Below are 216,339 nucleotides of genomic sequence, written 5' to 3' on the forward strand. Positions count from 1 at the left end.
ATACGTACCTCCATTGGACGTTTCGGCTCAAAAGCCTTCTCCCCCTCGACCCGTCGGACCGGCGGTAACTCCCGAAACGAAGTAGTAGAACCGCTAACACGTCCGGCCGGGACGGGGCGCGAACCCCGCCTCGGTCCGTCCGTTGTCGGTCGCTCCCGCCGTCTCCCTCGCCGACAGCCGTGTTCGTTCGTGAGTGAAACTGATCGAATCTCCTCGGAACTCGCTCACCGTCCGGGGTGGCGAATCTCCACATTCTCCATCATCTTTAGGAGAGATTTTCGGAGAACGTCCACGAGAACCGATAATTCGGACGTTCGAGGGCGAAATCGTTACACAGGGATTCAAGTATCCGCGCCACCACTACTCGAACATGAGTGAAAAGTCGTATCTCGACGCGGGTACCGACGTGGACGACTCCGAAGTCGTACGGGTCGGACTGAACGGCTTCGGCCGCATCGGTCGCAACGTCTTCCGCGCGGTGATAGACCATCCGAACGTCGAGCTCGTCGGCATCAACGACGTGATGGACTTCGAGGACATGGAGTACCTCGCGAAGTACGACACCGTGCAGGGCACCCTCGACGAGGTGTCCCTCGACGGCGAGAAACTCACCGTCGGCGACTCCTCCGTGAACGTGTACAACGTCCAGAGTCCCGCCGAACTCCCGTGGGACGAACTCGACGTGGACGTCGCCCTCGAGTGTACGGGCATCTTCCGGACGAAGGAGGACGCCTCCGCGCACCTCGAAGCGGGCGCCGAGAAGGTCATCATCTCCGCGCCGCCGAAGGGCGAGGAACCGGTCAAGCAGATAGTCTACGGCGTCAACCACGACGAGTACGACGGCGAGGACGTCGTCTCGAACGCCTCCTGTACGACGAACTCCATCTCGCCCGTCGCGAAGGTTCTCGACGACGAGTTCGGCATCGAGAACGGCCTCCTGACGACGGTCCACGCCTACACCGGGAGCCAGAACCTCATCGACGGCCCGAAGGCGAAGCAGCGTCGCGGGCGCGCCGCCGCCGAGAACATCGTCCCCACCTCGACGGGCGCCGCGCAGGCCACCACCGAGATTCTGCCCCAACTCGACGGGAAACTCGACGGCATGGCGATGCGCGTTCCCGTCCCGAACGGCTCTATCACGGACTTCACCGTCTCTCTGGAGGAGTCGCCGTCCGTCGAGGAGGTCAACCAGGCCTTCCGCGACGCCGCGGACGACGGCCCCCTCGAGGGCGTCCTCGCGTACACGGACGACGAAGTCGTCTCCTCGGACATCGTCGGTCTGCCGTTCTCCTCGACGGTCGACCTCAACTCGACGGACTCGGTCAACGACGGCGGCATGTACAAGGTGCTGACGTGGTACGACAACGAGTACGGCTTCTCGAACCGCCTGCTCGACGTCGCCGACTACGTCATCCACGGCTGAGTCGCCGCCCGCACCGGAACGCGGCGTACTCTCGTCTGCGCCTCCGTTCGCTCGTCGGTCGCACGACGGCGTGCGACCGGGCGACGCGCAGCGTGCAGACGGGAGTATGAAGTAACCGCTCTTCGATATCATACCTACCAGACATATGTCCACGTTCAAGACGCTCGACGACCTCGAACCCGGACAGCGCGTCCTCGTCCGCCTCGACCTGAACTCGCCGGTCGAAGACGGCGAGGTGCAGGACAACCGCCGCTTCGACCGTCACGCGACGACGGTTCGGGAGCTGATGGAGGCGGGCCACCGCGTCGTCCTCATGGCGCACCAGGGCCGCCCGGGCGATGACGACTTCGTCTCCCTTCAGCAGCACGCGGAAATCCTCTCGGAGCACGTCGGCCGCGACGTCGGCTTCGTCGACTCGACGTACGGCGAGTCCGCCGTCGAGGCCATCGAATCGCTCTCCGACGGCGAGGCCCTCCTGTTGGAGAACACGCGGATGACCGACGACGAACTCCCCGAGGAGTCGCCCGAGGAGAAGGCGGATACGGAGTTCGTCGGGACGCTCGCGCCGCTTTTCGACGCGTACGTCAACGACGCCTACTCCGCGGCCCACCGGTCGCACGCCTCCCTGGTCGGCTTCCCCCTCGAACTGCCCGCCTACGCGGGGCGCGTCATGGAGACGGAGTACGAGGCGAACACCGCCATCGCCTCCCGCGAGTTCGACGGGCAGGTGACGATGGTCGTCGGCGGAACGAAGGCGACGGACGTCATCGACGTGATGAACAACCTCGGCGGGAAGGTGGACCGGTTCTTGCTGGGCGGCATCGCGGGCGAACTGTTCCTCCGCGCCGCGGGCCACGACGTGGGCTACGACGTCGGCGGGATGGACCTCTTCGACGACCAGTGGGAGGCGAACCACGGGACCATCGAGTCGCTTCTGGAGGAACGCGGCGACCAGATAACGCTCGCTTCGGACCTCGCCTACGAGGACGAGAACGACGAACGCGCCGAGGTGGCGGTCGATGACATCGACGAGAAGGACCGCGGCTACCTCGACATCGGGTCGGAGACCGTCTCGGAGTACGACTCGGTCGTCCGCGACTCGGAGGCCGTCTTCGTGAAGGGTGCGCTCGGCCTCTTCGAGGACGAACGCTTCTCCGACGGCACCGTCGGCGTCCTCGAGGCCATCGCCGAGACGGACTGCTTCTCCGTCGTCGGCGGCGGCGACACCTCTCGCGCCATCGAGATGTACGGCCTCAGCGAGGACGACTTCGGCCACGTCTCCATCGCGGGCGGCGCGTACATCCGCGCGCTGACGGGCGAACCCCTCGTCGGCGTCGAAGTGCTCTCGCGGGACTGATTCGGAGTCATCCTACCAACTTTCTTTTCGCCGTCGGTCGAACCCAGAGACATGAAACTCGGAATCTGTTCGGACACGCACGACGATCTCGACCTCGCGGAGGGCGCGGTCGAACTGTTCGAAGACGAGGGCGTCGAAGCCGTCGTCCACTGCGGCGACATCGTCGCGCCGTTCACGGCGAGCGTCTTCAACGCCGACTTCGACTTCCACGCGGTCCGCGGCAACAACGACGGCGAGTGGAACCTCCAGAACGCCGTCTCGTCGTTCGGCACGTACCACGGCGAGGCGGCGGCCCTCTCCTTCGAGGGGACGGAGGTGGCCGTCTACCACGGGACGAACGAGACGTTGGTCGAGGGGTTGCTCGAAAGCGGCGCGTACGACTACGTGCTCCGGGGCCACACCCACGAACGACACCGAGAGGAGTGGGGCGGCACCGTCCACGTCAACCCCGGCGGCCTGCCGATTCCGGGGGCCGACGACGCCTACTACGTCGCGACGCTGGACACCGACGCGGACGAACTGACGTTCCACGAGGTGTGAGTCAGGTTCCGGGGAGGATGTCGCCGAGTGCCGCGCCGATGCTCATCGGGACGAACGCGACGACGACGTCCGCTAGCGCCAACGCCGGCGTCGCCCAATCGACGCGGCCCCACCCGGTCATCAGGACGATGAGACTGAGACGGAGACGCCGACGACGCCGACGAGACGCCGGGGGACGACCCCGAGGATGGGGTTGCTGACGCGGACGTCCTGGATGTCGGCGACGTAGAGGATGCCGATGACCATCCCGACGGCGAAACAGAGCGTCCCGACGAACGAGAGGGGATGGCCGGCGAGGTACTCGCCGACCTCTTGGGTGCCGCCCTCGACGAACATCGGGACGCCGAAGAGGACGCTTCCGAGGAGGGCCTCCGCGAGGTCCTCCCGACCGAACCCCTTGACGACGTTTCCGAAGGCGCTACGCTGACGCGAGACGTGCACCGCGGCGCGCATCACCTCGCGCACCTGCCGTCTGGCCTCCGGCGTCTCGACGGCGTCTTCGAGTTCCTCCAACTCATCGAGTAGTCGGTCCAACCGTTGCGGCACGTCGTCGGCCGTCTCGTCGGACCACGTGAACGTCGGAGATAAAGCCTGCGCGAACGCCGCGACCGGTCGAAGAAGAGGTCGGTTCCGCGTCGGTACCGAATCGCGTCAGTCGTCCGCGAGTTCGGCTTCGACGTGGTCGTCCTCGCGGCTAAACCCCGCCGGGTCACCCTCGATGCCGATGCCGACGTGTTCGTCGGTTCTCGCCATGCTCTCGGCTTTGTCCGCCGCGTCCATCATCGCGCGGACGGCGTCGACGTTCTCGGGGATGACGTCCGACTCCTGGTGGATGGCTTGGAACAGGTACATGTCGCGGCCCTCGACGGCGATGGACTCGCCCCAGACGCAGTTCTCCCACAGGTCGCCGCGCGGGCGGCCGGCGTCGAGCGCGAAGTCCTTGAGTTTCCCCGCGCCGTCGATGCCGAGGCCCTCGGGGATGACGTAGACGCGGCCCTCGTCTTCGAGGAGTTGCCGGACGTGCGCGGCGGTCACGTCGGATTCGAGCGTGACGTTGAGGCTGTGGACGTGCATCAGCGTCGCCGGCACCTTCAGCCCCAGCGTGTCGATGTCGAGGTTCGGGAAGATGGTCTGCACGTCGGGGCCGTGGTGGCTCGGAATCTCGATGGGGTTCGGCAGGATGTCGTTTATCGGACCGCGCGAGTTCTGCGCGGGGTCGCCGCCGCGGCGGACGAGCGTCGCGCGCACCTTCTCGACGCCGTACGCCTCCTCCAGCGGTGCGATGACCCGCGAGAGTCCCGTCGTGTTGCAGGAGACGACGCGGGCGTAGTCGGCACCGACGCACTCGTCGAAGTTCGCGCGTGCGTTGAAACTCACCTCGGCGACGTCGGCGTCCTCGCCGCCTTGGAAGATGGCGGGCGTGTCGTGGGACTCGTAGAGGGACTTGTTCTCCGCGCCGATGCCGGAGGGGGTGCAGTCGACGATGATGTCCGCGTCCGCGACGAGTTCGTCCACGACGCCCGCGATTTCGACGCCCGCCTCCGCGAACAGGGGGGCTCGGTCGGGGATGGCGGCGTACATGTCGTATCCACGTTCGACGGCGGTGTGGGCCTCGAAGTTCGGCTGGGTCTTCGCGACGCCGACCAGTTCCATATCGGGTTGGGAATCGACCGCATCGGCGACGCGCTTACCTATCGTGCCGTAGCCGTTGACACCGACTCGTATCATTACGGGTGAGTCGAAGGGGGAGCGCCATAGTTATTTCGGCGTTCACAGTTAAGAAATTAACTCCGTCCCGAGTAACGAGGCGAATTTCCACGCGGGCGAGTAACTTCCGCCCCCGCGCGACGAGTCGGCGGAACCGGCCGACCGGACGGCGATGGGAACGCCTAACCCCGCGGGCGGCGCACGTGGGTGTATGAGCGACAGTGACATAGCGGCCGCCGCGGAGACGGCGGTGCACCAGTGCGTGGCACTCGACGAAGCGGAGTCGTGCGTCGTCGTCACCGACGACAAGCGACTGCCAATCGGGGAGGCACTCTACGGGGCGGCGCGGTCGGTGACGGGGGACGTGACGTTGCTCCGGTACCCGCCGGGGAACCAACACGGCGAGGAACCGCCCGCGCCCGTCGCCGCCGCGATGGCCGAGGCGGACGTGTTCCTCGCGCCGACGACGAAGAGCCTCAGTCACACCCGCGCCCGCGGCGACGCCTGCGAGGTGGGCGCGCGCGGCGCGACGCTTCCGGGCATCACCGAGGACGTGTTCGTCACCGGGTTAGACGCCGACTACGAGGCCATCGCGTCGCACTCGCTGTCGGTGTTAGAGCAGGTGAACGACGCCGAGGAGGTGCGCGTCACGACGGACCGCGGCACCGACATCACCTTCGAACCCGGCGACAGGGATTGGCTCTCGGACACCGGCATGGTCCACGACGCGGGCGGCTTTTCGAACCTCCCCGCGGGCGAGGTGTTCGTCAGCCCCGGGAACGCCAACGGCACGTACGTCGTCGACGGGACGATGATGCCGCACGGACTCTTAGACGACGGCGAGGAACTCCGATTCGAGGTGGAAGAGGGCTACGTGACCGACATCTCGGACGACGACGTGCGCGAACAGGTCGAGGCGGGCGCGGAGGACGTCGGCCGCGACGCGTACAACCTCGCGGAACTCGGCATCGGGACGAACGTCGGCGTGGCTGACCTCGTGGGGTCCGTCTTGTTGGACGAGAAGGCGGCCGGTACGGTCCACATCGCCATCGGCGACGACGCGGGCATCGGCGGCGACACGGACGCGCCCCTCCATCTGGACGGTATCATTCGAGACCCCACCGTGTACGCGGACGGGGAGGAAGTGGAACTTCCTCGATAGACGGGGTTATCCGGTTCGTAACGGCCGAAACCCGCTGTCCGTCACCGCGCGCTTCCGTTCGCCCGCCCTCTCCGGTACGTCCGATACGTCCGACGGAGGAGGCGAACCGCGCCCGCGAGGAGGACCGCTTCGAGGTAGAGGAACGCGACTACCGTCGCGTCGAAGAGGAGTCCGCTTCCGAGACGCGGGAGGAAGACGTTCCGCAGGCCCGACGCGAACGCGACGGCGAGGTACGACGGGAGCCAGAACGGATAGAGCGGCGCGTAGAGGGCCTCGAGAAGGAGATTCGACTCCAAGAGGAGCCAGAACCCGAGGACGAACGCGAAGAGGAGGGCGACGGTCCGACCAGCGAACGCGTTCCGGATGGGGTTCGACTCTCGTTGCATACCCATTGTTGTTCGTGTTTTGATAAATATTCACCGGTGATAGGAGTCCGCACCGACGCCGCTCTCAGCCGATGAGACACCGCCCCGCCGCACTCACCTCGCGGCCGTCGCCGCGACGCCGGCGCTACCGAAGGCGGCGACGAGCAACGCTCGTCGGCCCACCGGACTCCGTCCGGTGACGGTGAGGAACGCGCGGCGGGAGGGCGTCGTCACGGAGTGCGTCCGCATCGTATGAGAACCCTAGCGTATCGGTCGAGTGACCGACTCCCACGGGGCGGTATCACGCGCCCGAGGGCGGAAGGGCGACTTTTTACGGCGCGGTCGGTTACGCACGGGTATGAGTACGCCACAGGACCGCGTCGCCGTCGCGTGTCCCTCCTGTTCGCCCGAGGAACCGACCGTCCACGAGGTGTTGAAACCGGGCGGACACGCCACCGTTCGCTGTACGGAGTGCAGCCACGTCCACAAGGTTCGAATCGAGGAGGAGCGAGAAGTCCAGCGAGACGTCATCGTCTCGCAGGACCGTGAGTCGTTCAAGACCACCGTCGACGCCCCCGCCGAGGAGACGATAGCCGTCGGCGAGGAGTTCATCGTCGATACGGAGGAGGCCATCATGCTCGTCCGCATCACCGGCATCGAAGTCGGCCCCGAACAGCGAACCGAGTCCGCGGAGGTCGAGGACGTGACGACCATCTGGACCCGCGCCGTCGACAACGTCTCCGTCAACGTCACCGTCAACCCGAAGGACGGTAAACACGACAAGACGCGGAGTTTCAAGGTCCACGTCCCCGGCGACTACGAGTTCGTCGTCGGCGAGACGGAGGAGTTCGGCGACGAGAAGTTCACCGTCAAGGCCCTCCACGTCCGCGAGGACGCCCCCGAGTACCGCCACGGGAAACTCGACCACGACGGCGACATGGTGTACGCGAAGGACCTGAACCGGCTGTACGGCCGCGACGAGACGTCCACCGCGTGGTCGGCCTGGTAACCCACCTTTTTCGTCGTCGGGTTTCCTCGCTCACTGCGTTCGCTGCGGGAACCCTCCTCGAAAAACCTGGAGGGAAAAAGCCGCCGACATCGCGGCCTTCGGCCGCTCGTCGCCGGTGAACCGCTCGCTTCGCTCGCGGATACTCGACACAAAAGACCCACTTCACGTTCCCAATCGGATTAGATGTAGGAGATGGATGTCAGTCCGCCGTTTAGCAGTCATCCTCATCGGAAGCCGATCTGGGCTGTTATTATCTCTCAGATTCCGATAACTACGATCGGCGGCTTGAACCTCCAGACCAGTTTCCTAGTCGGCATATTCGCCGGCGTTTTCTCCCTTTGGACGAGCCAATCCGCGTATCGTGATGGGAAGAAGCGAACGGCGATTCAGTTTGGTCTCCTCGGTATCGGAGTTCCACTTGCACTGAGCGGATACGCTCCGCTCGCAACGTTCGGGGCAGCTATGACTATACTGAGTGCAGGGGTAGCCTGGAGAATCGACCGTCGCGTTCGTGAACGGGTCGCCGGATAGTAGACCCGAGCATCGATAAATACGCGGCCTGACCCACCGGTCGTTTCGTCAGCCGGAAGCGGGAACGAAGAACGTCCGTTTGCTGGAGAGACTCCGTAAGTAGAACTGCCGGGTTGCGTCCGCCGTTGCCCGCAACCTTCGACTGTTCTCGCCGCGAATTACGACGTATGGCCGACGACAGAACCGACGAGCGACGGCAACTCGTCGAACGACTCGAACGGCGGGGCCACGTCGAGAACGAGCGAACGCTCGACGCCCTGCGCGCGGTGCCGCGCCACGAGTTCGTCCCCGAGGGGTCCCGACGCTCCGCGTACGCGGACAGACCGCTCTCCATCGGACGGGGACAGACCATCAGCGCGCCCCACATGGTCGGCGTGATGGCGGACCTCCTCGACCCGGACCCGGCGGACCGCGTCCTCGAAATCGGGACGGGGTGCGGCTACCACGCCGCGGTGACCGCCGAACTCGTCCCCGAGGGTCACGTCTACAGCGTCGAGTACGAACCCGAACTGGCCGACCGCGCCCGCGAGACGCTCGAATCGCTCGGCTACGACAACGTCTCGGTCCGCACCGGCGACGGGCATGAGGGGTGGCCCGAACGCGCCCCGTACGACGGCGCGTACCTGACCTGCGCGCCGCCCGAGATTCCGGCGGCCGTCCGCGAACAGGTCGAACCCGGCGGCGTCGTCGTCGCGCCCGTCGGGCGGGGTCGGCAGCGACTCGTCACCGTCGAGAAGAACCCCGACGGGACGGTCGAGCGGTCCGAACACGGCGGCGTCAGGTTCGTCACGATGAGCGGCGGATAGCGGAGGGACGACGGAACCGGGCCGACTTTGCCCGTCGGGGGCGTCGGGGCGGACATGCCGACCCGAGACAGTTCGTCGCACGACGTGGAGGAACTCGTCCTGCTTTGGGCCGCCCGCCGGAGCGGCGTCCTCGACGCCGTCCTCGACACCGCCGGGACGCCCGCGGAGGCGGCCGAGGCGGCGGGCGTGACGGAGGAGGCGGCCGCCGTCGTCGTCGAATCGCTCGCGGACCTCGGCTTCGTCCGCGAGGTGGGCGGCGAGTACGAGATTACGAACCGCGCGCTCGGTTTTCTGGCGAAGCGAGACGTGCGCTCCATCGGTCGCCTGCCGCACGCGTTGGATCTGCTGGACCTCTGGACCGACCTGCCGGAGACGATGACGACGGGCGAGACGCCCGAGTTACCCGCCGACTGGACGCGAAACCGCCTCGGGGCGCACGCCGCCGCGGACGACGCCGCGGTCCGCGCCCGCGTCACCGCGGCGGTGCGCGAACGACCCGACGCGGAGCGAGTGGCGGACCTCCTCGGCGCGTCGGGGGCGTACGCGACGGAGTTCGCCGCCCGCGGCTTCGAGACGACGCTGGTGGACGACGCCGATTGCGTCGCGGCGGTCGAACCGATGGTCCGCCACCGCGGCGTCGGGACCGTCACCGCGGACGTGCCGACGGAGTTGGGCCTCGACGCCGAGTCGGTCGAACTCGCGTTCGCCGCCGACGCGACGGGTAGGCTCGACCCGAAAGAGAACCGCGCGCTCTTCGCCGCGGCGTTCGACGCCCTCGAACCGGGCGGGACGCTCGTCCTCGTGGACGTCCTCCGCGACGGGTCGCCCGAATCGGTCGGCGCGCGGGTGCGCGCCCTCGGCGTCGGGCGGGGCGACGCCTACCCGGAGGCGACCTACCGCGAGTGGTTGACCGACGCCGGATTCTCCGACGTTGCTTGTAAATCCGTGCCGGGAGACCGCCGGACGGCGGTCGTCGCCCACCGGCCGGAGCGTGCGGTTGATTAGGGCGCACGACTGAGGGCGAGTATGGATACCGCCGCATTGCGCGAGGACATGGTCGACGGCATCGAGCACTCGATGGACGTCGACGAGTCCGTGAGCCTCGCGATGCGAACTGTCCCTCGACACCCGTTCGTCGAGGAGACGCCGTACGACAACCGGGCTTCCGACTACGAGGGGACGACGGTGCTCGCCCCCGCCCTCGCCGCGCGAATGCTCTCCGCCCTGAACGCCTCCGAAGACGACGACGTGCTAGTGGTCGGCGCGGGCGTCGGCTACACCGCCGCCGTCCTGGCCGAACTCGTCGGCGAGACGAGCGTCCACGCCGTCGATATCGACCGCCAACTCGTCTACGCCGCCCGCTCGAACCTCGAATCGGCGGGCTACGGCGGCGTCCTCGTGGACTGCCGCGACGGCGCGGACGGCCTCCCCGAGTACGCCCCGTTCGACCACATCCTCGTCGAAGCCGCGGCCATCAACCCCCCGCGGAAACTCGTCGCGCAGTTGGCCGACGGCGGCCGCCTCGTCATGCCGATGGGCGGCCCGGAGCAGACGCTCGTCTCCGTCACCCACGAGGGCGAAGTCGAGGAGAAACACGGCCCCGTCGCCTTCCGACCCCTCTTGGTCGAGGGCGAACAGCGAAGCGGTCCCACGCGCAACCGCACCGAACGCGAGGACGCCGAACGCGCCCGTCCCGACTCGGGGTACTTCGCGCCGAGCGGGTGGGAACAGGAGTGGATCGACTGGGACGAGAGGCTGAGCGGACGTCGGCGGCGGTAGTCGGACGTATCGGAAGGTCGACCCGAAGAGCCGCGTCCTATTCGACCGCTCCGCCGAGAGCGTCGGCGAGAAACGCCACCGTCTCGGCCCACGCGTCGGCGGCCGCGCGGGCGTTCGCCTCGGCTCCTCCTCCGTAGACGTGGCGGACGTCTCTCTCGGTGCCCGCGGTCGGCAGGTAGGGGAAACGAAGGTAGTGACCCGCGCCGGCGTGGCTCTCGTGGCGGTACTCGTGGCGATACTCGTTCGCTTCGAGTCGGTCGATGGCTCGCTCCGAGAGCGCCGTCGACGGCCACCGCCTGTCGTCCGTCGCCGACACGAGGAGAATCGGCGTCTCCGCCTCTTCGACCGGAATCGTCGCCGCCGCGAGTTCGTCCTCGCCGGCGGCCGACAGCGTCGGCTCGAAGAAGGGGAGCGACGGAGTCGGCGGCGGCCCCACGTCCGCGTCCGCCAGTTCCAAGAACGGAACCGGCTCGCCGTCGACGGACCACGCGGAGGTGCCCGCCGGAACTCGCCCGTAGCCGAGACCCTCCCAGACGACTCCGCTCGGTACCCAGCCGACGACTGCCCCGATAGCGTCGCTCCGCGTCGCCGCGAGCAAGGCCAACGCGCCGCCTCGGGAGAACCCGAAGAGACCGACGTTCGGTCCGCGGACGCGCTCTCGGCCGCGGAGCCACTCTATCGCCGTCTCGACGTACTCGACCGGCACCTCGGCCAGCGTGTCGGGAATCGGCTCCGGGTCGCCGAAGTATCGGAGCGTCAGCGTCGCGATTCCGCGGGACGCTAGTAGCCTGCCCGTCGGCACGTGGGGGCGACCCCCGGCCCCGTGGAGGTGGACGACGGCCGGCGCGGGGGCGTCGCCGGGCGGCGCGAAGAACTCGCCGACGACGGCGTCGTGGCCGACGGTTCGGTGCTCGATTCTGGGGTCGTACAGCCGGCGCGTCGTCGTCGATTCGGCCACCGTCCGTCCGTTCGCCTCCGCCGAGAGGGTAACGTCGTAGGCCGTCTCGTCCGGAACGAAGAGCACCTCCGGCGGAAGCCGGTTACCCGGCGTCGCGTCGGCCGGCCGCATCGACCAGAACAGCCCCATCGGGTCTGCCGTCGCGTACGTTCCGCGCTCGGGTGCTTGCTCCGGAACGGATAGGCTCCCGTCGCCGTCGGTTTCGAAATGGGCGCGGGCGACCCACCGAGTGCCGTCCCGCGACGCGGCGCTAGCGCGTACGGTCACTGGCGTTCGCGGGTCAAGTCCGTCGAGTTCGACGGTGATCGGCTCGTCGGTCAACGCGGCGGACGGGACGGCGAACGACGGGTCGGTCGCGGTTCCGCTACAGCCCGCTATCGGAAGGAGGCCGGCACCGCCGCACAGTCGGAGGACGTCCCGTCGTCCCACCACCTCCTCGAACGGCATACCCGAGATACTACCGCGACCCTAAAGTCACGTCGGGTGGTGACACGCGGCGCACGTCGCCGTGAGAACGGAGCGCGAACCCGCGGCTACGCCTTCATCCCGCTTCCGGTCAGCGGCACCACCACGTCGTCGTCCGCCGACAGAATACCTCGCTCGCGGTACTCACGCAGGGCCGCGGGCGCGGCGGCGGCGGTGGACTCCACGTAGAACCCGCGGGCGTTGAGGGCGTCGAGTTCGCGTTCGACGGCGTCCGCCGAGAGGGCGATCGCGTCGCCGCCCGTCTCCTCGATCGCGTCGAGAATCTGCCGTTTACGAACGGGTTCGCGTATCTGTATGCCGTCGGCCGCGTCGTTCTCGCCCGCCGCCTCGTCTCCGCCGCGCACCGCCTCGGCGACGGGGGCGTATCCGGCCGCTTGCGCGCCCAGCAAGCGCGGCATCTCGTCTATCCACCCCGCGTCGCGGAGGGCGCGGAAGCCGCGGTACGCGCCGAGAAACAGCGTCCCGTGGCCGAGCGGCGAGACGACGGCGTCCGGGGCCGACCAGCCTCGCTGGAGGGCGACTTCGTAGGCGAACGTCGCCGTCCCGGCGAAGAAGGCGGGGTTCCACGCGTGGGATGCGTACCAGCCGTCTCCGGCGCGCACGGCGTCGAGGCAGACGTCGGTCACGTCCTCGCGGGACCCCTCGACGCGGACGGGCGTCGCCCCCGCGCGTTCGACGGCGCGGAGTTTCGTCTCTTTGACCGCCGCGGGCACGTACACGTCGGCGTCGATGCCGGCGCGGGCGGCGTAGGTGGCGATGGCCGCGCCCGCGTTGCCCGAGGAGTCCTCGACGACCCTCTCGACGCCGAGTTCGTCGGCGACGGAGAGCGTCACCGTCGCCCCGCGGTCCTTGAACGACCCGGTGGGGAAGACGTACTCCAGTTTGAACGACGCGTCCCACTCGGGCGCGTCCACGAGGGGCGTCAGTCCCTCGCCGAGGGTGACGTTCGGACCGACCGGGAGAAAGTCGTCGAACGACCACAGTCCCCGGCGGGCGTCGAACGCCGCCGGGTCGGGTGCGGGGCCGTCCGGGAGGGGATCGGAAGCGAAATCCAGCGGTGCGCCGCAGTCGCACCGCCACGCCCACTCGGCGGGTTCGTTGCCGCAGGCGGAACAGCGAAGCGCGAGTTTGGGAGCCATCGTCAGACGGTGTCGATGTCCGTGCCGACGGAGCAGACGTACTCGCCGGTGGCGACCTGCGGGAGGCGGCGGCACCGCCAGAAGATGCCGGGGCCGTCGGCGGTGACGCGCGCCTTCAGGCCGCCGAAGACGTCCGTCACCTCGAACAGCACGTCGCCGACGGAGACGGAGTCGCCGAGGTCCTTCTTGAACCGGACCAGACCGCCCGAGGGCGACCCGTACTGGTCGAACCCCTTCGCGCGGGTCTGCGACCGGGTTTCGATCGATCCGTCGAGGAAGCTGTAGCCCCGGAGGACGTTGTAGACGCCGTCTACGCCCTTTCGAATGCTCCCCTCGTCCCACCCGACGGCCCCGCCGAGTTCGGGGTCGATGGTCGGGATGCCGTCGTCCGGGCCGGCGCGGGCGAGTTGCCCGTCCGGTCCCTTCTGGTCGAGGATGTAGCCGCACCCGAACGTCTTCGCTAGTCGGAGGCACTCGCCGTGGAGGCGGTGGTGGCGGCCGCACCGGACGCGAACCTCGTCTATCATCCGACTCGTCGAACCCTGATGGAGGTCCACGATGAAGTCCGCGCGGGAGGCGACGTCGAACGTCGCCGCGGCGATACGCTCGGAGGACGTTCCGTTCTCGTCGCCGGGGTACGCGCGGTTCATCTTCGTGTCGTCGATGGGGTTTCTGTGCTCGGCGACCTGGAACGCGTGGTAGTTGACGATGCCGACGACGAGTATCTCGCCGGCCACGTCGTTCGGGTCCAGCTGGGGGACGACGCGTTGAATCACGCCGACTCCGTTCAGTTCGTCGCCGTCGGACGCCGCCTGCAGGTAGAGCGTCTTGCCGTCTCGCGCGCCGTTTATCACGGCGACCGGGAGCGCGACCGGGCTTCCGTCTCGCGCCTCTCCCACTTCGAGGCGACCCGTCGCAATCTCTCCCGGGGCCGCGCTCGCACTTCCGAGCGTGGTCATTACTCGTCTCTCGGCACCCCCACCCTTTAGGGATTCGGTCTGTGACACCGCAGACGGCGACGTACGCCGCCGCGCGTGGGTCACCCGCCGTAAGGGCGAGGTCGGTCCGACCGGGACTGATTTTACGAACGGGCGGGACGAGACGCACATGGCGCGCGAGGAGACGGCCGAACCGGACGCGCTCTCGTCGTTCCGACGATTCTTCGCCCTCGACGGCGACGTGCTGGTCCTCTCGGCGGCGATGTTCGCGTTCAGCCTCGGCTTCCAGATGACCGGCCGCTACATGCCGCGATACGTGAGCGTCCTCGGGGCTGGCAGCCTCGCCATCGGACTGTACGGGAGTTTCGGCAACCTCGTCAGCGCCGTCTACCCGTACCCCGGCGGCGCGCTCTCGGACCGCATCGGGTCGCGGACGGCGCTGACGGCGTTCGGCGTCGCCTCGACGCTCGGGTTCGTCGTCTGGTTGTTCGCCGACGCCTTCGGGACCCTCACGGTACCCGCCTTCGAGGTGGGGCGGTACGCGGCGAAACCGGTCGTCCTCCCCGTCGGCATCTTCGTCGGCCTCCTCCTCGCGCAGGCGTGGAAGTCGTTCGGTCTCGGCGCGACGTTCGCGATAGTGAAACAGAGCGTCCCCCCGGACCGTCTGGCGACAGGCTTTGCGAGCACCGAGACGTTCCGCCGGACGGCCTTTCTGCTCGGTCCGTTGCTCGCCGCGGGCGTGCTGACGCTCTACCCCTTCGAGTTCGGCTTCCGCGTCGTCTTGGCAGTCGCCGCCCTGTTCGGACTCCTCGCCACGGCGGCGCAGTACGTCCTCTACGACGCCTCCAAGGACTCGTTCGGCAAGTCCTTCGAGGGCGTCGGCTCGGTGCTCGACGACCTGCGCTCGATGCCGCCGGAACTCCGGCCCCTGCTGGTCGGCGACACCCTCGTCCGCTTCGCCAACGGGATGGTGTACGTCTTCTTCGTCATCGTCGTCACCGAGTTCCTCGAAGTCGGCGTCACGCTCCCCGCCGTCGGGTCGCTCTCGCCGGACGCGTACTTCGGCGTCCTGTTGGCCGTCGAGATGGCCGTCGCCCTCCTCACGATGGTTCCCGTCGCCAAACTCGCGCGGCGCGTCGGCCTCAAACCGGTCGTCGCGCTCGGGTTCGCCGTCTACGCGGTGTTCCCGGTACTGCTCGTCAACGCGCCGGCGAACGCCGCCGTCGTCGCTCTCCTCTTCGCGTTCTCCGGCCTCCGGTTCGCCGGCCTCCCGGCGCACAAAGCGCTCATCGTCGGGCCGGCGGCGGAGAACGCCGGCGGACGCGTCGTGGGGTCGTACTACCTCGTCCGCAACGTCGTCGTCATCCCCTCCGCGGCCGTCGGCGGGTGGTTGTACGCGGCGTCGCCGGAACTGGCGTTCGGCGCGGCGACGGTCGTCGGCCTCCTCGGGACGGGCTACTTCCTCGCCTTCGGCCGGGAGTTCCCGGCGTACGCGTGAGCCGAAGGCGGCGGCGATGGCGATGGAGATTTGGCGTCCCGAGGAGAACCCCCACACGTGAGTGACGAGGTACCGGAACGTCCGCCGTCGGGCGGACTCGTCGAGGCGTTAGACGTGCCGCGGAACGCCGCAGTCGGCGTTGCCGCCGGGGTTACGCTGGCGGCCGGGGCGTACCTGTTCCGCGTGTTGGAACTGTTCGGCCCGTTCGCGGGGACGAGAGCGTACCCGATTCTCGGGCCGGAGGGCTGGTTCGGCATCCTCGCGTTCGTCCTCGCCACCTCGACGGCGCTTCTGGTGACGACGCTCCTGACCGTCGTCTCCGTCTACCGCCTCGCGAAAGACGCGTGAGTTACCGCGTCGCCCGGTCGTCGTCGAGTCGTTCGACGGCGACCGAACCGTCCCGGCGGACGGTGACCTGGAGGCCCTCGTACTCGAAGGAGACGTTCACGGACTGCGTCGCCGTCAGCGACGAGAGCGCGTCGATATCGACGAGTCCGGCGAGCGGTTCGAGCTCCATCGGACTCCGGCCGAGTTCGGCGGCGACTTCGCGGACGATTCGCACGCCGACATCGTCCGCTCCGCTCGTACCCGAAGGCGTGCTGCCAGATTCGGTCACCCGTCTCAACACCCCGCGTCGCGTCCGCGTGTTCGTGCGCGGTACGCCCGTCCCCGTCTTCGACCGCGAGTAGCGAGAGAGTCCGCCCTGTCCATTGGTACTGAGCAAGCGGAGGAGCCACAATAAGTTGGGCGTTTCTATGTCCGGTTGTTTAAGTTTCCGTCGGCCGCGGCGCGAGGAGCGCCGTCGATCACCCGTCGTACAGTTGGGGGTCGCCGGTGGCCTCGCCGAGTCGTTCCGCGCCCGCGCGGGTGCCCTTCGCGATGACAACGTCGCCGGGGCGCAGTTCGGTCTCCGGGCCGGGTTGGATCACCCACTCGTCGGCGTCGCTCGGCGCGTCGCCCCCCGCGGGGCGGCCCCGGCGAACGGCGATGACGCGCATCCCCGTCTCCGTCTTCACCCGCTTGTCGCCGAGCGTCGCGTTCGCGAGGGTGCTCCCCTCCGCGACGGTGAGACGGACGATGACCTCGTCGGACTCCTCGACGGCGACGGCGACGACGGGGTGGGCGTTGAGTCCCCGGAGGACGCCCTCGCTGATTTCGAGCGCGGCGTCGGAGATGACCTCCGTCGCGGACGCCAGGTGGACGAGTCCGCGGAGTTGAACCGGGTCCTCGACGCGGCTCGCCGCCCGGAGCACCCACGCCTCGAAGCGGGACTTCAGGGCGTCCACCTCCGCCTCTAGCTCGTCTACCTCCTCCGCGACGCCCTCGCTGTCGAACAGAATCGCGCCGTAGGCGAGGTCAACGGCGAGTTCGCTCATGTCCTTCATCAGGATGATGGAGTCCACGGCGCGTTCGAGGTCCTCGATGGGCGGGTCGGCGGCCGCTGGCGGTTCGTACGGGACGCCGGACACCGTCTCGTAGACGGCCGCGACGCCCTCCTGCGCGCCACGGAGGAGGAGCACGTCGTTCTCCCGCAGCTGCGTCTCCCGGTCGGGGTTCGTAATCCACCGGCGCTTGCCGGTCGCGGAGCGACGGCGGATGGCGATGACGCGGACGCCCGTCTCCGTCTCCATGTTGATGTCGCCGAGGGTGCGCCCGTCGTACGGCGAGTCGGCGGCGACGGTGGCCCGCACCAGCATCTCCGCGGCCTCCGGCAGGGCCGTCCGTATCGCGTCGGGGAGGCCGATGTCCTCCAGTACCACCTTGGCGATGTCGCCCGCCGCGTTGGATATCTTCTCGGCCGCGCCGATGACGCCGAGGACGGGCGCGAGCTGCTCGGCGTCCTCCGGGTTGCGCGCGGCCATCAGGAGGCTCATCCGCCCCTGCAGCTGGAGGATGTCCATCCGCTCTTCGAGTGCGAGAACCTCCCGCGCGATGTCGTCGCTCCCGTTGAGGACGGCGGAGTACGAGAGGTCGATGAGGAGCTCTGCCGTGTCCTTCATCTCCGACAGCACCTCCTTGACGCTGACCGGTTCGTACTCCACGTCCGCTGGGTCCATGTGTCGGGATGGGCGGCGGACCGTGATAAGGCTTGGTAGCGACGCGTTACTCGCACCCCGCGCGGTGGACGGACGTTGTGGCGTCGGCGTCTCCCCCTTTGTGTGCTACGAGTTAACGTTGGGCTATGCTCCAAAAGACACTAAAGGAAATAGTTTGGGGTGAACGATAACGCTTTTTTGAGAGGGACGGGAACCGTTTGGGTATGTCAGACGACCTAAAGCGGGGGCTGGAAGGCGTTCTCGTCGCCGAGTCGGAGCTCAGTCACATCGACGGTGATGCCGGTAAGCTCGTCTACCGGGGCTATACGATCGAAGACCTGGCCCGCAACGCGTCGTACGAGGAGGTCGTCTACCTCCTGTGGCACGGAGAACTCCCGTCGCGTTCGGAGCTGGAGACGTTCGAAGAGCAGATGACCGCCGAACGGACGCTCGACGAGGACGTCTTAGACCAGGTTCGGACGCTCGCCGACGCCGACGAGGTTCCGATGGCGGCGCTTCGGAGCGTCGTCTCGTCGCTGTCGGCGCACGACGACGACGCCACCTTCGAGGACGTGGCGGACGAGGAGGCCAACGTCCGGAAGGCCCGCCGCATCACCTCGAAGATTCCGACGGCGCTGGCCGCGTTCAATCGCCTCCGCAACGGTGAGGAACCGGTCGAACCGCGCGAGGACCTCGGCCACGCGGCGAACTTCCTCTACATGCTCAACGACGAGGAACCAGACGAGGTGCTCGCGGAGACGTTCGACATGGCGTTGGTCCTCCACGCCGACCACGGCCTGAACGCCTCGACGTTCTCGGCGATGGTCACCGCCTCCACGCTCTCGGACATGCACAGCGCCGTCACGAGCGCCATCGGCACGCTCGCGGGGTCGCTCCACGGCGGGGCCAACGCGAACGTGATGAAGATGCTCAAGGAGATAGACGAGAGCGACAAGAACCCGACGAAGTGGGTCACGGACGCCCTCGAGGAGGGCCGCCGCGTCCCCGGATTCGGACACCGCGTCTACAACGTGAAGGACCCGCGCGCGAAGATTCTCGGCGAGAAGTCCGAGGAACTCGGCGAGGCGGCGGGCGACATGAAGTGGTACGACTACTCGGTCGCGATCGAGGAGTACATCACGGAGGAGAAGGGCCTCGCGCCGAACGTGGACTTCTACTCCGCGTCGACGTACTACCAGATGGGCATCCCGGTCGATATCTACACGCCCATCTTCGCGATGTCCCGCGTCGCGGGGTGGACGGCGCACGTCCTCGAACAGTACGAGGACAACCGGCTCATCCGCCCCCGCGCGCGCTACGTCGGCCCGACGGACCAGACGTTCCCCGACATCGACGAGCGGTAAGGTCCGCCTTCCCCGCTCGATTCGACCTCACTCCTCTTCTCGCCGCACGGGAACGTACGACCGCCCGGCACCGCTACCGAGAATTCACTCTCTCGTCGTCAGTTTCCGCGCCGCGCCGTCCTTCCGCGGATGTCGAGGCGTTCCTCCGTCGTCTGGAAGTAGTTGACCACCGTCACCGGAAGATGCCGCCGACGGTGTTCCCGGGGAGGACGGGCAACGCGAACCCGACCAGACCGGCGAGGGGCGCGGGCCTCAGCCGTCGGCGTCGACGCTCCCGCGTTCGCGCAGGAGGCCCTCGGCCGTCCCGGCCCAGTCGGCGCGGGCGAACGCCGCGACGGCGAACAGCCCCATCCAGAGGTACGCGAGGAAGACGCCGGCGTAGACGCCGAACAGGCCGAGCCCCAACTGCTCGACGGCGAGGTAGGAGAAGCCCACGAAGAAGCCGAACATGCCAGTGACGCGAGCGAGGAAGGGGAGGCGAGTCGCGCCCGCGCCCTGTAGCGCGCCGGAGAGCGCGACGAACACCGCGAGCATCGGCGCGGAGAGGCCGTAGACGACGGCGAACTCCGCCGCGTACGTGAGCGCTTCGGGCGACCCGCCGAAACCCAAGACGGAGACGACCGAGTCCGCGAACGCCGCGAGGACGACGCCGATGACGCCGACGGAACACAGAGAGAGGGCGGCGGTGGCCCACCCCTCGTACCGCGCGACGGACTCCTCGCCGCGCCCCAACGCTTGGCCGACGAGGATGCTCCCCGCGACGTTGTACCCGCGGGAGAGCGGACTCGTCACCTGCTGGTACACCCGGCGGCCGACCTGAAAGCCGGCGTTGATAACGTCGCCCGATGCCGCGCCCGCACTTCCGAGCGAGAGCAACAGCGCGTTGAACGGGAACTCCGCGAGTTCGGTGGCGAACCCCTCCGCCGCCCGCGGAAGCGCGACGCCGACGAGCTGCGCGGCCACCGTCCGGTCCGTCGGGCGTGCGAAGGCGACGGGCGAATCCGGGCGGTAGATGGCCGCGACGAGCAGTCCCGCCGAGAGGACGTTCGCCGCCGACGTGGCGAGGCCGACGCCGAAGACGCCCCACCGCGGGAGGACGGCGACGCCGAAGCCGAGTCCGACCGACAGGGCGACGTTGACGCCGTTGGCGAGGACGTTGACGTACATCGGCGTCCGGGTGTCGCCCAGTCCCTGCAACGCACGCGCGCCGACGAGTGCGACGTGGCGCGCGGGCGCGGTGGCGAAGACGACGGCGAGGTACGTCCCGCCGAGGCGCACCGCCTCGTCGCTGGCGGGGAACAGCCCCACCGCCCACTCCGAGAAGAGGACGCCGAAGGCGACGAACGGGACGCCGGTGAGGAAGGCGATACCCAGCGCCTGCGTCACCGCCTCGTCGCGGTTCGCCTCGGCACCGCTCCCGGTGTCCTGACTGGAGAGCGCGATCGCGGCCCCGCCGAGGCCGAGGCCGATTCTCAGCGGGAACCGCGCGAACAGGTCGGCCAGACCGATGGCGACGACGGCGGCGGGCGACAGCGCGGCGGTGACGAGGATGTCCACCGTCCGCATCAGCGTCCGCGTGGTCTGTTCGGCCATCACCGGCCACGCGAGCGAGAACACGCGACGCCAGACGCCGCGGAGTCGCTCGAAGTCCATGCTGGAACGTGCGCCGTGGGATGCTTGACCTTACCGAAAGGGGAATGCCGAGCGAACTTTGTCCGTCCGCGCCGACGCCCCCGCCGTGACCGATGTGTTCGTCTACGGGACCCTGACGGACCCCGACCGAGTCGCATCGCTCCTCGACGAGTGGTCGTTCGGACCGGACGCCCGCCTCCTCGGACTCCACCGCGCCGAGGGGGAGTACCCGACGCTCCTCCCCGGCGGGTCCGTCGAGGGGCGCGTCCTCCGGACGGACGAACTACCGACGCTCGACCGGTACGAGGGCGTCGCCTCCGGCCTCTACGTCCGCATGAACGTCCCCTACGCGGACGACGCGGGTACGGGCGGCGACGGCGACTCGTCCGGCGCGCGCGGCGGCGCGGCGGACTCCGCGGCGGTGTACGTCGGCGACCCCGCCCGTCTCGGCGTGGACGAGGACGCCGAATGGCCGGATTCGGGCGATTTCGCGACCCGAGTCCGCCGATTCGTCGCCGAGGAACGCGTCGTCGTAAAACCGACAGAGAATGTATCGGACGTGTGAATGACGACCGTCAGACGGCGCGTTCATCCCGCCGCCGTCCTGCGATTTCACTTTCGGTCCGGGTACATGATGTTTATATACCACGCGAACCGAAGAACAGATGCACGTCACACGCGTGCATTCCCCCCTTTCCCCCTTCTACGCGTCCCGAGCGGCGGCCGCGTCCCGACTCGGCGGCGTTCAGCGGCCGACGCCGCCCGGCGGTGCGAACCCGCCGTCTCGACGCCCCAAAACGGTTAACCGAGACGGCGGGGAACCGCAATCATGCTCTCGCTCTCGGACATTACTGCGGCCCGCGACCGAATCGAGGACGTGGCGAAGCGGACACCGTTGGACTACTCGCACACGTTCTCGGAGATGACGGGCGCGGAGGTGCACCTGAAACTGGAGAACTTCCAGCGGACGGGGGCGTTCAAGATTCGCGGCGCGATGAACTGCATCGCCACCCTCTCGGACGACCAGAAGGCGGCGGGCGTGGTGACGGCGAGTGCCGGAAACCACGCGCAGGGCGTCGCACTCGCGGCGACGCGGGCGGGCGTGAACTCGAAGATAGTGATGCCGAAGCACGCGCCCATCTCGAAGGTGAAGGCGACGGAACGCTACGGCGGCGAAACCGTCCTCCACGGCGCGGACTACGACGAGGCGCAGGCGAAGGCCCACGAGATAGAGAGCGAGGAGGGCCGGACGTACGTCCACGCCTTCGACGACCCCGCCGTGATGGCCGGACAGGGGACCATCGGCCTCGAAATCGTCGAGGACTGCCCCGAACTCGACACCGTGGTCGTCCCCATCGGCGGCGGCGGCCTCATCGCGGGCATCGCCACCGCGGTGAAGGCGCACAACCCCGACGCGCGCGTCGTCGGCGTGCAGGCGGACGGTGCCTCCTCGGCGGCCGATTCGCTCCAGAAGGGGTCGATTCACGAACTCGACAGCGTCGAGACCATCGCCGACGGCATCGCCACCCGACGGGTCGGCGAGACGCCGTTCGACGTCATCCGAGCGCACGTGGACGAGGTGGTGACCGTCTCCGACGAGGAGATAGCCGTCACGCTGACGTACCTGCTGGAACGGTCGAAGACGCTGGTCGAGGGCGCGGGGGCCGTCGCCCTCGCGGCCCTCCTGTTCGAGGCGTTCGACTACGAGGAGGGCGAGGTGATCGTCCCGACGCTCTCGGGCGGGAACATCGACCTCAACCAACTGACGACGGTCATCATGCGCGGGTTGGTCGAGACGGGGCGGTACCTGAAGATTCGGACCGTGCTGAAGGATCGCCCCGGCGCGCTACAGGACCTCATCTCCGTCCTCGCGGACGCCCAAGCGAACATCTACGCCATCCAGCACGACCGAACCTCGCGGAACATCTCGATGAACGAGGCGGACGTGGAACTCGACTTGGAGACGAAGGGCTACGACCACGTCGAGGAACTCCTCGACGCCCTCCGCGAACGCGGGTACGAGGTGGACGTCCTCGTCTGATTCGCCGCCCTCACTCGTACGTGCCGAGGTGGCCGCCGTCCCACGTCATGTCCGCGCCGTTGAGGTGTTGGCCGTGCTTCGAGAAGCCGAAGACGTACAGGTTCGCCACTTGAATCGGACGCATCATGTCCTTCACGCGCGACCCGCCAAGCATCACGTCCTCGACGACTTCCTCCTCCGAGATTCCGCGTTCCTTCGCCGTGTCGGGTATCTGCCCTTCGACCAACGGCGTCGAGACGTAACTGGTCGAGACGGTGAAGGCGCGGAGGGTGCCCTCCCCCTCGGCGGCGATGGACTTCGTGAGGCCGCGCAGGGCGAACTTCGAGGTGATGTAGGCCGCCTTGTCCTGCGTGGCGACGTGGCCGTGGATGGAGCACATGTTTCCTATCGCGCCGACGCCGTCGTCCGTCTCTCGAATGTGCGGCATCACGAGTTTCGACAGGAGGAACGGCGCGCGGACCATCACCCCGTGCATCGCGTCGTAGACGTCCATCGGGAACTCGTCGAGGGGCGAGATGTGCTGCATCCCGGCGATGTTCGCGAGGTACCGGACGTCGCCGTGCGTCGCCGCCTCCTCCACCAACGCCCGCATCTCGTCGTCGTCCGTCAGGTCCGCTTCGACGGTGACCACCTCGCCGGGCGCGCCCATCTCGTCTTCGACGAGCGCTTTCATCGAGTCGAGTCCGTCGCCGTCCACGTCGGTGCCGACGACGGTGAGGCCGTTCATCGCCATCGCGGCGGCCGTCGCCCGGCCGATTCCCGACGCCGCGCCCGTCACGAGACAGACGCTCTCCGGGCCGAAGCGGTCGTCCTTTAACACCAGTACGTCGTCCGCGCCGAAGTCTACCGTAGCGGGGTCCGCCATGGGAGACACTCACGGGCGAGAGCGGTATCAATCTGCGCGTGTCGCCGCCTCGGAGCGTCTCGACGTTCTCATCGGGGAGACAGTGTTCCGTCCTCGGGAGTTCTCTCGGTTTTAAGTCGCCCGACGCCGACGCATCGCCCATGAAGCGCATCATCAGCACGGACGAGGCACCCGCCGCGGTGGGCGCGTACAGTCAGGCGACGACGAACGGGTCGCTGGTGTTCACGGCGGGGCAGATTCCGCTGACGCCGGACGGCGAGTTGCTGGACGACGCGGACATCGCGACGCAGACGGAACAGGCCCTCGACAACGTGATGGCGATTCTCGACGCGGAGGGCGCGACGGCGGCGGACGTGTTGAAGGTGAGCGTCTTCCTCGACGACATCGAGGACTTCGAGGAGATGAACGAGACGTACGCGGGGTACTTCGAGTCGGAACCGCCGGCCCGAAGCGCCGTCGAGGTGGCGAACCTGCCGAAGGGCGTCGGCGTCGAGATAGAGGCCATCGCGGACGTAGACGACAGTACGTCCGAGTGAGCGTGCGGCCGCGAACGAAGTCCGCGCTCCTCTGGGGCGCTATCGGCTGTTTCAGTTTCCTCGTCGTCCTGCAGACGTACCGCCTCCTCGTGGGGCCGTTGTCGTTCGGCGTCCTCGGATCCCTCGGCGTCGGCGTCGTCGTCGGCGTCGTCGTCTCGGGTGTGACGTACGCCACCGAACGGCGTATCGCCGAGAAAGGAAGGACTTAAACTACTCAACGGGATACGTTGAACCGGAAGCCGGGATGGCCGAGTGGTAAGGCGCACGCCTGGAAAGCGTGTTCCCTTTGGGATCCAGGGTTCAAATCCCTGTCCCGGCGCTTCTCTAACTTCTAACCCTCCAGCGAGGCGTCTCGTCGGGAACGGAGAGACGAATCAGTCGTCGGACTCCGGGATGAACGGCCCGTACATCGCCGTTTGATGTGCAATCGTCGCCACGCGGAGGATGTACGCGCCCAGTATCGCGAGTGGGACGAGTGTCGCGACGATTATCGTCCCCGCGACACCGACGAGGAGGGCGTGCGACAGCGTCAGACCGGCGATGTCTCGATAGGAGAAGATGCCGATGGTGGCGATAGTCACCGCGGGGATGCCGGTGTAGACGAGAAGGCGAGACAGGCGCGCCAACTGCCGTTCGACGACCACCGTTTTGAGGAACTGTCGCGCGGCGTCGACTTCGACGAACAGTTCGGTGATCTGTTGGAGTTCCTTCGCCGCCTCCGGGTCGAAGTCGGACAGTTCCGCCCGAATCCGCCGCACATCGTGAAACTGCTCCGAATTACGGTAGTTGAGCATCGTGAGGAACGTCCGAAGCATGCTCGTGCCGTTCGCCGCCAACTCGTCGTTCGTCCGTTCCGCTTCCCGAATGACCGATTCCGTCACCTCCTCAACGTCGTTCGTCAACCGGTCGTCCGCCCGCGAGTCGTCGAACCGGTCCTGAACTGTCCTGGCGGCGTCCGCGACGGCGGAGAGAAGCGTCTCGAAGAAGGTGGACGCGTGAGGCGAACTCACCGCGGTCCCCGTTCGCTCCTCGACGCGTTCTCGAAAGTCCGTGATGTCGGTCCGGCGTTCGTAGAGGTCCTGTATCGAGCCGAACTCGTGAGAGAGGACGATCTGGTTCACGCCGATCGTGATCGGAACGAGCGTCAAGAGCCCGTTGACGGTGCCGTTGAGGTACCACATCACCCGGTTCGGCGTGGTCACCGTGGCGAGGTCGAGGATTCCGACCGCGAGAAACGCCGCGCCGATTCCCGAGAGCACGACGAGCGAAACGAGGTGTCGATTCCCCGAGAGCAAGAACCATCGCGCGAATCCCGAAACGGACCGATCATCGGCCGAGTCAGCTGTCGCTTCCTCCATACGGATGTACTATACGCGAGCGCGGAATAAACCTCAAGCACGCGTATACAACCCCGGTGACGGCAGACTGAACGGCGCGTACTGACTCGCTGATTCGGGTTTTCGGGTAGTCGAACGGCGGGTGAGCGAACGTCTCGGGGACGAGGTACCGCCGAGCGTCGAGTTCGTCGTTCGACCCACGGGGCGACTCGAACCGCCGGTCGCCGAGTCGCGTCTACTCCTGCATCTCCTCTATCACCCCGACCTCCCAGTCGGTGTAGCCGCCGGACCCGACGGTGAACGTCTCCGTCATCTCGCCGACGGTGACGGCGTACTGGCCGTCCTCGATGGTCAACTCGTCCGCGTCGCCCGGCACGTCGCCGGGGAGGACCAAGAGCGTCTCCAACGGCGCGTCGATGGTGACGGTCTTACTCTCGCCCGATTTGAGGGAGACGCGTTCGTACCCCATCAGTCGCTCGTCGGGGTGGATGACCGACCCGAACGACTGGGTGTTGTAGGCTTCCACCACGTCCGTGCCCGCCCTGTCGCCGGTGTTCGTCACCTTCACGGACACCTCGATGGTGCCGAGACTGCCGTCGCCGGCGGACTTCCCCGGGCTGATCTGCAGGTTCTCGTACTCGAAGGAGGTGTAACTCAGGCCGTGGCCGAACGGGAACTGCGACTCCTCGTCGCCGCGGTTCGCCGGCGGCAGGTGGTTGTAGACGTTGATGAGGTCACCCGTCGTGTGCGGCCACGTGAAGGGGAGTCGCCCGCCGGGGTCGGTTTCGCCGAAGAGGGTGCGACCGACCGCCGTACCGCCCTCCGTCCCCGGTTGGTACGCCATCAACGCTGCGTCGAATTTCGCCATCGTCTCGGGGTGGCCGCGCGGGCGGCCGGCCACGACGACGCCGACGGTGGGCGTGCCCGTCTCGGCCACCGCGTCGACGATTCGGGGCTGTTCGCCCGGGAGTTCGAGCGTGTCGGTGTCGCCGAATCCCTCGGAGTAGGGGCCCTCGCCGACGACGACGACGGCGACGTCGGCGTTCTCGGCGGCGTCCACGACCTCGGACTCGTTGTCGAAGGGGAACTCGTCGGGCGCGTAGGGGTTGAACGTGTGGCCCGTCGGCACGGAGACGATTTCCGTGCCGTCGGACGCCGCCTCCTTCATCCCCTCAACGATGGTCACCGCGGCGGGGGCGGCGTCGGCGTCCTCCGGGAGGCCCTGCCACCCGAGCGTCCACCCGCCCATCTGGTTGCGGACGTTGTCGGCGTTCGGTCCCGTCACGAGAACCGTGTCGGCGTCCGAGATGGGGAGCGTCCCCTCGGCGTTCTTCAGGAGCGTCATCGACTCCGTCGCGGCTTTGCGGGCCGTGTCGCGGCCCGCGCCCACGTGCTCCTCCACCGAGAGGTCCGGCCCGCTATCGTCCAGCAAGCCGAGGTGCTTCTTGAACCGGAGGACTCGTTCGACCGCCTCGTCGATTCGGGACGTCTCGACTTCGCCGGACTCCACGAGGTCCACGAGCGTCGTGACGAACCGTTCGGGCTCCTCCGGTTCCATGTAGACGTCCACGCCGGCGTTGATGCCCTCGCGGACGGCGTCGCGGAACGTCGGGACGTACTCGTGGAGGGTGATCATGCGGTCGAAGTCGTCCCAGTCGGAGATGACGACGCCCTCGAAGCCCCACCACTCGCGGAGGACTTCGGTGAGGAGGAACTTCGAGGCGTGCGCGGGGACGCCGTTGACCGAACCGCTGTTGACCATGATGGACTCCGTCCGCGAACGAACGCCGGTCCGGAACGGCGGGAAGAACTTCTGTCGGAGGCTTCGCATCGGGATGTGCGCCGGACTGCGGTCGTTGCCGTTCTCCGGTTCGGAGTAGCCCACGAAGTGCTTCACCGTCGCGCCGACGGTGACGCGGCCGTCGTCGCGCATCTGCATCCCCTCCGTCGCCGCGGAGACCATCTCCGAGGCGAGGTACGGATCCTCGCTGAACCCCTCGTAGAACCGGCCCCACCGGGGGTCGCGTTGCAGGTCGGCGTCCGGGGCGAAGTTCCAGTGCGCGCCCACCGCCCTGACCGACTCGCCGGTCGCTTTCGCGGCCTTCCTCGTCAGTTCGGGGTCCCGCGTCGCGCCCAACCCGAGGTTGTGGGGGTACGCCGTCGCGCCATCCACCGTGACGTTCCCGTGGACGGCGTCGAGGCCGTAGGCGAACGGAATCCCGTGGTCCGTGTTCTCGGCGGCGAACCGCTGGAGTTCGTCGAGTCGCTTCCGGAGTTCCGCCGGGTCGTTCGTCGGCGGGTTGGCCCCGCCGGAGAGGAGCGACCCCGCGTGGTACTTCGTCAGATAGTCGCCGACCTCCGCGGGGTCGAGACTCCCGACGTTCACCTGCAGCATCTGCCCGACTTTCTGTTCGAGCGACAGCGATTCGAGGATGTTCTCGACGTCCGCCCCGTCCCCGTCCTCGTCTTCGTCCGAGTCGCCCGTGGCGGCGACGCCGCCGGCACCCCCCGCGGCCAAGAGACCGGCCCCGGCGACGCCGAGGAACTGTCGTCGCGTCTGTTCGACAAATCTCGATACGTTTACATTCTCTCTGTATTGACCGTCCATGAGTGAAAATGACAATCAGATACCATAATAGTTTATTAAGTACAGTAGAAAGTAATCCTACTCGGACGTTCTCCTGGTAGTTACTGTCTGGCACGGGGCGGGGCGGCGTCCGGGGACGAGGGCGCTTCCGCCGAATCAGAAATAGGAGACGCGGAGCGAACCGCCGGGGGGTTCAGGCCGTCAGGCGGCGCGTCGCCACGGTTTCGCCCGCGGCGTTCGACCCGATCAGTCGGACGGTGTACTCCGTCGGCGACCCGAACTTCTCGGTGAAGGTGCGACTCCCGGTCGCGCCGGTCCACCGCGCGAGGGGCGACTCGCCCGTCTCGACGCTCCCTCGGTACAGTTCGACGGCCACGGAGTCGGGGGTACCGGAGACGCCCCACTCGACTTCGACTTCGGCGTGGGGGTTGTTCGGACTGTCCGACCCGACGGCGAACGTATCGACGACCGGTGCCGTCCCGCCGGACGCCTCCGTCGTGACCGCGACGGTTTCGCTGGGGTCGGACTCGTTACCCGCGGCGTCCGTCGCCGTGACAAAGAACTCGTACGTCGTCCCGGCGTCGAGTCCCGTGACCGTGCAGGCGGTGCCGGCCAACTCGCCGAGTGCGGCGCCGTCCGCGTAGACGTCGTAGTGGTCCACGCCGACGTCGTCCGACGCCGCGTCCCACGCCAACTCGACCGTCGAGTGGGTGCGGGCCGGCGACGAGAGGTTCGTCGGTGCCGACGGCGGCGTCGTGTCGGCCGACCCGTCGTCTCCGCTCCCGTCGTCCGCGGACCCGTCGTCGGTCGTCCCGCCGACAGCCGCCTCCACGTCGAGGATGCCGTACCCGTAGCGCACGTCGTGCCCGGTTCGACCGGCGTCCTCCGCCGTGTCCCGCAGGCGCGTCCGTGCGTCCGCGTTCGAGTGCCCGGCGGCCATCAGGAGGCCCGCCGCGCCCGCGACGTGCGGGCAGGCCATCGACGTGCCGGAGAGCACCGCGTACCCGCCGTCGCTGTGCGTCGAGGGGATTTCGACGCCCGGGGCCGCCAGTTCGATCTCGTCGCCGTAGTTCGACCACTCGGGGACCGAGTCGTCGGCGGCGGTGGCGCTGACCGCGACGACCGAATCGTACGCGGCGGGGGCGGTCGCGGCGACGTCCGACCCCTCGTTTCCGGCGGCGGCGACCAACAGCACGCCGTTCTGAGCGGCGTAGTTGCACGCGTCCTCGATGGTGGAGGAGAGCGTCCCGCCGAGACTCAAACTGCCCACGTCCCACCCGCTGTCGGCGACGTACTCGATGCCGGCCGCGACGTCGGAGTACGTTCCGCTGCCGTCGTCTTCGAGCACTTTGACGGCGTGCAGCGTCGCGCCCGCGGCGACGCCGACGACGCCCTCCCCGTTCGAGACGGCGGCGGCGATACCCGCGGCGTGGGTCCCGTGCCCGTTGCCGTCGTCCCAGTCGCTCGGGTCCGTGCTGGAGTCGTCGCGCCAGTCCGTCCCGACGGTGAAAGCGACGCCCTCGCCGAGGTTGTCCGCGAGGTCGGGGTGGTCGTTGTCGATGCCGGTGTCGATGACGGCGACGTGGGACCCGGATCCAGTCGCCGCGTCGGCGACCTTCTCGGCGTCCACCCGGTCGACGCCCCACGGCACTTCGCTCGAACGCGCGTCGATGTCGTCAGACTGCGTGTGACTGCTCACCGAGGTTCCCTCGGTGGCGTCCGCGAGTCCGGAGATAGCGCGGACGACGCCGTCGGGTTCGACGTAGCGCACGTCGGGGCGTCGAGACAGTCCGCGGAGGGCCTCCTCCGGGAAGGTGCCCGCGACGGCGTGACCGATGTCGCCGAAGTCGAAGACGCGTTTCACCGACGACGCGCGTCTGCGCGCCTCCCGGGCCGCCCCCTTCGAGGCGGTGCCGACGACGTACCGCCCTCGGGACGCGCTTGCGACGCCCGACCCCGCAGCACCGATACCGATTCCCGCGCCGGCGAGCGTGAGGAGCCGGCGACGGCTGATTTGATTAGCGTTTGTCATTTGGTTGGTGTTCGAAATCCTACGTTTGCCCCTCCTTCAGCGAGGAACGGCAAACGCAAGATGTAGAAATATACGAAATAAGATAGATAATAAATCTACTGACTTAGAGAATGTATATTTATAGGATATTACACGTTCTTTAACCATTTTGGGGCCTGAAACGGCTGAAATCGGAGGGAAGAGGGAAAACGACTCGCCGCCCGACGAGGGTGGGAGTCGGTCACCCAAACATTCATCACCGCGGGTGTCGTTAGCACGGTTGACAATGCCAGACACAAAGAATGGCCGGGAGCGGAAGGGCCGCAACAAGAGGAACCAGCTCCAAGAGCGTCTCTACTCGCACGAGATAGAGGCCGTGGAGTCCGACGACGAACTCCCGCCGTTCGAGGCGACTCCCGAGACGCCGTTTCTGACGGACGACCTTCCGGAAGAGGAGTAGGCCGCCGGTCCGCAGGCCGCCGTCCCCGATACGTCCCTTTTTCGCGCCGTTCGCGCCACCGCCGACCGGCAGTCTCTTACATAAATCTGTCCCATCGTTCGCCTCGACCGAACGGTCGTCGAGCGCGACGGAGGCCCCCGAACCGGGAGGTAACCGCCGCGACGAAGTAATTCTCCGACTTACCGTGCGTGGTGGTGACAAGGGACCCGGTTATCCGAAACCCAAAACTTATATAGAATCACAAACAATCTCTCGGTGAACTATGAGTCAGCGAATGCAGCAGGGTCAGCCCATGATCATCATGGGAGAGGACGCCCAGCGCGTCAAGGACCGCGACGCGCAGGAGTACAACATCACTGCCGCCCGTGCTGTGGCGGAGGCCGTACGTTCGACGCTCGGGCCGAAGGGGATGGACAAGATGCTCGTCGACTCGATGGGTGACGTCACCATCACGAACGACGGCGTGACCATCCTCAAGGAGATGGACATCGACAACCCGACGGCCGAGATGATCGTCGAAGTCGCCGAGACCCAGGAGGACGAGGCCGGCGACGGGACGACGACGGCCGTCGCCATCGCGGGCGAACTCCTGAAGAACGCGCAGGACCTCCTCGAACAGGACATCCACCCGACGGCGGTCATCAAGGGCTTCCACCTCGCCAGCCAGCAGGCCCGCGAGGAGATCGACGACATCGCCGAGGACGTCGAACCCGACGACGAGGAGATCATCAAGAAGGTCGCCGAGACGTCGATGACCGGCAAGAGCTCCGAACTCAACAAGGAGCTTCTCGCCGACATCATCGTCGAGGCGGTCCAGCAGATCACCGTCGAAGCCGACGACGGCTCCTACGTCGTCGACCTCGAGAACGTCTCCATCGAGACGCAGACGGGCCGCTCCGCCGCCGAGTCCGAGCTGCTCAACGGCGCGGTCATCGACAAGGACCCCGTCCACGACGACATGCCCGTCACCTTCGAGGACGCCAACATCCTCCTCCTCAACGAACCCATCGAGGTCGAGGAGACGGACGTGGACACGCAGGTCAGCATCGAGAGCCCCGACCAACTCCAGCAGTTCCTCGACCAAGAGGAGAAGCAGCTGAAGGAGAAGGTCGACAAGATAGCCGAGTCCGGCGCGGACGTCGTCTTCTGTCAGAAGGGCATCGACGACCTCGCCCAGCACTACCTCGCGAAGCAGGGCATCCTCGCAGTCCGCCGGACGAAGAAGTCCGACATCGGCTTCCTCAAGAACATCGTCGGCGGCAACGTCGTCTCCGACCTCGACAGCCTCGAAGCCGCGGACCTCGGCACCGGGAACGTCCGCCGCGACGACGAGGACGAACTGTTCTACGTCGAGGGCGTCGGCGACGACTTCCACGGCGTCACGATGCTGCTGCGCGGTTCGACCGACCACGTCGTCGACGAACTCGAACGCGGCGTCGAGGACGCCCTCAACGTCGTCGCGACGACCGTCTCCGACGGCCGCGTCCTCGCGGGCGGCGGCGCCATCGAGGTCGAACTCGCCTCGCGCCTCCGCGACTACGCTGACTCCGTCTCCGGCCGCGAACAGCTCGCGGTCGAGGCGTTCGCCGACGCGGTCGAACTCGTCCCCCGCGTCCTCGCGGAGAACGCCGGTCTCGACTCCATCGACACGCTCGTGGACCTCCGCGCGGCCCACGAGGACGGCGAGAAGCGCGCCGGTCTGAACGTCTTCAGCGGCGACGTCGAGGACACCTTCGAGGCGGGCATCGTCGAACCCGCCCACGCGAAGGAGCAGGCTATCTCCTCCGCCACCGAGGCCGCAAACCTCGTCCTCAAAATCGACGACATCATCGCCGCGGGCGACCTGAGCACCGGCGGCGACGACGACGAGGGCGGCGCGCCCGGCGGCGGCATGGGCGGCATGGGCGGCATGGGCGGCGCTATGTGAAATCAGTCCTCGACTGATTTCACATAGGCAGCCGAGTTTCACTCGGCTACGCGGATGTGAAGTAGGCCGACAGCCCCACTCACACGCCGACCGACACCCCGTCCCGCCTGCACCGCGCGCCGACCGCACGACACCACCATTTTTCGCCGACTCCGCACCGCCAGCGCCGAGTGGCGCGTTCGCTCCGCTCCGCGGGCGCTTCGTTGCTCGACTTCCGAGATAACTACCGAAATACGGACTGCGTTCGAAATAAGTCCGCTACGGTGGCGTCGAATCCGATTTCGGTATGAACTAAGTGGCGGTCGCAGAAACAGAGAGCCATCATGCAGACGCTACTCCTGAACAGCGAAGACGTCCACGAGAACGCGAATATGGCGGACCTCATCCCTGCCGTCGAGGAGGCGTTCGCCGCCTTCGAACGCGGCGACGCGCAGATGCCGCCGAAGTCCTACATCGACCTCCCGCAGTACAACGGCGACTTCCGGTCGATGCCCGCGTACATGGACGCCGGCGAGTGGGATGCCGCGGGCATCAAGTGGGTCAACGTCCACACCGACAACGACGAACACGACCTGCCCACCGTCATGGGGACGATGGTGTACTCCTCGCCGGAGACGGCCTTTCCCCTCGCCATCATGGACGGCACCGAACTGACGATGAAGCGGACGGGCGCGGCGGCAGCCGTCGCCACGGACCACCTCGCCGTCGAGGACGCCACCTCCATGGGCATCGTCGGCGCGGGCGTCCAGTCGTACACGCAGTTGGAGGCCATCTCGACGGTCCGAGACATCGAGGAAGTCGTCGTCTCGGACGTAGACGAGGAACGCGTCGCGGACTTCATCGACGCCTTCGAGGACCGCTTCGACGTGCGTGCGGGGTCCATCGAGGAGGCCGCCGGGTGCGACGTTCTCTCGACGGTGACGCCCGTCGAATCGCCCATCGTCCCGCGCGACGCCGTGGGCGACCGCACCCACATCAACGCGATGGGTGCCGACGCCGAGGGGAAACACGAACTCGCAGACGAGGTACTGCTGGACGCCAAACTCGTCATCGACGACCACGCGCAGACGACCCACTCGGGCGAAATCAACGTCCCGTACAACGAGGGCGTCCTCGACGACGACGACATCTACGGCGCGATAGGCGAGATCGTCGTCGGCGAGAAGGCGGGTCGCACCGGCGACGACGGCATCACCGTCTTCGACTCGACGGGACTGGCGATTCAGGACGTCGCCGCCGCCCACGTCGTCTACGAACACGCCGACGAGAACGACAACGGCTACCCGTTCGACCTCTTGGGTCTCGCAGGCGGGGACTGAGTCGAGTTACTCCTCCGCGCTCCCGCGTCCGGCGATGGCGTCGAAAACCTTCGTAACCAGCCAGACGGCGAGCAAGAGCGGTAAGAAGGGGATGAAGAGAACGACGACGAGGAGGAACATCGTCCACCCGAGCGAGTCCATCCCCCGGTCTTCGTGGGAACCGAAACCGGGCGTGACCGTTCTGTAGGCGCGTTTCAGCAGTCCGGACTGGTCTTCGTCGCTCATACTGGTCACTACGCGCGGTTGCATGAAAAAACCGGCCGGCGGCGGTCAACCCCCTTCGAGCATCACCGACTCAGAGTGAACGCCACCGCGCGGATTCTCGCGTCTCTCCGCACTCGGGACACTCGTACGTCCGCCTGTCCGCGCAGTCGGAACCGACTCTGTCGTCCGCCCGGTGCATCTCCACCTCGCAGTCGCGGCAGTGCATGCCCACGTTCTCTCCCCTGATACTGTAAGTCTAGGGATAATTTCGTCCTATCGGCACTGTTCGGAGCGTTAACGGCCGTTCTCAGAGACGAGGAACCGGAGGTATCACGGCTGATACCGCGAGGAGAGGCATCTCGGGAGACGAGCGTCGGGCGGGGCAGAGAACGGAAACGGAGAGCGAAGACGCGGATGGGAGACGGAGACGGGGAGACGCGGCTTACTCGACTTCGAGGTTTATCGCGGGGCGGAGCGGGATCGCCTGCTTCGTCTCGCCCGCGTCCTCGCCCTCGACTTCGACGACCACCTCGGCGTCGAACTCGTCGCCGAGGAACGCCGCGGCGCGTTCGTACGTCGCCGCCTCGTCTATCCGCGCGAGGGCGGCGAGCTGTTCCTCGTCGCGCCCGCGGGCGAACTCGACGAGTTCCTGCACGAGGTCGTTGACCTCGTTCCCGCGTTCGCGCAGGTCGGGGTCCTGCATGACCTCCCCCATGACGGCCCCTTGGTCGGTGCCGACGTCGGCGACGGTTTCGAGGACGTCGCGCTTCCAGTCGGCGGCGACGGTGATGCGAATCCGGTCGGGGTCGGCCTCTGGAATCGACTCGTCGGCGTTCTGAAGCGACCGCCGGATGCCCTGAACGTCCTCGACGAGGCGTTCGACCTGCCCCTCCTCGACTTCGACGGCGAGGCTCTCGAACTCCTCGTCCGGTTCCGGCCACGGCGCGTCCTCGGCGGGCGTCCCCGTGAGGCGTTCGTGGAGCTCGTTCGTCAGGAACGGGACGAACGGCGCGAGGAGTCGCAGGCGTGTCTCCAAGACGTGCGCCAGCGTCCACCGCGCCGCCGGGCGGTCCAAGTCGGTCCGCCGGCGGTACCAGCGCAGGTTCTCCTCGAAGTTGTAGAAGGCGGCCTGACTGGCGGTGCGCGTCTCCGACTGCTCCATCGCCTCGGTGACGGCGCGGACGGTGCCTTGGAGCTTCGACAGCAACCAGCGGTCCTCGCCGGCGAGTTCGGGTCGCTCCTCGGGAATCTCGCCCTCAATAATCTCGGCGGCGCGGTTCCAGAAGCGCTCCAACTGGTCGCGGACGGACTCGACCTGTTCGGCCCGCCAGTCGTAGTCCTGCCACGGTTCCGCGGAGTTGAGCAGGAAGAAGCGGACGGTGTCGGCCCCGTAGTTCTCGATGGCCTCGCCGGGGAGGACGACGTGGCCCTTCGAGGAGGACATCTTCTGGCCCTCCAACAGACCCATGCCCATGATGACGATGCCCTCCGGCCACTCGGCGGGGTCGAACAGTTCCGCGTGGTGGAACAGGTAGAAGGTGAGGTGGTTCGAGATGAGGTCGTTCGCGGAGAACCGGTAGTCGACGGGGTACCAGTAGTCCCACTCCTCGCGCAGGTCCAACGCCGTCTCGTCGGGTTCTCGCGGCTCATCGCCGCTCGAACGTTCCGAGGTGCCCGGCACCTCGCCGTCCTCGACCGCCTCCGGACCGTAGAACAGCGTATCGAAGAAGTCGCGGTCCATCTCCTCGACCGGAACGTCCCGCAGGCGGTGGGCGACGGTGTAGTACGCCATGTAGATGGTCGAATCCGAGAGGGGTTCGATGACGAAGTCGTCGTCCCACGGCAGGCGCGTCCCGAGGCCGTAGTTACGGATGCACGGCCACTCGTTCAACCAGTCGATGGTGTGGTCGTACTCGTCGCGGGTGTTCGCCGGGATGGCCTCCATCTCGGAGACGAGTTCGTGGGCCTTCCGCTTCCACGCCTCGTCGTTGTAGCGGAGGAACCACGTGTCCTGTTCGGCGACGACGACGTCGCCGCCGCACCGGCAGACGACGTCCTCGGAGAACTCCTGCATCGTCCCGAACGCGCCCGACTCGCGGTTGGCGTCGCGGAACTTCGTGCGGACGTCCTCGACGAGTTCGCCCGCGAACTCGCCGTACTCGTCGTTGAGACGGCCCGCGTGGAACTCCTTGTTGTAGAGGTCCTTCGTCGCCTTCTCCAAGGCGGGGTCCTCGGAGGACTCCACGCCCGCCTCCTCGACGGCGGATTCGGCGGGTATCTCGCCGTAGCCCTCGACGGAGAGGATGGGGACGGGTTCGATGGCCTCGACCTCCTCGGGGTCGATGCCGTACTCGCGCATCCGTTCGTCGTCGGCTTTCGCCTCCCGCAACGCCACGTAGTCGTCGGGGGAGTGCGCCGGCACGGACATGACGACGCCCGTCGCGTTCTCGGCGTCCACGAACGAGGCGGGCAGGACGAGCACCTCCTCGCCCGTGATGGGGTTCTCGACGCGTTCGCCGACGAGTTCCTCGCCGGTCAGGAGTCGGTTCATCGTCACGTCGTGACCCTGCAGGTCGAGTTTCTCGACGGCGGCGGCGGAGACGAACCACTCCTCGCCGTCCACGTCGGCGTAGGCGTACTCCGCGTCGGGGTCGATGTAGGCGTTCGTGACGCCGCGGACCGTCTCCGGGCGGAGCGTCGCCATCGGGACGACGGTGTCGCCGTGTGTGAAGCGCACGAGCGTGTACTCTTGGAACTCCGCCTCTTCGCCCTCCAACAGGTCGTGGGTCGTGACGGGTTGCTCCTCGTTCGTGCAGTACTTCACCGGGTGCAGGCCCTTCTCCAGGAGGCCGCGGTCCCTCAGCGTCTCGTACTGCCACGTGATGAACTTCGAGTAGCGCTCGTCGTTCGTGGTGAACTCGCGCCGCCAGTCGATGGACAACCCGAGGTCCTTCATCCCCTTCTTGTAGTGCTCCTCGATGAAGTGCCGGGCGTAGCCCATCGGCGTCTCTAACTCCTGAAGCGTCTCCTCGGAGACGTCGTAGGTGTCGCGGAGGACGGAGAGCTGCTTCTCCTCGCCCTTCTTCAGACGCTCCACCGCGCCGATGATGGGCGTCCCCGTGACGTGCCACGCGATGGGGAACAGCACGTTGTCCCCCTGCTGTCGTCGGTACCGCGCGTACACGTCGGGCACCGTGTACGTTCGCGCGTGCCCGATGTGCATCCCGCCGCTCGGGTAGGGGTACGGAACCGTGATGAACGTGGGGTCGTCGTCGCCGTCGTCGGCCTCCGAAGGGTCGGCCTCGTACCGCCCCGTCTCGGACCACCGCTCCCGCCATCGCTCTTCGAGTTCCTGCGGGTCGTATTCCATGTCTGTGTCGTCAGGGGTGCGGACCTAAAATATCTCCTATACCTGACTCGCGCGGCTGTCAAGTGGCGCTTCCGCCGCTGACTCTCCGCTCGAATGACGACTACGTTCGACGGAGCGTTCCTCGGAGTCGTAGATGCAGTCGCCGACGGGTCGGTTACCGTCTCTCGGAGCCTCGAACCGTGTGAACACTTTTGCTCGGCGGGGCCGAAAGTACGCGCCTATGGCCGACGACGGAACTGGCGGCCCGGTGCTGGTCGGACTGGACGACCCGGCGCACGTCCAGCAGTTAGTTCGTACCGCCGGTGACCTCGCGCGCCTCGGTGACGGCACGGTGCGTCTCGTGACCGTCGTGGTGAAGCCGCACGACTCGCCGTTCGGCCTGTTCGACGACGAGACCATCGTCCGCGAGTACGCCGGTGACAGCGGCGAACTCGTCGAACGGGCGGACGCTCCGGCGGACGTCACCGTCGAACGCGACGTGGTCGTCGCGCGGTCACCGACGCGCGGCCTCCTGAACGCAGTCGGGGAGAGCGACCCGTCCGCGCTCCTCGTCGGGTGGAGGGAGCGTTCGCGGCGGAGCGACGCCGTCCTCGGAACGACAGTCGACGCACTCGTCGAACGGGCGGAGTGCGACCTGTACGTCGAACGCGTCGGCCGCGAGGCCGACGGCGTCGACTCCGTCCTCCTCCCCGTCGCGGGCGGACCGCACGTCGATGCAGCGGCGGTGATCGCAGCGGCCATCGCCGTTCGGAACGACGCTCGGGTGGTCGTCTTCTCGGTGGCCGACGCGGAAACCGACGCGGCGGCGGCGACGGAGTTCGCCGAGGAGGGTCACAGGGCGCTCGTCACCGTCTCCGGCGTCGAACCGGCGGTCGAGACCGTCGTCCGCGAAGCCGCGACCCCGACGGACGCCATCGGCGAGGAGGCGGCGAACCACGACGTGGTCGTGTTGGGAGCGACCCGACGCGGCGTACTCCGGCGTCGCCTCGTCGGTTCGGTGGCGAGACGAATCGTCAGACGGACCGACGAGACGGTCATCCTCGCCAGAGACGGTGCGGTGGTCGGCGGCCCGATTCACCGCATCGGAGAACTGTTTCGACGATGACTGCCGCCGTCTTCTGGATTCTCGTCCTTTTAGCCACCGTCACCGGCTTCTTGACGGCGTGGGCGCTCGGAGCCAACAGCAACTCGCCGCCGTTCGCCCCCGCTATCGGCGCGAACGCCATCTCGACGATGCGCGCCGCGTTCCTCATCGGCCTCCTCGCCGCCTTGGGCGCACTCACGCAGGGAGGCAGTATCTCGGAGACGGTCGGTTCCGGACTGATAAACGGCGTCGCGTTCAGTTCGCTGGCCGCGACGGCGGGCCTGTTGACCGCCACGGCGTTCATGGCGTTCGGCGTCTACACCGGCTATCCGGTACCGGCGGCGTTCGCGACGACCGGCGCGATGGTGGGCGTGGGACTCGCTCTCGGCGGGACGCCGGCGTTCGACACGTACCGCAGAATCGCGACGTTCTGGGTACTCGTCCCGCCCGTCTCCGGCGGTTTGGCGTACCTCACCGCCACGCTACTCCGCCGCGACGACATCCCCGAGACGGTCGGCGTCCCGGTGTTGGCGGCTCTTGTCGGCGGTATCGTCGCCAACGTCCAACTGGGAATCATCCCCGCCCCGCCCGGCGAGGAGCAGGGCTCTCTCGCGAGGTTCCTCTCGGGGTTCGTCGACACGCCCGCCGTCGCCGGCGTCGAACTCGGCGTCGTCGTCGTGTCGGTACTCGCCGCGGCCGCGAGTTTCCAGTTCATCCGTCGCCGAACGCAGGCGTCAGTCGAAGGCGGCGTCAGAACGTTTCTCGTCGCACTCGGGAGCATCGTCGCGTTTTCGAGCGGCGGGAGCCAGGTCGGACTGGCGACCGGACCGCTCGAGAACCTCTACCGAGTCGAACTCGGCCTCCCCGGAATCGTGCTCTTGGCCATCGGCGCGACGGGCATCCTCGCGGGCGCGTGGATGGGCGCACCGCGACTGCTCCAAGCAACCTCTCGCGAGTACGCGCAACTCGGGATTCGTCGGTCCATCGCCGCCCTCGTCCCCGGCTTCGTCATCGCCCAACTCGCCATTGCGCTCGGTATCCCCATCTCGTTCAACAACATCATCATCTCTGGAGTCATCGGCGGCGGCCTCGCAGGAGGGTCCGCCGGCGTCTCCCGCCGGAAAATCGGGGTGACCCTCGCGTTCTGGATAATCACGCTCGTCACGTCGGTGGCGGTCGGGTTCGGAGTCTACAGGGCGCTCGCCGCGGTTCTCGGCGGGTAATCGCCCTCTGACGGCCCGAGCGAGGCGCACTACCGAACGACGGTCACCGTCACGGGGGCCTCGCCGACGACTACCGTCGCGACGGTTCCGAGGAGGCGGCGGGCGAGTGCGTTGCGCTCGCTCCCGTGGCCGCCCATGACCACGTGGTCCACGTCGTTCGCGTCGACGTAGTCGAGGATGGTCTCGGCGGGGTCCCCCGTCTCTACGGTCACGTCGACGCTCCGTCCCGCTTCCGCCGCCCGGTGCTTCGCGTGCGTGACCACCTCGTCCGCTCTCGCTCTCGCCTCGTCCCGTCGCTCTTCGCCGGGGTCGAGGATACCGCCTTCGCTCATCGACGCGTCGAGCGGCGTCACCACGTTCAACACCGCGACGGGACAGTCGAACGTTTCGAGCGCGTGGACCAAGGCGTCGTCCGAAAGCGGGGAGCCGTCCAGCGGGACCAACACGTTCGAGGGAGCCATACGGTCAGTTTCGAAGCGGAGAGGGAAGTACTCTGCCGAGGGGAGCGAACGCTCAGCGGACGGCGGGTGACTGAAAAACGAAAGAGTGGGACGAACGTGAGCTTACTACGTTGTCGGTTGGCGTGGTGGACGTTCCTACGTCGGCGGTCCGCGGTCCTCACTCGACGTCGATGCGGTGGGAGTCCTCGTCGTCGTCCGTCGTCACCTTCGGGAGGGTGACGGTGAGGACGCCGTTGTTGTACGAGGCGGACGCCTCGTCGGCGACGACGTCGTCGGGGAGGCGGGCGTCGCGTCGCACGGACTCGTGGCGGCGTTCGCGGCGGATGTACTCCTCGGAGTCGTGTTCCGCGCTGTCCTCGTGCGTCGCCTCGATGGTGAGGACGCGTTCGGTCACCGTGAGGTCGATCTCCTCCTTCTCGTACCCCGGCAGGTCGGCGACGACGACGAACTCCTCGCCCTCGTCGGCGATATCGACGTTGACGTCGGAGGCCATCCCGGCCACATTCGAGCGTTCGAACTGTCGGCTCATGTCGTCGAACTGCTTGGACATACGCTCGAACAGCGTCTCGAAATCGTCGAAGGGGGAAGAACGTGGCATCATATGTGAGTCACCGACTACTACTAACGTCGCGTGAGAGCATAAACGTAGTTGTAACTACGTGTGCAGTTCGCACGGTACGGCGCTCGAATCGCCCGATATTCCGGCTTTCGTTCGTTTCCGACGGGAGTCACTCGACTTCGATGCTCGTCCCCTCGTCTTCGGGCCTCGCCGACGCCTTCGGAAGCGTGACGGTGAGGACGCCGTTCTCGTACGTCGCCGTCGCCTCGTCGGCCACGACCGCTTCCGGGAGCGTGACGCTCCGGGAGACGGCCTCGCGCGTCCGTTCCTGCCGGAGGAAGCGCGCGTCGGCGGCGTCGTGGACGGACGTTCGCTCCGTCGAGACGGTGAGTCGCCGGTCCGACAGGGAGACGTCCACGTCCCCCTTCTCGTACCCCGGTAGGTCGGCGACGACGACGAACTCGCCGCCGCGGTCGGCCACGTCGATATCGACTTCGCGGCGGCCGGTGACGCCGCCCGCCTCGAACTGGCCGTCCAGCCGTTCGAGCAGCTTCTCTACGTCCTCGAAGGGGTTCGACTTCGCCATGAGTGGTTCGGAGTTCGGTCCGTCACTCCTTCAAGATTTTCGCGTCGACCCGACGGGTCGCGGGCGAACGAGCCTCAGTAGAGGACGTGCTGCATGTCGTAGGAACCGAGGCGCTTGACCCACCCGCGGGAGGCTATCTCTTCGACCTCCGCGAGGGCGTCCTCAGCCCTGTCCTCGTAGAGGCCGGCCTCGAAGTCGATGTGGAACAGGTAGTCGCCGAGGCGGTTTCCGCTGGGGCGGGACTCGATGCGCGAGAGGTTGATGTCGTGGTCGGCGAACGCCTCCAGCAGTTCCAAGAGGAGTCCCGGGTAGTTGGCGTTGGGGTAGACCACGATGGTGGATTTGCCGCCCGCCTCGGAGCGTTCGCTCGCGGGCGCGATGACGAAGAAGCGCGTCGCGTTCGAAGAGCGGTCTTGGATGTCCTCCGCGAGGACGTTGAGCGTCCCGCCGGCGTTGTCCGGGTGGCCGATTCCCGCGACGTTCGGGTCGTCGCGGGCGCGTTCGACGCCGCGGGCGGTGCTGGCGACGGCTTCGAGTTTCGCGTTCGGGTACTTCGATTCGAGGTACGACCGACACTGCGCGAGGGCCTGCGAGTGGGAGGCGACCACGGAGAACTCCTCGGTCTGCGCGAGGAGGGCGTGGCGAATCGGCGTGACTATCTCCTGGGTGACCGCCACGTCCGTCTCGGCGATGGCGTCCAACGTCTCCGTGACGCTCCCCTCGATGCTGTTCTCGATGGGGACGACGCCGCGGTCGTACGCGCCCTCCTCCACCGCGTCGATGATGGCGGAGACGGACTCGCGGAACTCCACGTCGTCGGCGACGGCTCGGGCGGCGCGGTGAGAGTACGTCCCCGCCGGACCCAGCGTGACTGCCTGCATGCGGCGACGTTCAGCCCCGAGTTTGAAAAGCCCGTCGTCGCGGGCGAACGTCCGGCCCGATTACTGCTCGGCGCAGAGTTCGACGAAGTTCCGGAGAATCGTCAGCCCCGTCTCGCCGCTCTTCTCGGGGTGGAACTGCGTGCCGAACACGTTGCCCTCCTCGTTGGCGACGATGGCCGGGAACTCCACGCCGTAGTCCGTCGTGGCGACGACGGCGTTCTCGTCGTCCGGCACCGCGTAGTACGAGTGGACGAAGTAGGCGTACTCTCCGTCGACGGACCCGCTCGCGGGTTCGTCTGCTCGTTGCGTCTTCGACGCAACGCTGTCGACGCCCTCCACGAGGGGGTGATCGCGTTCGACGTTCAGTTCGTTCCAGCCCATGTGGGGCACCTTCTGACCCTGCGAGAAGCGGACGTTCCGGCCGGGGACGAAGTCGAGGCCGGTCACCTCGCCTTCGCCCTCGTAATCGGCCTCCTCGCTCGACGTGAGGAGCATCTGCATCCCGAGGCAGATGCCGAAGACGGGTTGGCCGCGTTCGGCCGCCGCCGCGAGGGGTTCGCGGAACGGCCCGGCGTTCTCCATCCCCTCGCTGAATGCGCCGACGCCCGGCAGGACGATTCCGTCGGCGTCGGCGAACTCGTCGGGGTCGTCGGTTATCGTCACGTCCGCGCCCGCGCGTTCCAGGCCGCGCTGTGCGCTCCGCAGGTTCCCCAGTCCGTAATCGACCATGACCACCGAGGCGAGCGACTGCTCGGCCGCGGCGGAGTTCGGCGCGCTCATACCGAACACTCCGCGCAGGGCGGCAAAGTGACTTTCCCTCCGGGCGACCTCGGCGGGGAGGCGCGACGGCCCGTCGGTTCTTCCCGCCCGCCGCCGTACGCGAACCGTGAGCCGTCTCGACCCGTCGTCGCCGGTCGCCCTCGCGGCGCTACTGGTCGCCAACCTCGCCCCCCTCGTCGGCGTCCTCGCGTTCGGCTGGAACGTCTTCGACGTACTCGCCGTCTACTGGCTGGAGAGCGGCGTCGTCGGGGTCCTGAACGTCCCGAAGATTCTGCTCGCCCGCGGAACGCCGGACGAGAGCGTCTCCTTTTCGGTCAACGGCGCGCCCGTCGACTTCTCGAACCGGGCCGACAGGTCGCTGTTCGGAGTCGACGTTCCCGCGGTGAACGTCTTCACGGCCGGGTTCTTCTGCGTGCACTACGGCATCTTCTGGGTCGTCCACGGCGTCTTCGTCCTCTTCGGACTGCCCGCGTTCGCCGGCGCGTTCGGGAGCATCGACGTCCTCGGCGTCCTCGTCGCCGGGGCGACGATGGTGGTGAGCCACGGCGGGTCGTTCGTCGTCAACTACCTCGGGCACGGGGAGTACCGCGGCGTCTCGCCCGACGGGCAGATGATGGCCCCGTACCGCCGGGTGTTCGTTCTCCACCTCACCGTCGTCCTCGGGGCGTTCCTCGTCGTCTCACTCGGCGGACCCGTAGTACTCGTCCTCCTCCTGGTGGTCCTGAAGACGGCGTTCGACGTCGCCGCGCACCTCCGCGAACACGGCCGCGCGCGCCGCCGACTGAAAACGGAGGGGCCGGCGCGGGGCGGCGAGACGGATTAGAAGTCGCCGAGGTTCGCCTGCCCGCCCTCGCCGTCCGTGAGATCGGCGAGTTCGGCGGCCTTCGCGATGGTACTCGTGAACGTGTCCTCCTGACTCCGGTCGTACAGCGTCGCGGCCGGGTGGACGCAGACGAGGACGCGTTGCGGCCGGTCGCCGATGCGCGCGTCCACCACGTCGCCCGCCTCCTTCGTGACGGCGACGGAGCGGTCGAGGACGTGTTCGGAGGGAACCTTCCCGAGCGTCACGAGGAGTTCGGGGTCCACGAGTTCGAGTTCTCGCTCTAACCACGCGGCGCAGTTCTCCAGTTCCTTCACCTTCGGGTCGCGGTTCTCCGGCGGGTGACACCGCACGCAGTTCGTGATGCGGACGTCCGGGCGCGCGAGTCCCACGTCGCGGAGGGCGTCGTCGAGAACGCTCCCGGAGCGTCCGACGAACGGTTCGCCCTGTTCGTCCTCGTTCGCGCCCGGTGCCTCCCCGAGGAACACCAAGTCGGCGTCGTCGGGGCCCGCGCCGTTGACGATTTGGGTCCGTCCCTCGACGAGGTCGGGACACCGCGTGCACTCGGTGACGCAGAGGCCGTCCATCTCGCCGTCGGATACGTCGTCCATGCCTCGTGTAGCGGCCCGGTCCGACTTACTCGTGATGGTCGCCCGGCGACCCGGGGTCGCCGCCTCCGCCGCACTCCCGTTCGCGCCACGAACGCGCCGCCCGCGCGGCCGTCCGAGCGACGCGGACGGGTTCCGGTCGCCCGCCCTCGGGCGTGAACGCACGGACGACGTCGGCCGCCTCCGCCGCGTCGACGCCGACGGCGCGGACGAACACCGTCTCCCCGTTCACCTCGACGGGTCGCCGCGGCGGAAGCGACCGGTAGACCGCGAGGCGTTCGTCGAGTTCGTCGCCGGAGAACTGTTCGCGCAGGGCCGACTGGAGGCCCTCGCTCTCCTCGTAGGAGACCGAGAGTGCGGGTCGGTCCGTCGCCTCCGCGAGGCGGCGAAGGTCGATGACGTTGAACCACGCGGGGGCGACGCCCGAGACGAGCACGTACCGGACGTCCTCGCGTCCGAGCGTCGAGAAAAGCGTTCCGACGGCGTTCGTCGCGTCCGTCCCGCCGACCGTACACGACCCGTAGACGACCCCGTCTACGACGCGGTTCGCACGGACGAGTGCGCCGCAGAGCGTGCTTCGGCGCGACGGCTCTCCGTCGGTGCCGCGGTACGACTCGGCGACGCCGAGCGCCCTCGTTCCCGACTTCGGCGGCGGCGTCACGGCGCCTCGCGCCGCGTACCGCGCACTCGGCTCACTGCTCTTTTATCTCTTTCAAGCGGTCGAGAAGTTCGTCGTTGGACGCGCCGATTTCGTACTCGACCTCGCCCTCGTGGTCGGCCGTGGAGGTTGCGACACTTTCGTCGTCGTCGAGGTCGGTGTCGTACTCCTGATTATCTTGCTCGGATTCGTCGTAACTGCCGAATCCCATACGTTCGCAGGTACGCGATTGAGCGTGAAAAATGATTTGCAGGTCGCCCTCGGCGGCGTCGAGGCCGGGCGAGGCGGCGAGGGCGTCCGGTCGCGCCGGGCTTTTTCACAGACGACGACGTACCCCGCCGCATGGAAGTCGTCACAGTCACCGAGGGCGCAGAGCAGTTCACCTGTAACGCGTACCTCGTCCTCGGCGAGCGAACGGTCCTCGTGGACGTCGGGACGATGTCGGGCGTCGAAGACGTCGTCGCGGAACGCACCGACGAACTCGACGCCGTGGTTCTGACGCACCAACACTCGGACCACGTCGGCGAACTCGACGCCGTCCTCGACAGGTTCGACGCCGATCTGTACGCTTACGGGGAACATCCCCGGAGGGACGGAACGCTCGAAGACGGCGACGAGGTGGTCGCGGGCGACGAGACGTTCGAGGTGGTGTACACGCCGGGTCACGCCGCGGACCACGTCTCGTTGGTGAGCGACGACACCCTGTTCAGCGGCGACGTGGTCGTCTACAACGACGGCGCGTACGACGACGGGAGCTTCGGGCGGACGGACATGGCCGGCCAGTCGCGCGAACGACTCGTCAAGAGCCTCGAAACGCTCCTCGAACGCATGCCCGAGACGGTGTCGGCGATGTACGCGGGCCACGGCGACGTCTACCGCGCGGACCCGGAGGGCGAGGAGGACTCCGTCCGCGAGGTGGTGGAGCGAGCGCTCTCGCGCGCCGAACAGCGTCAGCCGAAGTACCCCGAGTCGGAGTGACCGACCGCGGAGACGCGGCTGAGCGCCGTACTCGCCGGTCGGAGGAGAAGCGGAGTCGAGAAGCGGTCCGTCGGATTACGCCGCGCGGCGTTCCTTGGACTTCGGGCGGAGGTTCTTGTAGCCGCACTTCCGGCAACTGTCCGCGCGGGGCGGGTTGCGCGCGTTGCAGCGCATGCAGATGAGCTTCTCCAGCGTTCGCTTTTCCGCGGCGTCGAAACTAGCCATACGGCTGTGTTTTGGACCGCTCCGTATAACGCTTGCGAGAGCGGTGCGCTCCCGCCTCCCGGTCGCGGTCGGGCGAACGCGGTCGCTGAAGCGGTGAGGGAGGAGACGCGAAAACGAGCGATCGACGGTCGCGGGCGTGCGAGAGGCGTTCAGGCGCCGGCTTCTTCGAGGGCCGCTTCGATGTCCTCGCGCTGGGTGACGCCGACGAACCGGTCGACGATGCCGTCGTCGTTCTCGACGATGAGCGTCGGGAGCGAGCGCACCTGGTACTCGTTCGCGGTGTCCTGCTTCTCGTCGACGTCCACCTTCTCCAGTTCGATCCGGTCGCCCCAGTCGTCCCGTATCTCCTCGAGAATCGGGTCCTGCGTCTTACACGGGCCGCACCAGTCGGCGTAGAAATCGAGCATTCGAACGGTCATCGTGTTCCTGCGGTGGTTGCCCGGCCCCGCGCATAAGGGTTTCTCACCCCCACGTCTCGGACCCGAGCCGAAACGTTTACGCGAGGGAGGGACAGATGCCCGGACATGAGCAGCGGACAGAACAGCGGCGGCCTGATGTCTAGTGCGGGACTCGTTCGATACTTCGACGCGGAGGACCGCAACGCGATTCGCCTCGACCCCAAGACAATCGTGGCGTTCGGACTCCTCTTCGGCGTCGCCGTCCTCGTGCTGAACGCCGTCGCCATCTGAGGCGCGGGCCGAACCACCGCCGAACGGACGCTTTTTGTCTCTCGGAGTGCGACCTTCGGGTATGTTACGAGCCGGCGTCGTCGCCGTCCAAGGCGACGTATCGGAGCACGCAGACGCCATCCGCCGGGCGGCCGACGCCCACGGCGAGGACGTCGAAGTCGTCGAGATACGACAGTCCGGCCGCGTCCCCGACTGCGACGTGTTGCTGATGCCGGGCGGGGAATCGACCGCCATCTCTCGGCTGTTGGCGCGCGAGGGCATCGACGAGGAGATAGTCGAGCACGTCGAGCGCGGAAAGCCCGTGTTGGCGACCTGCGCGGGCCTCATCGTCGCCTCCCGGGACGCACAGGACGACCGGGTGGACGCCCTGTCGCTGGTGGACGTGAGCGTGAACCGCAACGCGTTCGGCCGGCAGGTGGACAGCTTCGAGGCCCCCTTGGAGGTGACGGGACTGGACGAACCGTTCCCCGCCGTGTTCATCCGCGCGCCCGCCATCGACGACGTGGGTGAAGGCGTCGAAGTCCTCGCGGAGTGGGACGGCAGACCGGTCGCGATACGCGACGGACCGGTCGTCGGCACCTCCTTCCACCCCGAACTGACGACGGACAGCCGACTCCACGACATGGTGTTCTTCGAGGGCGACGTGGAAGTCGGGGCGAGAGCCTCCGACTGACCCCGCCGTTCGAGTCGGAACCGGGCGTGTTTTGCCCGCGTCGGCCGACGCGCCGGTATGGACGACGACACGCCGACCGAGGAGGTACTGGACGAACTCTTCTCGACCATCGAGTCCCGCAAGGCGAAGCTGCCCGAAGACTCCTACACGACGACGCTCTTCACCCACGAGAAGGGCGAGAACTACGCGTTAGAGAAGTTGGGCGAGGAGGCGACGGAGACGATTCTCGCCGCGAAGGACGACGACAGGGAGGAACTGCTGTACGAGAGCGCCGATCTAGTCTACCACCTGTTAGTCGTGCTGGCGGCGCACGACGCGTCGCTCGACGACCTGCGCGAGGAGTTGAAGAGTCGGTTCTGAGGCGAATCGGCGGATAGCGACGGTCGCGTGCCGTATCCTTATGAGGACCACCGCAGTCTCCGCAGTATGACGGATACTCAGTCCGGCGCGGGCGTCGGTCGAGCGACCGCCGTCGCTCAGCTCTGCTTCGGTCTCGCCTTGGTCGGGTACGGCGCGGCGCAGTGGACGAACCTCGTCACCGCCACTCTCCCCGCGGTCGTCTCTCTCGCGGGAGGCGCAGTTCTCTTGATATTGGGCGTCACGCTGCTGTATCGGCGTTCGTGAGTGCGGCGGACGCGTTAACCCACCCGCGCCTACTGGAAGCGCACGCCCAAGTCGTGCATCCCGTCGTTGTTCTGCGCGACGTTGACGAGGAGGGGCGTGACGGACTCGACTTCTGCGGCGTTGCCGACGCCGCCGGCGTCCAACGCGCGGAGGCCGTCTATCTCTTCGGCGAGGCGCATCACCGTCTCCTTCGCGTCCGGGTCGTCGGAGACGACGAGGGTGTCGATGCCGAGTTCGGCGTCCACGTTCGCCAGACGGCCCGCCGCGAGGTTGTGGAACGCGCCGACGACGCCCACGTCGTCGGGCGCGGCGTCGGCGACGAGTCGGGTGACGCTGCCCGCACTCGGCGGGTGGTAGTGGAAACCGTCGTCGCCGCGCTTCATCCCCGCCGCGGGCGTGACCAGAACGTCGCCGTCTTCGAGTCCGTCGGCGACGGCCTCGACGGTGTCGGCGACGTGGTACGGCGGCACCGCGAGGACGACTACCTTCGCCCGTTCGGCGGCCATCTCGTTGACGAAGCCGTTGACCTTCCGGTCGCGCCCCCGACTCGACAGTTCCGTCTCGTACTCGTCGGCCTTCTCGCGCGCCTTCTCGGGGTCCCGAGAGCCGACGAGCACCTCGTGGTCCGTGTGGTAGGCCCACCGCAGGGCGAGTCCCTCGCCGATGTCGCCGGTCCCACCGAGGAGTGCGATTCGCATGCCTTCGGGTGCGGACGGAACCGGGTAAAACGTTGCGTGACCGGGAGCGTCTGCCGGTGTCTTCAGTCCGTCTCCGGGACGACTTCGGGGCCGTACGTCACGAGGAAGGCGACGATTGGCGCGACCAGGAGCGTCCCGAACAGGAGGTACGTCCGGGGGGTGGTCCCCTCGGGGAAGAGCGACCACGCGAGGAGTCCCACGGCGTCCACGGCGAGCATCACCGTCAGGAACCGCACGAGGTGCGAGAGCGTGTCCCGCTTCACAGCGCTTCACCTCTGCTCCGTCGAACCGGATTCCACTGCTGAGCCCGACTGAAGGCGGCGTATCCTCCGCCGATGGAGACGAAACTGTTCACGAACCCGCCGACGCCGACGGCGTTCAACAGCATGCGAAGGGAGACGGTCACGGCGATGAGCGTTACCAACTCGACGGTCCGGTCGCCGACCCGCGCATCGTCCAACTCGGCCCACGTGAAGAACCAGTACGAGAGCGGGACGGCGACGACGGCGGCGAGAAGCACGCCTCCGACCCAGAGCGCGCCGGTCGGGTCGGGGACCAACAAACCGGCCGCGAGCACCGCGAGGAACCCGCCGAGGAGGAGCGACCAGCAGACCCGTTCGATTCGAAGCGCGTCCATGCCGGACGTGGGCCGGGATCGGTGGTAAAGTTACTCCTCGGACGGGGAGAGCAGGTCGGGCAGGTCGTTCACGGAGTCAACGACGGCCGCCGCGCCGGCCGCCTCGTACTTCTTCCTCCCCTCCTCGCCGGTGAGGCCGCCCGTGAGGACGCCGACGCCGCGGTACGTCCGCGAGTCGTCCGCCTCGGCGGCGTTGACGGCGGTGCGCACGTCGTCCAACGTGTCGCCGACGAAGACGACGCTGTCGGCGTCCAACCGTTCCGCGAGGGTGGTGAGAGCGTGGGGGTGGGGTTTGCCCTCCTCCCAGTCGTCCATGGTGAAGCGGTGGTCGGCGGGGACGGCGAATCCCGACCGGGCGAGGGCGATGTCCGCCTCCGCGGCGGGGCGACCCGTCAGGACGCCCGTCCGGTAGCGCGAGGTGAGGTGGTCCAGCGTCTCGTGTTCGACGATGACCGGTTCGTCGTTGATGTACCCGGTCGTCTCGAACGGGGGGTCGCCCCCTTCGAGTTCCCGAAAGAGGTCGGCACCGAGGTAGAGCGCTTGGAACGTCTCGCGGAGGGCGTCGGTGTCCCACGCCTCCGAGACGGCGGCGTACTCGTCCCCGGGGAGGTGTTCCTCGACAACCGCCTCGGCGGCGGAGAGGCCGCCGCCGCGTTCGGCGATGCGGTCGGTGAAGGCGGAGAGAGACAGCGAGAACGACTCCCGGTCGTCGGCGAGAACGTAGAGGGCGGCGGCGTACGTCAGTTCCCAGTCGTTGTTGAACCCGCCGGCGTCCTTGAACAACTGAATCTCCTCCCGGTCGATAGTCCGTCCGTGGAGGCGTTCGACGCTCTCGACGACGGCCCGACGGTAGGAGTCGGCGACGTCCACGAGAACGCCGTCCACGTCGAGGACGACTGCGTCTGCGTGCATACCGGGAGGCGGTACCCCGGTGGCCTTAGCGTTGTGATTCCGCACCGGGTTCGCGGTGCCCCGCGGGGACGACGTACAGCGTCTCCCTGCCGACCGATTCCGTCTCCGCGGGGACCGACGGCGCGTCGTAGCCGAGGGTGGTGAAGAGGAAGTCCGCACCGACGGCCCGCGCCACGTCGCGCGCCGGGCGGTGGAGTTCCGGCGGGAGGTTCAGCGCGTAGACGGCGTCGGCGCGGTACGCCGGCCCCGGGTCGTCGCGTTCGCTCGCGGCCACCACGTCGTCCTCGACGAACTCGACGCCGGGCGGCGCGTCGAACTCGCGGACGTCCGTCGCCGTCACGTCCTTACCGGCGGCGGCGAGTGCGGCGGCCACGTCGGGTGCCCGCCCGATGCCGATTTCGACCAAACTGTCGTATCGGGCGAGGCGCGCGGCGAGGGCGTCTCGAAGTGCGGTTTCCACGGCGGGATGTTTATGCCCCCTCTCTCCTTAACAACTTCCATGCTTGTCGATATCGTGCCTATCGGGGAACTTCCCGCGCAAGTGAAGCGGGAGGCGTCTGCTGCGTTGCGGGGCGTCTACGACTGCGACGTGACGCTTCACAACGAGCAGGCGATTCCCGAAGGTGCGTTCGACCGCAGTCGGAAGCAGTACCGTGCAGAGCAGTTCATCGAACTGGCGAGTCGCGTGGGCAGCGGCGACAAGAACATCGGGATAACCTCGCAGGACCTCTACTACCGGCGGCGGAACTACGTCTTCGGCCTCGCCTACCTGAACGGAAACGGGTCGGTTATCTCCACGTATCGTCTCCAGACGTCGTCTGACGGCGGTATCACCACCAAACCCGCGAACGAGGTGTTCGCAGACCGGGTTCGCAAGGAAGTCGTCCACGAGATCGGGCACACCCTCGGCCTCGAACACTGCGACAACAACAAGTGCGTCATGTCGTTCTCGCCGACGGTGCGCGAGGTGGACGTCAAAGAGGAGAACCTCTGCGGTACCTGCAGTCGGTTGGTCCACTGACGGCGACCCCTCTTTTCCGCCGCGGCACATAAACGCTCACGAGACGTAGTTCCGAGCGGAAGTGACCACCGATGCAGTACCTCGTCGCGGTTGACGGTTCCGAATCGAGCATTGAAGCCCTCGAACACGCCATCGGCGTCGCGTCGCTACTCGACGCGGGGTTGACCCTCGTCTACTCCGTCGAGCCTCGAATCCTCGTCGAGGAGGGCGGAACCGCGCCGTCGTTCTCCGAGGCGAGCGAGCGACTGTACACCGAGGATATCTCCGAGGCGGAGGCGCGGGGCGAACGGGTCCTCGAAGACGCCGTCGAACGGGCGCGCGAGGCGAGCGTCGAGGCGGACTCGGAACTCCTGTACGGCGATCCGGTCGACACGATATCCGAGTACGCCGACGAGGAGGAGGTAGACGGCGTGTTCGTCGGTCACCGCGGCCTCTCGAAGCGCGCGCAGGGCTTCGTCGGGAGCGTCGCCACCGGACTCGTCGAACGCGCGAACGTCCCGGTGACCGTCGTCCGGTAGATGCTCGAACTCGACGGGAGCGACGGCGGCGGCCAACTCCTGCGGACGGCTCTCTCGCTTTCGGCCGTCACCGGCAGGCCGTTCCGCATGGAGAACGTACGGGCGGAGCGTCCGACACCGGGCCTGAAGACCCAGCACGTCGCGGCGGTTCGCGCCGTGGCGGACGCGACGCACGCGACCGTCGCGGGCGACGAACGCGGGTCCGAGACGCTCGCGTTCGCGCCCGACGGCTTCCGCGGCGGCGACGTGTTCGCCGAGGTGGAGACGGCGGGAAGCGCGGCGCTGGTCTGCGACGCGGTGCTCCCCATCGCCGCCGCACTCGACGAGACGCTCTCTCTCACCGTCACCGGCGGGACGGACGTCGAGTGGTCGCCCTCGGCGGACTACCTCCGACGGGCGAAACTCCCGCTTCTCCGCGATTTCGGACTCAACGCCGACGCCGAGGTGCGGCGGCGCGGCTTCTACCCCGCCGGCGGCGGCAGACTCGCCTTCGAGATCCGGCCCTCGAACCTCGCCCGCCTCCGTCTCCGCTCTCGGGGGACGCTACGACGCGTACTGGTGAACGCCGTCGCCACCGAGTCACTGTCGGACGCTGACGTTGCGGAACGACTCCGAGACGCCGCGGTCGAACGTCTGACCGCCGCGTCGGGGCCGAACCTCGCGGCGGGGACGGTCGAATCGACCGCCGAGTACGTCTCGGCGTCGTCGCCGGGCGCAATCGTGACGCTCGTCGCCGACTGCGAAGGGGGCCGCGCGGGGTTCGTCGGCCTGGGAAGACGAGGGGTGCCCGCCGAGAGCGTCGCCGCCGACGCGGTGGACGCCTTCGCCTCGTGGCGAGAGAGCGACGCGCCGGTGGACGCCCGCATGGGCGACCAACTGGCCGTCTGGGCGGCACTCGCGGGCGGGGAGGTGCGCGTCCCCGCCGTCACCGACCATCTGCGGACGAACGTCGAGGTGATTCGGGCGTTCGACTACGACGTGGCGGTGGAACCGGACGGCGACGGTGCCGTCCTCCTGAGTCCCGACCTGTAGGGTCCGCCGGACGCCGGTTAGACGCGCGCCTCGTTCACGGTTCGTACGTCCCTTCGAGGCGGGCCTCCTCAACGACGTGCCCCTCTATCGCGTCCCGCAGTTCGTCCTTCGACGCGCCGGGTTCCAAGTCGAGTTCCGTGTCGAGGGCGTAGACGACGAACCGGTAGGTGTGGGGGCGGTCCGGCGGGTTCGGCCCGCCGTACTCCCGTTCGCCGTAGTCGTTCTCGCCGGTCCGCGCGTCGGCGTCCTCCGGGGTCCAGTCGTCCGGCAGCGAACAGGTATCGGAATCGACCGAGATGTTCCAGACGACCCAGTGGTCCCACACCTTCCCGGCGGGTTCCTCCGCGTCCGGGTCGTCCACGAAGAGGGCGAGGGACTCGGCGTCGTCCGGGATATCCTCGACTATCAGCGGCGGGTTCGTGTTCTCTTCTTCGTAGCCGTGCCGTCGAGGGATTTCGCCACCGTCCGAGAACGCCGGACTGATGAGACGCATGAGAACATCGTTTGGAACCGGGGTACGTGTGAATTGTGGCCGAACGTCGCTCGTCGGCGGAAGAATCAGGTCCGCGGTCGGGCCGCGGCGGGCGAACGGCGCTCTCGGCGACGCGTCACTTCCGTCCGAGTATCTTGATGAGAGCCTGCGCGATCAACCCGCCGACGGTGGACTTCGTGGAGATGAGGGCGGCGCCGGCGTACATGAGCGCGCGTTTCGGCTTCTTCTGGAAGAGCGCGATACCCGCCCGCGCGACGAGCATGCCGACGTTCGCGTTTTTGAACGTGCTACCCGACAGGAACGAACTGTTGTTAGTACTCATGGGATTAGTTTCAGGCCTCCTGCGGCAATAACGCTTGAGGCCGCACCCGCAGGGACGAAAAGAGAGGGTCGGGACGGACGCGAAAAAGCCGACTACGGGGCGTAGTAGTACTCGCCTTCGCGCTTCTGTTTGCTGTCGAGTTGGGAGCCGGGCTTGTTGATGCGCGGACGCTGGGTCCGTTCGTCGCGGCGGAACGTGATGTCCAAGTCCGCGAGGAAGTCGTTCATCCCGGCGCGCATCTCCTGCGGTTCGGCGGCGTGGCCGTGTTGGGCGGGTTCGCCGTCGAACACCATCAGGCGGTCCGCCAGCAGGTCGATCATGTAGATGTCGTGGTCGATGACCATCACCGTCGCGTCGTGGTTCTCCGCGTACCGGCGGATGGCCGTGGTGGCCTGCACGCGTTGTTCGACGTCGAGGTGCGCCGAGGGTTCGTCCATCACGTACAGGTCGGCGTCCTCGGAGAGACACGCCGCGATGGCGACGCGTTGACGTTCGCCGCCCGACAGGTCGTCCAAGTTGCGCTCCATGATGCGTTCGAGTTGGAGCGGGTTCGCGACTTCGGTCTTCCAGTAGGAGGTGCCGAAGTCGTCGGTGATAGACGAGAGGAACGCGTCCACGCGCATCGGCTGGTCGATTTCGATGTACTGCGGCTTGTAGGCGATGTCGAGGTGGTAGTCGAGTTCGCCCTCGTCGGGGTCCAGAGAGCCCGCGAACATCTTCGCCAGCGTCGATTTCCCGATACCGTTCGGGCCGACGATGCCCAGCACCTCCGACTGGTAGATGGTGCCGCCCTCGACGTCGAGGGAGAACTCGCCGTCGCCGTAGGACTTCGAGAGCGCCGGGTAGTCGATGAGCGCCTTGCCCTTCGACGTCTCCCGGGGCGCGTGTTCGTGGAACGTTATCTCGTTCGGTCGGATGCGCATGTTCTCGTTCGAGAGGTACCCCTTCAGGTACTCGTTGATGCCGTTGCGCACCGACTTGGGGTCGGTGATGACGCCGTACGCGCCGGGTTCACCGTAGGCGACGTGGAGCGTGTCGGCCAGGAGGTCCAGAATCGCCAAGTCGTGTTCGACGACCAGAACCGCCCTGTCTTCGTCCTCCGCCAACTCTTGGATGAGTCGCGCGGCGGTCACTCGCTGACCGATGTCGAGGTACGGCGAGATCTCGTCGAGGAAGTAGAAGTCCCTGTCGCGGGCGAGGGTGGCCGCGAGGGCGACGCGCTGGAGTTCGCCGCCCGAGAGCGTATCGAGCGGTTGGTCCATCACCGGGGCGATGCCGAGGCGTTCGACGTAGTCGTCGAGTGCGCCGCGTTCGTCCGTCGAATCGAGCAGGTCGCGGGTGACGCCGTCGAACTGCTTCGGAATCTGGTCGACGTACTGCGGTTTGCGTGCGATGGTGACCTTCTCGCCGCGGACGCGTTCGACGTAGTTCTGTAACTCCGTCCCGCGGAAGCGGTCCAAGACCGCCTCCCACGACGCCTCCTCGCCGTAGTCGCCGAGGTTGGGTATCATCTCGCCGGCGAGGGCCCGCACGGCCGTCGTCTTCCCGATGCCGTTCGGGCCGAGGATGCCCGTCACGGACCCCGACTCTGGAATCGGGAGGCCGTAGAGGGCGAAGGCGTTCTCGCCGTAGCGGTGGACGGGGTCGTCCTGCAGTTCGGAGGGGAGGTTGATTATCTCGATGGCGTCGAACGGACACTTCTCGACGCAGATACCGCACGTCTCGCCGAGGCACACCTCCTCGGAGATGCGGATCTGGTCCGGGCCGCCGTCGTACGGTTCGTCCTCCTCGTAGTAGTCCCCCCGGGTGACGATGCACTCTTTGCCCGTCCGGTTCGGCGGGCAGAAGTTGGCGCACTCGTAGCTGCAGCGGTCGGGTTGGCACCTGTCGAGGTCGACGACCGCGATGCTGTCGTCCGCCATATTAGAGTTGGACGCCCGCGGTGAGCAGGATGGTAAACGAGATGAACCACAGCGTGAACGTCATGAACGCGACGTAGAGGTAGTCCTTCGCGCCGAAGTCCTCGACGTCCACGCCGACGAGTCGGAGAAGGGGGAACTGGGCGAGGACGGCCGCGCCGAGGAGAGCCAGCGAGAGCTGGTTCGTCGCGGCGTCCACCGTCGTCCCGACCACCGCCCCCGACGCCAACGCGGCGGCGACGCCCGCGAGGCAGGCGAGTGTGGTGACCGTGACCCCTCGGACGTGTCCCGAGAGACCGGTCTGGGTTTCCGTGGCCATGTGTATCCGTCCGGTACCCTCCGTCAAAAGGCGTTCGTTCCCCGTGCGGCGGACGAGCGTCCACCGGGCGGGGACAGAACTTCACGTTAGGAACCGGTTAGCCGTTTCCGCCGTCGCAACTCACGAAGGTTTATGCCGTTCGCCCGTTTCGATTCGTAACGATGGCTGAGGCAGAACAGGAGAGTCTCGACGACCTCCCCCCGAGTGCGAAGTTGGTTTTCAAGGTACTCGAATACAACGGCCCGCTGACCCAGAAGGGCATCGTCCAGGAGTCGATGCTCTCGGCTCGGACGGTCCGATACGCACTCGAACGTCTCGAGGGCATCGGCGTCGTAGACGAGGACGTCTACTTCGCCGACGCGCGGCAGAATCTCTATCAGTTGACCGACGCCGCCCCGAAGGCGCATCCGGCGGACGGCGACGGCGACGAAGCGGAAGCCTGCTGCGCAGAGTAACTTCGGACGCTCCCACGGCACGGGTGGGGCGCATCGACGACAGACCACCCCGGCGACCGGGCCGGGACACCGCGTCTCTTCCTCTCGACGGTCGCGTCAGCGACCCGCAGGGCCGCACGGTGGTTCCACCGCGCGAGCGTCGCGGACGGCCCGAACGGTTCGGACGGCGCGTCGGCCGGCGCGTTACGCCGGGTGGACCGTAATCCGCTGTTTGCGGTCTATCGCCTGTTCGAGTTCCTCCGCGATGGCGCTCCCGCGGGAGACTTGGATGTCGCCGCCGCGGCCGACCGTCGCGGTGAACAGGTACTCGCCGTCGGCGCGGACTTCGACCGTCTCGCCGACGTGTTCGTCCATGCGGACGACGATGTGCCGGGAGGTGACCTCCGGTTGGACAACCGTTCCGCCGTCGCCGCCCGCCCCGCCGCCGGACCCGCCCGCGGACCCGCCGCCGCGGTTGGGGTTCTCGTCGTGCGTGCGGACGTCGATGTCGATGCCGAGGCGGTCCTCGACGTCGGAGATGCGGCCGCCGCCCTTGCCGATGACGTACGAGATGTCGTCTTGGTCGACGTACACTATCGCCTTGTTCTGCCCCTTCAGTTCCACGTCCACGTGGCCGCGCGCGATGGAGCGAATCTCCCGCTCTATCTCCTGTCGCGCGAGGCGGCCGACGCCGGTCTCGGAGTCGCCCTGTCCGTCCTCGCCGGTGAGGGGGACGGTGACGACCTGCCGGTTGAACGTGTAGATTTCGTACTCGGGCTTGCCCGTCTCGAAGTCCGCGACCTGAATCACGGGGCGCGCGAGATCCTCGGCGGTGAGGCCCTCGGGCACCTTCACCTGCGTCGTCACGTCGTAGACGGTGTGGACTTCGCCGGCCTCGATGTAGACGACGGTGTCGACCACCTGCGGGATCATGCCGAGTTCGACGCGGCCGACGAGGCGTTGGAGGGCGTCGATGGCGCGCGTCGCGTGGACGACGCCGACCATGCCGACGCCCGCCAGGCGCATGTCGGAGAACACCTCGAAGTCGTTGGACTTCCGAACCTCGTCGTAGATGGTGTAGTCCGGGCGGACCAAGAGGAGGGAGTCCGCCGTCTTCTCCATCTGGCCGTCGAGCGCCGTGTACTGCGTAATCTCGGGGCCGACCTGCAGGTCGCGCGGTTTCTCCATCGTCTTGACCGCGTAGTCGTTCTCGTTGAGGAACTCGGCGACGGCCTGCGCGAACGTGGACTTCCCCGCGCCGGGCGCGCCGGAGATGAGGACGCCGCGCTGGCGTTCGCTCAGGCGCTCTTTCAGTTCCTCGGAGAACTCGTACTCTTCGAGCGACGTCTTCGCGATGGGGCGAACCGCCGTTATCTCGATTCCGTCCGCGAACGGTTGGCGGGCGACGGCGATGCGGTAGTCGCGGAACTGGACGATGCTCATCCCGGGTTCCGACAGTTCGAGGAAGCCCTCGGAACTGGTGCGGGCCGTGTCCTCGATGTCGTCGGCCCACTCCTTCATCGTCTCCTCGTCGGTCACCTCGTCGCGGATGGTCTCGTAGTGCATGTCGCCGAGAGAGCCCCGCTTGGCCTTCGGCCTCGTGCCCGTCTTGAGGTGGACGGACATCGTCTCGTCGTCGAAGAACTCCTCGATGATGAGTTCGCCGGACCCGCGGACGCGCGGTTCGACGTACTCGACGGCGATGCCCTTCGCCTTGGCGACCTCCGACTGGACCACGTCGCTCGTCAGGAGCGTCGCGCCCTGTTCCTCGGCGACCTGGCGGATGACGGCGTCGATGTCGCCCTCGTGCGCGCCGGTCGCCTCGCTCGGCTTCGTCCGCCGCCCGACGTACTCGACCGTCACCGACCCCTCGTCGTCGAGGGCGGTGAGACGCTGGAGCTCCGAGAGTCCCTCCCACCCCGTGTCGCGGCCGTCGTTGGCCTGCGATTCGAGTTCGCCGACGACAGCCTCGGGGATACAGATCGTCAGATCGGACTCCTCGGCCGACTCGATTCGCTCGGACACGCGACCGTCGATGACCGCGCTCGTGTCCGGCACTATCTTCATGCGTGGCGTTTTGAGCGGTAGACGGATAAGGATATAGATGGGAACGCGGGCCGGACGCTCCCGCGACGACCCGCCCGGCACCTCCGTCCCTCGATTCTCCGCCGGCCTCGACCTCCGCCGAGTCGGGCCGTCGTCCAGAGCCTTTTCGTCGCCCCCCGTCGGACGTTCCGACGATGACCGACGCGCGCGAGGAACTGGTCGAGTTGACGCGACGCCTCGTCTCGATTCCCAGCCACGAGGACGAGACGGCCGCCGGGGACGCGATCAAGTCGTGGCTCCGCGAGGAGACAGACGCCGCGGTGACGCGGGACGACGCGGGCAACGTGTTCGCCCGGCGCGACGGGAGCGGAGAGGGCGACGGCGACGAGGCCGGAGACAGTGACGAAGCCGGAGACGGCGACGGGGGCGCGAGGGAACTCGCCCTCGTCGGGCACCACGACGTGGTTCCGCCGGACGAGTCGCAGGTGGCGGACGGGGAGTACGTCGTGGAGACGCGCGGGGGGCGCATCTACGGCCGCGGCACCGCCGACATGAAGGGCGCGGTGGCGGCGTCGATGCTCGCCTTCCGGGACGCCGCGCCGGCGGGGCGACTCACGTTCGTCTCGTTCGTCGGCGAGGAGGTCGGCGGCGAGGGCGCGCGGGCCGCGATAGACGAGGGGTTCGCGCCGGACGCCGCCGTCGTCGGCGAGGGGTCTACAAACTACTCCGGCGACGACGTGACGGACGTGGCCGTCGCCCACAAGGGTCGGCGGGGGTCGACCGTCACCGCGCGCGGGTCGGCGGCGCACGCGAGCGAACCCGAGGCGGGCGAGAACGCCGTCTACCGCGCCTGCGACGCCGTGGACGTGATACGGGGGCTGGAGTTCCCCGCGGCCGACGTGTTCGGCGAACGCCTCCGCGGGAGCGTCGCGGTCACGGAGATAGACGGCGGGTCGGCGTGGAACGTCGTCCCCGAGGCGTGCGAGGTGACCGTGGACGAGCGGACCGTCCCCGGCGAACGCGCGCCCCTCGAACGCGTCGAGGAGATTCCCGGCGTCGAGTGGACCGTCGACCAGGACCTGCCGCCGATGGCCTGCGAGGACGAGGCGTTCGCCGACGCCGTCCTCGCCGCCGCCGACGAGGCGCAGGCGGCGACGCCGGAGCTCGTGACGAAACCCCACGCGACGGACGCCGGGTGGTTGGCCGCCGCGGGCACCGCCTGCGTCGTCTGCGGGGCGGCCGAACCGGGCGAGGCGCACACCGCCTCCGAGAGCGTCTCGATCGACGTTCTGGAGCGGTGTTACCGCATCTACCGCGGCGCGGCCGAACGCTGGCCCGCCGAGTGAGCCGTTCCGTCCACCTCGGGCGGTGAACCGGTCGCCTCGTCCGCATACGTCGGGTTGATAACGCGGGACGTACATCGAACGAGATATGGCGACAGACGCAACCGGCGACGCCGACTCCGCCCCCGACGCGTACTCGGAACTCCTCGCGAAGTACGAGCGCGTCGCGAACGTGCAGAACGCCGCCGGTATCCTCTCGTGGGACCAGCAGGTGATGATGCCCGACGAGGGCACGCCGGCGCGCTCTCAGCAGCTCTCGACGCTCTCTTCGCTCTCGCACGAACTGCTCACCGAGGACGAGGTGGGCGAGCTGCTGGACCGACTCGAATCGTCGGAGTTGACCGACGAGCAGGCGGCCGTCGTTCGCGAGATCCGGCGGAAGTACGACCGAGCGAACAGCGTCCCGACGGAGCTCGTCGAGGAGATTTCGACCACCTCCTCGGAGGCGCTTCCGGCGTGGAAGGAGGCGAAAGCCGAGGACGACTTCTCGAAGTTCGCGCCGTACTTAGAGAAGCACGTCGAACTCAAGCGGGAGTACGCCGAGCACATCGACCCCGACAAGGACCCCTACGAGGTGCTGTTCGAGGACTTCGAGCCGTGTCTCCCCCTCGAACAGGCCGAGTCCATCCTCGAAGAGCTCCGCGACACTTTGGTGCCGATGATAGAGCGGATTCGGGAGTCCGACGCCGAGCTCGCCACGGACGCGTTCTCCTCGAAGGGGACGTACGACGAGGCGGCGCAGGAGGAACTCTGCCGCGACGCCCTCTCGACGCTCGGGTACCCGTGGGAACGCGGCCGCCTCGACGTGGCCCCCCACCCGTTCTCCTCGGGAACGACGTTCGACGCCCGCGTGACGACCCGATTCGACGAGGCGGACCCCCTCGGGGCGGTCACCTCCACCATCCACGAGTTCGGCCACGCGAACTACACCCTCGGCCTGCCGGACGAGGAGCACGCGACGCCCCTCGGGGAGTCCCGCGACCTGTCGGTCCACGAGTCCCAGTCGCGCCTCTGGGAGAACCACGTCGGACGCTCGGAGGCGTTCTGGAAGCTGTTCCTGCCGACGTTCAAGGAACACTTCGAACAGGCCGAGGACGTGACCGTCGAGGAGGCGTACGAGGCGGCGAATCAGGTGTACGAGGACAACCTCATCCGCGTCGAGGCGGACGAACTCACCTACCACCTCCACATCATCGTCCGGTTCGAGATAGAGCGCGCGCTGATTTCGGGCGAACTCGACGTGGAGGACGTGCCCGAGGTGTGGAACGACAAGTACGAGGAGTACCTCGGCGTCCGGCCCGAGACGGACTCCGAGGGCTGCCTGCAGGACATCCACTGGAGCCACGGTAACTTCGGCTACTTCCCGACGTACTCGCTCGGGTCGGTGATGGCCGCGCAACTGTTCGCCGCCGCCGAGGACGACATCGGCGACGTGTACGCGCGGGTCGAGGAGGGCGACTTCGAGGCCCTCCACGAGTGGCTGACCGAGAACGTCCACCGCCACGGGTCGAAGTACGAGACGAACGAACTCGTCGTCGAAGCGACGGGGAAGGACTTCGCCGCCGACGACTTCGTGGCGTACGTCACCGAGAAGTACGGCGACCTGTACGACCTCGACTGAACCCCGAACGGCGTCGTCTTCGGAAACTGCGTCCTCCCTCTTCCGAAGAACGAGTACGGTTACCGGGTACGGTAACGGGTTTTCAAATAAGAAACCCTCTCACTAGTAGTCGGTTTATCTGATTTACCAGCACGCACATTTATCAACTACCAATATACTCATCTGAGCGAGGATGACAGACGCATCGGATTTAGTGGGGGAGAAGAAGAGGGGAGGACAAAGGAGCGGGCGCGCTCGGAGGACGGGCGCAGCGGAACCCATCGAGCCCCGAATCAACCTCGGTTGCGGCAGCGATAAGATGGACGATTGGCACAACGTCGATATAGTGCCCGAAGCGGACCCCGACGAAGTCGTGGACTTAAACGAGACCCCGTGGCCGTGGCCGAATTCGTTGTTCGACGAAGTCCTGGCGAGCAATGTGCTCGAACATCTCGACGACCAACACGCTGCACTCCACGAACTACGGAGAATCACGAAGCCGGGGGGTCGAATCGAAGTGCGAGTGCCGCATCCGAACTCGCCGGGTTTCTGGGCAGACCCGACACACGTGTCCCCGCTCTGCGAGCAGACCTTTACGCATTATCTCGCCCCGGATTGGGAGGTAGAAGAAGTGCGTGTCTCGCGAGTTCGGTTCGGTCGATTGTTCCCAGAGAGCATCGCTTTGCGCTTGGCAGACCACATCGGTCACGTTGTCGATGAGATAACCGTTGTCCTGCGGGTCTGAGCGCCGACTCGCTGCGGTGCAGTCGGATACGCTCGTGTGCTGTAGACTGACTCGTCCGCGTCGTCCCCGTCGGTCACCGTAGGTAGATACGTTCCTCGCTTCCGCTGACGGGGAGTGTCGCGCCTCTCAGAGCAATAGCCGCCGGTAACTCTCGGGAGAGATGGGATGATGCAACAAGACTAAGTAATGATAACCCATACCACAGTCCGTATGGCTTCTGCACCGAACCCCGACGACGCACTGTTCGACCAGTTCCTGGACGACCGCGGCCACGAGGTGACAGAGTCCGACTGGGAGGCGTCTTACAACAAGAAGCAGTGCCCGGAATGCGGTGCGTTACACGACCAGTCCGCCGACGACTGCACGGTCTGCGGGTGGGACCCGTTGGCCTGAGCCGGGGGGTGTCTTTAATCGAATCGCACTATCAGAGAAAGCAGGCTATTTATCACCGGTTAGGGCGTGAACGTGTACAATGACCGACTCCGACGCGACCGTCACCCGTCTCTTCGGGGGACCGGGGAGCGGGAAGACGACCGCCCTCCTCGACCGAGTCGAGGGAATCCTCGAAGACGACGACGTTAGCATCCGCGACATCCTCGTCGTCTCGTACACCCGCGCGGCCGCCGCAGAGATTCGGGAACGACTCGCCGAACGACTCGACGTCTCGCCGCGCGCCCTGAAGGGCAACGTGGCGACGATGCACGCGAAGGCGTACGAACTGCTCGACCTCTCGCGCAACGACGTGGTCGGCGAGAAGGACAAGACCGAGTTCTGCGAGGAGTACGGAATCGAGTTCGAGGACCAGTACGGCGGCGCGGGCCGCCGGACCGCCCGTTCGACGACGCTCGGGAACAAGATAATCGCCACGAGCCAGTGGCTCCAGCGCACCCGCCGCGACGTGGCCGACTGGTACGACGTGCCGTTCCAGTGGAACGTCGAGGAGGTTCGCCTCCCGCCGGACGTGGACCCCAACGCCCAGGAGGGCAACAAGTACACGCCGACGTGGCCCTCCGACGACGACAGGGTGGACGTGCCGGAGGCCATCCGCGCGTGGCGGTCGTACAAGGGTAACAACGGACTCGTCGGCTTCGCGGACATGCTCGAACGGGTGCGACAGCGTTCGCTCGTCCCCCACGTCGATTACCTCGTCATCGACGAGTTCCAGGACATCACGACGCTCCAGTACGACGTCTACGAGGAGTGGAAGCCGCACATGAAGCGCGTCCTCATCGCCGGCGACGACGACCAGGTCGTCTACGCGTGGCAGGGCGCGGACCCGAACCTCCTCTTGGACGCCGAACGCGACGAGGACGTGGTGCTACCGAACTCCTACCGCCTCCCCTCGCGCATCCTCAACGTCGTCAATCGGGAGATTCGCCACATCGACAAGCGGCAGGAGAAGGACCTCAAACCGCGCAAGGAGGGCGGAACGGTCGAGGGCATCCAGTCGCCGTCGATGCTCGACCTCGCGCGGAACGTCCGGTACACCATCGAACAGAGCGAGGACGAGGAGAGCATCATGGTGCTGTTCCGCGCGCGCTACCAGATGTTCCAGTTCATCGACGAGTTCCTGCCGTTGGGGATGCCCTTCTCCGTCCTGACGGACCAGCGGATGTGGACCGACCGCCTCACGCAGTACGTCCGCGCCATCGAGAAGACCGAACAGGGCGAACCCGTCAACGGCCTCGAAGCGCGACGCCTCGCCGACATGCTGCAGGACTCGGCGTTCGGGTCGAACGAGCGAGACGAACTGTTCGACTACATCGACGAGAAGAAAGAGGAGGCGGGCGTCGAGGACCTGACCGAGATACAGATAGAGACGGACGCGGTGAAGAACTTCGCCCCGTTCCTCCCCGATAGCGCGTCCGCGGGCGACATGGTTCGGAAGGTGACCTCCTTCCAGCGGAAGTCCGTCGAGGCGTACTTCTCCGGGGAGTACGAGGGGATGGACCCCAATCAGGTCCGCGTCGGTACCATCCACTCCGCGAAGGGCCGGGAGGCCGACCACGTGTTCGTCGCCACGGACCTCACCGAGAAGGTGGTCGAACAGATGGCCGCCTCCGTGGACGACGAGGAGGTCGAGGGCGTCGAGGAGTTCACGTCCTCGACGAGTCCCGTCCCCATCCTGACGGACAACGAACGCCGCGTCTTCTACGTCGGCATGTCCCGCGCCCGCGAGCGTCTCGTCCTCTTGGAGAACCTCGTCACCGGCGCGCCGACGCTCCCGGTGAGCGTCCTCCTGCACAACGAACTCCGCGAGGACTCCATCGAGGACCTCCTCGAAGCGGCCCAAGAGGAGACGGACGCGCCGGCGCCGGAACCGGACCCGTAGCCCGCGATGACCGACCGGCAATCGGGCAGTTCGACCGCCGGCGGGGACGGTTCGACCGACCCCGCGATTCCCGCGCCCGAGACGAACCTCGACGTTCTGGACGAGGCGCTTTCCGACGCCGACGCCGTCGCCTTCGTCCACGTCGGCGACCGGTTCGACGACGACCTGCGGTACCTGACGCGCTTCTCCGGCCCCGACCGCGAGTACGCGTTCGTCTACACGTCCGAGGGCGGCGTCCTCTGCGCGCCGTCGCTGTTCGAGGCGCAGGCGCGCCGCGAGTTCGACGGCGAGGTTCGGACGGCGAACGCCGGCGATCCGGCGGGCGTCCGCGCCCGGGCCGTCCTCGACGACCTGACCGATGGTGGGACAATTCTTGCGCCGCAGTCGATTCCGCACGACGCGGCGGTGTACCTCGAACGCGGCGGGTACGACGTGGCTTCCACGGACGCCGTCGCCGCCGCCCGCGCGGTCAAGACCGACGCCGAACTGGACTGCCTCCGGCGCGTCCAACGCGCCGCCGCGGCGGGGATGCGCCGCGCGGAGGCGGTCCTCGCGGACTCGACGCCAGAGGGCGAGGAACTCCGCTGGGAGGGCGACACCCTCACGACGGAACGCCTCCGGCGCGAGGTGAACGCCGAACTGGCGGCGCGCGGCGCGACGGACGCCGGAAACACCGTCGTCGGTGCGGGGCCGACCTGCGCGGACCTCCACTACACCGGCACGGCGGCGATTCGGCCGGGCGAGACGGTCCTCCTCGATATCTCGCCGCGCGGCCCGCACGGCTACTACGGCGACCTCTCGCGGACGTACGTCGTCGACAGCGACGGCGGGTGGGAGCGCCGGGCGTACGTCGCCGTCGAGTCCGCCTTAGACGTCGCCCTCTCGACGGTCGAACCGGGCGTCCCCGCGCGGACGGTGCACGCCGAGACGGCCGCCGAACTCGCCGCATACGGCTTCGACCCCGACGCCGCGGAGGGCGAGGCGGGGTTCACCCACGGCGCGGGGCACGGCGTCGGCCTCTCGCTTCACGAGGGGCCGTCGCTCCGCGAGGGGACCGAACTCCGACCCGGCCACGTCGTCACGCTCGAACCGGGCGTGTACGACCCCGAACGGGGCGGTGTGCGCTTAGAAGAACTCGTCGTCGTCACCGACGACGGCTGTGAGATACTCGGCGAGTACCCGCGGTCGTTCGCGCCGCGAGAGGAGTGAGCGTCGGTAGCGGGGTCCCGGCGGGAGAGGCTACGACTCCTCCTCGTCGGGCACCTTCACCGCCCGTCCGACCACCTTCTCCGCGATGGTCGCGGGGATGTCGCCGGGCGTGGTGAGGTAGTGCGGAAGCACGACCATGAGGACGGCGACCGCGAGGAGGCCGCCCCCGAACAGTTCCTGTCCCGCCAGAAGCGTGTTCAGCCCGAAGATACCGACCGGGATGGCGAACACGAGCGTCGCCGCCAACTGTATCGTTCCCCAGATTCCGAGTCCCATCGTCGGGGTGAGCGTACTCGGCGGGTGGTCAAAAACGCCGCGGTACGGCGTCGCGAGGGGGCTGAGCGGGTTATCCGTTCGGCGTGTGGACGCTCTCCTCGGGACCGCCCGGCGAGAGGTGATCGAACCGAGTCGTCGGGAGGGTCCCTCGGACCCAGACCATCCGGCCGTCCGTCTTCACGTCGAGTCCGTCGTACGCGCCGAACCGGTCCGACTCGGACCCTATGTACGCCTCGAAGTCGGGATTCTCCGCGGCGTCGGCGTCGGGGTAGGTGTTCGCGTACGTGAGGTGCGTCGTCTTGGGTCCGAATCGCCACGACTTGAGGCCGCCCGTGATGGCCTCCGTTCTGAACCCGCGCGAGGTGGACCCGTCCATCGCCTCCGGGTAACACGTCAGCGCGTGGGGTTCGTCGACGAGTCCGAGCATCGCGTCCACGTACTCGTTACCGTCCGGGTAGTGGGTCTCTCCCGTCCGCGCGTCGATGACGGCCCGCGCGTGGTCGGGGCGGTCCCCGCGGGTGAAGTAATCGACTTCGATGATCGCTTCCTCGGAGACGGCGAACACGCGTTCGGCACCGTAGACGTCGAATCCGTCGTACCGTTCGGGTTCCGACGTCGGTGTCCGCGTCGGCGTCTCCGTCTCCGTCTCCGTCGCTACGTCGGTTCCGCGAGACCGGCGTTCGCTGACGTACCGTTCTCTGAACTCCGCCGGGTCGAACGAGCCGAAGACGACCGAGGTTCCGAACCCGAGTTCGAGCGTTGCGGTCACCGCGTCTTCGTCGACGTATCGGGTGACCGACGAGGCGTTCAGTATCTCCGTTTCGAGTCGTTCGTAGGCGTTCTCGTGGAGCGTTCCCCGCCGGTCGCGGATGCTCGCCACGTCGAAGTACCGCACCCCGTATCCGTCTCGGAACGGGGACTCCGTCGGATCCGGAAGCCACCGCACGAAATCCACCGCGGAGTCCGTCTCCGACGAGTCGGAGTCTCGGGTCGTGGGGGCGCTAGACGTCTCCTCGGGGGTCGTACCGCCCGTCGGCGCCGACCCGCCGAGACATCCGGCGACGGATGCGAGCGTTCCACCGCAGAGGGAGAGGGCTGTCGTTCGGAGGAGGGTTCGTCGTGTTGGGGACACGAACGTACTTCGTCGGTAATCTGTCATAAGGTTAATTCCGTTCGAGGATGCGCGGCCGCGACGGCTCCGTTCGGATCGGCCGTTCTGAGGAGCGAACGCGAGTGGCGTGACGCCGAGACGCCCGCGACGGGACCGCTCCGGAGGCGCGACGGCGTTCGTCGTATCGGTTCGAGCGGACACCTGGCGGGAGTGCACGCGCCGGTGGCTGCCAACGCGTTCGTGACGCTTTTCAATACTGGGATAGGAGGTCGAAGCATGTTCACGGGAATCGTCGAGGGCGTCGGCGAAGTCGTCGCGGCGAGCGAAGACGAGGGCGGGCGGCGGCTTCGAATCCGCCCCAAGTTCGAGGGGGACGACCTGCACCACGGGCAGTCAATAGCCGTCAGCGGCGTCTGTCTGACGGTGGAGGCGTTCGCCGAAGATGTAGCCGAACAGGATTCGGCTGCTCGTCGGACGGAGTCGGACGGCGAGTCGTGGTTCGAGGTGTTCCTCGCCCGCGAGACGGTGGAGAAGACGTACCTCGGCGGCGTCGGGGAGGGCGAGGCGGTGAACCTCGAACGCGCCCTCCCCGCGGAGGGGCGGTTCGACGGCCACCTCGTGCAGGGGCACGTCGATACGACGACGACGGTGACCGCCGTCGAACGCGTCGGCGACGACTGGTGGTTCGAGTTCGCCCTGCCCGAGGGGATGGAGCGGTACGTCGTCGAGAAGGGTTCCGTCGCCCTCGACGGAATCAGCCTGACGGTGGCCGAACGGACCGACGAAACGCTCGCCGTCGCGGTCATCCCGACGACGTACGACCTGACGACGCTCTCTTCGAAGTCCGTCGGCGACCCGGTTCACGTCGAGGTGGACGTGATAGCGAAGTACGTCGAGAGCATGGTGTCGGGGTACGCAGAGAGGGTAGCGCCGGGCGCGTCCGCGCCCGCGCCGGACGCCGAGTAGCGTCGCCCGACGGCGGGGGCGTCACTCGAACTCGGTCGATTCGCTTCTCGGGGATTGGTCGCCGTACCCCGTCGCGTTCGCGTTGTCGTAGGCGTCGCTGTACCGCTTGACCTTCCGCAGGAGGTAGAGGCCGAAGATGCCGTCGTAGATGATGATGTACGCGAAGAACGACGTGAGGCTTCCGAGGCCGGTGATGGAGGCGATGAGCGCCGACCCGATGCTCACCGTCGTGTTGTACGTCGCGTGGACGAACGTGGCGATGAGGAGACCCTTGACGATTATCGGCCCGCGAGCGCCGCGGTTGAACTTGGCGAGGCCGAGGTAGTAGCCCGCGATGCCGGCGTAGATGACGTGCCCCGGTCCGGCGAGGGCGCGAACCGCGGTGATGCCGCCGCCCGCGCCGATGAGGCCGAGGCCCAAGTCGAGTCCCTCCGACGGGAGTTCGCGGGTGATGTACAGGGCGTTCTCAATGGTGGCGAAGCCGAGGCCGGCCATCGCGCCGTACACCGCGCCGTCCACGACGGAGTCGAATCGCTCGTCGGTGTAGGCGTACAGGCGGACGGCGAGCAACTTCACCGTCTCCTCGACCGGACCGACGACGATGTAGAAGAACAGAACCGTCCCGACGAACCCGAGGCCGCCGAAGAACGGCTTGAGGACGCCGTTGAGGACGGCGGCGAAGTTCGCCGTGAGGACGCCCAAGAGGAACGTCCCGACGAGGAGAGACAACGGCTCGTTCGTCGTCGCGTCGCTGTAGTAGACGTACGCGGCGAGTCCGAGCGCGGGTATCGCCGAGAGGAGCGTCAGAATCCCCGTCTGCGGGTCGGTTATGGCCGCGAGGCCGCCGATACCGAGTAGGAGGAGGAACGCTATCAACACGACCGCGATGCGGGCCGACCCCGCGAGGATGCGGTAGATGAACACCGCGAGGCCGTCCACCGACGTCCGCTCCTCCCACGTGGAGATGTCGTACAGGTCGGCGTCGTTACCCGACGCCCTCTCGACCGGGTCTCTCTTAGCCATCGTCCGAAGATGCGTCTGACGCCGCCTAATTTCTTCGGCCGTCGGGGTGGGACGAACGGAGTTCGTCGGCCCGCCGGACGGCGTCCGGCGACGGCGGGTCGAATCCGGCTGGACGACCGCAACCACGGTAGTTGAAAGGGTCGGAGGGCGAACGCCGACCCATGCACTTCGACCCACGGACGCAGGCGGCCCTCCGCGAGGCGGGCCTCTCGAACGAGGAGATTCGGGCGGCGTCGGACGCCGTCGCCGAGGCGGTTCGCCGCGACGCGGACGCGTTGGAGGCGTTCTTCGATGAGGGGCCGGTCCACTCCGACATGGACCGCGCACACAGCAGCGGCGATATCCACGAACACGACGTGGAGTACCTCGACCTGTACACCCACGGCGGCGACCTGCGGGGGTACCTCCGGTTCGACTCGTGGGGCGCGTACGTCGAAGACGGCCGCGTCCTCTCCGAGGGGAAGGTCGAACTCACCCTCGGCCCGACGGTCCACGACCGCGTGCGGTTCGCCCGCGACCCCGACGACCTGCGATGAGCGAGGACGCAGACGGCGGGAGTGACCCCGTTCGCGTCCGGGTTCGCGGCATCTACACCACCGCCCTGACGCGCCGCTTTCTCGACGCGGGGTACGAGGTGGTGCAGGCGTCGGAACCCATCCGCGACCGCTTCGACGCCGAGTTCGGCACCGGCCACCACGAGGTGACCGTCGAGACGACGGACGACAGGCAGGGCGTCGGCGTCCACGGCGCTTCCGCCACCGTCGAAACCGTCGCGTCGCACCTCTGCGGCGTCGGCATCGACGCGTTCGCGTGGGACGACCCCGCCCCCCGCGGCGCGGTGTTCGACGCGAGGGTGACCGACACCCGCGGGTCCGGCGCGATGTGCGCCCTCGGGGACGGCGTCGAGGGCTTTCTCCCCTTCCGAGCGACCGACCGCCACGTCGAGGAGGGCGACGCCGTGCGCGTGCAGGTTCGGGAGTCCGAACCGCCGTGGAACGACCGGCGCGCGCGACTCGACACGGGGGTGCGCGCCCGCGGCGGACTCGCGACTCTCGTCCGCGGCGACGACGGCGTGACCGTGAACACGCGCGACGAGGCGGCCGGGCGGGAACTCGCCGGGATGACCGACCTGCTGGGCGTCTCCGCGCCCGACGGGTGGGGCATCGAGTGGTCCCACGCGGCGACGGACGCCGACATGGACGCCCTCCGCGCGTCGCTGGAACGGGCGGCCGAGAGGGCCGAGACGCTCGATTCCGCGCTCGACGGCGAGGACAACGTCGAACCCGCGCGGGAACTCGCCCGCGCCGGGGCGGGCGAGTGGGTGTGGTTCGGCCGCGCGTCCCGGTTCGAACTCGACGCCGACCGCCGCGAGGTGACGACGACGATGCCCGGCCACCACCGCACGAAGGCCGCCTCGGAGACGGCGAGCGCCGGCGTCGATCTGGCGGAGGCCCTCTGCGACCCGTCGGGGGAGTTCCCCTTCGACGTGGTGACGCGGCAGTTCGGCCCCGTCGAGGGCGACACCGTCGGCATCGGCCACGGGAAACCCGATGGGCGGCACATCACCCTCGGCCGCGGCGAGGTGGTCGAGTGGGACGGAGACGGCACCGTCTCGGTGAAGCGACAGTTGACGGGCGGCGGCACGTACGACGCCCTCGACGTCCCGCGGGAGTCGGGCGACACGGCCCTCACGAAGTTCCGCGAGGGTCGGTGGTGGTACCCGACCGTCTACCGGAGCGCGGAGGGCGAGGTGAAAGGCACGTACGTCAACGTCTGCACGCCCGTCGAGTGCTTCCCCGACGAGGTTCGGTACGTCGACCTCCACGTGGACGTGATAAAGCGCGCCGACGGCACCGTCGAACGCGTGGACGACGACGAGTTGGACGAGGCTGTCGCGGAGGGCGAGGTGTCGGAGGCGTTGGCCGAGAAGGCGCGGTCCGTCGCGGCGAGTCTGGAGACGGCGCTCTCGGAGTGAGCGAGGAGTTTCTGCTAGCCCAACCGTTTTCTCCCGGAGTCCCCGAGTTCGGACATGGACCTCTCTATCGTCGACCTCTCTCCGGTCCCCGACGACGGCACCGCGACGGACGCGTACGCGAACACCGTCGAGGCCGCGAAGCAGGCCGAACGGCTCGGTTACACCCGGTTCTGGGTGGCCGAGCACCACGGGATGGCGGACACCCTCGCGGGGACGACGCCCGAGGTGTTGCTCGGCCACCTCGCCGCCGAAACCGACTCGATCCGACTCGGGTCGGGCGCGGTGCTTCTCAACAACTACAGCCCGTTCAAGGTCGCGGAGGTGTTCGGCGCGTTGGACGCCCTCGCGCCGGGGCGCGTCGACGCGGGACTGGGTCGGGCGAACGGATCGCCGGCCGTCGATAGCGCCCTCGGGACGGAACGGCACGTCGAGAACCCCGACGAGGACCACGCCGAGAAGGTCGAAGCCGTCGTCAACCACCTCTACGACGCCTACCCGGAGGGGCACGCCTACGGCGAACTGGAGATTCCGCGCTCGGGCGCGGACGAGCCGGTTCCGTGGGTGCTCGGGTCCAGTCCGTCGAGTGCGGCCATCGCGGCCGAACTCGGACTGCGCTACTGCTTCGCGGCGTTCATCCGGCCGCAGTTCGCCGCCCACTCCTTCGAGGAGTACCGCGAGCGGTTCCGGCCGTCTCGGTTAGCCGGCGGGAGAGACGACCCGCGGGGGATGGTCGCGGTGAACGCCGTCTGCGCGGACACCGACGAGGAGGCGGCGCGACTCCGAGCGGTGGCCGAAGCGTCGTTCAAGCGGATGCAACGGGGCGTCGTCGGCACCACCCCGTCCGTCGAGGAGGCCATCGACGAACTCGGCGGCGTCCCCGAACCGACGCCCGCGACGCTCGACGACGACGAGTGGCCGCGGGCCATCTCCGGGAGTCCGGAGACGCTCTCGGGCCTCTTAGAGCAACTCGCTGACCGCGTCGGCGTCGACGAGGTGATGATTCAGCACGTCGTCTCCGACCACGACGACGCCCTCCGCTCTCACGAGTTACTGGCCGAGGGCGTCGGACTCGCGCCTCGCTGACCGCCCCCTCGGAACGAGGTTCGTCCGACGGGCGACGGCGAGTCCGCCGACTCCCCGAAGCATAGATATATGTGGTGTGATTTCATGTATCACATCGTATCGCCATGAAGCCGTGTCACAGTTGTCAGACGGTCATCGACGAGTACACCTTGGACAAACAACTCGAACCCCTGCGCGACCTCACGGTCGACGACTTCAACGTCTGTGCGGACTGTGCGACCATCGTCGACGACGCGTGCGTCGAGTGCGGCGGCGCGGTGTACGTCCCCCGGAGCGAATCCGACGCGCCCGACTACTGCCCGGCGTGTCGGTCCGACCTCATCGCCCGCACCGGCCGGGACCCCGGTTGGAACTGCGACTCCGTCTCGACCTGAACGGCACATCGCCCCTCGGACGGGTTTTCTTCCGTCGTCCCGCGGTCAGTCGCCGCGCCCTCGGCCGAGAGAGAGATCCGACGGATACGGGCACCACAAAGGAGTTAACGAGAACCGAGCAAGGGGGGCGTATGAGCCTCAAATCGGCGGTCGGCGGCGCGTTCGGCTACCTCCTCCTCCTCGCCGCCCTCGGAGCGGCGGTGTGGGGGGTCTGGGTCGTCGGACTGACGCTGTCGAACGGAGCGACCGCGGGCCGTCTGATGGCGATTCTGTCCTCCTTCGGCACTGCGGCGACGTTCGGCTTCTTCGGCTACTTCGTCCGGAAAGTCGTCGCCGGGCAGATCCTCCCGATAGACGTGGACAAGTCCGTCGCGTACCGCGCCGGGCGTTGAACGGCGTTCGGAGACGAAAGTCGGGAGAGTAGCGTTGTCCGCTGACTCGTGGGGCGGAGTTCTATATCTGTACCGCGAGCGAGGGCGGAGCCTGAGTCTCGCGGCGCTTTTTGGTCCAGATTTTCACGCCGAGGGTGAGCGAAGCGAACCCGAGGCGTAAAAAGGTGGGTTTAGAAGTGATTCGGCGACTCGTTGCCGTACTGGAGTTCGCCCCCGCGCCCCCCTTCGACGGTGCTGCTGCCGTGGTCGCCGGAACTCGGCACCTTCACCTGTACGTCGGTCACCTCGTCGAAGTCCATGATGAGGTCCGACTTGATGTTGTCCGCGGTGATGTTGCTGATTCCGCACCCGGCGCAGGACCCGCCGAGTTCGATGACGACTTCGCCGCTCTCGGGGTCCGCCTTCCGGACGACGCTGTTGCCCCCGTGCATCTGAATGATGGGCATCTGTCCGGTCATCCACGTCTCGATGCGCTCCTTCAGCGACTCCCCGGATTCGCCATCGTCACTCATTGCACGGTACTTCGTGCCGCACGTACGGGTATGTTGCGGTTGTACTCGCGGCTACTCGACTCGAAGCGATGTGTGTCACGAACGACGCGTGTCTTTTCCGCTGTCATCTCCGCCCCCGCCGGTTCGACGCCGGAGAAGCCACCCCGCGAGCGACACTGCCCCCGCGGCGACGACGACGCCGAAGCCGGGCGATTGCGTCGCCGTCGTCGCCGACGACCCCTCCGTCCGGTCCGTCGCGGTGACGACGACGGGTTCGGTCGTCGCCTCGTCGCCCTCGTCGGCGACGAGCGTCGGCGGGTCGGCCTGTTGCCCCGCGTGGTCGGGGAACGTGTAGAGGCGGCCGGGAACGTCGTCGACGCCCATGCTGGAGGCGACGAAGAACCCCTCCCGTGCGCCGGGCGTCGCCAACTGCGCGCTCCAGAAGCACGTCTCCTCGGGGGCGCGCCACCACGACAGTTGCCTCGGGTTCCGCGGATCGGAGACGTCGTGACGCTTCACGCCGCCTTGGTACCAGGACGAGTACAGTCGCCCGTCCCGAATCTCGAAGTTGTGGGCGGTGGTCCAGACGCCGCCGTACGTCGGATCCGGGGTGGGCGGCGGCGCGATGGTCGAGAGGCGTTCGGGCGCGGCGGGGTCCGACACGTCCCAGAGGTCGATTCCCGAGGGCCCGCCGACGGACTCCCCCTCGGCGGTGCCAGTTCCGTCGGCGGCGTCCGTCGCGCCGGCGCGGCGCGCCCACGACTCCTTGCCGACGGCGAGGAGGTCACCGGACTCGTCGGTCGCCGAGTAGTGGTGGTTCCCCGGCGACGCTATCGGTCGGCCGCGCGTCTCCGAGGGCGAGAGCGACGAGAGCGTCGTCGGGTCCGGCGCTTCGACGCTCCCGACGGCGGCGGGGTCGGTCGGGTCCGAGACGTCCACCAGCCACGTGCCGGCGTCCCAGAGTGCGAGGTGGGCCACGTCGCCGCGGACGAACACGTCGTGGAGGGGTCTGAGCGAGGAGTCCACGTCGCCCCACGTCGGGTCCGCGTCCGAGAGCGCCCACCGGCCGAGTTCCTCGCCGGACGCCGTATCGAGGAGGACGAGGGGGTTGTCCGCGCCGTCGTTGCCCGTGAGGTAGGCGACGCCGCCGCGGAGGAAGCAGTTGTGAATCGAGTAGTCAGTCTCGAAGAAGGCGACGCGTTCCGGCGCGGCGGGGTCCGACACGTCCGCGAGGAGGACGCCCGAAACCGCGCCGGGGCGGGAGTTCGCCGGGCCGACGACGGCGAGCCTGTTCGCCTCGGCGTCGAGGTTCACGTCGTATATCTGCCGGAGGGGGCCGGCCTCGTGTTCCGACATCGGGTCGCGCACGTCCGCGAGGACCTGCGGCCGGTCCGGGACGGAGACGTCCACGGCGGCGTACCCCGTCGTCGTCGCGACGTACGCCACGTCGCCGTCGGGGGAGACGACCGCCTCCTTCGCACCCTCCAAATCGATGTGGCCGTACGGTTCGTACGGGCCGGGGTGGGCGGCGGCGGAACCGGTCGCCGCCGACCCGAGGACGCCGACGCCGAGCATCGACCCGGCGACTTTCAGGGCGTCGCGTCGTCGCATGAATCGCACTGAGGTACGCAGAGAGATAAGGAGTGTCTTCGGTTCGAGAGGCGGTCGCCCTACAGACGAGACCGGTCACCCGTACCTGCGGTGACCCCGGCGAATCCTCGCGCCCTACAGACGAGACCGGTCGCCGGTGCCACCGGTCATCGCACTCGCGACTGCCCCCTGCACGACAACCTCGTCTCCGAGCGTCGTCAGTTCTATCTCGGGGACGTTCGACATCACCATCTCGTCCATCCGGTCGCGTATCGGGTCGAGAATCTTCTCGGGGTTGTTGAGGGCCACCGCGCCGCCGACGTAGATGATGATGGGAGCGTACGCGTGGACGATGTTCGCGACGCCCATCGCGTTCCAGTGGCCGACTTGGTCGACGACGTAGGCGGCGAAGTCGTCGTGGTCGGCGTGTTCGAAGACGTCCACCGCGGAGAAGTCGGCGTCCTCTATCGGCATCGACGTCTCGACGTTGTCGTCCTTGTAGAGGTACTCGGCGTACCGAGGGATGTTGTTGCCCGAACAGTACGCCTCCCAGTGTCCGTCGTGGCCGCACCCGCACGTCAGCAGTCCCTGCGGGTCGAGAGTCATGTGCCCGACTTCGCCCGCGTTACCGTCCCACCCGGAGAGAACCTCCCCGTCGACGCAGACGCCCGCGCCGACGCCGGAGGAGATGGTGAGATACACCATGTCGTCGGGGTTCCTGTCGCTGTAGAACCGTTCGCCGATGACGCCCGCGTTCGTGTCGTTGTGGAGGTAGATGCGGTCGGTGTCGAGGAGCACCGAGATCGGCCCGGTCAGCGGAATCCGGTCGATGGTGTCCGGCAGGTTCGCCGGGTTCTCGACCGCCCCTTCCGCGAGGTCCAACGGGCCGATGGAGGCGATGCCTCCGGCCGTCGCCTCGTTCGGTTCCACGCCGGCGTCGTCGCACGCCTCGCGGACGACGCGGAGGACGGCTTCCGTCACCGCGATTCCGGTCGGACCGCGGGGCGTCCCGTCGATGGCGGAACCGATGATCGTGCCCTCGTCGTCGGCTACGACCGCGCGGACGTTGGTGGCGCCCAGGTCGACGCCCACGTAGTAGGCCATTGTTCGGATTGGTGTCTCCGCGGTACTTAACTAAGCGGGTTCTTACCAGCGTTTGGTACCCCTCGTCGGTGCGTACAAATCGGCGTCGAATCGACCGACGGGAGCGCCGTCGTCAGTTCGTGTCCGCCCGGACGAACGTCACCGGACAGGGCGACGAGAGCATGACTTCCTGGGCGACGCTTCCGAACACCGCTTTGCCCGCCGGGGACCGGCGACGGCCGCCGACGACGACCCGGTCCGCGTTCACGGTTTTGGCGAGTTCGACGATGGACTCGCCGTGTTCGCCGACCGCGCCGCGCACCTCGTACTCGACGCCGGCGTCCTCGAAGTACTTCTGCAGTTCCCGGATGGTGGCGTGTCTGGCCGCCACCGCGTCCGCCGAGAGGTTCTCCGCGTCCCGGTCGAACTCCAAGTTGTCGATGGTCTCCTCGTACTCCGCGTCCGTGAACACGTGCCCGAGGACAACTCGTGCCCCGGCGGGTCCCGCCACGTCTATCGTCTCTTCGGCCAGTCGGTCGATTCGGTCTCGGTCGCCGTGTCCGACGGCGAGGAGGATGGTTTCGAGAGCCATACTACGCCTTCCACCTGACGGGCCTTAACAATGTCGGGCATTTTTACTCGTATCAGGATAAATATTTCAATGTCTGTCGGGAAGGGCCGGTTGTCGTGAGGCGTGCTAACAGTATGTAGCTTACGCCGTCCGTGGGTTCTTTCGGCCGCCCCGGCGATGGAGAATCCATGCTCACGCCGGAGTTAGCGGACCGAACCATACTCGTCACCGGGAGTTCCCGCGGCATCGGACGCGGCATCCTCCTCGCCGCGGCGGAAGGGGGCGCGTCAGTCGCCGTCAACTACCACACGAGCGAAGACGCCGCCGAGGACGTCGCCCGCGAGGCGAGAGAACGCGGCGCGCCCGCGGCGACGACGGTGCAGGGGGACGTGACCGACCCCGAGTCGGTGGACGAGATGTTCGCCGCCGTCGAATCCGCGTTGGGGACGGTGGACGTCCTCGTCAACAACGTGGGGAGTTTCGCGCCGAGTCACTGGGAGGATATCCCGTTGGAGAAGTGGCGGGAGGTGATGGCGACGAACTTCGACGGCACGGTGCTCTGCTCGAAGCGGGCGCTTCCGGCGATGCGGGAACAGGGGTGGGGGCGAATCGTCAACGTCGGCTACGCGGGGAGCGAGAAGGCCCTCGTCTACCCGAAGAACTTCCCGTACTTCGTGGCGAAGACGGGCGTCCTGATGTTCACGCGGATGCTCGCGAACGACACGATGGACGACGGCATCACGGTCAACGCGGTGTCGCCGTACGTCGTGGAGACGTCCGACGAGTTCCCCGAGGACGCCCCCCGCGGGCGGTGGGCCACCGTCGAAGACGTCGCTCACGCGGTCATGTTCTTCCTCGACGAGGACAGCGGCTACCTGAGCGGAGAGAACGTCGAAGTCGACGGCGGATGGCTCCCCGAACGACTTTGAACGGACGAACGTCGCCCGCGAGAAATCAGTAGTCGGGCGCGTCGTCTTCGACTTCCCGCTTCATCGAGTCGCGGCGGGACTTGGCGTCGCGGCCGGTCGCTTCCAGCAGGAACTCGTTCTTGGCGTTGACGGCGTCCTGCGCGTGATCTTCGAGTCCCTTGTCGAGGATCTCCTGGGCGTTGCGTTCCTCGAAGTGGACAGCGAGTTTGTCCTTCTTACCGCTGTACTCCGCCGCACCGGCGACGATGCGCGTGAATACGGGGTTCTTCGGTTCTCCGACGACGTAGAGTTCGTGTCCGTCGTACTCTTCGGTCCCCGAAACGGGGCCGAAGTACTCTTCGATGAACCCTTTGAGGTCCGGAACGCGTTCCTCCAGCGTCTCCCCGCGACGCATCTTGTACTGCTTCATGGCCCGTGATTTGACAGGGGATGGTTTACCTGTTTCGTCACTCGGTTCGTCTGCGTCTGTGTGTCAGTCCGCTCAGCGGGCGCGGCGACGGCCGTCGCTCGGCGAGAAACGGTCGGCGCGTCGGCTCCCGGTGACGGCCCGCCGGCGTCGGCGTCGGCGGTGAGAGAAATCGGTCGGTACGACGCCTACAGGTGGCGCTCCGCGATGTACCCCCGCTTGCACTCGGGGCAGATGTCGCCGGCGCGCATCGAGGACGCGCCCGCGGTGCGCGCGTGGTCGCAGTTCGGACAGTAGAACTCCACGCGTTCGTCGGGCACGTCGGCTTCGAGGTCGAGTTCGTTCTCGGCGCGGGCGAACCCGTCGTCGCCGCCGACCGCGCCGTCGGTCTCGCCGTGAGCCTCCGCGTGGCCGTTCGTCTCGGGCGTCAGACCGCCGCCGAACGCCACCTCGGCGGGCGTCCCGTCGGACGGTTCCGCGTCGAACCCTTCGTCCTCGCCGGTGTGTTCGGGCCACGGGGCGTTCGAACCGCCCTCGTCTTCGGGCAGTTCCTCGCGCGCGGGCCACTCGCCGTGGCCGCGGGCCGCCGTGGCGTCGTCCGCGTCCGAACCGGAGTCGGATCGAGAGTCGGTCTCGGGACCGGCGTCGATGAGTTCCGCGTCGTCGGTCACCGGTTCGCCGTCGCCGTCTCTGGGCAGGTCTTCGGGGAGGTCCTCCGCGGCGGCGGACTCCTCGGCCGCCGCGGCGGGGTCGGCCTCCGTCTCCTCGGGCCACTGCGTCGGGTCGCGTTCCCCGTCGTCGTCAAGGATGACGGCGTCGTCCTCCTCGGGGTCCGTCGGCGGTTCGAAATCGTCGTCGTCGTCCGCGAACCCGGTACCGGCGTCAGCGTCGGCGTCGGCTTCGCCCGCCGATCCGTCGCCGGGCGAGGCGTTCGCGTGCGAGGCGTTCGGTTCGGCCTCGGAGATGTGCGAGGCGGGGTCGGCGGTATCGGGTTCCGGACCGCCGGGCGTCGCGCCCGGCGCGGACGCGGAGTCGGACGTCGGTGCCGCCCCTCGGGCCGGTCCCCTCGTCGCCCCGCCTTCGCCGAGTCCGACCTCCGAGGGAGACCGAATCGAGGTCACTTCCTTGTTCTCGCTGACGAGATGCTCGGTGCCGCACCGTTCACAGACCTGCAGTTCCCGAATCGTAACGACGACTTCGTCGCCGTTCTCCTGGCGTTCGCGCTCTAGCTCGGGGTCCCCGTATTCGTGCCCGAGTAGACGGCACTTTAGTCCCATTACCCGCTTTTCGGAAACTCAGCGACTAAAATGTACCCCCTCCGTCGGACGCGCGGCAGACGAACCCGTGCCGGCGGTAGTCACACACTTACCCCGACACGGGCGGTAAGGGTAAACCACCCGCGGACGTTGTACGCGCTATGAGAGCGCGGCGGGAGTTCCAGAACCGACGGGACATCGAGGTGGACGTACTCGATGCGTTAGTAGACCGTGCGGAGGACGGGATGACGGTCTTCGAGTTGCGCGCCGCGGTGGACGCCGATATCGACACCATCGAGGACGCCCTCGCGAATCTGAAAGACGACGACCTCATCTCCGTCGAGAACCAGGGCGAACGGGTCGTCATCCTCCCGGACGAGCGGGTGATTCCCGACCCCGAAGAGGAGAGAAAAGAGGAGCAGAACTTCCTCGACGCCGTCCGCGAGAAGTTGGGGCTGTGAGCGACGCGATACGGGGACGTTTTCAGAGAGGGGAACGGAGTGATACGGGATGACGGTAGTCGAGGAGTTACACGCGGCCCACGGTGCGACGTTCGAGGAGCGAGGCGGCCGGCGAGTCGTGCGCGACTACGGTCGCCCGGCCGTCACGCACCGTGCGGTCCGTAACGGAGCGGGCATCGTCGAGATGGGGTACGGCGTCGTCGTCGTCGAGGGCGACGACCGGATCGAGTTCGTGGACAACGCCGTCTCGAACCGCGTCCCCGACGACGACGGCGAGGGGGTCTACGCCCTGCTCTTGGACCCGCAGGGGCGCGTCGAGACGGATATGTACGTCTACAACGCCGGAGAGCGGTTGCTCTGCTTCACGCCGCCGGACCGCGCGGAACCGCTGGCCGACGACTGGGCCGAGAAGGTGTTCATTCAGGACGTGAGCGTCCGCGAGGCGTCCGGGGAGTTCGGCGTCTTCGGCGTCCATGGCCCGCAGGCGACCGAGAAGGTGGCGAGCGTCCTCAAGAACGCCGCCGCGCCGGAACCGGCGCTGACGTTCGACCGGGGCGTCATCGGCGGCGAGGGCGTCACCGTGATAGCCAACGACGGCCTCACCGGCGACGAGGGGTACGAGGTGGTCTGCACCGCCGACGCCGCGGAACGCGTGTTCGACACGCTGATAACGCAAGGGTCGGGCGCCGCGCCGTTCGGCTACGCGACGTGGGAGAGCCTCACCGCCGAGGCCGGAACCCCCCTCTTCGAGACGGAACTGGCCGGACGCCTGCCGAACGTCCTCGGCGTCCGCAACGCCGTGGACTTCGAGAAGGGCTGTTTCGTCGGTCAGGAGGTCGTCTCGAAGGTCGAGAACCGCGGGCAGCCGAGTTCCCGCCTCGTCGGCCTCGCCGTCGAGGAACTGCCCGCGACGGGCGACGCCGTCCTCGCGGGCGGCGACGAGGTGGGCGAGGTGACCCGGGCGGCGGAGGGGCCGTCCGTGGGGACGCCAATCGCCCTCGCGGTGGTGGAGTACGACCTCGACCCCTCGGCGACGCTCTCGGTCCGCGTCGGCGAGGAGACGGTCGGGGCGACGCGCGAGACGCTCCCGTTCTACGAGGGAAGCGCCGTCTCGGCGCGCGTGCCGACGTACCTCGAAGACGAGGCGTCCGAGACGGAGTAACTCAGCGACCGACCAGTTTCGCGAGGTGGTCCCGCGAGAAGAACGAGGTGGGTTTGTCCATGTGGACGGCGATTTCGCCCGAGAGCGCCCGCAATCCGAGTTGTTGGACCGACTCCGGCAGCGAGTACGCCCGGCGAATCCAGTGGCCGAGGGCGATTTCGCTCGACAGTTCCTCGCGCCACGCCGACTCGTAGTCGCGGAGGGTCGCGGGGTCGTCGGGCGAAATCGTCTCGACGGCGCAGTCCGCGGCGGTCATGCCGTAGAGGATGCCGCCGCCCGTGAACGGTTTCGTCTGCGCGGCGGCGTCGCCGACGAGGAACACGCGGCGCGTCGTCACCCGGTCCGGCGGGCCGATCGGAATCGCGCCCGAGCAGAAGTGGTCCGTCTCCACGTCGTAGGCGCCCGTGAGGGCGTCGAACATCTCGTTGACCTCCGCGCCCGGCGGGGCGGCCAGACCGTACTCGACGCCGGCGTCGCCCCGCGGGATGCGCCACGCGAAGAAGCGCGGCACCGTGAGGAGGACGTCCACGAAGTCGCCGTCGTCCGGTTCGTCGTCGAACGCAAGGACGCCGTGGAGCGTCTCCCCCGGTTCCGGCAGACCGACGGCGCGCCGGACGCGGGAGATGGGGCCGTCGCAGCCCGCGACCATCTTCGCTTCGACGGCGGACGTCTCGCCGCCCGAGGAGACGGTGAGTTCCACGCCGTCGTGGCGTTCCTCGACGCCGGTGACGGTGTGGCCCTCGCGGACGTCCGCGCCGGCGTCGCGCGCGCAGTCGGCGAGCGTCCGGTCGAGTTCCACCCGGTCGATGACGTTCGACACCTCCTCGCGCTTGTAGAACGGGTACGCGCGGGTGTCTGGACCGCCGACGCGGAAGTTCGCGCCGTAGACGCGGTTCTGGAGGAGGCGCTCTTTCGCCTCCTCGGGGACGTACTCCCAGATGTCCGTGCTGACGTGCCCGGAACAGGCGAGGGGAGTACCGACCGACCCTTTCTCGAAGGCGACGACGTCGTATCCCGATTCGGCGGCGCGCCGCGCGAAGCGCGCGCCGGCGGGACCGACGCCGACGACGGCGAAGTCGTACATCGTACTGTCGTATCGGACGACCGGACAAATACCTTCGCGGTCCGTTCGCGGAGTTATGCACCGCTTGACCCGTCGGTACGTCCGCGATAACTATTTTGATGTATGAAAGACACTAGCATATCATGCGCCGAGACGCCGTCCTCGCCGCCGTCCTCGCCCCCGTAGCGTTCACCAGTTACCTCCTCAGCCTCGGTGTCGGCGTCGGCGGCGTCACGGGCGAGTTCCTCCTCGCGACGGCGCTGTACGCCGCCGTGCTCGGCGGAATGGGCGTCCTCGTCGCCGAGACGCACGAGCGGGGGCTGTTGACTCCCCTGCCCGTAGCGACGGCGCTCTCGCTTCTCGTGCCATGGTTGGGGTTCGCCGCGGGCGGGGCCGTGCGCTTCGGCGTCGTCACCCCAGAATCGCTCACGCTGCTCAGTTTCCTGCCGAGCGTCGTCGTCGTGGCGGTACTCGTCCTCGCCATCTCGGTTCTCGAATACGTCGCGACCGAACACCCGCGCGCCGGAGAGAGACTGGACGGTCGGACCGGCGTCGGGTGCATCGCCGTCGGCGTCGTCTACGCGGTGGCGGTGCTGAGCGCGTCCGGCTTCCGCTTCGAGGCGACGCTCCCCTCCGCGGCGCTTCTGCTCTGGATCGCCGGAGGACTCCTCGTCCTCGGGACGGTGCCGGTGTACGTCGGCATCCGCCTGAACCGCCTGTCGCCGCCCGCCGTCGTCGCCGCCGGACTCGTTCTCGTCCTCGTCACCCCCTCGGAGGGGCAGTTCTCCTTCGGCGTGCTCTACGCCGTCGGGTGGGTCGTCCCCCTCGGCGTCGCCCTCGTCGCCGCCGCCGCGGAGAGTCGGCTCCGCCACTACGGCGCGGGCGACCCGCGTCCGCGGCTCTGAGGCGTCACTCGCCGAGTACCAGTCCGCGCGGCGTCTGTCGCTCGAACGCGTCGGCCCACCGGACGTCGAGGCGCGCCCACGAGTCCCCGCCGTCCGTCGTCCGGTAGAGCCCGCGGTTGTGAAGCGCGTAGAACGTCCCCGCCTCGTCGCCGCGGGCGAGAACCGCGCGGAGGACGCCCTCGCCCGTCGGGATACCCCGGTCGTCGAGTCGCTCCCACGGGTCGTCGCCCCGGCGTCGGTAGAGGTACGACTCCGCCCTGTCGGTGTTGTGCGCGACGCGGGCGCTTCGGGCCGACGAGAGGAGGACGAGCGACGGGTCCGCGGCATCCCCGGAACTCTCCGAGTTCTGGTGTGCTCGGGAATCGCTCTGCGATTCCCGAAAGTCGACGGCGACGCTCCAACAGTAGCGGTGGTCGAGTCCCTCCTGCGGGCGGTCCCACACCTCGCCGCGGTCGGCCGTCTCCGCGTACCCGTCGCCCGCGGCGGCCCACGCCCGCCCCGGCGCGTCGGGGTGCGTCGTCAGCGAGTGGTTGTCCCGGCGGGCCGAGGGGACGCGGTCCTCCCACGTCTCGCCCCCGTTACGCGTCCGAACGAGAGCGCCGGCTTCGATGCTGACGTACAGGTAGTCGGGGTCGGACGGGTCCGGTTCTATCCACCGAACGTGGTGAGTGTGGGGCCGCGGCGGGAACGACCACGAGGACGCCGACGGCAGGTCGGTGAGGCCGGGGCGTCGCTCCCACGTCCGCCCGTCGTCGTCGGACCGGTAGACGGCGCTCGGTTCCGTGCCCGCCCACCACTCGCCCGGTCGCCCGCCGGCGGCGACGCTCGTCACCGAGTCGGGGAGTCCCGAAGCGCGCGTCCACGTCTCCCCGCCGTCTTCGCTTCGGTACAGTCCGTCGTCGAACGTGCCGCAACAGACCGTCCCGTCGCGGGCGTCGAGGGCCTCTAAATCGTGTCCGTCAAGGTGCGTCGTCGTGTCGGAGGCGCCGTCGCCGGACGGCGTCCGGTCGGCCGACGAGCGACGCTCGTCGACCTCCGGGATGACGAGGAGGGCGTTTCGGAGGGCGGCGTAGCAGGTCGTCATGTACGTTGATAGCACGCCGAGCGGGAAAAGATGTCACCCCACACTCGCCTCCGCGCGCCGTTCGCGTTATCGTCTGCGATAATCGAAGCCATAGATTAATTCCGGCGGCGTTCGCATCAGAAGGTGATGTCCCCGAACTGGACGGCGAGATACGCCGTTGGAATGGGGTCGCTCGTCGTCGGCGGATTCTGGCTCGCGTCCCTGATGCTGTCGTTCGACGCGGACGCCGGACGGGGCGGCCTCCTCACGAAAGGAGTCGGCGTCTTCGGCCTCGGCGTCTCCCTCTGTGCGGCCACCATCCTCCTCGCGACCGAGGAGGAGTAAGTCGCCGGGCGGAGAGAGCCGACCGCTCGATTTCTCCGCCGCGCGTCGCCCGAGAGAGCGACGCTCAGTCGTCGCCGGTCACTTTCGCGGGCTTGCGGCGGTCCGACCGCGGCCCCTCGATGTCCACCGCGGGGAGCAAGTCGCGGAGGTACCGGCCCGTGTGGGACTCCTCGGTCCGCGCGACTTCCTCGGGAGTGCCCGAGGCGACGACTTCGCCGCCGTTCTCGCCGCCCTCCGGGCCCAAATCGAGGACGTTGTCCGCGTTCTTCACCAAGTCGAGTTCGTGTTCGACGACGACGACGGTGTTGCCGTTGTCGGTGAGGCGTTGCAGGACGTCGATGAGTTTTCGCTCGTCCTCCTTGTGGAGGCCCGTCGTCGGTTCGTCCAGGAGGTAGAGCGTGTCGCCCGTCTGTTTCTTCCCTAACTCCTCGGCGAGTTTGATACGCTGGGCCTCTCCGCCCGAGAGGGTGGTCGAAGGCTGGCCGAGCGTCATGTAGTCCAACCCGACGTCCTTCAGGAGTTGGAGGCGGCGGCGGAGTTGCGAGTTCGCCTCGAAGAACTCCAACGCCTCCTCGACTTCCATGTCCAACACGTCGGCGATGGTCTTGCCCTTGTACGTCACGTCGAGCGTCTCGTCGTTGTAGCGCGCGCCGCCGCACTCCTCGCAGGGGACGTACACGTCCGAGAGGAAGTTCATCTCTATCTTCACGTCGCCTTGCCCCCCGCACGCCTCGCAGCGGCCGCCCTTGACGTTGAACGAGAAGCGACCCTTGTCGTAGCCGCGTTGCTTCGCCAGTTTCGTCTCCGCGAACAGTTCGCGGACGTAGTCGAAGACGCCGGTGTACGTCGCGGGGTTCGACCGCGGGGTGCGGCCGATGGGCGACTGGTCGATGAGGCGCACCGTCTCGATGTGCTCGGTGCCCTCGATGGCGTCGTGGTCGCCGGGGTCCACGGACGTGTTGTCGTTCATCGTCCGGGCGAGTCCCTTGTAGAGGATGTCGTGCATCAGCGTGGACTTGCCCGACCCGGAGACGCCCGTGATGGCCGTGAACTGGCCGACGGGGATGGAGACGTCCAAGTCCTTCAGGTTGTGCTGGCGCGCCCCGCGGACCGTCAGCGCCGCGTCGGAGGTGCGGCGTTCCTCGGGGACGGGAATCTCCTTTCGCCCCGAGAGGTAGTCGGCGGTGACGGAGGCGTCGGCGGCGACGATGTCGTCGAAGTCGCCCTGCGCCACGACTTCGCCGCCGCGACTGCCGGGGCCGGGACCCATGTCGATAATCTCGTCGGCGCGGCGCATCGTCTCCTCGTCGTGTTCGACGACGACGAGGGTGTTCCCGAGGTCACGCAGGCCGCAGAGCGTGTTCAGGAGGCGGTCGTTGTCGCGTTGGTGCAGGCCGATGGAGGGTTCGTCGAGGACGTAGAGGACGCCCACGAGTCCGGACCCCACCTGCGTGGCGAGGCGGATGCGCTGGCTCTCGCCGCCCGAGAGCGTCGCCGCCTCCCTGTCGAGGGTGAGGTAGTCGAGGCCGACTTCCTCCATGAAGCCCAGTCGGGCGCGAATCTCCTTGCATATCTCCTCGGCGATGGTTCGCTCCCGGTCGGTCAGGTTCTCCTCTAGCCCCTCGAAGTGTTCGAGGGCGTCCCCGATGCTCATGCGGTTTATCTCCGTGATGGAGGTGCCGTCGACGAGGACGTGCCGAGACTGCTCTTTCAGGCGCGTCCCGTCGCACTCGGGGCAGGTGGTGACGGCCATGAACTCCTCGATGTGTTCGCGCGTCCTGTCGGAGTCCGTCTCGACGTGGCGGCGTTCGAGGTTCTCGACGACGCCCTCGAACGGTTGCTCCTTCCGGCGGACGCCGTTCTTCGTGGACCACTGGAACACCACGTCCTCGTCGGTGCCGAACAGGAAGGCGTCCCGCACCTCCTCGGGGAGGTCCTCGAACGGCGTGTTCACGGAGACGCCGAAGTGGTCCGCGACGTTGTCTATCTGCCGCCGGTAGTACGTCCGGTTGTACGACCACGGCTCGAAGACGTGCTTCAGCGGTTTCGAGGGGTCCTGGACGATGAGGTCCTCCGACACCTCCTTCGTCTGGCCGAGGCCCTCGCACTCCGGACAGGCCCCGTGCGGACTGTTGAACGAGAACGACCGTGTCTCGACCTCCGAGAAGTGGAAGTCGGAGTTGGGGTTGCCGAGTTCCTCGGAGAACTCGACGACGAGTCTGTCGTCGCCGTCGCCCGCGAGCGACCCGGTCGAACGGGTGTTCGAGGCGAACGGCACGTCCGCCGGCGGGTCGGGGACGATGAGCTTCAAGACGCCGTCGGCCTCCTCCAACGCCGTCTCGACGCTGTCGGTGATGCGCGACCGGGCCTCGGGCGATATCTTCACCCGGTCTACCACCACGTCGATGGTGTGGTCGTAGTTCTTGTCGAGTTCGGGCCGTTCGACCGTGAGGTCGTACGACTCGCCGTCCACCTCGACGCGGGCGTACCCGTCGGCGACGAGTTCGTCGAACAGGTCCTCGAACGCCCCCTTCTGGTCGCGGACGACCGGCGCGGCGATCTTCGCGCGCGTCCCCTCGGGGAGCGAGAGGATCTGCCGGACCATGTCTTGGGCCGACTGTTCGCCGACTTCCTCGCCCGTGATGGGGTCGTACTGCGTCCCCACCCGCGCGTAGAGGAGACGGAGGTAGTCGTGCAGTTCGGTGACCGTCCCGACGGTCGAACGGGGGTTGTTCGCCCCGTTCTTCTGGTCGATGGAGATGGCCGGTGACAGTCCCTCCACGGCCTCGACCTGCGGTTTGTCCATCTGTCCGAGGAAGTTCCGAGCGTACGCCGACAGCGACTCGATGTAGCGACGCTGACCCTCGGCGTACACCGTGTCGAACGCCAGCGACGATTTCCCCGACCCCGAGAGGCCGGTGACGACCGTAAACGACTCCCGCGGAATCCGGACGTCGAGGTCCTTCAAGTTGTGTTCTTCGGCACCTCGAACCTCGATAAAGTCCTTACTCATCTAGATATCGGGAGGGGACGGCGGCGTGAAAACCCGTCGGTTCGCGGGAGACGGAAACACACTTCGTGCTACGGTACGACACGGAGACGGCCGATTCGGGTCGCGCCGGAGGCGACGAAACGCGGTGCGGAGAGAAGGGTGAGAGGGAGGGAAGTACGGAGACCGTCGGGGGCGAAGAGGAGGTGCGAAAGAGAACCGAAGCGAGAGAGGAGAATGAGGAGAGACGCGGAGAGACGGAAGCGAGGGGGCGAACCGGCGAGAGCGTCCGCTCTCCGCGGGGCGGTGACGGAAAACGTCGCGTCGGCGACGCGGACTACAGCTTCTCTCGGGCGACGGTCACGCCGGTCGGCGTGATGATGATCTGGTCGTCGCCCTTCTGGACGATGTCGCCGTCGACCTCGTTCGCGACCTGTCGCAGGTCGTCTACGATGTGTTCCATCGTACTGTCGGAGGTCGTGTGACGGGTGATGTCCGCGATGACGATGTCGCCGTCGTACACGGCGTCCTTGATGGCGATGACGTCCTGTTGACCGCCTATCGCGGCGATGCGGACGCTCGTACCCGCTTCGCCGCGCGCGGTGTCGAACTCGTCTAAGTCCAGCTCGACGTAGTCCTCAGACGTGTGCTGTCCTCCCCCGCTGAGGATTTTGCTCATGATACCCATGCGACCTAAAAGCGCTAGCTCGGGGTTAGTTCTTACGTCAGACGCTCGTCCGACGGCGGGTCGAAGCGGGCGCGGCGTGCCGCCTCACGGAGGTTTTTGCTCGGGTAGTGCGACGACGCCGACGTGACATTCAGCATCTGCGTCCGCGAGGAGTACGACGCCGGCGGGGAGACGCACGACCGGTTCGGCGTCGCCGTGACGACGCGGCTTCCCGGCGTCGGAGTGCTCTGTCCGTTCGCCAGCGAGAACGGCGCGGTCGCCACCCAGAGTTTCACCAACGTCGAGTTGGGGCGGAAGGGCATCGAGTACATCGACGACGGCCTCGCGGTCGAAGACGCGTTGGAGGCGTTGCTGAACGCCGACGAGGGGCGACGTCAGCGACAGCTCCACGGCGTGGACGCCGAGGGGACGTTCGCGTTCTCCGGCGACGACTGCCACGGGTGGTACGGCCACGTCGAGGGCGAGAACTACACCGTCGCCGGCAACCTCCTGACGGGCGAGTCCGTCGTGGACGCCGCCGCCGCGGCGTACGAGGAAGGAGGCAGAGACGCCCCGTTGGCGGAGCGATTGGTCGACGCGTTGGAAGCGGGGCACGAGGCGGGCGGCGACAGGCGCGAGGACTTAGAGGTGCAGAGCGCCGCCCTCGTCGTGGAGACGACGGAGGCGCGCGCGCCGGAACCGTACTACGACGACCTGCGCGTGGACGCCTCGCGGACGCCCGTCGCCGACCTCAGAGAGACGTACGAGGCGGCGAAGGAGGGGTACGAGGCCGCCATCGAGAAGTACCACGGAGAGTGAGCGCGCGCGAGAGAGCGACCGAGAGAGAGTGAGAGAGCGACCGAGACGGCGAGAGCGTCCGGCGACTCAGACGGAGAACTCGTACAGTTCGTCGCCGACATGGTGTATCGAGTCGACGACCTTCCCCGAGTCGCCGACCATCTCGCTCCCGGGTTCGAGTGCGCGGCCGACCGCCAGCACCTTGCCGTGCGTCTCCTCGGCGACGAGGACGAAATCGCCCGACTCGATGGAGTCGTCCGCTTCGACGATGCCGGGGCGCATCACGTCGGCCCCGTCGCTGACGAACGAGATAGCGCCCGCGTCCACGGTGACGACGTTGCGCGACGGCGAGTACTGGTTCGCGCCGCGGACGGTCAACGCCGGGTCGCCGTCGAGGAACATCACGACCGGTTCGCCGTCCACGAGGACGATGTCGTACTCCGAGTCCGCGAGTTCGACCATCTCGTAGGCGTCGCCGTCGAGTTCGACGCCCGTGCGGTCGGCGATGGTGTCTTCGATGTCGGCTATCTCGTCGCTCCGGAGGTGGTGCCGGGACTTCACCTTCATGTTCGTTAGTGCGCCGCGGGCGCGAATAAATCGACCGTTATTCGAAGCGTACGGGTTCGGCCACATTCTCCGTAGACAGACCGTCTACGCCCCGACGAGCCGGTCGAACGGGAATAAACGCTAAGTAACGGCGGCGCTTGGTGAATCGTATGTGGCGCTCCCGGACCAACCGGGACCGGAAGATGGTCGTCTGCATCGCCTGCGGTACCTCGGTCCTCCGCTCGGAGGCGCGAGAGTACGACAAAGAGGGCAACCGTTGGGACCGGCACGGAAAGGAGTTCGAACACCTCTGTAAGGAGTGCTATCGGGGGCTCTGTCACCAACCCCGAGACGAGTTGGAGGGACTCCTCGTGGAGGTGGAACGAGACGGGGCGGACCGTGCGGAGTTCCTCAGTCGGTACTTCGGCGCGGTAGAGGAACGGTACGGGTCCGCCGAAGAGACGAACCGAGAGTCCTGACGCGACGCCCGCGGCTGCCGCCCGATTTTTGAGACCCCCGAAAAAATCCGTCGAGCGGACGCGACGGGCGAGAGACCGAAGGACGGCCCCCTCGCCCGCCGAGGTATCGACCCTGCGTGCGACACGACTAACTACCTCTCCCGTTTAGTCGTGCGCATGTCGAACGACGCGCAGGCGCAGGCCGGGACGGCGGAGGGGCAGGGGCCCGTCGAAATCAGCCCCGACGTCGCCCGGCAACTGCAAGAGAAACGCGAGGAACTCTTCGAGGAGTTCGAGATTCGGGACAAGTTCCCGCCGGAAGTCCTCACTGAGGCCCGGGAACGAACCGAGGGCGTCCACGACGAGATTCAGGACGAAATCGACGAGCGACGCGATTTACGCGACCTGACGACGTGGACGACGGACCCGGTGGACGCACAGGACTTCGACGACGCCGTCAGCATCGAAGAGAACGACGAGACGTACACGCTGTGGGTCCACATCGCCGACGTGAGCCACTACGTCCACCCCGGGTCGGAGATGTGGGACGAGGCGGTAAAGCGCGGCAACACCGTCTACCTGCCCGCGTACACCATCCACATGCTCCCGCCGACGCTGGCGGAGACGGTCTGTTCGCTCGTCCCCAACGAGGACCGCCTCGCCCACACCGTCGAGATGGAGATAGACAAGGAGAACCTCTCCTTCGAGAACATCGAGATCTACAAATCCGTCATCGAGTCGGACGAACGACTCACCTACACGCAGTGCGAGGCGCGCCTCGACGACGAGGACCTGCCGCTTCACGAGGAGTGTAACCTCGTCTTCGAACTCGCGGACCAGATGCACCAACAGCGAAAGGAGGATGGCTCTCTGGTCCTCAACCCGCGGCGCGACAGGGCGCACACCATCATCGAGGAGTGCATGCTGAAGGCCAACAAGGCCGTCACGCACGAACTGATGTGGAACCGCGGCGTCGAGGCGATGTACCGCGTCCACCCGCAACCGACCCCCGACCAGTGGGACAAGGCGCTCCGCGAGATCATGGAACTCGACGGCGTCTCCATCCCGAGCGCGTCGTTCGACGACCCGCGGAAGGCCGTCAACGCCGCTCTCGAAAACTCGCCGCCGCGCGCCCTCAACAAGATTCAGCGTGCCGTCCTGAAAGTGATGCCCCGCGCGAAGTACATGAACGACCCCTTCGGCGGGCACCACGCCCTGAACTTCGACATCTACGGGCACTTCACCTCGCCCATCCGCCGACTGTCGGACCTCATCAACCACTGGATCGTCCACGAGAACGACGTCCCCGAGGACCTCATCGAACTGTGCGACCGGGCGTCGGACCGCCAGAAGGACGCCGAAACCGCCGAGCGACTGTACAAGCAGTTCCTCGAAGAGGTGCATCTTGACCCCTACGCGGTGAACAACCGCGGCCTCCGGACCGTAGACGACGAGGGCAACGTCGTCAACGAGAAGGGTCTGCCGCCCAAGCAAGCGGACCTGCGCGAGGACTGACCGCCCTCCCGTCCGCCCGCGACGCTACTTCTTGTGGGTGAAGAGTAGCACGTCGTCGTCGTGCGTCGTGACGCAGAGGTCCAACAGCATGCTCAGTTCGAGGCTGTTGTACTCCTCCTCGCAGACCACGAGGTCGTCGAACGGTTTCTCGCAGGCCGGACAGGCGATGCTCACCGTGTTGCGGTACGTGGTGACGCCGCCGCTAGACTCGTGCGGCGTCACGGACGAGATGAGGTCGTCGTACGCTGCGTCGTCCATGTTCTGTCGGAGACGACGGGGTGCTGTGTGATAATTTTACTCCTACCCGGGAGGGGTCAACGACGACAGCGAGGGCGTTCTCCGAATCGACTTCCCCGAGACGAGGACTAATCGCGGACGCCGCCGCGTTCGGACGCGGCGCACTCCGCTTCACTCGGCGTCGAACGCGCGGCGGAGACCGAACGCCGCGAGGAGGGCGTGGGCGAGGTTCCCCCACCCGTCCATCGCCATCCCCATCACCAGGTGGACGCCGCGTTCGAAGCCGAACGCGCGCCACCCCGCCGCGAACAGGCCGGCGAAGAGGACGCCGCCGAGTCCCAAGTAGGCGCGGGCCGACGCCTCGGTGCGGCAAGCGAGCAACCCGACTGCGCCGTACGTCACGTGCAGCATCGAGTGTCTGCCGTTGACCGCGACGGCACCGAGAAACAGGCCCGGATCGGTGTTCACGAGTCCGTCGTCGTCGTTCTCGACGGTCGGACCGACCATCGTGAGGAGGCCGGCGGCGAAGTTCAGCGCCGCGAACTCCCGTGCGACGGTCTGGACGTGCGGTTCCCCCGACTCCGTGCGTCGCCTCCGTTCTCCGCGTGCGATCGGTTCGTCGGCCATCGCCCTGAAGTCGCGGCGTACCCGGGAGTCACTTTCGGCCCGGTGACCGACTGCGGTGATCGAGCGACCGGTAGCCGGACGACCCAACCTGTGTTAGCGAGGCGTCGCCTCCGCCGGTTCATTTCCCGCCGGCGGACGGCGAGAACTCGGAGAGACGCGGGGGAACAGGCCGAAGACGGGGCGACGGGAAAAACGCCGACCGGACGCCGGCCGGCGGACCGACCGACTCACGGGAGCGGTTCTGCCCCCGTCGATTCCGTTCCGGTGGCCCGTTCGACGGCGCCGCCGCAGTCGGGACACTTCCTGCGGTCCGACTGGAACGTCCGTTCGCAGACGGTGCACTCGTAGTGGTACGGGTCGGCGGTGCGCCACCGGTCGATTCTCTCCTTGAGGTCGGTGAGGAACGCCATCGGTGCCCACCGTTCGGCCCTAAGCCATGGGTATTGATACCACTTGTCGTTGCGCCGCTCAAGCCGTCGTCGCCCTAGTTCGAGAGAAAGACGCTCGCTCGCAATTTTCGTGAACGACTATGATATTTATTATCATGTGAGTTCACCGCACATTCCGTGTCCGAAGAGGAACACCACGACGTTTCAGGGGTATCGAGGCGGCAGTTCGTCCAGTTAGCGGCCGCGGTGTCGGCCGCCGGGGGTGCGCTCTCGGGGACGGCGGCCGCCGGGGAGGACGGCGAGGGCGGGACCACCGCCGACGGCGACGCTGACGCGGCCGAACTGGTGGAGGAGATGACGTTAGACGAGAAAGTGTCGCGGACGCACGGCGCGGAAGGGGGCCCGGAGGGAATCGCGGGCTACCTGCAGGGGGTCGAACGACTCGGCGTCCCCGGGATGGGGATGGCCGACGGGCCGCCGGGCGCGTCGTTGGGCGAACCGACGACGGACTTCCCGCATCCGATAGCGGCGGCGGCGACGTTCGACCCGGACCTCAACGCCGAGATGGGCGCGGCCATCGCCCGCGAGGTGAAAAGCGGGGGCGTCGAGGTGTTGCTCGCGCCCTCGATGGACACGTTCCGCATCCCCCTCCACGCTCGAAGCGGCGAGACGTACGGCGAGGACCCGGCCCTCGCGTCGGCGATGGCCGCCACGTACACGGGCGCCGTCCAGTCCGAGGGCGTCATCGCGACGCTGAAACACTTCGTCTGCTACAATCAGGCCAGCACGACCGGCGATGTGAACGACTACTTCTCCTTCTCCGAACACGACGTCAGAGTGGACGAACGCGCCCTCCGCGAGATATACTACCGGCCGTTCGAGGCGGCCGTCACGGAGGGCGACGCCGGCGCGGTGATGCCCGCGTACAACAAGGTCAACGGGGAGTTCTGCAGCGAGAACGAGCAGTTACTGCGCGACGTTCTCAAGGGAGAGTGGGAGTTCGACGGCTTCGTCGTCTCCGACTGGTACGGAACTCACAGTACCGTGGACGCGGCGAAAAGCGGCCTCGACGTGGAGATGCCGTCCGAGAACTACTTCGGCGACGCCCTGAAGCAAGCCGTCGAGAGCGGCGAACTCGACGAGAGCGTCGTGGACGAGATGGTGCGCCGAACGCTCGACTCGCAGGCCGAAATCGGCGCGCTCTCCGGCGAACGAGAGGGATCCGAACCCGTCCGCGGGACCGATGAGCACTTCGAACTCGCCCAGCGAATCGCCGAAGAGGGGTCGGTCCTCCTGCAGAACGACTCGGGCGTTCTCCCCCTCGACGAGGACGAGGTGGACGAACTCGCCGTCGTCGGTCCGACGCCCGAGGAGTTCAAACCGAGCGTCGGCGGCAGCGACCACATCGAGGCCATCCGCCGCGTCGGTCCGGTGGCGGGCATCGAGAGCGTCGACGACGACGTGACGGTCACGCCCGTCGCGACGGACCAGTACGAACTCGCCGGACCGGACGCGTTCGCGTCCGAGAGCGGCGACGCGGGGTTCACCGCCGAGTACTTCGCCTCGGACGACTGGTCCGGCGACCCGGTGCGCACGCGCGTCGAAGAGCAGATAGACCTCACCGAGTCGGACCTCGACGGCATCGCCTCCGACAACGTCACCGTCCGATGGTCCGGGACGCTCACCGCGCCGTCGAGTGGGACGTTCGCCCTCCAACTGGCGAGTCAGGGGGAGGGAGCCGTCTACCTCGACGGCGAGGAGGTCATCTGGAGCGAAGGCGGCGGGTTCTCCGGCCCGAAGACCGAGGAGGCCGCCGTCGAACTCGAAGCGGGCGAGGAGTACGAGGTTCGCGTCGACGCGGCGGGCACCGCTCCCGTCCGCTTCGAGTGGACCACCCCCGAGGCGATAGCGGACGCCGTCGAGGCGGCCGAGTCGGCTGACGAGACGGTCGTCCTCGCGCGGACGGACACGTTCTACGGCGACGACCGCCACGAGTACGAACTCCCCGGCAACCAGAACGCGCTGATCGAGAGCGTCGCCGACGCCAACGACCGAACGGTCGTCTTGCTGAACACCGAAGCGCCGGTGGCGACGCCGTGGGCCGACGACGTGCCGGCCATCCTGCAGGTGTGGTTCCCCGGACAGGAGGGCGGGACGGCGGTGGCGAACCTCCTGTTCGGCGAGGCCAATCCGTCCGGAAAGACGCCGGTGACGTTCGCCGAGAGCGTCGAGGACTACCTCCCGGGGGAGGTGGCGACGCTCCCGGACGGCGCGCGGGCCTACCCCGGAATCGACGGGACGGTGTACTACGACGAGGGCGTCTTCGTCGGCTACCGCCACTTCGACGAACACGGCGTCAAACCGCGGTTCCCGTTCGGCCACGGCGAGTCCTACACGGACTTCGAGTACGACGCCCTCCGGGTCACGCCGAAAGTGAAGAACCGGAACAAGGAGACGGTGAAGGCGAAGGTGCGGGTGAAGAACGTCGGCGACTACGAGGGCGCCGAGGTGGTGCAACTGTACGTCGGCGACAGGGACGCGAGCGTCGAGCGACCGCCGAAGGAGCTGAAGGCGTTCGAGAAGGTGCGCCTCTCGCCCGGCGAGGAGACGACGGTGGAGTTCGAGCTCGACGAGGAGGCGTTCTCCTTCTACCACCCCGAGGACGGGTGGACGGTCGAAGCGGGCGCGTTCGACGTTCTGGTCGGCAGTTCCTCGCGGGACGTTCGGGCGAAGGACACGATAGCGGTACAGGCGAAGTCGAAGGGCCGCGGGCCGTCGGGAGGCAAGACGGCGACGGCGGACGACTGAACTGTCGTCGTCCGTGAAGGTACGCGCACCGACGAAAAACGCCTTTCAACGCCTATCGCCTATCTCTTCGGGTGAGCCTCATTAGCACGGTGAAGGAGATGCTCGTCCCGGACACCGAACGCGGGGTTCAGTACGAGTGCGTCGAGTGCGGCGAGCGGTTCGAGAAGGCGCGCAAACGGTGTCCCGAGTGCGGCGAGCGGGAGATTATGGAGGTAGAGGGGTTCGACATGCGGCCGGACACGTGAGCGACTAGATGAGTGTCCGCCCGCGCGTCGGAGTGGCCCGGAGAGCGGAGCGTCAGAGGACACTTACGCTCCGTGAGCGGTGATCTGAGAAGATGAGCGATATCTTCTCGGGGGGCGTTCACGGGGACCTTTCCTACGAGTTAAACGACATGACCGAGTGGAGCGACGTCGACGCGGATATCGCGATTTCCGACCCTCCGTTCGGTCTCGAATTCGGCGGGAAGGCGGGAAACTACAACCGAGACGAATCCCGCGTCGTGGACGGGTACGTCGAGTGGAAGACGGACCGGTACGCGGAGAAGGTCGATCAGTTACTGGACGCTCTCGCGCGGAACACCACCGCTAACGGGCAAGCGATCGTCTTCTCGGGCAAGGACAACAGCCACATCCTCCATCAGACCGCGCTCGACCACGAGACGTGGCGACTGGAGGGGAAGCTGTACTGGGCGTACAACTTCGCCCCCTACTGCAAGAGGCGCCCCGCGCACAACGTCTACGAGTTATTCTGGCTCGTGAAGGGCGACGACTGGTACTACTCGAACGAGTGCTCCTTCGAGCACTGCCAGGAGGGCGAGTCGAACCTCTCGGTGCTGGACGTCAAACGAAACTATCTGAAGGAGATGCCGAAGTACCCGACCCGCCTCCCGTTGGAGGTGGTGGGCGTGTTGCTCGAACACTTCACCGAGAAGGGTGACCTCGTGTTCGACCCCTTGGCGGGGTCGGGAAGCGTCGGAATCGGAGCCAGCGCCCTCGGCCGGGACGCGATACTGGGCGACCTGAACGAGAACGCGAGGGGGGTGTTCGAATCGACGGTCGAGTCGCTGGAAGACGGCGGAAACGTGTTCCCGGACCGTTCGAACACACGTCCCTGAACGAGTTCTAGCGAAGCGTATCAGAGGGTTCGGCAGATCCGAGGGCCGGGCACTTCTCGAACAATCGGTCGGCGACGCGGTTTTTCGTTCGTCGGTAGCCGTGCGAAGTGGGTCACCTGCGAGCACAACCTCTGTTCGAGAAAGGTTATGGAATGTGAATCGAACATCAAATTCTAGCGAGTTCTACGGAGGACACCCCCGGTCCGCTTCAGAACGTCTTGAGCCTCGTTACGGGGATAGCGCTCGGACTGATCGTCGGACAGATGGTGACCACTCTGCTGGGGATAGGCGGAGTCGCAGTAACTATCGTCCCCATCGTGACGGCCGTTCTCTCCACCGTGTTAGTTCTCCTCCTCTACAACCGAGTCTTCCTTTCGTCTACGAACCAACTCAAGGCTCCGCAGGAATGAGAAACTCACATCGTTCAGTACAGAGCTCGAATTGAACACCTTCATGAAAAATTGAAGTGCTATACGCCAGTATCTAATCGGAATGGTTGATAAGGACGTTGTTCGACGCAGTTACGATAACTTAGCCGAGACGTATGCCGCAGAACGGTCTGAAGGCGGTCACGGGATGGACATACTCGACCAGTTTCTCAGACCGCTTTCGGAGTCTGCGCGTGTTCTCGATGCTGGTTGCGGACAGGGGGCACCAGTCCTCCGCCAGTTGAGTGCATCGACGACCGCAGCCGGGATGGATTTTTCCCGTACACAACTGGAGTTGGCCACGGAAAACGCTCCTCGTGCGTCGCTCATACAGGGCGATATGACAAATCTTCCTGTCCGCGACAGCCTGTTTGATGCGATCACTGCATACCACTCGTTGATTCACGTTCCACTGGAAGAACACCAAGCGGTTATCGACGAGTTCGCGCGCATCTTGCGTCCCGACGGGCGGTTGCTCCTCTCCGAAGGCCCTGATGAATGGAGTGGGTCAAATCCGAATTGGCTTGGGAGCGGTACCGAGATGCAGTGGCATATCGCCGGAGCAGAAGCCACACGAGAACACCTACGGAACGCTGGTTTCACTGTCGTAGATGAGTGGGGAACCGCCGACACGTTAACCGAAGATGGTGGGCGTTGGGTGTTCTTCTCGACTCGCCCCGATAAATAGGCACTCCTACTTAGCGGCTGTTTCTACTGTTTGAGGGATAAACTTATCTTCGAACGTTCCTGGTTGCATCCATGGAATCCCCTCACGGCGAGGACCGGACGCGAACCTCGATTCAACTCACCGGGACAAGAATCACCGCGAACTCGCATGGACTCACCGCTCTCGGTTATAAAGAGCATAGGAGAATCGCACAGCGGGAAGGAGTTGCGTTCCTTCGGTGTCGCGCGAAGCGCGAATGGACTCGCGGGGATTTGAACCCCGGGCCTCTTCCTTGCGAAGGAAGCGATCTGCCACTGATCTACGAGCCCGCACTTCGTTCGAAGGCGTGCGGTCATTTGTACCTTCTGTTTCGAATCGGCAAAGCGAACGCGTCGCACACCCGCGAACGGAGAGAGCGGTCGCTGGCGGGTCGAGAGTCGAAAGTGAGAGAGAAGGCGCGGACGCCTCAGCGTCGTGGACCGCACACGGGACGCGAGACGACCCCTAAGATGTGCGCCTCGTCCGAACGGTCGGCCTCGTAATCAGTCTTCGAGGACGATTTCGATGCTGACGTCGTTCGGCACCTGAATGCGCATCAGTTGGCGCAGGGCGCGTTCGTCAGCGTCGATGTCGATGAGACGCTTGTGGACGCGCATCTCCCAGTGTTCCCACGTGGCCGTCCCCTCTCCGTCGGGGGACTTCCGCGTCGGAACTTCGAGCGTCTTCGTCGGCAGCGGAATCGGCCCGCTGAGATTGACGCCCGTCTTGTTGGCGATTTCGCGGACGTCGTCGCAGATGTCGTCGAGGTCGTCCGGGCTGGTCCCGGCGAGACGAACGCGTGCCTGCTGCATTCTATCGCTCGTTGACCTCGAGCACCTTGCCGGCCGCGATGGTCTGACCCATGTCGCGGACGGCGAAGCTGCCGAGTTCCGGGATTTCGCCCGACGGCTCGATGCTGAGCGGCTTCTGCGGTCGGACCGTCACGACCGCAGCGTCGCCGGACTTGATGAAGTCGGGGTTCTCCTCGGCGACTTCGCCCGAGGAGGGGTCGAGCTTCTGGTTGATCTCCTCGATGGTACACGCGACCTGCGCCGTGTGGGCGTGGAAGACCGGCGTGTACCCGGCCGTGATGACCGAGGGGTGCTGCATGACGACGACCTGCGCCTTGAACGTCTCGGCGACGGACGGCGGGTCGTCGGCGGGACCGCAGACGTCACCGCGGCGGATGTCGTCCTTGCCGACGCCACGGACGTTGAACCCGACGTTGTCACCGGGGCCCGCTTGGTCGACCTCTTCGTGGTGCATCTCGACCGTCTTCACTTCCCCGCCCACGTCGGAGGGCTGGAAGGAGACGTTGTCGCCGGGGCTCATCACACCGGTCTCGATACGTCCGACGGGGACGGTACCGATGCCGGAGATGGTGTAGACGTCCTGAATCGGCAGTCGAAGCGGCGCGTCCGTCGGCGGCTCCGGCTCCGGCAGGTCGTTGAGCGCTTCCAGCAGCGTCTGACCGTCGTACCACGACGTGTTGTCGGACGCTTCCGCGATGTTGTCGCCCTCGAACGCCGAGATGGGGACGAACGTCGCGTCCTCGGAGCGGAAGCGAACCTGCTTCAGGAGGTTCTGGACTTCTTCCTTGACCTCCTTGTAGGTGTCCTCGCTGTAGTCGACGACGTCCATCTTGTTGACGGCGATGATGAGTTCGCCGATGCCCAGCGTGCGGGCGAGGAAGACGTGCTCACGGGTCTGGGGCGCGACACCGTCGTCGGCGGCGACGACGAGAACCGCGTTGTCCGCCTGCGAGGCGCCCGTGATCATGTTCTTCACGAAGTCGCGGTGACCAGGACAGTCGACGATGGTGAAGTAGTACTCGTCGGTGTCGAACTCCTGGTGGGCGATGTCGATGGTGACACCGCGCTCGCGCTCTTCGGCGAGGTTGTCCATGACGTAGGCGAACTCGAATCCGCCCTTGCCCTTGGACTCGGCCTCTTCTCGGTGCTGCTCGATTACGTGCTCGGGGACGGACCCTGTCTCGAACAGGAGTCGGCCCACGAGCGTACTCTTTCCGTGGTCAACGTGGCCGATGATGGCCAAGTTTTGGTGCGGTTTGTCACTCATTGGTGGGTCACGCGCTAAGGCGCTCTGTGGAAGGGTGTTTAACCTGAAACACCTAAAACGATTTCGATACGCTATACGGCCCGGAGCGCCGCCGTACCGCGATTTGTGCGAGGAGATGTCACACCGCATCCCGGAGTTTCCGGTCGAACGTGCAATTCCGGTGACGGGAACGCCGGGCGTCGGCGCTCAGTCGAGCCGTTCCACGTCGGCGAGAACGGCCGTCGCCGTCTCCGGGCCGCCCGCGCCGCGTCCGCTGATGTTCAACTGGCCGGCGTGGGCCGTCTCCAGTTGGACGATGTTCCGCGTCCCGGTGACCGACAGCGCGGCGTTCTTCGGCACGAGGCGCGGACCGACGCGGACGCCGCCGTCGGCCGTCGCCTCGCCGATGAGGCGAATCGTCCGCCCGTCCTCGGCCGCCAGGTCCAGCGCGCTCCCGGGTATCTCCGTGATGCCCTCGACTTCGGCGTCTTCGAGGGTGTACTCGCTGTCGTCCGAGAGCACGTTCGCGAGGATGACGCACTTCAGCGCCGCGTCGGTCCCCTCGACGTCGAAGGAGGGGTCGGCCTCCGCGACGCCGAGGTCCTGCGCCTCCGCGAGGACGTGTTCGTAGCCGAGGCCCTCGGCGGCCATCCGCGAGAGGACGAAGTTGGCCGTCCCGTTGAGGACGCCGCGCGCGGCCTCGACGTGCGAGGGACCGAGGTCCTCGACGGTCGAGAGGACGGGAATCGCGCCGCCGACCGTCGCCTCGAACCGAACGTCGCCCGTGCTCTCGCGAGCGAGCGACATCAACTCGCCGTAGCGCTCCGCGACCGGCCCCTTGTTCGCCAGCACGAGGTGCCGGTCGCGTTCGAGGGCCGCGCGCGCGTGGGAGAATCCGGGTTCCGCGTCGCCGAGCGTCGTCGGCGTCGCCTCCACCAGCACGTCGTACTCGGCGTCTACGGCGTCCTCGGGGTCGTCGCTCCCCACCACGCCCTCCGTCCGCTTCCGGGCGAGGACGGCGTCGGGGTCGAGGCCGTCCGCATCGACCGCCGCCGACGAGGAGTCGGCGAAGGCGGTGACGGTGTGACCGTACTCCGCGGCGAGTTCGACGACGGACCCGCCGACCGCACCCGCGCCGACGACGGCGAGGCGCTTTCCGCTCATGCGCTCCCCTCCGTGAGGGGTTCGACGACGTGCAGGTCCTTCTCGTCGGCTATCGTCCGAACGGCGTCTATCGCGGCCTGCGTCTCGCCCGCGCGGGTGGCGAGGCGGAGGCGGGCGCTCGAAACGTCCTCTCTACCCTCCGGCGCGTTGAGCGAGATGTCCGACAGCGACGCCGAACTGCACTCCTCGATGCGCCGGAGCGTATCCGAGAGGTCCGTATCGACGAGGTGGCCGATGAGGACGACCGAGAGTTCCTCGCCGTAGCGCTCCGCGCCCGCTTGGATGACGTTGACCCCCTCGTCCCGGAGGGCCTCGACGATGGTGTCGAAGCGGTCGGGCGGACACTCCAAGTCCACTTCGACGGGGATGCGGCCGCGGGGCGTCAGGTTCCCCCGTTCGTGGAAGATAGAGAGGAGGTTGCCGCCGTTGTCCGAGATCGGACGGAGCGCGGCGAGCAGTTCGCCCGGTTCGTCCACGAGTTCGAGGCGAATCGTGTGCGGCTGCGGCCGTTCGCCGCCGTCCGTCTCGGTGACCTCCTCGGGGTCGGCCGCCGGAGCGGACTCCTCGTCGCTCATCGTTCCACCCCCCGGACGCGTCGCTCGCCTGTTGTCGACAGGGAGCGGTCGGACTGTTGCTCCGTGTCGATGCGGCGCGGGAGGGAGGTCCCCGTCTGCATACTACCGACAACTCGTTGCTCGGCTTATAAGCCTTCGTCGATTGCAAATCTGTCCGGCGTCGGCCGAGCGTTCGCACGCGTGACGGATTCGGACGGGGGATAGCCTGAGAAAAACAACTCTGACGACCGGCCGTCAAATACTCCGCGCTGCACGGGCGACCCTCGTGCATGGGAAGTTTGGGCCTGAAGGAAGCGGTGGCGATGGCGCTGGGAGGGATGATCGGAGGCGGAATCTACTCCGCGTTCGGCATCGTCGTCGCCATCTCGGGGACCGCCGCGTGGGTCGCCTTCCTTGTCGCGGGGACGGTAGCGATGTGTGCGGGGTACAGCTACGTGAAGTTGAACGAACACGCGGAGGGCAACGGCGGCGCGCCGACGTTCATCCGGGAGTACGTAGGACAGGACACCCTCGCGGGGATGACCGGATGGACGCTCCTGTTCGGTTACATCGGGTCGATGGCGCTGTACGCCTACGCGTTCGCCGGGTTCTTCTCCGAGTTACTCGGCCGACTCCACTTCCTCGGCGTCCCGGTGGCGAACGTCGTCGCCGCCATCCTCATCGCCGTCTTCGTCGGCCTCAACCTGATGGGCGCCTCGGAGACGGGGAAGGCCGAGGACGTGCTCACGGCCTTCAAAGTCGCGGTCATCGGGGTCTTCGGCCTGTGGGGCGTCTGGTACGCCTTCAACGGCCGCACGCTTACGTTCGGGTTCGACCAGGTGCTCACCCCCAGTCCGGTCGTCGGCGCGGCGATGTCGTTCGTCGCCTTCCAAGGCTGGCAGTTGCTCCTCTACGACCAAGGGCAGTTCGACGATCCGGTCGAGAACATCAAGAAGGCCATCTACGTCTCCATCCCCACCGCGACGGCGTTGTACGTCCTGGTGGCGTTGACGACGGTGAGCCTCCTACAACTGTCGGTCATCGCCGTCGCGCCGGAGGTGTCGCTGCTCTACGCGGGCATCGAGTTCATGGGCCGCATCGGCGCGTTCGTCATCGGCCTCTCCGCGCTGTTTTCGACCGCGAGCGCCGTCAACGCGACGCTCTTCAGCAGCGCGCAGTTCTCCCGTGACCTCATCGACATGGGACTCCTCCCCGAGCGATTCGGCGGCGGCGGCGACGACGACATCCCGAAGAACATCGTCGTCGTCCTCGGCGTCCTCTCGGCCGCGTTCGCCGTCTACGGGAGTCTCTCCAGCATCACGTCGTTCGCCTCGCTGGCGTTCATCGCCGTCTTCGGCGGTATGAGTTGGCTCGCGTTCCACAAGCGCGACGACTTCGACGACCTGTACGCCGTCGTGCCCGCCGTCGGCGTCGTCGGGTCGGTGGTGTTCTTCCCCCTGCTCCTCTACAACCTCTACGTCAACAGTCCCGGCGTTTTCTACACCGTCATCGTCATCTCGATACTCGTCGTCGGGAGTGAACTGTTCTACTTCGAACGCGAACCGATCGAAGACCTACTGCCGTGGATGTCCACCAAGGGTGACAAATGATGACCGAAGAGAACCCGACGCTCGGTAGACGCGACGCACTCAGGGGTATTGCCGTCGCCGCGGGAACGGCGCTCTCGGGGTGTTCGGCCGAAGCCGTCCCCGGTAACGACTCGGGCGAGCAACTCCGGTACTCGATGGTTCTGCCGCCCATCACGCTCGACCCAATCGAGATGACCGACGCGTGGTCGGCGAAGGCGGCGAACCTCGTGTTTCAGGGGTTGTACGCGTACGACCGAGGGATGAACCGCGTCCCCGTCCTCGCCGCGGGGGAACCGACGGTGAGCGACGACGGGAAGACGTACACCGTCTCGCTGGCCGAGGGCGCAACGTTCCAAGACGGGACCGACGTGACGGCGGAGGACGTGAAGTACACGTACGAGGCGCCGATAGCCGAGGAGTCGCCGAACGCGTGGCAGGTGGAGATGCTGGAGTCGATAGAGACGCCGGATGAGCGAACCGTCCGGTTCGAACTCTCGCACCCCTACCCCGCCTTCGAGTACGCGCTGACGCGCAAGGTGGTACCGAAGAGCGTCCGCGAACAGAACGCGACGATGTTCGGGAAGCGACCCGACTCGACGGTCGGGTCCGGCCCCTACCGACCGAAGGTGTTCAAGCGCGGGAAGTACGTGTACCTGAACCGCTGGCACGACTTCTGGGGCGACGGCGGCGCGAAGATAGAACGGGTCAAACTCATCAACACGCACGCGGGCCTCGCGCGGTCGATGGCGCTGAAGACGGGTCAAAGCGACATCGCGGAGCGAATCCAGCCCAAGTTGTGGAAGGCCACGCGGAAGATGCCGAGCGTCTCCATCGTCCAACGGCCCAGTTTCAGTTCCTACTTCCTCGCGTTCAACTGCGGGACCGAACCCACCGCCGACCCGAAAGTCCGCGAGGCCATCGACTACCTCGTCTCGATGGACAAGTTCGTCGAACACATCGTCGGCGAGGGCGGCGAACGCCAGCCGAGTCCGCTCCCCAACCGCCTCGCGAAGGCGTGGAACTTCCCGCTCGACGAGTGGCGGGCCATCCCTCACGACAAGAACGCCGAGAAGGCCAAGGTGCTGTTCGAGGAGGCGGGCGTGAAGAACTGGTCGCCGAAGATAGTCGTCCCCCACAACGACAAGATGCGCGAGAAGTTGGCCAACGCCGTCGCCCACGGCCTGAAGAACGCGGGCTTCCGGCGCGCCCGCGTCGTCAAACACCACTGGAAGAAGTTCCGCGAGACGGTCACCTCCGGGAACAAAACGGAGTACGAGATGTACGTCGGGTCGTGGGCCGGCGGTCCGGACCCGGACACGTACCTCTATCCGCTCTTCCACTGGAGTCAGGAGGACGCCACCAACGGGACGTTCTACCACGAGGAGTCGGTGATGGAGAACATCCGGCGCGCCCGCCGGACGAGAAAACGCGAGAAGCGACGGACGCTGTACGAGGAGGCCATCACGACGCTCCTCGAAGACCGGGTCCACCTCCCGGCGTTCACCCTCGACAACAGTTTCGGCGTGAAGCGGCACGTCCGCGACTTCGAGGTGCATCCGATGGCGCAGTACAACCCCAGCCTCCTGGGCGGGCGCGGCGGCGACGGTCCGGTGCGCCTCCGCGACTGAGGACTGTCAAAGGCGGGGGCCGAGAGCGTCACCGCCGCGCCGCCGCCGTCGCCCCCGTCGAACGCGATATCCCCTCGGTGCGCTTCGGCGACGGTCTCGGCCGTCCAGCGAGACCGCTCCCGTGCGCGAGTCGGGGTACTCGTCGGGAGATTCTCGGGGGATACGGACGGCGAGAGCGGAGTTCGACGCGGAGCGGTCGCTCCGGGTCGGCGACGAAGAGAGAAGAACGTCGGAGACGGCTGCCGACGCTTAGATGTAGTCGATGGACTGCGGGAGTTCGAGCTTCATTCCCTTCCGCTCTCGGATCTCCATTATCTTCTCGCGCTGGAGGTTGTCCGAGAGGACGCGGAAGCCGGCGTTCTCGGTGTTCCAGGAGGCGCGGCCCTCGGTGGCAGATCGGATGTCCGAGGAGAAGCCGATCATCTCTTCGACGGGCGCGATGCCCTCGATGACCATGAGGTCACCCTCCTGGTACATGTCGTCGACGCGGCCGCGGCGACCCTGAATCTCGCCGGAGGCCGAGCCCATGTGCTCGGAGGGAACGTCGATGCGGACGTCCTGGATGGGTTCGAGGAGCTTGATGTCCGCGTCGATGAGCGAACGGTGGACGGCATCGCGGACGGCGGGGATGACCTGCGCCGGACCGCGGTGGATGGTGTCCTCGTGGAGCTTCGCGTCGTGGAGGCGGAGGAGCGACCCCTGCACGGGTTCCGCGGCGAGGGGACCGTCGTCGAGCGCCTCTTCGAGACCCTCGATGACGAGTTCCATCGTCTCGTTGAGGTGCTGGATACCCTTCGTGTCGTCGATGAGGATGTTCGTGCCGTGGATGTGTTCGACGTCCTGCGAGGTGTCCTTGTCCATGCCGGCCTCCTGCAGCGCCTCGCGGCGCTCCAGTTCGGGCATGTCCATCGAGACTTCGCCGCGCTTGATCTGGTCGACGATGTCCTCGCTGAGGGGTTCGACCGTGATGTAGAACTTGTTGTGGCGGTTCGGGGAGACGCCCTCGACTTCGCGGGACTGCGACTGCGGCATCTCGCGGTAGACGACGATGGGTTCGCCGGTGACGACCGGGATGCCCTGGTTCTTCTGGATGCGCTGGGTGATGACTTCGAGGTGGAGCTCGCCCTGTCCGCTGATGAGGTGCTCGCCGGTGTCCTCGTTAATCTCGACGCGGATGGTCGGGTCCTCCTTCGCGACCTGCTGGAGCGTCTGGATGAGCTTCGGCAGGTCGTCCATGTTCTTCGCCTCCACGGACTTCGTGATGACGGGCTCGGAGATGTGCTCGATGGACTCGAACGGCGTCATCTCGACCGAGGAGACGGTCGAACCCGCGATGGCGTCGCGGAGGCCGGTGACGGCCGCGATGTTCCCGGCAGGGACGCCGCGGTCGAGTTCCTCCCGTTCGCCGCCCATGAAGATACCGACGGACTGGACGCGGTTCTTCCCCGCCGTCCCGGAGACGTAGAGCTCTTGGCCCTTCTTGATGGTGCCGGAGAAGAGGCGACCGGTCGCGATTTCGCCCGCGTGGGGGTCCATCGAGATGTCGGTCACCATGAAGACGACTTCGCCGTCGTCGTCGACGTCGCGCATCTGGTGTGCGAGGTCCAACTCGTCGTCGCCGCGCCAGACGCGCGGGATACGACGGGGCTGGGCTTCGAGCGGGTTGGGGAAGTGCTCGGCGACCATGTCGAGAACGACGTCCGACAGCGGCGTCTTCTCGTGGAGTTCGCGGCGCTTGTCGGCGCGTTCGAGTTCGATGATGTCGCCGAACGACATGCCCGTCTCCTGCATCGACGGGAGCGAGACGCCCCACTTGTAGAGGGCGGACCCGAAGGCGACGGTACCGTCCTCGACGGAGACGGTCCAGTCGTCGACGTTGTCCATGTCTTGGGTCATCCCGCGGATGAGCTCGTTGACGTCGCCGATGACGTCGGTGAGACGCTGCTGCATCTCCTCGGGACCTTCCTGCAGTTCCGAGATGAGGCGGTCGACCTTGTTGATGAACAGCGCGGGCTTGACGCCCTCGCGGAGGGCCTGACGAACGACCGTCTCGGTCTGCGGCATCGCGCCCTCGACGGCGTCCACGACGACGAGTGCGCCGTCGACGGCGCGCATCGCGCGGGTCACGTCGCCACCGAAGTCGACGTGGCCCGGCGTGTCGATGAGGTTGATGAGGTGGTTCTTCCCCTCGTGTTCGTGCGTCATCGAGACGTTCGCCGCGTCGATGGTGATACCGCGTTCCTGTTCGTCCTCCTCGGTGTCCATCATCAGGCGGGTCGCCTCGCCTTCGTCGGCGATCATCCCTGCGCCCGCAAGGAGGTTGTCTGTCAGCGTCGTCTTTCCGTGGTCGACGTGAGCTGCGATGGCGATGTTCCGGATCTGCTCCGGTTTGTCCATCAGTTTCTCACACTCTTGTACAATCTTCTTTCGTCGGCCCATTATACAGCACCGTACCGGAAGGAGGGTCAAAAGGGTAGTGTTTTGCCGGTGGCGAAACGGCCGGATTCGACCGCCTCTCGCCCCGGTATGTCTATTTCTCACACAATCGTCGCGAGCGACGGGCGCGGCAATCGGGACGGCCGCGAGCGCGCCCCTCCGCCGCGTTCTCCGCTCGCCGCGGCGGCGTCGGCACAAGAGTCATACCCGCCGACCCCGTGATAACGGAACGCATGGATTTACGGATACGAGGGTCCGTACCGGCGGACCCCTTCTTGAGCGCCGTCGACCTCTTCGAGACGGAGTACGACCTCGACCGACCGGTACACGTCGACGTCCGCGAGGACCCCGACGAGCGCACGTGGGCCGCCCACTACGAGGACCGCCACGTCCTCAACATCTCGCGGCAGGCCGCCACGAGTGCGATGGCCCGCGAACTCGTCCTTCACGAACTCTCCCACATGGCTCGCAACGAGGAGCGACACGCCTCCCACGTTCAGTCCACGGAGGAAGCCATCTTTCTGGCGCTGTCGGGGAGTTCGGTCGAACGACGAAAAGTCGCACACTGCTATCAGATAGCGAATCACATGAAGGACATCTACGCCGACGACATCACGCTGTCTGTCGCCCCGGCGGAGAAGCTCGTCCACTTCCTCGAGTCGGAACTGGCGCGGGCGCTGGCGGCCAAACCGGGGCCGTCGCCGTGGCCCGACTCCAGGCTCGTCACCGCCGACGCCGACCCCGAGATAACCGCCGTCAACGCGGCGTTCGCCCTCGCCCTCGTCGAACGGCACGACCTGGTCGACGAGAGCCACCGGCTGTACGACCTCGCGCACGCGGCCGCCGACGACGCGCCGACGGTCGAACTGGAGACGTTCAAACGCGAGTTCAGATCGCTCGCCGCCGACCCCACGGAGAGCGACTACCGAAAGGCGCTCGTCGACGTGACTCGACAGTACGCGGTCGAGACGGCGAACCGAGCGACCGCGGCGGACTGAGAGGCGGCGAACGGCGTCGCAAGCGTCGCGAACGCCGCGTCTACCACTGTCGAGGCGCGAAGAGAGAGAGAGGGGAGACGGAGAGTCGAACTCGGAGTTTAGCGGGCCGCTTCCGCGACGCGCTCGGACTCTTCCTTCTGGTTGATAGCGTACGACTGCACGTCGTAGTCCGCGGCGGCGACGAGCTGCTGGGCGAGCGCTTCCGCGGCGCTCGTCTTCGACTTGTAGGACGCGTTCTTCGTCCCCTCGGCGATGAACATCAGCGCCTGATCGACGCGACGCTGGGGCGCGACGTCGACGGCCTGCGGGACGGAGATGCCGCCGTACTTCAGGCGGACCGTCTCCTCGCGCGGGGCGGCGTTCTCCACGGCGCGGACGAGAATCTGGATGGGGTTCTCGTCGGTGCGGTCGTGGACGATCTCGAAGGCGTCCTTCGTGATCTTCATCGTCTTCTGCTTGTCGCCCGTGTTGTCCTCGGTCTGCATGAGGCGGTTGACGAGGCGTTCGACGATGCTTATCTCGGACTTCTTGAACTGCTTCGAGGCGTGACGGCCCATCGTGTGGGCGATGGGAGTGACGTTGATGTACCGCTCCGTCGAGGGGTCGGTGTACTCGATCTCGGTCACGTCCCAGACGCCGAACAGTTGCGCGTTCGATGCCGCTTCCTCGCTGTCGGCCGGCGCGTCCGGCTCGGGTGCGTCGCTCTCAGACATGTTAGCGCACCGGCTTCTCTGCGTTACCGCGGACGAGTTCGAGCATCGCCACGCCGTTGACCTTGTCGACCTTGTAGTTCACGCCCGAGAGGTCGCCCATCGCGCGACCCTTCGCACCGCCGATACCGGCGATGGTGACCTCGTCGTGCTCGTCGATGAACGAGATAGCGCCGTCACCGGGGCAGAACGCGGTGACCTGCTTCCCGTTCTTGATGAGCTGAACGCGGACGCACTTTCGAATCGCCGAGTTCGGCTGCTTTGCTTCGATACCGACCTTCTCCAGCACGATACCGCGAGCCTGCGGTGCGCCTTCGAGGGGGTCGGACTTCTTACGGAGACCACGTTCGCGGCGCGCGTACTCGGAGTCGGACCAGCGTCGCTTCTGCCGGTCCTGCTTGAGTTTGCGCGCGGCGTATTTGCCGTTCGCCATAGTGGACGTGTCTTCCCGATGGAGATACTTAAGCCTCCCTTTTCGAACCGTGCGAGACGCCCGCAGGTTCGATTAGCACCCCCTAAGAAGGGATCTGAGGGCGTTTCGCCGATCGGAGTTACGCGCTCTCCGGACGGCGTAGGTCGAAAGCGCTTCGGAGAAGTCGTCTCGTCGGGGTCGGTGGGGGACGTTGGGGTTCGACTAGTTGTCGCCGGACCACCTCGAACGACTCTCGGTGTCGCCGTGCGTCACGTCCACGGGGTCTACCACCCGATGGTCGGCGGGCGGCGACACCGGCAGGTCCCACTCGTCGCAGGCGCGCTTGAGTCGGTCCGCCACCTCGCCCTGCACTTTGGGGACGTTCGCCTCGCGGGGGTCACCGACCCAGTACGTCACCTCGACCCACACCGAGTCCTCGGAGAACTCGTCGACGTTGGCGGTGGGACGCGGCCGTTCTCGGACGCCCTCCGCGCCGAGTGCGGCGCGTTCCAATACCGCCGCCGCTCGATCGACGTCCACGACGTACCCGAACGGGAGTCGCTCGGTGAACGCGACGCGCCGCCGGTTGTACGGGCGGACGACCGTACTCGCGGAGAGTTCGCTGTTCGGGATGGTCACTTCGTGCCCCTCGATGGTCCGCAGTTGCGTCGTCCGGTACCGGATGGCGACGACGACGCCGGTGTACTCGTCCCACTCGATGTGGTCGCCGACGTTGAAGTCCCTGTCCGCGACGAGGAAGACGCCGCTGACGAGGTTGCCTATGGCGTCCTGCCCGGCGATGCCGAGTGCGACGGACGCCCCCGCGACGACGATGGCGGACCGGGTGAGCGAAGGACCGTACCCCGCGACGGAGACGGCGGTGACGAACGCAACGATGGCGACGAACGCGACGAAGTAACGCCCCGTCGCCGCGGTCAACGTCTCGTTGTTGGGGTTGCGCCGACGGACGACGCGCACGACGGCCGGGGTGACGACGTACCGCCCGACGAGGTAGACGACGGCGAACGCGACGACGGCGAGGACGTACTGGTCCACCGCCTCCGTGGCCTCCTCGACGGGGACGTCCGGCGTCGCCTGACCGACGGTCGCTCCGAGCATACCGCTCAGTTCACGAGCGAATCACAAAAGTGCGGTCGCAGAAGAGGAGTCGCGGGACGACGCCGCGAAGGCGAGGCGGGCGGCCCCGCCTCAGGTGAGTTGGATGTCGTCGATGTCGTAGTGCCGTCGCGCCAGCGTGCGCGCCGTCTCGATGTTCTTCCCCTCCTTCCCGATGGCGACGCCGCGGTCCTCGTTCGCGACTTCGACGTAGGCGACGCGGTCGTCCTGCTGAGAGATGGTCACGTGTCGAACCGCCGCGGGCGCGAGGGCACTCGCGACGAACGCCTCGGACGTGTCGGCGTCCTCGACGAGTTCGACCGACCGACCGATCTTCTCTTCGACCTTCTTGACGTTCTGCCCGCCGGGGCCGATGGCTTGGCCCATCTCGCCGGCGGCGACCAGGATGACCACCCGGTCGTCGAACGTCAGGCAGTCTCTCGCCGTCGCGCCCGTCTCGTCCTCGAAGAGGGCGATGTACCGGCGTTCGGCGTCCGACAGCGTGACCTTCATCTTTCGTCCTCAGTCGTCCGCCGGGTTTATCGAACCCATGCGCAGGTCCACGTCGCCGGTCCCGATGGATATCGGCTTGCCGACGATGACGTTCTCGATGACGCCGTCCAAGTCGTCCTCCTCGCCGTGGATGGCCGCGTCGAGCAGGTGGTTGACCGTCACCTCGAACGCCGCGCGGGCGAGGACGGAGTCCTTCGACCCGGAGATGCCGTGGCGGCCGATGGACTCTATCTCGCCGCGGTTCGTCATGATGTCCGCGACCAGCATCAGGTGGCGGACGTTCACGTCGTCGAGACCCTGTTCGCGCAGGGTGTCCATCGTCTCGTTGATGATGGCCTCGCGGGCGGCCTCGATGCCGAGTTCGCGGTGGACCTCGTGGATGTTGTTACTCGTCGTGCGGGAGGCGTCCACGCCCTCGATGTCGAGGACGTCGCCGAAGGCCGACCCCTCGGTGTAGAGGACGAACTCCTCGCGTCCGGTCTCCTCGTTCTCCTCCTTGCGGATGACGACGCGGGAGATGTCCTCGATGCCCTTGAAGACGATTTCGCGCAGTTCCTCCACGAGTTGGAGGAGTCGGCGGTAGCTCGGCGCTTCGGGGCCGAACTCGATGACGGTTCCCTGGCGGTTCGTGCTTACGCCGAGGGCGTCCTCGATGGTCTCGGCGATCTCCTGGGCGACGGTGTCCACGTCGTCCACCGTGGGCCACCGTTCCATCAGGGTGTCCTCGTTGAGGTCGACCTGCACGAGCATGTCCGCGACGTTCGTCGAGACGTCGCCGAGGGCGAGAATCTTCGTGGCCTCCATCGACCAGACGACTTCGTGGGCCTTCTCTCGCTCCGTGGCGTACTCGCCTTCGAGCGGGACCGTCATCATCGGCGTGTCGGGCGTCTTCCGCGCGTCCACGAGTTCGATGAGGCGCGGAAGCCCCTGCGTCACGTCGATCTCGGCGACGCCCGCGTAGTGGAACGTGTTCATCGTCATCTGCGTCCCCGGTTCCCCGATGGACTGGGCGGACACCGTCCCGACGGGGTCGAGGGGGTCCACGCGCGTGTCCTGATAGCGGGCTTCGACCGCCCGGGCGATCTCGTCGGCTTGCTCGGGCGTGACGCCCTCGCGTTCGTCGACGGTGCTGTAGATGCGCTCTTTGAGTCGCCGCGGGAGGTCGTGGTCCTCGACGACCGCCTCCACGTCGTCGGTGACGAACTCGTACTCAGTCATCGGAGTTCACCCCCGTGGCCTTGTCGAGACCCGGACCGGCGTACTCTGAGAGGTTCGTCGGCGGTTCGCGGGTGCCGAGGAACCGCTCTTTCTCCTCCTCCGTGGCGAACTCCGCGTCGAGGACGCGGTCCGTGATGTTGTCCACGTCGATGCCGTCGCCGGCGTCCGAGGACACCTTCACGGGCGAGGTGCCGTCCTCGCCGAACTCGAACTGGACGATGGTGCCCGAGGTGTCGCGCACCGTGCCGTCGTACTGCGCTTCGAGCTCCGACAGCGCGTTGATGAGGCGGCGCTGGAGGTACCCGGACTTCGACGTCCGGACTGCCGTGTCCACCAGCCCCTCGCGGCCGCCCATCGCGTGGAAGAAGAACTCCCGCGGGGTCAGACCGCTCCGGTAGCTGTTCTCCACGAAGCCGTGCGCTCCGGCGGAGAGGTCCTCCTTCTGGAAGTGGCTGAGCGTCCGACCCTCGTACCCGCGGTTGATGCGTTCGCCGCGAACCGCCTGCTGGCCGACGCAGCCGGCCATCTGGGTCAGGTTCAGCATCGAACCGCGCGCCCCGGACCGGGCCATGACCACGGCCGGGTTGTCGTCGGTGAAGTGGTCTTCCGCGATTTCACCGGCGGAGTCGCGGGCCTTGCCGAGCTGCTGCATGATCTTCATCTCAAGCGTCTCGTCGACGGAGCGACCCGGCAGCGATTCGAGTTCGCCCGCCTCGTATATCTCGATGAGCTCCTGCACGCGGTCGTACGCGTTGCCGATGGCCTCGTCCACCTGCTCGTTGGCCTCCTCCGGAATCGACTCGTCGTCGATCCCGATGGAGAACCCGAAGTGCATGATGGCGCGCATCGCCAGCGAGGCGACCTCGTTCACGAACACCCGAGAGCGGGTCTTCGAGTACACCTTCGCCAGCGTGTCCACGATTTCGCCGCCGAACGCGCCGACGGCGTCCTCGTCGATGGTGCCGGCGACGAGCTGGCCGTCCTCGATTATCACGTCGTCGCCCGTCGAGGAGGTGAACTGGAGGTTCAGGTCGTCGGGCAGCAGTTCCGAGAACAGCTGCCGACCCGTCCAGTACGGCGTGCCGTCCTCGTACTCGCCCGCCGGGTCTGGGAGCGTGTCGATGCTCGTCGCGCGGAGCAGGTCCAGCGCCTGCGTCTCCGTGAACTCGGGGTTGCCGTTCGTCAGCAGGTACGTCCCGGAGATGTGATCCTGAATCGCGCCGATGATGTTCTCGCCGAAGCGCGGGCTCAGAATCTGTTCCTGCACGCGCATGAGGACGCGCGCCTCGGCGCGGGACTCCTCGGTCTGGAGCGCGTGCATGTTCATCTCGTCGCCGTCGAAGTCGGCGTTGTACGGCGGACAGACGACGGTGTTGAGCCGGAACGTCTTGTACGGCATCACGACGACTTCGTGCGCCATGATGGACATCCGGTGCAGCGACGGCTGTCGGTTGAATATGACGATGTCGCCGTCGATGAGGTGCCGGTTGACCTCCCAGCCGGCTTCGACCTTCTCTGCGAGCTCCTCGCAGTTCTTCTCGGTCACCTTCAGACGGCGGCCGTCGGGGCGCTTGACGTAGTTCGCGCCGGGGTGGCCCTCGGGCCCGTTGCGGACGTACTGCTGGGCCTGTTCGAGGTTTCGCTGGGTCACGTTCATCGTCTGGGTCATCTCGCGGGCGACCCGTTCGGGGACGCCGACTTCGTTGAGCGAGAGCGTCGGGTCCGGCGAGATGACGGTACGCGCCGAGAAGTTCACGCGCTTCCCGGAGAGCGACCCGCGGAAGCGACCCTCCTTCCCCTTCAGACGTTGGCTGAGCGTCTTCAGCGGACGGCCGGAGCGGTGACGCGCGGGCGGCGTGCCCGAGATTTCGTTGTCGATGAACGTCGTGACGTGGTACTGCAGCAGTTCCCACAGGTCCTCGATGATGAGCTGCGGGGCACCCGCCTCGCGGTTCTCCATGAACCGCTGGTTGATGCGGATGATGTCGACCAGCTTGTGCGTCAGGTCGTCCTCGGAGCGTTGGCCGTTGTCGAGCGTGATGGACGGACGCGCCGTCACCGGCGGCACCGGCAGGACGGTCAGGATCATCCACTCGGGACGGGCGCGACTCGGGTCGACGCCCAGCGTCTCGATGTCCTCGTCCGGGATGTCCTCGAACCAGTCGCGGATGTCCGAGGGCATCAGCTTGTTCATGTCCTCCTCGGTGAGGTCGACGTCGAGGGCCTTCTCCAGCTTCTTGCGGTCCTCGCCGACGGGGCGGAACTCGCCGGAGAGTATCTGGTTGATTCGGCCCACGTCCATCCCCGCCTCGTCGGCGAGTTCGCTCGGGCCGATGCCCTCGTCGTCCTCGTCGTCGGGGTCCGGTTGCATCGCGTCGGCGATGCGTTCGGAGTAGTCGCCCGCGAGGACGTCTTGGACCTCGTAGTAGGTGGTCGGCTTCTCGTGTTTGATGTCGTGCTGGGGGCTGCCGCAGTGGGGGCAGTTCTTCGCCTTCCGCGCCTGCCGGACGGCCGACTTCAGCACGTTCGTCCAGTCCTCGCCGAGTTCGTGCGTCCGGTCGAGGCCCTCGCGGAACTCCGCTTGCTCCTCCTCGGTGAGTGCGAGGTGGCCGCACTCGCGGCACGTCGCGCGGAGGAGGCGACGGATGAGCTTCGTGAAGCCGACGTGGATGACGGGGGCGGCCAGTTCGATGTGGCCGAAGTGCCCGTTACAGGACCCCGAGTGCTGGCCGCAGGTGCGGCACTGCAGGCCGGGGTCGATGACGCCGAGGCGGGGGTCCATCAGCCCCATGTCGATGGGGTACCCGTCGTCGTCGTAGGTGTCCGCGGTGATGACCTTCGTCGCGGACATGTCTCGGTACGTCTCCGGGTCCATCAGCCCGAACTGGATGGCTCCGATCTCTTTGGGTGTCTGCATTGACATTGTGTGGGTGACTGGTGGTGGGGGTGGTTAGACCGCGTCCTCTAAGTCGAGTCGCGGTCGGATGCCGAGCGCGATCATCTCGTCGAGCAGGAGCTTGAACGCGTAGCTGATCTCTATCTCGTGGATGTTGTCCTCGTCGCCGGTGACGGGGTCATAGATGCGGCGCTGGTCGCGGTCCTCGACGGCGACCATGCCGGTGTCGGCGGAGATGTACACCGTCTCCTTGTCGGAGGAGTCGAGCAGACGCTCCTGCAGGACCATCGCGGCGCCGTGCCCGATGACGGTGTCGCGTTCCATCTCCCCGAGGCGAAGGCCACCCTCGCGGGCGCGACCCTCGGTCGGTTGGCGGGTGAGAACCTGCACGGGACCGCGGGAACGGGCGTGCAGCTTGTTGCTCACCATGTGGTACAGCTTGTGGTAGAAGATGATGCCGACGAATATCTCGGCCTCGATCTTCTCGCCGGTGACGCCGGAGTACATGACCTCCTTCCCGGAGGACTTGAACCCGTGCTCCTCCAAGGCGCCGCGGAGCTTCGACTCGTCTTCGCCCTGGAAGGCGGTGCCGTCCACGCGGCGACCTTCGAGCGCGCCGACCTTGCCGCCGAGCATCTCCAGCACGTGACCGACCGTCATGCGCGACGGGAGCGCGTGCGGGTTGATGACCAGGTCGGGGACGACGCCCTGTTCGGTGAAGGGCATGTCCTCCTGCGGCGCGAGGTGGCCGACGACGCCCTTCTGGCCGTGGCGGGACGCGAACTTGTCGCCGAGCTCCGGGATCCGCTGGTCGCGGACCGACACCTTGGCGAGTTTCGAGCCGTCTTCGCCCTCCATCAGGGTGACGGTGTCCACGACGCCGGACTCGCCGGAGCGCATCGTCACGGACGTCTCGCGGCGCTTCTGCGGCGAGAGACCGCCCATGTCGTCGGGCTCTTCGAGGAACCGCGGCGGCGACGTCTTCCCGAGGAGGACGGAGTTCTCGTCCACACGGGTCTCGGGGTTGACGAGGCCGTCCTCGTCGAGGTGGGTGTACGCGTCTTCACCGCGCGCGCCGCGCACGTCCTGGCTGGGGACCTCGAATCGGTCCTCCTGTCCGCCGGGGTAGCGGCGTTCCTCGCCCTCGTAGGTCCGGAAGAAGTGCGACCGGGCCATCGCGCGGTCCACGGACCCTTTGTTCATGACGAGTGCGTCCTCGATGTTGAACCCCTCGTAGGACATCACGGCGACGGTGAAGTTCTGCGCCGCCGGTCGCTCGTCGAAGCCGATCTGCTCTGTCGTCTGCGTCTTCACCATCGACAACTGCGGGTAGTGCAGGAGGTGCTGACGCGTGTCGGGGCGGATGCGGTAGTTCGCCGCCGGAATCCCGAGCGACTGCTTCATCATCCCCGCGCCCATCGTGATGCGCGGCGACGCGTTGTGCTCGGGGTACGGAATCATCCCCGACCCGATGCTGAAGATGAGCGAGGGGTCGATTTCGAGGTGGGTGTGCTCGGAGGTGAGGTCCTCCTCGTCGACCGCCACGTAGATGTCCTCTTCCTCCTCGGCGTCGATGAACTCGATGTAGCCGCGTTCGACCAAGTCGTCGAACTCAAGTTCGCCCGCGTCGACCGCTTCGATCTCCTCGTCTCCGAGGAGGGGTTCGCCGTCCTCGACGACGATGAGGGGTCGCCGCGCGCGGCCCGCGTCGGCGTTGATGATGACCTCGCGGGTTCGCTCTTTGACGGAGACGTTGACCATCTCGCTGATGTCGCCGCGGCGACGCGCCTCCCGTATCTGCTCCGCGAGTTGGTTAGGGTCGGGGTGAGTCCCGATCAAACTCCCGTTGACGTACACCTTCGCTTCTCGTGTTGCCTGAGCCATGTTTCAGTCGTCCGCAGGCGCCGACGTGGAGTCGGGGCGTTCGATTCCGGGGATGCCCTCGACGCCCATCGACGCGAGTTCTCGTTTGAGTTCCTGTTCGTCCTCGACGTTCTGGGAGAGCTCCATCGCCTGCGCGAAGTTCTTCACCAGCCCACAGTTCGGGCCCTCCGGCGTTTCGGAGGGTCCGATGCGACCCCACTGGGTCGCGTGCAGGTCCCGCGCCTCGAAGTGCGGCTGACTCCGCGACAGCGGACTGCGGAGTCGGCGGAGGTGAGAGAGAACGCCCATGTAGTCCGTCCGGTCGACAAGCTGGGAGACGCCGGAGCGACCGCCGACCCAGTTCCCGGTCGCGATGGGGTGTTCGAGACGTTCCGTGAGCACGTCCGAACGGACGACGGTGTTGACGGTCAGTTGGCGGTTACGCATGTTCGCGCGTTCCAGCTGGTACTTCACGTCGCGTGCGAGCTTGTTGAGCGCCGTCCGGAACAGGTCCTTCATCAGGTCGCCCGAGACCTTGAGACGCTTGTTCGCGTAGTGGTCCTTGTCGTCGGAGTCGCGGCGCTGAAGCGCGAGCTCGAAGCACGCTTCCGCCATCCGGCAGAGGTAGAACGCCTTGTTGATGCGGACTTCCTCCTCCTCGACGCCCTCCTCGTGGAGGTGCGGGAGCAGGTAGCGGTCGATGACGTAGTTGGCGCGCTTCAGCTGGTAGTTCTTGCCCTGCCCGCCGGCGACGCGCTTGCCGAGGCTCTCTATGGCCTCTTCTTCGGTCTGAACCTCGGCCTCCTCTAAGTTCTCCAGCATGAACTTGACGACCTCGGGGTCGTCGGAGACGCGGTGGACGATCTCCTCGTCGGATTCGAGTCCGAGCGCGCGGACGAGGGTGACGAAGTTGACGCTGCCCGAGACGGACGGGAACGACACTTCGAGAATGCCCTCGCGGTTGCGCTCACAGAGGACGAGCGCGCGGTACCCGCGGCGCTGAGAGAACGTCTTCGCGACCTGAATCTCGTCGCCGTACTTCGTGTCGTACTCGGCGAGAATCTTGTTCGGCGCGAGGTCCTCGGAGGTCATGAGGACGCGCTCGGAGCCGTTGACGATGAAGTAGCCGCCGGGGTCTACGGGGTCCTCGCCGATTTCGACGAGTTCCTCGTCGGAGAGGCCGGTGATGTTGCACTTCGTCGATCCGACCATGATGGGCATGCGGCCCACCTTCGTCTCGGTCGTGTCGACGACGACTTCCTCCTCCTCTTCGCCGCCGCGCACGATGGACATCTCCATGAACACCGGCGCGGCGTAGGTGATGTTTCGGAGGCGCGCCTCCTGCGGGAACAGCAGTTCCTCGGACCCGTCGGCCTCGCGGACGCGGGGCGTCTCCACGCGCACGTCGCCCAGTTCGACGTACACGGGTTCTTCGCCCTCTTTGTCGCCGATGTCCGTATCGACGGTCGCCTTCTCGTCGACGACCTCCTGCATACCGCGTTCGAGGAACGCGTTGAACGAGCGGAAGTGGTGTTCTGCGAGCCGTTCCTCCGAGAAGTACTCACGTGATACGACGCGTCGGTCCTGTCGGTTCATTCGATCACCAGTCGGTATGTGACCGCCTTGTCCGTGGTACGGGAGTCACGAACGATTTTCACGACGTCGCCGACGTCCGCGTCGTCGGGCAACGCCTTGTCTGTCCGCTTGATCTTGGGTAGGTTCGTGCGGCTGACGTCGTACTCCGCCAGCACCTCCTCGACTTCGTCCTCTTCGAGGAGCGTGTGCTCTGGAACCAGTTTGTGTTGGCTTACGTCTACCATGGGTGGTTAGCGTGGGTGTGGGTTGGGGAAGAAGTTCTCACGGGATACTACAGCCTCGTTAGGGGAGCAGCCATTTAACGCTTGCCAACTGGACTCGAAAAGCACCGCTCATCGGCACGAGCGCAAAAGTGCGCTCGCACGACGGCTCGTGTTACTTGGACACATTGTATGTCGTGGATAAATGCTTTCCGGCGGACGGACTCGCGGTAGCGCACCCCACGGTACGTCAAGATGATAAGCCTTATTTATAACACCGGGCAACGAAAGGATGGAGCCAGCCCGGGTGGTGTAGTGGCCCATCATACGACCCTGTCACGGTCGTGACGCGGGTTCAAATCCCGCCTCGGGCGCTTTCTCAGCGAACTATTCCGGCGAGCACCGCGTAGCGTGTGCTCGCCACTCGTGAGCGTCGAAAGCGCTTACAGAGGGATTTGAAGCAGGGAGCGACGCGAACGAAGTGAGCGGAGCGACCCGGGTTCAAATCCCGCCTCGGACGTTCTTCTGAAAACTGACCGCCGAGCGAGGCGTCTCGTCGCCGAGCGAACGCCGGATCCAGGGTATGTAGAGGATACAGTTATCGCTCGTTCTCGCGTCCGGTAGACGTATGAGTGAAGGTCAATCTGACGATACGTCCGGAACGCTTGTCGTGGGGACGTTTCTCACTCTCGACGGCGTGATGCAGGCACCGGGTGGCCCCGACGAGGACCGCGGCGGCGGATTCGACCGCGGCGGGTGGTCGGTCAACTACTGGGACGAGAAGATGGGCGAGGTCATGACGGACCAGTTCGCCGAAGCCGACGCGCTGCTGCTCGGCCGAAAGACGTACGAGATATTCGCTGCGCACTGGCCGAACGTCGAGACAGAGGGAGACCTCGTGGCGACGAAACTGAACGACATGCCCAAGTACGTCGCCTCGGAGACCCTCGACGAGGTAGAGTGGAACAACTCGACGCTCCTCTCGGGCGACGTCGAGACGGCCGTAGCGGACCTCAAGACGGAGCGCGGAGACGTGGTCATGGTGCAGGGGAGTCACGACCTCACCCAGACCCTGCTTGCACACGACCTCGTCGACGAGTTCTGGCTGTGGGTCTTCCCGCTGGTTCTGGGGGACGGAAAACGGTTGTTCGGGGACGGTACGGTCCCTGCATCCCTCGAACTGACGAATGCCGAGACGTCGAGCACGGGGGTCCAACTGCTCCGATACGAGCGAGCGGGCGAGATTGATTACGGCTCGTTCGCACTGGACGACGCGACCGAGTGACACCGATCGGTAGTTCGGCGCACGGGCGTCCGCCTATCGGTTGTGTCACTCGCAGGGGTGTCGGACTAGATATCGACAGAGCCGTACAGAGGAATCGAACCGGAGAGAGGGAGTTCGAGTGGCACGGACCGCCACACCGAACCGAACTGAAAAGCCTTAACAACTACTGTGGAAAAGAGATAGGTGAAGCGTGCCCGGGTGGTGTAGTGGCCCATCATACGACCCTGTCACGGTCGTGACGCGGGTTCAAATCCCGCCTCGGGCGCTTTCTCTGATTTCTACTCCCTTAGCGAGGCGTTTTATCGCCGAGCGGACGCGAGTAGAATCTGTAAGCGGTTACGAAGGGATTTGAATCAAGGAGCGACGCGAACGAAGTGAGCAAGCGACTCGGGTTCAAATCCCGCCTCGGGCGTTCTTCTGAAAACTGACCGCCGAGCGAGGCGTCTCGTCGCCGAGCGAACGCCGGTCAGTTCGTGCGAACGGATACGAGGGATATGAACTAAGGAGCGAGCGAAGTGAGCGACCGGTGTTCACAATCCCGCCTCGGGCGTTCTTCCGCACGAGAACCGAAGCCGTCGAGAGACGTCCGATCGAACGCGGGTCACGCCGCGAGGTTCAGTTCCACCACGAACACCGCGCCCCGCGGGTCGTTATCCTCGACCCGGACGGCCCCGCCGTACTGATCGACCAGCGTATCGACGAGGTAGAGTCCGACGCCGCTTCCGGGGCTATCGAGACCCTTCCGGCCGCGACCGAAGACGAGTTCCTTGCTCTCGTCGGGGATGCCGGGACCGTCGTCGGCGATGCGAACCTCGACGGTGTCTCCGGTGACGCGGGCGGCGACGTCGACCCGCGGGTCGACGGTGTCGTTGTGCTGGACAGCGTTGCTGAGGAGGTTGTGGAAGACGGTACCGAGGAGCGGATTCGCTTCGACGGCGACGTCGGGGACGTCACCAACGGTGAACGCGGCGCGAGGGTAGGTGTCGCGGCACCCGTCGAGAGCGTCCTGGAGAACGGTGCGGAGGGCGGTCGGCTCGATTTTGGCCTCCTCGTCGGGGTCGAGGGCCTCGACGAAGTCCCCGAGGGTTTCGGTGAGGTCCATCGTGTGCTTCGTCGTGCGGAGGATGCGGGCGATCATCTCGCCGCCCCGTTCGTCGGCGTGGGTCCGAAGTTCGCCGGCCCAGCCGTTAGCGACGGCCATGTCGTTGCGGATGTCGTGCCGGACGATGCGGTTGACGAGGAGGAGTTCCTCGTTGCGGTCCGCGAGGGTGCGTTCGCTGGCTTCGAGGTCGTTGCTCAGTCGGACCACGTCCCTGAAGATGTAGGCCTGCCGGGCGACGAAACAGACGACGACGAGACCGGCGAGCGCGATATCTCCGCGGTCGAGGGCGTTCGCGTAGCCGAGAACGGCGATCAAGCCGGTGGCCAGAAGGAACGGGAGGAAGGGAAAGGCGAGTTCGTGGAACTCGTACTGGCGCGACCGGACCGGTTCGGTCGGGGCACCGGCGCGGGGGTGGAGGGCGCCCACGGCGATGGTGAGGTAGCCGAGCAACCAGAACAGACCGAGTACGTCGTAGACGTAGCCGTCGCCGAATTCGAGGGCGGCGAACGCGACGTCGCCGACCACCCACGCGAAGACGCCCCCGGCGACGAGGAGAAGCGGCAGACGGCGGGGGCTGCGCGCGTTCATCGAGACGACGAATCCGATGGAGGCGACGACGATGTCGGACACCGGGTATCCGAGGTTGACCCACGTCGCGAACGAATCGAGGGCGCTGGTCGCGAGGAGGGGTTCGAAGACGAAGTGCCAGCCCACGGTGAGCAGGGCGGTGGCGACGACGAGGCCGTCGAGGGTGAAGCGGACTCTCGGTCGGGTGTCGCGGGAGTCGACCGCGAACAGGACGAATCCGGCGGCGAGGAAGGCGTAGCCGCCGAAGTAGAGGACGTCCGGGGGACCGGGATAGGGGACGGTACCGGTGAGAACGCTGTAGGCGTTCCACAGCGCTTCGCCGAGCGCGTCCAACCAGACGCCGACGGCGAGGAGCAGCCACCCTCGGCGCATCGAGACGTCCCGCCGTCGAGCGAGGCGGGTGAGGGCGAGTGCGGCAGCGACGGCACCGAGGGCGACGACGGTGTCCGAGAACACCTGCGTCGTTCGGGGGCCGCCGAGCGCGTACCACACCCACACGAACGAGAACGAGAGAACGAGTAGCGACGCGACGCACGCGACGCGATAGAGCCGTCGCGAGTCGTACGAGCCCGTACGTTCGCGGACGGCGACAGAACCGCCGTCGGTCGCCGAGTGGCGCGTTCTCGGTTCGCGGTCACGCAGCGACGAGTCCATCTGTTCGAGGTTGAGGTACGAGTATATAATCGTGGGTGGTCAGGGGGACCGAGACGGTTCGGCGATGGGCCGCGACGCGTCCGCTCGCCGGACGAACGCCCGACTCATGCGGTCCGTATCTCGAAGGGGGGGTATATAAACGCCGACGGTAACGACACCCACGAGAAACACCGCCACCGCGGGAGGCGGACGGCCGCGGTCAGACTGCGCCGATGAGTGCGGTTCCGACGGCCACCCCGACGAGCGCGGTTCCGAGCGTCACGGCGGCGTACCGAACGGCGTCGTCGGGCCGTCCGTCTCGGGTGTCCTCCGCGACTGCGACGGCGAACGACGAGAACGTCGTGAACGCGCCGCAGAACCCCGTTCCGAGCGCCGTCGCGACGGCAGCCGGGGGCGAGGCGGCGACGACTGCGCCGAGGGCGACGCTCCCCGCCACGTTCACCGCGAGCGTCGCCCGGCGGCCGCCTCCGAACGCCGTATCGACGCCGTACCGCGCGAGTGCGCCCGCCGACCCGCCGAGTCCGACGAGAACCGCCGGCGGGAGGTGGCCCGCGGCGGTAACGGCACCGTTCACCGGTGACGCCCCCCGACGGCGAGTCCCGCGAACGCCGCGGCGAAGCCGAGAGCGTAGTTCGCCCCCGCGTTCGCCGCGCCCCACGTCGGACCGAGCGCGGCCGTCTGGACGGCGAACGTGCTGTACGTCGTAAACGAAGAGAGGAGGCCCGTCCCGAGGAGAACCCGCGCGCGGCGCGTCGGGGCGAACGCGAGCATCGCCCCGAGGAGGAAACTCCCCGCCACGTTCACCGCGAGAGTGCCCGCGGCCCCCGGGAGGGCGGCGCCGACGCCATACCGGAGCGTCGCGCCGGCGAAACCGCCGGACGCGACGAGGAGCGGGTCGAATCTGTCGGCCATGCGTGGCGTCTCCCGCCGAGCCTACTCCTCCGTTTCGGTCGGCGTCGGGTCCGGAGACGCGTCGCTCGCGCGGGGACTCGCGCCGCCGTGGGGAGTGTGGCGGCGGCGAACGGTCACGTCCCTGACCGCCTCCGCCGCGTCGTCCACGACCAACGCCTCCCCCGGCGCGGCGGGCAGTCGCTCTCTGAGCGTCGAACCGAGGTACGTCGGGTTCGCCGCCGCCAGCGCGTCGATGTCCGGGCCGGCGGTGAGGCGGTGGATGACGCGCAGGTCGGCCTGCGAGACGGCGACGTCGGGGAGCGCGCTCGGTCGTTGCGTCGCGGCGACGAGGGAGACGCCGGGTGCGCGCCCGCGCGTGAGGATAGTTTCGAGCGCCGGCCCCGCCACGCCGTCGAAGAACGCGTGCGCCTCGTCGAGGAAGAGCCACGGGAGGCGGTCTACGGTCCCCGAGACGCGGGCGTCGTACAGTCCGCTCGCCACGGCGTACGCCGCCGCGTTCATCGGCGCGGGGTCGAGCGACGAGACGTCGAGAACGGTGGCCTCTCCCCCGGCGAGTTCGTCGGCGTCGAGGCCGTCGGGGTCGAACACCGCCCACGCCTCGGCGCGGCTGAGTCGGTTCCCCGCGGCGCGAACCGTCGCCGCCGGGGCGTCCGCGTCGGCGATGAACTCCCGCATGGCCGCCAGCGTCTCCGTCGCCGCCGCGGCGCGCCAGACGACCGACCCGACCGGCGAGTTCCCGTTGCACCCGACGAGCGTCGGCCACGCCGAGGGCGGAACGGCGTCGGCGCGGACCCGAGGCGTCCGGACGACGCGGGCAGGGACGGGCGGGCCGTCCGTCGCGGACGCGGCGAGTCCGTCGAAGACGCCCATCGGGTCGACGACGACGGGCGCGATGCCCGACGCCCGGGCGGCCCCCTCCGCGAGGACGCCGAGCGTGTAGGACTTTCCGTACCCTCGTTTTCCGACGACGAGGGCGGCGTGCGGGCGGTCCACGTCCACCGCGACCGGCGCGCCGTCGCTTCCGTCGCGGGCGCGGTGGCGTCCGAAACGAACCGATGGGCCGCTGCCGTCTCCCCGCCGACCGAGAACCTCCGCGCCCGCGTCCGTCTCCGTGTCCGTGTGCATCGAGGTGTCTGGCCGCGACACCGCACTTGAATCCTCGGACGAGGGTTTATACCGGGAGACGGGACCACCGACCCCATGTTCGACAGATTCGGATTCCAGCGGTTCGCCGCCGACGACCGGGCCATCGAAGGACTGCCGATTCGCCTCGTCATCGCCCTCGTCGTCGGCGTGGCGACGATGAGCGTCATGCTGAACATGCTCTCGGGCGTGCAGGGACTGGCCGTCTCGGAACTCGACGTGAAACCGGACCCCGACGTGGTGACGCCGGGCGAACAGGAACTGGACCTCCTCGTGGTGGACGCCGACGGCGACCCCGTGGAGGGTGCGACCGTCGTCGTGAAAGACGGGACCGCCGACATCGACGGCGTGAAGACGGGTAAGTCCGGGGCGAACGGGACGGCGACGGTGACCGTCTCCCCGGACGTCAGGGCGAATCAGGAGAGCGGAACGCTCGTCGTGGACGTGAAACCGCCCGCCGGGAGCCAGTTCGTCGATAGGCGAGAGAACACGGCGGTTCTCGTCGTCCGGGAGTGAGGAACGAAGGGAGCGGAAAGGAGACCGCTACCGTTCGGGGTGCGTCGGCGCGTCGAACCCGCCGCGGACGAGCGGTTTCGAGATGTGGCGGCGCGCGCAGGGCGGCACCTCGTACCACCCGCGTTCGAGTTCGCGGTCCGCGCGCACCGTCTCCTTCTCCGGGGTGGAGGTTCCGCAGTCCCGGCAGCGGTACCCCTGATTTCGGCCCGCGCTCTTCATCGAACGCCCGCAGTCGGGGCACGTCGGCGTGACCTCCTCGGTGCGGACGAGAGAGCGGACGGCGAACTTCTCCAGTTTGAGCGTTCCCTCGGTCACCTCGCCGCAGACGGTCAGGTCGTCGCCGACGCGGAGGGCGCGAACCCTGTCGCGGAACCGCTTGGTCGGTTCGAAGGCGACGCACGCTATCGACTCGTCGCCGTCTTCGAGTTCGAAGAAGACGTGTCCGCCGCGGCGCGTCTCGGGGTCCGAGGCGACGGTGCCGTCCACGCGGTAGGCGGCGGCGTCGCGGAGGGAACCAATTTCGCCGTCCCGCAGGTGCACGTCCGTCCCTTGGTTCGTCAGGAAGGTGGCCGCGCGTTCGACGGGTTCCGACTCGATCCGGGCCGCGAGGTTCCGGACCGCCTCCGGGTCGTCGCCGCGGACGCCGTGCAGGATGGGGCCGGGCGCGTTCGGGACGCAGACGGCCTGTCCCTCCTCGCGGTCCACGGTGTCCCACGCCTCGGGGTAGAACGCCTCCGCGGCCTCGAAGACGGAGTCCCAGTCCACGTCGCGGGCCGTCCCGCACCGGTCGAACTCCCGGTAGGAGATGTGCTCGTACGTCCACTCGTCGAAGGCGGTCCACGCGCCGATAGCGGCGAGAGCGCCGATGCGCCCGCGTCCGCCGTCCCACCCGCGGTGTTCGTACCCCGCCTCCTCGGCGAGCGCCGTCGCCGTCTCGGTATCGACGATGTCCCTGACGCCGCGGCGGGCGAAGTCGGCCACCGCGTCCGGCACGTCCTCCGGGTCGCCCGGCGCGACGACGACGCCTGGACTCGTCCGCGGGTCGTCCGTCTCCGCGAGGGGTTCGAGCTCCGAGACTGCGACGGCGAGGGCGTCCTCGGCGGGGAACTCGACGTGGAGAGCGAGTGCGGCGTTGCCGCGGGTCTTGTGCTTCACCGCGGGGTTGAGTCGGACGAGCAACCGCCGCCGCACGCGGCCGCCGGCCGCCTCGACGGCGTCGGCGACCAACGTCGCGAGGTACGTCGTGCACATCCCTCGCTCCCGGGAGTCGGTGTCGTCCAGCCCGATGACCGTCATGGGCGACGCTACCGCGCCGAGGGTGTAACGCCTTTCGAGTTTCGAGCCCGAAGCGACCGACGGCCGTACATAAAGATACCGACGCGTCCGGCGGAATCGAACGACGCGGGCGATTACGGGCGAGAAAACAGTTATATGTGGCGAATCACTTATACATGAATATGTCCCGGTCAGCTCTGGTCGGAAACGTCACGGCGATGCTGGAGGACGCCGGATTCCTCGTCAGCGACCGCTGTGCAATCCGTCCCAAGAGCTTCGACCTCGCCGCCCGGCGCGGGGAAGACTTGGTGTTGTTGAAGATTCTAGGGAACATCGACGCGTTCGACGCCGCGACCGGCGCGGAGATGCGTCGTCTCGGCACGTACCTGTCCGCGACGCCGATGGTCGTCGGCCTGCGGACCCGCGACGAGGAGCTCAAACCGGAAGTCGTCTACTTCCGTCACGGCGTGCCCGTGATGAACCCCGACACCGCGATGGACCTGTTCGTGGAGGGCGTCCCGCCGCTCATCTACGCGGCCCCCGGCGGCCTCTACGTCAACATCGACGGCGACCTGTTGGCGGACGAACGCCAAGAGCGAGGGTGGAGCCTCGGGCGTCTGGCGAACGAACTCGGCGTCTCGCGCCGCACCGTCTCGAAGTACGAAGACGGCATGAACGCCAGCATCGAGGTGGCGATTCAGCTCGAACAGATGTTCGACAAGCCGTTCTCGAACCCGGTGGACGTGATGGACGGCGCAGAGGAGGTTCGCGAGGCGGACCCGACGCCGGAGGACCCGGCGGCGGACCCCGACGACGAACACGTCGTCCACATCCTCACGCGCGCGGGGTTCACCGTCCACCCCACGGCGCGCGCGCCGTTCAAGGCCGTCAGCGAGGACGAGGACCGGAGTACTCGGCGCAGCGACCGGATGCCGATGCTGACGGGTCACTCGCCGTTCACCCGGAGCGCCGAGAAGCGCGCCCGCATCATGTCCTCTCTGGGCGAGGTGACCCAGACCCGGTCCGTCTACTTCACCGAGGACCGGTCGAAGCGCGACTCCGTGGACGGGACGGCCCTCGTCAGCTGCGAGGAACTCGCCGCCATCGACGACCCCGACGAGATTCGCGACCTGCTTCGGGAGCGCGCCCGCGAACCCGAGGAAGCGTAGCCGACCCTTCTTTCAGCCTCTCGCCCGCCGATCGAGCGTCTGCGCCGTCGGGAGCGACCACCCGTAGGTGACCGCCGCCGCCCGCGACCCGACGGTCACCGCGGCGCACACCGCCGCGGCGGCACCCGGCGTCCCGGCGAACGTCGTCACCAGCCAGTAGCACGTCCCCCCGAGAACCGCACAGCTCGCGTAGAAGTCGTCGAACAGGATGAACGGCGACCGGTCGAGGAGCACGTCCGCGAACGCGCCGCCGCCGACGGCGTTGATGGTCGCTATCGCCACGACGCCGAACCCCGAGAGGCCGACGTTGGTGGCGACGATGGCGCCCGCGGTGGCGAACGCCGCGAGGCCGACGGCGTCCGAGAGGAGGGCGATCGGATGTTCGTCGGCCGAGTCGAACGCGACGTTGAGGCCGACGGCGAGGGCGACGCCGAGCACGCCGAACCCGATTTCGCCGAACGACCTGAGCGCCAACGGGACGCGGTCGACGAGGACGTCCCGCGTCGCGCCGCCGGCGAACGCCGTGACGAGTCCGACGACGGCGATGCCGAACACGTCGAACTCCTCGCGTATCGCCTTCGTCGCTCCGACGAGTGCGAACGCCACCAGTCCGACGGTGTTCATCGCCACGAACGGATCCACAGAAACTGCGCCGACGATGTCCTGAACCACTACGTTCGCCCACGGCGGAGGACGCCTTGAGGGCTACGCATCGAACCGCAAACGGAGAAGGGTCGCTTTCGGCTCAGTTGGCGTACGTCTCGTCGAGGTACTCGACGATGTCGTCGCTCTCGGACATCCCCTCGACGCCGTGTTCCTCGTCCACGAGGACGGGGACGCCCGTCTGTCCGCTGACTTCCTCGACTTCCGTTCGCTCGGAGTGCGAACGCGGGACCATCTTCGACTCGTACTCCAAGTCGAGTTCCGAGAGCTTGTTCTTCACTTTCGCGCAGTAAGGGCAACCCTCTAACTCGTACAGGATGAGATTCGACATCGCTAGCCGATAGGCGAGTGCGAATAAAGAGTCCGGTGGTTCTGTGCGTCCGCGGTACACACGGGCGGCGGTGCGCGGACGTTCGCCGCGCGACGCGGACGCGGAGGCGAGGCCGGGGACGGCGGAGGCGGAAGTGGAGGCGGAAGCGGCGGCGTTCGGGTCAGCGCCCGACGGCGTTCCGGACGCCGTCGGCGATGCGTCGCCGGTGGAGGACGACTTCCGCGCCCGCCCACCCGAGAAGGACGAGGGCGGCGCAGACGGCGTAGACGAACGCCCACGGACCCATCCAGATGGGGCGAAGCCACGGCGTGACGTGCGCCCACTTGGTGGCGAACTCGTTCATCGGCCCTTCGAGGGGCGTCTCCGCGAACGTCGCGCGCATCTGCCCGGCGAAGCCGACGCGGTCGCCCGACCCGGCGCGGAGTTCCGCGCTGCCGGTGATGTCGTACTCGCCGCTCGCGTTCATGTCGCGGATGGTCGGCCCGTCCGCGGACCCGTCGCCGTGTTCGACGCGTTCGGCGTCGTACGGCCCCCACGTCGCGTAGTACTCCCAGACGATCTCGCCCTGCGGCGTCACCTCGATGACGCGGTGGTTGAGCGTGTCGGTGATGAGCGTGTTGCCGTTCGGGAGTCGGTCGGCGTCCCGCGGCCAGTTGAGGACGTTCGACCCGACGGACCACGTGCGGACCCACGACCCGTTCTCGTAGGCGTACTCGACGACGCGGTTGTTTCCGCTGTCGGCGACGAGTATCGTCGGCGTCCCGTTCTCGCTCAGCATCCAGTCGGGGTTGTGCTGTTCGCGCATCACCTCGTAGTTGTCGTCGCTTCCGAGGCGGTGGGTGACGTTCTTCGTCTCCATGTCCACGACGATGGCCTGGTCGAAGTTCCGCGGCGAGAGGAGCAGTTTCCCGTCGCCGATGGGGTCCACGTCGTTGGAGTGGGTCCAGTCGCTCGTCATCCCGCCGTTCGTGTCCGAGGGGAAGTGGTCGCGGTAGTACCACTCCCACGTCACCTCGTCGGTCGTCGTGTTATAGACGAAGATGCGGTCCATCGATCCGTTCTGTTCGTCCCACTCTCGCATGTTCGAGACGACGAGTTCGTCCTCGCTGAGGCGGTCAACGTCGTGGGTGTCCTTGATGTCGAAGCGCTTCTCCCAGACGCGCGTCCGGTTCTCGGGGTTCAACTCGAAGACGACCGTCTCGCCGTCGCGCGGCGAGGAGACCAGCAGGTTCCCGTTCTCCAGGGGGTCCACGTCGAAGAACCACGCGCCGGACTCGTTGTGGGTCCACTGGGTCCGCCCCCGTTCGCCGACGGAGATGACGCGGGCGGGTTTCTTCGGGTTCGTCGACCCGTCGAACGTGTACCCTTGGACGCTGACGACCGTCGAACCGTTCGCCGGACTCGTCACCGTCCCGCGGGTGAGCGTCGTCTCGTCGTCGGGGTCGTACGTGATGGCAGACACCGCAGACGGCGTCAGGAGGGCGATCACGAGGACCAACGCGACCGCCCGCACGGCAGTTCGTCTAGAGAGAGGGACCATTACTACAGAGTGACTGTCGGTACAGTGGTGAACCTTTTTTGGTCTCGCTCGGAGGGCTCAGTCGATGCGAGCGGCCGTCAGACGGGGAGAGTCGGCGGCGTCGGGGACGGGGCAGCGCGACGAACGGAGAGAAGGAGGCGGGCCGTGCGGCGGGTCCTACACCTGCGCGGAGAGGATGCCGCTGGTCCGGACGAAGAAGTAGACGACGAACGCGCCCGCCAGCACCCAGTGACCGGCGCGGAGGTCCTCGCGATCGCCCGCGGCGAGTTTGACGACGGGGTACGAGACGATGCCGGCGGCGATGCCGTAGGCGATGGAGTAGGTGAACGGCATCACGAGGATGGTCATCCCGGCGGGGATGGTGTTGGTGATGTCGCTCCAGTCGATATCGACGGCGTTGCGCAGCATCACGATGCCGATGACGACGAGGGCGATGTGGGAGGCGTACTGCGGAATCGCCGCGGCCAGCGGAACGAGGGCCAAAGAGGCGAGAAAGAGAACGGCGACGACGAGTGCGGTCAGTCCCGTGCGGCCGCCCTCCTCGACGCCCGAGGCGGACTCGATGTACGTCGTCACCGTCGAGGTGCCGAGCATGCCGCCGACGGTGGTGCCGACGGCGTCGGCCATCAGCGGTCTGTCGATGTCGGGGAAGTTGCCGTCCTCGTCGAGGAAGCCGGCGACCTGACCGACGCCGACGAGCGTCCCCGCAGTGTCGAAGAAGTCCACGAAGAAGAACGTGAACACGATGAGCGCGAAACTGAACGCCTCGACGTTGCCGAACCCGTCGAGGAACGCGCCCGCGAGCGGTGCGATGTTGTACGTCGCCTCCGTCGAATCGACGACGAGTCCCGCGTCGGCGGGGACGACGCCGAGCCACGTCACGAGCCACCCGATGAAGGCGGTGCCGAGGATGCCGAGGACGATAGAGCCCGGGATGCCCCGAGCGTAGAGCGCGAAGGTGAGGAACAGGCCGACGACGGAGACGATGGCCACCGGGTTGGACGCCACGTCACCGAGGGTGACGAGCGTCGCGGCGTCGTCCACGACGATGCCCATCGCCTGCAGGCCGATTATCGCGAGGAACAGCCCGATGCCGGTTCCGACGGCGAACTTCACCGGCGCGGGGAACAGGCGGATGATGTACTCGCGCGCGCCGACGGCGGTGAGGAGGATGAAGACGAGTCCCTCCACGACGACGGCGGCGAGCGCAGTCTGCCACGGCACGCCGAGTGCGCCGACGACGGTGAACGCGAAGAAGGCGTTCAGCCCCAGTCCGGGCGCTTGCCCGAACGGCCGGTTCGCGTAGAACGCCATGATGAGCGTCGCCACCGCGGCGGCGATGATAGTCACGACGGCGAGCATCGACTGTACCTCGCTGGGTGCGTAGCCCGCGATGGCGATACCGTCCGCCCCCTCGATGAACGGCTGGTCGGTCAGTATCGACGGGTTGACGACGACGATGTAGGACATCGTCAGGAACGTCGTCACTCCGGCGAGAATCTCCGTCCCGACCGACGACCCGTGTTCTTGCACATCGAAGTAGTCTTCGAGCGTCTCAATGAGCCCCATAATGCACGGGTGAGCATACTCACTATTCCGATCATAAGCGTTACCATCGAAAGAGGAGAAAATAGCCACGTACGTGCATATGCCGGCAATTATATCGGGGTATTCTCCGCGTCTCTGTGCATAGAAGTGGCACGAAGGAGACACGCTCGCCGGCGCGGGGGCCGAGGGGACGGCGCGATCGTCCCACGAGAGACGCGCCCAACAGGTACTATTCGACGAAGCGTCGGGAGGACGACCGAACGCGCCGGCGGGGACTCCTCACTCCGTCTCGAACTCGGTGAGTGCGCCGACGGGCGCGGCGGTGAGTTCCTTCGCGCGGTCGGTGCCCTTCTCGCCGACGGAGATGAGAGCGAAGACGCCGGTCACCTCGGCGTCGGCCTGTTCGGCGATGTCCAAGAGGAGTTCCTGCGTCTCCCCCGACCGGATGAGGTCGTCCACGACGAGGACCTTCTCGCCCGTGGAGATGGCGCGAGAGGGGAGGTAGTAGGTGAGTTCGATGCCAGAGGTGAGTCGCTGGCGGGACTCGATGAACTCCTCTACGGCCGTCTCCTTGGACTTCTTCGCGTAGGCGACGCGGGCGTCGAAGTACGACGCCATGGCCGCGCCGAGGGTGATGCCGTCCGTCGCCGCCGTCAGCACCACGTCCGGTCGCTCGAACCCGAGGGTGTTGGCCGCGACGGGCGCGACGAGGTCGAGAAACGACTGGTCGAAGACGACGCCGGAGTTGTCCACGTACCCCTCGTCGTCGAACTCGACGCGGGCTTCGAGTTCGGTCGCGAGGGCCTCGCGTCCGACGCCCTCAACGACGTTCCGCGCGCGTTCGATTCCGGGGAGGACGTGTCCGTTGACGTACCGATTCAGGTCGCCCGCGGGCAGTCCGGTGACCTCGGCGAGTTCGTCGTACGTCCGGGTCTCTTTGAGCATCCGCAGGACGGCGACGGCTTGGAGTTGGAGAGTCGCCTTCTCCGCTCTGTTCATACCCCGATGGACGAGGTTGCGTAAGTATGAATACTTCGATGTGGATGAGAAACTAATTGCCCACAGACGTGCGGAACGGGAGTCGGCGCCGGTCCGGCGGTGCGAACGGAACGGAGGGAGTTAGGGAGAGAAACGGGCGTTACCGGTCGGCCAACAACTCGTCGGCGGTGATGAGGGAGTCGAGTTCTACGTCGGCCTCAGCGAGGCGTTCGGCCGCGCCCTCCTCTCGGTCCACGACGACGAGGACCCGGTTCACCTCCGCGCCGGCGTCTCGAAGCGCTTTGACGGCGTCGAGGGCGCTCTTGCCGGTCGTGGCGATGTCTTCGAGGACGAGAATCTCCTCGCCCGCTTCGAGGCGGCCCTCGATTCGCTTCGCCGTGCCGTACTCCTTGGCCTTCTTGCGCGCAATGACGTAGGGCGTGTCCGTCTCGACGCTGGTCACCGCGACGAGGGGAACCGCGCCGAGTGCGACGCCCGCGAGTTTCTCGCCGTCGTGTTCCTCGGCGAACGCCTCCGCGATGAGTCGGAGGCAGGTGGGGTCCGTCTCGAACAGGTACTTGTCCACGTAGTAGTCCGAGGTGCCGCCGTGGGAGAGTTCGAACTCCCCGTACCGGACCGCCTCGGCCTCGCGCAGGGCCTCGATGAGTTCGTCGTTCGCCATACTGTCGTCGGGTCACCCGAACGGGTTAAACGGGCCGATTCGCCGCGGCGGTAGGGCGGTGCAGAGCGGAGGTGGTGCGGTCAGGCGGTGCGGAGAGGACACCGATGACGAACCGCGAGGCTCGGGCTTCGCCCTCGCTCGCGGCAGTTTTTGGTCCAGATTTTTGGAGGGGGTTCGAGGCGACGGCGGAGCCGTCGCCGAGGACCCCCTCGAAAAAGGTGGGTTACCACGGCTCGTTCTTCACGCCGAGGACGTAGGCGGCGATATTCGTCGTCACGTGCAGGACGGGCGTGAGGACGAGGACGACGCTGAGGATAGGGAGCGAGAACGTCTCGACGAACCACGGGAGGTCGAACGCCGCCGCGAAGAGGAGTGCGCCGACCACGAAGTCGAGTTGGTCGAGGCCGGGGAACGCCGCGCCGCGTTGCCGCCCGCTCCGCCGTTTCAGGAAGGAGGCGGCGATGTCGCCGACCATCGCGCCGAACGCCAGACCGACCGCCGCGGGGAGCGGAAACGTCGGCAGGGAGACGCCGAGGAAGGCGGAGACGGGGTCAACGACGGCGTTGCAGACGAGAGCGAGGGCGACGCCCGCGAGCGTTCCGGCGGCCGTGCCGCGCCACGTCTTCCCGTCCCCGAGGAGGCGGCGGTCGCCCCACGTCCGTCCCCCGTCTATCGGCGCGCCGCCTCCGGCGAGGACGGCCGCGTTGTTCGGGACGTACGCGGGTAACATGGTCCAGAACGCGACGGCGACGAGGTCGAGTACCATGTTCGGGAGTCGTCGTCCGAAACTTAAGGGGCCGTGATTTCGTTCGGAACCGAACGCTCTCGGCCGGGGGACGGTCCGCCGCCGAACCGCTAGACTCGTCCGACGAAACGGCGTGCCAACGCACGGTCCGGACAGAAGTTCTCTTAAGGACGCGGGGTCACCTACCCATCAATAGATGTCCTCGTGGAGACGCGACTTCGCAAGCGGGCTGGTGATACTGGTCCCCATCCTCGTCATTCTGTGGGTTCTCAACTATCTCTACACTAGTATCGTCAAACTGCCGATAATCAAGTCGCTCGACCACCCGTTCGGGTTCTTCGTCGCCATCGTCGTGTTCATGATGCTGGTGCTGTCGGTGGGGTACCTGATGCGCACAACCGTGGGCCGACTGTTCGAGACGTACCTCGACGCGACGATGAACCGAATTCCCCTCGTCCGCATCCTCTACAACGCCTCGAAACTCGCCGTCGAGACGGCGTTGACGGGGACCGAGGACCTCCAAAAGCCCGTCCAACTGGAGACGTGGCCGGGCGTCCGGATGACGGCGTTCAAGACCGGACAGACGACGAAAGACGGGCGGGTGGTCCTGTTCATGCCGACGGCGCCGAACATCACCACCGGGTTCGTGATGGAGGTAGAACCCGAAGACATCAGGGAACTCGACGAGAACGTCGAAGAGGCGCTGACGCGCATCCTCTCGGCCGGGTTCGCGGAGGACGAGTCTCGCTCCGCTATCGACATCGACGTGCAGACGGAAGACGACTGACCGCTCGAAGCGGAGCGGAGGCGAAGACGGTCGGCGGGCCTCTCTACCGCGGCCTCAGACGTACGTGAACCACTCCTCGTGGTCGTCGGAGCGACGTTCCACGAGGTCGAAGAACGCCTGCTGGAGTTCCTCGGTCACTGGGCCGCGACTGCCGTCGCCGATGACGACGTTGTCCACCTTCCGGATGGGCGTCACCTCCGCGGCGGTGCCGGTGAAGAACAGTTCGTCCGCGGTGTTGAGTTCGCCGCGGGAGATGGTCGCGTTGTCGTTGACGGTGTAGCCGCGTTCCCGCGCGAGTTCGATGACGGTGTCGCGGGTGATGCCGTCCAAGATGCTCTCGGAGAGGCCGGGCGTGTAGATGTCGCCGTCCTTAACGAGGAAGATGTTCTCGCCCGGGCCCTCCGCGACGTTGCCCTCCTTGTTGAGGACGATTGCCTCCGTGTACCCGTTGCGGCGGGCCTCCTCGCCCGCGAGAAGCGAGTTCACGTACAGGCCGGTCGTCTTCGCATTCGTCGGGATCTGACTAGAGGCGTGCTTGCGCCACGAGGAGACCATCACGTCGACGCCCTTCTCCAACGCCTCGTCGCCGAGGTACGCCCCCCACGGCCACGCCGCGATGGCGACCTGCACGGGGTTGTCCTTGGGGCTGACGCCCAGCGAGTCGTAGCCGTAGAACGCGACGGGGCGGATGTAACAGGACGTCAGGTCCTGGCGGCGGATGAGTTCCATCGTCGCCTCCGTGAGTTCCTCCTTCTCGAAGGGGATGTCCATGTCGTAGGGCTTCCCGGAGGCATAGAACCGCTCTAAGTGTTCGTCCCACCGGAAGATGGCCGGCCCTTCGTCGGTGGCGTAACAGCGGACGCCCTCGAAGACGCCGCTGCCGTAGTGAAGTCCGTGAGAGAGGACGTGAATCTGCGCGTCGTCCCAGTCGACGAACTCACCGTCCATCCAGATAGTGTCGACATCCATCTCGTCGAATCCCATACCGCGTGGTTTGCGTGGCAGGTGATAAAATGATAGGCGACACGGCGACGCGCGCGGGGTTTTTTGCGCCGGGGCGCATCGGTCGGTCACGAATGCCACCGAAGACTGTCGCCGTCACCGGCGGGACGGGTCGCATCGGCCCCACCGTCGTGAACGCACTGAGAGACGCGGGGTACCGCGTGGTGAACTGCAGTCGAAGCGGCGGGTCCGTCGGCGACGCGAACCTCCGGGCAGACATGACCGACGCCGGGGAAGCCTACGGCGCGTTCGCCACGGCGGACGCCGACGCCGTCGTCCACCTCGGGATGCTCTCGGAACCCGGCCACGACCCCGGCTACGTCGTCTACGAGAGCAACGCGATGAGCACGTACAACGTGTTGGAGGCGGCCGAATCGCTCGGCATCGACACCGTCGTCCTCGCCTCCAGCATGAGCGCTCTCGGCGCGAGTTTCGAACCCGGCCCCGTCAACCTCTCGTACCTCCCGGTGGACGAGGACCACCCCCTGACGCCGTCGAACCCCTACGGCCTCGGCAAGCAGGTTCTCGAAGTGACCGCCGACGGGTTCGCCCGGCGATCGGACGGTCCGACGACCATCGCCTCGTTCCGGTTCCCGTGGATGCCGACGGAAGCGCAGATGCGCGAGACGTTCCTCGACGCCGACCGGCGACTGGCGGCGCTTCACCAGTTGGAGAACTTCAAGACGATCCGGAACACGCTGTTCTCGTACCTCACACAGGAGGACGCCGCCGACGCGATCCGCCGGGCGGTCGAAGCCGACTACGAGGGCCACGAACGGTTCTGGGTCGTCGCGGACGACACGACGGCGGAGATGGAGACGGCGGAACTCGTCGCCGAGGAGTACCCCGACGTGGAGACGACGAACTCCTTCGAGGGGTACGAATCGCTCGTCTCGACGGAGAAGGCTCGGCGGTTGCTCGGGTGGGAACCCGAGGTGAGTTGGCGGGACCTACGCTAGGGAGTCGACGATTCGGTCGCCGTCGAGGAACGGGACGCCGCGACGATCGGCGTACTCGCGCGCCGCGTCGGTCGAAAGCGCCGCGCCCGACTCGTCGTCGAGCATCTCGCAGACGACGACCGCGGGGCCGACGCCCGCCTCCGCGGCGAGTGCGAGGCCGAGTTCGGTGTGACCGCGCCTGTCGTCGAGGAGTCCCGGCGCGCCCCGGAGGACGTTGACGTGGCCGGGCGCGCGGAAGTCGGCGGCGAAGTCCTCTGCGTCGTACTCGCCTCCGACGGCGGCGTCGGCCGCCTCGCTCAGTTTCGTGATGGTCAGCGCTCGGTCCGAGTCCGTGATTCCCGTGAACGTCTCGCGGTGGTTCACCGGCAGGGAGAACGACGACCGGTCGTCGTACGCCAGGTCGTGGTCGCCGGCGGCCGGGTGGTCGATTTCGGACTCCAGGAAGGGGAGATCCATCGCCTCCGCGGCGTCGTCGGAGAGTGCGGCGCAGACGAGTCCGCCCGCGTCGTTGCGGAGGCGGGCCACGTCCGCCGCCGTCACCGACCGCGCGGGGTAGACGATGTCCGTCTCGCCCTCCCTGTCGTCGAAGTCGTGGACGAGAACGGGGTCGCCCGCCCGGAACGCCGAGAGGGCGCGGGCGAGAGAGTCGTCCGTCCGTTGGGTTCCGGTCACCGTCACACCTCCTCCACCCGGACGGTGACCGCGTCGCCGTCCGAGAGGTCGAGTTCGTCCCGGAGTTTCTCGGGCGCGATGATCTCCAGTTGGCTCTCGTCGTGGTGGGTGCGTTCGGGGACGATGATGTGCGCCTCCTCGTAGGCGTCCTCATCCGTTTCGACCGTCGCGGCGTAACAGGTCGCCGGGCCGAACGTCCGTTCCTCGTCCTCCCATCCGTCGATGGGGACTGCCGAGAGCGACGCCATCCCGGCGCGCGTCCGGACGCTGTCGTCGTCAAGGCGGACGTTGAGCGTCCCCGGGAACGGTTCGTAGCCGAGGCGGTCCTCGAACTGTTCCATGTACCCCGGAAGCGAGATGTAGTGTTTGCCCTCGCCCATGCCGCCGGTGACGGTGCCGCCGAGTTCGACCGTCTCGGACTCGTCCGTCTCGAAGATGCGGCGGTAGTCGGCGTACTCCCGGCGGAGGGCCGCCTCGCCCTCGTCGGTGACCGAGACCCACTGCCCGTCCGCCACCACGTCGCGTTCGACGTAGCCGGCGTCTTCGAGTCGCTGGAGGCGGCGCGAGGCGGTCTGACCGGAGGCGTCGAGGCGCGAGGCCAGACCGGAGCAGGAGACCTTCACCGGGCCGGAGCGCCCGCCTTCAAGGGCGACGAACTTCAACGCGGCCAGTTCGTCGTACCCGACGGCGGCGACTGCCGATTCTGACATGTCCACGTCTTCGAGACGACCCGAAATAAGCGTACCGAATATGAGATGCGTAACAGAATCGTGATGGGCGGCCCGCGGAGTCGGTCGCCGCGACGGACCGGTTCGTGAACGGGATTGTCGGACGACGGGGGTAAGTGCGTCGGTTCCGGCGGTGACGCCCGCCTCGTCGGCCCGAGCGACGAACGGTGCGACCGCAGAGGGCGAACGCCGTCGGCGCGTCCGAACCGCGGCCGCGACCGCTCCGACGGCGTTCGGAAAGGCCTTTAGCCGCGCCACAAGAACCTCGGAGCATGTTTAGAGAGTTCCGTTCGGAGGTCGAGGACGCGGTCTCTGCTGCGCTCTCCGCGCTCGATTTACCGACCGACGACCTCGGCGTCGAAGAGCCACCGGAGGACGTCTCGGCGACGCTCGCGTCGAGCGTCGCCTTCCGGTTGGCGGGCGAAGTCGGCGCGCCGCCGCCGAAAGTCGCCGTGGACATCGCAGAGGAGATAGACGCCACGGGCTACACGTACCTCGACTCGGCCGTGCCGCAGGGACCGTACGTGAACTTTCACGTTTCGGACGCCTACTACGCCGAGACGCTCGAAGCGGGCCGCGACGACGAGTACGGCCGCCTCCCCGAGACGGGCGAAGACGTGGTGGTCGAACACACGAGTGCGAATCCGACCGGTCCCGTCCACGTCGGGCGCGCGCGGAATCCCATCCTCGGCGACGCCATCGCGCGCATCCTCGATTTCGCCGGCAACGACGTGGAGCGTCACTACTACGTCAACGACGCCGGGCGACAGGTCGCCGTCTTCACGTGGGCCTACGAGACGTTCGACGAGGAGGATCTGCCGGAACCGGAGCGCGACCGCTCGGACTACGATCTCGTGCGGTACTACCGCAAGGGCAACGCCTTCCTCGAAGAGGGCGACGAGGAGGAGGTCGAAGCCGCCGAGGAGGAGATAGCGAGCATCATGCAGGGCCTCGAAGCCGGCGACGAGGAGACGTTCGAACGCGTCGCCGTCGTCGTGGATCAGGTGCTGTCGGGGATGACCGCCTCGCTGGAACGCCTCCCCGCGGAGTTCGACCGGTTCGTCAAGGAGACGAAGTTCATCCGCAACGGCGACGCCGAGGACCTCGTTCAGCGACTGAAGGACTCCGACTACGCCGTCTACGAGGAGGAGGCGTGGCAACTGGACCTCTCGCCGTTCGGCTTCGAGAAGAACCTCGTGTTCCTCCGGTCGGACGGGACGACGCTGTACACGACCCGCGACTTGGCGCACCACGAGTGGAAGTTCGACAACTACGACGAGGCGGTGACGGTCCTCGGCGAGGACCACAAACTGCAGGCCGAACAGCTTGAGACCGCCTTGGAGATACTCGGCAACGACACCGAAAAGCTCCGCCAGACGTTCTACTCGTGGGTGAACCTCCCCGAGGGCGGGATGTCGACCCGGAAGGGGACGGGCGTGGACTTAGACGACCTGCTCGACGAGTCGGTCCGGCGCGCCCGCGAGGAGGTCGAGACGCGCCTCGACAGTCGCATCCGCGACGACGAACTCGACGAGGAAGACATCGAGCGAATCGCCCGGCAGGTCGGCATCGGGGCCGTCCGCTACGACATCGTCTCGAAACAGCCGACGAAGGGAATCACGTTCGAGTGGGAGCGCGCCTTGGACTTCGAGGCCCAATCCGCCCCGTACGTCCAGTACGTCCACGCTCGCTGCTGCGGCATCCTCGACGAGGCCGAATCGTCCGGCATCGAGGCGACCACCGACGCCTCCCTGCTCGATTCGCCCGAGGAATGCGAGCTCATCGCGACCATCGCGCGGTTCCCCGCCGTAATCGAGGAGGCGGCCGACGACCTCGAACCGCACGTCGTGGCGACGTACGTCCGGCAGTTCGCCGAGACGTTCAACGCGTTCTACCGCGAGCGGTCGGTGCTGAACGCCGACGACGATGCGGTGGCCGCCGCCCGCCTCGGACTGGTCGAGGCGGCCCGCCACACCGTGGCGAACGCGCTCTCCGTGCTGGGCATCGAAGCGCCCGACTCGATGTAGGCGTTACAGCCCGAAGACGGGGATCAGCACTTCGGGCGCGGAGACGAGCGTCCCGCCGACGCTGGTGACGGCGAGCGCACCCGCGCCTAACGCGAGCAGGACGAAGAGGACGATCCACCAGAACGGGACGCCAGAGTTAGATTCTGCCATACCAACGCCTGCGAACAGCCGCGTAAAAGAACTTCCCGTTCGTCGCTCCGCAGACGGGGCGGGGCGACCGCCGGCGACTCAGCCGAGGAACCGACCGAACAGACCGCCCTTCTTCCGCTCGTCGTCGCGGCGCTCGTTCGTCCCCTCCGCGCTCTCGCCCAACTCGGTCGTGTAGACGCCGTCCTCGTCGTCTTCTTCCTCGTCGTCCTCGCCGTCCGCACCGTCGTCGCCGCTCGCGAACGGAATCTGCTCGTCCTCGGGGGTCGCGTCCGGTTCGGCGGCCTCGACGAGGGGACCGTCGTCCGCGCTCTCGTCCGCCGCGTCGTTCGCCGTCCGGTCCGCGAGCGGGTCCGGCGGGGAGTCGCCGTCGGATTCGGCGGTTTCCTCGACGGACTCGACGGACTCGACGGCCTCCTCGGCCTCCTCGGCGGAGACGCCTTCGTCGTCGGACGCACTCTCGCCGTCTTCGTCGAGTTGCTCCGGCGTCCCGTCGGCCTCGTGGTCGCCCGCGACGATGATGCCGTCGTCGCGTTCGGTGGCCTCGCCCTCCGACTCCCCGGCGTCTCCGTCGCGTTCGTCCGCGTCACACGCCGAATCGCCTTCGTCCGCGGTTGCGGCGGAAGCGGCGTCGGCGTCCGCAGTCGTGGCGTCCGCGGCCGGGGCGTCCGTCTCTGCATTCGTATCCGCATCCGCGTCCGCGGGGTCGGCGTCGTCGGTCGAACCGCCCTCCTCGCGCGCCTCGTCCGGCGCGGCGTCGGGTTGCGGAACCGACTCGCCGGTCAGGTCGGCGGCGAGCGCTCGGTACGCCGCGGCGGCGGGGCTTCCGGGCGCGAACGTCGTGAGCGGTTCGCCCGCGTCGCCCGCGCGCCGGACGACCGGTTCGTCCGGTATCGCCCGCAGTATCTCGGCGTCGAGTTGCTCCTCGACGGTGGCGACGTTCGGGTCCTCGGGGTCCGCCCGCGTGAGCACCGCGCCCGCCACCGGCACGTCGAGTCGCACCGCCACCTGTCGCGTCTTCTCCGTGTCCCCCAATGCATCGCGCCCCGTCGTCGAGACGAGAAGCGCCTCGTCCACGTACGTCAGGGGGACGACGGTGTCGTTACTCAGTCCTGCGCCGGTATCCAGCAGGACGTACTCGTGTCGGTCGGCCAGTTCCGAGAGCACCGCGCGGAGACCCTCGGGGTCCGCGCGGGCGAACGCGTCGAGGTCCGTCGCCCCCGGTACCACGGCCATCCCGTGCGGTCCTTCCTGCGTCGCCTCGGTCACGTCGGCCTCGCCGGCGAGAACGTCGTGGAGCGTCGGCTCCGTCGGCACGACGCCCAACGCCCCTGCGAGGTTCGCCATCCCGAGGTCGCCGTCGACCACGGCGACGTCCGCGCCCGCCGCGGCGAGCGCCGCCGCGAGATTCGTCGTCGTCGTGGTCTTCCCGACGCCTCCCTTCGCGCTGACCACTGCGTACACCCGTCCCATATCTTACTCGTTCGGACTCACCCAAGACAACCACATAAACCTATTCCGAGCGAACCGCCCGCACACCGTCGATTCTGCCGCTCGTCCGAACGTTCCGCGACAGTCGTAGGTTACTTAGCCTCTCGCCGGCCTAGAGTCGACAATGAGTACCGACGCCGAAGAGGTGAGCGAAGACCGCCGGAAGTACGAGTTCCGGAAGGTCATCGAGGAGCTCGAGGACTTCGAGGGCTCCGGAACGCAACTCGTCACTATCTATATCCCGGATGACAAGCAGATATCCGACGTCGTCGCCCACGTCACGCAGGAGCACTCGGAGGCGTCGAACATCAAGTCCAAGCAGACGCGAACGGCCGTCCAAGACGCCCTGACCTCCATCAAGGACCGCCTCCGCTACTACGACACCTTCCCGCCGGACAACGGCATCGTCATCTTCTCCGGTGCGGTGAACTCCGGCGGCGGCCAGACCGAGATGGTCACGAAGGTGCTGGAGAGTCCGCCCGAACCTATCCAGTCGTTCCGCTATCACTGCGATTCGGACTTCCTGACGGAACCGCTGGAGAACATGCTCACGGACAAGGGGCTGTTCGGCCTCGTCGTCCTCGACCGGCGAGAGGCGAACGTCGGGTGGCTGAAGGGCAAGCGCGTCGAACCGGTCAAGTCGGCGTCCTCGCTCGTCCCCGGCAAACAGCGCAAGGGTGGCCAGTCCGCCCAGCGTTTCGCCCGCCTCCGTCTGGAAGCCATCGACAACTTCTATCAGGAAGTCGCGGAGATGGCCAACGAGCTGTTCGTCGCCAAGCGGCACGACTTGGACGGAATCCTCGTCGGCGGTCCGTCGCCGACGAAAGACGAGTTCTTAGACGGCGACTACCTCCACCACGAACTGCAGGACCTCGTCGTCGGGAAGTTCGACGTCTCCTACACCGACGAGTCCGGCCTCTACGACCTCGTGGACGCCGCACAGGACGTGCTGGCCGACCAGGAGGTGATGAAGGACAAGTCCCAGATGGAGGAGTTCTTCGAGAAGCTCCACACGGGCGAGGAGGCGACCTACGGGTTCGGCCCCACCCGCAAGAACCTCGTCATGGGGTCGGTGGACCGACTCCTCCTCTCGGAGGACCTCCACTCGGACGTAGTCGTCTACCAGTGTCCCGAGGGCCACGAGGAGTACGAAGTCGTGGACCGCCGGCACGGCGACCCCGGCCACGAGTGCACCGAGTGCGGTCAGGAGGCCGAGAAGAAGGACCGCGAGGACGTCATCGAACACCTGATGTCCATCGCGGAACAGCGAGGGACCGAGACGAAGTTCATCTCGACCGACTTCGAGAAGGGCGAACAGCTACACGACGCCTTCGGCGGCGTCGCCGGCATCCTCCGCTACGCCACGGGCGTCTAAACGCCGACCGACTCTTCTCGTCTCGTCTCCGAGCGCTCAGACCAGTAGCTGTTCGACCTGCGTGCGGCGGCGGCCCACGTCGAAGTGCGGGTCCAGCGCCGCGTCGCCGTCGATGCGGTCGAGCGTCAGGAGAACGTCCACTCCCTCCCGTTCGGCGCGGTCCACCAGCGTCTCTATCGCGGCGCGGTTCAACGCCAGCGAGTCGAGCATCCCGAGGAGAAGCGCCACCGCCGCGCCGCCGTCGCCGCGGGGGAAGTACTCCGCCACGGCGTCGAACGTCGGCGCGTCGGACTCGTCGGGCGCGTCGAACTCGGGGTACGTCCGAAGGCATCGAGAACAGAGCGTCGCGGCGTCCGACGCCCCGCCGTCGCCCTCGGCGGGCGCGTCGGGCGCGTGAGTTCCGAGTCCGTCCGGAACCGCGAACGGAACTAAATCGCCGCCGCAGGCCGTACACGTACGAATCATACGTCGAGGTGAGACGCGGACGCGTGAAAACCCGACGATACCGTCCTCCGGCGGGCGACAGAAGCGAGAGAAAACTGGATGGTGCGGCCGAAGGGGTGCGACCGACTCGGACGCCGAGCGTCGGTCAGTCGTCGGCGGTGGCCGGCCGTTCCTGCGGGACCGTCTCGGCCTCCTCTGCTTCGCGCTCTTCCCTCTCTTCTTCTTCTTTCTTGCCCTTGATCTTCTTCAGGCGGAACGTCTCCTCGCGCTCCTGTTCTTCGAGCTTCTGCTCGATGTACTCTTGGTTCTCGTAGAGGTCGGGCAGGAGTTTGAACTCCAGCGCGTTGACGCGGCGCTTCGTCGTCTCGATCTCTCTGAGCATCTTCTTCATCGCCGTCTCGACTTCGGCGGCGAGGATGACGCTCTCTAACAGCTCCTCGTAGGCGTCCGCGGCCTCGTCGATGCGCGACGACGACCCGAGCAGTCCATATCCGCGCTGGTCGAGGCTCTTCTTCACGCGGGAGGACTCGATCTGCGGGACGACGACGCCCATGATGTTCTTCGATTGGGTCGTTATCTCGGGGTGTTCCTTCAGCGCCGCGGCCGCGCCGCGCACCGCGACGTCGCCCTCCATCGCGCGCGCCATGTTTATCTTCCGCTGGGCGGTCTCATAGTTGGTGTTGAGCTCCGAACGGACGTCCTGCGCTTGGTCGAGGATGTCCATGAACTCCATGATGAGACCGTCCCGCTTCTGCTCCAAGGTGTCGTGGCCTCGCTCGGAGAGTTCGATGCGGTCCTCTATCGCCATCAGGTTCTTCCGAGTCGGTTTGACGTCGTTGGCCATCCTTGGGGGACGCTTGTGGACGGAGGGGGTTAATCCTTTTTAGTCTGACTCGGCGGACAATGATTATTCGCGCACGCGTACGCGAAGAAGAGTACATTGCGACGCGCGGCGCCGTCGCTCCGCGTTCGGCGTCGTCCGAAAAGAACGTCCGAGAGAGACGCCGGTCAGTCGGCGGTGACTTCTTCCGCGCCCTCGTCGGCGGCGTCCTCGCGGTAGTGTTCCTCGATGAGCTCCTCGTCGATACGGTTGAGCTCCTTCTTCGGGAACATCGACAGGAGATCCCAGCCGATTTCGAGCGTCTCGTCGATGGAGCGGTTCGTGTCGTACCCCTGATCGACGAACTCCTCCTCGAAGCGGTCGGCGAAGTCGAGGTACGTGTTGTCACGCTCCGACAGCGCCTCGCGGCCGACGATGTTCACGAGGTCGCGGAGGTCCTCACCTTCCGCGTACGCGGCGTACATCTGGTCGGAGACGTCCGCGTGGTCCGCGCGCGTGAGGCCCTCGCCGATACCGTCGTCCATCAGACGCGAGAGGCTCGGAAGCACGTTGATCGGCGGCTGGATGCCCTGACTGTTCAGGTCCCGGTCGACGTAGATCTGCCCCTCGGTGATGTATCCGGTCAGGTCCGGAATCGGGTGCGTGTCGTCGTCGCCCGGCATCGTGAGGATGGGTATCTGCGTCACGGAGCCTTCGCGGCCCTGGATGCGACCGGCGCGCTCGTACAGCTGCGCCAGGTCGGTGTACATGTACCCGGGGTACCCACGACGGCCCGGAACCTCCTCGCGGGCCGCGCCGATTTCGCGCAGGGCCTCGCAGTAGTTGGTCATGTCCGTGAGGATGACCAGCACGTGGTAGTCCTTCTCGAACGCGAGGTACTCGGCGGTGGTGAGCGCGAGGCGCGGCGTGACCGTCCGCTCGACTGCGGGGTCGTCCGCGAGGTTCATGAAGACGACCGAGCGTTCGAGCGCGCCCGTGCGCTCGAAGTCCTCCATGAACTCGTTGGCCTCCTCCGCGGTGATACCCATCGCGCCGAAGATGACCGCGAACTCAGAGCCCTCGTCGTCGTCGCCCTCCTCTTCCTCCGGAACGGTCGCCTGACGGGCGACCTGGAGCGCGAGTTCGTTGTGCGGCAGCCCCGACCCGGAGAAGATGGGGAGCTTCTGTCCGCGGACCAGCGTGTTCATGCCGTCGATGGCGGAGACGCCGGTCTGGATGAACTCCTCGGGGTACTCCCGGGAGTAGGGGTTGATAGCCGCGCCGACGATTTCGTGGCGCTCGTCCGGGACGATGTCGGGGCCGCCGTCGATGGGCTGGCCCGACCCGTCGAGGACGCGTCCGAGGAGGTCCTCGGTGACGGGCATCTTCAGCGTCTCGCCCATGAAGCGGACGGACGCGTTCCGGTCGATACCGCTCGTGCCCTCGAACACCTGGATGGCCACGAGGCCGTCCGTCGATTCGAGGATCTGCCCGCGCAGCGTCTCGCCGTTCTGCGTCTCGATTTCGACGATCTCGTCGTATCCGATCGGCTCGTCGACCTCGGCGAACACCAGCGGACCGCTGATTTCGGTGATGGTCTGGTACTCTTTCATCTTAGTACAGCTCCCGAAGTTCCTCGGAGATGTCGTCTTTCAGTTCCGCGACGTACTCCTCGTAGTCCTCCTGCACGCCGATGCGGTTGAGGCGCGGGGCGACCTCGATGGAGATAATCTCGTCCACCGGGACGCCGGCTTCGAGCGCCTCGAACGCCTCGTCGTTGAAGTGGTGGATGGCGGTGAGCATGAGGTACGTCTTCTCCGGCGGACAGAACGTGTCCGTCGGGTGGAACGCGTTCTGTTGCAGGTACGCCTCGCGGAGGTACCGCGCGACTTCGAGCGTCAGCTGCTGGTCCTCCGGCAGGGCGTCCTTACCGACCAGCTGGACGATTTCCCGGAGTTCGGCCTCCTCGTCGAGGACGTCGACGGCCCACTGGCGTTCGTCGGGCCAGTCGGCGGCGACGTTGTCTTGGAACCACGGGTCGAGTTGGTCCTTGTACAGCGAGTACGACTCGTTCCAGTTGATGGCCGGGAAGTGCCGACGCTCCGCGAGGTCGGCGTCCAGCGCCCAGAACGTCTTGACGATGCGCAGCGTGTTCTGGGTGACGGGCTCGGAGAAGTCGCCGCCGGGCGGGGAGACGGCCCCGATGGCGGAGACGGACCCCTCCGTGCCGTTGATGTTCTCGAAGTAACCGGCGCGCTCGTAGAACTCGGAGAGGCGCGCAGCGAGGTACGCGGGGTACCCCTCTTCGCCGGGCATCTCCTCGAGGCGCGAGGATATCTCGCGCATGGCCTCGGCCCACCGGGAGGTGGAGTCGGCCATGAGTGCGACGTCGTACCCCATGTCGCGGTAGTACTCCGCGATGGTGATACCCGTGTACACGCAGGATTCCCGCGCGGCCACGGGCATGTTCGACGTGTTGGCGATGAGCGAGGTGCGGGCCATCAGCGGGTTCCCGGTGGAGGGGTCCTCCAGCTCCGGGAAGTCGTCGATGACCTCGGTCATCTCGTTACCGCGCTCGCCGCACCCGACGTAGACGATGATGTCCGCGTCGGCGTACTTCGCGAGCTGGTGCTGGGTGACGGTCTTCCCGGACCCGAACGGACCGGGGATGGCGGCCGTCCCGCCCTTCGCGATGGGGAACAGACCGTCGAGGATGCGCTGACCGGAGACGAGCGGCGTCCGTGGCGTCTTCTTCGTCGCGGACGGACGGGCCTCGCGGACCGGCCACTCCTGATGCATCGTTATCTCTTCGCCGTTGTCGAGTTCGACCACCGTCTCGTCGACGGTGAGGTCGCCCTCTTCGACGGTGACGACTTCGCCGCCCTCGTAGGTCGGCGGGACCAGGACCTTGTGGTCGATGGTGACCGTCTCCTCGACGACGCCGACGACGTCGCCGGGTTCGACGGTGTCGCCGGGGACGACTTCGGCCGAGAAGTCCCACTCTTTCTCCAGTTCAATTCCGGGCGCGTCCACGCCGCGGTCGAGGAACGCGCTGCCCATCTTCGATTCGAGCACGTCGAGGGGTCGCTGGACGCCGTCGTAGATGGAGTCCAGCAGACCGGGGCCCAGGTCGACGGTCAGCGGTTCGCCCGTGTTCTCGACGGGTTCGCCGGGACCGACGCCGGACGTCTCCTCGTACACCTGAATCGTCGTGATGTCACCCTCTATTTCGATGACCTCGCCCATCAGACCTTCGTCGCCCACGTAGACGACGTCGTTCATTCGGGCGTCGAGGTCACGGGCGGTCACGACAGGACCACTCACACTCTCGATGATGCCGTCTTCTCGGACGGTCTCTTGTGTTGCACTCATGTTAGTCTTCGTCCTCCTCCATCAGGTCGATACCGATGGCGCGTTTGATCTGATTGCGGAGGCCGCCCGCGCCCGCACCGCCGCCGAGCGTCACCAGCGTCGGTTCGATGCTGGTTTCGACCGACTGGCGGACTTGGCGCGAGAGATGCTCCATGTCGTCGTCGTGCATCACGATGATGCCGACGTCTTCGTCCGAGAGCGTCTCCTCTACGGCCTCGTCGAGCTGTTCGTTCTTCTGTTCCTCCGGGACGTTCTCGAACTTCCGGACTCCCGCGAGGCGGAAGCCGGTCGTGAAGTCCGAGCTGCCGATGACGGCTATCTCCTGACTCATAGGATGACCAACTCCGATTCGATCTCGTCCTCGGAGAGACCGGCCTCGCGTCCGCGCGCGATGGCCCGAATGTTGTCCACCTCCTGCTCTTTGCGCAGGATGTAGGCGATTATCGGACCGATGGAGAGCGGGAAGACGCTCCCCATCCCGCGGGCTTTTTCGAGAAGCGCGATGTCGAGCGCGCGTTCGAACCCGAGGAGGCTACCGGCCTCTTCGAGCTCGTCGAGCGCCGTCGAGAGATCGTCGCCGTACTCCGAGTCGCGAATCCTCGTAACCAATTCGTCAGGGTTCTGCGCGAGCGTGGTCAGTTCCGACGCCGAGAATAGGGACCCGCCACTGATATAGTACTCGGACGGGTCGATGTCGGCCCCGCTTCGAGCGAGGCGGAGCGCGTTCCGCGCGTTGCGGAAGTCGATCTCCGCTTCGAGGTAGTCGCGGTACTGCTGGGTCTCCTCGTTCACCACGAGGTCCTCGAGCAACGCCTCGTAGTACGCGCGGTCGATGGCGTTCTCGAGCGGAACGAGGACGTCCGTCTCCTCGTAGTCCGCGTACGCCTCTTCGAGGCCCGCGTCGAACATCGTACCGTGGAGCCGCTCGACCACTTCCTCGACGGTGCCCGCGTCGAGCAACCGTTCGATGAAGCTGTCGGAGAACTCGCCCGCACGGATGAGGTCGTCCGCGATTTCGTCGCGGTCGGCGTCCGAGTAGAGCCCCCGAATGACCGTCTTGGCGTTCCACGCGTCGTACCGGCGGAGGTACCGCGCGATGTGGTCGTACAGGCGGCCTTCCGCCCAGTCGAGGATGTCGTCGAACTGCTTTGCGAGATTCCGGTTCAGCGCGTACTCGATGAGGTCGACCCCCGAGTAGCGCGAACCGAGCGCGTTTATCTCGGTCTCGTACTCCGACTCCTCCATGAACCGGGCGATTTCGGCCGGTCCCATCCGAACCAGCTTGCGGTAGTCCTCCTCGCTGTACAGGGCGCTCTGCCGCGCTCTGACGCGAGCGGTCACGTACTCCGGATTGGAACCGCCGGATACACTCATTGGTCGAACAGTCGGGCGCTCACTTCCTTGAGGTTGTCCTCCCAGACGCCCTCGAGGATGGAGTCGAACGTGTTGTTCACTCTGACGCGCGAGGACTCGCTCTCGACGACGACGCCACCGAGGCAGTCGTGCTCGCCTCCGTAGCTGAAGCCGTCGTAGTCTTCGAGGACGTCTTCGAGCAACTCGGCGTCGTCGGCGCGGCCGTAGACGACGACGTCGTCGCTCTCGTCGAACTCGTCGGCCGCGGCGTCGACGAGTTCGCGGGTCAGTTCTTCGCGGCGGTCGCCGGAGAGCGAGGCGAGCTCGTCCTCGACTCGGCTGCGGACGTCTTCGAGGACGTCGCGTCGGGCTTCGAGGCGCTGCTGTTTCGCCTCCAGCTTCGCACCGGAGAGCGCCTGTTCGCGCTCCTGCTCGACCTGGCGCTCGACGTCGGCCTCCCGCGCTTCGAGGAGTTCCTCGGCGTCGGCCTCGGCCTCCTCGATGATCTCGGTAGCGCGGCGCTCACCGGCCTCTCGAATTTCCTCCGCACGCGCGCGTGCTTCGCCTCGGATATCTTCGACGACGTTATCCAAACTCATTGATGGAAAGGGTGGGGGGAGGTGCTTACGCCGAGACGATGAACACGACGACGAGTGCCAGAATGACGAGCGTCTCCGGCAGAACGGTCAGAATGAGACCGTTGACGAAGAGAGAGTCGTCTTCTGCGATGGCACCCATCGCGGCGGCACCGATGCCACGCTCCGCGTATCCCGCGCCGAACGCCGCGAGACCGACGGCGAGGGCGGCGGCGGCGGGTGCTTCGAGAGCCGGGGCGGCTGCCTGCGCTTGCTGTAGGAGTGTTAGTGCTGACATAGTTGGGTATTTTCTCTGACGGTTAGTCGTCTCCGAACGTGCGTATGTGGACAGACACACCTCATAAAGGTTCCCAAACCGTTTCGCCGTAGGCCGGCGGATACGGCCGGATTCGGCGGAATAGAGCGAAAAACGAGTTCCGGTACCGCGGCTCTCGAAGGGTGAACGACGAAGGCCGAGGGTGGGTTGTGGTTAGTCTTCGGTGGTGTAGCGACGCTCGTAACCGAACGGTTCGTACTCGCGGCCGCCGCCTTGGTAGAACTTGTTGAAGAACTCCACGTACTCGAGACGCACCGCCTGCAGGCCGGCGCTGGTCACGCCGAGGATGAGCACGAGGAGGTGGCCGAACACGAGGACGAGGAGACCGATGAGGATGGTCGCCGCGTCGCCGTGGACGAGGCCGCCGAACATGATCGTCGCCTCGCTGTGGTGCTCGAGGACGTACTTCGGACCGTGGTTGAGCATGAAGTGCCACTCATCACCGTGGTCGCCCGGGATGGCGTACACGCCGAAGAACAGGAGATTGACCGTGAAGGCCATCCCCGCCTTCGCCAGCATCACCGCGCCGATACGCGTGTACGACAGCACGTTCACGAGGACGTTGATGAACTCGACGGCCTCGATGGGCTCGCCCATCACGAGGAGGGCGAGTCCGACGAAGAACGCGACGAGTCCGGCCCATCCGACCATGGCCGGGAACCCGGCGAAGCCGAGGGGAAGGACGCCCTCGGACGTGAACGTCGTGAACATGAAGTCCGGGGCGGTCCCGCGGGTCACGTCCGAGAATATCCAGATCCACAGGCCGTTCAGCATCAGAATCCACGAGGCGCTCTCGAAGATGGCGTGCTTCAGGTCGTGAAGCTCGTAGTTGTCCACGAAGTCGAAGATGAACCCGATGTTGAGGTGGACGACGCCGACCAGCAGGCTCACGACGAGCCAACCGAGCGCCCACTCGCTGGTGGCGGGGGAGAGGCCCTTCTCTATCGGCGGGTGGCTCATGTGGAGCACGCCCTCCCAGAAGTACGTCGAGATGAGGTGCAGCCCGAATATCTCGCCGTACAGGACGCCGAAGATGGCCGTGAACAGCCCGGCCGCGAGGGTGACGCCGCCCATGCTCTTGAACGCCGGGCGCTCGTCGAACTTGGACCACAGGAAGTAGCCGATTCCCATGTAGATGAGCCCGTAGCCGAGGTCACCGATCATGAACCCGAACAGGAGCGGGAACGTCAGGAACAGGATGATCGTCGGGTCGAGCTCGAAGTAGCTCGGCTTGCTGACGGCATTCACCAGGATCTCGAACGGTTTGACCGCGCCGGGGTTGCTCTGCACCGTCGGCGGTTCGTCGTTCTGCATCACGACCGCGTTCCCGCCGTCGGCGCGCGCCTCGTCGGCGTCGCCACCGTCGGCCGCGGTCGGCGAACCCGTGCCGTCGCCGCCGGGGCCCGCGGGGATGTCCTCGCGGACGTGGTCGTCGCCGTCGGACGTGAACGACGCGCGCTCGAGTTCCTCGACCTGCACGCGGTCGCCGACGGTCTCCTTCAGCGCGGCTTTGAACTCGGTGTAGCGCTCGGAGGGGATCCACCCCTCGGCGATGAACGCGTTCTCCGTCGTCGCGAACGAAAGCGGCGCTTCCGTCTTCTGGACGTCGATCGCGAGTTTCTCCTCGGCGGCGAGGAGGAAGCCCGCGGCGTCGAGTTTCAGGTTCTCGATTTCGTCCTCGACGGAGTCGAGCTTCGAGCGAATCTGCTGCGCCTCCTGTTCGAGGTCGCGGACGTGGTTCTCGGGGCTCCCCTCGGCGTCGGGAACCTCGACGGAGACGAAGTCCGCCCCGACGAGAGCGTCCGCGAGCGCCGAGTCGTCGGCGTTCTTCGAGGGGTAGGCGAACACGGCGAGTATCCGGTCGCCCGCGAACACCTCGTGCGAGCGGATGTCGTCCGCGTCCCCGAGGGCGCGTTCTATCTGCTCCCGTTTCCCGCGTCCGACCGAGACCTGCAGGGTGTCGTACCCGGAGAGCAGGTCGAGGTCGATCCCGAGGTCCACGAACGGCGACATCTCGTCGATCCGTTCCTCGATCTCGCGGAGCTCCTGTCGGAGCTCCTGTCGTTCGTCGTCGAGGTCGTTGACCTGCTCTCGAATGTCTTCGAGGTCCGATTCGAGCGCCTCGTCGGTGACGATGCGGGTCGGCCCCGCGTCGTCGTCGGAGACGTCGAGCATGCTCTCGAGCGAGCGGATGGTGACGAGCTTCTCGGAGGCCTCCTCGGCACCTTCGACGGGGTCGCCGGGGTCGAAGCCCTCCCACGTGTCGTCGTATTCCGTGACGTGCAGCAGGTTCAGGTCGTGGACCGTCTCGATGACGGGGTCCATCACGCGCTTGGACCCGGTCACGGAGACCTTGCTCATCTGCTCAGGTCTGAGCATGCACCGCCTCCTCGAACCGTTCGATGGCGTATTCGACCGCCTCGTCAGCGTTGCCCTTCGCGTCTTCGACGAGCTCCTCGCGCGCCTCCTCGCCGCGCTTCAGAATCACCTCGCTCTCCTCCTCGATCTCTGAGCGAGCTTCGTCGAGACGTTCCTCCTCGTATTCACGCGCCTCTTCCTCGGCCTGTTGACGGATCTCCTCTGCCTCGCGTCGCGCCTCCGCGATACGCTCCTCGCGGTCGGCCTCGGCCTCTGCGACGATGTCGTCGGCCTCGTTCTCGGCAGTCTTGATCCGTTCGAGAACCTCTGGTCTCGGCATACTCGTATCACTGAGAAGTTGCAGTACCGGCGTATAAGGTGTTTGCGGAACACGCGCGTGAATACGGTGGGTTTTCGGAGGGTGAAAACGCGAGCCCCCGCAGAGGGGGACGAACGGTCGCCGTTCGAGAACGACGCTGAATCCGCACCGTTATGAGAGCCGGGGGCGAATCCGGTGGCGATGGGAGTCCTCGAAGACAAATCACGGGCCCGTCTGTTCTACAAGTACCTCTCGAAGGTGTACGACCGCGTGAACCCCTTCGTCTGGAACGAGGAGATGCGCGACGAAGCGCTCGAACTCCTCGACCTCCGGGCCGACGACCGGGTGCTGGACGTGGGCTGTGGAACCGGATTCGCCACCGAGGGACTCCTCCGCTACACCGACGACGTTCACGGACTCGACCAGAGCGCCCACCAGTTGGAGAGGGCATTCGCCAAGTTCGGGAAGAACGACGACGTGCGGTTCTACCGCGGCGACGCGGAGCGTCTCCCCTTCGCCGACGACTCCTTCGACGCCGTCTGGTCCTCGGGCTCTATCGAGTACTGGCCGAACCCCGTCGCGGCGCTTCGGGAGTTCCGCCGCGTCGTCGAACCCGGCAGTCGCGTCCTCGTCGTCGGCCCCGACTACCCGAAGACGACGCTGTTTCAGAAGCTCGCGGACACGATAATGCTGTTCTACGACGAACACGAGGCCCAGCGGATGTTCGAGGAGGCCGGCTTCGTCGAGATAGAACACCACATCCAGCAGGCCCGCCCCGGCAGTCCGCGCGCCATCACGACGGTCGCTCGCGCGCCCGAGGAGGAAGCGGGCGGCGACGGTTCGACCGAGGCCGTCGAAACCGACGCGTAACCGAGGCGCGTTCCGCGTTCGCCTTCCGCCCGCGACGCCCTCCGCGCACAGCGTCGCCTCGCGTCCCATCGTCCGTCCCCTCGCCCCTACCTGTTCTACCGTCACGCCCCGACGACCGCCGAGAGTCGCGCGAGACGTCCGCCCTCCCGGTACACGGTCACCGTCACCGTCCGCCCCGCCGCGAGCGTCGGGTCGTTCGTCCCCGCGACGGCGAACGACGCGCGTTCGCCCGCGGACCACGTTCCGTCGGAGGCGGCGTTGAACGGCCCCGTCGGACCCGAGCGAAAGCCGCGCGCGGAGAAGAACGGAACCGGCGGTTGACGGCGTAGCGGCGTCCCGTCGATTTCGACGCGGACGCTGAGGCGTCGAACAGAGAGCGGGGGACCCCGCTCGTGCGTCAGCGCCACGGTGTCGTCGGCGACGGAGAGCGAGAACGCGACCCGTGCCGTCGAGTGACCGCCGGTCGGGGGCGCAGCGAGATCATCGGACGCGAGCGCGACGGTTCCCGCGGCGACGACGGCGGTCAGAGCGACGGCGACGCCGACGAGGACGGCGACGCCGACGACCGGTGAGAGGGCGCGGTCGGACACGGAGGCGGTGGCCGCCTCACAGTATAAGAAGGTTCCTCGGGCGCTACTCTTCGGGCGTCTCGGTCGTCCGGTTGGTCTGCTCCTCGTGGATGAGCGGCGGTTCCGACGACTCGACGGAGAGCAGGACGACCGAGATGTCGTCGATGGCGGTTATCTGGTACGACTGACCGGGCGCGAGCGTCCACAGCTGCCCGTCTTCCCCGGTTCGGCCGACGCTCGTACTCCGCCCGCCCGTCGGGCCGACGGTGATTCTCGCGTCCACGGGTTTGCCCGTCTCGGAGTCGTTCAGTCGGATAAGCACCGGTCCGCCGGAGTACGTCCGGTAGGCCGTCAGTTCGAGGCCGTCCTTGACGGCGGTTCCGGCCTTCTCCGTCTCCATCGTGTCGAGCGGGCGGCGCTGGTACTCCTTGAACACGGTCTTCGACCCGCTGTCGACGAACGCCGAGAGATGTCCGCGTTCGTGTTGGATTCGGACGAGGTAGCTGTCGCCAGAGCCGACGACGTCGGAACCGTTCTGCGCGAGGCGGAGCGCGTAGATGTTCGGGTACAACTCGGCGGTGATGTTCAACGCCTCGGGCGTCGTGATGCTCTCTGCGCCGCGCTGGCGGAGGTTCCCGCGGTACGCCTCCCTGACGTACGTTCCGTTCCGAATGACGCCGAGGACGACGCTGTCGGGGCCGGACTGGACGAAGAAGCGGGAGGACTCCGCCTCCCCGCTGAGTACCGTCACGACGTGGCGGCGAACGGGACCGGTGAACGTGTCGAGCTCCCGTTCGAGGTCCGCAGAGCGTTCGGTGATAGAGAAGTCGGGAGTCGACTGCGCTAGCTCCGCGATTCGGCTGCGCCGTTCCTCCAGCGCGGACGCCCGAATGTCGATGATCGCCAGTTCGATGAGGAGCCTCCGCGCGGACATCTCACCCGCGCTGTAGGCGGACAGCACCGTTCGCTGGCGCGCGCGGAGGTTGATGACGCGCTGTTCGACGTTGCTCAGTTCCCCTAACAGCAGTTGCTGGCGGCGTTCGACCGTCGGTGCGGACTCGATGCGGTCGATTCGGCGCAGCGTCTCCATGCGCGCGGCGGTCGCGTTCGACTCGAAGGAGAGCGCCGGTCCGAGGTCCACGGTCCGGGTTTCGAGCGTGCTCCGTTCGACGGCGCTCGGAGGGATGCCGAGGACGCCGAGACGTTCCGTTCGCGCCGTCTCGTTCGCGATCAGCCCCCGTGACGGCGTGGCTCGGTTGGTCTCCTCGTCTACGACCGGTCCGCCTCGAAGCGGGTCCGCCGTCTGCGACGGAGCGGCCGTATCCGGCGGTGTAGCCGTCGTTCCCGCCGCGGCGGCGACGGACGAGAGGACGAGGAGGACGGCGAGCGTTACGGGGAGGGCTCTCATATCCGGTCGGTACAGTTTCACAGTACTAAAAACGCAGTCATTTCGCCCTCAGATAACGTAGCAGGTTCTCAGCCGGCCGTTCGCGGCGGTATCGGCGGTCGAGTCGCGTTCAACCGATGGAAAGCGTTTTGAGAGTCCCCCGTCGAAACACCAGCAAATGCGGAGTGTCGCACTTTTCACAGCCCTCCTCCTCGTGCTCTCCGGCGCCGGACCCGCCGTCGCCGCGCCGGACTCGGCGGCCGCCTCCGGGACGGACGGAGCCGCCGCCCTCCGCTCGTCGGCGGACGGTGCCGTCCGAGCACAGACGAGCTCCTCGCTCGACCAATCGCCGGAGACGGTGATGAGAGTCGCCCTGCGAGCGGACCAAAGCGCCAAGTGGCGCGTCGAAGTCAGATACCAACTCAACGACGAGAACGAGACGCGCGCGTTCGAGAAAATCGGCCGCGAGTACGAACGCGGAGAGTCCGACGTCGGCGTGGACGCCGATCTGTTCAGGAACATCGCCGCGCAGGCCAGCGACACGACGGGCCGGGAGATGGAGATTCGGAACGCGACGTACGACTACTCCGTGAACGACGGCACCGGAACGCTCTCGATGTCGTTCGTCTGGACGAACTTCCTCAAGGAGGGCGAGGGCCGGAGTCTCCGCCTCGGCGACGTCTTCCTCGTTCCGAGCGACCAGTCGGAATCGACGCCGACGTGGCTGTCGCTGATGGGCGAGAACCAGCGGATGATCATCCACCCGCCCGAGGGGTACACGACGAACACGACGAGTATCCCGGTGAAACAGCAGAGCAACGCAATCATCCTGGAGGGCCCCTCCGACTTCAACGACGACGAGCGCCTCGTCGTCACGTACCGACAGACCGCCCGAGAGCGCTTCGAGTGGCCCCTCTACCTCGGCGGCGGGGCCGTCGTCCTCGTCGCCCTCGCAGTCGGCGCGGCGGTGGTGCTCCGCAGCCGACGCGACGGCGGCGCGGACGCACCCGCCAACGCGACGGACGGGTCGCGGCCCGGCGGTGCGACCGCGGCGACGAACGGCGGGACGCCCGCGGGCGGCGCGGTACCGGCGGGCGACTCTGACGAGAACGGCGACGCCGTCGCCGGACCGATCGACCCTGGACCCGGAGACGGCGGGAACGCTGACGAGGACGAGGTGGACGTGTCGCTGCTCTCGGACGAGGAACGCGTCGAGTACCTCCTCGAACAGAACGGCGGGCGGATGAAGCAGGCGAACATCGTCAAAGAGACCGGATGGTCCGACGCCAAGGTGTCGCAACTGCTCTCTGCGATGGCCGACGACGGGCGCGTGACGAAACTCCGCCTCGGTCGGGAGAACCTCATCTCCCTGCCGGACGGGGACGGCACGGAAGACGGGACGGCCTGACGCGCCGGAGAGCGTTTTCGACCGTCGATTTTCCGACCGACGGTTTCCGCGCGGAGTCCCGTTTCGGTACCGCGGTTACCGGTCGGTTCCGCGACGGGTCCTCCGAAAGTGTTTACGTCCCCCAATGAGACGGAACGATGATGAAGGTTCTCGTGACCGTAAAGGAGGTCGCGGAGGTCCAAGACGACTTCGAGATAGCGGACCTCGGCGTCGATCCGAGGTACCTCGAGTACGACCTCAACGAGTGGGACGAGTACGCGGTCGAGGAGGCCGTGCAACTGAAGGAGGCGGCCGACGAGGACGTCGAGGTCGTCTCGGCGACCGTCGGCCCGGAGCGAAGCGAGGAGACGATTCGGATGGCGCTGGCGAAGGGCGTCGACCGCGCGGTTCGCATCTGGGACGACACGCTCGAAGAGCGGGGTCTACTGGACGTGGCCGCGAAGGCGCGACTCCTCGGGGCCGTCGTCGACGAGGAGGACCCCGACCTCGTGCTGTCGGGCGTGCAGGCGAACGACACCGGGTTCGGTGCCACGGGCGTCTACCTCGCCGAGAGCGCCGGATTCGAGTGGGGTGCCGTCGTGAACGCCCTCGACAAGGAGCGAGTCCTCGAAGAGGGCGTCGCGGGCGTCCACCGCGAGCTCGAAGGCGGCGTCGAGGAACTGACGGAGATAGAGATTCCGGCGGTGTTGACCATCCAGACGGGTATCAACGACCCGCGGTACGCCAGCCTCCGCGGCATCCGGCAGGCGCAGTCGAAGGAGATAGCCGAGAAGTCGCTCGCGGACCTCGGGTTCGACGCGACGGCGGTCGAAAGCAGTCTGCACCTCACGGATATGTACGAACCCGAGAGCGAGTCGGACGCGACGTTCTTCGAGGGCGATGCGGGGGAGCAAGCGGTGCAACTCGCTGACGCCCTCCGCGAGAAGGGGGTGGGCGCGGAATGACGTCGAACGTGCTCGTCGTCACCGACCACCGCCGCGGGTCGCTCCGCGACGTGAGTTACGAACTCCTGACGGCCGGTCGGGAACTCGCCTCGGAGACGGGCGGCGAACTCCACGCCGCCGCGATAAGCGGTCGGGTCGAGAAGTTCGCCGAGGAGCTAGATTGTGAGGGCGTGGACGTCGTCCACACCGTCGAACACGGCGAGGAGTTCAACCACGACGTGTACGTGCAGGCCGTCGCCGCCCTCTCGGCGGAACTGGACCCGCAGTTCATCGTCATGCCGCACTCGGTGAATGGCCTCGACTACGCGCCCGCCGTGGCGAGTCGCCTCGACGTCCCCCTCGTCACGGACGCGACGGACGTGGCGTTCGACGAGAGGCTCACAGTGACGCGGGAGATGTTCGGGTCGAAAGTCGAGACGACGGTGGACGTAGAGGCCGAACGCGCGGCCGTGACCGTTCGCGGCGGCGAGTGGGTGCCCACGGATGAACCCGGCGACGCGGAGATACGGCCGTTCGACTTCGAACCCGACGAGAGCGCGGTCAACTCCCACGTCACCGGCTATCAGGAGGTCGGTAACGGCGACGTGGACATCTCGGACGCGGACGTGCTCGTCTCCGTCGGGCGCGGCATCGAAGAGGAGGAGAACCTCGAACTCGTCGAACGTCTGGCCGACGCACTCGGCGCGACGCTGTCGGCGTCGCGGCCCATCGTGGACAACGGCTGGCTCCCGGCGAACCGGCAGGTCGGACAGTCCGGGAAGGTCGTCACGCCGGACGTGTACATCGCCGTCGGCATCTCCGGCGCGGTCCAACACGTCGCCGGGATGAAAGACTCGGACACCATCGTCGCCATCAACACCGACCCGAACGCCCCCATCTTCGACATCGCGGACTACGGCGTCGTCGGCGACCTGTTCGACGTGGTACCGGCGCTCATCGAGCAGTTCGAGTGAGACGTTAGGCGGTGTTTTTTCGGTCAGATTTCGTCGGGCCAACGGAACAGCATCACTCTGCTCCGGTGCGGAGTGCGTGGACGTCGTACCGTTCGAAGAGCGGTTTGGTCCCTTCGTTGCGGTGCGCCCTGATGGCGGCGACTGCGACGACGGACGCACCCGCCGACTCCACAAGGTCCGTCGCCGCCCGCATCTGTGTACCCGTCTCTATCCAATCGTCGACGACGAGAGCGCGGTCGTCCACGTCGAGTTCGTCCGGGTGGAGTTCGAGCGACTTCGCGTCCTCGGAGTAATCCGTTATGTCCCGTCGGAGCAACTCGTCGTCCGGATAGGGGAGTTTGCCTCCTTGTCGAACGGGGACGAACCCGACGCTCATCTCGGTGGCGACGGCGGAGCCCAACACGAATCCGAGGGCGTCGATACCGACGACGACGGTCGGTTCCGAGTCGACCCCCGCACAGAGGTCGGTTCTGAGCGCCGCGAAGGTATCGGCGTCACCGAACAGCGGAGAGATGTCGTACCGACCGGCGGTGTCGGTCCCCATCTGCTCGAAGTATTCCTCGTAATCCATGCTATCAGTGTCGAGCGGAGACACATGAATCAGTGGCCGAGTCGGGTGCCGAGGAACGCCGCGGAGAGCACCGTATCCCCACCGACGTCGTCAAACGGACAACCGGAGTTCGGTTGCCGGCCGGGCTAGCTTCCTTTTTCCTCCAGGTTTTGTCGGGGGTGCGTAGCACCCCCGAGAAAAAGTGGGTCGTAACCCGTCACGTACTTGTTTTTTGAATCCTACGGTCCGACAATGGAATATCTGGAGCGTCGGGTCTCCATGGTCGAGGAACGCCTCGAATCGGTCATCGAGGCGGTGGACCCGCCGGAACTGTCGGACGAACTGGGCCACGTCGCGCTCGCGGGGGGAAAGCGCGTCCGGCCCGCGGTGACGATTCTCGCGTGCGAGGCGTGCGGCGGCGACCCCGAGGACGCGGTGGACTTCGCGGTGAGCGTCGAACTCGTCCACAACGCCTCGTTGGTCATAGACGACATCATCGACCGCTCGGACATCCGGCGCGGGACGAAGAGCGCGTGGGCCGAGTACGGCTACGGTCCGGCCATCGTCGCCTCCGACGGACTCCTCGGGGAGGCGTTCGCCCTCCTGTCGGTGAACGAACGGGCGACGCAGATAGTCGCGGAGTCGATGGTCGAACTCGGCGAGGGCGAGGCGACGGAACTGGTCGCCCGGCCGACGAACGAACTCGAGTACATGGAACTCGCGCGGCGGAAGACCGGGGCGCTGTTCCGCGCGGCGGCGGAGTTGGGGGCCGTGGCCGCCCGCGCCGACCCCTTCACCGTCGAGGCGTTCGGGGAGTACGCCGAACGCGTCGGCGTCGCATTCCAGATACGCGACGACGTCCTCGACGCGACGGCGGACGCCGACGAACTCGGCAAGCCGACCGGACAGGACGCGGAGATGGACCGCCCCTCCCTGGTGCAGGTGACGAACCTCACGCCGGAGGAGGCGAACCGGCGCGCGCACGACCAGTCGGAGATGGCGCTGGAGGCCTTGGAAACGGCGGAGTTGAACGACACGGAAGCGCTCGGCTACCTGACCGACCTCGCAGAGTTCGTCGTCGTCCGCGAGCGGTGACGTTCTCGCTCACAGTCTCGTCGATACGTGAAAAGGGACATCTCCGCTCGGCCATCGCCCGAAGGCTTCGACCGCGGGTTACCGTCTCTGGCGGAGGTAGAGTCGGTCGTCCTCTTCCCTCTCGACGTGGTCTCGGTGGAGTTCGTGGGAGTCGTCGTCGTCGCCCCACCCGAGCATGTCCTTTATCTCGTCGGTCAGGCTCTCGTCGTCGTCGGAGCGGTCGATGGTCGCCCGGTCGTCGTCGACGTCACGGACCCGTCCGACGGTGCGGCCTTCGGACGTGACGACGGTCTTCTCTCGGTCATCGTCGCGGAACATTCGGTCCATGTCTACCCTCCTGTTACCACCAGACAGGGATAATCCGAGGGGCTGCGAACTCTGTCTCCGTCGGTCGATAACCGAGTGAACGATACGGATTCCGTAGTCAGCACGCCCGCGTAGAACTATCCACCGACGGCGGGTTTCGACGGAGCCTCACTCATCTCGCTCGCTCTCTCCGTCGTTCGCGGGTCGCCCCTCACCCGCGGGTCGGTTCGACGCCGGTCGGAAACCGCGACTCGGCGATGGCGAACACGAGGGTGCTGAGGACGCCGAGCAACGTGCCGGCGGTCAGTCCCACCGCGAGGTCCGTGAGCGTGAACGACTCCGCGCCGGGGACGCCGGCGGGGAGGATGAACCCGGAGACGGCGTAGAGGACGATGGCGATGGCGACGACGTAGAACGGCGCGTTGAGGTAGCGCCACTTGAACCGGTCCGCGAGGTACTCGTCGGTCACCTGCCCGAGACTGGAGGTGACGCCCGCGGCGGCGAACCACTGCACCGCGCCGTGGACGAGGGCCGCGAGGACGACGGGCGCGGAGAGTTGCGCGTCGACGCCCGCCCGGACGGTTTCTAAGAGGGCGACGCCGCGGAACCCGCCGACGACCATGAGGGCGGCGGCGGCGACGTACGTGATGAGCGTGACGCGCCCCTCGTAGAGGACGTCGCGCACCTGGTCTACGGTGTCGTCCACGACCGTCTCCAGCCCGAGACCGCGGAACAGCGTGTACAGGCCGAGGAGCGCCGAGATGAGGCCGAGGACGGCCGCGCCCGGCACGTCGAACAGGCTGGCGATGGTGACGAACGGGTAGATGAGAAGCAGGATGCCGAGGGGCACGAGGATGGTGCCGCGCGTCTCGGGGTCCGCCAGCACCTGCTTCATCGTGTAGTAGATGGATTCGAGGTCCTGCGCCTGCCGGACGACGACCCGGCGGACGCTGTCGATGGGGACGCGCGACCGGATGACCGGCAGGACGGACTCGTCCTGCGCGCCGTCGGTGATGACGATGGCGCGGACGTTCTCGCCCGTCGAGAGGCCCGCCAGCACGCGGTCTATCTCGTCGCCGATGGCGCGGTTCGCCTTCACGTCGCTCCCTTGGGTCCCCGTGACCGCGGCGACTTCCACCTCCTCGCTCACCTCGGGGTCCGCGCCGAGGGCCTCGTACTCGTGGATGCCCTGAAAGAGGACGTTCACGTCGGAGTCCTCGGGGTCGGCGGTCGCGAGCGCCACCGCGGCCTCCTCGACGACATCTCGGCCGACGACGGGGGTGTCGAGTCCCGTCTTCCGGCCGAGGTCGTCGTCGAGGTCCACGCAGAGGACCAGTAGCATCGTTCGGGGGTATGCCGTCGGACTATATTTGTTTTCGGGAGCGAGCCGCGGCGTCGAATCGGACGACTCCACCGGGACGGAGCGAGCGGCGACGCCCGAGACGTTCGGTACCGCGACCCACGCGGGCTCTCGGCGGCGTTCGCGCCGCGCTCCGTGGTCGAAGTAGCACGACTTTTGAGTCTGCGCGCGCTATCGGCGGACATCAGATGATTTCCAAGGGCTGTGAGCAGTGCGCCATGGGAGGGAAGATGGTGCTCTTCGTCTACGGGTACTGCGACCAGCGCGATTGCTTCTACTGCCCGCTCGGCGAGAACCGGAAGAACGTCACGGACGTGTACGCCAACGAACGGAAAGTCGAGTCCGACGAGGACGTCATCGCCGAGGCGAAGCGGATGGAGGCGCTCGGCACGTCCATCACGGGCGGGGAACCGCAGGAAGCGCTGGACAAGACGTGCCGCTACCTCTCGATCCTGAAAGAGGAGTTCGGCGAGGACCACCACACGCACCTCTACACCGGAATCACGGGCGGCCGAGAGAACATGCGCCGCCTCTCGGAAGCGGGGTTGGACGAGATTCGCTTCCACCCGCCCTACGAGATGTGGGGCGACCTCCACGGCACCGAGTGGGAGGACATCCTCTACGTCGCGCGCGAAGAAGGTCTCACCCCGGCGTTCGAGATTCCCGGCATCCGCGCGGAGCCGGAGTTCTTGGAGTTCTTAGACGAGGGCGCGGCGGAGTTCTGCAACGTCAACGAGTTCGAGATGAGCGACGGCAACTACCGCCGGATGCAAGAGCAGGGGTTCGAACTGCAGGAGGGCCACATGTCCGCCGTCGACGGGTCGAAAGAGGAGATTCTCGGCCAGATGGGCGACCACGAACGCGTCTACTTCTGCACCTCCGTGTTCAAAGACGCCGCCCAGCACCGGAACCGCCTCAAGCGGATGGCCGAGAACATCCGCCGGGAGTTCGACGACGTGACGGACGACGGCACCCTCGTGTACGGCAAGACGTGGGCGACGCCCGAGGAGTTCGAGGCGATGGGCGTCCCCGAGGAGTTCTACACCGTGAAGTCGAACCACATCGAAGTCGCGTGGTGGCTCTTAGAGGAGATGGTCGAGGAGGGCGACCTCCAGAAGGGCGAAATCGTCGAGCAGTACCCCACCGTGGACGGCACCGTCGTCGAACGGACGCCGTTGGCGTAACGCCGGACAAAGCGGACGAAAACAGCCTCTTTTCGGACGGAGAGGACGAAAACGAACCGTCGGGCGTGCGCCGAGAGCGCACCGCACGGGGCACCCTCGGCGCGGGTCTCACCGACGGTTCGACGAACCCACCGGGAGCGGGGAGACTACGGGCCCCCGGTGAACGTTCCGTGACCGTTCCCCCGGTCGTACCACCCTCCCTCGTGGGTGGCATAGAGGTTGTGCGCAGCCATCGACATAAGCGGTCGCTGTTTTTCAGTTCGCCACAGGTCCTCTGACCGGATAGTTCAGCCGAGAGAAGCGCGAGCGAATCGTCGAACGGCACGGCGGGACGGTTCGTATCGAGTCGGAACCCGGCGAGGTGGCGGCGTTCTCCTTCACCCTTCCCGCCGGGAGGGAGACGGCGAACCCGCACCCCTCGGCTCGTGGCGGTAGAACGCCGCCGTACCCGGAAGAGCGGCGGCTACAGCCGAAGGCCGCCGACGCGACGGACGCCGTCACCGCCGCGTCCGCCGTCGCCCCGACTCGAACCCCGCCGACGTAAGCGCGTAGTAGACGCTCGGCGCGAGCGTCACCGCCGTCGCCGCCGCGAGCCAGTCGCCGAGCGGTTCGCTTCGGGCGACGCCGACGGCGACGACGGCGACGCCGAGGAGGACGCCGACGGCGACGGCGGCGCGTTTCGTCCGCGCGTCGAACCGGACGCCGCGGGCCGTCCCGTAGACGGCCGCCGAGAGACTGACGAGGAGGGCGGACGTCGTCACGTACGCCGCGGCGTCCGCGAGGAGTCCGACGACGAGGAGGGAGAGCCCCGCGACGACGCCCGCGAACACCGTCGTCCGCGGGGAGAGGGGATTCACGTCCGCGCCGAACCGGACGGCGTAGGCCGCGGGCGGGAGAAGGACGAGGAGGCCGGCGAACAGACCGAACAGGGCGGTCGCCGGGGAGGGTCCGTCGAGGAGGGACGCGACGAACAGCGCGAGGCCGAAGCAGACGCCGACGGCGAGAATCGCCCGCGGCGGCATGACCGTCGTCGGGTCGTCGTCCCGGGAGACGGCGTAGGCGACGAACGGGTAGGAGACGAGCGCCGCCAGCAGCGAGGTGCCGACGACGTCGCCCGCCAGAACCACGCCGGAGACGAGCGTAGAGAGGCCGAGGAGGAGTCCGGTGACGAGCGCGAACTCGGGGACGCGGCGGCTCATACCGTCGCGTCGGTTCTTCGGCGGGAAAGCCTTACGACGCGAACGCGGCCGATTTCGACGGCGGAGCGTACCCGCAAGCGTTTAGACGAGCGGTGAAGTAACTTCGGGTATGTCGGAGTGTCCGCTGGCGGATGACTGTCCGAGGTATTCGGAGCGAATCAACGGCATGGGGTGCCAGTACTACGGTGACCGCGGCGGCGCCGAGTGGTGCAACAACTACGAACAGCCCATCCGCGACCTGAAAGCACAGCCCGTCAAACCCGGCGAGGAAGTCGTCGTGGACGTGGACGACATCCACGAGAGCGGTGCGGGCGTCGGGCGCACCGAGGACGGCTTCATCGTCCTCGTGGACGGCCTCCTGCCCGAGGCGCGCGCCATCGTCCGCATCGACCAGGTGAAGTCGAACCACGCTCGCTCGAAGAAGGTCATCGAGAAGATTCCCCTCGACGGGGACATAGAGGACGAGACGGTGGGCGACGACGGGGACGGAGGCGGCGACGACTCCGAATCGAGCGACGGCCCGACCCGACCGACCGCACTCGGCAGCCGAGACAACTTCTGGGGAAGCTAACTCCCCGCCCCGCATCCGCCCGACGCGGACCGCATCCAGCGACCGGACAGTCACCTTCTGCATCTTTTTTGCGCCCTCGCCGCCTACGTGGGATATGGACGATCCGGAGGGCGACAGGAACCTCGACATCGACGCGATTCTCGAAGAGGCGGGTTTCGCCCCCGACGAGAGCGTGTTGACCCGCAGGCAGGCGGAGGTGTTGGCGCTCCGCGAACGCGGCGTCCGGCAGTCCACCATCGCCGACCTGCTGGGCACCTCGCGCGCGAACGTCTCTAGCATCGAGTCCAGCGCCCGGCGGAACGTCGAGAAGGCCAGAGAGACCATCGCGTTCGCGGAAGCGCTGACCGCGCCGGTTCAGGTCGTCGTCGAGTCGGGCGAGGACCTGTACAACGTCCCCAAGTCGGTGTACGACGCCTGCGACGAGGCGGGCGTGAAGGTGAACCACACCGCGCCCGACCTGATGAAGATAGTCGCCGACGACGCCGGCGACGCGGTCAAGGGACGGGAGGTCAGAGAGCAGTTACTCGTCGGGGTGACGAGCGACGGGAGCGTCCGCGTCCGGCGCGCCGGCGTGGCGGACGAACCGTAACGAGGCTCGAAGACGCCGGTCTCAGAACTCGCCGCGCTCTTTCAGGTCGGCGACGAGTTCGCGAACCGCCTGCGCGCGGTCCTTCGGGACGACGAGGATCCGGTCGCCCCACGCGACGACGGCGAGGTCGGAGACGCCGACCAGGGAGACGTGTTTCCCGTCGGCGGCGACGACGTTGTCCTCGCCGTCGAGCGACCGCACCGCCACGTCGCCGGCGGCGACGGTGCCGTCGTCGTCCGCCGGCAGGACGCGTTCGAGGGCGTCCCACGCGCCCAAGTCGTCCCAGCGGAACTCCACCGGGACGACGACGGCGTCCGCCGTCCGTTCCATCACCGCGTAGTCGATGCTCACCGCGGGCGTTCGGTCGAACGCCTCCTCGGCGGACGCCCCCTCGTCGAGGGCGTCCACCATCGGCGAGAGTGGGGAGTCGCGGGCCGCCGCGAGCAACGCCTCCGGCGTCCACGCGAAGATGCCCGCGTTCCAGCGGTGGCCGGCCGCGACGTACTCGCGGGCCGTCTCGGCGTCCGGTTTCTCGTGGAAGGCGACGACGGGCGCGAACCCGTCGCGGAACTCGCCGGGTTCGAGGTAGCCGTACCCGGTGTCGGGGCGCGTCGGTTCGACGCCGAACGTGACTAATCTTCCCGTGCGCGCGGCGACGCGCGCGCCGCGACGTATCGCCTCCGCGAACCCCTCGCCGACGCGGTGGTCGCTGGGGAGGACGGCGACGACGCACTCGCCGACTCGTTCGCGGATGCGGTAGGTGGCGTACGCGAGGGCCGGCCCGGTGTCTTTGCCCGCCGGTTCGACTATCACCTCGACGTCGGGCGCGCGTTCGCGCACCTCGTCCGCGAACTCGCCACAGGTGGAGACGACCACCTCGTCGGCCACCTCGCGGGCGCGGGCTATCGTCCGCGCCAGCAGCGACTCCTCGCCGAACAACGAGAGAAACTGCTTCGGGCGGTCCGACCGACTCGCGGGGTAGAGGCGCGACCCGGTGCCGCCGGCGAGGACGAGAGCGACGACGGGGAGGTCCGAATCCGAGTCCGTCTCGGACGAGGTGTCCTCGACCTGCATCACCACGTCTCCACGACGCCGGTTCGGACGTCCTCGGCGCACCCGACGCAGTCGGGGTGGCCCGCCTCGAAGCAGTTCGGACGCCCCTCCTCGTCCACGGCGACGGCGCGGCGTTCCGCGTAGCGGCGGCAGACGATCTTGGCGCGGCCGTCGTCGTCCCGCGGGAGGTCGAATCCGCCGTCGACGTCGGTCCGCCCCTCGTCGTACTCTCGCTTCGCGCGGGCGTACTGTCGCCCGGCGGCGCGGAACTTCTCGCGGATGAACCGTTCGAGGCGGTCGTCCATCGGTATCGGCGGATGGGAACCCCGGGCGTATATGTCCGTTGGTGAGGCGCGCGGGCGCGCGAACGCGCTCCTCCAGATGGCGTCGTACGCGCGCTTGACGCCCCGTAGACGCCGATTACAGTTTCGGCTCGCGCGTAACCTTATTAACCATCGGGAGCCAAGCAACGTACGCCTCCCAATGGAAACCAAGGTGGAGGCGAGTGAAACCATGTCAGACCTGCGAACCCACGCAGCGGAGATTGCAGAGCAGTTTTCAGACCACTTAGACGTAGACGAGGACGACGTCGAGGAGCGACTGCAGAACCTCGTCGACGAGTACCGGGTGCCCGTCGACGAGGCGCGTCGCTCCGTCGTCAACAGTTACCTCGACGAGGCGGGCCTCGAACGCGACGAACTCGGTCGCGGCGGGGCCGAGGAGACTCTGCTCGCCGACATCGACCAGGACGAGCAGTGGGTCGACGTGACCGCGAAGGTCGTCGACCTCTGGGAGCCTCGAAGCGACTCCATCTCGCAGGTGGGGCTTCTGGGCGACGAGTCGGGGACCCTCAAGTTCGTCTCGTTCAAGACCTCGGAACTTCCGGAACTCGACGAGGGGTCGGTCTACCACCTCGGCAACGTCGTCACCGACGAGTATCAGGGGAACTTCTCCGTGAAACTCAACCGGACGACCAGCATCGAGGAACTCGACGAGGACATCGAAGTCGGCGACGACGACGTGACCGTCGAGGGCGCACTCGTGGACATCCAGTCCGGGAGCGGCCTCATCAAGCGGTGCCCCGAGGAGGGATGTACGCGCGTCCTCCAGAATGGGCGGTGCAACGAACACGGTAACGTCGAAGGCGAGTTCGACCTCCGAATCAAGGGCGTCTTAGACGACGGCGAGGAGGTCCACGACATCATCTTCAACAAGGAGATGACCGAGGAACTCACCGGAATCACCCTCGAAGAGGCCAAACAGATGGCGATGGACGCGCTGGACACAACCATCGTCGTCGACGAGATGCGAGACGACCTCGTCGGCGTGTACTACCGAGTGACCGGACCGACGTTCGGACGGTACGTGCTCGCGGACGAGACCGAACGCCTGACCGGACCGGCGGATGCCGAATCGGTCCTCATCAAAGCGAGGTCGATATAAATGAGTTCCAACGAAGTTCCCTCCCGAGAAGTCGCTCGGCGCGTGTTCGCCGAGGAGTTCAACGATTCGAGTTACACGTTCAAAGAGTCCGACGACGAACGCGCCCCCGTCTACCTGCTTCTCCCCTCCGGGGAGAAGGCGAACCGCGTGTTCCTCGTCGGGACGCTGACGGAGAAAGAGGACGTGGGCGAGGACAACGAGTACTGGCGGGGCCGCATCGTGGACCCCACCGGGACGTTCTTCGTCTACGCCGGGCAGTACCAGCCCGAGGCCGCAAGCGCGCTTCGCGACCTCGAACCGCCCGCGTACGTCTCCGTCGTCGGCAAGCCGCGGACGTACGAGACGGACGACGGGAACGTGAATGTCTCCGTCCGCCCCGAGTCCATCTCCGTGGTGGACGCGGCGACGCGCGACCGCTGGGTGGTCGAGACGGCCGAGCGAACGCTCGAACGCATCGAGACGTTCGACGAGGAAGGCAACGAGTACGCGCGGATGGCCCGCGAGGAGTACGACCTGCCGACCGACCGCTACAAGCAGGCGGCCGTCTCCGCCCTCGAAAGCCTCGAAGAGACCGGCGGCGACGAACTCGCCGACGGCGCGGGGTCCGACGCGGACGCGGCGGACGAGTCGCAGTCCGAATCGGAGTCCGAGACGGAGTCCGACCTCGAACCCGAGGCGGACGCCGAAGCGGAACCCGAACCGTAAGGCTCGCCCTCCGCGGGCGCACGTCCTTCGGACGCTTTTTCGACGTTTCGTCGCGTATCCGGCGGAGTAGCCGCTCGTCTGACAAAGCATTAAGTACGTAGGAGCGACAATCTCGGCACAGAGCCATGGGCAACAAGAACAAGACGATCTCGTTCCGCGTCAACGAGGACGCGTTCGAGACGCTCAGGGAAATCGCCGAGGAGCGGGACATCTCTCTTTCTGCCGTCTTCCGCGACTACGTGGATACGCTCGTTGCCCACGACGGTCAGGTGCAGGTCGTCCCCGAACACGAGTTAGAGGAGATGGGAAGCGGCGACGGCGAGGAGTCGTTCCCCCCGACGGTGGAGGTGCCGAAGAGTTTCATCCGCGAGCACGAACGCCTCGAACTCGAAGCCGACCACCTACGCGAACAGCTCGAAGAGCACAAGCGCTACGTGAACTACCTGCGCGAACAGCTCGAAGACGACGACGAGGAGGTCATCCAACTGGAGGACTTAGACGCCGGCGAGACGGACGAACCGTCGTTCCGCCTCGGATAACGTCAGGAACCGACGACGCGACCACCCGACGACGGGACGAGAGCGCTAGCCCGACAGCGCCTTTTTCGCTTCGTGCGCCTTCCGTTCCATCTCTTCGTTTCCCTCGACGCCCGCGAGCGTTTCGACCGCTTCGAGCCGTCGAACCGCGCTGTCGAGGAAGGAGAGCACGTCGCCGGGGTAGGCGTACAGCATGTAGTCGTCGCTCATCACGTCCACGATGGCGTCCGGGGGGAGACCCTGCGCGCGGAGTTCCAGCAGGTACTTGATGAACTGACGCTCGGGGTAGCCCGTGTACAGGTCGTCGGGGTCCTCCGGATCGAGGAAATCCTGCGCGAAGTCGAGCAGTCTGTCGCGCGTCGCCCCGTCGAGTTTCGAGAGGCCCTCCCCGGAGTAGAGCACGTCCATCGTCGCCCCCTTGAACGCCCCTTTCGGGATGTTCACGTCGAGCTGCGACGATATCTGCCGGTGGTTCTTGAGGTATATCTTGTCCGTGATGGCCACGGTTGGGGAGACGTAGGGCGTTGGCGGCAAAAAGCGTCCCGATGGGCGCGTGCGCCCGCGTAATCCTACAGCGTTTATCACCTCCCGACGCGCAGTGAAACGCATGGTCGACCGACTCGACGAAGTCGACAAGCGAATCCTCTATCACCTCGTCCGCGACGCTCGGAACACGTCCGCGCCGATGATCGCAGACGAGGTGAACGTCTCCGCCGGGACGATTCGGAACCGAATCAAACAGCTGGAGGCGGACGGGGTACTCCGGGGGTATCACGCGCACATCGATTACGGGCACGCCGAAGGCCGACTGACGAACCTCCTCGTGGGGACGGCGAGCATCGAGGAGCGGGAACGCCTCGCGAAACAGATAGCGGAGGTTCCGGGCGTCGTCAACGTCCGCCAGCTCATGTGCGGGACCGGCAACATCCACGTGACGACCGTGGGCGAGGACGCGCAGGAGCTCTCCCGAGTCACCCGGGACGTCTCGCAGATGGGGCTCGAAATCGAGGACGAACACCTCCTCCGACACGAGGAGCACCGTCCGTACCACGCGTTCGGACCGGAGGGGCGGCGCGAGGGCCAGTCCATCGCGGACTTCATGTCGCTCTCCGGGGGGGCGGAGGTGGTCGAGGTGAGCGTCGCGCCGGGCGCAGAAATCGACGGCATGACGCTCAGAGAGGCGAACGAACGCGGACTCATCGCCTCGGAGGTGCTCGTCGTCTCCGTGGAACGCGACGAGCGGATCCTCACGCCGAAGGGGAACACCGAAGTCCGCGCCGACGACCTCGTGACCCTCTTCGCGCGCGGCGGCCTGTCGGAGGAGACGGTCGGCGCGTTCAGCGGGGAGTAGCCGCTCAGCGTACGCTCGCTTTGTAGAGCGTGTATCCGACGAAGACGGCGAGGTACCCCGCGGCGAGTACCGTCGTGGTTCGGGTTCGGCCGACGAGGGCGAGCACGCAGAGGAGAAGCGGTCCCGCCAGCAGCAACCCGTCGAACACCCTGTCGTCGGCCCCCGCGTTCAGCACCGGCCCGAGGAGGGGCGCGTCGTCGATGCTCACCGGTAGACACCCCCTCGCTCGAAGAGCGCTCTGAGGAGGACGAGCACCGGGATTATCTCCAGCCGTCCGATCCACATGTTGAAGAGGAACATCACCTTCGCCGCCGTCGGCATCGACGCCCCGGTGATGCCGGAGGAGAGGCCGACGTTCCCCTGTGCGGACGCCACCTCGAACACGACGTTCTCCAGCGTGTACTCGTCGGTGGGGAGGACAGCGAGGAGGACGAAGATACCGACCACGAGGAAGACGACCCAGAGGAACGCGATGATGGCCGCCTCCTCGAACTCCCGCGTCGCTTCCTGTTCGGTGAGTCGCCGGTCGTTGAGCTCGAAGTACCGGACCGCCGCGTCGGGGTAGAACGCGTCGCCGATTCTGAACGCGGTCCCCTTCACCAACGTCAGCGCCCGGACGAGTTTGATTCCGCCGACGGTCGAACCGGCGGCCGCGCCGACGACCATGCCGAGCGACACCGTCAGCTGCGCCTCCGGCGACCACCGCGTTCCGAGCGACCCGGCCGTCTGGAACCCCGTACACGACGCGGCGGAGACGAACTGGAAGAGACCGTACCGAACCGCCTCGAACAGCGACCCGTACGTCCCGTTGAGGAACAGCGTCGCCGCCAACGCGAGGCTGCCGAGTCCGAAGAAGCCGAACACCCACCGCGTCTGCATGTCCGCGTAGAGGTTCCGCAGGTCGCCTCGGAGCAGCAGGTAGTGGATCGGAAACGCGATGCTCCCGAGAATCATCACGGGGACGAGCGCGAAGTCGATGAGCGCGCTGTCGTACGTGGCGATGCTGTCGTCCGTTATCGAGAACCCTCCCGTCGCGAGTCCGGTCATCGCGTGGTTGATAGCGTCCCAGAGGGGCATCCCCGCCAACCAGAGGACGAATATCGAGACGAACGTGAAGAGGAGGAATATCCACCAGATGGTTCGGACGGTCGAGACGATGCTCGGGTGAATCTTCTCCGACCGCGCCTCGGACTCGTACAGGGTGAGCGACCCGCTTCCGGGCCGCGCGAGGATGGCCGTCGTGAGGACGATGACGCCCACGCCGCCGACCCACTCGATGAACGACCGCCACCACTGCAGCGTCGCCGAAAGCGCGCTCTCGTCGTCGGTCATCGTCAGTCCGGTCCCGGTGAAGCCGCTCATCGACTCGAAGAACGCGTTTATCGGGTTCCGGAACGCGCCGACGGTGCTCGCCGCGCGACCGGTCACCTCGGGAGCGCCCAGGAACGCGGGGTCGAGGTGAATCGTCCACGCGACGAGGAGGAACGGCAGCGACCCGAACAGTGCGACGAAGAACCACCCGGAGGCGGCGATCATCATCCCGTGCAGCTTCCCCGGGTCGGGCGCGTCGGAGAAGTGCCGCGCGAGTGCGACTCCGAGGAGGAACGGAACCGCCCCGGCGACGAGGAGCGACGGAACGGCCCAGAACTCCCCCCAGACGAGGGGGACGACCACCGACACCAACATCATCACGGCGAGTGCCTGGAGCATCCGTCCGACGTCTCGCGCGACCGTCCGGGCGGCGGTCGTCATCGGTCGTCGGTTCGCTTCCCCCGCCGCGACGCTCCCGCGTGGTCCTCGTAGTGTCCGAACACGTCCGTCACGTCCGGCGTCGCGCCCCGACCGGAGTAGACGGTCAGGAGGTCACCTTCGCGTATCTCGGTGTCCCCCCGGGGCGTTATCGGCCCGTCCGCCCCGCTCCGTTCCACGGCGACCACGAGTACGTCGCCGGGCAGGTGTCCGTTCTTCGCCGCTTCGTCGAGTCGCTTCCCCGCGACCGGTGCGGACTCCGCGACGCGAATCTCGAACACCTCCGCCTCGTCGCCGACCCGCATGTAATCGACGATGGAGGGGCGTTTCACCGCGTAGTAGAGGTACTCCGCGATGAGGCGTTGGGGGTTCTCCATCGTGTTCACGCCGATCTGCTCGAAGAGGGGCATGTGCTCGTGGTTGTGGACGACCGAGACGACGTCGGGTATCCCCAACTCCTGTGCGAGGAGGCTTATCATCACGTTCGTCGCGTCCTCGTCGGTCGTCGAGATTATCGCGTCGGCTCTCCGGGCGCCGGCGTCCAAGAGCGTCTCTTTGACCGTCGCGTCGTCGTTGAGAACGAGACAGTCGAACGCTCCCGCGATGGCCTCGGCCTTCGCGGCGTCCTTCTCGATTACGACCACCTCGTTGCCCGACGCGGTGGCGATGTCTATGAGGGGCCTCCCGATGTTCCCCCCGCCGACGACGATGATGTACATGGGATGTCATTATCGAAGCCGCATTGAAAGCATACCGATTTACGCATCGAAAAAATAGGACCGGGACTGATTGCGCGATGAATAATACTCATAGGAGAGGTTAAGTGTGAAGGTACCATCCAGGCCAACATGGGAGACGAGTCCGGAGTGCGGGACGATTGGTCCCTACCAGATGACCTCGTGACGGAGCTCGAGGAGCTCGAGCTACACGAACTGCGAGAGGTAGTCCACTACGCACAGGACCGAATACGGGAGTTACAGGCGCCCGTCTCGGACAAGATAGAGGCGGCACCCGGCGAGGAGCTTCACTCCACCGAGGAGCGACCGGAGTACACGGAAGTGATAAAGAGCGAACCGTGCGGCGAGGGGTGTCCGGACTGCCCGCACGGCCCCTACCTGTACCACGTCTACGAGGAGGTCAAACCGGACGGAAACGCGTCGCTTCACTGGGTGTTCCTCGGCCGGGTGTTCGGCCGAGACGGCCGCCACGAGTAGACGCCGCCCGGGAGCTACCGCCGTCGCCGTCGGACCGACGTCCCGTGTTCCTCCGCGCGGAGGGGGAGACAGTTCTGTCAACCGAAATATACCGGCGCAGTATTTCGCGGTGCCCCGTCGAACGAGGGATTTTATCCATATGCGAAAGAACGGGTCCGTATGGAACCTGGTCCGGCGGACGAACACGACCCCGGTACCGTCGCGACGGACGGCGACGGGACGGGCCGTCCCGGCGTTCTCTGCCTCCTCAGCAGCGACGGGCCGGCCCGCCAGATGGAGCTTCGAGTCGCCGCGGCTATCGCCGACGGCGGCGAACTCGTCGTCTCCGGGGACGACAGCGAGGAGGTCGTACGGCGGGCGCGTTCGGAGTCGGTCCTGACGAACGTCGACGTCGATTCCGTCGAACGACCCGCGTCCGTGACGGAGGAGTGGCTTGCGTCGGTCGGGGGCGGGCGGGGCCTCCCGACGGTCGTCGACGCCCGACGGAGTCGCTCTCGATTCTCCGAGTCGGACGACATCGGGGTCGGAACCGACTGCACCGTCGTCACGGTCGAGACCGTCAAGGGAATCGACTCCGTTTCGTCGTTGCTCGTTCCGGTCGCCGCGGGCCCGCACGTGGACGCGGTCGTCGACGTATCGAGGGCGCTGGCGGCGGCGACCGACTCGTGGCTCGACATCTTCTACGTCGTCGAGGACGCCGAATCCCCCTCCGACGACGTAGAGACGCTCCTGGCGTACTGCGCGGACCGCCTCGGGACGTTCGAGAACTACGACGAGTGGGTGTTCGAGGCGTCCGACCCCGCCGAAGCGATCGTCGAGCAGTCCCAGTACTACGACCTCACCGTTCTCGGCACCGCACAGAAGGGGTTACTTCGGAAGTACGTCTCCGGTTCGACGGCGGACGAGGTTCGCAACGCCGCAGAGAACGTCGTTCTCACCGTCAGCGCGGAGGACGTGACGACGTCGCGCGTCGAACAGTGGATCGGAGAAGGGACGTAGGGCTTCTCTCGGTCGCGACGTCGCAGTTCCGTTCGGGGAGAGACGAACGAACCGGAGCGGAGGCGGCCCGCTTCCGTCTAAACCGAGTGTGCGACCGGCAAACACGCCGACGCGGAGTCGTAACGTATTTGAATCGCACCGGGCTATCCGTAGGTGCGTGTCCGGGTTAGGGTAGTGGACTATCCTTCAGCCTTGTGGAGGCTGAGACGCGGGTTCAATTCTCGCACCCGGACCTTCTTCCGACGACCACCCATCGAGCGATTGCTCGCGTCAGCGAGCATCGCGAGGGACATCCTCGGTCGTCGGAGAACGGTGTTACGAAGAGAATTGAACCGGGGAGCGACTGAAAGGAGCGACCGGGGTTCAATTCTCGCACCCGGACCTTCTCTCCGAGCGCTACTCCTTACGAGCGTTCGCTCCGTCGGGAGCGACGCGAGTAGACGACGTACGCGACGCAGAAGTCTTACGAGAGAATTGAATCAGGGAGCGACCGAGGTTCAACTCTCGCACCCGACCTCCCATTCCTTCGCTGTGTCCCGGTTTTCGAGCCTCTGCTTAGCAAGAGGACACCACTAACAGAAGCCTTCGGTCTGGAGAGACTCCAATCGTTCTTCGATTCACAGACAGGAATTGAAGACGGGGCTTGGTTGACAATCTGACCGATGCTTCGTATTCTGACTCCCGTGACAAGGAGATTCAATCAAGTACATCTCATCTGTACGTCGTCCTGCTCAGTCGTTGGGTTCTTCCAGTGAATTGCCGTCCCATTCGCCGGTGGTTCCATCGAGAAGCGCGACAGCACCGAGAAACGCTGGGACGGTCACGAGCAGGAAGAACAGGATAAACCAGAGTTCTTGTGACATACATCAAAGTTCGTTAGTTATTCTATTTGACTTTTTCGGCGTTTATGCAACGACTAGCGGTCAAGAACAGACCAGGTAGTTCACGACAACCCCCAAGAGGTAGAATCTCGTTCGTGCGGTACTTCGACTCCCTGCGAGGTCTTAGCTGCAGGAATTCACGGCGTTAGCCGCATCTTGCCCAAGCCCAGAAGCCCGACAATTGAGAAACTGCAGTGGCGGTGAGTCGGTCTAGTGGACTACCTTCAGTCTCGTGGAGGCCGAGACGCGAGTTCGACTTTCACACCCGGACCACGAGAAAAGAACCGCACCACCGACAGCGACCCGCCTCAGTCTATCTCGATCTCTATCGCGTCGGCGTCCTCGTCGCCCTTTCCGCCCGGCGGTTCCGCGAGGTCCTCTAAGGCCATCTTGAGGTTCCACGTGTTCGCCTTCCAGACGGAGTCGAAGATGCTCCCGAGGATGGGGACCGACCCGCCCACGGCGTCGATGGTGATGGTGGCGAGCATCTTCAGGAGCGTCGTGAAGGAGACGCCCAAGCGGGCGGATTCGAGGACGATGTACAGCGAGAACCCCGCGCTGACCACGTCGCCGGCGACGGGGAGTACGCCGAGGACGGGGTCGATACCGATGCGGAAGTCGGTGCCCGGAACGGGGATGGAGTCGTCGAAGATGCGGGCGACCGTCCGCATCCGGCGGATCGCGGACTCGTCCACCGTCGGCGGCAGTTCACCCTCGAAGTCGATGTCGAACTCGGAGCGGAAGTCTCGCGTCGAGGTGTCGTCCATACCAGTCCTTGTGTCCGAATGTAGATAAACGCGACGGCGACGGAGACGGCCGGATCGGCCGTAATATCCCATCTATAGCACGATAACGAGATTACATATCAGGTACGAGTCCTATTTTGAACGCGGCGGGAGCGGACTCGCGGAGACGGAGTTAACCGTCCGCGGGTCCAGCCGACACCATGGACGTTGCGGTTCTCACCGTGGGTAACGAACTCCTCGCGGGGGACATCGAGAACACGAACGCGACGTGGTTAGCCCGGGAACTGTCGAGTCGAGGCGCGGAGGTGGTCCGCATCCTCGTCGTCCCCGACGAGGAGTCCGTCATCGCGGAGACGGTTCAGGAGTGGTCGGCGGCGTTCGACGCCGTCCTCGTCACCGGCGGACTCGGCGGCACGGTGGACGACGTGACGATGGAGAGCGTCGCCGCCGGGTTGGACCGCGAACTCGCGGTAGACCCCGTGGCGGAGGCGGACGTCGAAGCGACGATAGCGAGCATCCTCGAGCGACGACCGGACATCGACTTCGAGTTGAAGCCCGAGTGGTACGCGTCGATGCCGGCGGGCGCGACGCCGATACCGAACCCCGAGGGCCTCGCGCCGGGGTGCGTCGCGGAGAACGTGTACGTCCTCCCGGGCATCCCCGAGGAGATGCGGGCCGTGTTCGGGAACGTCGCGGACGAGTTCGGCGGCGACGTGGCGACGCGGACGCTGTACACGCCGGAACCGGAGGGTGCGGCCGCGGAACCCCTCGCGACGGTGGGCGGCCGGTTCGGCGTCCGCGTCGGGTGTTATCCGCGCAGGGACGGACACCGAACGCGCATCAAACTCACCGCGAACGACGAGGAGACCCTCGACGAGGCGGCGTCGTGGCTGATTGCGAACGCCGGAATCGAGATATTCGAGGATGCGGCGGAGACGGGGTAGGTCGGGCGGAGCGACGATTCAGCGCGCTTCGACCACGTCGGTCGGGTCGCGCGACCGGATGCTCGGGAGCGACCCCCGCGATTGGATGATGTTGAACGCGGTGACGAGGTCGGACCGGGAGATGAGGCCGACGAGTTCCCCCTCCCCGTCCACGACGGGGAGGCGGCCGACGTCTCGTTCCTGCATGGTCCCGATGGCGTCCATCGCGTCCGCGTCGGGGGTGATAGTCTGGAGTTCCCTCGACATCACGTCCTCGACGCGGTAGGCGTCGCGTTCGACTTCGTTCACCGTGCGCGCGTCGTTGAGCGTCACCATCCCAACGAGGCGGCCGTTGCGCATCACCGGGTAGCCCGTGTGCCGTTCCGTGAACATCCGGTCCATCAGTTCGGCGACGCTGGCGCGTTCGTCGATGGTGTCGAGTCGTTCGCGGGGCGTCATGATGTCTCGGACGGTCACGTCCTGGAACGCCGCCTTCATCACGGTCTGTTGGGCCTCCGACGAGGCGCCGATGTAGATGAAGAAGGCGAGCGCCACCAGAAACAGGTTCGCGAACAGGCCGACGATGCCGAGGACGAACGCGAACACCTTGCCGACTTCCGCGGCGATCTGCGTGGCTCTCGCGTGCGGGCGCGTCCGGGCGAGGAGGGCGCGGAGGACGCGCCCGCCGTCCATCGGAAAGCCCGGGAGCATGTTGAACGCCGCAAGCAGGACGTTCGTCAGCGCGAGGTAGCCGAGGACGAACTGAACCGACGGAATCGTGTTCGGGACGCCGCGGAAGGCGACGTACGAGACGACGCCGAGAAGGACGCTCACGATGGGACCGGCGACGGCGATGGCGAGCTCCTGCCGCCAGTCCTCGGGCATCTCCGCGAAGCTGGCGACGCCGCCGAACAACCAGAGCGTGATGGAGTCGATCTCGTAGCCGTAGTGCATGGCGACCAGCGAGTGGCCGAACTCGTGGAGGAGGACGCAGGCGAACAGCCCCAACGCCGCCGCCGTGCCGAGAACCCACGGCGTCGTCCCGGCGGTGAGTCCGGCGGCGTCGATACCAGCCCCGAACACCCCGTTTATCGCCCCGACGAGTTGTTCCACGTCCGACCCGATGAGCCACGCGAAAAGCGGGAGGACGAGGAGGAACGTAACGTCGAGCTTGATGGGGATGCCGAACACGCTCCCGATCCGAATTCCACGCATACCCTGATGTAGTCGCGGACGCCTCTTAAGTCCAATCGCGCAACAGGTCGTGTCGGGCGTGAGTTTCGATGGTGGCAACGCTTAGGCCGCCGGTGTGCGAACGGCGACGTATGAGCGACGCAGACTCCGCGTCCGACGCCGACGGCGCGTCGGACGCCGAACCGGTCGTGAAGCGAGCTTCCGAGGTGACGTACGACGAGGTGGACGCCGCCGAGGGGATGTCGAAGGGCGTCTTGCTGGACGCCTCCGACGGCGCGCCGAACTTCGCCGTGCGCCGATTCGTCCTCGAACCGGGCGCGTCCGTCCCGAAGCATACGAACGAGGTGGAACACGAGCAGTACGTCCTCTCCGGGCGGTACACCGTCGGCATCGAGGGCGAGGAGTACGAAGTGACGGCGGGCGACTCCCTCCTCGTTCCGGCGGGCGCGGTGCACTGGTACCGAAACGACGCGGCGGAGGAGGGGTCGTTCCTCTGTGCGGTGCCGAACGGCGACGACAGCATCGAACTCGTCGAGGAGTGAGCGGGTTCGCCGCCCGGTGGGGTCGCCCGGAGGTTGGCGAACGGTAGCACGCGACGACGGATAGACGAATCGCTGAAATACCCCGTCCGCGTACCACGAATCGTGTCTCAACAGGTCGGACGCGTCGACACGCTGTTTCTCCACCAGACGGGCGAGAACTACCTCGTCGTCGTCGAACGCGACGGAGAGCGCGTGTTCCGCGCCGTGCTCGAACTGAAGGAGACGAACGCCGGTCCCCGGCCCGCGAAGTTCCGCGTCAAGCGCGGGTCCAGCGACGAACCGCGGGACCCGAGCCAGTTCGTCGAACTCGCCCGTCGAGCGTCGCGTATCCGCATCTCCCAGCAGACGGCGCCGAGCGCCCGCGAGGAGTTGAAGGAGATGCTCGACGGCTACCAGTTGGAGGCGGTGGCGGTCAGGACGTGCCGATACTGCGCGTCGAGCGGTCGCTACTCGCCCATCACCGAGGAGACGGCCATCAAGGCAGACCGCGACCACATCTGCCCGGACTGCGCGAAGCGCGAACTCGAACGCGAACTCGACTTCTCCGGGGCGGGGTCGCTCACCGGCGCGGCGCAGGACCGCCTCGAAGACCTCCTCTTGGAGACGAAGGACTTAGACCGCATCGAGAACCTGCTGAAGGGCGGATTGGACCCCGACCTGACGCGCTTCGACACGGTGAGTGCGACGACGGACGACATCGACCTCGTTCCGACGTCGAGCCTCGACCTCCACCCGAAACTCCAGGGCCTCACCGAGGACCGCTTCGACACCTTGCTCCCGGTGCAGTCGCTCTCCGTCGACAACGGCCTGTTCGAGGGCCGCGACCAACTCGTCGTGAGTGCGACGGCGACGGGGAAGACGCTCGTCGGCGAACTCGCGGGGATAGACCGGGCGCTGAAGGGCGAGGGGAAACTGCTCTTTCTCGTCCCCCTCGTCGCCCTCGCGAACCAGAAGCACGAGGACTTCGAGGACCGCTACGGCGACCTCGTGGACGTGACCATCCGCGTCGGGGCCTCGCGCATCAACGACGACGGCAACCGCTTCGACCCCGGCGCGGACGTCATCGTCGGCACCTACGAGGGCATCGACCACGCCCTCCGGACGGGCAAGGACCTCGGCGACATCGGCACCGTCGTCATCGACGAGGTGCACACGCTGAAGGAGGGCGAACGCGGCCACCGCCTCGACGGGATGATATCCCGACTCAAGTACTACTGCGAGAACCGCGCGAAACGCCGCGAGAACTACGGCGGCGCGCAGTGGGTGTACCTCTCCGCGACGGTCGGCAACCCGGAGGTGTTGGCCCAGAGCCTCGAAGCGACGCTCATCGAGTTCGAGGAGCGTCCGGTGCCGATAGAGCGACACGTCACGTTCGCCGACGGCAGGGAGAAACCCGAGATAGCAGACAAACTCGTCACGCGGGAGTTCGACACGAAGTCCTCGAAGGGCTACCGCGGCCAGACCATCATCTTCACCAACTCCCGGCGGCGGTGCCACGAGATCTCCAGAAAGCTGCAGTACTCCTCCGCGCCGTACCACGCCGGCCTCGACTACGGCCAACGCAAGCGCGTCGAACGCCAGTTCGGCAATCAGGACTTGGCGGCCGTCGTCACGACGGCGGCACTCGCCGCCGGGGTGGACTTCCCCGCCTCGCAGGTGGTGTTCGACTCGCTGGCGATGGGCATCGAGTGGCTCTCGGTGCAGGAGTTCGAGCAGATGCTCGGACGGGCGGGACGACCTGACTACCACGACAAGGGGAAGGTGTACGTCCTCGTCGAACCCGACTGCGTCTACCACAACACGATGGAGATGACCGAAGACGAGGTGGCGTTCAAGCTGCTCAAAGGCGAGATGGAGGACGTGATGACCGTCTACGACGAGTCCGCCGCCGCCGAGGAGACGCTGGCGAACATCATCGTCGCCGGGAAGCGAGCAAAGCGCCTCAACGACCGGATGCTCGGCGACGTGCCGACGAAACACGCCGTCGGCAAACTGCTCGAGTGGGACTTCATCGACGGCTTCGAACCGACGCCGTTGGGTCGGGCGGTGTCCCGGCACTTCCTCTCGCCGACGGACGCCTTCCGCATCCTCGACAACGTCCGCAACGGCGTCGAACCGTACGACATCGTCGCGGACATGGAACTGGCCGACGAGGAGCGGTAAGCGCCGACGACTGCCCGGCGGGAGGCTCCGACTTCCGATGATTTTTCAGCCGACGGTGCGTCGCTCCCCGCGTGGTATCGATATCTCCGGGCGTCCTGGTCGTCTTCGCCGTCATCGTCGCCGCTCTCGCGTTGTTCGTGACGGAACCGGTCCCCGTGGACATCACCGCCATCGGCGTGATGATGGCGCTCATGCTCGCACAGCCGTTCTCGCAGTTGCTGGTCGGCAGCGTCCTCGCGGAACCGATCGTCTTCTTCGAGGACTATCCGGCGGACGCGCTCTCGGGGTTTTCGAGCACCGCGACGCTGACCGTCCTCGCCATGTTCGTCCTGAGCGACGGCGTCCAGCGGACGGGCGTCATCCAGTTGATCAGCGCGAAGATATCCCCGTTCACCGAGGATAGCCTCCTTCGGCAGTTGGGCGCGACCATCGGCATCGTCGGGCCGATATCCGGATTCATCAACAACACCGCCGCCGTCGCCATCCTCATGCCGATGGTGACCGACCTCGCGGAACGCGGCGGCACGTCGCCGTCGAAACTGCTGCTTCCGCTCTCGTACGCCTCGATGTTCGGCGGGATGCTCACGCTCATCGGCACCTCGACGAACATCCTCGCGTCGGAACTGTCGGGTCGCCTCATCGGGCGGACGTTCTCGATGTTCGAGTTCACCGCCCTCGGCGCACTCGTCTCCGTCGTCGGCGCGGCGTACCTGCTGACGGTGGGGCAGTGGCTCACACCCGAGCGGATCGAACCCCGGGCGGACCTGACCGAGGAGTTCGAGATGGCGGAGTACCTCACCGAAGTCGTCGTCCGCGAGGACTCGCCGCTGGTCGGCCAACAGGTCCAGCGCGCGCTGGTCGAGACGGATTTCGACGTCGATCTCATCCAACTCATCCGCGAGGGCGAGGTGTTCCTCGAACCCCTCGGCCCGAAGGAGATACAGGCGGGCGACGTGTTCGCCCTCCGGACCGACCGCGACACGCTCATCGAACTGCTCGACGTCGAGGGGTTGGACCTCGTCCCCAACGTGACCGTAGACGAGGAGGAACTCGAAGCGGCCGAGTCGGGCCAGAACCTCGTCGAAATCGTCGTCGCGCCGGGGTCGTTCCTCGTCGGCGAATCGCTCGTCTCCGCGGGGTTCCGCCAGCAGTACGACGCCACCGTCCTCGCCCTCCGGCGGGGTGGCGAGATTATCCGGCGGCGGATGGACAACATCCCGCTTCGCGTCGGCGACACCCTCCTCGTGCAGGCGACGACGAACAGCATCGAACGCCTCGACGTGAATCGGAACTTCATCGTCGCCCAGGAGATAGAGCGCAGCGACTACCGCGAGGAGAAGATACCCGTCGCGGTTGGCATCGTCGCCGCCGTCGTCGCCGTCGCCGCCCTCGATATCCTCCCCATCGTCGTCTCCGCACTCGCCGGCGCACTCGCGATGATAGCGACGCGGTGTCTGCGCCCCACGGAACTGTACGACGCCGTCCAGTGGGACATCGTCTTCCTCTTGGCGGGGGTCATCCCCCTCGGCATCGCCATGGAGACGTCGGGCGCGGCGGCGCTTCTCGCCGAGTTCGTCGTCCGGACGGGCGACGTGCTTCCGATGATAGGCGTCCTCGCGGTGTTCTACCTCGTCACCGCCCTGCTGACGAACCTCATCTCGAACAACGCCAGCGTCGTCCTCATGATACCCGTCGCCGTCGAGGCGGCGCAGACGCTCGAGTCGAACGCGTTCTCCTTTATCCTCGCGGTGACGTTCGCCGCCTCGACGGCATTCATGACGCCCGTCGGCTACCAGACGAACCTCTTCGTCTACGGCCCCGGCGGCTACCGGTTCACCGACTACCTCCGCGTCGGCGGGCCGTTGCAACTCCTCTTCGCAGCCGTCACGACGGTCGGTATCGCCGCATTCTGGGGGCTGTGATAGCGTCTCTCGTCCGATTCGACCGAACGAAACGTTTTACACCGGGACGGACCGAGGACTGTACGAGGGACCGTGGGTTAGCCTGGTATACTTCGGGCCTTGGGTGCCCGTGACCCCGGTTCAAATCCGGGCGGTCCCATACCCATTAAGGCAGAACCAGCGGCTCTTGCCGGTATTTTCGGGGCTTCGAGGTGGTCCGCGTGATGCTCCTCTCTACCGAGGCGCAGCTTCGGGAGTGCGAGTACTGCGGGTCCCACGTCACCCGCAACTTCCGCCGCGTCTACGGTGACGTAGACGGTGTTGTTCATCGGTGCCGCGAGTGCGATACTCTCGTTCGTCTCCAACAAGGTTCTGCGGCCGGACGTGACGTTCCGACGCCCGACCCGCAGAATACCCCCGGTCGTCACGGCGACGAACCTGCGAGGTGGTCGGAGTGAGGGCCGAGTTCGTTCGCGCCTCGGCACTCTACGACATCGCCAACGGGACGGTCATTCGTCATCCCGCGTTCGACGCAACTGACAAAGACGTTCGTCGCGCAGTCCGGGGTGGCGGGCGTTGAACCGTCCCGGTCTGGCCGTGGTCATAGGTCACGGCCTCGACGCGCTCACCACCGCGGTCGGAATCGCAATCGGCGTCCTGAAGGTCGCCGTCGCGGTCCTCGCGGCCATCGGTCTCATCGTCGCCGCTCGGTTCGTCGACGAGCGGTGCGTCTCGATATACGGTTATCTGCTCGGCGCCGTCGGTGCGGTGGTCGCTCTCGGGAATCTGGCGGTGATAGCGGCATGAGCCACGTCGCGCCGCATTTCCACGAGGTGGACATGTTCCTATGGTTCACCGATAATGGCCTCTCGCCGTACTGGGCGCTGTCGAACCTCTGTATTCGCGAGTTCGATGGTTACCGGAAGCTCACCTACGAGATCGGAGACGAGGTGTGGGTCGCACGGATGAACTATAATGCCGAGACAGGTATCGCCCCGCGCGACTCCGACCCAATTCAGTCTGAGCGCGCCTACGAGTTCAAGATTCACGCCGAGGGACCAGGCGAACAGAAGGCCGACTTCGTCTTTTCGCCGCGGTGGGATGGCCAGAAGAAACCCGACGGCGAGGAGATGAAACGCCCGTGGTGCGGTGGCGAAGGCGTTCAGATTCACGTTCAGGGGTCGAACCTGACCTACGACGAGTACCTGTTCATCCTTCAGCACACCCTCCAGGCGTTCGCCGAGGAAGCCCGCACCGACTTCTCTCGACGATACTTCAACCGGCCGCTCGGAGACTCGAACATTGCCACCACCGAACTGTACGTCCGGCTCGTCCGTGAGTATGCGAAGAAGCTCACTCGGTCGACCGGCGTGTTCTACAAAATCATGCACCTCCTCTCAGAGGAGAAAGACGCGCAGTGGGTGTACAAGGGCGACAACACCGACATCGTCGGGAAACGGCACGCATTTGCCCTCGACCCGCTCGCGTCGAGTAAGCTCGTAGAGAACCACTCGCTCGGAAAGCGGTTGAAGTGCTACCATCCGAAGTACGTCCGTTCGAAGGAGAGTCGAGACGACCCCCTCTCGTCACCGAAGTTCGCCGTCGCGTTTCACAAGTCGCTCAACACGACCGAAGGAATCGCCGGGGAGTACCGCTCGGGCGGGTCGGCGGTGAAGTGGCGTGACCGTGACCAACTCCTGCGCGAAGTCGAAGAGACGCTCATCAACGTCCTCCGCGGGGAAGTGGTGGTGAACGACAATGGCTTGGTTCGGTTCTCCTCGGAGAAGGTCCGCCAAGAGATCACCGCTATCGTCGAACGCGTCGAGTCGTTCGTGGAGGAGGGGGTGAACGCGGTTGCCCGTCTCGCGAACGTCGAGACGCGGTCTGCCGCGGACTCGGCTATCCAGCGGTGGATGAACAAGTACGGCGCATCGTTCGAGGAGATAGACGAGGACGGCGGGAAGATTCGCTTCGACACGGTCATGTCGACACTCGCCTCGTCGAAGGTTCCGACGCTCGAAGACGTCCTTCAGGAAGGCTTCGACGCGTGGTGTAACGCCGGTCGAGACCCGGCAGTGTTCACCTGCCTCAGCTACGTGGTGAAGAACCTCGACGGAACGGCAAACGTGGGCGGGAGCGTGGGGAAGAAAATCACCTGGTAACGCAGTGACTCGTGAGTGGCAACACTCGTCTGACCCTCTTTCTGTTATATGCGAACGTCCTGACGGGCGTCGCCGTCCGCTCACTCTCTCCAATATTCTTCTAAATCCGGCGTAAACGGCTCACTGAGCAGGTCTGCGAGCATCTTGGTCGATTAACTCACGGACTTGCTCACTCCTCAAGCTGACTTAATTAGACAGTACCCTTTATCTCGACATCTCATTTGGATGAATGAATGCGATTAAGATTCACTCATTCAACCACAATTGGCTTCGAAGGGTTGAAGCGACGTTAGTGAGGTGTACGTGTCCGAATATCGCCACAATCAGTGCTCCAACCGAGTTGAAGGTCAAATCCGCGATCGTATCGGCGAGACCGTGCTGAGCCAACGGCATCGTCAGTCCGGTTTCATCGGCGACGATATCGAGGCCGAACTCGAACAGCTCCCAGATGACTCCAAACGAGAGCACAACCACGAAAATATAGACGAAAAGGAACTTCCGGGGGATGATGATCTTCTCGTCATGGATGTCGATGGCCCGGGCGGCGGTGTATCCGACCGCTGCAACCAGGGAGGCCGACATCGAGTGGGTGAGGTGGTCCCACCAGTCGATCTGACCGTACAGCCCGGCTGACCCGAGCGTATGGAGAAATACGGCGGTCGTGACCCACAGTCCTAGCCACGGATCGAGCGGGAACCGATAGTTGCGCTCGAAGATAGCCGGAAGGAACGTCATGAGCAACGCAACCCCTCCGTTGACGATCGCCTTGGGTTGGCCTGCAACCACTCCATACGCAACGATACCAGCCAACACAAGCTGCATCCCCCGGGTCAGGCGAATCTGGTTCCGAGTCGAGGGGCGCGGTAGGAGACTCATCGTCGCACCACCTGCTGAATCGCCTGCCAGAGCTGGCGATCTCGACGGCTAAAGTACACGTCGAACAGAACGCCGGCCGTCAACCCAGCAAGTGTTACCCAGAGAAATTCGACCATGAGTACTTCGTTCGTCGAGAGGTAGGTGGTCTCGAACAGGCGGTCGAGGTGCCATCGGAGGATTCCCCAGGCTGCGGCCCACGCCATCGTGGTCAACACGACTAAGACGATGGCGAACCAGTGAGTGAGCTTGAGTGCGGTGAACATGTGTAGCTCAACAGTGACGAGCAACGCCAGTGCCGCCAGAGCGAGATACGAGGCGAAAATGCCGACGGTTCCGCCAAATAATCCGCGGACGAGAATCGGTAACAACGCGAGTAGCAGTAATTCCCAGGGAAGCATTACGCGCCAGTCACGGTAGACGCCCGGTGGCAGGAGAACAATGACGCCTGCTACCGCGACGAACACTATCCACTGGAGGTCGGAATCAAGGAGGCTCTCGACGAAAACCATCAAGAGAACGCTGATCAACAACCACGCGACGATTGCGTTCATCCGACCGCTTCGGAACAACCGTTCAAGAACGTCGTGAACGCTACCGTCGAAAATCCGTTCCCGGTCCTGGTCACTCATCACTCGTTCCGACGACTTAGACGGCTACTTAGTAAGTCACTCCGATGTCCTACTACAGAAGGACTAGGTCTGCGAGTAAGATCAGGCATACCTGTGAGAGAAAGTGAGGAGGGGGCCAACGCGAAATAGTCTCGGAGCTCTCTCGTCTCGTTTTCATAATCCCCTGCGTGATTCTCCCCGTCCATACGGTAGTCGTCGACATCCACGACGACTGGGAATCATAAGTCAGGGTGCAGTCAGTACGTGCTAATGGCGCGTTCCGACGAACTGCAAACCGATAGCAAAGTGAATATCGATGACGTGTTGACAAAATTGGCGGAGCTCGAGGCGATCGTCGATAGAGAGGAAGAGTTAGAACAAGTGCGGGAAACGATGCGAACCGCGCGACACGTTCGCCCCCACGGCGTGATCGGTCGATTCCAAGGCCAATTCGGCCCCCGTGATGCCGGGGAAGCGCTGGTCGGGAGTTTCGTCTTTGGGATGCCGATGATAGTCGAGGATGGCGCACTCGAAATTGGACGGTTCATTGCGGGTCGTCCGTCGTTTCTCTGCCTGACGGCCCTCCTGGGAATGGCTCTCGTTTTCGGTGTGTTGCACGCCGGTGAATTCGAACGGGTTGGCGAAGACCGGCTTTTGGGAGTCATGCCGTTACGGCCAGTTGCCATTATCAGTATCGCTGGAGCGTCGGCTATCGGCCTGATGACGATCTGGGGTCGGGTGTCGTGGAGTGAGCCGATGGTCGCGGGGAGTCAGACGTTGCTGATCGGTATCGTCATGAGTGTTGGTGCTTCTCTCGGTGATATTCTGCCAGAGTGATATTCAATAATGATGTACTTAAATTTTGATGCAAAGATGGGAATATAGGAGAGTAAGACACGTATCAAATCTATCTTCCGAGGTTGTGACAGAGATCCTGTCGTTTCCCTATGGCAATCACAGTAAGCGGTTCTCCGCAACTCGGGCAGTTGAGTTTGACTCGGGCGACGAACTCTTCATCATCTGAACTGGCTTCGACAGACGTCTCGGAGGAGTCGTATTCTCCAGCGAGTCCGTTGCCACAGGCTGGGCAGTCTAATGGATCCTCTCCCATGCTGTTGGGCTTTGCTAGCCCGTGGCATAATTTCACCTGCTAGACACGACGAGTGAACTCACGCTCGAAGCACCACCGTTATCTCGTCTACGATGTGGCCTACATGATCGGCAAGACGCAGAGCGACACTTCTACGCGAACTCACCACCGAGCACCGCGTAGCGTGTGCGAGGCCCGCGAGTCCGCGGTACGTGGGGTTACCACGGATTTGAACTAGGGAGTGGAGCGAAGCGGAACGACCGAAGTTCAAATCCGGGCGGTCGCATTTTCTGTGCGACGAACGCACGTGAGGAGCCAGAAATGAACAGCGGCCGGTTTGAGCCAGCGAGCGAACGGAGTTCTCGTGAGCCGGAGGCGAACGAGAGCACGGAAGAACGGAGTTCTTCCGGAGTGAGCGAGTGAGGTTCAAATCCGGGCGGTTCTCCCTCTTCCCGACGTAAAAACGGGGACGAGAGGACATACCGCGGCCTCTCGGGAGTCTTCCGATTCTCCGAACATCGGCAAATTTTATCTATATACTGAAACAATGTCCGACCCACACGTACATAGAGGACCCAAAACGGCCAAAATCCATTAATAGAGCGGCACTAGAGAGATAGTCCATGATTGATACGTTTGCGCGGCTGGCGACCGCGCTCGGCGTCCGTCCCTTGGCGGCGCGGGGGTACGGACTCGCCAAGGGCGTGGAGTACCGCCTCCACGGCGAGACGTACGCCGTCGAAGTCGGCGACGCCGCCGCGGAGTTTCGCATCCCGACGAGAAACGAGTTCTCCGACCTCGATACGCTCGAAGAACGGCCGGTGCTCGAAGCGCTCTTGGGCGAACTCCGCCCGGACGACGTGTTCTACGACGTCGGCGCGAACGTGGGACTGTACTCGTGTCTGGCCGCCGACGCGGTCGAACCGCCCGTCTTCGCCTTCGAACCCCACCCGGAGAACGCCGACCGGTTGGCGCAGAACGTCGCTCACAACGGCGCGAACGTCTCGCAGTACCGGTACGCACTCGCCGCCGAGGAGGGGACGGCCGAGTTGGCACTTGCGTTGGACAAGGTGGGGTCAGCGGGACACAGTCTCGTCGGCACGCCCGGAAAATCCGGATACGGGCGGGTGGAGGTGCGAAAACGCCGCGGCGACGAACTCGTCGAGTCGGAGGGACTGCCGGAGCCGACGGTGGTGAAGATCGACGTGGAGGGGGCGGAACACAAGGTTCTCGACGGACTGGCGGAGACGCTTTCTCGCCCGTCGTGCCGCCTCGTCTACTGCGAGGTGCACCCCGAACACCTCCGGATGGCCGGGTCGTCGGTGGCCGACGTTCGGGACCGACTGGAGGCGTTCGGGTTCGCCGTCGAAGACCGGTCGATTCGGTCCGGGCAACCGTTCCTCCGGGGCGAGAAGTGACGGCCGTACGTTCATAACCCATCGCGGGACCACACCCCGCGTGCCACCCGAGTCGATTCCGTTCTCTCACCTCGCCCGCGCGGCGTACTGTCCGCGGCAGTTGTACTACGCCGAGAAGTACGACGACCACGAACCGCCCGCGGAGGTGGAGTCGGTCCGCGAACTCGCGTTCCGATACCGCGAACTCGGCGACGCGTCCGCGGACGAACTCGCCTCCCTCCCCATCGACGTCTCGCCCGCCTCGTACCGCGAGCGTCTGGATTCGCTGGCCGCCCGCGACGACTGGGCTGAACTCGCCGACCCGACGACGCGGGACGCCTTCCTCTCCGGACGGGACTGTCACGGCGTCGCGCACAAACTCCTCGAAGTCGGGGACGGCCCGCCGATACCGACAGTCGTCTCGCCGGGGACGCCGCCGGAGAACGGCGTCTGGAAGCCCCAACGCGTGCGCGCGGTGGCGGCGGCGAAGGCGTTGGCGTGGGAGCGAGAGCGAGAGATACCCCGCGCACTCGTGGAGTACCCCGCCCACGGCATCGTGCGGACGGTTCGGCTGACGACCCGGAACAAGGGCGCGTACCGCCGGACGCTGTGGACCGTCCGTTCGACGGAAGGCGTCCCCTCGCGGGTGGAGAACAGAGAGAAGTGCCGCGAGTGCGCGTACCGAACGCGGTGCGGCACGAAAACCCGGTCGCTGAAGACGATGCTGGGGTTGTGAACCGTCTCGTTACTCCCGTTCGTCCTCGTGGGCGGCCAACCACGACTCCACCTCGTCGGCCATCGCGCCGCGCCGGTGGACGACGCCGCGCCCGGGGTCTACGACCGTGCTCGGGAGTCGTTCGTCCTCGTTTTCGTCGGCGGCGAGTTCGCCGATATCGCGAGACTGCGTCTCGCGGTTCGGTGGACGCAGTTCACCGATATCCACGACGGCCCCGACGGCCGACCGGAGTTCCTCGTCCAACCGGTCGGGGTGGGTGACGCTCGGTTCCCCGCTCACGTTCGCACTCGTCGCAGTCACCGGCGTCGGCGCGGCGCGGCGGAGGAGTTCGAGGGCGACGGCGTGGTCCGGGACGCGGACGCCCACCCGGTCGCCGCCCGCCGTGAGTTCGTCCGGCAGTTCGTCGCCGCGTTCGACGACGACGGTGACCGGGCCGGGGAGGAACTCGCGCATGAATCGCTCCTCGAACGGCGTCACCGAGACGTATCTGAGCGCCGCGTCAACGTCCGGAACGGCCATCGAGAGCGGTTTCTCCCGGGGGCGGTCCTTCGCCTCGAAGGCGCGTTCGACCGCCGCGGCGTTCGTCGCGTCCGCGCCGAGGCCGTACACCGTCTCCGTCGGGTAGACGACGAGTTCCCCGTCTTCGACGGCGGCGGCGGCGGCGTCGAGCTCCTCGTCGGTAGCCGTGGTGTCGTCGGTGGGCGGCATAGTCGTCGGGGACGAGGCGACGAACGAGAAAAAGCGTGCCGAAGCGGTCAGGCGTGCTCGGAGACCGCGTCTTCGAGTTCGTCGTAGTCGGGGAAGTCCGGCCACTCCGCGGCGACCCACTTGTACTGCACCGTTCGGTCCTCGTCCACGACGAACGCCGAGGGGCGGTGTTCCGTCACGCCGGCCATGCCGTCTAACTCGTTCTCGATGCCCCAGTCGGCGGCGACGCCGGCGTTCGGATCCGAGAAGAGGCGCGCGTCCACGCCGCGTTGCTCCAAGAACGTCTTGTGCTCGTACGGCGAGGAGATGGAGACGCCGACGGTGGTCAGCTCCTCGGGGAACCCCCTGTCGCGAATCTCGTTCCAGACGTACGTCGAGGGGAACGCGCCGTCGGCGGGGTGGAACACGAGGAGGACCGGTCCCTCCGCGGTGAGTTCCGACAGCGACGCGTCCTGCCAGTACTCGTCGTTCACCAACGGGCGCGTGAAATTCGGCGCTTCCTCGCCGACGTCCGGCGCGTCCGGGTCGGGGAGTTCGACCACCTCGAAGTCGGGCATCAGGCCGCACCCCCGTCGCCGTACGTCTTCTGGAGGTACTCCACGATGTTCGCCGACTCGGACATCGTGACGCCGGTGTTCTCGTCGATTATCGCCGGGACGGTCCGCTTGCCCGAGATGCGCTTGACCGCGTTCCGGTCGGAGTGCATCGGTTCGACGAACCGGGACTCATACGGAAGGTCGAGTTCCTGCAGGACCCGAACTACCCGCTCGCAGTAGGGGCACGCCTGCAGGCGATACAGCGTTATCGCCGGGTTGTCGCCTGCCATGGTCGCGTGTACGGACGACGCGTCCCTAAGACCTTCGCTCGCGGGAACCTACGCTGCGAGCGGCGGTACCCGCCAAAATCGTACGTTCGTGGACTCAGACCGAGGGTAAGCCTTAATTCCGGGGCCGGACAATGGAACGTAGTTGCATGGGTTTGCCGCCGCTATACACACACACCGCCGCCGGGGCTATCGTTCCGGGCGGTGCGAGTACGCCCGACACCGGATCTCTCGTCGGGATTGCATCGGCTACAGCATCGGTGCTCCAACCGGTGCTGCAGTCAGTCCCCGTCAACGATACGACCGTCACCGTCGCCGGTGCGGTCGCTATCGTGTTTCTCATCGGTCTCTCTGCGTTCTTCTCCTCCTCGGAGATAGCGATGTTCTCGCTGGCGAAACACCGCATCGACTCGCTGGTGGAGGAGGAGCTACCCGGCGCGAAGACGGTGCAGAGTCTCAAGTCTAATCCGCACCGCCTGCTGGTCACCATCCTCGTCGGGAACAACATCGTCAACATCGCGATGTCCTCTATCGCGACGGCACTGGTTGGCATCTACTTCGACCCCGGCACCGCGGTGCTCCTCTCGACGTTCGGCATCACGACGCTCGTGTTGCTGTTCGGCGAGAGCGCCCCCAAGTCCTACGCGGTCGAGAACACCGAATCGTGGGCCCTCCGAATCGCCCGCCCCCTGAAGTACTCCGAGTACGTCCTCTTACCGCTGGTCGTCTTCTTCGACTACCTCACACGCGCGATAAACAAGGTGACGGGCGGTCGGTCGTCCATCGAGACGTCGTACATCACCCGCGACGAGATACAGGGCCTCATCGAGACGGGCGAACGCGAGGGCGTCATCGAGGAGGAGGAACGCGAGATGCTCGACCGCATCTTCCGCTTTAACTCCACCATCGCCAAGGAGGTGATGACGCCGCGCCTCGACATGAACGCCGTCTCGAAGGACGCGACCATAGACGAGGCCATCGAGACGTGCGTGCAGGCGGACCACGAACGGGTCCCCGTCTACGACGGCAACCTCGACAACATCATCGGCATCGTCAACATCCGCGACATGGTCCGCGAGAAGTTCTACGGCGAGGGCGACGGCGAACTCGCGGACATCGTCCAACCAACGCTGCACGTCCCCGAGTCGAAGAACGTGGACGAACTGCTGACGGAGATTCAGGACCAACGGATGCAGATGGTCATCGTCATCGACGAGTTCGGGACCACCGAGGGCCTCATCACCCTCGAAGACATGGTCGAGGAGATCGTCGGCGACATCCTCGAAGGCGACGAGGAGGAGCCCTTCGAATTCCTCGACGACCGGACGACGCTGGTCCGCGGCGAGGTGAACATCGACGAGGTCAACGAGGTGCTCGAACTCGACCTGCCGGAGGGCGAGGAGTTCGAGACGCTGGCGGGGTTCATCTTCAACCGCGCGGGCCGGTTGGTCGAGGAGGGCGAGGAGATAGCGTACGACAACATCACCATCCGCATTGAGCAGGTGGACAACACCCGCATCATGAAGGCCCGAATCACCAAAGCGGAGACGCCGCCGGAGGACGAACAGCAGGAGTTAGAGAGCGAACCGTAGCGCCGGGTCGTCGAACGTCTCTTTCAGAGGACCGAACTGACGGCGAGGAACACGCCGTAACTGAGGGCGAACGCGAGGGCGAGCGACCCGGCCCACGCGAGAACCGTCTTCAGCATCTTGTCCCGGCTGACGCCGCTTCCCCCGGCGGCGTAGCCGCTTCCGATGATGGCGCTGACGATTATCTCGTTGAAGGAGACGGGGACGCCGAGGGCGACGGCGGCCTGGGCGATGGCGAAGGAGGGAATCATCGCCGCGATGGAGCGTCGCGGGCCGAGCGAGGAGTAGTCCTGCGCGAGCGCCTTTATCATCCGCGGCGCGCCGGTCCACGACCCCGCCAGGAGGCCGAGTCCGCCGCCGGCGAGGACGACGACGAGCGGAATCGTCACCGCGTCCAGGAGGGGAACGAGCGGTCCGATGGCGAGGCCGACTTGACTCCCGCCGGCGGAGAACGCGACGAGGCCGCCGAGAAAGAGGAGGAAGTGGCGCTGACCGGCGGCCGGTTCGCGCATGTCGAGCGAGACGACGGCGGCGGTGAGCAGAGCGAAGAGCAGGGCGACGCCGACGGTTCCGAGGTCGATTCCGCCGACGGTGACGGTCGGGAGGAAACTCGCGGCGTACCCCGCGAGCGACATCCCGCCGGCGTCCGCCGGGCCGAGGAGCGCGAATCGGATGTTGGCCACGAGGAAGCCGACGATGCCCCCCAAAACGGGGACGGCGACCCGTTCGGACACCGACTCGCTCCGGAGGAGGCGCGCGGTGGCGTAGGCGGTGCCGCCGCCGACGAACGGGGTCAAAACCCACAGGCTCACGATGACTTGGTACTTCTCCCACGCGGGCGCGCCCCCGTTGGCCAGTCCGACGCCGACGACGGCCCCGGTGACGGTGAACGCCGTCGCGATGGGGTAGCCGGTGAAGACGCCGACGGCGACGAGTGCGGCCGCGGTGACGAGCGCGACTATCGAGGCGGTGGCGGTGAGGACCGACCCGAGAACGAGTTCGTTGCCGACGGCCTGCGTGACGTTCGCACCCTGCAACACCGCGCCTGCGAACCCGAGCAGGCCGACGACGAACCCGGCGCGCATGATGGAGATGGCGTTCGCGCCGACGGCGGGCGCGAAGGGCGTCGAACCGGACGACCCGGCCCCGATGGCCCACGCCATGAACAGGCTCGCGAGAGAGGCGACGACGAGCGTCAGGAGGACTCCTGTTGCCACCATGGCGGCGGGCTACTTCCCCCGATATCCCTCGTCGAAGCCATCGCGGAGTCCGGTCAGCGTTCGGCGAACGAAGAGGTACATGAAGAAGACGAAGGCGAGAAGGACCACCACCAGTCCCACAAGGACGGGATTCCCCGCGACGAACTGGAAGAACCCATCGACGAGACTCTGCAGCGGACGGGCGAACATGGCCGGGGCTTTCCGGGGGAGAGGTATAGCCGTTTCGCCGCGGCGACGACGCCGCCGCCACCGAAAGAGAGAAGAGTAATAACATATGAGGAGGATGAACGTTCCAGATGGCGGGTATTCTTCCCTCCCGACCAGACCCGCCGGACGACGACGACAAGGAGCCTCGCGTGGTGGGGATAGACAGCGAGGGCGTCGAGGACCTACTCTCGGCCATCTCCTCGGACACCGCGCGGTCGATTCTGGCCGAACTCCACGAGGAACCCGCGACGCCCTCCGAGGTGGCCGACCGGGCCGGCACGTCCATCCAGAACGCCCAGTACCACCTCGAGAGGCTGACCGACACCGACCTCATCGAGGAGTCCGGGACGGCGTACTCCGAGAAGGGGCGCGAGATGACCGTCTACGCGCCCGCCGACCGCGCCCTCGTCGTCGTGGCCGGGCAGGAGGACGACGCCTCGGGACTGCAGACGGCGCTCTCGCAACTGCTCGGCGGCCTCGGCGTCGTCGCACTCGGGAGCGTCGTCGTGGACCGACTCGCGCGACGCGGCGGCCCCGCCTTCTCCATCGGCATGACACGCGGTGGCGGCGGGTCGGCGGGCGGCGCGGGAGGTGCGGAAGGCGGCGGAGGCACGCAGACGAACCTCTCCGGGCAGAGCGTCGAGACGAACGCGACGACGGGAACGGACGCCGCGGCGGCGACCACGGCGCGGAGCGGAACCACCCCCACGCCGTCTGGCGACGTCGACGAACAGGGCTCGTCGGCCCACCAGACCATGTCTGGTGACGTTGCCGAGACGCGAAACGCCTCGTCCGCCAACCGGAACGCTTCGCGTTCTGGTGACGACGGCTTCCACATCGCGGAGGTGACGGAGTCGCCCTCGGAGACGGCGACGGAGGCGGCGCGGACGGTTCCGGAGACGGCGGAGGCGACGCGGCAACCGACGGAGGCCGCCGCCTCGACGGCGACGCAGACGCCCGCGGAGACGGCGACCGAGGCGGCCCAGACGATCACCGACGCGGCGGCGGGGTCCGGCGACCCGGCGGCGGCGTTCGGCGCGGCCGTCGCGTCGCTCTCGCCCGGCGAGTTGTTCCTCCTCGGCGGGGTGGTGACCGTCCTCGCCGTCGGCGCGTACTGGTGGATGCGGGGGTGAGCGACGCTCCGCGGTCTTTTCGGCCGTCGGACGGGGGCGGCAGCGTACCGCTCACCGTTAGCTAAAACGGACGTTTCACTTTACGGAGCCTATATCGTACCGCGGACGGTACGTTGAATCGCAGGCGCACGGCGCTTCGGCCCTCCATCGTACCCGAACCGTGTCGAGATCACGCCATTCGGTCTCGCCGGGTTCGAATCGCCAGATTCGAACCGTCGTCCCCGACGTCGGGCGGCACGCCGGTTCCCCACCGGCGACGCGGGCGCGGACCCCACCCCCCTGCCCCGCCGCGCCCGCACCGTCCGCCCGCGACGCGACACCGTCCCCCGCTGACCCCCCGTTCCATCGTCGCGTCGCCGGGACGACCCGTGCGGCCTGTACCCTGTCCCGTTTCGCGGCCCTCCCCCGGGCCGCACGTGCCTCCCCCTGGCACGTTTTCCGTTCTCCGAGCGTTCGCCTCTCACTCCCCGGTCGGGGGTATCGTGAACGTCTCGAACGCGTCGCCGTCGGTTTCGACGAGGCGGCCGCGGACGCCGCCGTCCGGCAACGCCTCCAACTCCGCGTGCGCCGCCCGGTGGCCCCGCGGTTGGGCGTGACTTCCCGGATTGAGAAGCGCCACCTCGCCCGTGGCGTCGAACGTCGGGCGGTGACTGTGTCCGAACAGAACCACGTCCGCGCCGCGTTCCCGCCCGAACAGCGATAGCGCCGTCGGGCCGCCGCGTCGCGTGTGGGTCATCGCGAACGTGAGGCCGCCGTAGGTGAACGTCCGGGCCTCCGGGAGGCGTTCGCGGATTCCGGCGTCGTCGTTGTTGCCGAAGACGCCGAAGAAGCGGTCGGACTCCGCGACGAACTCGTCGAGGACCGACTCGCGCATGAAGTCGCCGGCGTGGGCGACGACGTCGGCCTCTCGGACGGCGTCTGCGGTGCGACCGGAGAGGCGGTGCGAGTCGGTGCTGTGCGTATCGGAGACGACGACGAGCATCGAATCGGTGTACGGGGGCGAGGTAGAGGTATCTTCCGACCCGCGGGCGGGGAAAACCCTCTTACCGCAGACGGGAGAGGTGGAGGACATGGCAGAGAGTAAAGGCGTCGTGATCGCCGCGCTCATCGCCAACGGAGCCATCGCGGTGCTGAAGTTCGGCGGCTTTCTCCTCACGAGCAGCCCGTCGATGCTGTCGGAGACGTACCACTCCATCTCCGACACCGGGAATCAGGTGTTCCTCCTCCTCGGCATCCGGTACAGCGAACGGAAGGCCGACAGGGAACACCCCTTCGGCTACGGGAAGGCGCAGTTCTTCTACTCGTTTCTCGTCTCCGTCCTCCTTTTCGGCATCGCCGGCTGGGAGTCTCTGAAACACGGCTACGACGCCGTCGTCCACGGCGGGCACGCCCTCGGCGGCACCGTCTCCGCCCTCGGGGCGACGTTCCCCGCGTGGTACGTGAACATCGCCGTCCTCCTCGGGGCCATCGGATTCGAGAGCTACGCGTTCAAGAAGGCGTCCGACGAACTCCACCGGCAGATACGCGAGTACGAGTGGAACGGCATCTACGACGCGTTCAAGAAGACCAGCGACGTGACGACGCTGACCGCGTTCACCGAGGACGCCGTCGCCCTCGGCGGAGCGATAATCGCACTCGTCGGTATCGCCCTCACGGAACTGACCGGCAACCACATCTTCGACGCGATGGGCGCGGTGTTCATCGGCATCCTGCTGATGGGGTTCGCCGTCGCGTTGGCGCTGGAGAACAAGCGCCTCATCCTCGGCGAGAGCCTCCCGGCGGAGGTGGAGACCGACCTCCGGCGGATCGTCACCGACCACCCCGGCGTCGTCGAACTCGACGCGTTCAGCACCGTCTTCGTCGGCCCGCAGGACATCCTCGTCACCGCCGACGTGAGTTTCGACGACGAACTCGACACCGGCGACTTGGAGGAGGACATCTCCGAGATAGAGCGGAAGTTGAAGGCCGAAGACGGCCGCGTCAACCACGTCTTCATCGAACCCGAACTGTAGTCGCGTCAGACCGCGACGCCTTCGACCGCTTCTCGGATCCGCTCTATCGCTTCCTCGACGTCCCCGCTACTCACGTCGAGGTTCGTACAGAAGCGCGTCAGGTACTCGCCGTGCGCGCCGCCGAGGACGCCCCGTTCCTCGCAGGCGGCGACGAACTCCTCGGCGGTCACGCCCGCGTCCCCGGTGGAGACTTGGACGATGTTCGTGTCGGGCGTCGGCGCGGAGAGGCCCTCGATTCCGTCGAGTCCGGCGGCGAGGCGGCGGGCGTTCTCGTGGTCCTCCGCGAGTCGGTCCACGTTGTCGAGAGCGAGGAGGCCCGGCGCGGCGATTATCCCGGCCTGCCGCATCCCGCCGCCGAACAGTTTTCTGACGCGGCGCGCCTCGTCGACGAACGCCTCGCTCCCGGCGAGCATCGACCCGACGGGCGCGCCGAGGCCCTTCGAGAGGCAGAACATGACGGAATCGACGTCGCGGACCATCCGTTCTGGTTCGACATCGAGGGCGACGCAGGCGTTGAACAGGCGCGCGCCGTCGAGGTGGACGGGGACGCCGAGTTCGTGCGCCGCCTCCGCCGCGGCGTCGATGTCCTCGGGTGGGACGGCGACGCCGCCGCGGGCGTTGTGCGTGTTTTCGAGGGACAGCAGACCCGTCCCCGGGCGGTGGAGGCTCTCTTCGACGTAGCCCTCGCGCACCTGTTCGGGCGTCGGAACCGCTCTCTCGCCCGCGTCGAACGTGCGGACCTGCAGGCCCGACAGTTGCGCGAGGCCGCCGAGTTCCCACCGGTAGACGTGCGACTCCCTCTCGACGAGAATCTCCTGCCCGCGTTCGGTGCGGACGCGCGCGGCGATTTGGTTCCCCATCGTGCCGGAGGGGACGTAGAGGGCGTCCTCGGTGCCGACGGCGTCCGCGGCGCGCGCCTCCAGTTCGTTCACCGTCGGGTCGTCGCCGTACACGTCGTCGCCGACGGCGGCGTCGCGGGCCGCCTCCCGCATCTCGTCGCTCGGGCGCGTCACCGTGTCGCTTCGAAGGTCGATGGGCATGGCTCACCCATTCCGAACGGGCGAAGAAATAGGCGGTGGTCCGGCGGTCACCGGGGGAAGGCCGCCGGAGCGTGCGGGGTCGAAGCGCGCCCCTCGACCGAGGCGGGAGTGCGAAAGGGGTTTGAACGCGACGAGAGTGAGAGGGGACATGGACCCGCGCATACGCGAACACGCACAGACCATCGCGGACCACTCCGCCGACATCCGGTCCGGCGACGACGTGGTGATAAGCGCTCCCGCCGTCGCCGAGGAGCTCGTCGTCGCCCTCCACGAGGCGTGCGCCGAACGCGGGGCGAACCCCGTCTACCTCAACAGCAGTTCCCGCGCCACCCGCGCGTTCCTGAAGAACCGCGACGGGGAGTTCGAGACGCCGGACCACCTGCTTTCGCTCTACGAGGAGATGGACGCCTTCGTCGCCGTCCGCGGAGACGTGAACGCGACGGAGCAGTCGGACGTGGACCCGGAGACGAACGCCGCGTACCGGCGGGCGATGCAACCCGCCCTCAAGGAGCGTCTGTCGAAGCGGTGGTGTCTCACGCAGTTCCCCGCCTCGGGGAGCGCGCAGTTGGCGGGCATGAGCACCGACGCCTACCAGAACTTCGTCTGGGACGCCGTCAGCCTCGATTGGGACGCCCAGAGGGAGCACCAAGCGCAGATGGTCGATATCCTCGACGACGCCGACGAGGTGCGGATCAGATCGGGCGAGGAGACGGACGTGACGATGAGCGTCGCGGGCAACTCGACGCTCAACGACTACGGCGAGAAGAACCTGCCCGGCGGCGAGGTGTTCACCGCGCCCGTCAAGGAGTCCGTCGAGGGCGAAGTCCACTTCGACATGCCCCTCTACCGGCAGGGGCGGGAGATAGAGGACGTCCGCGTCCGGTTCGAGGACGGCCGCGTCGAATCGTACAGCGCCGGACGCAACGAGGAGGTCCTCGACGGCGTCTTCGAAACCGACGAGGGGGCGCGCTACCTCGGCGAACTCGGCATCGGGATGAACCGCGCCATCGACCGGTTCACGTACAACATGCTGTTCGACGAGAAGATGGGCGACACCGTCCACATGGCCGTCGGTTCGGCGTACGCCGAGTGCGTCGGCGAGGAGAACGAACTCAACGAGAGCGCGGAGCACGTCGATATGATCGTGGACATGTCCGAGGACTCCGTCATCGAGGTTGACGGCGAAGTCGTCCAACGCGACGGCACCTTCGTGTTCGAAGAGGACTTCTGAGGCAACGGCGGCCGTTCCGTCCGAGTTCTCGGAGAGGTGAACCGACCGCTCTAAAGTTCAGATAACGAACACACCCGCCCGAAGAACTCGGAAATCGGAGGGTACGTCGCGCCGAGAGCGCCCTTATGCTGGTAATTGAACGGTCCAAATAATTTATGGCAATGTATCAGAAAAGCGGACCCACATGCCGAAGGTGAACTGCACAGAGTGCGGACGGGACGTGGGGATGCACGAGTTAGAAGCGAAGACGGTGACCCAACGGGACGGGTTCGACACGCGCTATCGGTGTCCGTACTGTCGGACGGACATGGAGGACGTGACGGAGCGTCTGGTGTAGGATCGACCGGTCCCGCCGGTCCCGCCGGTCCCGCCGCGGTTTCTCGGGAGAAAAGCGCCGGGAGCCGAGGCGTTACGCCTGGTCCCGGTCGAGGTCGAGGTCGAACTGTTCGTTCTCCACGACGGCGTTGAGGACGACGCTCGTGTTCGACTCGCGGATGTCCGCGTCGGTCAGCAGTTCCTTTATCTGGCGGTTCATCCCGTCCGTGTCGCGGAACTTCCCGACGGCGATGACGTCGTAGTCGCCGGTGACCTCGTACACAGATATCATCTGCTTCTGTTCTTCGAGTCGGTCGGTGATGTCGGGAAGCGCGCTCCCCTCGACTTTGAGTTGGATGACCGCGGTGACGTCGTAACCGAGTGCGTCGTAGTTCACCCGCGGCGTGTACCCCTCGATGACACCCTCGTCCTCCAAGTCGCGGAGGTGATTGGAGACGGTCGTCACCGAGACGTCCAACTCCTCGGCGAGACTCCGGAGACTCGCGCGTCCGTCGCCGAGTAGTGCGTTGATGAGTTTCGCGTCGAGGTTTTCGTACGTCATTACACCCACCCACTCGTGCGGGGCATTAGAATTTTACGAATATCCAATTCTGCAGCGCGGACGGGGGATTTGCGGTAAGCGATAACGTCTTTATACGGGAAGTGCACGACTCAGAGTGTCCAGGAACATGACGGACGAAAACACGACCAATCGCGAGGTAGCACCCGACGGCGGGTTGAGTTCGGCGGCCCAAGACGTCATCGACGAGATTGAGGAGAACGACGTCGACTTCCTTCGTCTCCAGTTTACCGATATTCTCGGCACGGTGAAGAACGTCGCCGTCCCGGCCACGCAGGCCGAGAAGGCGTTCGCCGAGGGCATCTATTTCGACGGTTCGAGCATCGAGGGCTTCGTTCGCATCCAGGAGTCCGACATGCGCCTCAAGCCCGACCCCGAGACGTTCGCCATCCTCCCGTGGCGCGACGGCCGGTCCGCGCGCCTCATCTGCGACGTCATCAACACGTCCACGGGCAAACCGTTCGAGGGCGACCCGCGGTACGTCCTCAAGAAGGCGATCGCGCGCGCGGAGGAGATGGGCTTCAAGGTCAACGCCGCGCCCGAACCCGAGTTCTTCCTGTTCGAGGAGGACGAGGAGGGCCGCGCGACGACGAAGACGAACGACGCCGGCGGCTACTTCGACCTCGCGCCGAAGGACCTCGCCTCCGACGTCCGCCGCGACATCATCTACGGCCTCGAACAGATGGACTTCGAGATAGAGGCCAGCCACCACGAAGTCGCGCAGGGCCAACACGAGATCAACTTCGAGTACGACGACGCCCTGACGACGGCCGACAACGTGGGGACGTTCCGCACCGTCGTCCGTGCCATCGCCGCGCAACACGACCTGCACGCGACGTTCATGCCCAAGCCCATCGCCCGCATCAACGGGTCCGGCATGCACACCCACTTCTCGCTCTTCACCGAGGACGGCGAGAACGCGTTCCACGACGAGGACGACGAGTTCAACCTCTCCGACACCGCCCACTCGTTCCTCGCGGGCGTCCTCGAACACGCGCCGGCCATCACCGCCATCGCCAACCCGACGGTGAACTCCTACAAGCGACTCGTCCCCGGGTACGAGGCTCCCGTCTACGTCGCGTGGTCCGACCGCAACCGCTCGGCCCTCGTCCGCAAGCCGGCGGCGCGCGTCCCGGCGGCCTCCCGCGTCGAACTCCGTTCGCCCGACCCGTCCTGCAACCCCTACCTCGCGCTGGCGGTCATCATCGAGGCCGGCCTCGACGGCATCAAGAAGGGCCTCGACGCGCCCGACCCGGTCCGCGAGAACATCTACGAGTTCGACGAGAAGAAACGCGAGGAGTACGGCATCGAGACGCTTCCGGGTAACCTCGGCGAGGCGGTTTCGGCCCTCGAAGAGGACGAGGTCGTCCGGGGCGCACTCGGCGAACACGTCTCCGAGAAGTTCATCGAAGCGAAGACGCAGGAGTACGACGAGTTCCGCGTGGACGTCAGCGACTGGGAACTCGACCGCTACCTCGAGACGTTCTGACGGCCGCCGACCCCAACTCTCTCCTTTCTTTCTTCGCTCGCGCACCGAGAGCGACGCCCGCGAACGGAGTCCGCGACCCGTCAGCGACGGATCACCGACGACGCCGCGAACGGTAGTGCGAGGAGGCCCGCGCCGCCGACTGCGCCCGCGACGACGACGAGGACGGCGACGGTGGACAGTTCCGCGACGGCGACCATCGCCCCGAGGAGAACCGGGAGTCCGACGCCGCCGACGACCGCGGAGGCGGCCGAACGGTCGAGCGTCGCCGCGTCCGCGCGGCGGCCGAGGTACCGCCACGTCGCCGCCGCGCCCGCCGCTGTCCCGACACCGAGGAGCAGTTCGCTCTCCGAGGGGGCGACGACGAGGGCCGCGGCGACGAGAGCGAAGGCGACGGCGAACGCGGCGGTCACCTGCGCCCGCGACGGGTCGAGAACCGGCGCGGCGGCGGACTCCCCCCGGTCCGACAGGCGCGCCATCGCCGCGAGGAAGGCGACGCCGACGGCGACGCCGGCGGCCACGTCCGCGAGGTAGTGGACGCCGAGGACGACGCGGGACGCGGCGACGAGAGGAATCACCGCGCCCACGACGGAGAGGCGGCGGCGTCGAGTGCCGACGCCAGTGAGGAGCGCGATTCCGCCCCAGAAGACGGTCGCACCGAGGGCGTGACCGCTCGGGAAGCCGAACCCGTCTTCGGCGGCGAGGGGCGGACGGGGCAGCGCAAACACGTGTTTCAGGCCGAGCGTGAGGCCGAGCGCCCCGAGACCGAGTGCGAGTGCGAACGCCGCGCCCCGACGCGAGAGACCGGACCGCGAGCCGACGACGTACGCGAGCGTCACGGCCGCGAGACAGATCCACGCGTTTCCGAGGTGCGTCACGAGGCCGAAGGCCGAGACGACGAACTCCGGGAGCGAACGCGCCGCCGCGAGTTCGCCGATTCCGCGCGCGGCGACGGGGAGTTCGCCGACGGGGAGCAACGCGCCGAGGGCGGGTTCGGAGGGGACGGTGCGAGACATATCGGTCCGGTGGCCGGTCGAGGAACATATACGTCCCGGAGACGGGCGGACGGGAGCGAGGAAGGGCGGACGGTGCGTCGGCGGTGCGGTGTCGAAGGCGGAGGAGCGTTCGGCGGTCAGGCGCGCTTGTCGCGGACCCAATCGACGAGGCGTCCGGGGAAGCCGACGGCGTTCAAGCCGACGCCGAAGATGACGAACAGGACGTACAGGCCGAGCGTCGAGAGGTAGATGATGAGCATGGCGGCCACCGAGAGCAGGTCGTCCTGCAGGAAGGCGAACGCCGCGATGGTCGTCACCGTCCCGTACAGGAGGACGAGATACGGGCCCCAACCGCGGGCTTTGCTGCGCCGCATCCGGCTTCTGACGTAGCGTTTCAACTCCGATTCGAGTTCGGGTTTCTCGACGGTCCGAGCGTCGACGTCGTCCTCGAAGCCGTCGAGGTCCGCGCGAAGCTCCTCGATTCGCCGTTCGAGTTGCTCGATGTCGGGGGCCCCGCGCGGGTCCACGTCGGCCTGACTCTCACCCTCGGTGGCGTCTGCGCGTTCGTCGTCGTCCACACTCATCGTTCTGTCATCACGTCGAACGCTACCGTGTTGTACTTGCCGGTCGATATCAGTTCGGTCATTCGGTTTCCCCTCGGTGGTAACCTTCCCCGCGAGGACGGCGTTTATCACCGCGCCGAACAGCACGAGGATGCCCGAGAAGTAGAACCACGTCATCAGAAGGAGGATGGCACCGAGCGCTCCGGCGACGGACGACCCCGCGACGGAGGCGTAGAGGCCGAACCCGACGCCGAGGGCCGACCAGCCGACGGCGGCGAAGACGGTTCCCGGAAGCGCCTGCCGCGGCGTGAGACCGACGTCGGGGAACACGTAGTACAGCGGGAAGAACGCCACGCAGAGGAGTCCCAACAGGAGGAGCGGGCTCAACAGGTCGAGTACGGGTACGTCGAGTGCGGCGATGGCCGCCGTGGCGGCGGCGACACCGAGCGTTCCGATTCCGATGGCGACGAGTGCGATTCCGCCGTCCTGCAGTTGATCGGCGATGCCGCCCGCGTTCGACCCGTAGATGCGCGAGAAGGCGATGTCGAGGCCGCGGAACAGCTTCAACGCGCCCCACGTGGTGATGACGAGACTCACGATCGAGAGCGCCCCCTGTCCGGCCGGGTCGCCGAGGGCCTCCGTGACCACCTGCGACCCCGCGGGGAGGAGATACTCGCCCGCGAGTTCCTGCACGAGCGTCTGCAGTTCCTCGCCGCCGACGTACGTCGCGACGACGATACCCAGCGTCAGAAGCGGAATGAGAGAGACGAGCGTGTAGTAGGAGATGCTCGCGGCGAGGAACGTCACCTCGCGCTCTTGGACGGTTTCGAACACCGACCGAACGACCGGGACTTGATTTCGAATCCGAACGCTCACGGGCGTACTTGGCCCGAGAGCCACAAGAATGTGCGTCCCGCCGACAGGAACCGGGACGCCCTCGCAGTCGGGGACGGGGTTTACTCCGCCGTCGCCTCGCGCATCTCGGCTATCGAGGCGTCGGTCTTGAACGCCGTCCCCGAGTAGTGCGCGCGCGTCGCCTCGAACCCCGCCTCGCGCAGTCGGCCGACGAACTCGTCCATGGCGCTGGCGGACCGCCCCCACTGCTTGCAGAGGCGGTGTTGGTCGTAGTGCGTGGGCCGGTCGAGTTCGCCGGCGAGGGTGTCGAGCATCTCCTTCGCGCGGCGTTCGGACCCCATCTCCTCGGTCACGCGCCCGCGCACCTCGCGGGCGAAGTCGGGGTCGCAGACCGGGCCGAGCCATATCGGTCCGGCGACGAGGAGGCGACCGCTCCCGCAGACGGAACACTCCTCCGGCGGGTGCGCGACGAGGCCGAACTCGTGGTCGCGGGCGAGGCAGTCCTCGCAGTGGTAGACGTGGCCGAGGTTCTCGACGGCCTCGTCGGCTTTCGTCGCCCGCGCGTCGAGTTCGAGGTACGTCCGGGCGTAGTGGCGGGTCACGTGCGAGAGAATCGGCACCGCCGCCTTGTCGTATCGCGCCGCGGTGCGGACCATCGCCGAGAGGAGGACCCGGAGGCCCATCTCGGAGTGGTAGTCGGTGTTCTGCGGGACGCACCCGTACTTACGGATGCCGCTCTTCTGGTGTGCGCCGCAGAGCGGTGCGGTGTCCGTCGCGGTGACGCAGACCAGATCACGGGTGTTCGCGAACGCCGCGTCGGCGAACGGGACGGGCGTTCCGAACGGGTCCAAGTCCACCACGTCGAACACGGAGTCGTGCATGAGTGCGTTCGCGTCGCGGAGGACCGCCTCGCCGGGCAGGTCGTTCCGGTCGAAGTTGCGCCGCGCGAGTTCGACCGCCTCCTCCTCGACGTCGGCGCAGGTCACGTCGAACCCCGCCGCCGCCGCGCGGACGCCGCGGATTCCGCTGGCGGCCATCGCGTCGAGGTACGTCTCGGCGCGGGGTTCTCGCTCTCTGTACGCCCGGAGCACCGCGACGGTCACGTCGCGGTTGAGTTCCTGCGTCGGGTTGTAGAAGACGTCGTCGCCGGCCCCTTCTGACGCGCCGTCTCGCGCGCCGGGGACCTCGACCGCTATCTCTCCCTCGCGAACGTCCATACAGTGACGCCCGCGCCGCGCGGCGAAAAAGGGACTGATGACGGACGAGGACGCCGAACGGAGCCCGGCGCGCCGCGAGACTCCGCCCCGCGAGGCTGGCATCGGTGCCGTTTTGTCCCGCAGTGGCCAAGTCACAGTCGTGAGAACGGTGGGCGACGACCACGACTCCGAGGGGGACGACGGACCCGACCCGGAGACCGAACCGGACGGGGGCGGCGCGGCGGCCGACGCGTCCGACTCGGCGACCGAACCGGCCGAGAGCGACGGTGACGAGTTCGTCGTCCCCACGGACGCGGAACTCGAACGGGAGGCGGACTGGCGGGCGGAGTTGGCCGACGCCGGGCGACTGACCGCCTCGGCGGTCGATACGCTCGTCACCCTCCACGGCGCGCGCGGCAGTCGCGCCATCGAGGCGGTCTCCGAGAAACGGGTGAAGCGCTACCGCGATTTCACCGTCGTCGTCGGCTACGAGGAGGAGTACGTCGTCGAGGACGGCGGGTGCACCTGCAAGGACAGTTCGTACAACCTCGACACCGAGGACCCGAACCAGCGGTGTTGGCACGTCCTCGCCGCCGCCGTCGCCGAGCGAATCGGCGAGGTGGACCACCACGACATGTGGTACTCCGACGTGCGCGAGTTCCTGTAACCTCCGTTCGACGCGCCCTCTCGACCGACCCCCGAATCCGTCGGGCACTCCGGTATACTTTCGTCGCTACTCCTCGAACCCGCGAGCGAGATGCCAACCATCGACGAGAAGCGCGTCTACACCGACAACACCGGCACGGAGACGGTGTTCGTCGCCACGAGCGTCGGCCTCGTCTCGGTGTCGGTGTCGGACGACTTGGTGGGCGGGTTCGGCGTCGCCCACCGGTGTTCGGCCCGCGACGTGGCCGTCGAACGCGGGACGGCCGACTCGACTGTCGCCGTCGCGGCGGACGAGGGCGTGTTCGCGGCGACGGCGGCCGAGGCGAACCCCGAATCGCCGGAGTCGGCGACGTTCGAGGAGACGGGGTTCGGCCCCGCCTCGGCCGTCGGGTTCGACGGTTCGACGCTCCTCGCCGCCGACGAGGACGGACGCGTCGCGCGGTTCGAGGCGGACGAGGACGCGGCGGGAGACGGCGGAGATGTCGGCGACGGGGAGTGGGAAACGGTCGGAACGGCCGGGGCGGTTCGCGCCCTCGACGGCGACTTGGTGGCCGCGGCGGACGGCGTCCACCGGGTGACCGACGACGGACTCGCCCCGGCGGGACTCGACGACGCGCAGGACGTGGTGGTCGGCGCGGACGCCGCCGTCGCGCCCCTCGCGGCGACCGGAGCCGGCCTGTTCAAACTCGGAAACGGCTGGATGGAGGAACTGACGGGCGCGTTCGACGCGGTGGCGGCGTCCGCGGACGGCCGCCGACACGCCGTCTCCGAGGGCGACCTGTTCGCCCGGGGAGACGACGGCGAGTGGGCCGTCGCGCCCCTCCCCGTCGAGGAGGACGTCGCCGCCGTCGCCCACGGCGTCGCCGCGACGTACGCCGTCACTGACGCGGGCACGTTCCTCGTCAAAGCGGACCGGAGCGAGGAGGCAGAGAGACCGGAACTGTCGTGGCGACACCAGGTGCTCGGCCTGCGCGACGTCGGCGGCGTCGCGGTCCGCTGAGCGTCCAAACGGCGACCGTTCGGCCGGAGCGTCGGAACCGCTCTCGGGGCGGAGCGACCGCGACGAGACGAAAACGGGTTTAACGCGCGGCGAAGATGCTCGCACATGATCGTACCCGGCGCAGCTTCGCAAGGGTTGGCGGCGGCACTCGCGGAGGAACTGGGCGAACCGCTTTCGGCGGCGACGTACGACCGCTTCCCGGACGGCGAGACGTTGGCCGCCGTCCCGGAGTTCGAGGGGGGCGAACGGGCCGTCGTCGTCGCCACCACCGACTCGAACGACGCGTGGGTCGAACTGCTGCAACTGCAGGACGCCGTCCGCGAGGCCGGGGCGTCGGAAGTCGTCACCGTCCTCCCGTACATGGGCTACGCGCGGCAGGACGAGGCGTTCGAGGACGGCCACCCCGTCTCCGCCCGCGCGATGGCGCGGGCCGTCTCGGCCACCGCCGACCGAATCGTCCTCGTGAACCCCCACGAGGAGAAAGTCGCGGACTTCTTCGACGCGCACGTGACCGTGGTGGACGCCGCCTCCTGCCTCGCGGACCCCCTCCCGGACGACTTGGAGGACCCGCTCTTTCTGTCGCCAGACGCCGGCGCGATCGAACTCGCGAGCGCCGTCCGCGACGCCTACGGGCGCGGCGAGACGGACTACTTCGAGAAGGTGCGCCACTCCGGAACCGACGTGGAGATCACGCCCAGCGACGCCGACGCCGCGAACCGCGACGTGGTCATCGCCGACGACATCATCGCCACCGGGTCGACGATGAGTCAGGCCATCGGCCACCTGGACGAGGGCGGAGCGAACCGCGTCTTCGCCGCCTGCGTCCACGCCCTCCTCGTGCGGAACGCGCGGACGAAACTCGAACGCGCCGGCGTCGAACGCGTGTTCGGCACCGACACCGTCGAACGCGACGTCAGCGCGGTCAGCGTCGCGCCGTTCGTCGCCGCCGCCGTCGATTCGGTCGAAGTGACCGAGTGAGCGTCTCGCGCGTCGCTGGATCCCCGCTGGGAGATTGGAAACGCTCATGTGGACCGGACGGCGAGTCGTTCGATATGGGACAGTACGGTTCACTCGACTACCCCCGCATGACCAAACTCGGTGTCGCCCTCGGACTCAGCCTGTTCGCCGTCGGTGCGGCGGGCAACATGGTCGTTCCCGCCCTCCTCGGTCCGCTTCCCGGCTGGGAGCGGACGCTGTTCTTCGACGCGGAAGCCATCGGCGTCGCGCTCACACTCCTCTCGCCGTTCGTCTTCGGCATCGCCCTGCCGCTTACGGAGTGACGCGGTGACCGACGCCGACCCGTTGTTTCCCGACGCCGACTCGCGGTTCGTCGTGGAGTCGGACTGTAAGCGGTGTCCGGCGCTCGCGGCGTGCCGAAACCGCATCTCGTGGGGTAACGGCTCCCGCGAGGCGGACGTGTTCGTCGTCGGGGAGGCCCCCGGCGCGGGCGAACCAAACGCCGACCGCTGGCGCGGCGGCAACCACACCGGGTTGGCCTACACCACCCGCCACTCCGGTCGGCGCGTCCGCCGACTGCTGGCCGCCGTCGGCCACCCGGACGCGTACTACACGAACGCCGTGAAGTGCTTCCCCCGCGCCGAGGACGGCGAGACGAACCGCGAACCGACCGCAGAGGAGCGTGCGAACTGCCGCGCGCACCTCGAAACCGAACTCGAACGGGTCGAACCGGAGGTGGTCGTCGCCACCGGCAAGCACGCGACGAAGACGATGCTCGCGTTCGACGGGAAGTCGCTCGACGGGTTCGTCGATTCGGTTCTCGAACCGGTCGAACTCGACGCCTTCGACGCGACGCTCCTGCCCGTACTCCACCCCTCCTACCAGGACGTGTGGGTGTCGCGGTTGGGCTACTCGCCGGCGGAGTACGAGGCGGCGATACGCGAACGGTTGCCCTGAGAACCGACCGACCGACCGTCGGAACCGAAGCGTCCGACGGCACCCGAACGTTCTTTGAGCGTCCGAGAGACGAACCGCACATGAGCGACGACGAGACCATCTTCGAGAAGATAATCGCCCGAGAGATACCCGCCCGTATCGTCTACGAGACGGACGCGGTTCTCGCGTTCCTCGACGCGAACCCGTTGGCTCCGGGGCACACCCTCGTCGTCCCGAAGGAGGCGTACGAACGCGTCGGCGAGATGCCCGACGACGTGGCGTCGGAGGTGTTCGCCGCGGTACACGAACTGACGCCGAAGGTGGAGGACGCCGCGAACGCCGACGCGGTGACCGTCGGTATCAACGACGGCGAGGCCGCCGGGCAGGAAGTCCCGCACGTCCACGTCCACCTCGTCCCCCGGTTCGAGGGCGACGGCGGCGGGCCGATACACGCCGTCGCGGGCGACCGACCGGACCTCTCCGACGAGGAACTCGACGCCATCGCCGACGAGATATCCGACGCCGAAGCCTGAACGACCGACGCGTCGCTTTCGACGCTCGGATGCGCTCGGCCCTTCTCGTCGACGAAGTTTCGACTGATTGACGCGAGCGTCCGCCGACCGGTGGTTTAAATCGGAAGCCCGGACCACGGCAGAGTATGTCGAACGACGAACCCTCGGCGGTCGCTCTCGTCGGGACCACCGGCGGGGCGGGGACGACGCGATGCGCAGTCGAGACGGCGGCGGCCCTCGCGGCCGACGGCCGAGACGTCGCGGTTCTCGACGCCGCCTTCGCCACGCAGGGACTCTCAGACTACGTTTCCGGGTCGTTAGACCCCGACCTGACCGCGCTTCTGACCGACGAGGCGGACGCGCCGCTTTCGGAGGGTCTCGTCGAACTCGGACTCGACGCGCCGGGCATCGTCGCGTGTTGTCCCGCGAACGCCCCCTTCGAACGACTCGCGCGGGCGAAGTCCGCGGACGCCGCGCGTCGGTTCGAGGCGCGGATCGAGGAGGCCGCGGCGGCGTACGACCACGTGGTCGTGGACGTACCGCCCGTCGCGGCGAATCAGGCCGTCGCCGCCGTCAACGCCTGCGACCGGGTGTGTCTCGTCGCGCCGGGTACCACGCGGGGCGCGGACGCCGTCCAGCGGATGCGCGGCCGACTCACCGACCTCGGGGCGGAGACGGACTTCGTCGTCGCGACGCGCGGCGAACTCCGGACCGCGGACGCGTCCGTCCCCGAGAGCGACGCGACCGAACCCGCTTCCTGTCCGTCCTGCCTCGACGGCGACGACGACTCGTTCGCCGCCGGCGTCGGACGCCTCGCCGCCGCCGCGTTCGAGACGGAGTTAGACGACGCTTTCGGGGGCGGCGGACTCCTCGAAAGCGTCGGTCGGTACGTGCGAGGGTAAGCGGGGCGAGAGAGCGAACCGGCGGAGAGGAGAGAGAAGAAGCGTACCCGTCAGAACGTCTCGCCTGGGGCGCTCATCGTCTCCGCGAGGGCCTCCCGTTTCTCCACGAGCGCGTCGCCCGAGAGCGGTGCCGCCGCGTCGCGCCGCGTCGCCTCGGCGAGTTCCGTCACCGGGTCGTGCGTCTCCACGTAGGCCGCGAGTGCGAACTCCGCCTCGTCCGCGCCGGAGAGTTCCAACGCGTCCGCGCGGGAGAGTTCACCCGTCAACCAATCGCGGAGCACCCGCCGCGCCATCGGGGCCAACGGCGTCACGCCCTCCACGCCGCACCGGTGGAGCACCTTCGCCGCGGTGACGGAGGCGACGGACGCCGCCCGCCCGGCGTCGCCGACGCTGTCTCCCTCCCCGTACCGTTCGAGGACGGTCAGCGCCGCCTCCGGCGTGCAGGGGAGTTTCTCAGCGTGCGCACGGAGGCGCGCCGCCACGTCCACCTCCGTGTCGTCTACGGTCGCGACGCCGCGTTCGACCTGCTTCGTGGTCACTTCCAGACCCGCGGCGATGTCCGATAGTCCCATTGCGGCGACGTACACCCTCACTAAGTTAAACAGTTTCGTGCGAGTATCAAGAGAGATAACTGAAGCGTACCGGTCACCGGTACGTTCACCCGGCCGAACGGGGGTCGAAACGGACCGTCCGTCCCTCCTTTAAATACTCCTTCGGAACCAAGTTTCAGATGTGATGAGCAAGGCACGCTCGACGCAGACCGAATCCGCGCGGACGAACCGAACGCAGACGAACGAGACGGACGAGACGGACGAGACGCAGGCCGGCGAGGCGGCCCGAACCGAGGGCGAGAGCGAACGGGCGCGGGAGGGGGCGACCCGGACGTGTCCCGAGTGCGGCGGGCGGCTTCACGCCGAGGACGGGGAGACGGTCTGCGCCGACTGCGGCCTCGTCGTCTCGGAGTACCGCATCGACCACGGCCCCGAGTGGCGGTCGTTCGCGGACGACGACCGGAACCCCAAGCGCACCGGCGCGCCGTTGACGCGTTCGCGCCACGACAAGGGCCTCTCGACCGAAATCGGCCGTTCGACGCGCGTGAAGGGGCGGAAGCGCCGCCGCCTCGCCCGGATGCGCCGCCAGCACAACCGCGCCCGCATCTCCACGAAACGCGAGCGGAATCAGGTGTACGCGTTCACGGAGATTCACCGCCTGACGGGCGCGCTCTCGCTCCCGGACCGCATCCGCGACCACGCGTGTTCGCTGTTCACGTCGGCGCAGAAGGAGGACCTGCTCCGCGGGCGGTCGCTGGAGGGTTTCGCCGCCGCCTGCGTCTACGCCGCCTGCCGCGTCGCCGGCGTCTCCCGGACCACCGACGAGGTGACTGAGGCGGCCAAGGCGACGGCGGACGAGCAGTCGGCCGCCTACGACGCGCTGAACCGCGAACTCGGCCTGCCGGTCGGCCCCATCGACCCCGCCGAGTACATCCCGCGGTTCGCCTCGGAACTCGACCTCCGCGGCGAGGCGGAACGCCGCGCCCGCGAGTACGCCGCGGAGGCGTCCGAGCGCGGCCTGTCGGTCGGGCGAAATCCGAGCGGCGTCGCGGCGGCGTGCCTCTACACCGCCGCGCGCGATACGGAGGCCGGAGTGACGCAGAAGGAGGCGGCCGACGTGGCGGGCGTCACGCCGGTGACGCTCCGGAGCACCTACACCGACCTGCGCGACGCCGACGGCGACGAGTAACCCGACGAAGATTCGACGCGCGTACCGCCGACCGCCGATTGACGGCCGACGACCAACCGCCGACTACTGACGACCGTCGATTGACGACCGACGACCGACTGCTGCCCGTTCTTCGTCGACGCGAGAAGGAGAGCGACGCGACCGTTTCGTTCAGACCCGCCGACACCGAGCGACGGCCGAGGCCAGTTCTTCGACGGCGCGCCCGGCCCGACTCGACGGCGCGCACCGCGTGACGGGGCGGCACTCGGCGACGGCGCGTCCGACGCGGGGGTCGGCCGGGACGACCACCGCCGGCGCGCCGAGAACCTCCTCGAACGCCTCCGTCGGCGGGTCCGCCACCGCGCGGTTCACCGCGACGGCGACGAGGCCGGCGTCGAGTTCCCGCGCGAGTTCCCGCGTTCGAACGGCGTCGGCGAGTGCGTACGGGCGCGGCGACGCGACGACGACGCACGCGTCCGCGACGGCGAGGGGCACGCCCGCGTCGGCTTTCATCCCCGCCGGGCAGTCGACCACCACGTCCCCGTACGCGCGTTCGACGGCGCGGAGGGCGTCGTCGAGGCGGGTCACGTCGGCCGCGCGTGCGCCCGCGAGGGAGCGTCCGCAGGGGAGAATCGTGACGGGACCGACGCCGTCTCTGACCGCCTCGACCGGGTCGGCCCGCCCCGCGAGGACGTCGTGGAGGTCCGGGCCGCGGCCGGTCGGCAGGTCGGCCATCCCCAAGTCGGCGTCCACCACCGCGGCGTCGAGGGCCGCGCCGAGTTCGAACGCCAGCGTGGACTTGCCGACGCCGCCCTTCCCACCGGTGACGGCGAGAATCACGCCATCCTCCCGACGCCCTCGACGACCGGTCCGGCGTCGGCGTCGGCCGCCCTGTCCGCGAGTCGTTCCGCACTCGCCGCGAACGCTCGAAGCGCCTCCTCGTCGGTCGCGACGCGTTCGGGGAGCGACGAGACGCCCTCGTACCCGCCGCTTGCTTCGAGGACTTCGGCGGCATCCGCGGCGGAGGCGTCGGTCAACCGTTCGGCGCGGACGACGCGCGCTCTGACCTCGGCCAACCACGAGGCGACGGACTCGGGAACGCCCGTCGCGGCGGCGGACGACGGTCGGGGAGCGACCGCCGGTTCGGTCGCGGCGTCGAGTCCGAGTTCGGCGTCGTCGCCCGGAGGGGATTCGATATCGCCGTCGGCGGTGCATCGAGCGTCGATGGCCGCCGGGCCGGATTTCGGCCCGTCGTCGGGTTCTGCGTCGTTCTCCGGATCGTCTTCGTCCCCGCCGAGGCGGTTCGCGGCGTTCCGCGGGGTCGTATCGCCGAGTCCGGGTACGGCGTCGGCCGGCGGGCGGGCGCGGCCGAGTGATCGAACCGCGTGCGCGACTCCATTTCCCTCGTCGCCGTCCTCTGCGCGGCCGAGCGATTCGACGGCGACGGGCGCCGAATCGTCTCGTTCGTCGGTTTCGACGGGACAGGCGTAGCCGACGGCGACGGTCCCCTCGGCGGGGACGACGCCCTCGTACCCCTCGTCGTCCCACCCCGACTCCGCGACGCCCTCGCGGCGCGGCGGACAGACGGGGCCGTCGAGCACGTTTCGGACCCGAACGCGGCGCGCGACGGGCGCGTCGTTGTGAACGCGGACGGAGACGAGCGTCGCCCCCGCGACGGATTCGACGGAGCAGTCGTGGTACACGGGGTGGTTGGCCGCCCGACCCTACATAAATCACCGGACGACGACGGGTGCGCGGAGGAAGTCGCCCGCGGAGTCCGGACCGCCGAACGCGCCGGCGACGGCGGGGGAGACGACCACCGGGGCGCGAACGTCCGCGAGGCGCGCGACGGCGAGTGCCGCCGCCACCGCGGGGCCGTCGTAGTCGCCCGGTTCCGCGCCCGCGTCGGCGTCGAACGCGTCCGGGACGGCGGCGACGGCGGCGGCGAACTCCCCGTAGACGAACCCCGCCAGCGACCGCCGGACGGAGCGTTCGAGGTTCCCCACCCGGTCTTGGAGCCTCAGTCGCTCCTCCCTCGCGTCGCGCGCCTTCCGGGCCTCGGATTCGAGGAGTTCGAGGCGCTGACGGGCGGCGATTCGGTCGGTGGCGACTTCCGAGAGTCGAGTCATCGTCTCCGAGAGTTCCGCCTCCGCCTCGGCGACTGCCTCGCCGGCGCGCCCATCACCGTCGCCGATATCGTCGCGTTCGCGGTGGGCGGTGAGACGCCCGCGGAGCGTCGCCACTCGCTCTCTCAGACGCTCCGTCTCCGCGCCCGCCTCGGCGGCGCGGCGGCGGGCCGCCTCCACGTCGGCGGGCGACGGCGGCCGAACCGACGCCAGTTCTTCTCGAACGGCGGCGAGTTCGTCGGACGCGGGCGCGGCGTGACCGCGAGTTCGCGCGAGTGCCACGAGTGCCCCCCGTCGGTCGAACGACGCCTCGGGGTCGATTCGTGCGACGTACTCGTGGACCGGCCCCGGCGGCGGGCAGACGACTTCGGGTCCGTCCGCGGGGGCGGGGCGTCCGACCCGAATCGCGCGGCGAACCGCCTCCGCGGAGACGGACGCCTCTCGAAGGTCGAGTACGCTCCCCGAGAACGTCTCGCCGGAGGGGAGGCGCACGCGCGGCGCGTCGCGTCCGGTCGACGCCGGTCGCTCGGCGGTCACAGGTCGCGGGCGCGCATCGCCGCCGAGTCGGGATGGTCAGTGCCGGCGGCGAACTTGTCGTACGGCGTGCTCTTGGCCTCCCGGGCCTCGTACGCCGCGGCGGCCTCCCGAACCTCGTCGCGGACGGCGGCGTACTCGTTGAACGGTTCGGTTCGTTCCACCTGCACGTCGTGGCCGTGCTTCTCGCGGAGGCGGCAGGCGAGGAACGCGCCGAACTCCGTCTCCTTGAACAGGGCGGCGCGCCCGAACCGACGGACGACCACGTCCTCGTGCGTTCGACAGGCGTTCCGAAGCGTCTCGCGCGCGTCCCGAGCGTAAGTCACGACCAACAACACGGATATCTTGAAAGTAACGTCTGCTGAGAAAAATCCCCCGAAGCGTCGTCGGGCGTCACCGGACGTCGTCCGGTGGGTCGTCGAGGCACCCTCGACGGCGGTTACAGTCGGTTCACGTCGAACTGGAGCGTTCCCGATTTCTCGTCCAACAGGTCGTGGACGCGTTCGCGGGCGTCGGACTCGCTCTCGGCGACGACGACGAGTCCGTGCGCGCGGCCGTCGCCCGTCGCTTGGTACGGCCGCACCCCGTCCTCACCCTCGAAGTCCGTCGCGTACGTCCGGAGGACGGTGACGACTCGCTGTTCGGTCGCCGCGAGGTCCGACTCGCCGGACTCGAAGTCGCGGAGGGCCTCCTCGACGTTGCGGAGGGCGGAGATGCGGTCCATCTTACGTCGTCCGCAGGTGGTTCGTCCGCGGTTCGTACACCTCGCCCTTCCGGCGGAGGCTCTCTATCTCCTGTTCGGCCTTGCCCTCCTTCAGGTCGAGTTCCTCCTCGGCGCGCTTGAGGACCTCTTCGACCGGCGCGCCCTCCTCGTACTCCTCCTCGATGTCGCTGATGAGGGCCTTGAGGTTCTTGATACGGTCGCGTTGGTTCTTCGAGGTGCCCGTCTCCACGATGTCGGCGTCGAACTCGCCCGTCTCGGGGTCCATCCCGATGTCGCGCAGGCAGGACTCGACGATGGTGGTGACGCGGTCCGCGTCCTCCTCGGTCACCTTGTCGGAGAGGCGGACGCGCGCGGACGCCTCCGCGAGGCGGACGAGGGCTTCGAGTTTCCGGGCCGTCACCGGCACCGGGGCGTCCTCGTCGGCCCCCTTCGCGCGGAAGTTCACGTAGAAGTCGCGGATGACCTCCTTCGCCTCCTCGGTCATCGTCGGGAAGCAGGTGCGCTTCGCGTACGCGATGTACTTCCGCAGGAGTTCGGCCTCGATGTCGGGGGCGACTTCCTGCGTGACGTTGTCGACTTCCT

General features: G+C 66.9%; 233 protein-coding genes and 6 tRNA genes (2 of these 239 cut by a window edge). 107 read left to right on the plus strand and 132 right to left on the minus strand.

Features of this window, described 5'->3' with window-relative positions:
• Positions 1-2, minus strand: partial view of an Hsp20/alpha crystallin family protein gene (locus ACFQEV_RS16915; protein ID WP_379698597.1) — a 2-nt sliver only. Its footprint begins 361 nt before the window's first position; a 2-nt sliver of its 363-nt coding sequence is all that appears in the window; only part of the start codon is in view: it crosses the left edge, with 2 bases visible at positions 1-2; its stop codon lies beyond the left edge, outside the window.
• A 368-nt stretch (positions 3-370) separates the two neighbouring features.
• Here ACFQEV_RS16915 and gap point away from each other — a divergent pair, with 368 nt between their 5' ends.
• The 3 genes from gap to ACFQEV_RS16930 all read left to right on the plus strand — a co-directional run bounded on the left by gap (position 371) and on the right by ACFQEV_RS16930 (position 3,320).
• The gene (gap, locus tag ACFQEV_RS16920) at positions 371-1,423 is read left to right on the plus strand and encodes a type I glyceraldehyde-3-phosphate dehydrogenase (RefSeq protein ID WP_379698600.1); all 1,053 of its coding nucleotides are present in this window, start codon (positions 371-373) and stop codon (positions 1,421-1,423) included.
• A 145-nt stretch (positions 1,424-1,568) separates the two neighbouring features.
• Complete coding sequence (locus tag ACFQEV_RS16925; RefSeq protein ID WP_379698603.1) at positions 1,569-2,780, plus strand: phosphoglycerate kinase; 1,212 nt, start codon at positions 1,569-1,571, stop codon at positions 2,778-2,780.
• A gap of 51 nt (positions 2,781-2,831) precedes the next feature.
• A complete protein-coding gene (locus ACFQEV_RS16930) occupies positions 2,832-3,320 on the plus strand; it encodes a metallophosphoesterase (protein ID WP_379698606.1) in 489 nt (162 codons plus the stop codon).
• 120 nt (positions 3,321-3,440) lie between these two features.
• On the opposite strand, the gene ACFQEV_RS16935 is transcribed toward ACFQEV_RS16930, so the two are convergent.
• Together ACFQEV_RS16935 and ACFQEV_RS16940 are read right to left on the minus strand one after the other, a co-directional pair.
• Positions 3,441-3,866: a hypothetical protein gene (locus ACFQEV_RS16935; protein ID WP_379698609.1), complete on the minus strand. Its 426-nt coding sequence runs from the start codon at positions 3,864-3,866 to the stop codon at positions 3,441-3,443.
• Between the two features lie 105 nt (positions 3,867-3,971).
• Positions 3,972-5,048, minus strand: coding sequence for a type II glyceraldehyde-3-phosphate dehydrogenase (locus ACFQEV_RS16940; protein WP_379698612.1), 1,077 nt, complete (start codon positions 5,046-5,048; stop codon positions 3,972-3,974).
• 190 nt (positions 5,049-5,238) lie between these two features.
• On the opposite strand from ACFQEV_RS16940, the gene ACFQEV_RS16945 reads away from it, so the two are divergent.
• A complete protein-coding gene (locus tag ACFQEV_RS16945; protein WP_379698614.1) occupies positions 5,239-6,189 on the plus strand; it encodes an aminopeptidase in 951 nt (316 codons plus the stop codon).
• 41 nt (positions 6,190-6,230) lie between these two features.
• Here the strand turns inward: ACFQEV_RS16945 and ACFQEV_RS16950 are convergent, their stop codons facing one another.
• Together ACFQEV_RS16950 and ACFQEV_RS16955 are read right to left on the minus strand one after the other, a co-directional pair.
• Positions 6,231-6,575, minus strand: coding sequence for a hypothetical protein (locus ACFQEV_RS16950; protein ID WP_379698617.1), 345 nt, complete (start codon positions 6,573-6,575; stop codon positions 6,231-6,233).
• Positions 6,576-6,668: 93 nt separating this feature from the next.
• Positions 6,669-6,803, minus strand: coding sequence for a hypothetical protein (locus ACFQEV_RS16955; protein ID WP_379698620.1), 135 nt, complete (start codon positions 6,801-6,803; stop codon positions 6,669-6,671).
• 109 nt (positions 6,804-6,912) lie between these two features.
• On the opposite strand from ACFQEV_RS16955, the gene ACFQEV_RS16960 reads away from it, so the two are divergent.
• The 4 genes from ACFQEV_RS16960 to ACFQEV_RS16975 all read left to right on the plus strand — a co-directional run bounded on the left by ACFQEV_RS16960 (position 6,913) and on the right by ACFQEV_RS16975 (position 10,679).
• Complete coding sequence (locus tag ACFQEV_RS16960; RefSeq protein ID WP_379698623.1) at positions 6,913-7,563, plus strand: HVO_0476 family zinc finger protein; 651 nt, start codon at positions 6,913-6,915, stop codon at positions 7,561-7,563.
• Positions 7,564-8,261: 698 nt separating this feature from the next.
• Positions 8,262-8,900 (plus strand): protein-L-isoaspartate(D-aspartate) O-methyltransferase, encoded by a 639-nt coding sequence (locus ACFQEV_RS16965; RefSeq protein ID WP_379698625.1) that lies wholly within the window; start codon positions 8,262-8,264, stop codon positions 8,898-8,900.
• 54 nt (positions 8,901-8,954) lie between these two features.
• The gene (locus ACFQEV_RS16970) at positions 8,955-9,905 is read left to right on the plus strand and encodes an SAM-dependent methyltransferase (RefSeq protein ID WP_379698627.1); all 951 of its coding nucleotides are present in this window, start codon (positions 8,955-8,957) and stop codon (positions 9,903-9,905) included.
• 21 nt (positions 9,906-9,926) lie between these two features.
• Positions 9,927-10,679: a protein-L-isoaspartate O-methyltransferase family protein gene (locus tag ACFQEV_RS16975; protein WP_379698630.1), complete on the plus strand. Its 753-nt coding sequence runs from the start codon at positions 9,927-9,929 to the stop codon at positions 10,677-10,679.
• Between the two features lie 37 nt (positions 10,680-10,716).
• Here the strand turns inward: ACFQEV_RS16975 and ACFQEV_RS16980 are convergent, their stop codons facing one another.
• From ACFQEV_RS16980 to ACFQEV_RS16990, 3 genes are all read right to left on the minus strand, one after another.
• On the minus strand, positions 10,717-12,084 hold the full coding sequence (locus ACFQEV_RS16980) for an acyl-CoA thioesterase/bile acid-CoA:amino acid N-acyltransferase family protein (protein WP_379698633.1): 1,368 nt from the start codon (positions 12,082-12,084) through the stop codon (positions 10,717-10,719).
• Positions 12,085-12,170: 86 nt separating this feature from the next.
• Positions 12,171-13,262 (minus strand): pyridoxal-phosphate dependent enzyme, encoded by a 1,092-nt coding sequence (locus ACFQEV_RS16985; RefSeq protein WP_379698635.1) that lies wholly within the window; start codon positions 13,260-13,262, stop codon positions 12,171-12,173.
• Positions 13,263-13,264: 2 nt separating this feature from the next.
• Complete coding sequence (locus ACFQEV_RS16990; RefSeq protein WP_379698637.1) at positions 13,265-14,221, minus strand: succinylglutamate desuccinylase/aspartoacylase family protein; 957 nt, start codon at positions 14,219-14,221, stop codon at positions 13,265-13,267.
• Positions 14,222-14,369: 148 nt separating this feature from the next.
• Between ACFQEV_RS16990 and ACFQEV_RS16995 the strand changes: the two genes are divergently transcribed.
• Together ACFQEV_RS16995 and ACFQEV_RS17000 are read left to right on the plus strand one after the other, a co-directional pair.
• On the plus strand, positions 14,370-15,698 hold the full coding sequence (locus ACFQEV_RS16995) for an MFS transporter (protein WP_379698639.1): 1,329 nt from the start codon (positions 14,370-14,372) through the stop codon (positions 15,696-15,698).
• Positions 15,699-15,728: 30 nt separating this feature from the next.
• The gene (locus tag ACFQEV_RS17000; RefSeq protein ID WP_379698641.1) at positions 15,729-16,046 is read left to right on the plus strand and encodes a DUF7536 family protein; all 318 of its coding nucleotides are present in this window, start codon (positions 15,729-15,731) and stop codon (positions 16,044-16,046) included.
• Between the two features lies 1 nt (position 16,047).
• On the opposite strand, the gene ACFQEV_RS17005 is transcribed toward ACFQEV_RS17000, so the two are convergent.
• On the minus strand, positions 16,048-16,260 hold the full coding sequence (locus ACFQEV_RS17005; RefSeq protein ID WP_379698643.1) for a HalOD1 output domain-containing protein: 213 nt from the start codon (positions 16,258-16,260) through the stop codon (positions 16,048-16,050).
• A 244-nt stretch (positions 16,261-16,504) separates the two neighbouring features.
• Complete coding sequence (locus ACFQEV_RS17010; protein WP_379698645.1) at positions 16,505-17,755, minus strand: potassium channel family protein; 1,251 nt, start codon at positions 17,753-17,755, stop codon at positions 16,505-16,507.
• Positions 17,756-17,958: 203 nt separating this feature from the next.
• Between ACFQEV_RS17010 and citZ the strand changes: the two genes are divergently transcribed.
• Positions 17,959-19,098, plus strand: a complete 1,140-nt coding sequence (gene citZ / locus ACFQEV_RS17015; RefSeq protein WP_379698647.1) for a citrate synthase — start codon at positions 17,959-17,961, stop codon at positions 19,096-19,098.
• Positions 19,099-19,350: 252 nt separating this feature from the next.
• Here the strand turns inward: citZ and ACFQEV_RS17020 are convergent, their stop codons facing one another.
• Positions 19,351-20,751: an MATE family efflux transporter gene (locus ACFQEV_RS17020; RefSeq protein ID WP_379698649.1), complete on the minus strand. Its 1,401-nt coding sequence runs from the start codon at positions 20,749-20,751 to the stop codon at positions 19,351-19,353.
• A gap of 85 nt (positions 20,752-20,836) precedes the next feature.
• Here ACFQEV_RS17020 and ACFQEV_RS17025 point away from each other — a divergent pair, with 85 nt between their 5' ends.
• Positions 20,837-21,295, plus strand: a complete 459-nt coding sequence (locus tag ACFQEV_RS17025) for a gamma-glutamylcyclotransferase (RefSeq protein ID WP_379698651.1) — start codon at positions 20,837-20,839, stop codon at positions 21,293-21,295.
• A gap of 264 nt (positions 21,296-21,559) precedes the next feature.
• Positions 21,560-22,771: a threonine ammonia-lyase gene (gene ilvA, locus ACFQEV_RS17030; protein ID WP_379698654.1), complete on the plus strand. Its 1,212-nt coding sequence runs from the start codon at positions 21,560-21,562 to the stop codon at positions 22,769-22,771.
• Between the two features lie 10 nt (positions 22,772-22,781).
• On the opposite strand, the gene ACFQEV_RS17035 is transcribed toward ilvA, so the two are convergent.
• Complete coding sequence (locus ACFQEV_RS17035; RefSeq protein ID WP_379698657.1) at positions 22,782-23,636, minus strand: SDR family NAD(P)-dependent oxidoreductase; 855 nt, start codon at positions 23,634-23,636, stop codon at positions 22,782-22,784.
• A gap of 140 nt (positions 23,637-23,776) precedes the next feature.
• Here ACFQEV_RS17035 and ACFQEV_RS17040 point away from each other — a divergent pair, with 140 nt between their 5' ends.
• The 3 genes from ACFQEV_RS17040 (at position 23,777) to ACFQEV_RS17050 (ending at position 24,491) form a co-directional block, all read left to right on the plus strand.
• The gene (locus ACFQEV_RS17040; protein ID WP_379698660.1) at positions 23,777-24,172 is read left to right on the plus strand and encodes a Rid family detoxifying hydrolase; all 396 of its coding nucleotides are present in this window, start codon (positions 23,777-23,779) and stop codon (positions 24,170-24,172) included.
• Positions 24,169-24,381, plus strand: a complete 213-nt coding sequence (locus tag ACFQEV_RS17045; protein WP_379698663.1) for a hypothetical protein — start codon at positions 24,169-24,171, stop codon at positions 24,379-24,381. Before ACFQEV_RS17040 ends, ACFQEV_RS17045 begins: the two co-directional genes overlap by 4 nt.
• 29 nt (positions 24,382-24,410) lie before the next feature.
• A tRNA-Ser gene (locus tag ACFQEV_RS17050) sits at positions 24,411-24,491 on the plus strand.
• 55 nt (positions 24,492-24,546) lie between these two features.
• On the opposite strand, the gene ACFQEV_RS17055 is transcribed toward ACFQEV_RS17050, so the two are convergent.
• From ACFQEV_RS17055 to ACFQEV_RS17065, 3 genes are all read right to left on the minus strand, one after another.
• Complete coding sequence (locus tag ACFQEV_RS17055; protein WP_379698666.1) at positions 24,547-25,530, minus strand: DUF7972 family membrane protein; 984 nt, start codon at positions 25,528-25,530, stop codon at positions 24,547-24,549.
• 214 nt (positions 25,531-25,744) lie between these two features.
• Positions 25,745-28,117, minus strand: a complete 2,373-nt coding sequence (locus ACFQEV_RS17060) for a glycoside hydrolase family 3 N-terminal domain-containing protein (protein WP_379698668.1) — start codon at positions 28,115-28,117, stop codon at positions 25,745-25,747.
• A gap of 172 nt (positions 28,118-28,289) precedes the next feature.
• A complete protein-coding gene (locus tag ACFQEV_RS17065; protein WP_379698670.1) occupies positions 28,290-30,128 on the minus strand; it encodes a S8 family serine peptidase in 1,839 nt (612 codons plus the stop codon).
• A 265-nt stretch (positions 30,129-30,393) separates the two neighbouring features.
• On the opposite strand from ACFQEV_RS17065, the gene ACFQEV_RS17070 reads away from it, so the two are divergent.
• The 3 genes from ACFQEV_RS17070 (at position 30,394) to ACFQEV_RS17080 (ending at position 33,813) form a co-directional block, all read left to right on the plus strand.
• Positions 30,394-30,567, plus strand: a complete 174-nt coding sequence (locus tag ACFQEV_RS17070) for a hypothetical protein (RefSeq protein ID WP_379698672.1) — start codon at positions 30,394-30,396, stop codon at positions 30,565-30,567.
• A 292-nt stretch (positions 30,568-30,859) separates the two neighbouring features.
• Complete coding sequence (gene thsB / locus ACFQEV_RS17075) at positions 30,860-32,494, plus strand: thermosome subunit beta (RefSeq protein WP_379699925.1); 1,635 nt, start codon at positions 30,860-30,862, stop codon at positions 32,492-32,494.
• Positions 32,495-32,814: 320 nt separating this feature from the next.
• Positions 32,815-33,813 (plus strand): ornithine cyclodeaminase family protein, encoded by a 999-nt coding sequence (locus ACFQEV_RS17080; RefSeq protein ID WP_379699928.1) that lies wholly within the window; start codon positions 32,815-32,817, stop codon positions 33,811-33,813.
• Between the two features lie 6 nt (positions 33,814-33,819).
• On the opposite strand, the gene ACFQEV_RS17085 is transcribed toward ACFQEV_RS17080, so the two are convergent.
• The 3 genes from ACFQEV_RS17085 to leuS all read right to left on the minus strand — a co-directional run bounded on the left by ACFQEV_RS17085 (position 33,820) and on the right by leuS (position 37,387).
• Positions 33,820-34,038 (minus strand): DUF7535 family protein, encoded by a 219-nt coding sequence (locus ACFQEV_RS17085; protein ID WP_379698674.1) that lies wholly within the window; start codon positions 34,036-34,038, stop codon positions 33,820-33,822.
• A 70-nt stretch (positions 34,039-34,108) separates the two neighbouring features.
• Entirely contained in the window at positions 34,109-34,243 is a 135-nt protein-coding gene (locus tag ACFQEV_RS17090; RefSeq protein ID WP_379698676.1) for a hypothetical protein, read from the minus strand.
• A gap of 216 nt (positions 34,244-34,459) precedes the next feature.
• A complete protein-coding gene (leuS, locus tag ACFQEV_RS17095; RefSeq protein ID WP_379698678.1) occupies positions 34,460-37,387 on the minus strand; it encodes a leucine--tRNA ligase in 2,928 nt (975 codons plus the stop codon).
• Positions 37,388-37,607: 220 nt separating this feature from the next.
• Between leuS and ACFQEV_RS17100 the strand changes: the two genes are divergently transcribed.
• Both ACFQEV_RS17100 and ACFQEV_RS17105 read left to right on the plus strand, forming a co-directional pair.
• The gene (locus ACFQEV_RS17100) at positions 37,608-38,492 is read left to right on the plus strand and encodes a universal stress protein (protein WP_379698680.1); all 885 of its coding nucleotides are present in this window, start codon (positions 37,608-37,610) and stop codon (positions 38,490-38,492) included.
• Positions 38,489-39,694: an inorganic phosphate transporter gene (locus ACFQEV_RS17105; protein WP_379698682.1), complete on the plus strand. Its 1,206-nt coding sequence runs from the start codon at positions 38,489-38,491 to the stop codon at positions 39,692-39,694. Before ACFQEV_RS17100 ends, ACFQEV_RS17105 begins: the two co-directional genes overlap by 4 nt.
• A gap of 29 nt (positions 39,695-39,723) precedes the next feature.
• Here the strand turns inward: ACFQEV_RS17105 and ACFQEV_RS17110 are convergent, their stop codons facing one another.
• The 5 genes from ACFQEV_RS17110 to hisH all read right to left on the minus strand — a co-directional run bounded on the left by ACFQEV_RS17110 (position 39,724) and on the right by hisH (position 42,961).
• Positions 39,724-40,155, minus strand: coding sequence for a universal stress protein (locus tag ACFQEV_RS17110; protein WP_379698684.1), 432 nt, complete (start codon positions 40,153-40,155; stop codon positions 39,724-39,726).
• A gap of 157 nt (positions 40,156-40,312) precedes the next feature.
• Complete coding sequence (gene hsp14, locus ACFQEV_RS17115) at positions 40,313-40,756, minus strand: archaeal heat shock protein Hsp14 (protein WP_379698686.1); 444 nt, start codon at positions 40,754-40,756, stop codon at positions 40,313-40,315.
• Between the two features lie 127 nt (positions 40,757-40,883).
• Positions 40,884-41,300 carry an Hsp20/alpha crystallin family protein gene (locus ACFQEV_RS17120; RefSeq protein ID WP_379698688.1) on the minus strand — a complete coding sequence of 139 codons (417 nt, stop codon included), beginning with the start codon at positions 41,298-41,300 and terminating at the stop codon, positions 40,884-40,886.
• A 74-nt stretch (positions 41,301-41,374) separates the two neighbouring features.
• Positions 41,375-42,181 (minus strand): prephenate dehydratase, encoded by an 807-nt coding sequence (pheA, locus tag ACFQEV_RS17125; protein ID WP_379698690.1) that lies wholly within the window; start codon positions 42,179-42,181, stop codon positions 41,375-41,377.
• A 60-nt stretch (positions 42,182-42,241) separates the two neighbouring features.
• Positions 42,242-42,961 (minus strand): imidazole glycerol phosphate synthase subunit HisH, encoded by a 720-nt coding sequence (gene hisH, locus ACFQEV_RS17130; RefSeq protein WP_379698691.1) that lies wholly within the window; start codon positions 42,959-42,961, stop codon positions 42,242-42,244.
• A 106-nt stretch (positions 42,962-43,067) separates the two neighbouring features.
• Between hisH and ACFQEV_RS17135 the strand changes: the two genes are divergently transcribed.
• Positions 43,068-43,784, plus strand: coding sequence for a DUF6498-containing protein (locus tag ACFQEV_RS17135; RefSeq protein ID WP_379698693.1), 717 nt, complete (start codon positions 43,068-43,070; stop codon positions 43,782-43,784).
• Here ACFQEV_RS17135 and ACFQEV_RS17140 read toward each other — a convergent pair.
• The 3 genes from ACFQEV_RS17140 to ACFQEV_RS17150 are packed head-to-tail and all read right to left on the minus strand — an operon-like array spanning position 43,781 to position 45,258.
• A complete protein-coding gene (locus ACFQEV_RS17140) occupies positions 43,781-44,392 on the minus strand; it encodes a uracil-DNA glycosylase (protein ID WP_379698695.1) in 612 nt (203 codons plus the stop codon). The genes ACFQEV_RS17135 and ACFQEV_RS17140 overlap by 4 nt on opposite strands.
• Before the next feature lie 25 nt (positions 44,393-44,417).
• Positions 44,418-45,050, minus strand: coding sequence for an endonuclease dU (locus tag ACFQEV_RS17145; protein WP_379698697.1), 633 nt, complete (start codon positions 45,048-45,050; stop codon positions 44,418-44,420).
• 31 nt (positions 45,051-45,081) lie between these two features.
• Positions 45,082-45,258, minus strand: a complete 177-nt coding sequence (locus ACFQEV_RS17150; RefSeq protein WP_092537981.1) for a DUF5786 family protein — start codon at positions 45,256-45,258, stop codon at positions 45,082-45,084.
• 131 nt (positions 45,259-45,389) lie between these two features.
• Here ACFQEV_RS17150 and ACFQEV_RS17155 point away from each other — a divergent pair, with 131 nt between their 5' ends.
• The gene (locus ACFQEV_RS17155) at positions 45,390-46,025 is read left to right on the plus strand and encodes an MBL fold metallo-hydrolase (protein ID WP_379698699.1); all 636 of its coding nucleotides are present in this window, start codon (positions 45,390-45,392) and stop codon (positions 46,023-46,025) included.
• A gap of 75 nt (positions 46,026-46,100) precedes the next feature.
• On the opposite strand, the gene ACFQEV_RS17160 is transcribed toward ACFQEV_RS17155, so the two are convergent.
• Together ACFQEV_RS17160 and ACFQEV_RS17165 are read right to left on the minus strand one after the other, a co-directional pair.
• Positions 46,101-46,250, minus strand: a complete 150-nt coding sequence (locus ACFQEV_RS17160) for a 50S ribosomal protein L40e (protein WP_379698701.1) — start codon at positions 46,248-46,250, stop codon at positions 46,101-46,103.
• A gap of 149 nt (positions 46,251-46,399) precedes the next feature.
• Positions 46,400-46,669, minus strand: a complete 270-nt coding sequence (locus tag ACFQEV_RS17165) for a thioredoxin family protein (protein WP_379698703.1) — start codon at positions 46,667-46,669, stop codon at positions 46,400-46,402.
• Positions 46,670-46,774: 105 nt separating this feature from the next.
• On the opposite strand from ACFQEV_RS17165, the gene ACFQEV_RS17170 reads away from it, so the two are divergent.
• The 4 genes from ACFQEV_RS17170 to ACFQEV_RS17185 all read left to right on the plus strand — a co-directional run bounded on the left by ACFQEV_RS17170 (position 46,775) and on the right by ACFQEV_RS17185 (position 48,236).
• Positions 46,775-46,939, plus strand: coding sequence for a preprotein translocase subunit Sec61beta (locus tag ACFQEV_RS17170; RefSeq protein ID WP_379698705.1), 165 nt, complete (start codon positions 46,775-46,777; stop codon positions 46,937-46,939).
• Between the two features lie 61 nt (positions 46,940-47,000).
• A complete protein-coding gene (gene pdxT, locus ACFQEV_RS17175) occupies positions 47,001-47,612 on the plus strand; it encodes a pyridoxal 5'-phosphate synthase glutaminase subunit PdxT (RefSeq protein WP_379698707.1) in 612 nt (203 codons plus the stop codon).
• A 57-nt stretch (positions 47,613-47,669) separates the two neighbouring features.
• Positions 47,670-47,972, plus strand: a complete 303-nt coding sequence (gene hisE, locus ACFQEV_RS17180) for a phosphoribosyl-ATP diphosphatase (protein WP_379698709.1) — start codon at positions 47,670-47,672, stop codon at positions 47,970-47,972.
• Positions 47,973-48,038: 66 nt separating this feature from the next.
• Positions 48,039-48,236, plus strand: a complete 198-nt coding sequence (locus ACFQEV_RS17185) for a hypothetical protein (RefSeq protein WP_379698711.1) — start codon at positions 48,039-48,041, stop codon at positions 48,234-48,236.
• A 29-nt stretch (positions 48,237-48,265) separates the two neighbouring features.
• Here the strand turns inward: ACFQEV_RS17185 and npdG are convergent, their stop codons facing one another.
• The 5 genes from npdG to ACFQEV_RS17210 form a co-directional block, all read right to left on the minus strand.
• A complete protein-coding gene (npdG, locus tag ACFQEV_RS17190; protein WP_379698713.1) occupies positions 48,266-48,934 on the minus strand; it encodes an NADPH-dependent F420 reductase in 669 nt (222 codons plus the stop codon).
• A gap of 62 nt (positions 48,935-48,996) precedes the next feature.
• Positions 48,997-49,197 carry a hypothetical protein gene (locus tag ACFQEV_RS17195; protein WP_379698715.1) on the minus strand — a complete coding sequence of 67 codons (201 nt, stop codon included), beginning with the start codon at positions 49,195-49,197 and terminating at the stop codon, positions 48,997-48,999.
• The gene (locus ACFQEV_RS17200; RefSeq protein ID WP_379698717.1) at positions 49,194-49,571 is read right to left on the minus strand and encodes a hypothetical protein; all 378 of its coding nucleotides are present in this window, start codon (positions 49,569-49,571) and stop codon (positions 49,194-49,196) included. Before ACFQEV_RS17200 ends, ACFQEV_RS17195 begins: the two co-directional genes overlap by 4 nt.
• Positions 49,572-49,601: 30 nt before the next feature.
• Positions 49,602-50,483 (minus strand): TIGR01548 family HAD-type hydrolase, encoded by an 882-nt coding sequence (locus ACFQEV_RS17205; protein ID WP_379698719.1) that lies wholly within the window; start codon positions 50,481-50,483, stop codon positions 49,602-49,604.
• Between the two features lie 25 nt (positions 50,484-50,508).
• The gene (locus ACFQEV_RS17210) at positions 50,509-50,943 is read right to left on the minus strand and encodes a UPF0146 family protein (RefSeq protein ID WP_379698721.1); all 435 of its coding nucleotides are present in this window, start codon (positions 50,941-50,943) and stop codon (positions 50,509-50,511) included.
• Positions 50,944-50,982: 39 nt separating this feature from the next.
• Between ACFQEV_RS17210 and ACFQEV_RS17215 the strand changes: the two genes are divergently transcribed.
• The 3 genes from ACFQEV_RS17215 to rtcA all read left to right on the plus strand — a co-directional run bounded on the left by ACFQEV_RS17215 (position 50,983) and on the right by rtcA (position 53,054).
• Complete coding sequence (locus ACFQEV_RS17215) at positions 50,983-51,504, plus strand: archaemetzincin family Zn-dependent metalloprotease (RefSeq protein ID WP_379698723.1); 522 nt, start codon at positions 50,983-50,985, stop codon at positions 51,502-51,504.
• 71 nt (positions 51,505-51,575) lie between these two features.
• Entirely contained in the window at positions 51,576-52,022 is a 447-nt protein-coding gene (locus ACFQEV_RS17220; protein ID WP_379698725.1) for a universal stress protein, read from the plus strand.
• Positions 52,023-53,054, plus strand: coding sequence for an RNA 3'-terminal phosphate cyclase (gene rtcA, locus ACFQEV_RS17225; protein WP_379698727.1), 1,032 nt, complete (start codon positions 52,023-52,025; stop codon positions 53,052-53,054).
• A 34-nt stretch (positions 53,055-53,088) separates the two neighbouring features.
• Here rtcA and ACFQEV_RS17230 read toward each other — a convergent pair whose 3' ends face one another.
• The 4 genes from ACFQEV_RS17230 to ACFQEV_RS17245 all read right to left on the minus strand — a co-directional run bounded on the left by ACFQEV_RS17230 (position 53,089) and on the right by ACFQEV_RS17245 (position 56,107).
• The gene (locus tag ACFQEV_RS17230; RefSeq protein ID WP_379698729.1) at positions 53,089-53,547 is read right to left on the minus strand and encodes a YbhB/YbcL family Raf kinase inhibitor-like protein; all 459 of its coding nucleotides are present in this window, start codon (positions 53,545-53,547) and stop codon (positions 53,089-53,091) included.
• 115 nt (positions 53,548-53,662) lie between these two features.
• A complete protein-coding gene (locus tag ACFQEV_RS17235) occupies positions 53,663-53,869 on the minus strand; it encodes a hypothetical protein (RefSeq protein WP_379698731.1) in 207 nt (68 codons plus the stop codon).
• A 92-nt stretch (positions 53,870-53,961) separates the two neighbouring features.
• A complete protein-coding gene (locus tag ACFQEV_RS17240) occupies positions 53,962-55,791 on the minus strand; it encodes a ribosome biogenesis/translation initiation ATPase RLI (RefSeq protein WP_379698733.1) in 1,830 nt (609 codons plus the stop codon).
• Position 55,792: 1 nt separating this feature from the next.
• Complete coding sequence (locus tag ACFQEV_RS17245; protein WP_379698735.1) at positions 55,793-56,107, minus strand: EMC6-like membrane protein; 315 nt, start codon at positions 56,105-56,107, stop codon at positions 55,793-55,795.
• A 161-nt stretch (positions 56,108-56,268) separates the two neighbouring features.
• Here ACFQEV_RS17245 and ACFQEV_RS17250 point away from each other — a divergent pair, with 161 nt between their 5' ends.
• Positions 56,269-56,562 carry a MarR family transcriptional regulator gene (locus ACFQEV_RS17250; protein WP_092538018.1) on the plus strand — a complete coding sequence of 98 codons (294 nt, stop codon included), beginning with the start codon at positions 56,269-56,271 and terminating at the stop codon, positions 56,560-56,562.
• A gap of 183 nt (positions 56,563-56,745) precedes the next feature.
• Here the strand turns inward: ACFQEV_RS17250 and ACFQEV_RS17255 are convergent, their stop codons facing one another.
• A complete protein-coding gene (locus ACFQEV_RS17255) occupies positions 56,746-58,608 on the minus strand; it encodes a PINc/VapC family ATPase (RefSeq protein ID WP_379698737.1) in 1,863 nt (620 codons plus the stop codon).
• A gap of 173 nt (positions 58,609-58,781) precedes the next feature.
• On the opposite strand from ACFQEV_RS17255, the gene ACFQEV_RS17260 reads away from it, so the two are divergent.
• The 6 genes from ACFQEV_RS17260 to ACFQEV_RS17285 all read left to right on the plus strand — a co-directional run bounded on the left by ACFQEV_RS17260 (position 58,782) and on the right by ACFQEV_RS17285 (position 65,816).
• Positions 58,782-59,933 (plus strand): M20 family metallopeptidase, encoded by a 1,152-nt coding sequence (locus ACFQEV_RS17260; protein WP_379698739.1) that lies wholly within the window; start codon positions 58,782-58,784, stop codon positions 59,931-59,933.
• An 85-nt stretch (positions 59,934-60,018) separates the two neighbouring features.
• Positions 60,019-61,551, plus strand: a complete 1,533-nt coding sequence (locus ACFQEV_RS17265; RefSeq protein ID WP_379698741.1) for a carboxypeptidase M32 — start codon at positions 60,019-60,021, stop codon at positions 61,549-61,551.
• 172 nt (positions 61,552-61,723) lie between these two features.
• On the plus strand, positions 61,724-62,275 hold the full coding sequence (locus ACFQEV_RS17270; RefSeq protein ID WP_379698743.1) for a class I SAM-dependent methyltransferase: 552 nt from the start codon (positions 61,724-61,726) through the stop codon (positions 62,273-62,275).
• 210 nt (positions 62,276-62,485) lie between these two features.
• The gene (locus ACFQEV_RS17275) at positions 62,486-62,668 is read left to right on the plus strand and encodes an HVO_0416 family zinc finger protein (RefSeq protein WP_379698745.1); all 183 of its coding nucleotides are present in this window, start codon (positions 62,486-62,488) and stop codon (positions 62,666-62,668) included.
• A 79-nt stretch (positions 62,669-62,747) separates the two neighbouring features.
• Positions 62,748-64,607, plus strand: coding sequence for a UvrD-helicase domain-containing protein (locus ACFQEV_RS17280; RefSeq protein ID WP_379698747.1), 1,860 nt, complete (start codon positions 62,748-62,750; stop codon positions 64,605-64,607).
• A gap of 6 nt (positions 64,608-64,613) precedes the next feature.
• Positions 64,614-65,816 carry a M24 family metallopeptidase gene (locus tag ACFQEV_RS17285; protein ID WP_379698749.1) on the plus strand — a complete coding sequence of 401 codons (1,203 nt, stop codon included), beginning with the start codon at positions 64,614-64,616 and terminating at the stop codon, positions 65,814-65,816.
• A 30-nt stretch (positions 65,817-65,846) separates the two neighbouring features.
• Here ACFQEV_RS17285 and ACFQEV_RS17290 read toward each other — a convergent pair whose 3' ends face one another.
• Entirely contained in the window at positions 65,847-66,092 is a 246-nt protein-coding gene (locus ACFQEV_RS17290) for a DUF7533 family protein (RefSeq protein WP_379698751.1), read from the minus strand.
• A 70-nt stretch (positions 66,093-66,162) separates the two neighbouring features.
• A complete protein-coding gene (locus tag ACFQEV_RS17295) occupies positions 66,163-67,224 on the minus strand; it encodes a hypothetical protein (protein WP_379698753.1) in 1,062 nt (353 codons plus the stop codon).
• A 255-nt stretch (positions 67,225-67,479) separates the two neighbouring features.
• On the opposite strand from ACFQEV_RS17295, the gene ACFQEV_RS17300 reads away from it, so the two are divergent.
• Positions 67,480-68,169: a riboflavin synthase gene (locus ACFQEV_RS17300; protein WP_379698755.1), complete on the plus strand. Its 690-nt coding sequence runs from the start codon at positions 67,480-67,482 to the stop codon at positions 68,167-68,169.
• Between the two features lie 21 nt (positions 68,170-68,190).
• On the opposite strand, the gene ACFQEV_RS17305 is transcribed toward ACFQEV_RS17300, so the two are convergent.
• Positions 68,191-69,192 carry a PrsW family intramembrane metalloprotease gene (locus ACFQEV_RS17305; RefSeq protein ID WP_379698757.1) on the minus strand — a complete coding sequence of 334 codons (1,002 nt, stop codon included), beginning with the start codon at positions 69,190-69,192 and terminating at the stop codon, positions 68,191-68,193.
• Positions 69,193-69,353: 161 nt separating this feature from the next.
• On the opposite strand from ACFQEV_RS17305, the gene ACFQEV_RS17310 reads away from it, so the two are divergent.
• The 5 genes from ACFQEV_RS17310 (at position 69,354) to ACFQEV_RS17330 (ending at position 73,016) form a co-directional block, all read left to right on the plus strand.
• Positions 69,354-69,728, plus strand: coding sequence for a DUF7532 family protein (locus tag ACFQEV_RS17310; RefSeq protein ID WP_379698759.1), 375 nt, complete (start codon positions 69,354-69,356; stop codon positions 69,726-69,728).
• Entirely contained in the window at positions 69,725-71,167 is a 1,443-nt protein-coding gene (locus tag ACFQEV_RS17315) for a ribonuclease FAU-1 family protein (RefSeq protein ID WP_379698765.1), read from the plus strand. The genes ACFQEV_RS17310 and ACFQEV_RS17315 overlap by 4 nt, the downstream gene beginning before the upstream one ends.
• 54 nt (positions 71,168-71,221) lie before the next feature.
• Positions 71,222-72,250: an LLM class flavin-dependent oxidoreductase gene (locus ACFQEV_RS17320; protein WP_379698767.1), complete on the plus strand. Its 1,029-nt coding sequence runs from the start codon at positions 71,222-71,224 to the stop codon at positions 72,248-72,250.
• A gap of 104 nt (positions 72,251-72,354) precedes the next feature.
• Positions 72,355-72,624, plus strand: coding sequence for a DUF7571 family protein (locus ACFQEV_RS17325; protein ID WP_379698769.1), 270 nt, complete (start codon positions 72,355-72,357; stop codon positions 72,622-72,624).
• Between the two features lie 131 nt (positions 72,625-72,755).
• Positions 72,756-73,016: a hypothetical protein gene (locus ACFQEV_RS17330; protein WP_379698771.1), complete on the plus strand. Its 261-nt coding sequence runs from the start codon at positions 72,756-72,758 to the stop codon at positions 73,014-73,016.
• Positions 73,017-73,186: 170 nt separating this feature from the next.
• Here ACFQEV_RS17330 and ACFQEV_RS17335 read toward each other — a convergent pair whose 3' ends face one another.
• The 4 genes from ACFQEV_RS17335 to ACFQEV_RS17350 all read right to left on the minus strand — a co-directional run bounded on the left by ACFQEV_RS17335 (position 73,187) and on the right by ACFQEV_RS17350 (position 76,772).
• Positions 73,187-73,528 (minus strand): NifU family protein, encoded by a 342-nt coding sequence (locus ACFQEV_RS17335; RefSeq protein WP_379698773.1) that lies wholly within the window; start codon positions 73,526-73,528, stop codon positions 73,187-73,189.
• Positions 73,529-73,603: 75 nt separating this feature from the next.
• Positions 73,604-75,118 (minus strand): LVIVD repeat-containing protein, encoded by a 1,515-nt coding sequence (locus tag ACFQEV_RS17340; protein ID WP_379698774.1) that lies wholly within the window; start codon positions 75,116-75,118, stop codon positions 73,604-73,606.
• Positions 75,119-75,232: 114 nt separating this feature from the next.
• Positions 75,233-76,201, minus strand: coding sequence for an ROK family protein (locus ACFQEV_RS17345; RefSeq protein WP_379698776.1), 969 nt, complete (start codon positions 76,199-76,201; stop codon positions 75,233-75,235).
• A 112-nt stretch (positions 76,202-76,313) separates the two neighbouring features.
• The gene (locus ACFQEV_RS17350; protein ID WP_379698778.1) at positions 76,314-76,772 is read right to left on the minus strand and encodes a universal stress protein; all 459 of its coding nucleotides are present in this window, start codon (positions 76,770-76,772) and stop codon (positions 76,314-76,316) included.
• Between the two features lie 167 nt (positions 76,773-76,939).
• Here ACFQEV_RS17350 and ACFQEV_RS17355 point away from each other — a divergent pair, with 167 nt between their 5' ends.
• Positions 76,940-77,680, plus strand: a complete 741-nt coding sequence (locus ACFQEV_RS17355; protein WP_379698780.1) for an SDR family NAD(P)-dependent oxidoreductase — start codon at positions 76,940-76,942, stop codon at positions 77,678-77,680.
• Positions 77,681-77,705: 25 nt separating this feature from the next.
• Here the strand turns inward: ACFQEV_RS17355 and ACFQEV_RS17360 are convergent, their stop codons facing one another.
• Together ACFQEV_RS17360 and ACFQEV_RS17365 are read right to left on the minus strand one after the other, a co-directional pair.
• Positions 77,706-78,089, minus strand: coding sequence for a DUF5611 family protein (locus ACFQEV_RS17360; protein ID WP_379698782.1), 384 nt, complete (start codon positions 78,087-78,089; stop codon positions 77,706-77,708).
• 185 nt (positions 78,090-78,274) lie between these two features.
• Complete coding sequence (locus ACFQEV_RS17365) at positions 78,275-79,363, minus strand: DUF7093 family protein (protein ID WP_379698784.1); 1,089 nt, start codon at positions 79,361-79,363, stop codon at positions 78,275-78,277.
• Positions 79,364-79,503: 140 nt separating this feature from the next.
• Here ACFQEV_RS17365 and ACFQEV_RS17370 point away from each other — a divergent pair, with 140 nt between their 5' ends.
• Both ACFQEV_RS17370 and ygfZ read left to right on the plus strand, forming a co-directional pair.
• A complete protein-coding gene (locus ACFQEV_RS17370) occupies positions 79,504-79,803 on the plus strand; it encodes a DUF6432 family protein (RefSeq protein ID WP_379698786.1) in 300 nt (99 codons plus the stop codon).
• Positions 79,804-79,852: 49 nt separating this feature from the next.
• Positions 79,853-80,965: a CAF17-like 4Fe-4S cluster assembly/insertion protein YgfZ gene (gene ygfZ / locus ACFQEV_RS17375; RefSeq protein WP_379698788.1), complete on the plus strand. Its 1,113-nt coding sequence runs from the start codon at positions 79,853-79,855 to the stop codon at positions 80,963-80,965.
• A gap of 1 nt (position 80,966) precedes the next feature.
• On the opposite strand, the gene ACFQEV_RS17380 is transcribed toward ygfZ, so the two are convergent.
• Positions 80,967-82,049 (minus strand): geranylgeranyl reductase family protein, encoded by a 1,083-nt coding sequence (locus ACFQEV_RS17380; protein ID WP_379698790.1) that lies wholly within the window; start codon positions 82,047-82,049, stop codon positions 80,967-80,969.
• Positions 82,050-82,171: 122 nt separating this feature from the next.
• Between ACFQEV_RS17380 and ACFQEV_RS17385 the strand changes: the two genes are divergently transcribed.
• Entirely contained in the window at positions 82,172-82,933 is a 762-nt protein-coding gene (locus ACFQEV_RS17385) for a hypothetical protein (RefSeq protein ID WP_379698792.1), read from the plus strand.
• Between the two features lie 4 nt (positions 82,934-82,937).
• Here ACFQEV_RS17385 and ACFQEV_RS17390 read toward each other — a convergent pair whose 3' ends face one another.
• Positions 82,938-84,017 (minus strand): beta propeller repeat protein, encoded by a 1,080-nt coding sequence (locus ACFQEV_RS17390; RefSeq protein ID WP_379698794.1) that lies wholly within the window; start codon positions 84,015-84,017, stop codon positions 82,938-82,940.
• A gap of 126 nt (positions 84,018-84,143) precedes the next feature.
• Between ACFQEV_RS17390 and ACFQEV_RS17395 the strand changes: the two genes are divergently transcribed.
• Complete coding sequence (locus ACFQEV_RS17395; RefSeq protein WP_379698796.1) at positions 84,144-84,341, plus strand: hypothetical protein; 198 nt, start codon at positions 84,144-84,146, stop codon at positions 84,339-84,341.
• Positions 84,342-84,405: 64 nt separating this feature from the next.
• On the opposite strand, the gene uvrA is transcribed toward ACFQEV_RS17395, so the two are convergent.
• Together uvrA and ACFQEV_RS17405 are read right to left on the minus strand one after the other, a co-directional pair.
• On the minus strand, positions 84,406-87,354 hold the full coding sequence (gene uvrA / locus ACFQEV_RS17400; RefSeq protein ID WP_379698798.1) for an excinuclease ABC subunit UvrA: 2,949 nt from the start codon (positions 87,352-87,354) through the stop codon (positions 84,406-84,408).
• A gap of 313 nt (positions 87,355-87,667) precedes the next feature.
• The gene (locus ACFQEV_RS17405) at positions 87,668-88,018 is read right to left on the minus strand and encodes a cell division protein SepF (protein WP_379698800.1); all 351 of its coding nucleotides are present in this window, start codon (positions 88,016-88,018) and stop codon (positions 87,668-87,670) included.
• Positions 88,019-88,141: 123 nt separating this feature from the next.
• Here ACFQEV_RS17405 and ACFQEV_RS17410 point away from each other — a divergent pair, with 123 nt between their 5' ends.
• A complete protein-coding gene (locus ACFQEV_RS17410; RefSeq protein ID WP_379698802.1) occupies positions 88,142-88,816 on the plus strand; it encodes a DUF1028 domain-containing protein in 675 nt (224 codons plus the stop codon).
• Positions 88,817-88,882: 66 nt separating this feature from the next.
• Here the strand turns inward: ACFQEV_RS17410 and ACFQEV_RS17415 are convergent, their stop codons facing one another.
• Positions 88,883-89,362: an RNA-binding protein gene (locus ACFQEV_RS17415; RefSeq protein ID WP_379698804.1), complete on the minus strand. Its 480-nt coding sequence runs from the start codon at positions 89,360-89,362 to the stop codon at positions 88,883-88,885.
• 149 nt (positions 89,363-89,511) lie between these two features.
• Here ACFQEV_RS17415 and ACFQEV_RS17420 point away from each other — a divergent pair, with 149 nt between their 5' ends.
• A complete protein-coding gene (locus ACFQEV_RS17420; RefSeq protein WP_379698806.1) occupies positions 89,512-89,820 on the plus strand; it encodes a DUF7562 family protein in 309 nt (102 codons plus the stop codon).
• 156 nt (positions 89,821-89,976) lie between these two features.
• Positions 89,977-91,314 carry a ribonuclease catalytic domain-containing protein gene (locus tag ACFQEV_RS17425; protein ID WP_379698808.1) on the plus strand — a complete coding sequence of 446 codons (1,338 nt, stop codon included), beginning with the start codon at positions 89,977-89,979 and terminating at the stop codon, positions 91,312-91,314.
• A 24-nt stretch (positions 91,315-91,338) separates the two neighbouring features.
• Here ACFQEV_RS17425 and ACFQEV_RS17430 read toward each other — a convergent pair whose 3' ends face one another.
• The 3 genes from ACFQEV_RS17430 to ACFQEV_RS17440 form a co-directional block, all read right to left on the minus strand.
• Positions 91,339-91,572: a DUF7385 family protein gene (locus ACFQEV_RS17430; protein WP_092538087.1), complete on the minus strand. Its 234-nt coding sequence runs from the start codon at positions 91,570-91,572 to the stop codon at positions 91,339-91,341.
• Between the two features lie 150 nt (positions 91,573-91,722).
• Complete coding sequence (locus ACFQEV_RS17435; protein WP_379698811.1) at positions 91,723-92,178, minus strand: DUF4383 domain-containing protein; 456 nt, start codon at positions 92,176-92,178, stop codon at positions 91,723-91,725.
• 227 nt (positions 92,179-92,405) lie between these two features.
• Entirely contained in the window at positions 92,406-92,588 is a 183-nt protein-coding gene (locus ACFQEV_RS17440; RefSeq protein ID WP_379698813.1) for a hypothetical protein, read from the minus strand.
• Positions 92,589-92,744: 156 nt separating this feature from the next.
• Between ACFQEV_RS17440 and ACFQEV_RS17445 the strand changes: the two genes are divergently transcribed.
• The 4 genes from ACFQEV_RS17445 to ACFQEV_RS17460 all read left to right on the plus strand — a co-directional run bounded on the left by ACFQEV_RS17445 (position 92,745) and on the right by ACFQEV_RS17460 (position 97,608).
• Positions 92,745-95,375 carry a beta-glucosidase gene (locus ACFQEV_RS17445; protein ID WP_379698815.1) on the plus strand — a complete coding sequence of 877 codons (2,631 nt, stop codon included), beginning with the start codon at positions 92,745-92,747 and terminating at the stop codon, positions 95,373-95,375.
• A gap of 71 nt (positions 95,376-95,446) precedes the next feature.
• Positions 95,447-95,620 carry an FmdB family zinc ribbon protein gene (locus ACFQEV_RS17450; protein WP_379698817.1) on the plus strand — a complete coding sequence of 58 codons (174 nt, stop codon included), beginning with the start codon at positions 95,447-95,449 and terminating at the stop codon, positions 95,618-95,620.
• A 149-nt stretch (positions 95,621-95,769) separates the two neighbouring features.
• On the plus strand, positions 95,770-96,492 hold the full coding sequence (locus ACFQEV_RS17455) for a DNA methyltransferase (RefSeq protein WP_379698819.1): 723 nt from the start codon (positions 95,770-95,772) through the stop codon (positions 96,490-96,492).
• A gap of 492 nt (positions 96,493-96,984) precedes the next feature.
• Entirely contained in the window at positions 96,985-97,608 is a 624-nt protein-coding gene (locus ACFQEV_RS17460) for a class I SAM-dependent methyltransferase (RefSeq protein WP_379698821.1), read from the plus strand.
• A gap of 236 nt (positions 97,609-97,844) precedes the next feature.
• Here ACFQEV_RS17460 and ACFQEV_RS17465 read toward each other — a convergent pair.
• The 5 genes from ACFQEV_RS17465 to ACFQEV_RS17485 all read right to left on the minus strand — a co-directional run bounded on the left by ACFQEV_RS17465 (position 97,845) and on the right by ACFQEV_RS17485 (position 101,423).
• Positions 97,845-97,916 (minus strand) — tRNA-Ala (locus ACFQEV_RS17465).
• A 213-nt stretch (positions 97,917-98,129) separates the two neighbouring features.
• Positions 98,130-98,438, minus strand: coding sequence for a 30S ribosomal protein S10 (rpsJ, locus tag ACFQEV_RS17470; protein WP_092538099.1), 309 nt, complete (start codon positions 98,436-98,438; stop codon positions 98,130-98,132).
• Position 98,439: 1 nt separating this feature from the next.
• A complete protein-coding gene (tuf, locus tag ACFQEV_RS17475; RefSeq protein ID WP_379698823.1) occupies positions 98,440-99,705 on the minus strand; it encodes a translation elongation factor EF-1 subunit alpha in 1,266 nt (421 codons plus the stop codon).
• 186 nt (positions 99,706-99,891) lie between these two features.
• Positions 99,892-100,848, minus strand: coding sequence for a homoserine dehydrogenase (locus ACFQEV_RS17480; RefSeq protein WP_379698825.1), 957 nt, complete (start codon positions 100,846-100,848; stop codon positions 99,892-99,894).
• Positions 100,845-101,423, minus strand: coding sequence for an amino acid-binding protein (locus ACFQEV_RS17485; RefSeq protein WP_379698827.1), 579 nt, complete (start codon positions 101,421-101,423; stop codon positions 100,845-100,847). The genes ACFQEV_RS17480 and ACFQEV_RS17485 overlap by 4 nt, the downstream gene beginning before the upstream one ends.
• A 269-nt stretch (positions 101,424-101,692) precedes the next feature.
• On the opposite strand from ACFQEV_RS17485, the gene ACFQEV_RS17490 reads away from it, so the two are divergent.
• Positions 101,693-103,012 carry an APC family permease gene (locus ACFQEV_RS17490; RefSeq protein WP_379698829.1) on the plus strand — a complete coding sequence of 440 codons (1,320 nt, stop codon included), beginning with the start codon at positions 101,693-101,695 and terminating at the stop codon, positions 103,010-103,012.
• Positions 103,012-104,619 carry an ABC transporter substrate-binding protein gene (locus ACFQEV_RS17495; protein ID WP_379698831.1) on the plus strand — a complete coding sequence of 536 codons (1,608 nt, stop codon included), beginning with the start codon at positions 103,012-103,014 and terminating at the stop codon, positions 104,617-104,619. Before ACFQEV_RS17490 ends, ACFQEV_RS17495 begins: the two co-directional genes overlap by 1 nt.
• A gap of 249 nt (positions 104,620-104,868) precedes the next feature.
• Here the strand turns inward: ACFQEV_RS17495 and ACFQEV_RS17500 are convergent, their stop codons facing one another.
• Entirely contained in the window at positions 104,869-107,058 is a 2,190-nt protein-coding gene (locus tag ACFQEV_RS17500; RefSeq protein ID WP_379698833.1) for an elongation factor EF-2, read from the minus strand.
• A 230-nt stretch (positions 107,059-107,288) separates the two neighbouring features.
• Here ACFQEV_RS17500 and ACFQEV_RS17505 point away from each other — a divergent pair, with 230 nt between their 5' ends.
• A complete protein-coding gene (locus ACFQEV_RS17505; RefSeq protein ID WP_379698835.1) occupies positions 107,289-108,053 on the plus strand; it encodes a DUF5781 family protein in 765 nt (254 codons plus the stop codon).
• 98 nt (positions 108,054-108,151) lie between these two features.
• Here ACFQEV_RS17505 and ACFQEV_RS17510 read toward each other — a convergent pair whose 3' ends face one another.
• The 9 genes from ACFQEV_RS17510 to ACFQEV_RS17550 all read right to left on the minus strand — a co-directional run bounded on the left by ACFQEV_RS17510 (position 108,152) and on the right by ACFQEV_RS17550 (position 118,601).
• Complete coding sequence (locus ACFQEV_RS17510; RefSeq protein WP_379698837.1) at positions 108,152-108,766, minus strand: 30S ribosomal protein S7; 615 nt, start codon at positions 108,764-108,766, stop codon at positions 108,152-108,154.
• A gap of 1 nt (position 108,767) precedes the next feature.
• The gene (locus ACFQEV_RS17515; RefSeq protein ID WP_092538117.1) at positions 108,768-109,196 is read right to left on the minus strand and encodes a 30S ribosomal protein S12; all 429 of its coding nucleotides are present in this window, start codon (positions 109,194-109,196) and stop codon (positions 108,768-108,770) included.
• 201 nt (positions 109,197-109,397) lie between these two features.
• Positions 109,398-110,294 (minus strand): mechanosensitive ion channel family protein, encoded by an 897-nt coding sequence (locus ACFQEV_RS17520; RefSeq protein ID WP_379698839.1) that lies wholly within the window; start codon positions 110,292-110,294, stop codon positions 109,398-109,400.
• A gap of 90 nt (positions 110,295-110,384) precedes the next feature.
• Entirely contained in the window at positions 110,385-110,804 is a 420-nt protein-coding gene (locus ACFQEV_RS17525; RefSeq protein WP_379698841.1) for a NusA-like transcription termination signal-binding factor, read from the minus strand.
• Between the two features lie 9 nt (positions 110,805-110,813).
• A complete protein-coding gene (gene rpoA2 / locus ACFQEV_RS17530) occupies positions 110,814-112,022 on the minus strand; it encodes a DNA-directed RNA polymerase subunit A'' (protein ID WP_379698843.1) in 1,209 nt (402 codons plus the stop codon).
• A complete protein-coding gene (locus tag ACFQEV_RS17535; RefSeq protein ID WP_379699930.1) occupies positions 112,015-114,939 on the minus strand; it encodes a DNA-directed RNA polymerase subunit A' in 2,925 nt (974 codons plus the stop codon). Before ACFQEV_RS17535 ends, rpoA2 begins: the two co-directional genes overlap by 8 nt.
• A gap of 33 nt (positions 114,940-114,972) precedes the next feature.
• Complete coding sequence (gene rpoB, locus ACFQEV_RS17540) at positions 114,973-116,802, minus strand: DNA-directed RNA polymerase subunit B (protein ID WP_379698845.1); 1,830 nt, start codon at positions 116,800-116,802, stop codon at positions 114,973-114,975.
• 3 nt (positions 116,803-116,805) lie between these two features.
• Positions 116,806-118,377: a DNA-directed RNA polymerase subunit B'' gene (locus ACFQEV_RS17545; protein WP_379698847.1), complete on the minus strand. Its 1,572-nt coding sequence runs from the start codon at positions 118,375-118,377 to the stop codon at positions 116,806-116,808.
• Positions 118,374-118,601 carry a DNA-directed RNA polymerase subunit H gene (locus tag ACFQEV_RS17550; protein WP_379698849.1) on the minus strand — a complete coding sequence of 76 codons (228 nt, stop codon included), beginning with the start codon at positions 118,599-118,601 and terminating at the stop codon, positions 118,374-118,376. The genes ACFQEV_RS17545 and ACFQEV_RS17550 overlap by 4 nt, the downstream gene beginning before the upstream one ends.
• Positions 118,602-118,878: 277 nt before the next feature.
• Between ACFQEV_RS17550 and ACFQEV_RS17555 the strand changes: the two genes are divergently transcribed.
• The 3 genes from ACFQEV_RS17555 to ACFQEV_RS17565 all read left to right on the plus strand — a co-directional run bounded on the left by ACFQEV_RS17555 (position 118,879) and on the right by ACFQEV_RS17565 (position 120,127).
• Positions 118,879-118,951 (plus strand) — tRNA-Asp (locus tag ACFQEV_RS17555).
• A gap of 254 nt (positions 118,952-119,205) precedes the next feature.
• Positions 119,206-119,862, plus strand: coding sequence for a dihydrofolate reductase family protein (locus ACFQEV_RS17560; protein ID WP_379698851.1), 657 nt, complete (start codon positions 119,206-119,208; stop codon positions 119,860-119,862).
• A gap of 192 nt (positions 119,863-120,054) precedes the next feature.
• Positions 120,055-120,127 (plus strand) — tRNA-Asp (locus ACFQEV_RS17565).
• 336 nt (positions 120,128-120,463) lie between these two features.
• Here the strand turns inward: ACFQEV_RS17565 and ACFQEV_RS17570 are convergent.
• The 4 genes from ACFQEV_RS17570 to ACFQEV_RS17585 all read right to left on the minus strand — a co-directional run bounded on the left by ACFQEV_RS17570 (position 120,464) and on the right by ACFQEV_RS17585 (position 124,243).
• Positions 120,464-122,206 carry a sensor histidine kinase gene (locus ACFQEV_RS17570; protein ID WP_379698853.1) on the minus strand — a complete coding sequence of 581 codons (1,743 nt, stop codon included), beginning with the start codon at positions 122,204-122,206 and terminating at the stop codon, positions 120,464-120,466.
• A 199-nt stretch (positions 122,207-122,405) separates the two neighbouring features.
• Positions 122,406-122,780 (minus strand): fluoride efflux transporter FluC, encoded by a 375-nt coding sequence (locus ACFQEV_RS17575; RefSeq protein ID WP_379698855.1) that lies wholly within the window; start codon positions 122,778-122,780, stop codon positions 122,406-122,408.
• Positions 122,777-123,118, minus strand: a complete 342-nt coding sequence (locus ACFQEV_RS17580) for a CrcB family protein (protein WP_379698857.1) — start codon at positions 123,116-123,118, stop codon at positions 122,777-122,779. The genes ACFQEV_RS17575 and ACFQEV_RS17580 overlap by 4 nt, the downstream gene beginning before the upstream one ends.
• 21 nt (positions 123,119-123,139) lie before the next feature.
• Positions 123,140-124,243, minus strand: coding sequence for an ATP-binding protein (locus tag ACFQEV_RS17585; protein ID WP_379698859.1), 1,104 nt, complete (start codon positions 124,241-124,243; stop codon positions 123,140-123,142).
• Positions 124,244-124,318: 75 nt separating this feature from the next.
• On the opposite strand from ACFQEV_RS17585, the gene ACFQEV_RS17590 reads away from it, so the two are divergent.
• Positions 124,319-124,777: a DUF7382 domain-containing protein gene (locus ACFQEV_RS17590; RefSeq protein WP_379698861.1), complete on the plus strand. Its 459-nt coding sequence runs from the start codon at positions 124,319-124,321 to the stop codon at positions 124,775-124,777.
• Between the two features lie 27 nt (positions 124,778-124,804).
• Here the strand turns inward: ACFQEV_RS17590 and ACFQEV_RS17595 are convergent, their stop codons facing one another.
• Positions 124,805-126,073 (minus strand): TiaS agmantine-binding domain-containing protein, encoded by a 1,269-nt coding sequence (locus tag ACFQEV_RS17595; RefSeq protein WP_379698863.1) that lies wholly within the window; start codon positions 126,071-126,073, stop codon positions 124,805-124,807.
• Positions 126,074-126,234: 161 nt separating this feature from the next.
• Between ACFQEV_RS17595 and ACFQEV_RS17600 the strand changes: the two genes are divergently transcribed.
• A complete protein-coding gene (locus tag ACFQEV_RS17600; protein WP_379698865.1) occupies positions 126,235-127,221 on the plus strand; it encodes a transcriptional regulator in 987 nt (328 codons plus the stop codon).
• Between the two features lie 12 nt (positions 127,222-127,233).
• Here ACFQEV_RS17600 and ACFQEV_RS17605 read toward each other — a convergent pair whose 3' ends face one another.
• From ACFQEV_RS17605 to ACFQEV_RS17635, 7 genes are all read right to left on the minus strand, one after another.
• Positions 127,234-127,845 carry a trimeric intracellular cation channel family protein gene (locus tag ACFQEV_RS17605; RefSeq protein WP_379699932.1) on the minus strand — a complete coding sequence of 204 codons (612 nt, stop codon included), beginning with the start codon at positions 127,843-127,845 and terminating at the stop codon, positions 127,234-127,236.
• Positions 127,846-127,966: 121 nt separating this feature from the next.
• Positions 127,967-128,215 (minus strand): glutathione S-transferase N-terminal domain-containing protein, encoded by a 249-nt coding sequence (locus tag ACFQEV_RS17610; protein ID WP_379698867.1) that lies wholly within the window; start codon positions 128,213-128,215, stop codon positions 127,967-127,969.
• 160 nt (positions 128,216-128,375) lie between these two features.
• Positions 128,376-129,755, minus strand: coding sequence for an aryl-sulfate sulfotransferase (locus ACFQEV_RS17615; protein ID WP_379698869.1), 1,380 nt, complete (start codon positions 129,753-129,755; stop codon positions 128,376-128,378).
• A gap of 156 nt (positions 129,756-129,911) precedes the next feature.
• Positions 129,912-131,324, minus strand: a complete 1,413-nt coding sequence (locus ACFQEV_RS17620) for an NCS2 family permease (protein WP_379698871.1) — start codon at positions 131,322-131,324, stop codon at positions 129,912-129,914.
• Between the two features lie 258 nt (positions 131,325-131,582).
• Positions 131,583-132,302 carry a phosphoribosyltransferase family protein gene (locus ACFQEV_RS17625; RefSeq protein ID WP_379698873.1) on the minus strand — a complete coding sequence of 240 codons (720 nt, stop codon included), beginning with the start codon at positions 132,300-132,302 and terminating at the stop codon, positions 131,583-131,585.
• Between the two features lie 139 nt (positions 132,303-132,441).
• A complete protein-coding gene (pyrE, locus tag ACFQEV_RS17630; protein ID WP_379698875.1) occupies positions 132,442-132,963 on the minus strand; it encodes an orotate phosphoribosyltransferase in 522 nt (173 codons plus the stop codon).
• 223 nt (positions 132,964-133,186) lie between these two features.
• Complete coding sequence (locus ACFQEV_RS17635; RefSeq protein ID WP_379698877.1) at positions 133,187-133,729, minus strand: CDP-2,3-bis-(O-geranylgeranyl)-sn-glycerol synthase; 543 nt, start codon at positions 133,727-133,729, stop codon at positions 133,187-133,189.
• Positions 133,730-133,904: 175 nt separating this feature from the next.
• Between ACFQEV_RS17635 and ACFQEV_RS17640 the strand changes: the two genes are divergently transcribed.
• Positions 133,905-134,495, plus strand: coding sequence for a DUF502 domain-containing protein (locus ACFQEV_RS17640; RefSeq protein WP_379698879.1), 591 nt, complete (start codon positions 133,905-133,907; stop codon positions 134,493-134,495).
• 54 nt (positions 134,496-134,549) lie between these two features.
• On the opposite strand, the gene ACFQEV_RS17645 is transcribed toward ACFQEV_RS17640, so the two are convergent.
• Entirely contained in the window at positions 134,550-135,479 is a 930-nt protein-coding gene (locus ACFQEV_RS17645) for a branched-chain amino acid transaminase (RefSeq protein WP_379698881.1), read from the minus strand.
• 92 nt (positions 135,480-135,571) lie between these two features.
• Between ACFQEV_RS17645 and ACFQEV_RS17650 the strand changes: the two genes are divergently transcribed.
• Entirely contained in the window at positions 135,572-136,456 is an 885-nt protein-coding gene (locus tag ACFQEV_RS17650) for an NAD-dependent epimerase/dehydratase family protein (RefSeq protein WP_379698883.1), read from the plus strand.
• On the opposite strand, the gene ribB is transcribed toward ACFQEV_RS17650, so the two are convergent.
• Together ribB and ACFQEV_RS17660 are read right to left on the minus strand one after the other, a co-directional pair.
• Positions 136,448-137,128 (minus strand): 3,4-dihydroxy-2-butanone-4-phosphate synthase, encoded by a 681-nt coding sequence (ribB, locus tag ACFQEV_RS17655; RefSeq protein WP_379698885.1) that lies wholly within the window; start codon positions 137,126-137,128, stop codon positions 136,448-136,450. The two genes, ACFQEV_RS17650 and ribB, sit on opposite strands and share 9 nt — an antisense overlap.
• A gap of 2 nt (positions 137,129-137,130) precedes the next feature.
• Positions 137,131-137,838, minus strand: a complete 708-nt coding sequence (locus ACFQEV_RS17660; RefSeq protein WP_379698887.1) for a DUF120 domain-containing protein — start codon at positions 137,836-137,838, stop codon at positions 137,131-137,133.
• Positions 137,839-138,128: 290 nt separating this feature from the next.
• Between ACFQEV_RS17660 and argS the strand changes: the two genes are divergently transcribed.
• On the plus strand, positions 138,129-139,883 hold the full coding sequence (gene argS / locus ACFQEV_RS17665; protein ID WP_379698889.1) for an arginine--tRNA ligase: 1,755 nt from the start codon (positions 138,129-138,131) through the stop codon (positions 139,881-139,883).
• 3 nt (positions 139,884-139,886) lie between these two features.
• Here argS and ACFQEV_RS17670 read toward each other — a convergent pair whose 3' ends face one another.
• Both ACFQEV_RS17670 and minD read right to left on the minus strand, forming a co-directional pair.
• Positions 139,887-140,033, minus strand: coding sequence for a hypothetical protein (locus ACFQEV_RS17670; RefSeq protein WP_379698891.1), 147 nt, complete (start codon positions 140,031-140,033; stop codon positions 139,887-139,889).
• A 78-nt stretch (positions 140,034-140,111) separates the two neighbouring features.
• Complete coding sequence (gene minD, locus ACFQEV_RS17675) at positions 140,112-141,503, minus strand: cell division ATPase MinD (RefSeq protein ID WP_379698893.1); 1,392 nt, start codon at positions 141,501-141,503, stop codon at positions 140,112-140,114.
• A gap of 142 nt (positions 141,504-141,645) precedes the next feature.
• Here minD and prf1 point away from each other — a divergent pair, with 142 nt between their 5' ends.
• Positions 141,646-142,896 (plus strand): peptide chain release factor aRF-1, encoded by a 1,251-nt coding sequence (prf1, locus tag ACFQEV_RS17680; protein WP_379698895.1) that lies wholly within the window; start codon positions 141,646-141,648, stop codon positions 142,894-142,896.
• Positions 142,897-142,932: 36 nt separating this feature from the next.
• Here the strand turns inward: prf1 and ACFQEV_RS17685 are convergent, their stop codons facing one another.
• From ACFQEV_RS17685 to ahaH, 10 genes are all read right to left on the minus strand, one after another.
• Positions 142,933-143,361, minus strand: a complete 429-nt coding sequence (locus ACFQEV_RS17685) for a DUF6276 family protein (RefSeq protein WP_379698897.1) — start codon at positions 143,359-143,361, stop codon at positions 142,933-142,935.
• A 124-nt stretch (positions 143,362-143,485) separates the two neighbouring features.
• Positions 143,486-144,184 (minus strand): V-type ATP synthase subunit D, encoded by a 699-nt coding sequence (locus ACFQEV_RS17690; protein ID WP_379698899.1) that lies wholly within the window; start codon positions 144,182-144,184, stop codon positions 143,486-143,488.
• Between the two features lie 164 nt (positions 144,185-144,348).
• Positions 144,349-145,773 (minus strand): ATP synthase subunit B, encoded by a 1,425-nt coding sequence (locus ACFQEV_RS17695; RefSeq protein WP_379698901.1) that lies wholly within the window; start codon positions 145,771-145,773, stop codon positions 144,349-144,351.
• Position 145,774: 1 nt separating this feature from the next.
• A complete protein-coding gene (locus tag ACFQEV_RS17700; RefSeq protein ID WP_379698903.1) occupies positions 145,775-147,532 on the minus strand; it encodes an ATP synthase subunit A in 1,758 nt (585 codons plus the stop codon).
• Between the two features lies 1 nt (position 147,533).
• Positions 147,534-147,863, minus strand: a complete 330-nt coding sequence (locus tag ACFQEV_RS17705; RefSeq protein ID WP_379698905.1) for a V-type ATP synthase subunit F — start codon at positions 147,861-147,863, stop codon at positions 147,534-147,536.
• Complete coding sequence (locus ACFQEV_RS17710; protein ID WP_379698907.1) at positions 147,860-148,906, minus strand: V-type ATP synthase subunit C; 1,047 nt, start codon at positions 148,904-148,906, stop codon at positions 147,860-147,862. Before ACFQEV_RS17710 ends, ACFQEV_RS17705 begins: the two co-directional genes overlap by 4 nt.
• The gene (locus ACFQEV_RS17715) at positions 148,903-149,484 is read right to left on the minus strand and encodes a V-type ATP synthase subunit E (RefSeq protein ID WP_379698909.1); all 582 of its coding nucleotides are present in this window, start codon (positions 149,482-149,484) and stop codon (positions 148,903-148,905) included. Before ACFQEV_RS17715 ends, ACFQEV_RS17710 begins: the two co-directional genes overlap by 4 nt.
• A gap of 25 nt (positions 149,485-149,509) precedes the next feature.
• Positions 149,510-149,758, minus strand: coding sequence for a hypothetical protein (locus tag ACFQEV_RS17720; RefSeq protein ID WP_379698911.1), 249 nt, complete (start codon positions 149,756-149,758; stop codon positions 149,510-149,512).
• A gap of 192 nt (positions 149,759-149,950) precedes the next feature.
• Positions 149,951-152,176, minus strand: a complete 2,226-nt coding sequence (locus ACFQEV_RS17725) for a V-type ATP synthase subunit I (protein WP_379698913.1) — start codon at positions 152,174-152,176, stop codon at positions 149,951-149,953.
• Entirely contained in the window at positions 152,163-152,495 is a 333-nt protein-coding gene (gene ahaH / locus ACFQEV_RS17730; protein WP_379698915.1) for an ATP synthase archaeal subunit H, read from the minus strand. The genes ACFQEV_RS17725 and ahaH overlap by 14 nt, the downstream gene beginning before the upstream one ends.
• Positions 152,496-152,675: 180 nt before the next feature.
• On the opposite strand from ahaH, the gene ACFQEV_RS17735 reads away from it, so the two are divergent.
• Positions 152,676-153,344 (plus strand): methyltransferase domain-containing protein, encoded by a 669-nt coding sequence (locus tag ACFQEV_RS17735; RefSeq protein ID WP_379698917.1) that lies wholly within the window; start codon positions 152,676-152,678, stop codon positions 153,342-153,344.
• A 101-nt stretch (positions 153,345-153,445) separates the two neighbouring features.
• Here ACFQEV_RS17735 and ACFQEV_RS17740 read toward each other — a convergent pair whose 3' ends face one another.
• Complete coding sequence (locus ACFQEV_RS17740; protein WP_379698919.1) at positions 153,446-153,934, minus strand: type IV pilin domain-containing protein; 489 nt, start codon at positions 153,932-153,934, stop codon at positions 153,446-153,448.
• Between the two features lie 43 nt (positions 153,935-153,977).
• Complete coding sequence (locus tag ACFQEV_RS17745) at positions 153,978-155,321, minus strand: DUF7094 domain-containing protein (RefSeq protein ID WP_379698921.1); 1,344 nt, start codon at positions 155,319-155,321, stop codon at positions 153,978-153,980.
• A 157-nt stretch (positions 155,322-155,478) separates the two neighbouring features.
• Between ACFQEV_RS17745 and ACFQEV_RS17750 the strand changes: the two genes are divergently transcribed.
• The 3 genes from ACFQEV_RS17750 to ACFQEV_RS17760 all read left to right on the plus strand — a co-directional run bounded on the left by ACFQEV_RS17750 (position 155,479) and on the right by ACFQEV_RS17760 (position 158,605).
• On the plus strand, positions 155,479-156,708 hold the full coding sequence (locus tag ACFQEV_RS17750; protein ID WP_379698923.1) for a helix-turn-helix transcriptional regulator: 1,230 nt from the start codon (positions 155,479-155,481) through the stop codon (positions 156,706-156,708).
• Positions 156,709-156,848: 140 nt separating this feature from the next.
• Positions 156,849-157,652, plus strand: coding sequence for an electron transfer flavoprotein subunit beta/FixA family protein (locus ACFQEV_RS17755; protein ID WP_379698925.1), 804 nt, complete (start codon positions 156,849-156,851; stop codon positions 157,650-157,652).
• Positions 157,649-158,605, plus strand: a complete 957-nt coding sequence (locus tag ACFQEV_RS17760) for an electron transfer flavoprotein subunit alpha/FixB family protein (RefSeq protein WP_379698927.1) — start codon at positions 157,649-157,651, stop codon at positions 158,603-158,605. Before ACFQEV_RS17755 ends, ACFQEV_RS17760 begins: the two co-directional genes overlap by 4 nt.
• A gap of 52 nt (positions 158,606-158,657) precedes the next feature.
• On the opposite strand, the gene ACFQEV_RS17765 is transcribed toward ACFQEV_RS17760, so the two are convergent.
• On the minus strand, positions 158,658-159,176 hold the full coding sequence (locus ACFQEV_RS17765; protein WP_379698929.1) for a phosphoribosyltransferase family protein: 519 nt from the start codon (positions 159,174-159,176) through the stop codon (positions 158,658-158,660).
• Positions 159,177-159,407: 231 nt separating this feature from the next.
• Here ACFQEV_RS17765 and ACFQEV_RS17770 point away from each other — a divergent pair, with 231 nt between their 5' ends.
• Positions 159,408-160,250 (plus strand): polyprenyl synthetase family protein, encoded by an 843-nt coding sequence (locus ACFQEV_RS17770; RefSeq protein WP_379698931.1) that lies wholly within the window; start codon positions 159,408-159,410, stop codon positions 160,248-160,250.
• A 78-nt stretch (positions 160,251-160,328) separates the two neighbouring features.
• Here ACFQEV_RS17770 and ACFQEV_RS17775 read toward each other — a convergent pair whose 3' ends face one another.
• On the minus strand, positions 160,329-160,577 hold the full coding sequence (locus ACFQEV_RS17775; protein WP_379698933.1) for a hypothetical protein: 249 nt from the start codon (positions 160,575-160,577) through the stop codon (positions 160,329-160,331).
• A gap of 190 nt (positions 160,578-160,767) precedes the next feature.
• Positions 160,768-161,898 carry a DUF373 family protein gene (locus ACFQEV_RS17780; protein WP_379698935.1) on the minus strand — a complete coding sequence of 377 codons (1,131 nt, stop codon included), beginning with the start codon at positions 161,896-161,898 and terminating at the stop codon, positions 160,768-160,770.
• 206 nt (positions 161,899-162,104) lie between these two features.
• Between ACFQEV_RS17780 and ACFQEV_RS17785 the strand changes: the two genes are divergently transcribed.
• Positions 162,105-163,100: a radical SAM protein gene (locus tag ACFQEV_RS17785; RefSeq protein WP_379698937.1), complete on the plus strand. Its 996-nt coding sequence runs from the start codon at positions 162,105-162,107 to the stop codon at positions 163,098-163,100.
• 497 nt (positions 163,101-163,597) lie between these two features.
• Here ACFQEV_RS17785 and ACFQEV_RS17790 read toward each other — a convergent pair whose 3' ends face one another.
• The gene (locus ACFQEV_RS17790; RefSeq protein ID WP_379698939.1) at positions 163,598-164,299 is read right to left on the minus strand and encodes a hypothetical protein; all 702 of its coding nucleotides are present in this window, start codon (positions 164,297-164,299) and stop codon (positions 163,598-163,600) included.
• A 109-nt stretch (positions 164,300-164,408) separates the two neighbouring features.
• On the opposite strand from ACFQEV_RS17790, the gene ACFQEV_RS17795 reads away from it, so the two are divergent.
• Together ACFQEV_RS17795 and ACFQEV_RS17800 are read left to right on the plus strand one after the other, a co-directional pair.
• Positions 164,409-164,870, plus strand: coding sequence for a TRAM domain-containing protein (locus ACFQEV_RS17795; protein ID WP_379698941.1), 462 nt, complete (start codon positions 164,409-164,411; stop codon positions 164,868-164,870).
• A 94-nt stretch (positions 164,871-164,964) separates the two neighbouring features.
• Positions 164,965-165,459 carry a Tfx family DNA-binding protein gene (locus tag ACFQEV_RS17800; RefSeq protein WP_379698943.1) on the plus strand — a complete coding sequence of 165 codons (495 nt, stop codon included), beginning with the start codon at positions 164,965-164,967 and terminating at the stop codon, positions 165,457-165,459.
• 21 nt (positions 165,460-165,480) lie between these two features.
• Here the strand turns inward: ACFQEV_RS17800 and ACFQEV_RS17805 are convergent, their stop codons facing one another.
• Together ACFQEV_RS17805 and ACFQEV_RS17810 are read right to left on the minus strand one after the other, a co-directional pair.
• Entirely contained in the window at positions 165,481-166,533 is a 1,053-nt protein-coding gene (locus ACFQEV_RS17805; protein WP_379698945.1) for a mannose-1-phosphate guanylyltransferase, read from the minus strand.
• The gene (locus ACFQEV_RS17810) at positions 166,533-166,817 is read right to left on the minus strand and encodes a DUF7091 family protein (protein WP_379698947.1); all 285 of its coding nucleotides are present in this window, start codon (positions 166,815-166,817) and stop codon (positions 166,533-166,535) included. The genes ACFQEV_RS17805 and ACFQEV_RS17810 overlap by 1 nt, the downstream gene beginning before the upstream one ends.
• Positions 166,818-167,025: 208 nt before the next feature.
• On the opposite strand from ACFQEV_RS17810, the gene ACFQEV_RS17815 reads away from it, so the two are divergent.
• The 3 genes from ACFQEV_RS17815 to ACFQEV_RS17825 all read left to right on the plus strand — a co-directional run bounded on the left by ACFQEV_RS17815 (position 167,026) and on the right by ACFQEV_RS17825 (position 169,199).
• Positions 167,026-167,955 (plus strand): replication factor A, encoded by a 930-nt coding sequence (locus ACFQEV_RS17815; protein WP_379698949.1) that lies wholly within the window; start codon positions 167,026-167,028, stop codon positions 167,953-167,955.
• Positions 167,956-168,660: an RPA family protein gene (locus ACFQEV_RS17820; protein WP_379698951.1), complete on the plus strand. Its 705-nt coding sequence runs from the start codon at positions 167,956-167,958 to the stop codon at positions 168,658-168,660.
• A 125-nt stretch (positions 168,661-168,785) separates the two neighbouring features.
• Complete coding sequence (locus tag ACFQEV_RS17825) at positions 168,786-169,199, plus strand: DUF8146 domain-containing protein (RefSeq protein ID WP_379698953.1); 414 nt, start codon at positions 168,786-168,788, stop codon at positions 169,197-169,199.
• Between the two features lie 45 nt (positions 169,200-169,244).
• Here the strand turns inward: ACFQEV_RS17825 and ACFQEV_RS17830 are convergent, their stop codons facing one another.
• Entirely contained in the window at positions 169,245-169,700 is a 456-nt protein-coding gene (locus tag ACFQEV_RS17830) for a DUF5814 domain-containing protein (RefSeq protein ID WP_379698955.1), read from the minus strand.
• A gap of 103 nt (positions 169,701-169,803) precedes the next feature.
• Between ACFQEV_RS17830 and ACFQEV_RS17835 the strand changes: the two genes are divergently transcribed.
• Positions 169,804-170,547, plus strand: a complete 744-nt coding sequence (locus ACFQEV_RS17835) for a winged helix-turn-helix transcriptional regulator (RefSeq protein ID WP_379698957.1) — start codon at positions 169,804-169,806, stop codon at positions 170,545-170,547.
• Positions 170,548-170,551: 4 nt separating this feature from the next.
• On the opposite strand, the gene ACFQEV_RS17840 is transcribed toward ACFQEV_RS17835, so the two are convergent.
• From ACFQEV_RS17840 to ACFQEV_RS17850, 3 genes are read right to left on the minus strand one after another with little or no spacing between them, the layout of a single operon-like run.
• The gene (locus tag ACFQEV_RS17840; RefSeq protein ID WP_379698959.1) at positions 170,552-170,755 is read right to left on the minus strand and encodes a hypothetical protein; all 204 of its coding nucleotides are present in this window, start codon (positions 170,753-170,755) and stop codon (positions 170,552-170,554) included.
• The gene (locus tag ACFQEV_RS17845) at positions 170,752-172,299 is read right to left on the minus strand and encodes a TrkH family potassium uptake protein (protein WP_379698961.1); all 1,548 of its coding nucleotides are present in this window, start codon (positions 172,297-172,299) and stop codon (positions 170,752-170,754) included. Before ACFQEV_RS17845 ends, ACFQEV_RS17840 begins: the two co-directional genes overlap by 4 nt.
• Positions 172,296-173,015 (minus strand): potassium channel family protein, encoded by a 720-nt coding sequence (locus tag ACFQEV_RS17850; protein ID WP_379698963.1) that lies wholly within the window; start codon positions 173,013-173,015, stop codon positions 172,296-172,298. The genes ACFQEV_RS17845 and ACFQEV_RS17850 overlap by 4 nt, the downstream gene beginning before the upstream one ends.
• Positions 173,016-173,144: 129 nt before the next feature.
• Between ACFQEV_RS17850 and ACFQEV_RS17855 the strand changes: the two genes are divergently transcribed.
• From ACFQEV_RS17855 to ACFQEV_RS17865, 3 genes are all read left to right on the plus strand, one after another.
• Complete coding sequence (locus tag ACFQEV_RS17855) at positions 173,145-173,510, plus strand: hypothetical protein (RefSeq protein ID WP_379698965.1); 366 nt, start codon at positions 173,145-173,147, stop codon at positions 173,508-173,510.
• A 159-nt stretch (positions 173,511-173,669) separates the two neighbouring features.
• Positions 173,670-174,509, plus strand: a complete 840-nt coding sequence (locus ACFQEV_RS17860; protein ID WP_379698967.1) for a universal stress protein — start codon at positions 173,670-173,672, stop codon at positions 174,507-174,509.
• A 160-nt stretch (positions 174,510-174,669) separates the two neighbouring features.
• Positions 174,670-174,742: transfer RNA gene (locus ACFQEV_RS17865), tRNA-His, on the plus strand.
• 498 nt (positions 174,743-175,240) lie between these two features.
• On the opposite strand, the gene ACFQEV_RS17870 is transcribed toward ACFQEV_RS17865, so the two are convergent.
• Both ACFQEV_RS17870 and ACFQEV_RS17875 read right to left on the minus strand, forming a co-directional pair.
• The gene (locus tag ACFQEV_RS17870; protein ID WP_379698969.1) at positions 175,241-175,372 is read right to left on the minus strand and encodes a hypothetical protein; all 132 of its coding nucleotides are present in this window, start codon (positions 175,370-175,372) and stop codon (positions 175,241-175,243) included.
• Between the two features lie 326 nt (positions 175,373-175,698).
• A complete protein-coding gene (locus tag ACFQEV_RS17875) occupies positions 175,699-176,157 on the minus strand; it encodes a DUF4112 domain-containing protein (protein WP_379698971.1) in 459 nt (152 codons plus the stop codon).
• Positions 176,158-176,336: 179 nt separating this feature from the next.
• Here ACFQEV_RS17875 and ACFQEV_RS17880 point away from each other — a divergent pair, with 179 nt between their 5' ends.
• The gene (locus tag ACFQEV_RS17880) at positions 176,337-177,080 is read left to right on the plus strand and encodes a competence/damage-inducible protein A (protein ID WP_379698973.1); all 744 of its coding nucleotides are present in this window, start codon (positions 176,337-176,339) and stop codon (positions 177,078-177,080) included.
• Between the two features lie 18 nt (positions 177,081-177,098).
• Here ACFQEV_RS17880 and ACFQEV_RS17885 read toward each other — a convergent pair whose 3' ends face one another.
• Positions 177,099-178,274 (minus strand): CBS domain-containing protein, encoded by a 1,176-nt coding sequence (locus tag ACFQEV_RS17885; protein ID WP_379698975.1) that lies wholly within the window; start codon positions 178,272-178,274, stop codon positions 177,099-177,101.
• A 110-nt stretch (positions 178,275-178,384) separates the two neighbouring features.
• On the opposite strand from ACFQEV_RS17885, the gene ACFQEV_RS17890 reads away from it, so the two are divergent.
• The 7 genes from ACFQEV_RS17890 (at position 178,385) to ACFQEV_RS17920 (ending at position 185,021) form a co-directional block, all read left to right on the plus strand.
• A complete protein-coding gene (locus ACFQEV_RS17890; RefSeq protein ID WP_379698977.1) occupies positions 178,385-178,795 on the plus strand; it encodes a cupin domain-containing protein in 411 nt (136 codons plus the stop codon).
• Between the two features lie 102 nt (positions 178,796-178,897).
• Complete coding sequence (locus tag ACFQEV_RS17895; RefSeq protein WP_379698979.1) at positions 178,898-180,958, plus strand: DEAD/DEAH box helicase; 2,061 nt, start codon at positions 178,898-178,900, stop codon at positions 180,956-180,958.
• 71 nt (positions 180,959-181,029) lie between these two features.
• Positions 181,030-182,880 (plus strand): SLC13 family permease, encoded by a 1,851-nt coding sequence (locus ACFQEV_RS17900; protein ID WP_379698981.1) that lies wholly within the window; start codon positions 181,030-181,032, stop codon positions 182,878-182,880.
• Positions 182,881-182,946: 66 nt separating this feature from the next.
• Positions 182,947-183,019, plus strand: a tRNA-Pro gene (locus tag ACFQEV_RS17905).
• Positions 183,020-183,083: 64 nt separating this feature from the next.
• Positions 183,084-183,317, plus strand: coding sequence for a DUF7563 family protein (locus tag ACFQEV_RS17910; protein ID WP_379698983.1), 234 nt, complete (start codon positions 183,084-183,086; stop codon positions 183,315-183,317).
• 139 nt (positions 183,318-183,456) lie between these two features.
• Positions 183,457-183,666, plus strand: a complete 210-nt coding sequence (locus ACFQEV_RS17915) for a hypothetical protein (protein ID WP_379698985.1) — start codon at positions 183,457-183,459, stop codon at positions 183,664-183,666.
• The gene (locus tag ACFQEV_RS17920; protein WP_379698987.1) at positions 183,663-185,021 is read left to right on the plus strand and encodes a DUF7845 domain-containing protein; all 1,359 of its coding nucleotides are present in this window, start codon (positions 183,663-183,665) and stop codon (positions 185,019-185,021) included. Before ACFQEV_RS17915 ends, ACFQEV_RS17920 begins: the two co-directional genes overlap by 4 nt.
• A gap of 246 nt (positions 185,022-185,267) precedes the next feature.
• Here the strand turns inward: ACFQEV_RS17920 and ACFQEV_RS17925 are convergent, their stop codons facing one another.
• Positions 185,268-185,897: a DUF2238 domain-containing protein gene (locus ACFQEV_RS17925; RefSeq protein WP_379698989.1), complete on the minus strand. Its 630-nt coding sequence runs from the start codon at positions 185,895-185,897 to the stop codon at positions 185,268-185,270.
• On the minus strand, positions 185,894-186,526 hold the full coding sequence (locus ACFQEV_RS17930) for a hypothetical protein (protein ID WP_379698991.1): 633 nt from the start codon (positions 186,524-186,526) through the stop codon (positions 185,894-185,896). Before ACFQEV_RS17930 ends, ACFQEV_RS17925 begins: the two co-directional genes overlap by 4 nt.
• Before the next feature lie 249 nt (positions 186,527-186,775).
• Here ACFQEV_RS17930 and ACFQEV_RS17935 point away from each other — a divergent pair, with 249 nt between their 5' ends.
• From ACFQEV_RS17935 to ACFQEV_RS17945, 3 genes are all read left to right on the plus strand, one after another.
• Complete coding sequence (locus ACFQEV_RS17935) at positions 186,776-187,342, plus strand: hypothetical protein (protein ID WP_379698993.1); 567 nt, start codon at positions 186,776-186,778, stop codon at positions 187,340-187,342.
• 876 nt (positions 187,343-188,218) lie between these two features.
• Positions 188,219-189,013: an FkbM family methyltransferase gene (locus tag ACFQEV_RS17940; RefSeq protein WP_379698995.1), complete on the plus strand. Its 795-nt coding sequence runs from the start codon at positions 188,219-188,221 to the stop codon at positions 189,011-189,013.
• 40 nt (positions 189,014-189,053) lie between these two features.
• Positions 189,054-189,728 (plus strand): CRISPR-associated protein Cas4, encoded by a 675-nt coding sequence (locus ACFQEV_RS17945; RefSeq protein ID WP_379698997.1) that lies wholly within the window; start codon positions 189,054-189,056, stop codon positions 189,726-189,728.
• A 9-nt stretch (positions 189,729-189,737) separates the two neighbouring features.
• Here the strand turns inward: ACFQEV_RS17945 and ACFQEV_RS17950 are convergent, their stop codons facing one another.
• The 3 genes from ACFQEV_RS17950 to ACFQEV_RS17960 are packed head-to-tail and all read right to left on the minus strand — an operon-like array spanning position 189,738 to position 191,262.
• Positions 189,738-190,436, minus strand: coding sequence for an L-threonylcarbamoyladenylate synthase (locus tag ACFQEV_RS17950; RefSeq protein WP_379698999.1), 699 nt, complete (start codon positions 190,434-190,436; stop codon positions 189,738-189,740).
• A 47-nt stretch (positions 190,437-190,483) separates the two neighbouring features.
• Complete coding sequence (locus ACFQEV_RS17955) at positions 190,484-190,993, minus strand: redoxin domain-containing protein (RefSeq protein WP_379699001.1); 510 nt, start codon at positions 190,991-190,993, stop codon at positions 190,484-190,486.
• Positions 190,993-191,262 carry a glutathione S-transferase N-terminal domain-containing protein gene (locus ACFQEV_RS17960; protein ID WP_379699003.1) on the minus strand — a complete coding sequence of 90 codons (270 nt, stop codon included), beginning with the start codon at positions 191,260-191,262 and terminating at the stop codon, positions 190,993-190,995. The genes ACFQEV_RS17955 and ACFQEV_RS17960 overlap by 1 nt, the downstream gene beginning before the upstream one ends.
• A gap of 146 nt (positions 191,263-191,408) precedes the next feature.
• Between ACFQEV_RS17960 and ACFQEV_RS17965 the strand changes: the two genes are divergently transcribed.
• Positions 191,409-192,851, plus strand: coding sequence for a hemolysin family protein (locus tag ACFQEV_RS17965; protein WP_379699005.1), 1,443 nt, complete (start codon positions 191,409-191,411; stop codon positions 192,849-192,851).
• A gap of 23 nt (positions 192,852-192,874) precedes the next feature.
• On the opposite strand, the gene ACFQEV_RS17970 is transcribed toward ACFQEV_RS17965, so the two are convergent.
• Both ACFQEV_RS17970 and ACFQEV_RS17975 read right to left on the minus strand, forming a co-directional pair.
• On the minus strand, positions 192,875-194,068 hold the full coding sequence (locus ACFQEV_RS17970; protein ID WP_379699007.1) for an inorganic phosphate transporter: 1,194 nt from the start codon (positions 194,066-194,068) through the stop codon (positions 192,875-192,877).
• 9 nt (positions 194,069-194,077) lie between these two features.
• Positions 194,078-194,257 carry a DUF7859 family protein gene (locus ACFQEV_RS17975; RefSeq protein ID WP_379699009.1) on the minus strand — a complete coding sequence of 60 codons (180 nt, stop codon included), beginning with the start codon at positions 194,255-194,257 and terminating at the stop codon, positions 194,078-194,080.
• A 107-nt stretch (positions 194,258-194,364) separates the two neighbouring features.
• On the opposite strand from ACFQEV_RS17975, the gene ACFQEV_RS17980 reads away from it, so the two are divergent.
• A complete protein-coding gene (locus ACFQEV_RS17980) occupies positions 194,365-195,408 on the plus strand; it encodes an ArsR/SmtB family transcription factor (protein WP_379699011.1) in 1,044 nt (347 codons plus the stop codon).
• 460 nt (positions 195,409-195,868) lie between these two features.
• On the opposite strand, the gene ACFQEV_RS17985 is transcribed toward ACFQEV_RS17980, so the two are convergent.
• Positions 195,869-196,390 carry a metallophosphoesterase gene (locus ACFQEV_RS17985; protein WP_379699013.1) on the minus strand — a complete coding sequence of 174 codons (522 nt, stop codon included), beginning with the start codon at positions 196,388-196,390 and terminating at the stop codon, positions 195,869-195,871.
• 88 nt (positions 196,391-196,478) lie between these two features.
• Here ACFQEV_RS17985 and ACFQEV_RS17990 point away from each other — a divergent pair, with 88 nt between their 5' ends.
• Positions 196,479-197,420, plus strand: a complete 942-nt coding sequence (locus ACFQEV_RS17990) for a cation diffusion facilitator family transporter (protein WP_379699015.1) — start codon at positions 196,479-196,481, stop codon at positions 197,418-197,420.
• Between the two features lie 5 nt (positions 197,421-197,425).
• Here the strand turns inward: ACFQEV_RS17990 and ACFQEV_RS17995 are convergent, their stop codons facing one another.
• Positions 197,426-198,460: a threonine aldolase family protein gene (locus ACFQEV_RS17995; RefSeq protein ID WP_379699017.1), complete on the minus strand. Its 1,035-nt coding sequence runs from the start codon at positions 198,458-198,460 to the stop codon at positions 197,426-197,428.
• A 148-nt stretch (positions 198,461-198,608) separates the two neighbouring features.
• On the opposite strand from ACFQEV_RS17995, the gene ACFQEV_RS18000 reads away from it, so the two are divergent.
• Positions 198,609-199,691, plus strand: a complete 1,083-nt coding sequence (locus tag ACFQEV_RS18000; RefSeq protein ID WP_379699019.1) for an aminopeptidase — start codon at positions 198,609-198,611, stop codon at positions 199,689-199,691.
• A 184-nt stretch (positions 199,692-199,875) separates the two neighbouring features.
• A complete protein-coding gene (locus ACFQEV_RS18005) occupies positions 199,876-200,028 on the plus strand; it encodes a hypothetical protein (RefSeq protein WP_175454452.1) in 153 nt (50 codons plus the stop codon).
• A 72-nt stretch (positions 200,029-200,100) separates the two neighbouring features.
• Here the strand turns inward: ACFQEV_RS18005 and lrp are convergent, their stop codons facing one another.
• Positions 200,101-200,568, minus strand: a complete 468-nt coding sequence (lrp, locus tag ACFQEV_RS18010; RefSeq protein ID WP_379699021.1) for an HTH-type transcriptional regulator Lrp — start codon at positions 200,566-200,568, stop codon at positions 200,101-200,103.
• A gap of 127 nt (positions 200,569-200,695) precedes the next feature.
• On the opposite strand from lrp, the gene glnA reads away from it, so the two are divergent.
• A complete protein-coding gene (gene glnA, locus ACFQEV_RS18015) occupies positions 200,696-202,075 on the plus strand; it encodes a type I glutamate--ammonia ligase (protein ID WP_379699023.1) in 1,380 nt (459 codons plus the stop codon).
• 80 nt (positions 202,076-202,155) lie between these two features.
• Here the strand turns inward: glnA and ACFQEV_RS18020 are convergent, their stop codons facing one another.
• The 3 genes from ACFQEV_RS18020 to ACFQEV_RS18030 all read right to left on the minus strand — a co-directional run bounded on the left by ACFQEV_RS18020 (position 202,156) and on the right by ACFQEV_RS18030 (position 205,702).
• Positions 202,156-203,088 (minus strand): phosphatase PAP2 family protein, encoded by a 933-nt coding sequence (locus ACFQEV_RS18020; RefSeq protein WP_379699025.1) that lies wholly within the window; start codon positions 203,086-203,088, stop codon positions 202,156-202,158.
• A gap of 116 nt (positions 203,089-203,204) precedes the next feature.
• Entirely contained in the window at positions 203,205-204,506 is a 1,302-nt protein-coding gene (locus ACFQEV_RS18025; RefSeq protein ID WP_379699027.1) for a YihY/virulence factor BrkB family protein, read from the minus strand.
• An 80-nt stretch (positions 204,507-204,586) separates the two neighbouring features.
• Entirely contained in the window at positions 204,587-205,702 is a 1,116-nt protein-coding gene (locus ACFQEV_RS18030; protein WP_379699029.1) for a tRNA (guanine(26)-N(2))-dimethyltransferase, read from the minus strand.
• A gap of 328 nt (positions 205,703-206,030) precedes the next feature.
• Between ACFQEV_RS18030 and ACFQEV_RS18035 the strand changes: the two genes are divergently transcribed.
• The 7 genes from ACFQEV_RS18035 to ACFQEV_RS18065 all read left to right on the plus strand — a co-directional run bounded on the left by ACFQEV_RS18035 (position 206,031) and on the right by ACFQEV_RS18065 (position 210,654).
• The gene (locus ACFQEV_RS18035) at positions 206,031-206,348 is read left to right on the plus strand and encodes a hypothetical protein (RefSeq protein ID WP_379699935.1); all 318 of its coding nucleotides are present in this window, start codon (positions 206,031-206,033) and stop codon (positions 206,346-206,348) included.
• A 90-nt stretch (positions 206,349-206,438) separates the two neighbouring features.
• Positions 206,439-207,347 carry an HVO_0234 family beta-propeller protein gene (locus ACFQEV_RS18040; protein WP_379699031.1) on the plus strand — a complete coding sequence of 303 codons (909 nt, stop codon included), beginning with the start codon at positions 206,439-206,441 and terminating at the stop codon, positions 207,345-207,347.
• 105 nt (positions 207,348-207,452) lie between these two features.
• Positions 207,453-208,325 (plus strand): ribose-phosphate diphosphokinase, encoded by an 873-nt coding sequence (locus tag ACFQEV_RS18045; protein ID WP_379699033.1) that lies wholly within the window; start codon positions 207,453-207,455, stop codon positions 208,323-208,325.
• 74 nt (positions 208,326-208,399) lie between these two features.
• A complete protein-coding gene (locus tag ACFQEV_RS18050; RefSeq protein ID WP_379699035.1) occupies positions 208,400-208,627 on the plus strand; it encodes a DUF7860 family protein in 228 nt (75 codons plus the stop codon).
• Between the two features lie 4 nt (positions 208,628-208,631).
• Complete coding sequence (locus ACFQEV_RS18055; protein ID WP_379699037.1) at positions 208,632-209,261, plus strand: uracil-DNA glycosylase; 630 nt, start codon at positions 208,632-208,634, stop codon at positions 209,259-209,261.
• 80 nt (positions 209,262-209,341) lie between these two features.
• A complete protein-coding gene (locus tag ACFQEV_RS18060; protein WP_379699039.1) occupies positions 209,342-209,773 on the plus strand; it encodes an HIT family protein in 432 nt (143 codons plus the stop codon).
• A 125-nt stretch (positions 209,774-209,898) separates the two neighbouring features.
• Positions 209,899-210,654, plus strand: coding sequence for a ParA family protein (locus tag ACFQEV_RS18065; protein ID WP_379699041.1), 756 nt, complete (start codon positions 209,899-209,901; stop codon positions 210,652-210,654).
• A gap of 50 nt (positions 210,655-210,704) precedes the next feature.
• Here the strand turns inward: ACFQEV_RS18065 and ACFQEV_RS18070 are convergent, their stop codons facing one another.
• Entirely contained in the window at positions 210,705-211,226 is a 522-nt protein-coding gene (locus tag ACFQEV_RS18070) for a DUF7858 family protein (RefSeq protein ID WP_379699043.1), read from the minus strand.
• Between the two features lie 163 nt (positions 211,227-211,389).
• Here ACFQEV_RS18070 and ACFQEV_RS18075 point away from each other — a divergent pair, with 163 nt between their 5' ends.
• On the plus strand, positions 211,390-212,394 hold the full coding sequence (locus tag ACFQEV_RS18075; protein WP_379699045.1) for a transcription initiation factor IIB: 1,005 nt from the start codon (positions 211,390-211,392) through the stop codon (positions 212,392-212,394).
• A 150-nt stretch (positions 212,395-212,544) separates the two neighbouring features.
• On the opposite strand, the gene ACFQEV_RS18080 is transcribed toward ACFQEV_RS18075, so the two are convergent.
• The 6 genes from ACFQEV_RS18080 to ACFQEV_RS18105 form a co-directional block, all read right to left on the minus strand.
• Positions 212,545-213,213, minus strand: a complete 669-nt coding sequence (locus ACFQEV_RS18080) for a MinD/ParA family ATP-binding protein (RefSeq protein WP_379699047.1) — start codon at positions 213,211-213,213, stop codon at positions 212,545-212,547.
• Positions 213,210-214,076 (minus strand): DUF7857 domain-containing protein, encoded by an 867-nt coding sequence (locus tag ACFQEV_RS18085; protein WP_379699049.1) that lies wholly within the window; start codon positions 214,074-214,076, stop codon positions 213,210-213,212. Before ACFQEV_RS18085 ends, ACFQEV_RS18080 begins: the two co-directional genes overlap by 4 nt.
• Before the next feature lie 30 nt (positions 214,077-214,106).
• Positions 214,107-214,991 (minus strand): DUF7856 family protein, encoded by an 885-nt coding sequence (locus ACFQEV_RS18090; RefSeq protein WP_379699051.1) that lies wholly within the window; start codon positions 214,989-214,991, stop codon positions 214,107-214,109.
• 41 nt (positions 214,992-215,032) lie between these two features.
• Positions 215,033-215,371, minus strand: coding sequence for a DUF7855 family protein (locus ACFQEV_RS18095; protein WP_379699053.1), 339 nt, complete (start codon positions 215,369-215,371; stop codon positions 215,033-215,035).
• 101 nt (positions 215,372-215,472) lie between these two features.
• Positions 215,473-215,757 (minus strand): DUF7854 family protein, encoded by a 285-nt coding sequence (locus ACFQEV_RS18100; protein ID WP_379699055.1) that lies wholly within the window; start codon positions 215,755-215,757, stop codon positions 215,473-215,475.
• Position 215,758: 1 nt separating this feature from the next.
• Positions 215,759-216,339: the 3' end of a minichromosome maintenance protein MCM gene (locus ACFQEV_RS18105; protein WP_379699057.1), read on the minus strand. 1,534 nt of this gene lie beyond the right edge of the window; the window shows 581 of its 2,115 coding nt (coding positions 1,535-2,115); its start codon lies beyond the right edge, outside the window — the gene reads right to left on this strand; it ends in the stop codon at positions 215,759-215,761.

It is taken from the genome of Halopelagius fulvigenes (assembly GCF_042662625.1).
Classification (GTDB): domain Archaea; phylum Halobacteriota; class Halobacteria; order Halobacteriales; family Haloferacaceae; genus Halopelagius; species Halopelagius fulvigenes.

What these genes read in the sequence shown, in the direction of transcription:
- gap (WP_379698600.1), top strand. Translation starts at nt 371, where the DNA reads ATGAGTGAAAAGTCGTATCTCGACGCGGGTACCGACGTGGACGACTCC.
- ACFQEV_RS16925 (WP_379698603.1), top strand. Translation starts at nt 1,569, where the DNA reads ATGTCCACGTTCAAGACGCTCGACGACCTCGAACCCGGACAGCGCGTC.
- ACFQEV_RS16930 (WP_379698606.1), top strand. Translation starts at nt 2,832, where the DNA reads ATGAAACTCGGAATCTGTTCGGACACGCACGACGATCTCGACCTCGCG.
- ACFQEV_RS16940 (WP_379698612.1), bottom strand. Translation starts at nt 5,048, where the DNA reads ATGATACGAGTCGGTGTCAACGGCTACGGCACGATAGGTAAGCGCGTC.
- ACFQEV_RS16945 (WP_379698614.1), top strand. Translation starts at nt 5,239, where the DNA reads ATGAGCGACAGTGACATAGCGGCCGCCGCGGAGACGGCGGTGCACCAG.
- ACFQEV_RS16950 (WP_379698617.1), bottom strand. Translation starts at nt 6,575, where the DNA reads ATGCAACGAGAGTCGAACCCCATCCGGAACGCGTTCGCTGGTCGGACC.
- ACFQEV_RS16955 (WP_379698620.1), bottom strand. Translation starts at nt 6,803, where the DNA reads ATGCGGACGCACTCCGTGACGACGCCCTCCCGCCGCGCGTTCCTCACC.
- ACFQEV_RS16960 (WP_379698623.1), top strand. Translation starts at nt 6,913, where the DNA reads ATGAGTACGCCACAGGACCGCGTCGCCGTCGCGTGTCCCTCCTGTTCG.
- ACFQEV_RS16965 (WP_379698625.1), top strand. Translation starts at nt 8,262, where the DNA reads ATGGCCGACGACAGAACCGACGAGCGACGGCAACTCGTCGAACGACTC.
- ACFQEV_RS16970 (WP_379698627.1), top strand. Translation starts at nt 8,955, where the DNA reads ATGCCGACCCGAGACAGTTCGTCGCACGACGTGGAGGAACTCGTCCTG.
- ACFQEV_RS16975 (WP_379698630.1), top strand. Translation starts at nt 9,927, where the DNA reads ATGGATACCGCCGCATTGCGCGAGGACATGGTCGACGGCATCGAGCAC.
- ACFQEV_RS16980 (WP_379698633.1), bottom strand. Translation starts at nt 12,084, where the DNA reads ATGCCGTTCGAGGAGGTGGTGGGACGACGGGACGTCCTCCGACTGTGC.
- ACFQEV_RS16985 (WP_379698635.1), bottom strand. Translation starts at nt 13,262, where the DNA reads ATGGCTCCCAAACTCGCGCTTCGCTGTTCCGCCTGCGGCAACGAACCC.
- ACFQEV_RS16990 (WP_379698637.1), bottom strand. Translation starts at nt 14,221, where the DNA reads ATGACCACGCTCGGAAGTGCGAGCGCGGCCCCGGGAGAGATTGCGACG.
- ACFQEV_RS16995 (WP_379698639.1), top strand. Translation starts at nt 14,370, where the DNA reads ATGGCGCGCGAGGAGACGGCCGAACCGGACGCGCTCTCGTCGTTCCGA.
- ACFQEV_RS17010 (WP_379698645.1), bottom strand. Translation starts at nt 17,755, where the DNA reads ATGGACCCAGCGGACGTGGAGTACGAACCGGTCAGCGTCAAGGAGGTG.
- citZ (WP_379698647.1), top strand. Translation starts at nt 17,959, where the DNA reads ATGTCAGACGACCTAAAGCGGGGGCTGGAAGGCGTTCTCGTCGCCGAG.
- ACFQEV_RS17020 (WP_379698649.1), bottom strand. Translation starts at nt 20,751, where the DNA reads ATGGACTTCGAGCGACTCCGCGGCGTCTGGCGTCGCGTGTTCTCGCTC.
- ilvA (WP_379698654.1), top strand. Translation starts at nt 21,560, where the DNA reads ATGCTCTCGCTCTCGGACATTACTGCGGCCCGCGACCGAATCGAGGAC.
- ACFQEV_RS17035 (WP_379698657.1), bottom strand. Translation starts at nt 23,636, where the DNA reads ATGGCGGACCCCGCTACGGTAGACTTCGGCGCGGACGACGTACTGGTG.
- ACFQEV_RS17040 (WP_379698660.1), top strand. Translation starts at nt 23,777, where the DNA reads ATGAAGCGCATCATCAGCACGGACGAGGCACCCGCCGCGGTGGGCGCG.
- ACFQEV_RS17055 (WP_379698666.1), bottom strand. Translation starts at nt 25,530, where the DNA reads ATGGAGGAAGCGACAGCTGACTCGGCCGATGATCGGTCCGTTTCGGGA.
- ACFQEV_RS17060 (WP_379698668.1), bottom strand. Translation starts at nt 28,117, where the DNA reads ATGGACGGTCAATACAGAGAGAATGTAAACGTATCGAGATTTGTCGAA.
- ACFQEV_RS17065 (WP_379698670.1), bottom strand. Translation starts at nt 30,128, where the DNA reads ATGACAAACGCTAATCAAATCAGCCGTCGCCGGCTCCTCACGCTCGCC.
- ACFQEV_RS17070 (WP_379698672.1), top strand. Translation starts at nt 30,394, where the DNA reads ATGCCAGACACAAAGAATGGCCGGGAGCGGAAGGGCCGCAACAAGAGG.
- thsB (WP_379699925.1), top strand. Translation starts at nt 30,860, where the DNA reads ATGATCATCATGGGAGAGGACGCCCAGCGCGTCAAGGACCGCGACGCG.
- ACFQEV_RS17085 (WP_379698674.1), bottom strand. Translation starts at nt 34,038, where the DNA reads ATGAGCGACGAAGACCAGTCCGGACTGCTGAAACGCGCCTACAGAACG.
- ACFQEV_RS17090 (WP_379698676.1), bottom strand. Translation starts at nt 34,243, where the DNA reads ATGCACTGCCGCGACTGCGAGGTGGAGATGCACCGGGCGGACGACAGA.
- leuS (WP_379698678.1), bottom strand. Translation starts at nt 37,387, where the DNA reads ATGGAATACGACCCGCAGGAACTCGAAGAGCGATGGCGGGAGCGGTGG.
- ACFQEV_RS17100 (WP_379698680.1), top strand. Translation starts at nt 37,608, where the DNA reads ATGGCCGACGACGGAACTGGCGGCCCGGTGCTGGTCGGACTGGACGAC.
- ACFQEV_RS17105 (WP_379698682.1), top strand. Translation starts at nt 38,489, where the DNA reads ATGACTGCCGCCGTCTTCTGGATTCTCGTCCTTTTAGCCACCGTCACC.
- ACFQEV_RS17110 (WP_379698684.1), bottom strand. Translation starts at nt 40,155, where the DNA reads ATGGCTCCCTCGAACGTGTTGGTCCCGCTGGACGGCTCCCCGCTTTCG.
- hsp14 (WP_379698686.1), bottom strand. Translation starts at nt 40,756, where the DNA reads ATGATGCCACGTTCTTCCCCCTTCGACGATTTCGAGACGCTGTTCGAG.
- ACFQEV_RS17120 (WP_379698688.1), bottom strand. Translation starts at nt 41,300, where the DNA reads ATGGCGAAGTCGAACCCCTTCGAGGACGTAGAGAAGCTGCTCGAACGG.
- pheA (WP_379698690.1), bottom strand. Translation starts at nt 42,181, where the DNA reads ATGCAGGCAGTCACGCTGGGTCCGGCGGGGACGTACTCTCACCGCGCC.
- hisH (WP_379698691.1), bottom strand. Translation starts at nt 42,961, where the DNA reads ATGAGCGCGCCGAACTCCGCCGCGGCCGAGCAGTCGCTCGCCTCGGTG.
- ACFQEV_RS17140 (WP_379698695.1), bottom strand. Translation starts at nt 44,392, where the DNA reads ATGGACGACGTATCCGACGGCGAGATGGACGGCCTCTGCGTCACCGAG.
- ACFQEV_RS17150 (WP_092537981.1), bottom strand. Translation starts at nt 45,258, where the DNA reads ATGGGATTCGGCAGTTACGACGAATCCGAGCAAGATAATCAGGAGTAC.
- ACFQEV_RS17155 (WP_379698699.1), top strand. Translation starts at nt 45,390, where the DNA reads ATGGAAGTCGTCACAGTCACCGAGGGCGCAGAGCAGTTCACCTGTAAC.
- ACFQEV_RS17160 (WP_379698701.1), bottom strand. Translation starts at nt 46,250, where the DNA reads ATGGCTAGTTTCGACGCCGCGGAAAAGCGAACGCTGGAGAAGCTCATC.
- ACFQEV_RS17165 (WP_379698703.1), bottom strand. Translation starts at nt 46,669, where the DNA reads ATGACCGTTCGAATGCTCGATTTCTACGCCGACTGGTGCGGCCCGTGT.
- ACFQEV_RS17170 (WP_379698705.1), top strand. Translation starts at nt 46,775, where the DNA reads ATGAGCAGCGGACAGAACAGCGGCGGCCTGATGTCTAGTGCGGGACTC.
- pdxT (WP_379698707.1), top strand. Translation starts at nt 47,001, where the DNA reads ATGTTACGAGCCGGCGTCGTCGCCGTCCAAGGCGACGTATCGGAGCAC.
- hisE (WP_379698709.1), top strand. Translation starts at nt 47,670, where the DNA reads ATGGACGACGACACGCCGACCGAGGAGGTACTGGACGAACTCTTCTCG.
- ACFQEV_RS17185 (WP_379698711.1), top strand. Translation starts at nt 48,039, where the DNA reads ATGACGGATACTCAGTCCGGCGCGGGCGTCGGTCGAGCGACCGCCGTC.
- npdG (WP_379698713.1), bottom strand. Translation starts at nt 48,934, where the DNA reads ATGCGAATCGCACTCCTCGGTGGGACCGGCGACATCGGCGAGGGACTC.
- ACFQEV_RS17200 (WP_379698717.1), bottom strand. Translation starts at nt 49,571, where the DNA reads ATGGACGCGCTTCGAATCGAACGGGTCTGCTGGTCGCTCCTCCTCGGC.
- ACFQEV_RS17205 (WP_379698719.1), bottom strand. Translation starts at nt 50,483, where the DNA reads ATGCACGCAGACGCAGTCGTCCTCGACGTGGACGGCGTTCTCGTGGAC.
- ACFQEV_RS17215 (WP_379698723.1), top strand. Translation starts at nt 50,983, where the DNA reads ATGCTTGTCGATATCGTGCCTATCGGGGAACTTCCCGCGCAAGTGAAG.
- ACFQEV_RS17220 (WP_379698725.1), top strand. Translation starts at nt 51,576, where the DNA reads ATGCAGTACCTCGTCGCGGTTGACGGTTCCGAATCGAGCATTGAAGCC.
- rtcA (WP_379698727.1), top strand. Translation starts at nt 52,023, where the DNA reads ATGCTCGAACTCGACGGGAGCGACGGCGGCGGCCAACTCCTGCGGACG.
- ACFQEV_RS17230 (WP_379698729.1), bottom strand. Translation starts at nt 53,547, where the DNA reads ATGCGTCTCATCAGTCCGGCGTTCTCGGACGGTGGCGAAATCCCTCGA.
- ACFQEV_RS17235 (WP_379698731.1), bottom strand. Translation starts at nt 53,869, where the DNA reads ATGAGTACTAACAACAGTTCGTTCCTGTCGGGTAGCACGTTCAAAAAC.
- ACFQEV_RS17240 (WP_379698733.1), bottom strand. Translation starts at nt 55,791, where the DNA reads ATGGCGGACGACAGCATCGCGGTCGTCGACCTCGACAGGTGCCAACCC.
- ACFQEV_RS17245 (WP_379698735.1), bottom strand. Translation starts at nt 56,107, where the DNA reads ATGGCCACGGAAACCCAGACCGGTCTCTCGGGACACGTCCGAGGGGTC.
- ACFQEV_RS17250 (WP_092538018.1), top strand. Translation starts at nt 56,269, where the DNA reads ATGGCTGAGGCAGAACAGGAGAGTCTCGACGACCTCCCCCCGAGTGCG.
- ACFQEV_RS17255 (WP_379698737.1), bottom strand. Translation starts at nt 58,608, where the DNA reads ATGAAGATAGTGCCGGACACGAGCGCGGTCATCGACGGTCGCGTGTCC.
- ACFQEV_RS17260 (WP_379698739.1), top strand. Translation starts at nt 58,782, where the DNA reads ATGACCGACGCGCGCGAGGAACTGGTCGAGTTGACGCGACGCCTCGTC.
- ACFQEV_RS17265 (WP_379698741.1), top strand. Translation starts at nt 60,019, where the DNA reads ATGGCGACAGACGCAACCGGCGACGCCGACTCCGCCCCCGACGCGTAC.
- ACFQEV_RS17270 (WP_379698743.1), top strand. Translation starts at nt 61,724, where the DNA reads ATGACAGACGCATCGGATTTAGTGGGGGAGAAGAAGAGGGGAGGACAA.
- ACFQEV_RS17275 (WP_379698745.1), top strand. Translation starts at nt 62,486, where the DNA reads ATGGCTTCTGCACCGAACCCCGACGACGCACTGTTCGACCAGTTCCTG.
- ACFQEV_RS17280 (WP_379698747.1), top strand. Translation starts at nt 62,748, where the DNA reads ATGACCGACTCCGACGCGACCGTCACCCGTCTCTTCGGGGGACCGGGG.
- ACFQEV_RS17285 (WP_379698749.1), top strand. Translation starts at nt 64,614, where the DNA reads ATGACCGACCGGCAATCGGGCAGTTCGACCGCCGGCGGGGACGGTTCG.
- ACFQEV_RS17290 (WP_379698751.1), bottom strand. Translation starts at nt 66,092, where the DNA reads ATGGGACTCGGAATCTGGGGAACGATACAGTTGGCGGCGACGCTCGTG.
- ACFQEV_RS17300 (WP_379698755.1), top strand. Translation starts at nt 67,480, where the DNA reads ATGTTCACGGGAATCGTCGAGGGCGTCGGCGAAGTCGTCGCGGCGAGC.
- ACFQEV_RS17305 (WP_379698757.1), bottom strand. Translation starts at nt 69,192, where the DNA reads ATGGCTAAGAGAGACCCGGTCGAGAGGGCGTCGGGTAACGACGCCGAC.
- ACFQEV_RS17310 (WP_379698759.1), top strand. Translation starts at nt 69,354, where the DNA reads ATGCACTTCGACCCACGGACGCAGGCGGCCCTCCGCGAGGCGGGCCTC.
- ACFQEV_RS17315 (WP_379698765.1), top strand. Translation starts at nt 69,725, where the DNA reads ATGAGCGAGGACGCAGACGGCGGGAGTGACCCCGTTCGCGTCCGGGTT.
- ACFQEV_RS17320 (WP_379698767.1), top strand. Translation starts at nt 71,222, where the DNA reads ATGGACCTCTCTATCGTCGACCTCTCTCCGGTCCCCGACGACGGCACC.
- ACFQEV_RS17325 (WP_379698769.1), top strand. Translation starts at nt 72,355, where the DNA reads ATGAAGCCGTGTCACAGTTGTCAGACGGTCATCGACGAGTACACCTTG.
- ACFQEV_RS17330 (WP_379698771.1), top strand. Translation starts at nt 72,756, where the DNA reads ATGAGCCTCAAATCGGCGGTCGGCGGCGCGTTCGGCTACCTCCTCCTC.
- ACFQEV_RS17335 (WP_379698773.1), bottom strand. Translation starts at nt 73,528, where the DNA reads ATGAGTGACGATGGCGAATCCGGGGAGTCGCTGAAGGAGCGCATCGAG.
- ACFQEV_RS17340 (WP_379698774.1), bottom strand. Translation starts at nt 75,118, where the DNA reads ATGCGACGACGCGACGCCCTGAAAGTCGCCGGGTCGATGCTCGGCGTC.
- ACFQEV_RS17345 (WP_379698776.1), bottom strand. Translation starts at nt 76,201, where the DNA reads ATGGCCTACTACGTGGGCGTCGACCTGGGCGCCACCAACGTCCGCGCG.
- ACFQEV_RS17350 (WP_379698778.1), bottom strand. Translation starts at nt 76,772, where the DNA reads ATGGCTCTCGAAACCATCCTCCTCGCCGTCGGACACGGCGACCGAGAC.
- ACFQEV_RS17355 (WP_379698780.1), top strand. Translation starts at nt 76,940, where the DNA reads ATGCTCACGCCGGAGTTAGCGGACCGAACCATACTCGTCACCGGGAGT.
- ACFQEV_RS17360 (WP_379698782.1), bottom strand. Translation starts at nt 78,089, where the DNA reads ATGAAGCAGTACAAGATGCGTCGCGGGGAGACGCTGGAGGAACGCGTT.
- ACFQEV_RS17365 (WP_379698784.1), bottom strand. Translation starts at nt 79,363, where the DNA reads ATGGGACTAAAGTGCCGTCTACTCGGGCACGAATACGGGGACCCCGAG.
- ACFQEV_RS17370 (WP_379698786.1), top strand. Translation starts at nt 79,504, where the DNA reads ATGAGAGCGCGGCGGGAGTTCCAGAACCGACGGGACATCGAGGTGGAC.
- ygfZ (WP_379698788.1), top strand. Translation starts at nt 79,853, where the DNA reads ATGACGGTAGTCGAGGAGTTACACGCGGCCCACGGTGCGACGTTCGAG.
- ACFQEV_RS17380 (WP_379698790.1), bottom strand. Translation starts at nt 82,049, where the DNA reads ATGTACGACTTCGCCGTCGTCGGCGTCGGTCCCGCCGGCGCGCGCTTC.
- ACFQEV_RS17385 (WP_379698792.1), top strand. Translation starts at nt 82,172, where the DNA reads ATGCGCCGAGACGCCGTCCTCGCCGCCGTCCTCGCCCCCGTAGCGTTC.
- ACFQEV_RS17390 (WP_379698794.1), bottom strand. Translation starts at nt 84,017, where the DNA reads ATGACGACCTGCTACGCCGCCCTCCGAAACGCCCTCCTCGTCATCCCG.
- ACFQEV_RS17395 (WP_379698796.1), top strand. Translation starts at nt 84,144, where the DNA reads ATGTCCCCGAACTGGACGGCGAGATACGCCGTTGGAATGGGGTCGCTC.
- uvrA (WP_379698798.1), bottom strand. Translation starts at nt 87,354, where the DNA reads ATGAGTAAGGACTTTATCGAGGTTCGAGGTGCCGAAGAACACAACTTG.
- ACFQEV_RS17405 (WP_379698800.1), bottom strand. Translation starts at nt 88,018, where the DNA reads ATGGGTATCATGAGCAAAATCCTCAGCGGGGGAGGACAGCACACGTCT.
- ACFQEV_RS17415 (WP_379698804.1), bottom strand. Translation starts at nt 89,362, where the DNA reads ATGAAGGTGAAGTCCCGGCACCACCTCCGGAGCGACGAGATAGCCGAC.
- ACFQEV_RS17420 (WP_379698806.1), top strand. Translation starts at nt 89,512, where the DNA reads ATGTGGCGCTCCCGGACCAACCGGGACCGGAAGATGGTCGTCTGCATC.
- ACFQEV_RS17425 (WP_379698808.1), top strand. Translation starts at nt 89,977, where the DNA reads ATGTCGAACGACGCGCAGGCGCAGGCCGGGACGGCGGAGGGGCAGGGG.
- ACFQEV_RS17430 (WP_092538087.1), bottom strand. Translation starts at nt 91,572, where the DNA reads ATGGACGACGCAGCGTACGACGACCTCATCTCGTCCGTGACGCCGCAC.
- ACFQEV_RS17435 (WP_379698811.1), bottom strand. Translation starts at nt 92,178, where the DNA reads ATGGCCGACGAACCGATCGCACGCGGAGAACGGAGGCGACGCACGGAG.
- ACFQEV_RS17440 (WP_379698813.1), bottom strand. Translation starts at nt 92,588, where the DNA reads ATGGCGTTCCTCACCGACCTCAAGGAGAGAATCGACCGGTGGCGCACC.
- ACFQEV_RS17455 (WP_379698819.1), top strand. Translation starts at nt 95,770, where the DNA reads ATGACCGAGTGGAGCGACGTCGACGCGGATATCGCGATTTCCGACCCT.
- ACFQEV_RS17460 (WP_379698821.1), top strand. Translation starts at nt 96,985, where the DNA reads ATGGTTGATAAGGACGTTGTTCGACGCAGTTACGATAACTTAGCCGAG.
- rpsJ (WP_092538099.1), bottom strand. Translation starts at nt 98,438, where the DNA reads ATGCAGCAGGCACGCGTTCGTCTCGCCGGGACCAGCCCGGACGACCTC.
- tuf (WP_379698823.1), bottom strand. Translation starts at nt 99,705, where the DNA reads ATGAGTGACAAACCGCACCAAAACTTGGCCATCATCGGCCACGTTGAC.
- ACFQEV_RS17480 (WP_379698825.1), bottom strand. Translation starts at nt 100,848, where the DNA reads ATGAGCGGAAAGCGCCTCGCCGTCGTCGGCGCGGGTGCGGTCGGCGGG.
- ACFQEV_RS17485 (WP_379698827.1), bottom strand. Translation starts at nt 101,423, where the DNA reads ATGAGCGACGAGGAGTCCGCTCCGGCGGCCGACCCCGAGGAGGTCACC.
- ACFQEV_RS17490 (WP_379698829.1), top strand. Translation starts at nt 101,693, where the DNA reads ATGGGAAGTTTGGGCCTGAAGGAAGCGGTGGCGATGGCGCTGGGAGGG.
- ACFQEV_RS17495 (WP_379698831.1), top strand. Translation starts at nt 103,012, where the DNA reads ATGACCGAAGAGAACCCGACGCTCGGTAGACGCGACGCACTCAGGGGT.
- ACFQEV_RS17500 (WP_379698833.1), bottom strand. Translation starts at nt 107,058, where the DNA reads ATGGGCCGACGAAAGAAGATTGTACAAGAGTGTGAGAAACTGATGGAC.
- ACFQEV_RS17505 (WP_379698835.1), top strand. Translation starts at nt 107,289, where the DNA reads ATGGATTTACGGATACGAGGGTCCGTACCGGCGGACCCCTTCTTGAGC.
- ACFQEV_RS17510 (WP_379698837.1), bottom strand. Translation starts at nt 108,766, where the DNA reads ATGTCTGAGAGCGACGCACCCGAGCCGGACGCGCCGGCCGACAGCGAG.
- ACFQEV_RS17515 (WP_092538117.1), bottom strand. Translation starts at nt 109,196, where the DNA reads ATGGCGAACGGCAAATACGCCGCGCGCAAACTCAAGCAGGACCGGCAG.
- ACFQEV_RS17520 (WP_379698839.1), bottom strand. Translation starts at nt 110,294, where the DNA reads ATGCTCGGAGCGACCGTCGGTCAGGCGACGCCGGACGTCCCCGTCGAG.
- ACFQEV_RS17525 (WP_379698841.1), bottom strand. Translation starts at nt 110,804, where the DNA reads ATGAAGGTCACGCTGTCGGACGCCGAACGCCGGTACATCGCCCTCTTC.
- rpoA2 (WP_379698843.1), bottom strand. Translation starts at nt 112,022, where the DNA reads ATGACTGAGTACGAGTTCGTCACCGACGACGTGGAGGCGGTCGTCGAG.
- ACFQEV_RS17535 (WP_379699930.1), bottom strand. Translation starts at nt 114,939, where the DNA reads ATGCAGACACCCAAAGAGATCGGAGCCATCCAGTTCGGGCTGATGGAC.
- rpoB (WP_379698845.1), bottom strand. Translation starts at nt 116,802, where the DNA reads ATGGCTCAGGCAACACGAGAAGCGAAGGTGTACGTCAACGGGAGTTTG.
- ACFQEV_RS17545 (WP_379698847.1), bottom strand. Translation starts at nt 118,377, where the DNA reads ATGAACCGACAGGACCGACGCGTCGTATCACGTGAGTACTTCTCGGAG.
- ACFQEV_RS17550 (WP_379698849.1), bottom strand. Translation starts at nt 118,601, where the DNA reads ATGGTAGACGTAAGCCAACACAAACTGGTTCCAGAGCACACGCTCCTC.
- ACFQEV_RS17560 (WP_379698851.1), top strand. Translation starts at nt 119,206, where the DNA reads ATGAGTGAAGGTCAATCTGACGATACGTCCGGAACGCTTGTCGTGGGG.
- ACFQEV_RS17570 (WP_379698853.1), bottom strand. Translation starts at nt 122,206, where the DNA reads ATGGACTCGTCGCTGCGTGACCGCGAACCGAGAACGCGCCACTCGGCG.
- ACFQEV_RS17580 (WP_379698857.1), bottom strand. Translation starts at nt 123,118, where the DNA reads ATGGCCGACAGATTCGACCCGCTCCTCGTCGCGTCCGGCGGTTTCGCC.
- ACFQEV_RS17585 (WP_379698859.1), bottom strand. Translation starts at nt 124,243, where the DNA reads ATGCACACGGACACGGAGACGGACGCGGGCGCGGAGGTTCTCGGTCGG.
- ACFQEV_RS17590 (WP_379698861.1), top strand. Translation starts at nt 124,319, where the DNA reads ATGTTCGACAGATTCGGATTCCAGCGGTTCGCCGCCGACGACCGGGCC.
- ACFQEV_RS17595 (WP_379698863.1), bottom strand. Translation starts at nt 126,073, where the DNA reads ATGACGGTCATCGGGCTGGACGACACCGACTCCCGGGAGCGAGGGATG.
- ACFQEV_RS17600 (WP_379698865.1), top strand. Translation starts at nt 126,235, where the DNA reads ATGTCCCGGTCAGCTCTGGTCGGAAACGTCACGGCGATGCTGGAGGAC.
- ACFQEV_RS17605 (WP_379699932.1), bottom strand. Translation starts at nt 127,845, where the DNA reads ATGAACACCGTCGGACTGGTGGCGTTCGCACTCGTCGGAGCGACGAAG.
- ACFQEV_RS17610 (WP_379698867.1), bottom strand. Translation starts at nt 128,215, where the DNA reads ATGTCGAATCTCATCCTGTACGAGTTAGAGGGTTGCCCTTACTGCGCG.
- ACFQEV_RS17615 (WP_379698869.1), bottom strand. Translation starts at nt 129,755, where the DNA reads ATGGTCCCTCTCTCTAGACGAACTGCCGTGCGGGCGGTCGCGTTGGTC.
- ACFQEV_RS17620 (WP_379698871.1), bottom strand. Translation starts at nt 131,324, where the DNA reads ATGGGGCTCATTGAGACGCTCGAAGACTACTTCGATGTGCAAGAACAC.
- ACFQEV_RS17625 (WP_379698873.1), bottom strand. Translation starts at nt 132,302, where the DNA reads ATGAACAGAGCGGAGAAGGCGACTCTCCAACTCCAAGCCGTCGCCGTC.
- pyrE (WP_379698875.1), bottom strand. Translation starts at nt 132,963, where the DNA reads ATGGCGAACGACGAACTCATCGAGGCCCTGCGCGAGGCCGAGGCGGTC.
- ACFQEV_RS17635 (WP_379698877.1), bottom strand. Translation starts at nt 133,729, where the DNA reads ATGGTACTCGACCTCGTCGCCGTCGCGTTCTGGACCATGTTACCCGCG.
- ACFQEV_RS17640 (WP_379698879.1), top strand. Translation starts at nt 133,905, where the DNA reads ATGTCCTCGTGGAGACGCGACTTCGCAAGCGGGCTGGTGATACTGGTC.
- ACFQEV_RS17645 (WP_379698881.1), bottom strand. Translation starts at nt 135,479, where the DNA reads ATGGGATTCGACGAGATGGATGTCGACACTATCTGGATGGACGGTGAG.
- ACFQEV_RS17650 (WP_379698883.1), top strand. Translation starts at nt 135,572, where the DNA reads ATGCCACCGAAGACTGTCGCCGTCACCGGCGGGACGGGTCGCATCGGC.
- ACFQEV_RS17660 (WP_379698887.1), bottom strand. Translation starts at nt 137,838, where the DNA reads ATGTCAGAATCGGCAGTCGCCGCCGTCGGGTACGACGAACTGGCCGCG.
- argS (WP_379698889.1), top strand. Translation starts at nt 138,129, where the DNA reads ATGTTTAGAGAGTTCCGTTCGGAGGTCGAGGACGCGGTCTCTGCTGCG.
- ACFQEV_RS17670 (WP_379698891.1), bottom strand. Translation starts at nt 140,033, where the DNA reads ATGGCAGAATCTAACTCTGGCGTCCCGTTCTGGTGGATCGTCCTCTTC.
- minD (WP_379698893.1), bottom strand. Translation starts at nt 141,503, where the DNA reads ATGGGACGGGTGTACGCAGTGGTCAGCGCGAAGGGAGGCGTCGGGAAG.
- prf1 (WP_379698895.1), top strand. Translation starts at nt 141,646, where the DNA reads ATGAGTACCGACGCCGAAGAGGTGAGCGAAGACCGCCGGAAGTACGAG.
- ACFQEV_RS17685 (WP_379698897.1), bottom strand. Translation starts at nt 143,361, where the DNA reads ATGATTCGTACGTGTACGGCCTGCGGCGGCGATTTAGTTCCGTTCGCG.
- ACFQEV_RS17690 (WP_379698899.1), bottom strand. Translation starts at nt 144,184, where the DNA reads ATGGCCAACGACGTCAAACCGACTCGGAAGAACCTGATGGCGATAGAG.
- ACFQEV_RS17695 (WP_379698901.1), bottom strand. Translation starts at nt 145,773, where the DNA reads ATGAAAGAGTACCAGACCATCACCGAAATCAGCGGTCCGCTGGTGTTC.
- ACFQEV_RS17700 (WP_379698903.1), bottom strand. Translation starts at nt 147,532, where the DNA reads ATGAGTGCAACACAAGAGACCGTCCGAGAAGACGGCATCATCGAGAGT.
- ACFQEV_RS17705 (WP_379698905.1), bottom strand. Translation starts at nt 147,863, where the DNA reads ATGAGTCAGGAGATAGCCGTCATCGGCAGCTCGGACTTCACGACCGGC.
- ACFQEV_RS17710 (WP_379698907.1), bottom strand. Translation starts at nt 148,906, where the DNA reads ATGAGTGTATCCGGCGGTTCCAATCCGGAGTACGTGACCGCTCGCGTC.
- ACFQEV_RS17715 (WP_379698909.1), bottom strand. Translation starts at nt 149,484, where the DNA reads ATGAGTTTGGATAACGTCGTCGAAGATATCCGAGGCGAAGCACGCGCG.
- ACFQEV_RS17720 (WP_379698911.1), bottom strand. Translation starts at nt 149,758, where the DNA reads ATGTCAGCACTAACACTCCTACAGCAAGCGCAGGCAGCCGCCCCGGCT.
- ACFQEV_RS17725 (WP_379698913.1), bottom strand. Translation starts at nt 152,176, where the DNA reads ATGCTCAGACCTGAGCAGATGAGCAAGGTCTCCGTGACCGGGTCCAAG.
- ahaH (WP_379698915.1), bottom strand. Translation starts at nt 152,495, where the DNA reads ATGCCGAGACCAGAGGTTCTCGAACGGATCAAGACTGCCGAGAACGAG.
- ACFQEV_RS17735 (WP_379698917.1), top strand. Translation starts at nt 152,676, where the DNA reads ATGGGAGTCCTCGAAGACAAATCACGGGCCCGTCTGTTCTACAAGTAC.
- ACFQEV_RS17745 (WP_379698921.1), bottom strand. Translation starts at nt 155,321, where the DNA reads ATGAGAGCCCTCCCCGTAACGCTCGCCGTCCTCCTCGTCCTCTCGTCC.
- ACFQEV_RS17750 (WP_379698923.1), top strand. Translation starts at nt 155,479, where the DNA reads ATGCGGAGTGTCGCACTTTTCACAGCCCTCCTCCTCGTGCTCTCCGGC.
- ACFQEV_RS17755 (WP_379698925.1), top strand. Translation starts at nt 156,849, where the DNA reads ATGAAGGTTCTCGTGACCGTAAAGGAGGTCGCGGAGGTCCAAGACGAC.
- ACFQEV_RS17760 (WP_379698927.1), top strand. Translation starts at nt 157,649, where the DNA reads ATGACGTCGAACGTGCTCGTCGTCACCGACCACCGCCGCGGGTCGCTC.
- ACFQEV_RS17765 (WP_379698929.1), bottom strand. Translation starts at nt 159,176, where the DNA reads ATGGATTACGAGGAATACTTCGAGCAGATGGGGACCGACACCGCCGGT.
- ACFQEV_RS17770 (WP_379698931.1), top strand. Translation starts at nt 159,408, where the DNA reads ATGGAATATCTGGAGCGTCGGGTCTCCATGGTCGAGGAACGCCTCGAA.
- ACFQEV_RS17775 (WP_379698933.1), bottom strand. Translation starts at nt 160,577, where the DNA reads ATGGACCGAATGTTCCGCGACGATGACCGAGAGAAGACCGTCGTCACG.
- ACFQEV_RS17780 (WP_379698935.1), bottom strand. Translation starts at nt 161,898, where the DNA reads ATGCTACTGGTCCTCTGCGTGGACCTCGACGACGACCTCGGCCGGAAG.
- ACFQEV_RS17785 (WP_379698937.1), top strand. Translation starts at nt 162,105, where the DNA reads ATGATTTCCAAGGGCTGTGAGCAGTGCGCCATGGGAGGGAAGATGGTG.
- ACFQEV_RS17790 (WP_379698939.1), bottom strand. Translation starts at nt 164,299, where the DNA reads ATGAGCCGCCGCGTCCCCGAGTTCGCGCTCGTCACCGGACTCCTCCTC.
- ACFQEV_RS17795 (WP_379698941.1), top strand. Translation starts at nt 164,409, where the DNA reads ATGTCGGAGTGTCCGCTGGCGGATGACTGTCCGAGGTATTCGGAGCGA.
- ACFQEV_RS17800 (WP_379698943.1), top strand. Translation starts at nt 164,965, where the DNA reads ATGGACGATCCGGAGGGCGACAGGAACCTCGACATCGACGCGATTCTC.
- ACFQEV_RS17805 (WP_379698945.1), bottom strand. Translation starts at nt 166,533, where the DNA reads ATGCAGGTCGAGGACACCTCGTCCGAGACGGACTCGGATTCGGACCTC.
- ACFQEV_RS17810 (WP_379698947.1), bottom strand. Translation starts at nt 166,817, where the DNA reads ATGGACGACCGCCTCGAACGGTTCATCCGCGAGAAGTTCCGCGCCGCC.
- ACFQEV_RS17815 (WP_379698949.1), top strand. Translation starts at nt 167,026, where the DNA reads ATGTCAGACCTGCGAACCCACGCAGCGGAGATTGCAGAGCAGTTTTCA.
- ACFQEV_RS17820 (WP_379698951.1), top strand. Translation starts at nt 167,956, where the DNA reads ATGAGTTCCAACGAAGTTCCCTCCCGAGAAGTCGCTCGGCGCGTGTTC.
- ACFQEV_RS17825 (WP_379698953.1), top strand. Translation starts at nt 168,786, where the DNA reads ATGGGCAACAAGAACAAGACGATCTCGTTCCGCGTCAACGAGGACGCG.
- ACFQEV_RS17835 (WP_379698957.1), top strand. Translation starts at nt 169,804, where the DNA reads ATGGTCGACCGACTCGACGAAGTCGACAAGCGAATCCTCTATCACCTC.
- ACFQEV_RS17845 (WP_379698961.1), bottom strand. Translation starts at nt 172,299, where the DNA reads ATGACGACCGCCGCCCGGACGGTCGCGCGAGACGTCGGACGGATGCTC.
- ACFQEV_RS17850 (WP_379698963.1), bottom strand. Translation starts at nt 173,015, where the DNA reads ATGTACATCATCGTCGTCGGCGGGGGGAACATCGGGAGGCCCCTCATA.
- ACFQEV_RS17855 (WP_379698965.1), top strand. Translation starts at nt 173,145, where the DNA reads ATGGGAGACGAGTCCGGAGTGCGGGACGATTGGTCCCTACCAGATGAC.
- ACFQEV_RS17860 (WP_379698967.1), top strand. Translation starts at nt 173,670, where the DNA reads ATGGAACCTGGTCCGGCGGACGAACACGACCCCGGTACCGTCGCGACG.
- ACFQEV_RS17870 (WP_379698969.1), bottom strand. Translation starts at nt 175,372, where the DNA reads ATGTCACAAGAACTCTGGTTTATCCTGTTCTTCCTGCTCGTGACCGTC.
- ACFQEV_RS17875 (WP_379698971.1), bottom strand. Translation starts at nt 176,157, where the DNA reads ATGGACGACACCTCGACGCGAGACTTCCGCTCCGAGTTCGACATCGAC.
- ACFQEV_RS17880 (WP_379698973.1), top strand. Translation starts at nt 176,337, where the DNA reads ATGGACGTTGCGGTTCTCACCGTGGGTAACGAACTCCTCGCGGGGGAC.
- ACFQEV_RS17885 (WP_379698975.1), bottom strand. Translation starts at nt 178,274, where the DNA reads ATGCGTGGAATTCGGATCGGGAGCGTGTTCGGCATCCCCATCAAGCTC.
- ACFQEV_RS17890 (WP_379698977.1), top strand. Translation starts at nt 178,385, where the DNA reads ATGAGCGACGCAGACTCCGCGTCCGACGCCGACGGCGCGTCGGACGCC.
- ACFQEV_RS17910 (WP_379698983.1), top strand. Translation starts at nt 183,084, where the DNA reads ATGCTCCTCTCTACCGAGGCGCAGCTTCGGGAGTGCGAGTACTGCGGG.
- ACFQEV_RS17920 (WP_379698987.1), top strand. Translation starts at nt 183,663, where the DNA reads ATGAGCCACGTCGCGCCGCATTTCCACGAGGTGGACATGTTCCTATGG.
- ACFQEV_RS17925 (WP_379698989.1), bottom strand. Translation starts at nt 185,897, where the DNA reads ATGAGTCTCCTACCGCGCCCCTCGACTCGGAACCAGATTCGCCTGACC.
- ACFQEV_RS17930 (WP_379698991.1), bottom strand. Translation starts at nt 186,526, where the DNA reads ATGAGTGACCAGGACCGGGAACGGATTTTCGACGGTAGCGTTCACGAC.
- ACFQEV_RS17935 (WP_379698993.1), top strand. Translation starts at nt 186,776, where the DNA reads ATGGCGCGTTCCGACGAACTGCAAACCGATAGCAAAGTGAATATCGAT.
- ACFQEV_RS17940 (WP_379698995.1), top strand. Translation starts at nt 188,219, where the DNA reads ATGATTGATACGTTTGCGCGGCTGGCGACCGCGCTCGGCGTCCGTCCC.
- ACFQEV_RS17950 (WP_379698999.1), bottom strand. Translation starts at nt 190,436, where the DNA reads ATGCCGCCCACCGACGACACCACGGCTACCGACGAGGAGCTCGACGCC.
- ACFQEV_RS17955 (WP_379699001.1), bottom strand. Translation starts at nt 190,993, where the DNA reads ATGCCCGACTTCGAGGTGGTCGAACTCCCCGACCCGGACGCGCCGGAC.
- ACFQEV_RS17960 (WP_379699003.1), bottom strand. Translation starts at nt 191,262, where the DNA reads ATGGCAGGCGACAACCCGGCGATAACGCTGTATCGCCTGCAGGCGTGC.
- ACFQEV_RS17965 (WP_379699005.1), top strand. Translation starts at nt 191,409, where the DNA reads ATGGGTTTGCCGCCGCTATACACACACACCGCCGCCGGGGCTATCGTT.
- ACFQEV_RS17970 (WP_379699007.1), bottom strand. Translation starts at nt 194,068, where the DNA reads ATGGTGGCAACAGGAGTCCTCCTGACGCTCGTCGTCGCCTCTCTCGCG.
- ACFQEV_RS17975 (WP_379699009.1), bottom strand. Translation starts at nt 194,257, where the DNA reads ATGTTCGCCCGTCCGCTGCAGAGTCTCGTCGATGGGTTCTTCCAGTTC.
- ACFQEV_RS17980 (WP_379699011.1), top strand. Translation starts at nt 194,365, where the DNA reads ATGGCGGGTATTCTTCCCTCCCGACCAGACCCGCCGGACGACGACGAC.
- ACFQEV_RS17985 (WP_379699013.1), bottom strand. Translation starts at nt 196,390, where the DNA reads ATGCTCGTCGTCGTCTCCGATACGCACAGCACCGACTCGCACCGCCTC.
- ACFQEV_RS17990 (WP_379699015.1), top strand. Translation starts at nt 196,479, where the DNA reads ATGGCAGAGAGTAAAGGCGTCGTGATCGCCGCGCTCATCGCCAACGGA.
- ACFQEV_RS17995 (WP_379699017.1), bottom strand. Translation starts at nt 198,460, where the DNA reads ATGCCCATCGACCTTCGAAGCGACACGGTGACGCGCCCGAGCGACGAG.
- ACFQEV_RS18000 (WP_379699019.1), top strand. Translation starts at nt 198,609, where the DNA reads ATGGACCCGCGCATACGCGAACACGCACAGACCATCGCGGACCACTCC.
- ACFQEV_RS18005 (WP_175454452.1), top strand. Translation starts at nt 199,876, where the DNA reads ATGCCGAAGGTGAACTGCACAGAGTGCGGACGGGACGTGGGGATGCAC.
- lrp (WP_379699021.1), bottom strand. Translation starts at nt 200,568, where the DNA reads ATGACGTACGAAAACCTCGACGCGAAACTCATCAACGCACTACTCGGC.
- glnA (WP_379699023.1), top strand. Translation starts at nt 200,696, where the DNA reads ATGACGGACGAAAACACGACCAATCGCGAGGTAGCACCCGACGGCGGG.
- ACFQEV_RS18020 (WP_379699025.1), bottom strand. Translation starts at nt 203,088, where the DNA reads ATGTCTCGCACCGTCCCCTCCGAACCCGCCCTCGGCGCGTTGCTCCCC.
- ACFQEV_RS18030 (WP_379699029.1), bottom strand. Translation starts at nt 205,702, where the DNA reads ATGGACGTTCGCGAGGGAGAGATAGCGGTCGAGGTCCCCGGCGCGCGA.
- ACFQEV_RS18040 (WP_379699031.1), top strand. Translation starts at nt 206,439, where the DNA reads ATGCCAACCATCGACGAGAAGCGCGTCTACACCGACAACACCGGCACG.
- ACFQEV_RS18045 (WP_379699033.1), top strand. Translation starts at nt 207,453, where the DNA reads ATGATCGTACCCGGCGCAGCTTCGCAAGGGTTGGCGGCGGCACTCGCG.
- ACFQEV_RS18050 (WP_379699035.1), top strand. Translation starts at nt 208,400, where the DNA reads ATGGGACAGTACGGTTCACTCGACTACCCCCGCATGACCAAACTCGGT.
- ACFQEV_RS18060 (WP_379699039.1), top strand. Translation starts at nt 209,342, where the DNA reads ATGAGCGACGACGAGACCATCTTCGAGAAGATAATCGCCCGAGAGATA.
- ACFQEV_RS18065 (WP_379699041.1), top strand. Translation starts at nt 209,899, where the DNA reads ATGTCGAACGACGAACCCTCGGCGGTCGCTCTCGTCGGGACCACCGGC.
- ACFQEV_RS18070 (WP_379699043.1), bottom strand. Translation starts at nt 211,226, where the DNA reads ATGGGACTATCGGACATCGCCGCGGGTCTGGAAGTGACCACGAAGCAG.
- ACFQEV_RS18075 (WP_379699045.1), top strand. Translation starts at nt 211,390, where the DNA reads ATGAGCAAGGCACGCTCGACGCAGACCGAATCCGCGCGGACGAACCGA.
- ACFQEV_RS18100 (WP_379699055.1), bottom strand. Translation starts at nt 215,757, where the DNA reads ATGGACCGCATCTCCGCCCTCCGCAACGTCGAGGAGGCCCTCCGCGAC.